A 192,282-nucleotide genomic window follows, 5' to 3' on the forward strand; every position below is an offset into this window, starting at 1 on the left:
GGGAGGATGCCGGCCCGTGCAGACCAACGAGGAGCAAGCTGATGCCCACGAAAACATTGGAAGACCTCTTTCTCGACGGCGTGAAAGACATCTACTATGCCGAGCGCAAGATCATCGCCGCGCTCAAGAAGATGGCCCGCGGGGCCGAGGCGGAGGATCTGAAGGCCGCCTTCGACAAGCATCTGCAGGAGACCGAAGGCCAGGTCGAGCGCCTCGTCCAGGTATTCGAGATTCTCGGCAAGCCGGCCCGCGGCAAGACCTGTCCCGCCATCGACGGCATCATCGAGGAAGGCCAGGAGATCCTCGAGGAGTTCAAGGGCTCGCCCGCGCTCGATGCCGGCCTGCTGGCCGCCGCGCAGGCCGTCGAGCACTACGAGATCGCCCGCTACGGCACCCTGAAGTCCTGGGCGCTGCAGCTCGGCCGGAACGACGCCGCGCAATTGCTCGACCAGACGCTGGCCGAGGAACTGAACACCGACCAGTCGCTGACCAGGCTCGCCGAGGCGAAGGTAAACCGGGAAGGCAAGCAGAAGGTGGCCTGAGCGCCCCGGAAGGGCGGCGACTGGAAGGCCCGCCCATCCATCCGCAACGCCTCGCGGGCCGGTCGCCGGCCAGGCCGGCCTGGATGTCGCCCCGTATCCGGGCGGGATTGGACGGCGCGGCTCACCGGGCCGGCGGCGTCGGCCGAAGGCTTTGTCAGGGACGCGGCCGCGCTCGAAAAGGACGCATCGAAAGCGGACCGGCGGACAAGGTCCGCCTGTTCGCGGAGAGAGTCTATGCGCGGCGGCACATGCTCGAAATCAGGGCCGGATCGCCGTTATCGCCCGCCGCCGTCACGGATGAGAGCGGGAGGGCGACCGGCGGCGGAAAAAGCCGCCGCGCGCCGCGAATTCCTGCCGGGCGCGGCAACCTTTGGCCCGACGGTGCATTACGCCTGTTTGGCAACCCATTCACAAGATCGAACCCATGGCCCTTCCCCGACCCATGCCGGATGACGAACCTGCGTCGCTCAAGGAGCAGGTCGCCGATCTGATACCCGCGCTGCGCGCCTTCGCCCGGACCTTCACGGTCGACCCGAACGACGGCGACGACCTCGTGCAGGAGACCCTGATGCGCGCCTTGCGAAGCCTCGACGGCTTTCACCCCGGCACGAGCTTGAAATCCTGGCTCTTCACCATCATGCGCAACACCTACTACACCCAGTACCGCAAGAGGGTCCGCGAGGGCCCGGGCGCGGCAGACTGCGTTTCGCAGCAATTGACGGTCGCGCCCGATCAGGAATGGGGCGTCGCGGAAGGCGAGGTCAAGGCCGCCCTCGCCCGGTTGAGCAAGGACCAGCAGCGGATCCTCGTCATGGTCGCGGGCTTCGGCTTCAGCTACGAGGAGGCGGCGGCGGTGATGCAATGCGCGATCGGGACGGTGAAGAGCCGGCTGAGCAGGGCGCGCGAGGCGCTGGAGCAGGAGCTGGGCGGCAATCCGCTTCGTTGATGCCGCTGCGCCCGGCCCGGGCGCGAGGCGTCCGGCCTTCGCGCGCATCCCGGCGCCGCCTACAGGGCGCGCCAGTTCCGGGATACGGGGCGGTCCGTCTTCATGGCGGATTCCATCGGCCTTTCCGAGGTTTCGGCGCCAGGCCGATGGAAAGCCTGGAATGCGGAACCTTTCCTTTGGTTGCCGGTTCGGGATCGTCCTTGTCATGATCCTGCCGATCGTCGTCTGGGCGGCCAGAAGGGGCCGCCCGTTTTTTCAGGCAGATCGCATCACTCGGGAACGACATGCGGCCGCGGTCCCGACTTGCGCGTGCAAACCAGCCGATCGTGGCAGCACCTCGGCGATCTACACCTTCGGCGGCCGCCCGAGCACGGCCCTGGCGCGCGAATGTCGGGCCTTCGGCGCGCCGGATCGTCCACAGGACGCATATGGAGGCGAAGGAAGGACGACGCCGGTACCCTGTCCAGCACCAGCCCGGCGAGATTGAGAATGGAAAACTTCTCCGGATTGACGGAAGAGCCCGGATTGGAGCCGGTCTCTATCAGCGCCATCGGCCCTGGCGAGATCGCCGACATGGCAAAAGGACCGGATCTGCTTTCCTGTGCCTTAGTCAACGGGCGGCAGGAGAGAATTTGGACGATCAGGTTCGAGACGATCCGGCCGTCATGAGAGCCGGGCTTGGGATATCGGCGGGACCGGAGTTCCGGAAACGCCCCCATCAATCGAAGATGATCCCTTCCGCTCCCTCCAGTTCGCGGGCGAGCCGCCGGATCGCGGCTTCCGCCTCATGCCTTTTCCAGCCCGCCGCTTCCGCCCGCCGGACGAGCGCGGCGAAATCGCCGGATATCTCGCCGCGGACGACGGCGGAAAGCGTCTCGCCGGACGAGACGGCCAGATCGGCGACGGAGGGCCTCAATGCGGCGAGGCAGTCGACATCCCGCCCCGCATAGTCGCCGGCCTGCTGGGGGCCCTGTATCGCGTGCTGAGATTCCATGTCCACTCTCCTGCCGTCCACGTGGTATGGGTCAACCGTCAGGGAAAAGGTTTGTTCCGGCGCGCCGGGAACAAACCCGCCGCGCGAGGGTTCGCCCGGTCACCGATGAATGGACCCGAAGAGGCTGAGCCGAGGCGAGCATGTCCAGAGACCTTCCTGCCGACCGGAGTCCTCATTCCCGGACCGAGGTCGTCATCCTCGGCGCAGGCTTTGCCGGACTGGCCTGCGCGGCCGGCCTCGGCAACACCGATGTCACCGTGACCGTCGTCGACAGGCGAAACCACAACCTCTTCCAGCCGCTGCTCTACCAGGTCGCGACCGCCGCCCTGTCTCCGGCCGACATCGCCGAGCCGGTGCGCCGGACGCTCGGGCGCTTCGCGAACATCCGCGTCATGATGGGGGAGGTCGTCGGCGTCGACACCGCGGCGCGGCGGGTCGAGCTGCGCGACGGCGGCACCCTTCGCTACGATTATCTCGTGGTGGCGACGGGGTCGGAGTACAACTATTTCGGAAACGAGGGCTGGAAGCCCTTCGCCCCCGGCCTCAAGACCATCCACGAAGCCCGGCTCATCCGCCACCGGCTGCTGTCCGCCTTCGAGCGGGCGGAGCGCGAGACGGACAAGGCGGCGCGAAAACGCCTCCTGACCTTCGTCGTCATCGGCGGCGGCCCGACCGGCGTGGAGATGGCGGGCGCGATCTCGGAGCTTGCGCGCTACATGATCCGCCGGGACTTCAAGACGATCGACAGGGACGACTTCGACGTCGTCCTGATCGAGGCCTCGCCGCGGATTCTCGCCGCCTTTCCGGAGAAGCTCGCAACCTACGCGCACGACTATCTTGCGGGGATCGGCGTGCGCATCATGACCGACCGCCGCGTCACGGCGCTCGATGCGCAATCGGTGTCGCTGGACGGGGAAAGGATCGATACGCGCTGCATCGTCTGGGGCGCCGGCGTGCGCGCCTCCCCGGCCGCCGCCTGGCTGGGCGTGAAGGCCGGCACGCAGGGGCGCATCCCGGTGGAAGGCGACCTTTCGGTACCGGGCCTTCCGGAGGTCTGCGTGATCGGCGACACGGCCCTCGCGCCCGACGAGAAGGGCGCGGCCCTGCCCGCCCTCGCCCAGGTCGCCAAGCAGCAGGGCGCCTATCTGGCAAGGCAGTTGCGGCGGAAGGCGGCCGGGACGCCGGCAGCCGGCCCGTTCCGCTTCCACAATCGCGGCAACACGGCGGTCATCGGCCGGAACGCGGCGATCTTCGATTTCGGCTCGTGGACGCTGAAGGGCCGGCTTGCCTGGTTTCTGTGGGCGATCGTCCACGTCTACCTGCTCGTCAACTTCGAAAAGCGCCTTCTCGTCTCGATCCAGTGGGTATTGCGCTACTTCACCAGGCAGCGCGGCGCGCGGCTGATCGACGAAGACCATGCGCGGACAGGCGACATGCCGTCACCCGAGGCCGCCGGCCGGGAAGAACGGAATGCGCAGCCGGCGAACGAAAGCGTCCTGCCGGGCCGGGAATAGGACAAGACGGCGCGGCACGGATCTATCCTGTCTGCCGATCCGCGCCGCGCCTTCGCTCAGCAGCGGTCGATATAGCGGTTGCCGTAGCGGTCGCGGTAGTAGCACCGGCCCGGCTGATCCGCGACATTGCCGATCAGCGCACCGGCCACGCCGCCGACCGCCGCGCCGACCGCGGCACCGCGGACATTGCCCGTCGCCACGCCGCCCACGACGGCCCCGGTCGCCGCGCCGACGCCGGCGCCCCGCTCCGTCGCGGTGCAGGCCGCCAGCGACAGCCCGATGCAACTGATGAGGATGATCTTCTTCATGGGAACCTCCCTGTTTCGACTGGCGTATAACAAACGTCGGGAGAGTAGGTTCCGCCGACCGGCAGATGCGGCTGCAGGGCATCGCCGCCGCGCATGGGCGCCGGCGGACGACGATGCTCCGGGATAGCGGCCTTTCGGCCGCGGCGCGAAGGCCTTCCGCCAGGCACCGCGTCGGCCGATAGGAGCCGCGGTTGATGCAGGCCCGAATTTCCGCGCAGCCCGGAAAAGCGCTCCTCAATACCTGTTCTCGGGAACGGTTTCCGGCCGGCCCTTCACGGGGCGTCGTAAAAATCCGACCTGCCGCCGGCACGGCATGGAACAACCGGGAGGGGCGCATGATTAGTGTGTCGAACATCTGTGGAGGCACATCATGCAGGACAACAGCAATTCCCCGGCCGTCCAATCGCTGCGTCGCGAACAGGCGGGCCAAGCCGCGAGATCGAGCAAGAGTCGCCTCCAGGAGGGACTGGAAGAGACGTTTCCGGCATCCGACCCCGTCTCCGTGACGCATACGGCGACGGCCGGCGCCGATCCGGATGAAGCCGGAACCGAGCGGCCGGGGCTTCATCCTTCGGACGCCGACCCCCTCGACGAGCTCGAGGCGCTCCGCCGCGACGTAAAACGGCTTCGCCATCAGGTCGGCAGTGTCACGACGGGGATGGGCGGGCTCGCCCGCTCCGAGATGCAGGCGTTGCAGCGTGACGCGCGCCATGCCGTTCGGCAAAGGCCCCTCTCGTCACTCGGCCTCGTCGCGGCGGTTTCGTTTACGATCGGTGCGATCTACGGCGCCGGCCTGCTGCCGCGCCGTTGAGGGATATCTGCCCGACCTGAAGGCCCGGGAAAAGCACGCGGCGTGCGATCGTGCGGCGCGCGCATGCTTCGGCAGGCAATGAACGGATGGAGCGGAACCCTCGTCGCACTTGCCGGTTAGGACTCGGTTCCGACTGACAAGGGAGACTTCGATGGAAACGCCTTCTGAAGATGCCGTCCGCGCCCGGGCCTACCAGATCTGGCAGGACGAGGGAGAGCCGCCCGGCAAGGCGCTGGAGCACTGGGACCGCGCGGAGCGGGAACTGCAGGCCGGCGGCGACGGACAGGTCCTGCCGACGTCCAGCGGCGCGCCCGCCGGCGACGGCCGGCAACCCGCTGCCGGGCTCAAGCCGTCGGGGACCGCCGGGCGCACCGGTTCCACCGGTCCCTGACCGGCAAGAGGGACGATGTGCTCAGGACCGACCTTCACCCGAGCTTGAAGAACGGCCTGCTCGCGAGGCTGCCGGAGGACGACATTTCGGCCCTCGCACCGCTTCTTCAGCCTGCGACGCTGAAACAGCGCGAGGTGCTCTTCGAGCCCTTTCGCCCGATCGAGCACCTCCATTTCTTCGAGACGGGCCTTTCCTCGGAGATCGCCGGAGGCACCGGGAGCGAGCACATCGAGGTCGGATGCACCGGACACGAGGGCGTTTCGGGCGTCCCGCTGATACTCGGCGTGGAAAGCACGCCGCATCTCTCCGTCATGCAGGTCGGCGGCTTCGCCTACCGCATGCGGTCTTCCGAGCTCCGCCGGGCCATGGACATGAGCCCGTCCCTGAGGCGGCTTCTCCTGCAATATGCGCATGTCTTCATGATCCAGCTCGCCGCGACCGCGCTTGCCGACGGGCGGTACAGGATCGAGGAGCGTCTCGCGCGCTGGCTGCTGATGTGCCAGGACCGCGTTGCCGGCAGCCTTCCCCTGACCCATGAATTCCTCGCCCTGATGCTGGGCGTGCGGCGGCCGAGCGTGACGGATGCCCTGCATGTGCTGGAAGGGCGCCGCCTGATCAAGGCCGAACGCGGGCTCATCGTGGTGCGCGACCGGGCGGGGCTCGTGGAGCTCGCCGGCGGCTCATATGGCCTGCCCGAGGCGGAATATCGCCGGATCATCGCGCAGGATCGGCCGCCCGCGGCGTTCAGTTCGCCTTCAGCGCCGAGCGGAAACTGACATTCACCAGGACGTGCCCGCTCTCGTCGGTGATCTCGAAAAACTGGCCGTCGGGCGCGTAGCCGGCCAGCACCTTTTCGGCCATGATCTCCCGCGCGGCCATGCGCGCGTCCTCGATCGCAAGCTCGAGCGTCTCGAATTCGGAGCCCTCGAGATCGATTTCCCGCCTGTCGCCGTCGCGGATGTGAAAGAAATACCGTCGCATTTGCTTCTCCCTGGCGGAGCGAACAGGCCGGCAGTGTATTTGTTCCCCGCGACGACAGTTTGCAGGCCTGCTGGCCGCCGCCGTGCCGCCACCCGCCGCAACCAACCGACGGCGGCGCGGCCGGGTGCCGGACTATCTGCGCTTCGTATCCCGTTCGTCGAGAGCCGCCTGAAGCGCCTGCGCAAGCTCGATGATCCGTCTCGGCACCTGCTCGCGCTGGATTTCCTTCATGAGGTCCTCGACGGCCTTGTCGGGATTCTTTGCGGCTTCCTGTTCCGTCACCGGCGGCTCCATGCTTCAGCTCCTTGAAATCTAGACTACGCGGAAAAATCAGCAAAGGATCAACGAAACAAATCGCCGACCTTTCGGCTGCGCGTACCGATCGGTGCGTCCACGCGGCTCCGGCCGGCACTTCCAACCTGACAGCGCTCCTGTTGTTCCGCGCGCGCGCCGATTTCGCCCGCCGGGGAACATTCCGTGCGGATATCGGTTCACGAGTCGACGGGAAAGCGCAGATTTCCCGTCGACCGTTCCAAAGACATCGGAGGCACAATCGTGACAGCGGTGAGCGGATCCAAGGTCCTGATCGTCGAGGACGAGTATTTCCTGGCGAAGGAACTCGAGCGCTTCTTCACGAGCCTCGGCGCGACGGTGCTCGGCCCCTTCCCCACGATGGAGGACGCCGGCGACCGGGTCGAAGAGGCCGACGCGGCGATCCTCGACGTCTATGTCGACGGCGACCTCGTCTTCCCGCTCGCCGACGACCTCGCCGAACGGCGCATCCCCTTCGTCTTCTACACCGGCCACAGCGAGGTGAACATTCCCGAGCGCTTCCGCTACGCCGGATACCTGTCGAAGCCCGCGACATTCGACGCCGTGTTCAACGCGCTCTTTCCGATCGCTGCCGACGAGAATGCCGGGGCGCCCGCGGACGGAACCGTGCTCGGTGCCGTTCCGCAATTGCGGCTCGCCGCACGCCTGCATCTCGGCGACGCCGGCGCTGCCGACCGGCTGGTGGAATTGACGCTGGAGGAGGCGATCGGCCATGCGCGCGCCAAGCCCCGGGAGCTGCCGGTCAACGTCTGGCTCGGCCGGTTGATGGGAGAGGTCTACCAGCGCGAAGGCTCCAAGCTGCTGAACTGACCACCCTGCGCCCGGCTGCAAGACCGGCGGCCCAGTCGGGTGCAAGAGCAATAATTGCAATTTGTCAATTATGTACATCTTATTCGTCGTCCATGAAAATTTTTGCGGCGCGCCGGCCTTGATTTCGCGTCCGCCTGATCAAGGTCCCTTCAAGGAGATCGCTATTGGGTGATCAGCGGGAGGGACCGGCGCGATCATGATGCAGCTAACCACGGGCGAGCGACAACTCGGCGCGATCGTTCTGATCGCGCTTGCGATTCTGGGCATAGCGATGGCCGCGGCCGGCCGGACCGATGTCCTCGGCATCCACGGCGCGATGGTGCTTCTCTACAGCCTCGCGCTCCTGTTCCTCCTGTTTTCCAGCGCGTTCGGACCGGAGCCGTCCCCTGCCCGCCTGACGCGCTACTACGACGATCCGATCAAGGTCGGCGTGGGGCTGACCCTGTTCTGGGCGATCTTCGGCATGTTCATCGGCGTCTGGGCGGCCGCGCAACTGGCCTGGCCGATCCTCAACTTCGACACCTCGTGGGCAAGCTTCGGCCGCATCCGCCCCGCCCATACCTCCGGCGTGATCTTCGGCTTCGGCGGCAATGCGTTGATCACCACCTCGTTCCACGTGGTGCAGCGGACGTCCCGCGCCCGGCTGGCGGACCAGTTCTCGCCCTGGTTCGTGCTGTTCGGCTTCAACCTCTTCTGTCTGATCGCCGTCTCCGGCTATTTCCTCGGCGTGACCCAGTCGAAGGAATACGCGGAAGCCGAATGGTATGCGGACATCTGGCTGGTGATCGTCTGGGTGACCTATTTCGTCCTCTATGTGCGTACGCTGGCGCTGCGCAAGGAACCGCACATCTACGTGGCCAACTGGTACTACATGGCCTTCATCATCGTCGTCGCCATCCTGCACATCGTCAACAACCTCGCGGTCCCCCTCTCCTTCGCCCATGCCAAGAGCTACACGATCTGGGCGGGCGTGCAGGATTCGATGGTGCAATGGTGGTACGGCCACAATGCCGTCGCCTTCTTCCTGACGGCCGGCTTCCTGGCGATGCTCTACTACTACCTGCCCAAGCGGGCGGAACGGCCGATCTTCTCCTACCGGCTCTCCATCCTGAGCTTCTGGGGCATCACGTTCTTCTACATGTGGGCCGGCTCCCACCATCTCCACTACACGGCCCTGCCGCACTGGGTGCAGAACCTCGGCATGACCTTCTCCGTCATGCTGCTCGTGCCCTCCTGGGCCTCGGCCGGCAATGCGCTCCTCACCCTCAACGGCGCCTGGCACAAGGTGCGCGACGACGCCACGCTGCGCTTCATCATGATGGCGGCCTTCTTCTACGGGCTGTCGACCTTCGAGGGCTCGTTCCTCGCCATCCGCCCGGTCAACTCGCTCTCCCACTACACCGACTGGACGGTCGGCCACGTTCATGCCGGCGCGCTCGGCTGGGTCGCCATGATCACCTTCGGCTCGCTCTACACGCTGGTGCCGGCGATCTGGAAGCGCGAGCGCATGTATTCGGCGGCCCTGGTCGAGGTCCATTTCTGGCTCGCACTTGTGGGCACGCTCATCTACGTCTTCGCGATGTGGAACTCGGGCATCATCCAGGGGCTGATGTGGCGGACCTATTCGCCCGACAACACGCTGGTCTATTCGTTCCTCGACACCCTGCTTGCCATGTATCCCTACTACATCGCGCGCGCGTTCGGCGGCCTCCTCTTCCTGATCGGCGCGATCGTCGCCGCCTACAACATCTGGATGACGGTGCGTGCCCCCTCGGCCGCGCAGCTGCCGCTGGACGAGGACCTGCCGGCGTCCGACCGGCCTCTCGACGGGGCCGCCCCCACACCTGCGGAGTGACAGATGCCGGAAGTCATGCACAGAAAGCTGGAACGGACGGCGACGGGCTTCATGCTGGCGATCATCGCGGCGGCGAGCGTGGGCGGCATCGTCGAGATCGCCCCGCTCTTCACCATCGACGACACGGTGGAAGCGGCTCCGGACATGCGGCTCTACACGCCGCTGGAACTCGCCGGGCGCGACATCTACGTCCGCGAAGGCTGTTATGCCTGCCACAGCCAGATGATCCGCACACTGCGCGACGAGGTGGAACGCTACGGCCCCTATTCGCTGGCGGTGGAATCGCAATACGACCATCCGATGCTGTGGGGCTCGAAGCGCACCGGCCCCGACCTCGCGCGCATCGGCGGCAAGTATTCCGACTTCTGGCACGTCAACCACCTCAACAATCCGCGCGACGTGGTCCCCGAGTCGAACATGCCGTCCTACCGCTGGCTCGGCACGACGCCGCTCAAGCTTTCCGACCTGCCGCTGGCGCTGCGCGCCCAGCGCGCCGTCGGCGTTCCCTATACCGACGCCATGATCGAGAACGCCGCGCGGGACGCCTACGGCCAGGCCGTGCCGGACAGCGAGCAGTCGTCGGGGGTGACGGAGCGCTACGGCGAAGCCACACAGATCTCGGCATTCGACGGGGTCACGACGAACGTGACCGAGATGGATGCGCTGGTCGCCTATCTCCAGGTCCTCGGGCAGCTCACCCGCGCGGCCTACGAGAACCCCGCCGCCCCGCAACAGATGCCCGATCCCGACGATTGAGAGGAGACGACGATGTTCACGCACGAGACACTCGTTGAAGGCTCGAAGATGTGGGGCCTGTTCTACCTGGTCGGGTTTTCGATCTGCGTCCTGATCTACACCTTCCTGCCAGCGAACCGGGAGCGTTTCGAGCGCGCGGAGCGGGAGATATTCGACAAGGATGACGGCCCATGGACGTGAACGAGGTCGATCCCGTCAGCGGCCGGAAGACCACGGGACATATCTGGAACGGCATCAAGGAACTGGACACGCCGATCCCGCGCGGCGTGCTGCTCTTCCTGATCGCCACGCATGTCTTCGCCGTCCTGTGGTGGGTCCTCCTCCCCACCTGGCCGCTGGGCCGGACCTATACGAAGGGCGTCCTGGGCATCGACCAGAAGACGACCGTCGAGGCGTCGCTGCGCGACAGCGCCGCGCTCCGCCTGCCGTGGGTGAAGCTGATCGAAAGCCGCTCCTACGACGAGATCCGCGCCGACGAGCGCCTGATGGCATTCGTCCGCACGAACGGCCACCAGCTGTTCGGCGACAATTGCGCCGCCTGCCACGGCCGCGACGGCAAGGGGCGCGAGAACTACCCCGATCTCACCGACGACGACTGGATCTGGGGCGGCACGCCCGAGGCGATCACCCAGACCCTGACGGTGGGCGTGAACTCGCGGCATCCGGAAAGCCGGATGGGGCAGATGCCGGCGTTCGGGCGCGACGAGATGCTGGACCGCCAGCAGGTCGTCGACGTCGCCACCTATGTGGCTTCGCTGAGCGACCCCTCGGCCTCCACCCCGGACAACATCGCCCAGATCGACCGCGGCCGCGAGGTCTTCCAGTCCACGTGCGTGCCCTGCCACGGCGAGGACGCCAGGGGCAATCCCGAGCTCGGCGCGCCCAACCTGACGGACGACCGCTGGATCTACGGCGGCTCGCTCGAGCGGATCATCGCGACCATCCACGGCGGGCGCGAGGGGCATATGCCGACCTGGGACGAGCGGCTGACGCCCACCCAGATCAAGGTCCTGGCGCTCTACGTGAACGACCTCGGAAAGGGGAGGCCCTAGATGCACGGCGTCCTTCCCCGTCTTCTGCGCCCGGTCTGGCTGCTCGTCGCGGCCGCGCTGGTGTTCGCCGGCGCGAACGCGCATCTCGTCTATGTCGCGATCTCGAGCGAGCCGGGCTGCGTGGCGCACCTGAAGGACAGGGGCGCGGTTTCCGGGCAATATCGCGCGGCCAAGTCCGCCTGCTGACGAGGAGATGGCAATGGCGACGAGAGAGCATCCGGCGGGCATCGTTTCCGAGGTCTCGGACATCGAGGAGATGCGCGACGAGCGCTGGAAGCGCCACCTGCCGGCGGACGCGGCGGTGACGTGGCTGCGCCGCGGCTGGCGCGACCTCTGGACCAACCCGCTTCCCAGCCTGTTCTACGGCCTGACGGTGTTCCTCGCCTCGATCGTCTTCATCGTCTACATGTTCCGCTCCGGCCGCGACTACTTCCTCTTCCCCGCCCTCGCCGGCTTCCTGATCGTCGGCCCCTTGGTGGCCGCGGGCCTGTATCTCAAGAGCCGCGACATCGAGAACGGCGAGCGCACCACGCTCCGCTCCATGCTGACCGTGCAGCCGCTTGCCGGCGCGCAAGTGTTCTTCACGGGCATGCTGCTCGCCATGCTGATGCTCCTGTGGATGCGCGCGGCCGTCCTCGTCTACGCGCTCTTCTTCGGCATCCGCCCGTTTCCCGGCCTCGACCACGTCACCGGCATGCTGTTCACCACCCCGACCGGCTGGGCGATGCTCGTGGTCGGCAGCCTGATCGGCTCGCTCTTCGCCGGCTTCGCCTTCGCCATCAGCGTCTTCTCCATTCCCATGCTGCTCGACCGCCGCACCGACGCGCTGACGGCCATGGGCGTGAGCACCGCCATGGTCTGGAACAATCTCCGGCCGATGCTGGCATGGGGCGCGGTCGTCCTCGCCCTCTTCCTGCTGAGCGTCGCGACGGGCCTCGTCGCCCTCATCATCGTGTTCCCGTGGCTGGGCCATGCCACGTGGCACGCCTACAAAGAGATGCGGTGACGGCCATGACCGCGCTCGGCGTGCTCGTTCCCCTGTCGGTGGCCATGGGCGGCGCCGGCCTCTGCGCCTTCTTCTGGTCGCTGCGCACGAGGCAGTACGACGACCTGAAGGGCGCCGCCGAGCGGGTCCTCATCGACGACGAGGACGAGGAGCGCCCTGACGAACAAGAGGCGGCGGCGGGACGTTCATCGGAAGGCCGCAATCTGAGGAGGATGCAGTGAACCACGACAATCCCTCTGCAACCGATGCGCCGGACGGCGGGATCCGGGTTGTCGACCCTTCCGACGCCGTCACGGGCGTGGGCTTCGTGCTCGGCGCCATCGGCGCCGTCGTCGGCGCGATCGCGGCGCTGATCCTTTCCCCCTCCCTCTCGGCGGCGACCGCGCTCTACTGTCTTCTCGCGGGCCTCGCCGGCGCCTCCGCGGGGATCGTCACCGGCGGCATGATCGGGGCGATCTTCGCGGTGATGCGCGGGCGGCGGGCGATGCCGGGGCCGCGGGAGGAGCCGGAGAGCGAACAGCGGACGCGAGGCTGATCCGCGCTTTAGCGGGAACCCGCTCCGCGAGCCGGTGACGTGGCAATCACGAGGGTCCAGCCTCGCAGCAAAGCGGCCAGACGCGGTTGCCTCCATCGTCTCCCGCGACCGTCCACCGGCGCGAGGCTCGGCGCCGGCAAGGCGGCCGAGGCAATTGCAATCGCAATATCCCGGCTATATCCTCGCCCGGCAAAGCGAGGACGACCTCCCCCGTCTCTACGGGCAAGTTGGTTCGGGACGGCCCGGGCAATCGGGAGGACAAATGCGCTCCGTCGCCGACCGGGTTCGTCACGCCGTCAGCTTCGAGATCCTCGGGCTCGCCCTGGTCACGCCGCTCGGCGCGTGGGCATTCGGCATGCCGATGCACGATATCGGGATCGTCAGCATCGTCAGCGCCACGATCGCGACCGCCTGGAACTTCGTCTACAACTACCTGTTCGACCTCATCCTGCAACGGATCTCCGGCACGACGGCGAAAGGCGGCCTCGCGCGCATCTATCACGCAATCCTGTTCGAGATCGGCCTCCTGGCGGTGCTCATGCCGTTCATCGCCTGGTATCTGAGCATCTCGCTCTGGCAGGCGCTGGCGATGGACCTCTCCTTCGCGCTTTTCTACATGGTCTACGCATACGTCTTCAACTGGGCCTATGACCGCCTGTTTCCGCTGCCGGAGTGGACGGTCGAAACGCGGGAAACACGATGACCGACCACGGCGCTCCGGCCGCCAGACGGCGCCTGCTCGGCTGGTTCATCGCCAACGGCACGCTGACCGTGCCGCAGGCGGCGGGTCCCGTCGCGTTCTCGCTGGTGGCCCTGGGCCTGACCGGCGACACCAGCGGCGGAGCGGCCATGATCCTCGCGATGACGATCGCCCAGGTCGTCGGCGCGGTTCCGCTGACGCGGCTCGGCAGGAACCGGCCTTCGGCGACGATGCTGAAGCTTCTGGTCGCCGTGCGCACGGTGGCCCTCGCCTCGATCGTCGTGTGCATAGCCCAAGAGGCGCCCTTCCCGTGGCTCGTCCTGTTCGCGGCGGCCGCGGGCTCGGTGAACGGGGCCGCATACGGGTATCTGCGGGCCATCCTGAACGATCTCACACCGCCCGCCCGGCTGCCGCGGGCGCTCGGCATCGCGGCGACGCTCAACGAGGTGACCTTCGTGCTTGCGCCGGTCGCCGCGGCGGGCCTCGGCGCCCTCTCTCCCATCTTCGCCGTTCTGGCCCTGACGGTTCTTGGCGCCATGCCGGCGCTGCTGGTCCCGCGGGCCGGGTCAGCCCGGCCCGAACAGGTGCATCAGGCCGGCGGATCCATCCTCAGCCGCACGATCCTGCTGTGGCTCCTGTGTGCCGGAGCCGGCGGGGCCGCCGTCGCCGCCATCGAGATCGGCGCGGTCGCCCTGGCGCTCAGCTTCGGATACGAACCGGGCTGGGCGATCCTCTTCACGGTTCCCCTGTGCCTGGCTTCGGTGGCGGGCGGCACATGGACCAGCGTGCGGAACCGCATGGCGACGCGGAAAGTCGTCCTGCTCCAGCTTTCCACGATGACATTGGGATGCGCGCTTGCCGCGCTCGGCCCGTCTCTTGCAACGACCATCGCCGGAGCGGTGTTGATCGGCTCCGTCCTGGCTCCCCTGGCCACCTACTACTCGCTCGCCCTCGACATGCTTGCGCCCGCGCAGAGACGGCCGGAGGTGTTCGCCTTGCTGCGCACGGCGAACGCCACGGGCGTCATCTTCGCCAGTGCGGTTCTGACGATGGTGTCGCTGTCCATGGCATTGATCGTGGTCACCGGGCTGATGGGCACGGTCACCGTCATGGTGACAGCGGCTTCTTTCGGATCGCGAGCCCACCCTGGCGGGTGACGGATGTCCTACCAGCCGGCCATGCAGGCGGCGCTCGCCGGCGAGGGCGTCGTGCTCGGCTGGGCGCTGACAAGCCACCTGCTCCGGCGCAACAAGCGCCTCGTCCGGCCGCTGAAGGAGGAGGTGCGGACGGACAACGCCTTCTTCGTGATCGCGAACGATCGGGCGTCGAAGCTGGACGAGATGAAGCTCCTCGTCCAATGGGTGGTCGAGGAGGCGCAGGCCTCCCAGCGCGCTCCTTCCGCCGCCTCCTGATATCAGGCTGCTTCATGTCGGGGGGACGGCGGGCGTCGTCCAACGCCCGGCGGTCCCCGATCCGTCACAGTCTCGTCCGCTCCGCCTTGGGGTCGTACATCGGGCGGAGCGAGGCCTCGGCCTGATAGCGCTTGCCGGCGATTTCGATCTCGTAGGCCGACGCGAGCACATCAGCCTCGGACTCGCCCTCGCACGGCACATACCCCATTCCGATCGCGCCGCCGAGATGATGGCCATAGTTCCCGGACGTGACGATGGAAACGATCTTCCCGTCGCGCACCAGCGCCTCGTTGTGGAAGAGAAGGGGTTCCGGGTCGCGCAGCCGGAACTGCAGCATCCGCCGCTTCAGCCCCGCCGCCTGCACCTTCAGGACCGCATCGCGGCCGATGAACTCGCCCTTGCCGGTCTTGACCGCAAAGCCGAGGCCCGCTTCCAGGACATGGTCCTCGTCGGTGATGTCGTGACCGAAATGGCGGAAGCCCTTCTCGATGCGGCAGCTATCCAGCGTGTGCAAGCCACAGAGCTTCAGGCCGAGATCGTGTCCGGCCTCCTCGATCGTCTCGAAGACATGGGCGGCCTGGTCGGTGGAGACGTAGAGCTCCCAGCCGAGCTCCCCGACATAGGTGACGCGGTGCGCGCGGGCGAGCCCCATGCCGATCTCGATCTCCCGCGCCGTCCCGAAGGGGAAGGCATCGTTGGAGAAATCGTTCGGGCTGATGCGCGTGATGAGATCGCGCGACTTCGGCCCCATCAGGACGAGCACGGATTCCGAGGCGGTGACGTCGGTGATCACCACGAATTCCTCCGGGCGAAGCTGCTTGCGCATCCAGGCGAGGTCGCGCTGCAGCGTCGCGCCCGGAACTACGGCGAAGAAGGCCGTCGGCGAAAGCCGGGTGACGGTGAGGTCGCTCTCGATGCCGCCGCGCTCGTTGAGCATCTGCGTGTAGACGATCTTGCCGGGGGCGACGTCCATCTGGTTGGCGCACACGCGCTGCAGGAAGGTGAGCGCATCGCGGCCCTCCAAACGGATCTTGCCGAAGGAGGTCATGTCGAACAGGCCGACGCCGTGGCGAACAGCAAGGTGCTCTTCCTTCTGGTTCTCGAACCAGTTCTGCCGCTTCCACGAATAGCGGTATTCCCGTTCCTGTCCCTCTTTCGCGAACCAGTTGGCGCGCTCCCAGCCGGCGACTTCGCCGAAGACGGCGCCGCGGGCCTTCAGGTGCTCGTGCAGCGGCGAGCGGCGCACGCCGCGCGCCGTCGCCATCTGGCGATAGGGGAAATGGTCGGCATAAAGCAGGCCCAGCGTCTCGGAGACGCGGTCCTTGAGATAGGCGCGGTTCTTCTGGAACGGCTGGGCGCGGCGGATGTCGACCTCCCAGAGGTCGAAGGGCGGCTCGCCGTCGTTCATCCACTGGGCGAGCGCCATGCCCGCCCCGCCGGAGGAGACGATGCCGATGGAATTGTAGCCGGCGGCAACCCAGTAGCCCTTCAGCTCCGGCGCCTCGCCGAGATAGTAGCGGTCGTCGGGCGTAAAACTCTCCGGGCCGTTGAAGAAGGTGTGGATGCCGGCCGTCTCCAGCATCGGCATGCGGTTGACGGCCTTTTCGAGGATCGGCTCGAAATGCTCGAAATCCTCCGGCAGCTGGTCGAAGCAGAAGTCCTCGCTGATGCCTTCCATGCCCCACGGCTTGGCCTTCGGCTCGAAGGCGCCGAGCAGCATCTTGCCGGCATCCTCCTTGTAATAGGCGCATTCGTCCGGGACGCGCAGGACAGGCAGGCGGGAGAGGCCCTCGATCGCCTCGGTGACGATGTAGAAATGCTCGCAGGCATGCAGCGGCAGGGTCACGCCGGAGCGCGCCGCCAGATCGCGTCCCCACATGCCGCCGCAATTGACGACGAGATCGGTCCCGATCGTTCCCTGCTCCTCACCGCGCGCCCAGGAAACACCGGTCACGCGCCCGTCGCGATCATGGACGGCGGTGACCTTCACGTTCTCGATGATCTTCGCGCCGCGCTGGCGGGCGCCCTTGGCGAGCGCCATGGCGATGTTGGCCGGGTCGCACTGGCCGTCGAGCGGCAGATGCACCGCCCCGCGCACGTCGGTGATGTTGAGATGCGGATAGAGGGTCTTCACCTCCCGCGGTGAAATCTCGTGGACATCCACCTCGAAGGCACGCGCAAGGCTCGCCTGGCGATAGATCTCCTCCTTGCGCTCCTCGGTCAGCGCCACCGTGATGGAGCCGTTCTGGCGCATGCCGGTGGCGATCCCGGTCTCGGCTTCCAGCCTGACGTAGAGGTCGGCCGAGTATTTGGCGAGGCGCGTCATGTTCTGCGAGGCGCGCAGCTGGCCGATAAGGCCGGCCGCGTGCCAGGTCGTGCCGGAGGTGAGCTGCTTGCGCTCGAGCAGCACCACATCCGTCCAGCCGAGCTTGGCGAGGTGATAGGCGACGGAGCAGCCGGAGATACCGCCTCCGATGATGACGACTCGCGCTTTTTGCGGGATGTTGCTCATGGCGTTTTCCGAGGTTGCGGCCGCGGGGCGGCCGGATGGTTTGCGGTGAAGCGAGGATGCCGGCGGCCGGCAGCATAAGGGGGCCCGCCGCTCCGGGACACCTCGAAGAAAAAGGCGGCGAGCCGTCATCTCGACAGGAACCGGACGACTGCCGATCGGCACGAAATTGAACATCGATCTTCTACATCTATAAAACGAATTTTTCAAGTGTGAAAATATTAAGTTGATTTTTCATGCCCAAGCCCTTATCGCCGATGCATCGAGGCGGCTGCACGAGGCGGTGGGGAACGCGCGTGTTGTCTCGATCGCGGAAGGGGGGATAATCATTCTCCGGCGAATGAAGGAACGACCATGCCGCCACGCATATCGCAGAGCAACGACGCCTCCCCCGCGGACGCGCAGCCGCGCGAGGACGCCATCGGCGGGCAGATCCGCGAACTTCGGAAGGCCCGGGGACTGACGCTGCAGGAGGTGGCGGACGCGGCGGGGATTTCGGTCGGCTATCTCAGCCAGATCGAGCGGAACCAGTCGAAGCTGCCGATCGGCGTCCTGAAGAGGATCAGCACGGCCCTCGGCGTCCAGATCAACTGGTTCTTCCATGGCAGCGACGTGCCCGCGGACGAGAAGGACATCATCGTCCGGGCGAACAACCGTCGCCGGCTGACGTTCACCGCGCTCGGGATCGAGGAGGAACTGCTATCCCCGAACCTGAGCGGCCCGCTCGAGATGCTGATGAGCACGATCGATCCCGGAGCGGACAGTGGGGACTACAGCCACGAGGGCGTGGAGGCGGGGCTCGTGATCAGCGGGACGCTCGACCTCTGGGTCTCCGGCCAGTTCTTCCGCCTGAACGCAGGCGACAGCTTCTCGTTCAAGAGCACCGAAGTTCATCGCTGCGCCAATTCCGGCGAGGAGCCGACGAAGGTCGTCTGGGTGATCACGCCGCCTCAGTACTGAGGCGCAGCCCGGACGGCACGAGCCTCGGGGCCGTCGGGGCCGCCGGTCGAGGCGGCCCGCCGCGTTCAACGCTCGCCCCTGTGCCGCCTTGCGACCCTCGTCGCAAGCACGTCGCGGATCGAGAAACTCGAGTGGATGCGAAGCACGCCCGGCAGCTTGGCGAGAATTTCCTTGTGGATGCGCTCGAACTCGCCCGCATTGGCGACCTCGACGCGCAGCAGGTAATCCGACCCCCCGGTCATCAGGAAGCATTCACGGATCTCCGGATGCCGGCGCACCGCGGCCTCGAAGCGGTCGAGGTGGTCCTCCGTCTGCCGCTCCAGCGTGATGTTGATGATGACGGCGATGGTCGCCTCCGCATGGCCCGCGTCGACCAGCGCCGTATAGCCGCGAATGACCCCGGCCTGCTCCATCAGCCGGATGCGCCTGAGGCACGCCGAGGGAGAAAGGCCGACCTCCGCCGCCAGGCCCGCATTGCTCATGCGCGCATCGAGGCGCAGGAGCCGGAGAATGTTGCGGTCGATCGCATCCAGCGCCGTCATTGCAGATCATTCCAAATCGTCACCGTTCCTTGCAGAAATCATTATTTCTCACAACGTTCAACCGCTGTTTCGCCGGAAATTTCGCGATCGTTTCAATAGGCTCGCGCAAAGGCGGACGGCTCGGCACCGCAATCGCCGCCGGCCGCGACCGTCTCGACCTCTTTGCAGTGGGAACATCATGAAAGTCATCGTTCTCGGCGCCGGCATCGTCGGCGTCACGTCCGCCTACCAGCTTGCCAGGGCAGGGCACGAGGTCACCGTCGTCGACCGCCAGCCCGGCCCGGCGCTGGAGACCAGCTTCGCCAATGCCGGCGAGGTCTCGTTCGGCTACTGCTCGCCCTGGGCCGCGCCCGGCATTCCGATGAAGGCCATGAAATGGCTGTTCATGCAGCACGCGCCGCTGATCCTGCGTCCCAAGGTCGACCTGGCCATGCTCTCCTGGATGGCGCAGATGCTGAGGAACTGCACCTCCGCCCGCTATGCGCTCAACAAGAGCCGCATGCTGCGCCTCGCCGACTACAGCCGCATCTCGCTTTCCGCGCTGCGCGAGGAGACGGGCATCGCCTATGACGAGCGCATGCAGGGCACGCTGCAGCTCTTCCGCACCCAGGCCCAGCTCGACGCCTCGGCGAAGGACGTCAAGGCGCTCGCCGCCGACGGCATTCCCTACGAGGTGCTCGACCGCGACGGCTGCATCCGCGTCGAGCCGGCGCTCGCCCATGTGCGCGAGAAGATCGTCGGCGGCCTGCTGACGCCGAAGGACGAGACCGGCGACTGCTTCAAGTTCGCCAATGCGCTGGCGGAAAAGGCCGAGGCGCTCGGCGTCACCTTCAACTACGGCAGCATCATCCGCGGGCTCGACGTGGAAGGCGGCCGCGTCACCGGCGTCGTCACCGCCCATGGCCGGCTTGCGGCCGATGCCGTGGTCGTGGCGCTCGGCAGCTTCTCGCCGCTCCTCGTGCGGCCGCACGGCATCCGCCTGCCGGTCTATCCGGTCAAGGGCTATTCGCTGACGATCCCGATCACCGACCCGTCGCGCGCGCCGGAATCGACCGTGATGGACGAGACCTACAAGATCGCCATCACGCGGCTCGGCGACCGCATCCGCGTCGGCGGCATGGCGGAGATCTCCGGCTATACCAACGACCTCGGCGAGCCCCGCCGCCTCACTCTCCAGCATTCCGTCATGGATCTCTTCCCCGGCGGCGACGTGTCGAAGGCGAGCTTCTGGTCGGGCCTTCGCCCGATGACGCCGGACGGCACGCCGGTCATCGGCCCGACGAAGGTCGCCGGCCTGTTCCTCAACACGGGCCACGGCACGCTCGGCTGGACGATGAGCTCGGGCTCCGCGCGGGTGATCGCCGACCTCGTCTCCGGCCGCAAGCCGGAGATCGACGCGACCGACCTGGCGGTCCGGCGATATGCGTGAGCCATGTTCCCAAGCCTGACCGGGCGGAAGCTCCCGGCCCGGCGCGGGCTTTATTCCGGCGGCTTCGGTTGGCTCCTTATCGCGCTCAGGTATCTCGAAAGAAGCTGCGTTTGCGACGAAATGCCGAGCTTCCTGTAGATGTTCCGCCGATGAACCTTGACCGTGCCGGTGGCGATGGCAAGCCGCAGTCCTATGGACTCGGAGGAGTGACCCTGCAGGACGAGCTCGATTATCTCCTTCTCCCGGTGCGTCAGGCGCAAATCCGTCCACGCCACATCGTCCGCCTGCAGGGAGCGATTCCCGGCCCGGCGCCTCGAGCCGGCTTCGGACCGGGAATCGAACAGCCGGTCTAGACCCTTCCAATACCACTGGACGATCCTGACGATGAGCGCCTCCGCCACCTTGAGGCGGCTCAACTCGTGCTGCCTGAACTGGCTGGAATTGTCGTTCCGCATGAATGAGACGCAGACGCAGATATCGTTCCCGGCGGGGATCAGGAACGCGACTTCGCCCACAAGGCCGGTTTTCGCGTAGTATTTCCGGTAATACTCGCTCTTGTAGAACCTGTCCGGGGCGAGCTCCTGCATCCTGTAGAGGCCCCATTTGCGTTCCCTGCTCGCCTGATAGAACGGATCGAGCAAGTAATGGCCGGACTGATACAGATCGACGAGGATCTTGCGCTCGTCCCCGCTGAACGTGCTGAACAGGTGGAGCGGCCTCTCGTCCCGCCGGAAGGAAAACACCACCAGACGATCGAAATGCAGGAGAGGCCTGACCGTCGCCTCGACGATGGCGCCGACCTCCCGGTCGGTCAACTCCGGCCTGCCGACGAGACCGGCGAGCCCCTCCAGGAGCATGCTCAGGCTTGCGTTGGGAAACTGGTCGCTCTTGCTCAAGGCTTCACCGATGCGAGGCTGCAGTCCGGACGGCTATATCCTAAATCGCCATTCGACGAACCAAATACCTCTCTCGGGGTATATACGGCAACCTCACCGCGCGACTAGGGTAGAGGCAACGAACGGGGGACCGACGCGCAGCCGCCTGTCGCCACCCGCCGCGGGAACGGGGTCACATATCCGACGAAGCCCTTTCGTCCCGTCGACATGCCGGCGGGCGGAGCGGCGCGCCGGCCGAACGCGCGGCATGTCCGGGCGGCTGGGCCGGAACGCCGGAGGCGGGCTTCCGTGCGAATGGAGGAGGAAGGCATGGATCCGGACAGAAACGATTTCGACTATGTCATCGTCGGCGCCGGTTCGGCGGGCTGCGTGCTGGCCAACCGCCTTACCGAGGATCCGGACTGCCGCGTCCTGCTTCTGGAGGCCGGGTCGCGCGACGGGGCGCTGATGATGCGGATGCCGGCCGCCGTCTACAAGGTCTATCTCGATCCCCGGTACAACTGGAACTATGCGAGCGAGCCCCAGAAGCAGTTGAAAGGCAGGCGGATTCCCGTGCCCCGCGGCCGCACCCTCGGCGGCTCCTCCTCCATCAACGCGATGGTGTATCTGCGCGGCCACCCCGCCGACTACGACTCCTGGGAGGCCCGCGGGCTGGAGGGCTGGAGCTTCAGGCATTGCCTCCCGTACTTCCGCCGGTCGGAAAACAGCGATCGCGGCGCGTCGCTCTACCACGGCGCGGACGGGCCGCTGCACGTCCAGCGCGGGAAGCTCTCGTCGAAGATCTTCGATGCGTTCCTGGAGAGCGCCTCTTCCGCCGGGCATCACGTGAGCGACGACCTGAACGGGCCCGGCCCCTTCGGCATCGGGCGCATGGATTCGACCAAGAAGAGGGGCGAGCGCTGCAGCGCCGCGGTCGGCTATCTCCATCCGGCGCGTTCCCGTCCGAACCTGACGATCCGGACCGGCGCCCTGGTGCATCGGATCCTGTTTGCCGGCGACCGGGCGGAAGGGGTCCTCTTCAGCCACGGGGGGAACATGGTCAAGGCCTATGCCGGCAGGGAGGTCATCCTCAGCGGCGGCTCCATCAACAGCCCGCAACTGCTGATGCTGTCGGGGATCGGGCCCGCCTCCCACCTGCTCCGCCACGGCATCGACGTGAAGCTGGACCGCCCTCTGGTCGGCGGCAACCTGCAGGACCATCTCGACTTCGGCATGACGGTGAAGCTCAACGAGCCGGTGTCCCATTCCTGGATGGGCAGCCTCGCCGGGAAAGCCAGGGTCGGCACGGAATGGCTGCTGCGCCAGACCGGACCCGCGGCGTCGAACGTCTGGGAGGTGGGCGGTTTCGCCCGCGCATTCCCGCAAACGCACCTGCCCGCCGTGCAGTATCACCTCTGCCCGATGAAGATCGACTATCACAATGACACCCTGCGCGTCACGAACGGCTTCACCCTGATGATCGCCCAGCTGCGCCAGCGCAGCACCGGGCGCCTGTTCCTGCGGTCCGCCTCGCCGGCCGACGCGCCGGCGATCGATTTCCGCTTCCTCTCCGATCCGCGGGACATCGTCGAGATCCGGGAAGCCATCAAGGCGACGCGGGAGATCGTCGAGCAACCGCAGATACGGAAGCTCGGCTCCGTGGAAGCCAATCCCGGAGAGAGCCAGCGGACCGACGCCGAGATCGAGGACGCGATCAGGAGCTCGATCGAAACCGAATTCCATCCGAGCTGCACGTGCCGCATGGGGGCGGACGACGATTCCGTCGTCGACCCGCAGCTGCGGGTGCGGGGGATCGAGGGATTGAGGATCGTGGACGCGTCCGTCATGCCGGATGTCGTCGGTGCGAACCTGAACGCCACGGTCATCATGATCGCGGAGAAGGCGGCCGACATGATACGAGGACGGCCGCCGCTTCCCGAGGCGCCGATCGAGCGCTCCCCGCCGGCGGCCATCGCGGAAATCATGGAGCTTCGCGATCGATCGGAGCCGCTTCGGCCAGGCGACCTGCACCCCTATTGCTGACCGGATCGCCAGGCGGATGCGGCGCCTGCGGAATTGCGCGCCGCGAAAGCAGCTACGGACCGGCCAGCTTCGCGGCGATCTCCTCCACCAGCCGGTCGAGCGGCTGGTCGATGTCGACGGTCACGGCGCCCTCGTCGGGGCCGGGCGGCTCGAGCGCGGCGAACTGGCTGTCGAGGAGGCTCGCCGGCATGAAATGGCCGGAGCGGGCGCTCATGCGCCCGGCGATCAGCTCCTTCGTGCCGGAGAGATGGACGAAGGTGACGGGAGCACCGGCCTCCTTGCGGATATGGTCGCGGTAGCGGCGCTTCAGCGCCGAGCAGCCCAGGATGACGGTGCCCTCGGCACGCGCGAGCTTCCGGCCGACCAGCGTCAGCCAGGGCCAGCGGTCCGCGTCGGTCAGCGGCTCGCCGCGGCTCATCTTGGCGATGTTCTCCGGCGGGTGCAGGTCGTCGCCGTCGACATAGACCGCGCCGATCCGCCGGGCGAGCGCCGCGCCCACGGCCGACTTGCCGGAGCCGGCGACGCCCATCAGCACGAGACGCCGCGGCGTTTCCGGGAGGGATGGTGACGCTGCCGTCGACATGGGACCGTATCCGTTCACGAGAAAAGCACCGGAAAAGAGGCGGAAGCACGGGCGGCTTCGCCGTCTCCTCCGGACCTGCCGTTTGTCGCCGGCTTTTCGCGCCGGTTCAACCGAAATCGGGTTTCACGTCCCGGCCGGGAGGCCGTTCCGGTCGAGCAGCTCCAGGAAAAGCGCCGCATGGTCGAGCTCGCCGTGGCCCATGTCGTGGACGAGGCGATGGAACCGGTCGCGGAGCGCCGAGACGAGCGGCAGCGCGATGCCGAGCGCGCGCGCCTCGTCGAGAATGTTGTCGAGGTCCTTGAGCTGGATCGAGGCGCGGCCGCCGGGCGCGAAGTCGCCGGTCTCCATGCGCTCGCCGTGCTGGCGCAGGATGATCGAATCGGCAAAGCCCCCTTCGAGCGCCTGCCGGAAGAGACGGGGATCGGCCCCCGCCCGGCGCACGAGCAGCGTCGCCTCGGCCACCGCACCGATGGTGATGGCGACGATCGCCTGGTTGGCGAGCTTGGACAATTGCCCGGCGCCGGCCGGACCGACCAGGACCGGCCGGCCCATGGCCCGCAGGACCGGCTCGGCGCGGGCGAAGTCCGCCGGATCGCCGCCGACCATGATGGCGAGGTCCGCGGCCTCCGCGCCCCGGGTGCCGCCGCTCACCGGCGCGTCGAGGTGGCCGATGCCGGCGGCCGCGAGCCGCCCGGCATGGTCGCGCGCCTCGCGCGGGCGGATCGAGCTCATGTCGATCACCAGCGTTCCCGCCGCCATCGCCGCCGCGCAGCCCCGGCCGAACAAAAGATCGCTCACAGCCTCGCCGTCCGACAGCATGGTGACGACGATCCCCGCGCCGCGCACCGCGTCCTGCGGCGCCGGCGCGATGCGCGCGCCGGCCGCGCCGAGCGGCAGCGCCTTGTCCTGCGTGCGGTTCCAGACCGTCAGGCCGAAGCCGGCCTTAAGCAGGTTGCGGGCCATCGGCTCTCCCATCAGGCCGGTGCCGAGAAAGGCGATCTTCGTCATGGTTTCGTTCCCGTTTGCAGCGGCCGGCAGCATAGGGCGACATCCGGCCGGCGATGAAGAGGCGACCGCGCCGTTTTTCCGCCGGTCCACGTATCATTTGCCGCACGCCCGATCGATTTACGCCGGCGCGGCGCCGTGCTAACCATCATCGCGCCCGACAGGAGGGACGAATGGGAAGAACAACGCGCAAAGGACATGGAGCGATCGCCCTGCTGGCGGCCCTCGCCTTTGCCGTGCAGTTCTTCCTGACGGCCTGGGCGGCGGCCGCCATGCCGGCCGGCCCCGGGCTCGACGCCTTCGGCAATCCGCTCTGCATCACCGGCCAGGACCACGGCGGCTCGTCCGACGACCGCACGGCCCTGCCGACCTGCTGCATGCTCGGCTGCAACGCCGCCTCGCCCCTGGCGTTCGCGCCGGACGGCGAGACGGCCTCCTTCGTTCCCCCGTCCGTTCTTTCCTATCTCCTTGCCGCGCCCCGCCGGACGGTCTCCGTCGAGACGGCGGACTATCGTCCCGGCAATCCCCGCGCTCCACCGCAGGCGGCCTGACCGGCCCGCGCGCTGCCCATCCACGCAATATCCCTCCATGACCGGAGACCGGTGCGTGCATGCGACTGCGCGGGACGAGAACTGCCGAACCTGCCGGCGGTGCCGGCGCATTTCCAAGGAGATTCCCATGAACAAGCTCATTCTCGCCGCCGGCGCCCTCATTCTGGCCGCGGCTCCCGCATTCGCCCATGTCACGCTCGACAAGGGGGAAGCCCCGGTCGGCTCCACCTACAAGGCGGTATTCCGCGTGCCGCACGGTTGCGAGGGTCTCGCCACCAACGTGGTGCGCGTGCGCATTCCCGAGGGCGTCATCGCCGTCAAGCCGATGCCCAAGCCCGGCTGGACGCTGGAGAAGATCAAGGGCAAATATGCCAAGACCTACGACTATCACGGCACGCCGACCGGCGAAGGCATGCAGGAGATCGTCTGGAAGGGCGGCAATCTCGGCGACGACGAATATGACGAGTTCATCCTGCGCGGCTATATAACGCCGGATCTCGCGGTCGGCAGCACGCTCTATTTCCCGGTCGTCCAGGAATGCGGGGCGGACAAGGCCGAGCGCTGGATCGAGATCCCGGCCGAAGGGCAGACGAGCGACGACCTCGAACTGCCCGCCCCGGGCGTGAAGCTCATCGAGAAGACCGGCGGCCACTGAGCGTTCGCCGGGTCGGGGGGACGGGCATGATCCGCAGGCTTGTGCATCTCGCGCGGCTCGTGCCGCTCGTGCTTCTGGCGCTGACCATGCAGGTCGCCGCCGCGTCGGCCCATGCCTCGCTGACGGGCTCGGAGCCCGCCGACGGGACGGTGGTGGCGGCAGCACCCGAGGCCTACTCGCTGACCTTCAGCGAGCCGGTCTCGCCGCTGTCGCTGCGGCTGGTGGGGCCGAACGGCGGCGCGGTCGAGCTCGACCGGTTCGATCTCGTCGACCGGACGCTCAGGATCGCCGCCCCCGCCGGCATCGGCCGGGGAACCCATGTGCTGAGCTGGCGCGTCGTCTCGGAGGACGGGCATCCCGTCGGCGGCGCGCTCGTCTTCTCGATCGGTGCGCCGAGCGAGGGGGTGCCGCAGGTCGCCGACGGCAGCGACCGCGGGGTGCAGGCCGGCCTCTGGCTTTGCAAGATCGCGCTCTTCCTCGGCCTCTTCGCAGGCTGCGGCGGCGTCTTCGCCCGCCGCGTGCTGATGCCCGGCATCGTTTCGGGCCGCGGCTTCGTCGCGGCCATGCTTCTGCTCGGCGCGGCCGGAACCGTTCTCTCCATCGGCTTCCAGGGTCGCGACGCGCTGGGGGCCGGCCACCTCGGCGACATCGCCGTCTGGTCGGCCGGCCTCGCCACCAGTTACGGCCGCACCGTCGCCGCCGCGCTCGTCGCCTTCGCGCTTGCCGGCACGGCCCTGCGGCTGACGGGGCGTGCCGCCACCGCCGCGGCGTCCGCGGTACTCCTTCTCGCGGGCCTCGCCCCGGCGCTGAGCGGGCACGCCAGCGCCGCCGCGCCGCAGGTGCTGATGCGGCCCGCCGTCTTCCTGCATGCGGCCGGGATCGCCGTCTGGATCGGCGCGCTGGTGCCGCTCGGCCTCGCGCTCAGCCGCGGCGAGGCCGGAGCCGCCGCGGCACTGCGGCGCTTTTCGCGCGCCATCGCCCCGATGGTCGCCGTGCTCGTGCTTGCCGGCATCGCGCTTGCCGTCGTGCAGGTCGGGCAGCCCGGCGCACTCCTCGACACGGCCTACGGACAGGTCTTCCTCGTGAAGCTGGCGCTGCTCGCCGTCCTCTTCCTCCTCGCCGCGATGAACCGCTGGGGGCTGACGGCGAAGGCCGAAGCCGGCGATCCGGCGGCGACGCGCCGTCTCGCCCGCTCGATTGCGGCGGAATCGCTGATCGTCCTCCTCGTCTTCGGCGCGGCGGCGACCTGGCGCTTCACGCCGCCGCCGCGCGTGCTTACCGCCGCCGCGGCCGTCCCGGCCACCGTGCATATCCACAGCGACAAGGCGATGGCCGAAATCGTCGTGACGCCGGGGCGTGCGGGACCGGTTTCCGTGACGGCGACGCTGCTCACCCATGCCTTCGAGCCCATGGAGGCGAAGGGAGTCTCCTTCGTCTTCTCCAATCCGGCGGCCGGCATCGAGCCGTTCAAGCGGCAGGCCGAACGGCAGGCGGACGGCACGTGGCGGAGCGGCGACGTCGTCCTGCCGCTCGCCGGCGAATGGAGCCTGCGCGTCGACGTGCTCGTCAGCGATTTCGAGATCCTGCGCCTTACGGGCACGCTCGCCGTCCGGCCGTGAAACCGCCTGTCCTCTTTGCGCCGGACGGATGTCGCTTTCATGTGATCCCCGGCTCCGGGTCCGTGGTTTTATCAATTCCGTTCAAGGTGCTCTCCGACGATTTGCCGGAGGGATAATTGGGAAGCCGGTTCAATGCCGGCGCTGCCCCCGCAACGGTAGCGGAGCCTGACGTCGCGACGGAAGCCACTGGGCGAAAGCCTGGGAAGGCGTCGCGGCAGTCCCGGAAGGGACGGCTCCGGAGCCCGGAAACCAGCCTCGGACCATCGAAACCCGACTGATCGCGGTGGGCGGTCAAGAGGCGGAACGTCGCGGCAGGCCCATGCGGGCCGGCATGCCCGCGGCCTTCTTTCCTCCATCACCACCAGTTCAGTCCTTGTACCCTTGCGAGGACGGACATGGACGCACGCAACGAAATGCTGAAGCTCATCCGCAACCGGCGCGAAGGCTTCAGCCTGGCGCAGCCCTTCTACATCGACCCCGACTTCTACCGGCTCGACCTGGAGCTGATCTGGTATCGCGACTGGCTCTTCGTCGGCCACGACTGCGAGATCCCGAAGGCCGGCGGCTATTTCACGCTGCAGGTCGGCGACTATCCGGTGGTCGTGGTGCGCGGGCGCGACGGCGAGATCCGCGCCTTCCACAATTCCTGCCGCCACCGCGGCAGCCGCGTCTGCACCACGCACAAGGGCACGGCCGCGCGTCTCGTCTGCCCCTACCACCAGTGGACCTATGACCTCGACGGCAAGCTGGTCTTCGCCCGCCACATGGGCGACGACTTCTGCAAGGACGATTTCGGCCTGAAGCCCGTCGCCTGCGAGAGCGTCGCCGGCTACGTCTTCATCTGTCTCGCCGACCAGCCGGCCGACTTCGCGCCGTTCCGCGCGCTGATGGAGCCCTATTTCAGGCCGCACAATCTCGTCGACGCGAAGGTCGCGCACGAGGCGACGATCATCGAGAAGGGCAACTGGAAGCTCGTCTGGGAGAACAACCGCGAGTGCTACCATTGCGCCGCCAACCATCCGGATCTCTGCAAGACCTATCCGGAGGCGCCGACCATCACGGGCGTCAGCGGCGCGCAGGACGACCCGGAGATCGCCGAGCACTGGGCGCGCTGCGAGGCGGCCGGCCTGCCCTCGCAGTTCCGCATCGATGAAGCCGGGCAGTACCGGGCGACGCGTGCGCCGCTCTTGCGCGACGCCGTCAGCTACACGGCGACCGGCCGGCGCGCCGTGCGCCGCAACCTCTCCGACCGGGTCTCGGCCGAGCGCATCGGCACGCTGCTCCTCTACCACTACCCGACGACCTGGAACCACATCCTCGGCGACCATGCCATCACCTTCCGCGTGCTGCCGCTCAGCGCCACCGAGACGGCGGTGACGACGAAATGGCTGGTGCACAAGGACGCGGTCGAAGGCGTCGACTACGACCTTGCCGAGCTGATCCACGTCTGGACCGAGACCAACGACGAGGACCGGCGGATCGTCGAGGAGAACGCCTTCGGCATCAAGTCGCCCGCCTACGAGCCCGGCCCCTATTCCGGGATCCACGAGGGCGGCGTGATGCAGTTCGTCGACTGGTATGCGCGCTTCATCGAGCCGCGGCTTGCCGACGGCAAGCCGTCGCTGCGCAGCGTCGCCTGACCGGGAGCAAGCCATGAACGCGATGCCCGACCTTTCCCTCTACCGCCATCTCGACGAGATGGCGCCGTGGAACGACCGCCTCCAGGTGCTGGAGGTGACCGGCGTGATCGACGAGGCGCCGGACGTGAAGACCTTCACCTTCCGCTCCGACGCGCAGACCTGGTTCCGCTACCGGCCCGGCCAGTTCGTGACGCTGGAGCTGCCGACGGCGGACGGTCCGCTGATGCGCACCTACACGCTCTCGTCCTCGCCCTCGCGGCCCTTCTCGCTCTCGGTGACGGTGAAGGCGCAGCCGGGCAGCGTCGGCACGCGCTGGATGTTCGACAATCTCGTGCGGGGCTCGCGCATCCGCGCGCGCGGCCCCGCCGGCGACTTCTCCCACCACAACCATCCGGCCTCGAAATATCTCTTCATCTCGGCCGGCTCCGGCGTGACGCCGATGATGTCGATGCTGCGCTGGTTCAACGACTGCGCGCCCTGGACCGACGTCGCCTTCATCAACTGCGCGCGCCGGCCGGAGGAGATCATCTTCCGCAAGGAGCTGGAGCTGCTCGGCGGCAAGATGCCGGGCCTGTCGCTCGGCTTCATGATCGAGGAGCGCTCCAGCCGGGAAAGCTGGTTCGGCCACATGGGCCGCATCGACGCCGTGCGCCTGCCGCTGCTCTCTCCGGATTTCCACGAGCGGGAGGTGTTCTGCTGCGGGCCGGAGCCCTTCATGCGCGCGGTGCGCAGCATGCTGGAATCGGCCGGCTTCGACATGGCGCATTACCATCAGGAGAGTTTTGGCGCGCCGCCCGTCGAGACGCCTCCTGCCGCCGTGCCGGATCAGGCGGATGCGGCGGCCATGGCGATCCGCTTTTCGGATTCGGGCGTCGAAGGGCGGTGCCTTCCCGGCCAGACGGTGCTGCAGGCCGCGCGCGCCAACGGCGTGCGCATCTCGGCGGCCTGCGAATTCGGCCTGTGCGGCACCTGCCGCGTCAGGAAAGTCTCCGGCGAGGTGGAGATGAGCCACAACGGCGGCATCCTCGACGAGGAGATCGCCGAGGGCTACATCCTCGCCTGCTGCTCGAAGCCGCTGTCGCCGCTGGAAATAGAGGCGTGAGGAGAGACGCCGCGCGAAAGAGGAAATCCGCGCGGCGCCGTCGATATCAATCGAGCAGGTCGGCCGGCACCTTGCCGCCGTTTTCCGAGAGCTTGCGGATCACCTGCTTGTGCAGCCACACGTTCATGGTGGCGGAGTCGGACGTGTCGCCGGTGTAGCCGAGCTCGGCGGCGAGCTCCTTGCGGGCGCCGAGGCTGCTGTCGAGCTTCAGCGCCTTCATCAGGTCGACGATGGAATGTTTCCAGTCGAGCTTCTGGCCGCTCGCCTTGACCGCCGCATCGAGGATCGCGGCGACATCGACCGCAGAGGCCGCGGCACCGCCGGTATTGGCGGACTTGGCTTCGGCGGCCGGCGCAGCGGCTTCAGCCTTCTTTTCCGTCACGGGGGTCACGGGCGTCGCCGCGGCGGCTTCCCCTGCTTCCGCGCTCGCCGGCGCCGCCTTGGCCTGCCCGAAGATGGCATTCTTGATCGAAGAGAAAATTCCCATTCCGTTACTCCCTGTTTCTATCCGGCCGGCAGCAGATCGCAGAGCCGCCGTCCCACTATGCTAGGCCCTGTCCATGATGAACAGGGCCTGAATGCTTTAACTGGAAGAAGAAAAGGCAAAATCAATCCGCGCCCAGCGCCACGGCCGGCTCGAGATGCGAGGCGTGCCGCGCCGGCAGGTAGCCGAAGACGAGGCCGGTCAGGAAGGCGCAGGCGAAGGCGAGCGCCACCGGCCCCGGCGTGAAGCTCACCGGCAGGCCGAAGGCGCCGGCCGCAGCACCGACGCCGAGCCCGAGCACGACGCCGATCGCCCCGCCGATCGCCGAGACGACCAGCGCCTCTATGATGAACTGCACGAGGATGTCGCGCCGGCGCGCGCCGGTCGCCATGCGCACGCCGATCTCGCGGGTGCGCTCGCGCACGCTGACCAGCATGATGTTCATCACCCCGATGCCGCCGACGAGCAGCGAGATCGCCGCGACGGAGCCGAGGAAGACCTTCATCGTGTTGGAGGTCTCGGTGAAGGCCTCGCGCACCGAGGACATGTTGGTGATCTGCGTGTCCTGCTTCTTGTGGCGCTCGTCGAGCAGCGCCTGGATCGCATCCTGCGTCGCGTCGATCGCCGCGGCGTCCTGCACCTGCACGGTGATGGTGCGCACGTTGCGCTGGCCGAAAAGGCGCATGCTGCCGGTCGAGAGCGGCACGAGGATCGTGTCGTCCTGGTCGTTGCCGCCGGCACTCGCCCCCATCTCCGCCATCACGCCGATCACCTGGAAGGGGATCTTGTTGACGAGCACGTAGCGGCCGAGCGGGTTCTGGCCGTCGGCGAAGAGCGTCTTCGCCACCGTCTGGCCGAGCACGGCGACGGGCGCGTAACCCTCCATGTCCGCGGCGTTGATGAACTCGCCCGAGGCCACGCTCCACGATTTCGCCTGCGGGAACTGCGGCACCGTGCCGTTGGCCGTCGTCTGGTAGTCGACGTTGCCGTAGCGCAGCGTCACCGTCGATGTCATCTCCGGCACCGCGAAGGCGACGTTCGGCAGTTCGAGGATCGCGTCCGCATCGGCCGGGATCAGCGACACCGGCATGCTGCCCCCGCCACGGAAATTCGCCATGCTGGGCCGCACGAGCAGCAGGTCGGAGCCCATGGCGGAGATGCGGTCGAGCACGGAATTCTGCGCGCCCGTGCCGATCGCCAGCATCGCCACCACCGAGCCGACGCCGATGACGATGCCGAGCAGCGTCAGCACCGTGCGGAAGAAATTGGCATAGAGAGCGCGCAGCGCCATGCGGACGGCCTCGGAGACGTCGGCGATGGCCGCCGCCGCTCCCTCCGCGCCGGCCTGCTTCGGCTGCACCGTCTCGGCGGCACGCGCCTTGCGCCGGTCGGAGAGGATGCGGCCGTCGCGGATCTCGATCAGCCGGTCGGCCTCCTCGGCGACCTCGCGCGAGTGGGTGATGAGGATGACGGTGTGGCCCTCGCGATGCATGCGACGGAGCAGCGCCATCACCTCCTCGCCGCTCTGGCTGTCGAGCGCGCCGGTCGGCTCGTCGGCAAGGATGACGCGGCCGCCGTTCATCAGCGCGCGGGCGATCGAGACGCGCTGCTGCTGGCCGCCGGAAAGCTGGTTGGGGCGGTGGTCGAGCCGGTCGCCGAGCTTCAGCGAGGACAAGAGCGCCTCGGCCCGCTCCTGCCGGTCGCGCGCCGACATGCCGGCATAGACGGCCGGCACCTCGACGTTCTCGCGGGCGCTTGCCGTCGGGATGAGGTTGTAGCTCTGGAAGACGAAGCCGAAGGTGCGCCGTCTCAGCGCCGCGAGCTCGTCGTTGTCGAAGTCCGCGACCGGCTCGCCGTCGATCAGGTATTCCCCGCTCGTCGGCCGGTCGAGACAGCCGAGGATGTTCATCAGCGTCGACTTGCCCGAACCGGACTGGCCGATGATCGCCACGAACTCGCCGGCCTCGATGTCGAGCGAGATGTCGTGCAGCACCTCGACGGCGAAACCGTCGTTGAAGAAGGTCTTGGTGACGTTCTTGAGCGAGATCAGGGCGGGCATCGGCGTCACCTCAGAACATCGGCGGCATGCGCATGCCGCGCTGCGAGCGGTCGGAGCGACCGGACGATCCCGAGCCTTCGGAGCCGGCATTGACGACGACGCGCTCGCCCTCCTCGAGACCGCTCACGATCTCGGTGCTGACGCGGTTGCGGATGCCGGGCTCGACGCTGCGGGTCTCGGTCTTGCCGGTGGCGGTGACGACCGTCACCTCCGCCTGCCGCTTGCCGCCCTCGCCGCGCGTCATCTGCACGGCGCCGGTCGGCACCAGGAGCACGTCGCGCGCCGCCTCCTCGACGAAGAACACCTGCGCGCTCATCGACATCATCAGCTCGCCGTCCGGGTTCGGCACGTCGAAGAGGGCGTTGTAGAGCACGACGTTGTTTTCCGTCGTCGGCAGCGGCTGGATCTGGCGCAGCGTTCCGGTGAAACGCTTGCCGGGCTGGCCGAGCAGGGTGAAATAGGCGTCCATGCCGACCTCGAGCTTGCCGACGTCGGCCTCGGAGACCTCCGCGCGCACGGTCATCGTCGAGAGGTCGGCGATGGTGACGATGGTCGGCGCGGTCTGGCTGGCGTTCAGCGTCTGGCCTTCCTTGGCCGGATTGTCGGCGATGGTGCCGGCCATCGGCGCGTAGATCTTGGTATAGCCGAGGTCGACCTCGTCGCCGGCAAGCGTCGCCTGCTGCTTGCGGATCTGCGCCTCGACCGCCTGTACATCCGCCGCGGCGGCGGCGAGATCGGCCTCCGCCTGGTCGAGCGTCGCCTTCGAGGCGGTGTTGCCGGCGACAAGGTTCCTCTGGCGCTCGAGATTCGCCTGCTTGAAGGCGAGCTGCGCCTTCTTCGAGGCAAGCTGGGCTTCGAGATAGGCGAGCTCCGCCCGGTTGATCTCCATGCGGTTCTCGATGGTCGCCGGATCGATCTCGGCGATCAGGTCGCCGCGCTCCACCCGGTCGCCGATCGCCACATGCAGCGCCTTCAGCTGGCCGGAGACCTGTGCGCCGGCGTCGACGGACTTCACCGCCTCCAGCATGCCGACGGCGGTGACGGCGTTCTCGATGTCGCCGCGCGTGACCGGCTGGGTGAGGAGCGTGGCGGTCGCGGGTGCGGGGGAATAGACCGTCCAGCCGTACCAGGCCGCACCGGCCAGCACGCCGACGACCGGCAGCCAGAACCACAGCCGCGAGCGGCGCTTGCGGCGTACCGGCGGCGCGGCGACGGGGATGAACGTCACGTTGGAGGAGCTTTCGCCCGGCGCGGGCGTTTCGTTCCTTGCGGTTCCGGCTGCTTTCTTCATCGGCGTTCCGTCCGTTCCTGCCGCGCCTCCGGCGGCCTCCATTCACAGATGGCACTACGAGACCCCGCGGAGAAGCCGTTGGGATCATTATATTTTCGTAATGTTCTGCGGGTGAACGTGACGGATTGCCGCTGAACGGGCGCTGAACACCCCGTTCAGGGAACGTTGCAGACCGTGGAGCGGGTGAGGAAGCGCTTCTCGCGGCCGTTGTCGAGCGAGAACATGCCGCCGCGGCCGGGCACGACGTCGATCACGAGGTCGGTGTGCTTCCAGGCCTCGTATTGCGAGGCGCTGATATAGACCGGGGTGTCGCCGATCGTGCCGAGCAGTACGTCGCGGTCGCCGACGATGAAATCGCCGCGCGGATAGCACATCGGCGAGGAGCCGTCGCAACAGCCGCCCGACTGGTGGAACAGCACCGGCCCGTGATCGGCGATGATCTCGTCGAGAAGCGCAATCGCCTCCGGCGTCGCGGAGACCTTCCCGAGGGAAACCTTGTCGTCCATGACATCCTCCTCCCCGATGGAAACGGCGGCGGGATCGCCCCGCCGCCGTCCGTTCGCGATCTCAGAAGAAGCCGAGCTTCTTCGGGCTGTAGCTCACCAGCATGTTCTTGGTCTGCTGGTAGTGGTCGAGCATCATCTTGTGGTTCTCGCGGCCGATGCCCGACTGCTTGTAGCCGCCGAAAGCGGCATGCGCCGGATAGGCGTGGTAGCAGTTGGTCCACACGCGGCCGGCCTGGATGGCGCGGCCGAAGCGGTAGGCGCGGTTTCCGTCGCGCGTCCACACGCCGGCGCCGAGGCCGTAGAGCGTGTCGTTGGCGATCGACAGCGCCTCGTCGTCGTCCTTGAAGGTGGTGACGGAGACGACCGGGCCGAAGATCTCCTCCTGGAAGATGCGCATCTTGTTGGTGCCCTTGAAGACGGTCGGCTTGACATAGTAGCCGCCGGCAAGGTCGCCCGGCAGCTCGTTGCGCGAACCGCCGGTCAGCACTTCCGCGCCTTCCTGCCTGCCGATGTCGAGATAGGAGAGGATCTTCTCCATCTGCTCGGAAGAGGCCTGCGCGCCGATCATCGTCGCCGGATCGAGCGGGTCGCCCTGGACGATCGCCTCGACGCGCTTGATCGCCTTCTCCATGAAGCGGTCGTAGATCTTCTCGTGCACGAGCGCGCGGCTCGGGCACGTGCAGACCTCGCCCTGGTTCAGCGCGAACATGACGAAGCCCTCGATCGCCTTGTCGAGGAAGTCGTCGTCCTCGGCCGCCACGTCCGAAAAGAAGATGTTCGGGCTCTTGCCGCCGAGCTCCAGCGTGACGGGGATGAGGTTCTGCGAGGCATACTGCATGATGAGGCGCCCGGTCGTCGTCTCGCCGGTGAAGGCGATCTTGGCGATGCGCGGGTTGGAGGCGAGCGGCTTGCCGGCCTCCAGGCCGAAGCCGTTGACGACGTTGAGCACGCCCGGCGGCAGGATGTCGGCGATGAGGCCGAGGAGCACGTGGATCGAGGCCGGCGTCTGCTCGGCGGGCTTCAAGACGACGCAGTTGCCGGCCGCAAGCGCGGGCGCGAGCTTCCACACGGCCATCAGGATCGGGAAGTTCCACGGGATGATCTGGCCGACGACGCCGAGCGGCTCGTGGAAGTGATAGGCGACCGTGTCGTGGTCGATCTCGGAGATCCCGCCTTCCTGCGCGCGCACCGCGCCGGCGAAGTAACGGAAATGGTCGATGGCGAGCGGGATGTCGGCAGCGGTCGTCTCGCGGATCGGCTTGCCGTTGTCCCAGGTCTCGGCGAGCGCCAGCGTGGCGAGGTTCTCCTCCATCTTGTCGGCGATGCGGTTGAGGAGCAGCGCGCGCTCGGCGGCGCTGGTGCGGCCCCACTTGTCCTTCGCCGCATGCGCGGCGTCGAGCGCGGCCTCGATGTCGGCGGCTTCCGAGCGGGCGATCCGGCACAGAACCTGGCCGTTGACCGGCGAGGTGTTATCGAAGGTCTTGCCGGATCGCGAGGGCACGTATTTGCCGCCGATGAAGTTGTCGTATTGCGGGGCGTAGGGGCTCTTGGCCGTACGGTGGAACTCGACCTTGTTCATGTCTTCCTCCCAGAAAGCGGCGCCGCTCCATTGCGGCGCGTCGGCAGTGAGTGTCCCCCGCCTTTCCCGGGATGTCAGCCCGCCGCCCGAAGATCGCCGGGCCGGCCTGTCGCAAACCTGCGACACTGTGCGCTGCAAAAATCCTAGTCGGCGCCGCGCAGGCCGAATCTCGCGAGCTTGCGGTGCAGGGTGGCACGCGAGACGCCGAGCCTGCGGGCGGCCGCGCTGACATTGCCGCCCGAGGCCGCGAGCGCGCGTTCGAGGATCGCCCGCTCGGCCTGGCGGAGGTCGTCGACGTAGCCCGACTCGCCGCCGAGCAGGCGGGCGGCCGGCAGGGGCCGCGCCAGCGTCTCCGGCGTCAGGCCGAAGGCGAGGCGCGCCGAGCGCGTCGCACCGATGACGAGATCGTCGCCGTCGACGGCAAGAAGCGCGTTCGGCATCCGCTCGGCGGTCGGCGCGACGACGATGCGGGCGTCCGGAAAGGCAAGCCGGAAATTCTCCGCCTCGATGCGGCGCACCGCGTCGCCGACGGCGATGGCGATCAGGTTGACGAAGCCTTCCGTCAGGTCCGCCCGGCAGGAGGAGACGTCGAGGGCCGCGGCGAGGTTACCCTCGTGGTCGTAGATCGGGGCGGTGGTGCAGGACAGAAGCGTGTTGCGCGTGAAGAAATGCTGGTCGCGGTCGATCGTCAGCGCACGCTGCTCGGCAAGGCAGGTGCCGATGCCGTTCGTGCCCTCGCTCTTCTCGCTCCAGACCGTGCCGGTCCACAGGCCCCATTCCCGGAACGTCTCGTCGTCGGCGACGGCTCCCCGGCGCTCGACCGGCACGCCGTCGCGGTCGGCGAGGAGCACGCAGCAGCCGGTGCCGCCGACGGCGAGATAGAGCCGGTCGAGGCTCGACTGGGCCGCGCGGACGAGCGGCTCGATGCGCTGGCGCGCCTCCGTCAGCTCGGACTGGGTCAGGCGCCGCGGCGGGCTGCGTTCGGTCGGGTCGAGGCTGTAGAGCGCCGCCGAGCGCTGCCAGGAGGCGACGAGGGCGGAGCGCGCGGCACCATCCGCCTCGATGGCGGCGTGGATCCTGTCGGCATGTCGAGCAAATGCGGATGCACTCATCGGCTCCTCCCGAGCTTGCTCCCCGCGCCCCGCCGGACCATCGTCCGTTCCTCCCGGGGCGCCGCCGCGCATGCCGTTTCGCATGCGGAAAGCGCGGCTCCGAAGAGATACACATTCCGCACCCGCTCGAAAAGGCCGGCCCGTTGGCTGCCCGGAAATATAACGCCGCAGGCCGACCCTGTACAGCGCGCCCCACCCGCCTGCGACCTTAGGCCCCGCTCCGCGCGAAGGCGAGCGCCGGCAGGGGGACGACGGAGGTTCCTCCAGCCTTCCAGGTGAGGTCGCAGAAATCGGCGTCCGCCGGCGCGTAGCCGATCGGCAGGTCGAGCAGCAGCGCCTTGATCGCCGCCAGGTCCCCCGCCTCGCAGGCCGATTCCAGCGCGGCGAGCCGTCCCTGCAGCGTCGCCCACGGCAGGGCCTGCTCCATCGCGGTCAGGATGCGCGGATGCTGCGTCGGCATGGCGCCGCCGCCGACCAGCAGTTCCTCGTAGAGCTTCTCGCCCGGGCGCAGGTCGGTGAAGACGATCTCGATCTCGCCGGCCTCCAGCGGCCGGCCGTTCGGACGCTCTCCCGCGAGCACCGGGTTCAACCCGCTGAGGCGCACCATCTTCATGGCGAGGTCGGCGATCCGCACAGGCTCGCCCATGTCGAGCACGAAGACGTCGCCGCCGCGCGCCATCGCACCCGCCTGGATGACGAGCTGGGCGGCCTCGGGAATGGTCATGAAATAGCGGTTGATCTCGGGATGCGTGACCGTCACCGGCCCGCCGGCGGCGATCTGCCGGCGGAACAGCGGGATCACCGAGCCGGAGGAGCCGAGCACGTTGCCGAAGCGGACCATCGAGAAGCGGGTACCCTTCTGCTCGCCGGCAAGCGCCTGGCAGACGAGCTCCGCCATGCGCTTGGCCGCGCCCATGACGTTGGTCGGCCGCACCGCCTTGTCGGTGGAGATCAGGATGAAGGCCTGCACGCCGGCGGCCACCGCCGCGCGGGCGGCGGCGAGCGTGCCGAAGACGTTGTTGCGGATACCCTCGACGACGTTCTGCTCGACCAGCGGCACATGCTTGTAGGCGGCGGCGTGATAGACCGTGTCCACCGCGAAGCGGCGCAGGATCGCCTCCATCCGCCCATGGTCGCGCACCGAGCCGACGAGCGGCGCGATCTCGACCCGAAGGCCCGCCCGGCCGGCCGTCTGGCGCAGTTCCTGGTCGATCGTGTAGAGGCCGAATTCCGAGATGTCCATGAGCAGCAGCCGGACCGGGCCGAGATGCAGGATCTGCCGGCTGAGCTCGCTGCCGATGGAGCCGCCGGCGCCGGTGACGAGCACGGTCTTGCCGCGGATATCGGCGTCGAGCAGGTCCTGGCGCGGCGGCACGGGATCGCGGCCGAGCAGATCCTCGATCGACACGTCGGCGATCTCGCTGATCTTCGCCCTGCCCGACACGAGATCGGCCATGCCGGGGATGGTCTGGATCTGGAGGGGAAGGGTCTCCAGCCTCCGGAGGATCGCCGCCCTCTGGCCGGGGCTGGCGCTCGGCATGGCGAGCAGCACGCTCTGCGCACCGTAGGTCTCGATGATCCACGGCAACCGGTCCGGCGAATGGACGGGGATGGCGCCGACCACCGTGCCCTGCAGCAGCGGGGAATCGTCGACGAAGGCGACCGGCGCGTATTCCGGCCCCTCGCGCAGGGAGGAGAGCACCTGCCGCCCGGATTCGCCGGCGCCGTAGATCACCACCCGCGTCTTGCGGCGCGACTCGCGGCTGAGGAAGAGCGCGCGCACCGCAAAGCGCACCCCGCCGATCAGCATCAGCGCGATCGGCACGTAGATCGCCGGCACGGAGCGGGGGATCGGCAGGCCGGCGAAGAAGATCGCCAGTTGCAGGACCGAGGCCGAGGCCGCGATGCCGAGGAAGACCGTCGGCAGCGCCCGAAGGCCGATGAAGCGGATGAGGATGCGGTAGAAGCCGAGGCGGGCGAACACGAGCAGGCTGACGGGCACCAGCACGAGGAGCGCGTACCAGACGCGGTGATTGCCGATGAAGTCGAAACTGTCGAGCCGCAGGATCATCGCCGTGAAGAAGCTGAGGGCGACGAGGACGGAATCCAGCAATACCTGGACGAGGCGCTTCTGCCAGCGCCGCAACTTGAACATCGTGGAAAGAAACCGATAAATCATTTCCGCGCCTTCACAAACATCGACGGCACCAAGGAAGATCGCGCCGGCTTCCCGCATGAATACTGTCGGGATGTGCGGAACCTGCCTGACGGTGATCCGGTGCTGTCGAATTACGCTGCGCTTTGAGCATTGGCCGGATGCCCTTGCGGGACGGTCCGGTAAAAATTTCCGTATAAAGCATTGCAGGCGGGCAAAAGCCCGGCCGATATATCGCCTGGAAGTCGAAGAAGCGGGAAACCCCCGATCCCCGAGACTTCTTTTATTACATCTCCGCCGGTTTTACCAGATATGGGACAGTCGAAACGGCATCGGTGTGCCGTTTAACTTCCCTTAGCGTTAATGGCGGGGCGGATGCCGGGCAGGAAACACGTTGACGGGCCGTCGTCAGCGGGCGAACCGGCGAGCGCCCGCGACGCAGAGGACGACGGCGAGCGTGGTGACGACCATCATGCCGCTGACTGCCTCGCCGAGGAGGCCCGCGGCGAGCAGGAGCCCGAAGAAGGGCTGGAGCAGCTGCAACTGCCCGACCGCGGCGATGCCGCCGCGCGCGAGGCCGCGATACCAGAAGACGAAGCCGACCAGCATGCTGAAGACGGAGACGTAGGCGAGACCCGCCCAGGACGCGCCGGCGATGCCGAGCCATTCGCCCGGCAGCGTCAGCAGGGCGACGAGCGCCATCGGCGGCAGCGAGAGGATCAGCGCCCAGGAGATCACCTGCCAGCCGCCGAGCGTGCGCGAAAGCCGCGCCCCTTCCGCATAGGCGAGCCCGCAGACGACGATCGCCGCGACCATCAGCAGGTCGCCGGCAAGCGACGCGCCGCCGCCGTGGACGAGCGCGAAGCCCACCACCGCCGCACTGCCGGCGCCGGAGAAGAGCCAGAAGAGCGGCCGCGGCCGCTCCCCGCCGCGCAGCACGCCGAAGAGCGCGGTGGCGAGCGGCAGGAGGCCGATGAAGACGATGGAGCGGGCGGAGGTGATGTGCTGCAGGGCGAGCGCCGTCAGCAGCGGGAAGCCGACGACGCAGCCGCCGGCGACGATCGCGAGCGACGGAAGGTCGCCGCGCGCCGGCCGCGCCTGGCGCAGCGCGAGGAGCAGCGCCGCGCCGAGCAGGGCGGCGACCACGGCGCGGGCGGAGGTGAGGAACAGCGGCGGGAAATCCGCGACCGCGACCCGCGTCGCCGGCAGCGAGCCGCTGAAGATGACGACGCCGAGCAGCCCGCTGCCCCAGCCTTCCATGGACGATTTCATAGCGCCTCGCTTTCCGCCCCTTGTTGCCAGCGCTATCGCATATGGAATTCCGGGGGTGCCTTCCGCCCCTTCTCCCCGGCGGGGAGAAGGTCGCGGCAGCGGGATAAGGGGGTGAGCGAAACGAAACATGGCCCGCTTGCCCCCTCATCCGGCCCTTCGGGCCACCTTCTCCCCGCCGGGGAGAAGGGGAAAACGGCAACGTTGCGCCATATGCGATAGTCCTGCCCTTGTTATGGGCGGACGGCTGGCGCGGACAGGTACGGATCGATACAATTCAAACGAACTGTATCGGTTCATCGGGCAATACGATCTGGAGGAAACCATGGCGGAGGTGGGAACGCGCACGGCGGATGTGATGGCGGCGGTCAGGGCGAAGATCGCCGCCCGCGCGCTCGCGCCCGGCGACCGCCTGCCCTCGATCCGCCGTTTCGCGGCGACGATGGGCGTGTCGCCCTCCACCGTGGTCGAGGCCTACGACCGGCTCGCCGCCGAAGGGCTAATCCGGGCGCAGCGCGGCTCCGGCTTCTACGTCTCCTCCCACGCTCTGCCGCCGCTGAAGCTCGCCGAGGACGGCGCGCCGCGGGCGCGGACGGTCGATCCGTTCTGGGTGTCGCGCCAGTCGCTCGACGCCGACGAGGCCGTACCCAAGCCCGGCTGCGGCTGGCTGCCGGCGGACTGGATGCCGAACGAGGCGCTGCGGCGGGCGATCCGCACGCTGGCACGCGGCGGGGACGACATGCTCTCCTATTACGGCAACACGCGCGGCTCCCCCGTCCTGCGCCGCCTGCTGCTCGCCCGCTTCGCGGAGGAGGGCATCGAGGTCGCGCCCGACCAGCTCATGCTGACGAGCACGGGCACGCAGGCGCTCGACCTCGTCTGCCGCTTCATGCTGCGCCCGGGCGACACGGTGCTGATCGACGATCCCTGCTACTTCAACTTCCAGGCGCTGCTGAAGGCGCATCAGGTGAAGATCGTCGGCGTGCCCTACACGCCGGCGGGGCCGGACGTCGCGGCCTTCGAGCGCCTGCTCGAGGCGGAGCGGCCGCGGCTCTACCTCACCAATTCGGCGCTACACAACCCGACCGGCGCGACGCTCTCGCCGCAGATCGCCCATCGCGTTCTGAACCTTGCCGCCCGGCACGAGACGACCATCGTCGAGGACGACATCTTCGCCGATTTCGAGCCGGAGCCCTCGACCCGTCTTGCCGCCCTTGACGGGCTCGACAGGGTGGTGCGGATCGGCAGCTTTTCCAAGACGCTCTCGGCCTCGGTGCGCTGCGGCTATGTCGCGGCGCGGGCCGACTGGATCGAAGGCCTCGTCGACCTGCAGGTCGCCACCAATTTCGGCGGCCCGAGCCCGGTCTCGGCGGAGCTGATCGCCCATGTGCTCGCCGGCGGGGGCTACCGCAAGCACATGGAGGAGCTGCGGCGGAGGCTCGTGCGGGCGCGGCGCGAGACGGCGGACCGGCTGCAAAGGCTCGGTATCGAACCGTGGCTTTCGCCGCGCGGCGGCTTCTATCTCTGGTGCACGCTGCCCGAGGGGCGCGACAGCACCGGGGTCGCGCAGGCCGCCTTCGCCATGGGCGTCGTGCTCGCGCCCGGCAACGTCTTCAGCCCGTCGCAGGGGGCCTCCCGCTTCATGCGCTTCAACGTCGCCCACATGGCGGACCCGCGCATCGACCGGGTGCTGGCGACCGCATTGGCAGGAGATTAAGCTGACCGGGCGGAGGAGAGGTCGGCGGCCAGCGCCCGCAGCCGCGAGAGCGCGCGGTTGCGCGTCTCGTTGCCGGTATCGCCGGGGTGCTCGATATAGGCGCAGGTGAGCACGGCGACCGCGTCCCCGCCCGGGTCGCAGATCGGCGCGCTGAGGTCGGTGACGCCGACGAGGTAGCTCGACGGGCCGGCGCGGTAACCGGCCTTGCGGACGGCGTCGAGGTCGGCCGTGATCGTCCGCAGCCGTTCCTCCGCATGGGCGACGCCCCAGAGCGCCAGCATCTCCGCCCGCCGCTCGGGGCGCTGGAAGGCGATCAGCGCCTGGCCGGAGCCGGTGGTGAAGAGATCGAGCTGGCCGCCGATGCGCGCGCGGAACTCCCAATGGCTGATGGGTGTCGCCTGGGCGACGATGACGCCCGTGCCGGCCTCGGGCACGACGAGATGGCAGGACTGTCCCGTCTCGCGGGCGAACTCGTCCATCGGCGGCTGCGCCTGGGCGACGAGGCGGCGCAGCGGCGGATAGCGGTTGGCAAGCAGGAAGAGCTTCATCGTCAGCGCATAGCGGTCGCCGCCCTCCAGCCGGGCCACGTAGCCGCGCGCGACGAGGCGCTCCAGCATGCGGAAGATCTGCGAGGGGCTGAGGCCCATCTGCCGCACGATCTCCGTGCGTGTCAGGCCGCCGCTCTGGTCGGCGAGGATTTCAAGGATATCGAGGCCCTTGTCGAGCGCCGGCGCACGGTAGCGGCTGGCCGCGCCCGCCCCCTCGTCCTCGCCGTCGTCGTCCTGCCGGTTCGCGCTCATCGGCCACCCCTCGCCTCTTCCGCGGACTTAGCCCTGCGAACGGGAAACTGCAAGATTCCTGTTGCAATGACATTTCATATGTGGATAACGTGTTCATATAAAAATTTCAAGGCGACGGTCTCGGGAGGAAATCATGCGGCTTCGAGGCAAGACGATCCTGGTGACGGCGGCCGGCCAGGGCATCGGCCGGGCGAGCGCGATCGCCTGCCGGAACGAGGGCGCCCGCGTCATCGCCACCGACCTCAACGGCGGCCTGCTTTCCGGCCTCGACGGCATCGAGACCTCGGCGCTCGACGTGACCGACGCGGAGGCCGTCAAGGCGATCGCCGCCAGGGCCGGCCGGCTCGACGGCCTGTTCAACTGCGCGGGCTACGTCCACAACGGCTCGATCCTCGACGTCACCGACGAGGCCTGGGCCTTCAGCTTCGACCTCAACGTCACCGCCATGATGCGGCTCACCCGCGCCTGCCTGCCGGGCATGCTGGAACGTGCGGCCGAGACGGGCACGGCCTCGATCCTCAACATGGCCTCGATGGCCTCCTCGATCAAAGGCTTCGTCAACCGCACCGCCTACGGCGCCAGCAAGGCCGCCGTGATCGGGCTCACCAAGGCCATCGCCGCCGATTTCGTCAAGCAGGGCATCCGCTGCAACGCGCTCTGCCCCGGCACGGTCGACACGCCGTCGCTGCGCGGGCGCATCGCCGCCTCGGCCGATCCGGCGCAGGCCGAGAAGGATTTCATCGCCCGCCAGCCGATGGGGCGGCTGGCAACGGTGGACGACATCACGCCGATGGTCGTCTTCCTGCTCTCCGACGAGAGCCGCTTCGTCTCCGGGCAGGCGATGCTCGTCGACGGAGGCGTGACCATCTGATTGCGGCCAGGGTTGCGGCCTTGGGAGGGGCGGCGATGCAGATCATCGATGCACATTGCCATTTCTGGCGGCTCGCGCGCGGCGACTACGGCTGGCTCGCCGGCAAAGGCGGTCCGCTCGCGCCGATCCGCCGCGATTTCCTGCCGGCCGACTACCCGGCGGAGGACGCGCAGCTGATCGCCGTGCAGGCGGCACCGACGCTCGCCGAAACGGATTTCTTGCTGTCGCTCGCCGACGACGACCCGCGTATTCTCGGCGTCGTCGGCTGGGTGGACATGACCGACCCGGCCTCCGTCGAGACCTTGCGCATCCGCGCGGAGAACCCCGCCTTCAAGGGCATCCGCCCGATGCTGCAGGATATCGAGGACACGGACTGGCTGCTGACGGCGCCCCGCGCCGACGTTCTCTCCGCGCTCCGCGATCTCGGCCTGCGCTTCGACGCGCTGGTGACGGAGCGTCACTTGGCCGGCCTCCTGCGCTTCGCCGAGCGCGAGGCCGGCCTTCCCCTCATCGTCGACCATGCCGCCAAGCCGCAGCCGGGCGACCGGTCCGGTTGGGAAGAGGGTCTTCGCGCGCTCGCCCGCCTGCCGCACGTCCATTGCAAGCTCTCCGGCCTGCTGACGGAATTCTCGCCCGAGATGCTCAGGGACCCGCTCGGCGAATTGCAGCCGATCTTCGACCGCCTGCTCGACTGGTTCGGGCCGGAACGCCTGATCTGGGGCAGCGACTGGCCGGTGCTGACGCTCGCCGCCGGCTACGCGGAATGGCAGTCCTTGACGGAAGAACTCCTAGGCGGGCTTTCCGCCGGCGAACAAGCCGCTATCATGGCGGACAACGCGGCGCGTTTCTACGGGGTGGAGCCATGAGCGAACTGGTCAGGATGGAAGCCATCGACAAGAGCTTCCCCGGCGTCCACGCGCTGAAATCGGTGAACTTCGACCTCCATTCCGGCGAGGTCCACGCGCTGATGGGCGAGAACGGCGCCGGCAAGTCGACCTTGATGAAGGTGCTCTCCGGCGTCTACGAGCCGGACAGCGGCCGCGTCTTCGTCGACGGGCAGGAGGTGAAGCTTCCGACCCCGAAGGCGGCGCAGGACCTCGGCATCGGCATCATCCATCAGGAGCTGGCGCTGATGCGCGACCTGACCGTCGCGCAGAACATCTGGATCGGCCGCGAGCCGCGCCTTTCCTTCGGCCGCATCGACGAGGCGAAGCTCAACGCCGACGCGGCGGCGATCTTCGCCAGCATGCACATCAGGATGGACCCGCGCACGCCGGTCGAGGGGCTGACCATCGCCCGCCAGCAGATGGTCGAGATCGCCAAGGCGCTGAGCTACCGCTCGCGCGTGCTGATCATGGACGAGCCGACGGCGGCGCTGAACGACGCCGAGATCGCCGAGCTCTTCGCCATCATCCGCCGCCTCAAGGCCGAGGGCGTCGGCATCATCTACATCAGCCACAAGATGGACGAGATCAAGCAGATCTCCGACCGCGTGACGGTGATGCGCGACGGCGCCTATGTCGGCACGGTCGTGGCGGACGAGACGCCGATCTCGAAGATCATCTCGATGATGGTCGGCCGCGAGCTGAAGGACGAGGCGGTGACGATCCCCGACCTTTCCCGCGCCGAGACGGCGCTGGAGGTGATCGACGTCAGCCGCGGCAAGGAGCTCAAGAACATCAGCTTCAGCCTGAAGAAGGGCGAGATCCTCGGCTTCGCCGGCCTGATGGGCGCCGGGCGCACGGAGCTCGCCCGCGCCATCTTCGGCGCCGAGCCGATCGACAGCGGCGAGATCCGCGTGCACGGCAGGCCGGTGCGCATCAACAGCCCGGCGGAGGCCGTGCGCGCCGGCATCGGCTACCTTTCCGAGGACCGCAAGCATTACGGCCTCGCGCTCGGCATGGACGTGCGCGCCAACATCGCCATGGCGAGCCTGCGCCGCCATTCCGACGCGATCGGCCGCATCGACGAGGCCGCGCTCGCGAAGATCGCCAAAGACTATATCGCCAAGCTCGCCATCCGCACGCCGAGCGACCGGCAGGAGCTGCGGCTGCTATCGGGCGGCAACCAGCAGAAGGTCGTCATCGCCAAATGGCTGCTGCGCGACTGCGACATCCTGATCTTCGACGAGCCGACGCGCGGCATCGACGTGGGCGCCAAGGCGGAGATCTACCGCCTGCTCAACGAGCTCGCCGCGCAGGGCAAGGCGATCATCGTCATCTCCAGCGAGCTGCCGGAAGTGCTGCGCCTCTCCCACCGCATCGCGGTGATGTGCGAGGGCCGGCTCACCGGCATCCTGCCGGGCGGCGCAGACCAGGAGAAGATCATGGCACTGGCAACGGAACGCAACGGCAAGACCGCGGCTTGAGGGGGAAGACGAGACCATGAGCGCAAGGGAAAGCGGACTGGGCGGTAACGCGCAGCAGAAACTCCTGGCCTTCGCCAGCCTGATCGTGCTGGTGATCGGCTTCTCGCTGGCAAGCCCCAACTTCTTCCAGGTCTCCAACATCATGGCGATCCTGCAGGCGACCTCGGTCAACGGGGTGCTCGCTGTCGGCGTGACGCTGATCATCATCACCGGCGGCATCGACCTGTCCATCGGCACGCTGATGACCTTCTGCGCGGTGATGACCGGCGTGGTGCTGACCTGGCTGGGAATGCCGCTGCCGCTCGGCGTGCTGACGGCGGTCGGCACGGGCGCGCTCTGCGGCTTCGTCTCGGGCGGCCTCGTGGCGCGCATGAAGATCCCGCCCTTCATCGCCACGCTCGGCATGATGCTGGTGCTGAAGGGCCTGTCGCTGATCGTCACGGGCACCAAGCCGATCTACTTCAACGACACGCCCGGCTTCACCACGATCGCCCAGGGTTCGCTGATCGGCCAGATCATCCCGCTCCCCGTGCCGAACGGCGTGCTCGTGCTGTTCATCGTCGCCGGCGTCGCCGCCTGGATCCTCGGCCGCACCGTGCTCGGCCGCTACACCTTTGCTTTGGGTTCCAACGAGGAGGCGGTCCGGCTTTCCGGCGTCAACACCGAGTTCTGGAAGATCGCGATCTACACGCTCGCCGGCGCCATCTGCGGCATCGCGGGCCTGCTCATCGCCAGCCGCCTCAATTCCGCCCAGCCGGCGCTCGGCCTCGGCTACGAGCTGGAGGCGATCGCCGCCGTGGTGATCGGCGGCACCAGCCTTTCGGGCGGCCGCGGCACCATCCTCGGCACGCTGATCGGCGCGCTGATCATGTCGGTGCTGACCAACGGGCTGCGCGTGCTCTCGGTCGCGCCGGAATGGCAGACGGTCGTCACCGGCGCGATCATCATCGTCGCGGTCTATGCCGACCAGATGCGGCGCCGCGGGCGCAGCTGAAACGACGGGCGGGACCTCCCGCCCCTCGCACGTGCCTACCTTCGCATGAAACCGTGAACACCAAGGAGGAAACCATGTTCACAAGACGCACCCTGCTCGGCGCCGTCGCCGCGCTCTCGCTGATGACCGGCGCCACCGGCGCCGTCGCCCAGGACAAGCTCTACGTGCCGCTGATCTCCAAGGGCTTCCAGCACCAGTTCTGGCAGGCCGTGAAGGTGGGCGCCGACAAGGCGGGCGCCGAGCTCGGCGTCGAGGTGACGTTCGAGGGCCCGGACAACGAAAGCCAGGTCGACAAGCAGATCGACATGCTGGCGGCCGCACTCGCCAAGAAGCCGGCAGCGATCGGCTTCGCCGCGCTCGACAGCCAGGCGGCCATCCCGCTCCTCAAGCAGGCGCAGGAAGCCAACATCCCGGTCATCGCCTTCGACTCGGGCGTCGACAGCGACATCCCGCTCGCCACCGCCTCGACGGACAACCTGGCGGCCGCGGCGCTCGCCGCCGACAAGATGGCCGAGCTGATCGGCGGCGAAGGCAAGGTCGCCGTCGTGGCGCACGACCAGACGTCGCGCACCGGCGTCGACCGCCGCGACGGCTTCGTCAACCGCATCAAGGAATCCCATCCGAACATCGAGGTCGTCACCATCGAATACGGCGGCGGCGACCACCTGAAGTCGACGGAGATCACCAAGGCGATCCTGACCGCCAACCCCGACATCAAGGGCATCTTCGGCACCAACGAAGGCTCGGCCATCGGCGTCGTCAACGGCGTGAAGGAATCCGGCGCCAAGGTCGTGGTCGTCGGCTACGACTCCGGCAAGGCCCAGAAGGATGCGATCCGCGAGGGCGTGATGGCCGGCGCCATCACCCAGAACCCGGTCGGCATCGGCTACGAGACGGTCAAGGCCGCCGTCGCCGCCGCCAAGGGCGAGACGGTCGAGAAGAACATCGACACCGGCTTCTACTGGTACGACAAGACCAACATCGACAACCCGGAGATTTCCGCGGTCCTCTACGACTGATCCATACCTTGCCGGGGGCTTCGGCCCCCGGCGATCCGTATGGGAGAGGCGAGAGGCGCTTTGCCCCTCATTCCCCTGCCGGGACCTTCTTTCCGCAAGCGGGGAGAAGGCGGAAAACGGCACGGCATAAGTTCCTCGCCCCGCTTGCGGGAGAGGATGCCGGCAGGCAGGTGAGGGCAGCACCCCCAAGGCTTGCAGCGCCCCTTCCCTCTCCCATGCACTCTCCGCCGGCAACGGCGCCGACATGAAAAGGTAAGACGACATGAAGATCACCGGCCTGCGCACCGTCGACGTGCGCTTTCCCACCAGCCAGCATCTGGACGGCTCCGATGCGATGAACCCGGACCCGGACTATTCCGCGGCCTATGTCATCCTCGAGACCGACGGCGGGCAGGAAGGCCACGGGCTCACCTTCACCATCGGCCGCGGCAACGAGATCTGCGTGGCGGCCATAGAGGCGCTGCGCCCGCTCGTCGTCGGCCTCGACATGGACTGGGTGGCCGAGGACATGGGCCGTTTCTGGCGCCACGTCACCTCCGACAGCCAGCTGCGCTGGATCGGCCCGGACAAGGGCGCGATTCACCTCGCCACCGGCGCCGTCGTCAACGCCGTCTGGGACCTCTGGGCGAAGATCGAGGGCAAGCCGGTCTGGCAGCTCGTCGCCGATCTTTCGCCCGAGCAATTGGTCCGTTGCATCGATTTCCGCTACCTCACCGACTGCATCACGCCGGAATGGGCGCTCGACTTCCTGACGAAGCAGGCGGAAGGCAAGGCCGGGCGCATCGCCACGCTGAAGGCCGAGGGCTATCCCTGCTACACGACGTCGGCCGGCTGGCTCGGCTATGACGACGCCAAGCTGCGCCGTCTCTGCCGCGAGGCCGTCGACGCCGGCTTCAAGTATGTGAAGATGAAGGTCGGCCGCGACCTGGAGGACGACATCCGCCGCCTCACCATCGCCCGCGACGAGGTCGGCCCCGACGTCAACCTGATGATCGACGCCAACCAGGTCTGGGAGGTCGACCAGGCGATCGAATGGGTGCGGAAGCTCGCCTTCGTCAAGCCGTGGTTCATCGAGGAGCCGACCAGCCCCGACGACATCGAGGGCCACCGCAAGATCCGCGAGGGCGTCGCCCCCGTGCAGGTGGCGACCGGCGAGATGTGCCAGAACCGCATCATCTTCAAGCAGCTCATCATGCGCGGCGCAATCGACGTGGTGCAGATCGACAGCTGCCGGCTGGGCGGCGTCAACGAGATCCTCGCGGTGATGCTGATGGCGGCGAAATACGGGTTGAAGGTCTGCCCGCACGCCGGCGGCGTGGGCTTGTGCGAATACGTCCAGCACCTCAGCATGATCGATTATCTGTGCATCTCCGGCACGCGCGAGGGCCGGGTGATCGAATATGTCGACCATCTGCACGAGCATTTCGTCGACCCCTGCGTCATCCGCAACGCCGCCTACATGCCGCCGGAGCGCCCCGGCTTCTCGATCGAGATGAAGCCGGAGAGCCTCGAAACCTATCGCTTCAGGGGGGCATGATGGATCTCCACCTCAAGGGCAAGGTCGTCATCGTCACCGGCGGCGGCTCGGGCATCGGCGCCGGCATCACCGAGGTGCTGGCCGAGGAAGGGGCGCGGCCGGTGGTCGTCGCCCGCCGCGCGCCGGATGCCGAATGGCTCGCGCGCACCGGCGCCGATTTCGTCGCGGCGGAGCTTTCCGACGACGATGCCTGCAGGGCCGCGGTGGAAACGGTGCGGGCGCGCCACGGGGCGATACACGGTCTCGTCAACAATGCGGGCGCGAACGACGGCGTCGGGCTCGACAAGGGGCCGGACGCCTTCCGCGCCAGCCTCGACCAGAACCTCGTGCACTACTACACGATGGTCCACCTGCTGCGCGACGACCTCCGCGCCACGAAAGGGGCGATCGTCAACATCTCCTCGAAGACCGCGCTCACCGGCCAGGGCGGCACGTCCGCCTATATCGCCGCCAAGGCCGCGCAGCTTGGCCTGACGCGCGAATGGGCCGTGGAGTTCCTGCCGGACGGCATCCGCGTCAACGCCATCGTCGTCGCCGAGGTGATGACGCCGCTCTACCGCCGCTGGCTCGACACCCTGCCCGACCCGCAGGAAGCCCTCGACCGCATCACGCGCCGCATCCCGCTCGGCCAACGGATGACGACGGCGCGCGAGATCGCCGACACCTGCGCCTTCCTGCTCTCCGATCGCGCCAGCCACACGACCGGCCAGTGGCTCTTTCCGGACGGCGGCTACACGCATCTCGACCGGGCGATCGAGGCGGCGCCTCCGGCCTAGATGCCCCGCCGGTAGTCCCGCGGGGTCATGCCGTGCTGCTCGCGGAAGGCGCGGATGAAGTTCGCCGCGCTGGTGAAACCGGAGGCGGCGGCGACATGGGAGACCGGGAAGCGGGTCTCGGCGAGCAGCTGGCGCGCGCGCTCGATCTTGCGCGTCGTGACGTAGCGGTGCGGCGGCACGCCGAAGGTCGCCTTGAAGCGGCGGCTGAAATGATAGCGGCTGAGGCCCGTCGTCGCCGCCAGCTCGTCCAGGCCGAAATCGACGGCCAGGTTCTCCTCGATATATTCGCGCACCAGCCGCTCCTGCCCGGCCGTCAGCCCGCCCGTTCGGCTCACCGCGTCCCGCAGCCCGCGCTGGAGGCGGAAGGTCTCGAGCGCGGCGACGAGGGCCAGCGTCTCGGCATAGACGGAGGTCGCCGCGCCGGCGGAGGGCGACAGCGCCTCCTCGAACTTCTTCATCGTCGCCTTGAGCGCGGGATCGTCGAAGTAGATGAGCGGCCTGAGGTCCGCCGTGCCGAAGCCGTCCTCGACCTCCTGCTCCAGCACCGCCGCGTCGAAATAGACGACGGTGAAGGTGTTCTGGCGCGGCGCCGGCGCGGCCCAGCCCTTGAGCCCGCAGCTGGCCGGCACGTAGGTCATCTTGCCCCGGAGATCGCCGCCGGTCACGGGCGCCAGCCCGTCGACGTCCATCTCGCCGTCGGAGAGCACGAGGTCGTGCAGCGCGAGGTAATGGGTCGCCCCGCTCCAGTTGAATTCGTATTCCGCCGGCAGGTGCAGGCGCGAGAATTCGGCCTGCACGCCGCGCCACTGCCGCGACCGGACGATATCCGGCATGGCGTCCGTCTGGCGGAAGTCGAGTTCAAGCGAATCGGCGCGGGACATATCCATCTTGATGTTTGCCAAGTGGATACGAAGGATAGGCGGCCTGCCTTGCCCGAGGCTCGCCCGGCGGCTGCGACCGATGGTCCCGTTCCTGCGTCGGGCGTGCCGGAATTGCGCAACTTTCGTCCATAAGCAGCAAAAAAACGGCATTGTGCCGCGGAATATTCAGGAAGCGTAAATGATTTCATCCCTAAATTGGGGGCATCCGAGCGAGGGATTCAACCTCCGGCCGGCATGACGCCGGGTTCGGCCGCCACCCTTTCATGTATCCCATGAGGCCCATCGTGAGCCAGATCGTTTGCGCCCGCCGGCACCGGCGGGGCGACCGTCGCCGTGTGTCCTGACGACAGGATATCCCGTGATGGCCGACATCATCTCCCTCTCCGCCCATCTGTCCGACCGGCTGCAGAACCAGCGGCACATCGACATGCTCGCGGCCCTCGGCGAGGGACAGGCGCGCTTCGACTACCTCGCCGTGACGCGGGCCCTGCTGGACCAGAGCATGCACGACCTCGGCCGCATCCGGCAGGAGCTTCGCACGTTGGTCGCCGCCTGCGAGGACACCGGCCCGGACGGCCTGCCCGGCGGAGGAGACACGCCGGCCTGACCGGGGCCGGACAGCACATCCGACACGAGCGGCTCGGTCGCCCGCAAGGCAGGCGCGGACAGAGGCCTGCCTCCCCTTACCCTTCCCCTTCCCCCAAGAACCGCCACGGGAAACATCGCAATGGCTAGAGCAACCGGTTTGAAGATCATGACCCGCCTGGGCCTCGGCTTCGGCTTCGTCCTCCTCCTGATGCTGGCCCTGACCTTCCAGTCGATCCGAGAGGTCAACCACATCAGCGGCAACCTTCAGGTCACCAACGAGGTGAACAGCGTCAAGCAGCGCTTCGCCATCAACTTCCGCGGCAGCGTGCACGACCGCGCCATCGCGATCCGCGACGTGGTGCTGGCCGGCGACGCCGCCGACCGCGAGGCCTCCGTCATCCTCATCGAGAAGCTCGCCGCCGCCTATGCCGAAAACGAGGTGAAGCTCGACGCGATGCTGGCCGCGCCGGACGGCGCCACGCCGGTGGAGCGCGGCATCGCCGCCGAGATCGCCGAGGTGCAGGCGAAGACCAATCCGCTCGTCACTCGGATCATCGACCTGACGCGCGGCGGCAGCACCGCCGAGGCGGAAGCCATCCTGCTTTCCTCCGCCCGCCCGCTCTTCGTCGACTGGCTCGCCGCCATCAACAAGTTCATCGACTACCAGGAGAACCTGAACAAGACGATCGGCGAGGACGTCTCGCATTCGGCGAGCAGCTTCCAGCGCCTGTCGCTGACCGGCCTGTCGATCGCGCTGGCGCTCGCCGCGGCCGCCGCCTATGTCGTCAGCCGCTCGGTCACCCTGCCGATCGCCCGCCTCCAGGCCATGCTGATGCGCATGGCCTCCGGCGAGATGGATTCCGACCTCGAGCTCGCCAAGCGGCGCGACGAGATCGGCGGCCTCGCCAAGGCGGTCGAGGAGGTGCGCTCGGCGATCGTCGCCAATGCCGAACGGCAGGCGGACGCCGCCCGTGCGGCCAGCGAACGGGCCCAGCAGGAGATGGAGCGCGCGCGCCGCGAGGGACAGGAGAAGATCGTCGCGGAAGTGGTCGACAAGCTCGGCGCCGGCCTGGAACGGCTGTCGCAGTGCAATATCCGCATGACGATCGACGAGCCCTTCTCCGAGCCCTTCGACGGCCTGCGCCGCGACTTCAACGACTCCATCGCCACCTTCCAGGAGACCCTGTCGCAGGTCATGCAGCGCACCCGCGCGATCTACGAGAACGGCATCGAGATGCGCGAGGCGGCCATGCAGCTCGCCGACCGCACGCAGAAGCAGGCGGCCTCGCTGGAGGAGACCTCCGCCTCGCTCGAACAGGTGACCGTCACGGTGCGGCTTTCGACCGACCGCACCCAGGAGACCCGCAAGCTGGTGAAGCAGGCCCGCGACTGTGCCGACGCCTCCAGCGCCATCGTCGGCGACACCGTCATGGCGATGCAGCGCATCGAGAGCGCCTCGCAGGAGATCTCCTCGATCATCGGCGTCATCGACGAGATCGCCTTCCAGACCAACCTGCTTGCATTGAACGCCGGGGTGGAGGCTGCCCGTGCGGGCGACGCCGGCAAGGGCTTCGCCGTCGTCGCCACCGAGGTGCGCGAGCTCGCCCAGCGCTCGGCCAAGGCCGCCAAGGAGATCAAGGCGCTGATCGGCAACTCCAACACCGAGGTCGACGCCGGCGTGCGGCTCGTCGGCGAGACGGGCGAGGCGCTTGCCCGCATCGGCAACTTCGTCAATTCCATCGACCAGCATATCGACGCGATCGCCTCGGCGGCCGAGGAACAGACGGCCGGATTGCAGCAGATCAATGCGGCCGTCAGCGAAATCGACAGGATGACGCAGCAGAACGCCGGCATGGTGGATCGGACCACGACGATCAGCCACACGCTCGCGGAAGGCTCGACGATGCTCACCGAACTCGTCAACCGCTTCAAGCTGAACCGGCGCTCGACCATACGGGAGCCGGGGACGACCGCCGCGCTCGCCGGCCCCGCGCATGCGGCGGCCGGACGAGACCAGCGCGCCGCCTGACACCAGCATCGAGAGCGCCGGCGAAAGCCGGCGCTTTCATCCGATTTCCGCCGAACGATCCGATCCGAAGATGGTCAGCGAACATTCACTCGACACCGCGATCAACGCCCTGATCGACGAACTGCTGGCACTGGGCTGCGAAGTCGTCGCCATCGGCCGGGGCTACTGCATCAGCGAGCCGGAAGGCATGGAGCCGATCGTCAAGCGCGTGCTCGACGGCTTCGGCCCGCGCGACCACCTGATGCCGCTCTTCAACGCCATCCTGCGCGAGCGCGGGCTCTCCATCGACATCTAGCTTATGAGCCGGCGCCGGATCGCCTCCGCCACGGCCTGGGAGCGGTTGTTGGCACCGAGCTTCTTCACCGCCGCCTTGATATAGGTGTTGACGGTGTCGTTCTGGTAGCCGGTCGCCTCGGCGATCTCGCCGCTGGTGAGCCCGCGGCTGGCATGCGACAGGCAGGCGATCTCTCCCTTCGACAGGCGCAGCTGCTGCGCGGCGAAGCGCTCCATCAGCGGCCGCGTGATCACGGTGTGGATCGGCTCGGCGATCAGCTCGAGGAAGGCGACCTCGTCACGGTCGAACGGCGTCGCCCGCGTGAAGAACACCGCGCCGTAGACGGTGTCGTCGCGCCGGATCGGCACGAGCGTCCGGTTGTGCACGCCGAACAGCTCCGACAGGTATGCAAGGCGCGCCGGCGGCGGCGACAGGGCGTAGACGTCCCTCTCCTCCACGGTCTTCCGCGTCTTCACGGCCGCCAGGAGAACGGGGTCGGCGAGGGCCAGGCGCTCGGCCTCGTAGGTGTCGACGAAGGCCGGCGGCAGGTCGGTATCGACCGACTGGCCCTCGCCGAAACGATAGTGCTCCACGTCGAGACCGAGGACCGCGATATGGTCGAAGGCGATGGCCCGGCGAAAGCGGTCCAGCACGTCGTTGCGGCCGAAATGGCGCAGACAGGGAACCGAACGCAGATCGGGGAAGCGGTCGAGGGCATTCGGTGCCCCGACGAATAGCGCACTGATCGGCATCAGTCCTCTCATTCCTTGCTTCGGTCAAATCTGTTGGGCGATGGTTAGGCAAACGTTAAAGCGCGCCCGTGAAATCTCGCGTGCCGTCCCGCCATGCGGCGCGATCCGGAACAAGCCGGCCTTCCCGGTGTTACGTCCGCATACCGTTCCCGATCACGCGAAGGAGACCCCACCATGGCCATCGACAAACCGAAGGACGGTGCCCCGGGCACCACGGAACAATCGCCCCGCTGGGAAGGCCCCGAGGCGACCCGGCCGCGCGGCTACCTGCCGGCCAAGGACGACCCGGATCACGACCGCGACGCCGCCGGGGAGACCAACAAGGACCCCGTGCGCAGCAAGGTCGGCGACGCGCTGAAGACCCGCGGCGACTGAGCCCCGCCGCCCGGAACAAATCGTCCGGGCGGGCGTTGGCAGACGGTTGGAACCGGAGGGTTGGACGTGGCGCCCAGAGCGAACTGGAAAGGCTTCCTGAAGATCGGCGACCTCGCCTGCGCCGTCGCCCTCTATACCGCCGCCTCGACGAGCGAGCGCGTCGCCTTCCACATGGTCAACCGCGCGACCGGCCACCGGCTGCAGCGCCAGTTCGTCGATAGCGGCACCGGCAAGCCGGTCGAGCGCGAAGACCAGGCGAAGGGATACGAGGCGGCGGCGAACGACTATATCGTGCTCGAAGCCGACGAGGTGGCGGCCGCCGTTCCCGAGAGCGACAAGACGCTCGCGGTCTCCGCCTTCCTCGACTGCGAGGACATCGACGATCTCTTCTTCGACAAGCCCTATTATCTCGCGCCGGCCGACAAGGCGGCGGCGGAGGCCTTCGCGCTGATGCGCGAGGGGATGCGCAAGCGCAGCGTCGCCGCGATCGCCCGCACCGTGCTCTTCCGCCGCGTGCGCACCCTGTTGATCCGCCCGCACGACGCGGGCATGATCGCCACGACGCTCAACTTCGACTACGAGGTGCGCTCCGCGGCCGAGGCCTTCGCCGACATTCCGCAGATCGACATCGGCGGCGAGATGCTGGAGCTCGCCGAGCACATCATCGGCAAGAAGCGCGGCCGCTTCGATCCCGCCGCCTTCGACGACCGCTATGACGCGGCACTCGCCGAACTGGTCCGGGCCAAGATCGAGGGCCGGGCGATCAAGGCCCCGCCCGCCCCGAAGGAGGGCAAGGTCATCGACCTGATGGAGGCGCTGCGCGCGAGCGCCGGCGAGGCGGACGGCAGGAAGGGCAAGCGGAAGGCGGCGAAATCCGCGCCGGCCGCCAAGCGGCGCAAGGCGGGCTGATCCATGGCGACACTCGACGTCTACCGGCAGAAGCGCGATTTCTCGACCACGCCCGAGCCGAAGGGCCGCAAGGCGCGCGCCCGCGGCAACAGCTTCGTCATCCAGAAGCACGACGCCACCCGCCTGCACTACGATTTCCGGCTGGAGATGGACGGCGTGCTGAAGAGCTGGGCGGTGACGCGCGGCCCGAGCCTCGTGCCGGGCGACAAGCGGCTCGCCGTCCATGTCGAGGACCACCCGCTCGACTACGGCGGCTTCGAGGGCACGATCCCCAAGGGCGAATACGGCGGCGGCACCGTGCTCCTCTGGGACCGCGGCACCTGGACGCCGCTCGGCGATGTCGCCAAAGCCTATGCCAAGGGCCATCTCGAATTCGAGCTGTCCGGCGAGAAGCTGCACGGGCGCTGGCACCTCATCCGCATGCAGGGCAAGCCGCGCGAGAAGCGCGAGAACTGGCTGCTGATCAAGGGCGACGACGACTTCGCCCGCGCGGCCGACGAGCCGGACATCCTGGAGGAGCGGCCGGAATCGGTGAAGACCGGCCGCGACCTCGCCGACATCGCCGGGGAGGCGCCCGGCTGGTCCTCGAAGACCGGCCGCATCCGCAAGACGGCCAAAAAAAATCCGCCGCCGCCCGAGCCGGAGGACGAGGCGCTGCCGGACCCGTCCGGCGCGAAGGGCGCCCGCAAGGCCGCGCTTCCCGATTTCATCGAGCCGATGCTCGCCACGCTCGCCGCCGCGCCGCCGCCCGGCGAGCAATGGCTGCACGAGATCAAGTTCGACGGCTACCGCCTTCAGGCGCGGATCGAGGCGGGGCGGGTGAAGCTGCTCACCCGCAGCGGCCTCGACTGGACGAAGAAATTCGGCAAGACGGTCCCCGACGCGCTGCGGGCGCTGCCGGTCGGCACCGCCATCATCGACGGCGAGCTGGTGGTGGAGACGGCTGCCGGCGCCTCGGATTTCTCCGCGCTCCAGGCCGACCTCTCCGACGGGCGCAGCGACCGCTTCGTCTTCTATGCCTTCGACCTTCTCCATCTCGACGGCTACGACCTCACGCGCCTGCCGCTCGTCGAGCGCAAGGCCATGCTGGAGCCGCTGGTGGCGGAGGCCGGCGGGGCGCTGCGCTACAGCGCGCATTTCTCCGAAAGCGGCGAGATGGTGAAGCGCCACGCCTGCCGCCTCAGCCTGGAGGGGGTCGTCTCCAAGCTTCGCAACGCGCCCTACCGCGCCGGCCGCACAAAGAGCTGGATCAAGTCGAAATGCTCGGCCCGGCAGGAATTCGTGATCGGCGGCTTCATCCCCTCGACCGTGTCGCGCAAGGCGATCGGCTCGCTGGTGCTCGGCGTCAACGAGGAGGGCGCGCTCACCCCGGTCGGCCGCGTCGGCACCGGCTTCACCGGCAGCGTCGCCGCCCAGCTCTTCAAGCGGCTCGACGGGCTGCGCGCCGAGAAGAGCCCCTTCTCCCGCCCGCTCAACGCCGAGGAGGGCCGCGGCGGCGTGCGCTACGTGCGGCCGGAGCTCGTGGCCGAGGTCGAGTTCCGCGCCTGGACGGCGGACGGGCACCTGCGCCACGCCTCCTTCCGCGGCCTGCGCGAGGACAAGCCGGCGACCGATGTCGTGCGCGAGACCCCTTCCGGCAAGGCGCCGCCGAAGGAGAAGCCGCAGCGCCGCACCGTGCGGCTTACCCATCCCGACCGGATCTACTGGCCGGACGAGGGCGTGACGAAGGAGGGGCTCGCCGACTACTACACCGAGGTCTGGCGCCATATCGCGCCGCACATCGTCGGGCGGCCGCTCGCGCTCCTGCGCGCGCCCTCCGGCATCGACGGCCAGAAATTCTTCCAGAAACACGCCTGGAAGGGCGTCAATCCGAATATCCGCCTCGTGCAGGATCCCGAGGAGAAGGACGGCGAGCCGCTGATCGCCATCGACGATTTCGACGGGCTGATGGGACTGGTGCAGTCGGCGGTGCTGGAGATCCATCCCTGGGGCTCGACGCTCGACGACTGGGAACGGCCGGACCGGATCATCATGGACCTCGATCCCGGCGAGGGCGTCGCCTGGCCGGCAGTCCTCGCCGCGGCGCAGGAGACGCGCGAGCGGCTTGAGGCGACGGGGCTTGCCGCCTTCGTCAAGACCTCCGGCGGCAAGGGCCTGCACGTCGTCGCCCCGCTCGAACCCTCCGCCGACTGGCCGCAGGTCAAGGCCTTCTGCAAGGCGCTCGCCGACGCCATGGCGTCCGACAGCCCGGACGCCTACGTCTCGACGATCAGCAAGGCGAAGCGGCGCGGCAAGATCCTGATCGACTACCTGCGCAACCAGCGCGGCATGACGGCCGTCGCCCCCTATTCCACCCGCGCCCGGCCGGGTGCGGCCGTCTCCATGCCGCTCGCCTGGGAGGAACTGGGACCGGAGATCGGCCCGGCCTATTTCACGGTGGAGAACACGCCGACCCGGCTCGCGGCGCTGAAGGCGGACCCCTGGGCGGATTTCACGGCGTCGGCGCGCAGGCTGCGGAAGGACAAGCCCTGAGGCATCGCGGGCGCGGAAAGACGCTTCGCGCATCCGTCCGGATGCGGCGCCCTAGCGTTTCCCGCCTTCGGCCTTGAGGCTGCGGCGCAGCGCATCCATGATGTTGACCACGTTGCCGGCGGGCTCCGGCGCGGCCTTCGGCCTGGCGGGACGCTTCCTGCCCTTCTTCTTGGCGGCGATGATCTCCAGCAGGCGGTCCTGCACCGGGTCGGTCACCATGGCCGGCTCCCAGCCGCGCCTCTGCCTGTCGATCAGCTTGCCGACGAGGGCAAGGGCCTTGGCCTCCGGCCTGGCGCCGTCCGCCTTGCCGAAATAATCGGCCGCCTCGCGCACCTCGTCGCCGTAGCGCAGCGTCCAGACGACGATGCCGCGGTCGCGCGGCTCCAGCATCACCGCCCGTTCGCGCCGGTAGAGGACGAGCCGGGCGATGCCGACGGTGCCGGTGGAGGCCATCGCCTGGCGGATCACGGCGAAGGCCTCCTCGCCCACCTTGTCGTCCGGCAGGAGGAAATGCGGCGTGTCATACCAGATCCAGCCGATCGATTCCTTCGGCACGAACATCTCGATGTCGATGGTGCGCGTGCTTTCCAATGCCACCGCCGCGATCTCCTCGTCGTCGAGAACGATATAGTCGTCCTCGCCGCGCTGGTAGCCCTTCGCCTCGTCCTCCTCGTCGACCGGCTTGCCGGTGACGGAATCGACGTAGCGGGCGACGACGGGATTGCCGGTGCGGCGGTTGAGGGTGCGGAAGCGGACCTTCTCCTCCTCGGAGACGGCCGGCATCATCGCCACGGGGCAGGTCACCAGCGACAGCTTCAGATAGCCTTTCCAGAAGGTGCGCGGGGCCACTAGCGTTCCCTCTCGAGCGGCAGGTGCCGCGACATGGCGAAGCGCTCGGCGAAGACGAGGTCTTCCTGCGTCACGATCGGCACGGGATCGGAGAGCATCGCCAGCAGGGTCTCGCGCGGGATGGACTCGTCCTCCAGCACCTCCATCAGCGCGCCGCGGGTCTCGCGTTCGGCCCTTAGCAGCGCCGCGAGCGCCAGTATCAGTCTGTCCTTGCCGTCCATACGGGCCTCCCGCTCGTCGCGTTGCTAACGCGCGCGCGGCGGCTTGGTTCCGGCGGCGCGGCGGCGGCGGGCGTTGCGCCGGCTTTCCAGGAAGCGGAGCAGCCGCGCCTCCTCTTGCCGCAGGCCGGGCTTCGGCGGCGGCGGCCGGCGCAGCGCGGGGCGGATCGTCTCCGGCTCCCGCGCGAGCGCCAGGATGTCGGGATGGATGTAGCTCGACCGGCAGATCGCCGGCGTGTTGTGCAGCGTCTCGGCGGCATGCGTCGCCATCGCCCGGACCGTCGGCCGCTCGCCCGCCTCGATCGCCTGGCGGGCGAGCCCGAAGGCGGCGAGACTGCCGGCCCAGGTGCGGAAGGTCTTCGCCGAGACGGGCAGGCCGGAGATATCCGCCAGATAGGCGTTGAGCCGGCCGGAATCGATCGGATGCACGAGGTCGGCCTCGTCCTTCCAGACGAAGAGCTGCCGGCCGGGCAGGTCGGCGCATTGCTCGAGGAGACGCTGCAGGCGGGGATGGCGCAGGCTGCGCCGCACCCTCCTGCCGCCCTTGGCAACGAAGCGCAGCTCGATGCGCCCGTCCGAGAGCGAGACGTGGCGCTTGAGGAGCGTCGTCGCGCCGAAGGTGCGGTTCTCTTGCGCATAGACGCGGTTGCCGACGCGAAGCTGCGCCTCGTCGAGAAGCACGACGATCGCCGCCAGCATCGTCTCGGCCGCGCCCGCCGGGCCGTCGAGGTCGCGGCGCACCGCGCGCCGCAGCCGCGGCAGCGCCCGGCCGAAGGCGATGAGCTGGGCGAACTTGTCGCCGCTCTTCAGCGCGCTCCAGTCGCGGTGGTAGCGGTACTGCTTGCGGCCGCGGGAATCGTATCCCGTCGCCTGCAGGTGGCCGTTCTCGTCGATGCAGATCCAGACGTTCTCGTAGGCCGGCGGCAGGCCGAGGGCGGCGATCCGCGCCTTCACCGCTGCGTCGCGCACAAGCGAGCCGTCCGGCAGGCGATAGCAGAAGCTCCGCCCCGTCCGGTGGCGGCGGATGCCCGGCTCGCTGTCCGAGACGTAGACGAGCCCGACCTCATTCAGTGCGTCCTCCTGCATGGCACGACCGTTCAGCCGAGCGGCAGCCTCCCGCCGGCGGCGACCGCCGCGGCCGGGCCCGAGCGCCATCCCTGCAGGATGCGGCGCGTTTCCCGCCGCCGGTCGAGCATGCGCCGGTCGACGAGCACGACGCCGCCCGGCGTGCGGCGGAACCAGCGGGCGTCCTCCTCCGCGTCCTCACCGATCACGAGTGCGCCCGAAAGGCGCGCGTCCGGCGCGACCACGCAGTTGCAGATCCGCACCCCGCGCTCGACCACCGCGCCCGGCATCAGCACGCTGCGCAGCACGCGCGCGCCCTCGCCGAGGACGACGCGGGGGCCGACGACCGACTGCGCGACGAGGCCGGCCGGCTCGGAATCCGGGAAGACCAGCGAGCCGCCCTCGCGGCGCTCGCCCATCCAGCCGACGTGCAGCGGCCAGCCGTCGAGGTCGAGGCCGCCCTGCCCCGGACCGCGCAGCAGGTCCATGTTGGCCTCGTGCAGGGCGTCGATCGTGCCCACGTCGCGCCAGTAGCCGGGCCGCCCGCCGTCGCCCGGCGCGGCGAAGCGATGGGCGAAGGCGTTGCCGCCGGCGATCAGCCTCGGCAGCACGTCCCTACCGAAGTCGCGGCTCGAACGCGGATCGGCCGCGTCGGCCGTCAGCGCCGCCCGCAGCAGCGGCCAGTCGAAGACGTAGATGCCCATGCTGGCGAGCGACCGGTCCGGCCGGTCGGGCAGCGTTGCGGGCGCGGCCGGCTTCTCGGCGAATTCAACGATGCGGCCCTCCCCGTCCGTGCCGAGGATGCCGAAGCCGTGCGCGAGCGACACCGGCACGACCTCCGCCGCGACGGTCACGTCGGCTCCGGAGGCGACGTGGTCGGCGAGAAGCCGCTCGTAGTCCATCTGATAGATATGGTCGGCGGCGAGCACGAGCACGTGGCGCGGCGCGCGGGCGTCGATTGCGGCGATGTTGCGATAGACGGCGTCGGCCGTGCCCCTGTAGCCGGTCTGCTCGTCGCCGCCGCTCGACAGGGTCTCGATCGAGCCGCCGTGAACGGCGAAGCGGGCGCGCCAGCGCGAGCGGACATGGCTCACCAGCCGGGCCGGACGGTACTGCGTGGCGACCAGCGCATGCCGCAGGCCCGAGTTCAACACGTTCGCCAATGCGAAGTCGATGATCCGCGAGGAGCCGGCGAAGGACACCGCGGGCTTGCACTCGTCGTCGGTCAGCTCGTGCAGTCGGGTTCCCCGCCCGCCGGCCAGAACGAAGGCAAGGCACGAGCGGGAGAGCGGCGAGGTGCTGGAGATCATGGAGGGAATATCCTGTGGCGGCGCGCGATGATGGCAATGAACGCGCCGGGCGGCGGAAAGTTCCCCGGCGGGCCCTTGCCGGCGGCGGAATCCGGCCAATATCACTCCCGTCCCGACGAATTGCCCGAAGGAGACCGGCGATGGCCGAAAGCAAGAAGAAATGGTCCCAGGACGTCACCGAGAACAGCGATGCGATGGACCTCGAGGAGGGCGTCTTCAAGCAGCGCAGCGCCAGGAAGATCGCCCAGTCGCTGCGGCGCTCGGCCGAGGCGAGCGACCGGCGCAAGTCGAGCCCGTTCCAGTCGGCCATGTCCATGCTCACCTTCTACATCAACCGCGCCGGCGACCAGCTTTCCGACAGCCGCCGCGCGACGCTGGAGAAGGCCAAGGACGAGCTGCGCAAGGATTTCGACAAGGCGCCGAAATCGGACGGATGAGGAGCGCATGACCGAGCCGGAGACGCTCGTCTTTTCCGCCAGCGAATGGGTGCCCAACCACCCGTTCCTGCCGGTGCTCGCCTATCGCGCGGTCTTCCCGCCGGAAGAGGACGACCGGGCGGCGGCGTTCGAGCGGCGGTTCGGCGCGGCCGGATGGCGCGGGCTCTGGCGCAACGGCGTCTTCGCCTACCAGCACTATCATTCCGGCGCGCACGAGGTGCTGGGCATTGCCGGGGGAGAGGCCGAGCTCCTGATCGGCGGACCGACGGGCGCCCGCCTTTCGGTCCGGGCCGGCGATTGCCTCGTGCTTCCCGCCGGCACCGGCCACCGGCGGCTGTCGGCCAGCGGCGATTTCCTCGTCGTCGGCGGCTATCCGCCCGGCCAGCACGCCGACATCCTCACGACCGAGGCGACGATCGACCAGCTGGCGGCCATAGAGGCCCTGCCGGTTCCGGAGAGCGATCCCCTCTACGGCGCGGACGGGCCGCTCGTGACGATCTGGCGGCGCGCCGCGGCCCGGGCCTGACTATTCGTCGGCATCGCGCGGCATGTGGCTGTCGACGCCGCGCGACGACAGGCCGTCCGCACGCACGTCGCGCACGCCCGCCATGGCGCGGACGAGCGCGATCAGGTGGCCGCGGTCCTCGTCGCTATCGACCGACCCTTCGATATGGGCGACGCCGTGGCGGACGGCGATCTCCAGCGAGGCCATGTCGATGCGTCCGTCCTCCTCCAGCCGCTCGGTGATACGGTTCTCCAGGTCGTCGTCGGCGATGGTGTCCTCCGTGCCGTCGGAGAAGGGCAGCGGCGCGCCGTGGATCTCCTGCGCATCCGGGTCGCCGGAAATGTCGACGCCCTCGTTCTCGATCTCCTCGAAGTTCGCCGCCGTCGTGCCGTAGGGGGCGTTGCGCCGGGCCTTGGGATCCTCGTCCTGGTCCGCATAGGGCCAGCCGTCGCGGATATCGCGCTGCTCGTAGTCGCGGAAATCCTCCTCGCGGGAGGTGTTCTTCGGGTCGCTCATGGCTTTTCTCCTCGGGGCCCGCCGCCCAGAGGGCGACGCCTGCCGAAGAAACCGGAGAGGCGGCGCCTTTGTTCCGCCGGCGTCTCCTCAGCCCGCCTGTGGCCCCCGCAGCATCTCGACGATGGCCGAGAAGTCGCGCGCACCGTGGCCCTGCTTCTCGAACAGGCCGTAGAGCTGCGCCGCCTCCGCGCCGAGCGGCGTGGCAGCACCCGTGGCAAGCGCCGCCTCCTGCGCGAGCAGCAGGTCCTTCAGCATCAGCGCCGCGGCGAAGCCGGGCCTGTAGCCGTTGTTGGCGGGCGAAGCCGGAACCGGGCCGGGGACCGGGCAATAGGACGTGAGCGACCAGCATTGGCCTGAGGAGGTGGAAGCGACGTCGAAGAGCGCCTGGTGCGACAGCCCGAGCTTCTCGCCCAGCGCAAAGGCCTCGCAGACGCCGATCATCGAGATGCCGAGGATCATGTTGTTGCAGATCTTCGCGGCCTGCCCGGCGCCGGGGCCGCCGCAATGCACGCTCTTGCGGCCCATGGCGGCGAGAATCGGCTCCGCCTGCCGGAAGGCCGCCTGCGAGCCGCCGGCCATGAAGGTGAGCGTGGCGGCGGCCGCGCCCCCGGTGCCGCCGGAGACCGGCGCGTCGAGCGACGGGCAGCCGCGCGCGGCGGCGAGCGCATGCGCCTTGCGCGCGCTCTCGACATCGATGGTCGAGCTGTCGATCATCAGCGTGCCGTCCGCGACGAGGCCGCAGAGCTCCTGCCAGACGGAGAGCACATGCGCCCCCTTCGGCAGCATGGTGACGACGCACGCGGCCCCCTCGACCGCCTCTGCGAGCGTCGCCGCCGCGACGACGCCGGTCGCGGCGGCGGCCGCCCGCGAGGCTTCGGACAGGTCGAAGCCCGCGACGGCGTGGCCCGCCTTCACCAGATTGGCCGCCATCGGGCCGCCCATGTTGCCGAGGCCCACGAATGCGATCGTCGTCATGTCATCCTCCTTGCGGAAAAAGGCTGCCGCCGCCCGCGAAATAGGCGTCGACCGCCGCGTCGCTCACCGCGTCGAGGGTGGCCGGCGACCATTTCGGGGCGCGGTCCTTGTCGATCAGCGCGGCGCGCACGCCCTCGTAGAAATCGTGCTGCGTCAGGAGATGGACGGCGGCGGCGAACTCGCGGTCGAGGCATTCCTCCAGGCCGGCGCTGTCGCGGCCGAGCCGCAGCAGCCTCAGCGTGAGCTTGAGGCTCGTCGGCGAGCGGCGGCCGATCGTGGCGAGCGCCTCGGCGGCGAAGGGGTCGGCTTCCGCCGCAAGCGCCGTCAGGATCTCCGCCACGCTGTCGAAGCGGAACGTGCGGTCGACCAGCGCGGCGTTCCGGGCGAGCACGCCGCCTTCGACCGGCACTGCGAACCGCGCGGCCGTCTCGACGGCGCGATCCTGCCCCGCATCCGGCGGCAGGCCCGCCAGCGCCGCCACCAGTTCGCCGAGCCGGGCGGACGGCACCAGAAGGTCTGCAAGGCCCGCGTGGATCGCGTCCGCCGCCCCGATCTCGCTGCCGGCAAGCCCCATCCAGGTGCCCGCCTCGCCGGGCGCGCGCGGCAGAAGCCAGGTCGCGCCGACATCCGGGAAGTAGCCGATGCCGGTCTCCGGCATGGCGAGGCGTGTGCGCTCGGTGACGATGCGCAGGCTGCCGTGCGCGGAAAGACCGACGCCGCCGCCCATGGTGATGCCGTCCATCAGCGCGACATAGGGTTTCGGGTAGCGGGCGATGAGCGCGTTGAGCGGGAACTCCTCGCGCCAGAAGCGCGTCGCCTCCGGGTCGCCCCGCCGGCCGAGGTCGTGGACGATGCGCACGTCGCCGCCCGCGCAGAGGCCGCGCTCGCCCTCCCCCGTCAGCACGACGCAGGAGATGGAGGCGTCCGTCGCATGGCGGACGAGCGCGGCCTTCATCGCGCGCACCATCGGCAGGGTCAGGCTGTTCAGCGCGCGCGGCCGGTCGAGGCGGACGATCGCCGCCGATCCCTGCCGTTCGAAGCGGACGTGCTCTGCGTCCTCCATCGCGGTTACCGCCGGTAGGCGAAGCCTAGCCGCCGACCGAGCCGCGAGGCATAGAACTCGCCGACGAGGCCGCGCCGGAAGAGCAGCACGCAGGCCATGAAGACGACGCCCGTGACGATCGTGACGGGGAAGTCGGAGGTCGCGAGGTAGTGCTGCAGCGTCACGACGAGGCCGGCGCCGAAGACCGGGCCGATCAGCGTGCCGATGCCGCCGAGCAGCGTCATCAGGATCACCTCGCCCGACATCTGCCAGGTGACGTCGGTCAGCGTCGCGAACTGGAAGACCAGCGCCTTGGTGCCGCCGGCAAGCCCCGCCAGCGCCGCCGACATGACGAAGGCGCCGAGCTTGTAATATTGCACCGAATAGCCGAGCGAGACGGCACGCTGCTCGTTCTCGCGGATCGACTTCAGGATCATGCCGAAGGGCGAGTTGACGAAGCGCCAGATGACGAGGAGCCCGACCAGGAAGACGGCGAGCGTGAAATAATACATGTTGGTGGAGGTCGACAGGTCGAGGAGGCCAAGGAAATGGCCGCGCGGCACGCCCTGGATGCCGTCCTCGCCCTTGGTGAACTCCGCCTGCAGGCAGAAGAAATAGAACATCTGCGCGAGCGCCAGCGTGATCATCGCGAAGTAGATGCCCTGCCGGCGGATGGCGAAGAAGCCGATGACGAGGCCGAGGAGTGCGGCGCCGAGGACGCCGACGAGGATGCCGAGCTCCGGCGTCAGGTGCCATTCCTTGACCGCATGCGCCGTGAAATAGGCGGCGCCCCCGAAGAAGGCGGCATGGCCGAAGGAGAGCAGGCCCGTATAGCCGATCAGCAGGTTGAAGGCGCAGGCGAAGAGCGCGAAGCAGAGCAGCTTCATCAGGAAGACGGGGTAGAGGAAGAGCGGCGCCACGGCGAGCGCGGCGAGCCCCGCCAGCAGGAAGCCGATGCGGATCGACTGCGCCGTGGCACTCCGCTCGCCGCTTGCCGTCGTTTCGACCATGTCCGCCATGTCAGGCATCCTTTCCGAAGAGGCCGGCCGGCCGCAGCAGGAGCACGATGGCCATGATGACGAAGATGACGATGTTGGACGCCTCCGGGTAGAACACCTTGGTCAGGCCCTCGGCGATGCCGAGCATGTAGCCGGTGACGATGGCGCCGAGGATCGAGCCCATGCCGCCGACCACCACCACCGCGAAGACGACGATGATGAGGTTGGTGCCCATCAGCGGCGAGACCTGGTAGATCGGCGCGGCGAGCACGCCGGCGAAGGCGGCGAGTGCCGCGCCGAAGCCGTAGGTGAGCGTGAGTAGGAGCGGCACGTTGATGCCGAAGGCCTGCACGAGCACGGTGTTCTCGGTCGCGGCGCGCAGGTACGCGCCGAGCTTGGTCTTCTCGATCAGCAGCCAGGTGCCGAGGCAGGTGACGAGCGAGACGGCGACCACCCAGCCGCGGTAGTTCGGCAGGAACATGAAGCCGAGATTGGTGCCGCCGGAAAGCGCCGGCGGCACCGAATAGGGCTGGCCGGCCGCGCCGTAGAGATAGCGGAACGTGCCCTCGATCGTCAGCGCCAGGCCGAAGGTGAAGAGCAGGCCGTAGAGCGGATCGAGATCGTAGAGCCGGCTCAGCATGGTGCGCTCGACCAGCGCGCCGAACAGGCCGACGACGAGCGGCGCGATCGCCAGCGCCAGCCAGTAGTCGACGCCGAGATATTGCAGGAGCAGCAGCGCGACGAAGGCGCCGAGCATGTATTGCGCGCCGTGGGCGAAGTTGATCACGCGGAGCAGGCCGAAGATGACGGCGAGCCCCAGGCTCAGCATCGCGTAGAACGAGCCGTTGATGAGGCCGATCAGCAGCTGGCCGAGGAAGGCGGCGAGCGGAATGCCGAAGATCGTCGTCATGGCGTCACACTCCCAGCACCTTGTTGAGCGTCGTCATGCGGTCCGGCAGCTCCGCGACCGGGAAATCCGCCACCATCCGGCCGTGCTCCATCAGGTAGAAGCGGTCGGCGATGCGGCTGGCGAAACGGAAGTTCTGCTCGACGAGCAGGATCGTCATGCCGCGCGCCTTGAGCTTCTGCAGCACCTCGCCGATGCGCTGGACGATGACCGGGGCAAGACCCTCGGTCGGCTCGTCGAGAATCAGGAGGCGCACGCCGGTGCGGAGGATGCGCGCCATGGCCAACATCTGCTGCTCGCCGCCGGAGAGCTTGGTGCCCTGGCTCGCGCGCCGTTCGAGGAGGTTGGGGAAGAGGTCGTAGATCTCCTCCAGCGGCATGCCGCCGTCGGCCACCACCGGCGGCAGGGTGAGGTTCTCCTCCACCGTCAGGCTCGCGAAGATGCCGCGCTCCTCCGGCACGAAGCCGATGCCGGCATGGGCGGTGCGGTGGAGCGGCACCGAGAGCATGTCGCGGCCGGCGAAGCGGATCTCGCCCTTGCGCGCGCGGATGATGCCCATGATGGTGCGCAGCGTCGTCGTCTTGCCGACGCCATTGCGGCCGAGGATGGTGATCGTCTCGCCCTCGCCGACCGTCATGTCGACGCCGTGCAGGACGTGGCTTTCGCCGTACCAGGCATGGAGGTCGGCGACCTGAAGAAGCGCTCCCATGTCAGGCCTCCTCCGTGCCCATGTAGGCGGCGCGCACCCGCGGGTCCTCGCTGACCGTACGGTAGTCGCCCTCCGCGAGGATCTCGCCGCGCTGGAGCACGGTGACGTGGTCGCAGATGTCGGCGACGACCTTGAGATTGTGCTCGACCATCAGCACGGCGCGGTCGCGGGCGACGTTGCGGATGATGCCGGCGACGACGGCGACGTCCTCGCCGCCCATGCCGGCCATCGGCTCATCGAGGAGCAGCACCTTCGGATCGAGCGCCAGCGTGGTGGCGATCTCCAGCACGCGCTTGCGCCCGTAGGAGAGGTCCGCCGCCATGGCGTTGCGCGCCTCGGAGAGGCCGACGGCGGCGATCAGCCGGTCGGCGCGCTCGTTCAGGCTGTCGAGCGCCGACAGCGGCCGCCAGAACTGCGTGGCGAGCCCGTTCGGCCGCTGCAGGGCGACGCGCACGTTGTCGAGCACGGTCAGATGCGGGAAGACCGCGGAGATCTGGAACGAGCGCACCAGGCCCATGCGGGCGACGCGGTCGGGCGGCAGCCGGGTGATGTCGGTGCCCATGAAGGTGATCGTGCCGCCGGTCGGCGTCAGGAACTTGGTCAAGAGGTTGAAGACCGTCGTCTTGCCGGCGCCGTTCGGCCCGATCAGCGCGTGGACGCGCGCATGGTGCACGTCGAGATCGACATTGCGCACGGCGCTGAAGGCGCCGAAGCTCATGCTGAGGCCGCGGGCGGACAAGACCGTCCGCGGCTCCTTTCTGCTTTCTGGCACGGCGAACGTCATCGTCGCGGACCGGCGCTCTACTGCGCGGCCAGGTCGCAGCCGCTCTTGGCCGGATCGATGAAGGCCTGGTCGCCCGGGATGGTGGCGAGCACCTTGTAGTAATCCCACGCCACGTCGCTCTCGCCCGGCTTCTTCACTTCCATCAGGTACATGTCGTGGATCATGCGGCCGTTGGCGCCGACCTTGCCGTTCTCGGCGAAGATGTCGTTGACCGGCATCTCGTGCAGCGCCTTGGCGACGGCCTCCGTCTCGTCGGTGCCGGCCTTCTCGATCGCCTTCAGGTATTGCAGCACCGAGGAATAGGTGCCGGCATGGACCATGTTCGGCATGGCGCCGGTGCGCTCGAAGAAGCGCTTGCCGAATTCCACCGTCTCCGGCGTGCGGTTCCAGTAGAAGCCTTCCGTCAGCGTCAGGCCCTGCGCCGCTTCCAGCCCGAGGCCGTGCACCTCTGCGAGCGTGAAGAGCAGGGCCGCGAGCCGCTGGCCGCCGGCGACGATGCCGAACTCGGCCGCCTGCTTGATCGAGTTGGAGGTGTCGAGGCCGGCGTTGGCGAGACCGATCACCTTGGCGCCCGACGACTGCGCCTGCAGGAGGAAGGACGAGTAGTCGGTGGTCGCCAGCGGATGGCGCACCGCGCCCGTGACCGTACCGCCGTTCGCCTTGACGAACTCGGCCGTGTTCTCCTCCAGCGAATAGCCGAAGGCGTAGTCGGCGGTCAGGAAGAACCAGCTGTCGCCGCCCTCCTTCACCAGTGCGCCGCCCGTGCCGACGGCGAGCGAATAGGTGTCGTAGGCCCAGTGGAAGCCGTAGGGGCTGCACTGCGCGCCCGTGAGCTCGGTGGTCGCCGCACCGGTGACGATGTCGATCTTCTTCTTCTCCCTGGAGATCGCCTGCACGGCGAGCGCGACGGAGGACGTCGTCAGCTCCATGATCGAATCGACCTGCTCGGTGTCGTACCATTGCCGGGCGATGTTGGAGGCGATGTCCGGCTTGTTCTGGTGGTCGGCGGTGATGACCTCCACCGGCGCGTCGAGCACCTTGCCGCCGAAGTCCTCGACCGCCATCTTCGCGGCCTCGTAGGAATACTTGCCGCCGAAATTGGCATAGACGCCGGACTGGTCGTTCAGGATGCCGATCTTCACGACGCCGTCGGAGACGTCCGCATAGGCCGCCGTCGAGCTTGCGAGCAACACCGCCATCGATGCCATCAGTTTCTTGTGCATGAGTTCTCCTCCCAGAGACCGCAGATTGCCAATCTGTTCAAAAACGCCCGGACGCCTCCTCAAGCAACCGGCCTTCCTCGCAGTTTCCGGAATTTCCGAATTGACACAAGAGCAAACGGACGGCTATTTCCGAACAGGGCCTGTTCATTTTTGAACAGACGGGATCGATGAACACGCACCCGCAATTCACCTGGGACGACCTGCAGTTCTTCCTCGCCGTCGCGCGGACCGGCCATCTTTCGGCTGCCGCCCGCCAGTTGCGCACGAGCCACGCGACGGTGTCGCGGCGCATCGACCGGCTGGAATTCACCCTCAAGGTCAAGCTCTTCGAGCGCAACGCGCGCGGCTACATCCTGACGCCGGTGGGCCAGCGCTTCGTCGAGACGGCCGAGCGGATCGAGGGAGAGACGGAACGGCTGCAGGCCGACATCTCCTCGGGCGCCACCGCACAGCGCGGCGTCGTGCGGCTGAGCGCACCGGAAGGCTTTTCCAACTTCTTCTTCACCGAGCGCCTGCCCGCCTTCACGCAGCAGTGCCCGGCGATCTCGCTGGAGCTGGTGACGATCCAGCAGATCATGTCGCTGTCGCGCAAGGAGGCGGACGTCGCCGTGACGCTCGATCCGCCGAAGGCCGGCCCCTATTTCTCCGAGAAGATCCTCGACTACAGCCTGCACGTCTACGGCGCCCGCTCCTATCTCGCGGCGAGCCGGCCGATCGCCACGCGCGACGACCTGCTCGCCCACCCGTTCATCGGCTACATCGAGGACATGATCTTCAATCCGGGGCTCGACTATCTCGGCGACGTGCATCGCGGCATCAAGCCGGCCTTCCAGAGCTCCAGCATCTTCGCCCAGCTGACGGCGACGCGGAGCGGGCTCGGCCTCTGCGTGCTGCCGCACTTCATCGCGTCGCGCTATCCGGAGCTGGAGATCGTGCTGCCGCAGGCGACGGAGCTCCGGCGCAGCTACTGCCTCGTCTGCCACCGCGACCTGCGCGACGTCCCGCGCATCCGCAGCGTCATCAACTATATCGAGACGACCGTGCGCGCGAACGCCGCCGCCTTCGTCCGCAACCCGCGGGCCGACTGAGGCCGAGGGGCGCAAAGGCCTCTTTTTGCGGGCGTTTGCAGGCGGAACGGCAGGTTATTCCCTTAGGGATATCCCCGAATTGCCCCCGAAAGGACAACCTTGATACCCGGGAACAACCAGCATCAACACGGCAGACCGACAGGTCCGGAGGAGGGCAGATGAAACACTCGTTGTCAGCGTATCACCACATGAAAAGGCGCACCTTCCTCAAGGGAATGGGTGCCGCGGCCGTGAGCGCGGCCGCTCCCCTGCCGGCCTTCGCGGCCAAGGAGCAGCTCGCCTACATGTGCTGGGAAGGCTACGACGCCCAGGCCATCCTCGAGCCGTTCTCGGCCAAGCACGACGTCGCCTTCAGCGTCGACATCATCACGGACTCGCCGGGCGGCTTCGCCAAGCTCGCGGCCGGCGGATACCGCGACTGCGACATCGTCTCGTCCGACCTGCCCTGGATCCAGCGCATGGGCCCGGCGGGCTTCGCCCGCTATCTCGACCCGGCGGAGTTCGCCGAGCAGTATGCCGGCTTCTACCCCGAGTTCCAGGCGCCGTTCGACCCGCTGCTGTTCGACGGCAAGATCACCGGCCTGCCCTCGCGCTGGGGCTGGGTCGGCCCGTCCGTCAACCTCGACCACGACAAGGTCGAGAACTGGCGCTCGCTCGACCCGGTCTTCGACCCGGCCTACCGCGACAAGATCTGCCTTCTCGACTGGGGCGAGTGGCCGATCCTGCCGCTCGTGCTCCATGCCGGCATCAACCCCTGGGACGAACTCGACGAGGACGCGCTTGCCGAAATTCGCAAGGTCATCGCCGCCGCGCTGAAGAACACCCGCGCCATCGTCGGCGACATGGCGATCGCCCAGAAGGGCCTGCTCGACGGCTCGCTCTACGGGCTCATCGGCGGCGGCACCTACACGACGCTGAACCTGCGCGTGCGCGGGCACCTCAACGTCGTCTCGGTCATCCCCGAAGAGCGGGACGGGCTCAAGCAGGGCATCATCTGGATGGAGGCGACGGGGCTCGTCGACAACGGCCGCAATCCCGAGGTCGCCAAGGAGTTCCTGAAATACATCGTCGCCCCCGAGACGGCCCGCAAGCTCGCGATCACCGCGGCGACCAGCAACCTCGTGCCCACCAAGGCGACCGAGGACCTGTTCACGGCCGAGGAGCGCGTCGCCCTGCAGCTCGACTATGTGCCGACGGCGCGCGCGGGCTCGAACTTCCTGCGCCCCATCCCCAACATCGACGACTTCCTGGCGATCTGGAGCGAGGAGCTTTCCGCGCGCTGACGACCTCGCCGCCCGGCGGACCGGCCGGGCGGCGCCTCCTTCCCGAAAGGACGCCCTCCGTGTCTCAACCGATCATCGACTCGCGATCCATCTCCAAGAACTACGGTTCGTTCCGGGCGCTCACCGACATCTCGCTCACCATCCGCAAGGGCGAGTTCATCGCGCTCGTCGGCCCCTCCGGCTGCGGCAAGACCTCGTTCCTGAAGATCCTCGCGGGCTTCGAGCAGGCCTCCTCCGGCGAGCTCTTCATCGAGGACCGGGAAATGAGCGACGTTCCGGCCGCGGCCCGCCCGACCCGGATGGTGTTCCAGAAGCTGGCGCTCTTCCCGCACAAGACGGTCGAGGAGAACATCAGCTTCCCGCTCAGGATCGCCAAAGTGCCCGCCGCCGAACGGGCAGAGCGCGTGCGCGGGATGATGGACCTGATGCACCTGCGGCACGAGTACCTGACGCACTACCCCGCCCAGCTTTCCGGCGGCGAGCAGCAGCGCGTGGCGCTGGCGCGCGCGCTCGTCTCGCGCCCCGGCGTGCTGCTCCTCGACGAGCCGATGAGCGCGCTCGACGCCAAGCTCAAGAAATCGCTGCAGGCCGAGCTGAAGAAGCTCCATCGCGAGCTCGGCACCAGCTTCGTGCTGGTCACGCACGATCTGGAGGAGGCGATGATGCTGGCGGACCGGATCTGCGTGATGGTCGGCGGGCGGATCGTCCAGCTCGGCGTGCCGCTCGACATCTACCGCCGCCCCGCCAACCGCTTCGTCGCCGGCTTCATCGGCGAGACGAACTTCCTGCCCGTGTCGGTCGCGAGCACCGCCGATGGCCTCTCGGTCCGGCCGCTGCGCGGCGACCAGACCGCGGCCCTCCTCGGCGCCGACCGGGTTTCCCCCGAGGCGCACGGCGATGCCGGGCTGCTCCTGATCCGCCCGGAGGACGGCGAGATCCTCTCCGGCGCGCCCTCACCCGGCATGTGGACGATCGCCGGCACCGTCGACGAGAAGTTCACCAAGGGCTCCTCGACCCAGTACCGCATCCGCACGGAGGCGCTGGACGTGCCCTTCGTGCTCGAGAGCTCCGGCTTCGACACCGCCCACATCCCCGTCGGCGCGCCCGTGAGCGTCGGCTTCCATCCGGCGAAGTCCTACCTCCTGGGGGACCGGCCATGAGGGTCCTCGACCGCAGCTGGCAGGACAGGGGCGTGTTGCTGAACTCGCTCCCGCTGCTGACGCTCCTCACCCTGTTCTTCATCGGCCCGATCCTGCTGACGCTGCTCCTGACCTTCCAGGAGATGCGCTCCTACCAGCTGCAATGGGTCTGGTCGCTGCGCGTCTGGTCGGAGGTCTTCAGCAAGTACAGCTACTGGGTGGTGATCGGCCGCACCGTCTCGATGGCCTTCCTCAGCACCTTTCTCTGCATCCTGATCGCCTATCCGGCGGCCTATGCGCTGGCGACGCGGCTGAAGAACTATGCAAGCCACATCCAGATCCTGATCATCTTCTCCTTCCTGACCGACGCGGTGCTGAAGACCTTCGGCTGGGTGCTGGTGCTCGACCGCAACGGCATCGGCAACTGGCTACTCCAGCATCTCGGGCTCGGCGACGAGGCGCTCAACTTTCTCTTCACGCCGCGCGCCACGCTGCTCGGCGTCGTCTACAATCTCTCGGTCTATCCGCTCTTCACCATCTATCTCTCGTTGAAGCGCATCGACCGCGACCTGATCCTCGCCGCCTACGACGCAGGTGCCAGCAAGTGGCAGACCTTCCGCGAGGTGACGTTGCCGCTGTCGCGGCCCGGCCTCTATGCGGGTGCCGTGCTCGTCTTCGTGCTGACGCTCGGCACCTTCCTCGAATCGAAGGTGCTCGGCGGCGGCAAGTCGCCGCTCGCACCGGAGCTGATCCGCCAGACCTTCGAGACCCGCGTCAACTGGCCGCTCGGCGCCGCGCTGACGGTGGTCCTCGTGGCGATCGCGACGATCGTGCTCGCCGTCGCCGTCCGGCTCGTGCAGCGGACGCGGCAGGAACAGGCCGCGAAGGGAGCCGAGGCATGAGGAACCCGCTTACGAACAGGCTCCTCGACATCGGGCTTTCCGGCTGGATGATCGCGCTGCTGGTCTTCCTCTACATCCCGATCGTCACGCTCGCCTTCTTCTCCTTCGCCGACAGCCGGGTCCTCACCTTCCCCGTCCAGGGCTTCACCCTCAACTGGTACCGGGAGCTGTTCGAGCGGCCGGACTTCCTGCCGGCCTTGCGCACCTCGGCGCTGGTCGCCGTCGCGACGATGCTCGTCAGCACGGTGCTCGGCACCTGCGGCGCCATCCTGTGGATGCGCTACCGCTTCCGCTTCAAGCAGGCGCTCCAGGCGCTCACCTTCCTGCCGGTCCTCTTCCCGCAGCTCCTGCTCGGCGTCATGCTGCTCCTGTGGTTCTCGGTGCTCGGTACGGTGTTCGACTTCCGCCTCGGTATCCCGACGCTGATCATCGGCCACGTCATCTACGTGACGCCCTTCGTCATGATCATCGTCGCGGTGCAGCTCTACGGCTTCGACGACACGGTGGAGGACGCCGCGCGGGACGCCGGCGCCTCGGACTGGCGGGTGCTGGTCGAGATCACCCTGCCGATGATCTGGCCGGGCATCTCCGCCGCCATGATCATGGCCTTCCTGCTCTCCTGGGGGAATTTCTACCTCTCCTATTCGCTGAACGGCTCGATGCGCACCTTGCCGATCTTCATCTATTCGGGCATCACGGTCGGCTCGTCGCCGATCTATCCGGCGCTGGCGACGCTGAACTTCATCCCGGCGATGGGCCTCGTCGTCCTCGCCGATTTCCTGCGCCGGCGTGCGCTGCGCCGCGACACGGGCGCGGCAAAGGAGGAGAGCTGAATGCAGGTGGGCATATTGGAGGTGGGCCGTCCGCCCGAGGAACTGGGCGGGCGTTTCGCCTCCTATCCCGAAATGGCGGCCGAATGGCTCGGCTGCGCCCCTGGGACCGCGACCGTCTATCCGCTCATCGACGGCGTCCCGCCGCCCGCGACGGAGGACAACGACCTGTGGGTCATCACCGGCTCGCGCCACGGCGTCTACGAGGATCATGCCTTCATCCCACCGCTCAAGGATTTCATCCGCGCCGCCTTCGCCAACGGCCGCCGGCTGGTCGGCATCTGCTTCGGCCATCAGGCGATCGCCAGCGCGCTCGGCGGCGAGGTGATCCGCTCGCCGATGGGATGGGGCCTCGGGCCGCATGCCTACGACGTCGATCCGGCCGGGGCGCCGGAGGGCTTTCCCTTGCAGGCGCTGCACATGCACGCCTTCCATCAGGACCAGGTGACCCGGCCGCCGGAGGGCGCGGTGCTGCTCGCCTCGTCGGACTTCTGCCGCAACGCCGCCTTCTGGTATCCGGGCCGGGCGATCAGCTTCCAGGGGCACCCGGAGTTCCGCGACGACTACATGCGCGCCCTCCTCGAAACGCGGCGCGGCCGCGTCCTGCCCGAGGCGCTCGCCGACCGGACGCTCGCGCGGCTCGGCGCGCCGGACAATTGCGCCGCACTCGCCGCCTTCGTCCGGCGGACGGAGGCGTGGTGACGCGGTAGCCCATCCCTTCCTTGAGGGATATGGCGCCGCCGATGCTCTCCCGACAATCTGCAGGCCGACGCGCACAGCAGGACGAACGGGAGCCCTTCATGAAGACCTACGACAATTACATCGACGGCGCCCGCGTGCCGCCGCAGGACGGCCGCTTCCTTCCGAGCGAGAACCCCTATCTCGGCGAAGTCTGGGCGGAAATCCCGCGCTCGAATGAAAAGGACGTCGACGCCGCCGTCCGCGCCGCCCATGCGGCCTTCAACGGCGAATGGCGGACGCTGACGGCCACGGCGCGCGGCAAGCTCCTCAACCGGCTCGCCGCCTTGATCGAGCGCGACAGCGCCCGGCTCGCGGAGATCGAGACGCGCGACAACGGCAAGCTCCATGCCGAAATGTCCGCGCAGACGCGCTACATGGCCGAATGGTACCGCTATTACGGCGGGCTTGCCGACAAGGTAGAGGGCGCGGTCATCCCCTCCGACAAGGCCGGCATCTTCAACTTCACCCGCTACGAGCCGCTCGGCGTGGTCGGCATGATCACGCCCTGGAATTCGCCGCTGCTGCTGCTCGCCTGGAAGCTCGCGGCAGCGCTCGCCGCCGGCAACACGGCGGTGATCAAGCCCTCCGAGTTCACCTCCGCCTCGACGCTGGAATTCGCCGCCCTGTTCGAGGAAGCGGGCTTCCCGAAGGGCGTGGTGAACGTCGTCACCGGCCTCGGCGCCGAGGCGGGGGCGGCCCTCGTCGAGCATCCGCTGGTGAGCAAGATCGCCTTCACCGGCTCCGATATCGGCGGCCGGCGGATCTATGCGAAGGCGGCCGAGCAGATCAAGCATGTGAGCCTCGAGCTTGGCGGCAAGTCGCCGAACATCGTCTTCGAAGACGCCGATCTCGACGCCGCGGTGATGGGCGCCATCTCCGGCATCTTCGCCGCGACCGGCCAGACCTGCATCGCCGGCTCGCGCCTGCTGCTGCAGCGCTCGATCCACGACGCCTTCATGGAAAAGCTCGTGACGATCGCCGGCAAGGCGCGGATCGGCGACCCGATGGACCCCGAGACCAATGTCGGCCCCGTGACGACGCAGGCGCAGTTCGAGAAGGTTATGAGCTACATCGACATCGCCCGCGCCGAGGGGGCGACCTGCGTGCTCGGCGGCAAGGCCTTCGCCGGGCCGGGCGCGAAGGGCCGGCAGTTCGTCGAGCCGACCATCTTCACGGACGTCCGCAACGACATGCGCATCGCCCAGGAGGAAATCTTCGGCCCCGTCCTCGCCGTCATCCCCTTCGAAACGGAGGCCGACGCGGTCAGGATCGCCAACGACGTCGATTTCGGCCTCGCCGCCGGCGTTTGGACGCGCGACATCGGCCGCGCGCTACGCCTTTCCGCGACGCTCGACGTCGGCACGGTCTGGATCAACACCTACCGCGCCGTCAGCTTCACCAGTCCCTTCGGCGGCTACAAGGCGAGCGGCATCGGCCGCGAGAGCGGGCTCGACGGCATCAAGGAATACCTGCAGGTCAAGTCGGTCTGGATCGCCCAGGAACCGTCGACGGCCAATCCCTTCCTCCTGCGCTGACCCTTTTCGAAAGGACGACGACGATGTTTTCCGCCGACTGGAGCTATCCGACCCAGGTCAAGTTCGGCCCCGGGCGCCTGAAGGAGCTCGGCGATGCCTGCCGGGCGCTCGGCCTGAAGAATCCGCTCCTCATCACCGACCCGGCCATCGCCGCGCTGGAGATGACGGCCCGCGCGCAGCAATCGCTGGAGGAAGCGGGCTATCCGGCCCGCCTCTTCGCCGAGGTCCGCCCCGACCCCGACGACCGCAACCTGGAGGCCGGCCTTGCCGCCTTCCGCGCCGGCGGCCACGACGGCGTGGTGGCGCTCGGCGGCGGCTCGGCGCTCGACCTCGGCAAGACGGTCGCCTTCATGGCCCGCCAGACACGGCCTGTCTTCGACTTCGAGGATATCGGCGACTGGTGGAAACGGGCCGACGCCGCCGCCATCCTGCCGACCATCGCCATCCCGACCACGGCCGGGACGGGCTCGGAGGTGAGCCGCGCGACGGTGATCACCAATTCCGGAACCGAGACCAAGAAGATCATCTACCATCCGAAGCTGCTGCCCGCCGTCGCCATCCTCGACCCGGAGCTGACGCTCGGCCTGCCCGCCGGGCTGACGGCGGCGACCGGCATGGACGCGCTCACCCACAACATCGAGGCGCTGTGCGGGAAATATCCGCATCCGATGGCCGACGGCATCGCCCTGGAGGGTGCGCGCCTCATCAAGGAGAGCCTGCCGCGGGTCTTCGCCGACGGCTCCGACGTTTCGGCGCGCGGCAACATGCTGATCGGCTCGATGATGGGCGCGGTCGCCTTCCAGCGCGGCCTCGGCGCGGTCCACGCACTCTCCCATCCGATCGGCACGCTCTACCATGTCCACCACGGGTTGATAAATGGCGTGCTGATGCCCTTCGTCTTCGCCTGGAACCGCCCGGAGATCGAAGACAAGATCGGACGGCTCGCGCACCATCTCGGTATTATCGGCGGTTTCGACGGCTTCCAGGCCTGGCTCCTCGACCTGCGCGTCGAACTCGGCATCCCGCCGACGCTTTCCGCCCTCGGCATCGGCCGGGCCGACTTCCGCCGCATCGCCGAGATGTCGCTTTCCGACCCGACCGCCGCCGTCAATCCGCGCCCCTATACCCTGGACGGCGCGATCGCCATTCTCGACGCGGCCGCCTGAGGAGACCCGACCGATGAAGACCCGCGCCGACTGGCAGAAGCACCGCGCCACCCTCACGCTGCAGACCCGCGCCTATATCGACGGCGCCTTCGTGGACGCCGAGGGCGGCGCCACCTTCGACAGCATCAACCCGGCGACCGAAGCGCTGAACGCGAAGATCGCCCGCTGCGGCCCGGCCGATGTCGACAAGGCCGTGGCGGCCGCGCGCCGCGCCTTCCGCGCCCGCAGCCTCGCCGGCCTGGAGCCTTCGGCGCGCAAGGCGCTGCTGCTTCGCGTCGCCGACCTGATGGAGGCGCGCAGGCACGACTTCGTGCTGGCCGACGCGATCGACATCGGCAAGCCGGTGCGCTTCGCCGCGATGGAGTTCGACAACGCGGTCAAGACCTTCCGCTGGTATGCGGAGGCGATCGACAAGGTCTATGGCGAGACCGGCCCTGTCGGCGACGGCGATCTCTCGCTCGTCGTGCGCGAGCCGCTCGGCGTGGTGGCCGCCGTCGTGCCCTGGAACTTCCCGATGCTGATGGCCGCCTGGAAGGTGGCGCCGGCGCTGGCGGCCGGCAACTCGGTGATCCTGAAGCCCGCCGAGCAGAGCCCGCTCTCGGCCCTGCTGCTCGCCGAGGTGATGCACGCGGCGGGCATGCCGGCGGGCACCTTCAACGTCCTGCCGGGAGAAGGCCCGGAGGTCGGCATGCCGCTTGGCCTGCACATGGACGTCGACATGGTCACCTTCACCGGCTCCACCGAGGTCGGCAAGCTGTTCCTGCAATATTCCGGCCGGTCGAACATGAAGCGGATCAGCACGGAATGCGGCGGCAAGTCGCCCAACATCGTTATGGCCGACAGCGACGATCTGGAGGCGATCGCCGAGACCGCCGCCGCGGCGATCTTCTACAACCAGGGCGAGGTCTGCACGGCGGGCTCGCGCCTCTTCGTGCAGCGGCCGATCTACGAGCGCTTCCTCGCGCTGCTGGTGGAGAAGGCAAAGGCCTGGCGGCCGGGCGACCCGCTCGACCCGGACACGCTGTTCGGCCCGATGGTCGACGCGGCGCAGTTGCGCACCGCGCTCGACTATGCCGAGATCGGCCGCCGCGAGGGCCGCATCCTTTGCGGCGGAGAGCGCTGGGCGGAGGCGCCCGCCGGCTACTACATGACGCCGACCATCGTCGCCGACATCCCCAACGAGGGGCGCCTAGCGCAGGAGGAGGTCTTCGGCCCGGTGCTCGCCGTCATCCCCTTCGACACCGCGGAGGATGCGCTCGCCATGGCCAACGACAGCCGCTTCGGCCTCGCCTCGGCGATCTGGACCCGCGACGTCTCGACGGCGCTCCGGACCGCCAGGCGGCTGGAGGCCGGCATGGTCTGGGTCAATGCCTGGGACCCCTGCAACATCACGGTGCCCTTCGGCGGCTACAAGCAGTCCGGCATCGGCCGCGACCGCGCGCTCCACGCGCTCGAGAAATACACCGAGACGAAGATGATCTGGATCAGGCTTTGACGTCCGTCTCCAGCATGTGGGCGACGAAGAGCGAGAAGAGCTCCGCCTGGCTGGAGATGTTGAGCTTCTTGTAGATGTTCTTGCGGTGGATCTTCACCGTGCCCTCGACGATGTCGAGGCTGCAGGCGATCGACAGCGAGGAATGGCCGCGCAGGATCATCATGGCGATCTCCAGCTCGCGCGGCGTGAGCTGGGCCGAAAGCTTTGTCGAGATCTGGCCGAGCGCCTCGCGCAGCTGCACGGTCCGCTGGTTGGTGGTGCCCGCGCTCTGCACGACATGCTGCTCGACCAGCGCGCCGAGCAGCGCCTCGTGCTCGCGCACGCGCTCGATCTCGCGCCGGCCGAAGAGGCGGAGCTCGGCCGAGCGGATCATGCTCACCACCGCGCAGAAATCCCGGTAGGGGCGCGTGACCAGCGCGAGCTCGTCACGGATGCCGGTGCGCGAATAGTGGAGCTGGAAATAGCGGCTGGAGGTGAACTTGTCGGGCGCGACGGAGCGCACGCTGTGCACGCCCGTCATGTCGGTCTGCACGGCGACCGAATAGAACGGATCGAGCAGGAAGGGACCGGCGAGATAGTCGTCGATCAGCACCTTGCGCCGCTCCGGCGTCAGCGAATCGGACGGACAGTCGGGCTTGCTGTCCGGCCGGTAGGTGAGCACGACGAAATCGTCATAGGCGAGAAGATTACCCGTAACCGCTTCAAATTCCTTCCAGAAATCCGGGCTGCCGAGCGCGCGCACCAGCGGCACGAAGATTCCCGAGCCTGCCTTCAGCGCTTTGTCGTCGCTCATCCGAGTATTCTCTTGGGGATATGGGGCCGGCCGGGAAGGAGGGTTAAGTTCTTCAAAACATAACAGGAAATCTACCGTGATCAAAGAGAAACAGTCAGCGGACGACTTCAGGGCCGCACTCGAGACGATCGGCGCGGAGACTGTTCACATCGGCCTGCCGGACGTGGAGGCGGAGCTGCGCCACAAGTCGGTGAGCGCCGACAAGGCCGTGAAGCTCGCCCAGAGCGGCTATGCCTTCTGCGAGGTGGTCCACTACTGGACGATCGACGAGAAGCAGTTCGTCGAGACGGCCTTTCCCGACCGGCCGGCGCAGCTCCACGCGGACACGCTGCGCAAATATCCGTTCGAGGACAGGGCCGCCTTCTGCATCGCCGACTTCACCGGCGCCTTCGGCGCCAAGTCGCCGCGCAACCTCCTGCTCACGCAACTGGCCGAGGCAGGGCGCCTCGGCTTCACGGTCCAGTCCGCCTTCGAGTTCGAGTTCAACCTGTTCGACGAGACGCGCGCCGAGATGAAGGCCAACGGCTACCGCAATCCCCGGCATTTCGCCCCGGAGAACCGGACCTATTCGCTGCAGACCGCCGCCGTCCACGCCGAGCTGATCGACGGCCTGAGGAAGACCATGGCGGCGCTGGACGTACCGCTCGACGCCATCCATTCGGAGATGGGGCCGGGCTTCTTCGAGGCGCCGCTGACCTATACGACCGGCGTGCGCGCCGCCGACAATGCCGTGCTGTTCAAGAACTTCGCCCGCGCCTATTTCGCCCGCAAGGGCCTCGTCGCCGGCTTCATGGCCAAGGTCTCGCAGGCGCTGCCGGGCAATTCCGGCCACATGCACCTGTCGCTGCGCGACCGCGACGGCCGGCCCGCCTTCGCCGATCCGGACGATCCGCAGGGCATCAGCGAGACCTGCCGGCACTTCATCGGCGGCGTCAACCGATTGATGCCGGAACTGCTCCTGATGTGCTCACACACGGTCAATGCCTACAAGCGCCTCGTGCCCGGCACCTGGGCGCCGGTGATGCCGAGCTGGGGCGTGCAGAACCGCACGGCCGCGCTGCGCGTCATCAACGACAGTCCGGAGGCGACGCGCGTCGAGTTCCGCGTGCCGTCCGCGGACTCGAACCCCTACACGACGCTCGCCATGTGCCTCGCCGCCGGCCTCCACGGCATCCGCGAGAGGATCGACCCCGGCCCTGCCGCCGAGGGCAGCGTCTACGACCTGCCCTATGTGGCGGAAAAGGCCCTGCCACGCGATCTCGGCGAGGCGGTGGAGCGCTTCGCGGCAAGCGAAGCCGCACATTTCCTGTTCGGTTCGGATTTCGTCGAGATGTACGCGGCGATCCGGCGCAAGGAGTTCCAGGACTATTGCGGCTATCTCAGGGAAATCTCTCCCTGGGAGATCGAGCGCTATCTCGGCATCGTCTAGCTCCCGCGCGTCCTCCCGTCATCGCGGTTTGATCGATGGCAATGCAATCGCGCGCCGCCCGCCTTAAGCGCGAATTCGGATTGCCATCCGCCGCCGGTCGAAACATGCTCTGCCGGCGCGAAAGGAGCACGCATGACCGTCGAGAGAGCAACGGGACAGGACGCCTGGCACGCCATGCCGGCGGAGGCCGTATGCGCGAGGCTCGGGACCGGCCCCGACGGCCTCACGCTCTCGGAGGCGCGCAGGCGGCTGAAGGCGCACGGGCCGAACCGGCTGCGCGAGGCGGCGCGCCAGCATCCCCTCCTCCGCTTCCTCGCGCAGTTCAACAACACGCTGATCTACTTCCTGCTGGCGGCCGCCCTGATGTCGATCGTGCTCGGCCACCTCGTGGACGGGCTCGTCATCGTCGCGGTCGTCGTCGTCAATGCCGTCGTCGGCTACCTGCAGGAGGGCAAGGCCGAGCAGGCGCTGAACGCGATCCGCGACATGATCGCGCCGCATGCCATCGTGCTGCGCGAGGGCGAGCGCCACCGGATCGACACGCGGGAGATCGTTCCGGGCGACGTGGTGCTGCTCGACGCGGGCGACAAGGTGCCGGCCGACCTCCGCCTGATCCGGGCGCGCGGGCTGACGGTCGACGAGGCGATCCTGACGGGCGAATCGGTGCCGGCGGAAAAGGCCGAGCCGCCCGTCGACGCCGGGGCCGCCCTCGCCGACCGTTTCCCCGTGCTCTATTCGGGCACCATCGTCGCCACCGGGCAGGCGACCGGCGTGGCGGTCGCGACCGGCACGGACACCGAGATCGGCCGGATCTCCCGCCTCATCGGCGACGTGCAGGTCCTGACGACGCCGCTGCTCGCGCAGATCAACCAGTTCGGCCGCCTCACCACCTGGTTCGCCATCTCGACCGCCGCGGCCCTCTTCGTCTTCGCCGTCCTCGCGCGCGGCTACGACTGGGTCGACGCGCTCGTGGTCGTCGTGGCGCTCGCCGTGAGCGTCGTGCCGGAGGGGCTTCCGGCCGTCATCACGATCACGCTGGCGATCGGCGTCCGGCGCATGGCCGCGCGCAACGCCGTCGTGCGCCGCCTGCCGGCGGTCGAGACGCTGGGCGCCACCTCGGTGATCTGCTCCGACAAGACGGGAACGCTCACCAAGAACGAGATGACGGCACGCCGCACCGTGACGATGGCCGGCATCACGCGCGTCACGGGTTCCGGCTACGCGCCGGCAGGTACGATCGAGGGCGCGGACGATCCGGCACGCGAGCGCCTGATCCGGGCCGGCCTCCTCTGCAACGACGCGCGCCTCGTCGAGCGCGACGGCGCATGGACGGTGCTCGGCGACCCGATGGAGGGCGCGCTGGTGGCGCTCGCCGCCAAGTCCGGCCTGCATCCGGAACCGGAACGCGACGCCTGGACCCGGCTCGACGAGATCCCCTTCGACGCGCAGCACCGCTTCATGGCGACCCTGCACACGGCCCCGGACGGCAGCCGGCACGTCTTCGTGAAGGGCGCGCCGGAGCGCGTGCTGGCAATGTGCGGCAGCGTGGCGGGCGGCGATGCGGTCGACCCGGCCCACTGGCTTCGGCGGATCGACGAGGCGGCGGCCAACGGCGAGCGCCTGCTCGGTCTCGCCACGCGCGCCGCCGACGGCATCGAGCGGCTGGATTTCGCATCGGTCGAGACCGGCCTTACCTTCCTCGGCCTCGTCGGCTTCATCGACCCGCCGCGCGACGAGGCGATCGCGGCCGTCGCCGAATGCCGCTCGGCCGGCATCGCCGTCAAGATGATCACCGGCGACCATCAGGGCACGGCGCTCGCCATCGCCCGGCAGCTCGCCATCGCCGACGACCCGAAGGTCGTCAAGGGCACCGTCCTCGACGGGCTGACGGACGAGGAACTGCGCGTCGTCGCGGAGGAGACGAGCGTCTTCGCCCGCACCACGCCGGAGCACAAGCTGCGCATCGTGCGCGCGCTGCAGGCCAACGGGCGGATCGTCGCCATGACCGGCGACGGCGTCAACGACGCGCCGGCCGTCAAGCAGGCCGACGTCGGCGTCGCCATGGGCCGCAAGGGAACGGAGGCGGCGAAGGAGGCGGCGCAGATGGTGCTCGTCGACGACAACTTCGCCTCCATCGTCGCCGCCGTGAACGAGGGCCGCACCGTCTACGACAATATCCGCAAGGTCATCGGCTGGACGCTGCCGACCAACGGTGGCGAGGTGCTCGTGGTGATCCTCGCCATCTTCCTCGGCCTGACGCTGCCGATGACGCCGGTGCAGATCCTCTGGATCAACCTGATCCTGACGATCACGCTCGGCCTCGTGCTCGCCTTCGAGCCGGCCGAGCCCGACGTGATGCGCCGGCCGCCGCGCCCGCGCAACGCACCGATCCTGTCGCGCTTCCTCGTCTGGCGGATCGTCTTCGTGTCGGCGCTCTTCGCGCTCGGCGTCTTCGGCATCTTCGAATACGCCATGCGCGGCGGGCTCGGCGAGGACGTCGCGCGGACCATGGTGGTCAACACCATCGTCGTGATGGAGATCTTCTACCTCTTCAACGTCCGCTACCTGCACAAGACGTCCTTCAGCCTCGTCGGCGCGATGGGCACGCCGCCCGTGCTGGCGGCGGTCGCCGCGGTCGTGGCCGCCCAGCTCGCCTTCACCTACCTGCCGGTCATGAACGCGCTGTTCGACAGCGCGCCGGTCGCCTTCACGGACGGGCTGCTAGTCATGGCGATCGGCGTCGTGACGATGGCGGTGCTGGAAACGGAGAAGGTGCTGACCCGGCGGCTCTGGCCGGCGGCCCTCTGACCTCAGGGACGGAGCGACATCGAACGCGCGTCACGCGGCCGCACCCGCTTTCCCGGATCGTCGTTCTCGTCGGGGTTCGGATTGGGCTCCTCGTCCGGCAGCCGATCGGGTTCCGGCTCCCTGATCGGCGGCGTCGGATTGTCGATCGGCGGCAGGTCCGGAACGGGGTTCGGGCCGGGATTGGGGTTCGGATCGTTGGGGATGATGGCCATGACGGTCTCCTCTCCCGTTCCAACCCGCCCGGCTGGCGATTGTTCCGGAGCGTCCCGCCCTCAGCCGTCGTCCCTGGCGTAGAACATGCGGGCCGAGGCCTCGACGATCGAGCGGTGCTTGACCGGATCGAAGGTGACGGCGGGAAAGGTCTCGAACAGATATCGGGCGAAACTCTCCCGCGCCTCATCCGACGGGTCGAACCACGGCTGTGCGGTCAGTTCGTCGAAGATGAGCTTCAAGGCACCGAGCTCTTCAGGCTCGAACGTCCCCTTGGAAGAGTAGCTGCCCACGCCGGACCCCCCTCACGATCAATGCCCGGATTCTACGGAACCGCCCCCTCTATTCAAGCATGAACTCCGTACGAAACCGTACCGAGACGGCGGCCTCCGGCGGGAACTTTTCGCAACGCCCGCGGTTCGGCCTGCATGACGTCCACCACCGAGGAGGAAACCGCCATGGCCCATGCCGACCGCAAGCACATCGGAAAGGGCGCCCAGGGAAAGGGCGACGGAAGCGGCGCGATGAGCGAGCTGAAAGAGGGAACCCTGCATCCCGGCAGCGTGCTGAAGAACCGCGACAAGCAGCAGCATACCAAGGAAAGGGGCCAGGACGGCAAGGCCCTGCAGACCGAGCAATACGAGGATCACGCCGCCAATCGCCGGCCTTGAGCCCGGGATCGAGAACCATGACGATCACCTATCATGTCGTGCCGCACGAGGACGGGTGGGCCTATCGCCTGGACGACGTCTTCTCCGAAACCTTCCCGAGCCACGCGGCGGCCCTTGCGGCGGCGCATTCGGCGGCAGCGCGCCACGAGGCGTCCGGCGAGGACCGGTTCATCGCCTACCAGACGCCGGACGGACGCTGGCGCCACGAGGTGGCCGCCGGCCGGGACCGGCCGGACACCGAGGTTGCGGATTCGGCCGGGACGGCCGGCGACGAGGGCTGAACGCCGCTCACTCGTCGAGGAAGCGCTTCACCTTGCCGAGCTCCGCCACGAAGCGCGCCCGTTCCTGCATGGCCTCCGGCCGGTCACGGGTGCGCAGGAGCGAGGACGGGTGCACGGTGATCAGCACCGGAAGGCCGGCCTCGCTGTCGACGATCCGCCCGCGGTCCGCCGTCACGGCATAGCGGTTGCCGACCAGCGCGAAGGTCGCGGTCGCGCCGAGGGCGACGAGCAGCTTCGGCCGCAGCCGCTCGATCTCGCCGCCGATCCACCAGGCGCAGCGGCGAACCTCGCCGGTGTTGGGCTTCTGGTGGATGCGCCGCTTGCCGAGCGTCTTGAACTTGAAGTGCTTGACCGCGTTGGTGAGGTAGCAGGCCTTGCGGTCGATCCCCGCCTCCTCCAGGCAGGCGTCGAGAAAACGGCCCGCCGGCCCGACGAACGGCCGGCCGAGCATATCCTCGCGGTCGCCCGGCTGCTCGCCGACCAGGAGGACCCTGGCGTCCTCGGACCCCTCGCCGAACACGACCTGCGTCGCATCCCGATAGAGGTCGCAGCGCCGGCATTCCGCGGCCTCGGCGCGCATCTGCTCCAGCCCGCCATGGGCGTGCTCCTGGAAGGCAGGGGCGGCGTTCGGTTTCTGCGGCATGCGTCCTTCCCGGTCCGGCGACTGTCGGTATCCAACCCATCCGCGCGGCTTCTGTTCCGGCGCGGCCGCCGCCGTCAGAGCGCACCGGGACGGCCGATCTCGTCGGCCAGCATCTTGCGGGCCCGGTTGACGCGGCTCTTCACCGTGCCGATCTCGCAGTCGCAGAGCCTCGCGGCGTCGATGTAGCTCACGCCCATGGCGACGAGCAGCAACGTGCGCCGCGAGCACGCCGGGAGGCGGCGCAACGCCATGCGCAGCTCGCTGCGGCGGACGGCCCATTCCTGCGGCGCGGCGATGCCCGCGCGCTCGGCGAAGCCGTCGTCCAGCCCGACGGTCTCGCGGCTGCGCCGCCGGTATTCCGTGTTGAACGTGTTGCGCATGATGGTGAAGAGCCAGGATCGCAGCGCCGTCTCGGGGCGGAACTGATGGGCGGACCTGAGCGCGCGCATCACCGTCTCCTGGATCAGATCCTCGCGGTCGCTCGCCGACCGCGTCAGCCGCTGCGCGAAGCGGCGCAGCGCCGGAAGCTGCGCCTCGATGGCGCCGTGCACCGATGCGGTTCCGTCTTGGGAAACTCGGGATATGTCCATGCGTCCCTCCTTTTCCGGCAGAACGGAAGGAGAGCGCAGAGGTTGCGGTACGCTATCGTACCGAGGGCGGCGAAAAAATGGAACAGCCGGGGCTTTCGCTCGTACGTGCTGCCGGGCGCAGCGACACCGGGGCGACGATGCCGCGGCCGGCGGCCCGCCTCCCCATCGGCGACGCCCTCAGCCGGCCGTCCCGTCGCGATCCGCGATCGGACCGATGAGGCGCTCGTATTCCTTCTCGCACTCGCCGTAGGCGTCGCGCGCGAACGCTTCGAGGCCGGCTCGGTCGCGCACGATGACGAGGCCCCGCTCGGAATAGATCAGCTTCTTGCCCTCCAGCACGTGGAGCGCCGTCGTCACGCTGGGACGGCGCACGGCGAGCATGATCGACAGGAACTCGTGCGTCAGGCTGATTTCCGCGCCGTCCGTCCGGTCGTGGCACATCAGGATCCAGCGGGCGAGGCGCTCGTCGATATGGTGGACGGCGTTCGACAGCGCGGTATAGGCATGCTGGACGGCGAGCGCCTGGGCATAGCGGGCGAAGAGGCCCTGCGCCTCCCGATCCTCGGAAAGCGCCGCCTTCAGCTCGGAGATCGGGACGCGGTGCGCCTCGCCCTGCACCTGCATGAACACCGAGAAGGGGTCGGTGTCGGCATCGAGGAGCGCCGAGGCCGGGCACATGCCGTCCCGGCCGATGATGGCGATTTCCGTGTGCTGGCCCTCCGGCGAGCGGACGACGACCGAGGCGATGCCGCTCTCGAAGAAATAGGCATGGTCCATCGGCTGGTGCGGTGAGGAAAGCTGGAAGGAACGGGAAAGCGTCACCGGCTCCAGCCGAAGCCCCGCCAGGAATCCATCCGGCAGCCTCCGAAGCAGGTTGTTTCGAAGCATGGTCTGCCGAACATCCTCCATCGACCAATCCCAAGCGGTTCAGCGACCGCATCTCTGCCCGAGGTTTCGGTCTTTCCAGTATCAATGACCGTCCATCTATGACCATAAAATCCACGAGACAACCCGGATGCCGGTGTCGGTACGGTAGCAGACAGACAGGAGGACGCGGGCGCGCCTATGCCGCCGGGGCAGAAAAGAGGCGCGCATATTCCCGCTCGCTTCCGCCGTAGGAATCGGCGGCGAACGCCTCGAGCGCGGCGCGGTCGCGGATGATGATGGTGCCGCGCAGCGAATGGATGAACCCGTTGCCCTCGAGGATGTGAAGGGCGTTCGTGACGCTCGGCCGGCGCACCGCGAGCATGATCGACAGGAACTCGTGGGTGAGCGCCAGCCGGTCGCCGTCCACCCGGTCGTGGCACATCAGGATCCAGCGGGCGAGCCGCTCGTCGACGGTGTGGACCGAGTGCGAAAGGGCGGTATAGGCGATCTGGGAGGAGAAGGCCTGAGCCCAGTGCAGCATGATCCGCCGCACCGGCGGCCGCTCCTCGATGAAGCGGGCGAGCGCTTCCCGCCTTATGCGCCAGCCGTGGCCGTCGACCTGGATGACGGTGCGAAAGGGATTCTGGTCCGATCCAAGGATGACCGAGGAGGGCGACATGCCCTCGCGGCCGATCACGCCGATCTCGGTCTGGTTGCCCTCCGGCGAGACGACGACGGTCGATATGATGCCGGCGCCGGGAAAATAGCAGTATTCCGCGATCGTGCGCGGCAGGGACAGTTCCAGCCCGCGCGGGAGGTCCACCCCCTCCATCAGCGCCGACAGGAAATCGCGATCGTCCGCTGCCAGAGCCGCCAGAAGCCGGTTCTGCCTGATCATGGTTCGGCTCCTTGTGCCGTGTGTGAGGTCCCGTCTGGCAGAATAGCACAGTGTCGGCCGGCCGCGACGCCAAACCGGCGGACCGCCGCTCGCGGGCCTGCGAATCTTTCGACGGGCACGCGTTCTCCGAACGAGCAGCGCGGATCTCATTGTGGAACGCGTGGAATCCCCTGAAGACGCGGCACCGCCGGCTCACACGCCGTCGACGCTCTTCTTCCACGCCGCGTGCAGGGCCTCGAAAAGCTGGGCGTACTGGGAGGCGCTGCGATCCCAGGAGAAGTCGGCCTTCATCGCCTGCCGCTGCAGGCTCGCCCAGGCCTCGTGATCCGCGAAGGCCTCGCAGGCCCTGCGCACCGCCTCGCGGAAGCTGTGCGCATCGACCGGATGGAACTGGAAGCCGGTCGCCACCCCGCGCGCCGTCGCCGCATCGTTGGCATCGATGATGGTCTCCGACAGGCCGCCCGTCCGCCCGACCAGCGGAATGGCGCCGTAACGCATCGCGTAGAGCTGCGTGAGGCCGCAGGGCTCGAAGCGCGAGGGCTGGATCAGCACGTCGCAGCCCGAGACGATGAGGTGCGCCAGGTCCTCGGTGAAGCCGATATGCACGCTCACGCGGTCGGGATGGCGTGCCGCGCATTGCCTGAGCGCCGCCTCGATCTCCGCATCCCCCTGCCCGCAGATCACGAGCTGCCCGCCGTGGAGCATGATCTCCTCGGCCGCCTCCGGGAACAGGTCCGCGCCCTTCTGCCATGTGAGCCGCGTCAGCGCCGCGAAGAGCGGGCCGTTCGCGTCCGTCAGGCCGAACCGCTCCAGAACGGCGGCCCGGTTGTCCTGCCTGCGTGCGAGCGACCGCGCGTCGTACTGCTTCGGGATGACGGGATCGCTCGCGGGATTCCAGATGTCGGAATCGATGCCGTTGACGATGCCGTAGAGCGCCGAGCGGCGCTCCTGCAGCACGCCGTCGAGGCCCATGCCGAGATCGGGGGACAGGATTTCGCGCGCGTAGGTCGGGCTCACCGTCGTCACCACGTCGGAGCAGAGGATGCCGCCCTTCAGATAGCCGACGGCGCCGTAATATTCGAGGCAGTCGAAGCCGAGCGCGGCGGGCGGCAATTGCAGCAGGCCGGCGATGTCGAAGGAGAACTGCCCCTGGAAGGCGAGGTTGTGGATCGTGCAGACCACGGGAAGCGCGCTGCGGAACGCATAGCGCAGATAGACCGGCGTCAGCGCCGACTGCCAGTCGTGGACATGGACGATGTCCGCCCCGCCGATCGGCAGCGCGCCGAGCGCGATCCTCGCGCCCGCCAGCGACAGGACGGCAAAGCGCAGCCAGTTGTCGGGATGGTCGCGCCCGTGATGGTCGAGATAGGGGCCGCCCGCCCGCTGGTAGAGTTCGGGAACGTCGAGGACGAGCAGATCCAGCCCGTCCGCCTCCGCGCGGAAGACGACGGCGCGATGGCCGAGCAGGTCATCGATGTGGCCGATTTCCGCCCTGCCCGGAAGACGCTCCAGCACCTGCGGATAGCCCGGCACCAGAGTCAGGACGGAAATTCCGTGGGGACGCAGGGCCTTGGGAAGAGCGCCCGCGACGTCCGCCAATCCCCCGGTCTTGATGAGAGGAAAAACCTCCGAAACGATCGACAGAACGTTCATGGCCTGTCAGGTGAAACTCCGCTGCACGGATCAGGGAATCTTCCCGCCGGACGGCGGGAAGAATGCGACGAAAAGGATGGCGCGGATCAGGCGGATGCGCGCAGCGGCGCAGCCGCCTGCGGCCTGCGTCTCGCGCGCGCCGAAAGCACCACGCGTTTCAGGGGAAGCGGGATGACCGGGGCTCCGGCCTTCGGTGCCGTCCTCTCGCGGACCCGTTCGAGCGCCGCCAGCCAGTGGCGGTCGTGCTGCCCGTCGGGGCGTCCTTCGGCTTCCCAGATGAGATAGGCTTCGGTGCGAACCATATCGTAGAAATCGGCCATGTGAACGTCCCTTCCTGAACAGATCATTCTATTGCGTCATCGTCCTTTCCGTCGGGACGAGCGCGATCTTGCTGCAGCAGGATCAAACCGTACGGGGGGTGATTTGTTCCATGGAAAACGCAGATCAGATCGGCTTGCTCAGGTAGGCGGATCCTTCCACGGCGAAGCGCCACGGCCGGTCGGCCGCCTTGCTGATGCCGATGCGGCATCCGCTGACCGACGCCGGCGCCTGCGCGGGACGTTCCAGTAAGAAGGGCGGCCGCAGCACGGGAAGGCCGTTCATGCCGCCGGTCACGCCCAGCGCCTTGCAGAGGTTCCCCGGACCCGCGCAAAGCCTGCGCGGCGGCGCGGCCGGACGGCGCGCCGCCATCGCCTCCAGGCCGTCCGTCGGCTCCAGGGCGCGGATCAGCACCGCGCTGCCCGGCTCGCAGACGAAATTGAGGCACCAGTGCATGCCGTAGGAGCGGTAGACATAGGCGCGGGCGGGGTCGCCGAACATCGCCGCGTTCGCCGCCGTCGGCCCGCGGTAGCTGTGCGAGGCCTCGTCGTCCTTGCGATAGGCCTCGGTCTCGACGATGACGCCGCCGACGCCGTCGACGAGAAGGCGCACGCCCAGGAGATCGACGGCGACCGCAACCACGTCCCGCCTGAAGAAATCCGCGTCCATCGCTATTCCGCCCGTTCCTCGTCCCTCGGCTCGCCGGACGGCAGCGCGGCGAGAAACGCGAGCAGCTCGCGGTCGCGGCAGGGCTTGGTGAAGCAAGGCACGCCCCCGAACCTCGAAGGGATCGACCGGCAGTCGTAGCCCGTCAGGAAGGCGAAGGGCAAGCCCAGTTCCACGAGCCTGTCGGCGACGGCATAGCTCATCGCACCGTGCAGGTTGACGTCGACGAGCGCCGCATCGAGGTCGCCCGCGCCCTCCTCGAGAAGCCGCAGCGCATCGTCGATGCCGGATACCGGTCCGACGACGCGGGCGCCGGCATCCTCGATTTCCCTGCACAGATGCAGGGCCACCAGGTACTCGTCCTCGACGACCAGAAAGGCGCGTCCTGTCAGCAATGGTTCGCGAAACATGATCCGGTCCTCCGATTGGAGAACCGCAGGGAAGGGACGTTTGTTCCGGGGAAGACGGCGAAGGAGGCGACCAGCCTCCTTCGCTCCGGTTCATGGCAGGCCCGTGTCAGTGCTGGCCGCCCTTGCGGCCGGCCTCGGAGGCCTTTTCCGGGTCGTTCTTGAAGTTGCCGCCGGATTCCCGGCCGCCCTTCGCAGCGATCTCGCGCTGCTTGTCCTGGTCCATCGACGCGAATCCGCGCTTCGAGGTGTCACCGGAATCGCGGCCGCGGTTGTCCTGCTGTTGGTTGGGCATTTTCATTCTCCTTTTTCTGGATTGCTCCTCTCCGTGGAGCGTCCCTCTAACCGCAAGCTTCCGGAGGTGTTCCGGAAAAACGGGCCGGAGAAGCGAATTTGTCCGGCAGCCGGCTGCGGACACCGGACGGGACGCCCGGGAAATCAGGCGCCCGCCGACGACGGCAGGGCCTGCTTGAGATCGGCGATCAGGTCCGCCTCCGCCTCCAGCCCCACCGAAAGCCGGAGCAGGCCGTCGCCGATGCCGGCGGCGCGGCGGGCCTCCGCGCCCATGCCGGCATGGGTCATCGTCGCGGGGTGGGCGACGAGGCTTTCGACGCCGCCGAGCGACTCCGCGAGCGTGAACACCCGGACCCTCTCGACGAAGGACCGCACCGCCGGCACGCCGCCCGAAAGCTCGAAGCTCAGCATCGCGCCGAAGCCCGCCTGCTGACGCTTCGCCAGCGCGTGGCCGGGGTGGCTTGCGAGCCCCGGATAGTGGACTGCCGAGACGGCGGGATGGGCGGCGAGAAATTCGGCGACCGCGAGTGCATTGGCCTGCTGCCGCTCGACACGGGGAAACAGCGTGCGGATGCCGCGCAGCGTCAGGTAGGCGTCGAAGGGCGAGCCGGTGACGCCGGTGATGTTGGCCCAGAAGCGGAGCTTTTCCGCATCCGCATCCGCAGCACAGGCGACCGCCCCGCCCACGACGTCGGAATGGCCGTTCAGGTATTTCGTGGTGGAATGGATGACGAAATCGGCGCCGAGCGCGATCGGCCGCTGCAATGCCGGGGAGAGGAAGGTGTTGTCGACGGCGACCTTCGCGCCCGCCGCCTTCGCCGCGGCGGCGATCGCGGCGATGTCGACCACGCGCATCAGCGGGTTGGAGGGCGTCTCCACCAGCACCAGCGCCGGCTTGCGGGCGAGGGCCGCGGCGAGTGCCGCCGCATCCGACTGGTCGACGAAGGCGAGGTCGAAATGGCCCTTGTCGCGCCGGCTCGTCAGCAGCCGGTAGGTGCCGCCGTAGCAGTCGTGCGGGGCGACGACGAGGTCGCCGGGGCTGGCGACCGACAGCACGAGGTCGACCGCCGCCATGCCGGAGGCGATGACGATCGCCCCCGCCGCCCCTTCGAGCCGTGCGATGGTCTCGCCGAGCAGGTCGCGGCCCGGGTTGGCGGTGCGGCTGTACTCGTAGCCGCGATGGGTCTCGTAGCCGGTGAAGGCGAAGGTGCTGCTGAGATAGATCGGCGGCGTCACCGCGCCGTGGTTCTCGTCGATGGCGACGCCGTGGGCGGCCGCCACGGTCCTTGGGTCGCGCTCTTCCATGATGGTCCTCTCCTTGCCGAAAGCCCGCCCGGCGCCGGTGAGGGCGCGGGGCGGGCGTCGATGCGTTCCGATATCTTCCGGCTTATTTGCCGAGCCAGACGGTGCCGCTCCTGTTGACCACCGGCACGCCGACCGCATTGCCGTATTCGGTCCAGGAGCCGTCGTAGTTGCGGGCATCATAGCCGAGAAGCCGCTTCAGCGCGAACCAGGTATGGCTGGAGCGCTCGCCGATGCGGCAATAGGTGATGACCGGCTTGGTGCCATCGATGCCCTTTTCCGCATAGATGCGGCGGATCTCCTCCAGCGGCTTGTAGGTGCCGTCCTCGTTGACGATGGTCGCCCACGGCACGTTCTCGGCGCCGGGGATGTGGCCGGCGCGGATCGACAGTTCCTTGACGCCCTCCGGCGCGAAGACCTTGCCGAGATATTCGTCGGGCGAGCGGATGTCGACCAGCTTGCCGTCGACGCGGCCCTCGGCGAAGTCGAGCGCCTGGGCAAGGCGGGCGCGCAGGCTGTTGTCGCGCTCGGGCAGGGTGAGCGTGCTCGGCGCATGGGCGGGGACCTCGGCCGTCAGCGGCAGGCCGCGCGCCTCCCACAGCTTACGGCCGCCGTCGAGCAGCTTCGCCCGCTCGCCGAAGCCGTAGACATCGAGCACCCAGACGCCCCAGGCGGCAAACCAGTTGTTGTTGTCGCCGTAGACGATGACCGTCGTGTCCTTGTCGACGCCCGCGCGGCGAAGCTGCTCCTCGAGCTTCTCGCGCGAGGCGATGTCGCGGTTGACGGTGTCGACGAGGTCGGTGTGCCAGTTGAGCTCGACGGCGCCGGGGATATGGCCCTTCGCGTAGACGCCGGTGTCGACGCTCACCTCGAAGAGGCGCACCTTCGGATCGTCGAGGTGATCCTTCAGCCAGTCCACCGTCACGAGGGAATCGGTTGCCGCTTTCGTCATGATGTCTTCCTTTCCTGATCAGTCGTTGAAATGCCGGCCTTCCGTCACCGCGGCGACGTAGCCGGCGCGGATGGCGAAGTCGCCGAAATGCTCGCCTTCAAGGCGCTCGCGCGCGAAATGGCCGATGACCCTGCCGAGAAGGTCGAGGATCGCCGGCTCCGCGACGTTCTCCAGCACCATCTTGTTGAGGCGCTCTCCGGCGAAGCCGCCGCCGAGATAGAGGTTGTATTTGCCGGGCGCCCGGCCGGTCAGCGCGATCTCGGCGATATAGGGCCGGGCGCAGCCGTTCGGACAGCCGGTCATGCGGATGGTGATCGGCTCGTCGGTGAGGCCGTGCTCGGCGAGGATCGTTTCGATCTTCGAAACCAGCGACGGCAGGTAGCGTTCGCTCTCGGCCATCGCGAGGCCACAGGTCGGCAGCGCCACGCAGGCCATGGAATTGCGGCTGAGGCCGCTGCCGCCGTTCAGCCGGTCGAGGCCGTGCGCATTCAGCAGCGCCTCGATCCGCGGCCGGTCGGCGGGTCGGATATCGGCGATGATGAGGTTCTGGTTCGGCGTCACCCGGAACGTGCCCTTGTGCGCCTCGGCGACGGCGCGGATGCCGTCGAAGAGCGCGATCGTCTCGAAATTCTTCACCCGGCCGTTCTGGATGCGCAGCGTGAAGTGCTCGCGCCCGTCCTCGCCGCGCCGCCAGCCGAGCACGTCGCCGTTCGAGGTGAAGGCGTAAGGCCGCGCAGCAGCGAAGGGGAAGCCCAGCCGGTCCTCGATCGCCGCGGTGATCCAGTCGAGCCCCTTGTCGTCCACCGTGTACTTGAAGCGGGCACGGCTGCGGTCGGCACGGTCGCCGTAGTCGCGCTGGACGGACATCACGGCATCGCAGGTGTCGATCACCTTGTCCTTGGGGATGAAGCCGATGACGCTCGCCAGCCGCGGATAGGTCTTCGGCGCCTGGTCGGTGCGGCCCATGCCGCCGCCGATGGCGACGTTGAAGCCGAGGAGCCTGCCCGCCTCGACGATGGCGATGAAGCCCAGGTCCTGCGCATGGACGTCGATGTCGTTGACCGGCGGGATGACGAAGCCGATCTTGAACTTGCGCGGCATGTAGGTGCGCCCGTACATCGGCTCCTCCGGCCCGTCGCCCCGCGTCTGGCGCTCCTCGCCGTACCAGATCTCCGGATAGGCGCCGGTCTTCGGCGTGGCGTGGTCGCTTGCCTGCTTGGCGAGCGCGTAGACCTCGGCGTGCAGCGCCGAAAGCTCGGGATTGATCGAGGCCATGACGCCGCGGGCGTCGTCGCCGCAGGCGGCCTTGGTATCGAGCGCCACGTCGCGCAGGCCTTGCATGACCGCGCGCAGGTTCTTCTTGTGGAGATAGTGGAACTGGAAGGTCTGACGCGTCGTCAGCCGCAGCGTGTCGTTCGCATAGGCGCGGGCGAGCGCATCGAGCTTCAGCCATTGCGACGGCGACAGCACGCCGCCGGGAAGGCGCACGCGCGCCATGAAGCGATAGGCCGGCTCCAGCTTCTGGCGCCGCCGCTCGTCGCGGATGTCGCGGTCGTCCTGCTGGTAGATGCCGTGGAACTTCATCAGCTTGATGTCGTCGCCGGGAACGGCGGCCGTCAGCTCCGCCGCGAGGCCCTCGGCGATGGTGCCGCGCAGCTGGTCGCTCCGCGCCTTCATCGTCTCGTCGGGGCTGAGCCTCTCGAGCGGCTGGGAAATGTCGCGGCTGCGGTCGGTTTCGAGAAGGGTCATCGGCGGAGCCTCAATAGACATCGATCTGGTAGCGGCGGCTTTCCTGCAGCGCGGCGAGATAGTCGGCAGCAGCCGCCTTGCCGAGCCCGCCCTCATCCGCGACGATGGCAAGCAGCGCGCGGTGGACGTCGGGCGCGAGCTTCGCGCCGTCGCCGCAGACGTAGAGATGCGCGCCCTCCTCCAGCCAGGCATGGACGTCGCGGGCGTGCTCCATCAGCCGGTGCTGGACATAGGTCTTCTCAGCGCCGTCGCGGGAAAAGGCGACGTTCATGCGCGACAGGACGCCGTCTTTCAGGAAACCCTGCCATTCGGTCTGGTAGAGGAAGTCGCTGTCGAAGTTGCGCTCGCCGAAGAACAACCAGGACCGGCCGGAAGACCCGCGCGCCTCGCGCTCCTGCAGGAAGGCGCGGAAGGGCGCTACCCCGGTGCCGGCACCGATCATGATGATCGGCGCGTCGTCGTCGGGCAGGCGGAAGCGCGGGTTCTCCTGCACGTAGACCGGCAGCACCGTCTCCGGCCCGGCATGGCGCGAGAACTGGCCGGAGGCGACGCCGAAGCGCTCCTCGCCGTTCAGGTCGTAGCGCACGGTGGAGACCGTCAGGTGCACCTCGTCGGGGATGGCGGTCGAGGACGAGGCGATGGAGTAGAGCCGCGGCTGCAGCGGGCGCAGGCCGGCGGCGAAACTTTCGGCATCGATGCCGGCGACGGGGAAGCGGCGGACGATGTCGATGACGTGGTTCTCGCGCAGGAAGGCCGAGCGGGCGTCGCCCTGCAGGTCCTTCAGCGCGGCGGTCCCGCTCAGCTGCGCCCAGTGATCGAGGAAGCGCGGCGTGGCGGCGGTGATCTCCAGCGCCTCGGAAAGCGCCTTGCCGAGCGTGGTCGTGGCCCCCTTGAGCGTGAAATCCTCGCCGCCGGAGAGGCCGAGCGCCGACAGCAGGGTCTCGACCAGCGCGGGATCGTTGCGCGGCAGCACGCCGAGCGCGTCGCCCGGCGCGAAGGCGAGGCCGGAGCCTTCCAGCGACAATTCGATATGGCGCGTCTCCTTGGTGGAGGAACGGCCGGTCAGCGGCAGGTTGTCGATGACGATGGCGGAGAAGGGATTGCGCTTGTCATAGGCGGCCGCGGACGGCGCGACAGCCGCCGGGGCGGCGGGCACGGCGGCGACGGCCGGCGGCGCGAGCGCGGCAATGGCCGCCTCGATCCAGGCCGCGGCCGCATCGTCGTAGTCGACGTCGCAATCGACCCGTTCCCGCAGCCGCTCGGCGCCGAGCTCGGCGAGCCGCGCGTCGATCCGCCGGCCGGCGCCGCAGAAGAACTCGTAGGTGGAATCGCCGAGCGCCAGCACGGCATAGCGCAGGCCTTCCAGCCTCGGCGCCTTGCGGCCCTCGACGAACTCGAAGAAGCTGGCCGCCGAGGTGGGCGGCTCGCCCTCGCCGTGGGTGGAGGCGACGATCAGCAGGTCCTGCTCCTCCTTCAGCCGGCGCGGCTTGTATTCGGCCATGTCGGTCAGCACCGGCGCGAAGCCGGCGGCGCGCGCCCGCTCGGCGAGCTGTTTCGCCACGCCCGCGCCGTTGCCGGTCTCGCTGCCGTAGAGGATGGTGAGCGTGCGCGAGGCGGCCTGCGGGGCAAGGCCGGCGAGCACGAGATGGGCGGCGTCCGCACGCGTCGCATCGGCGAGGCCGGCGAAATAGCCGCTCAGCCACAGCGCCTGCTGCGGCTTGAGCGCGGTGGCGACGGCGCGCACCGTCTTCCATTGCTCCTCGCTCAGGCCCGGTCCGTTGAATTCCAAGAGAGTCATGCGCCCGCTCGCCTCCTGCGGCCGGAAAATCCGGCATTCCGATGGCTTTCGGCGGGACTATTGACGGCGCGTCACGGCGCAGACAAACGAATGATATTGCTGGCAGAGTGCAAAAAAATTGCAGTCAACCGATCCTGAGGCGCCTGTTCCAAGGGCATGCGGGGAGGCGTTCCACGCATTCTGCCACCGCCGGATTTCTTGGGACAACGTACCCTTCCGGGACACGCGATTTTTTTGCCGAGAACTCAGTGCGCGACCTGCTTCAGGCCGCCCAGCGCGTCCAGCACGTCGCTGCGGCCTTCCGCCGAGTCCGGATAGACGGCATAGGCCGGATAGGTGAATTCGGGCGCGCCCTCCACCCGTTCGAGTTCGCCGGCGGCCAGATGCGGCGCGACCGTCCCCTTGCGGAAATAGCCCATGCCGCCCGCCCTGAGGATATAGTTGAGGCCGAGCGGACCGAAGCCGACCTGCAGCGCCGGCTCGGAAAAGCCCGCGAGGGCGAAGCCGCCCTGCACGGAGAATTGCGGCCCCCAGTCGACATGGACATAGTCCGGCGTCCCGCCCTCGCCCGCCTTGCGCACCAGCACCAGCTCCTCCTCCTCGATCAGCTCCACCTTGAAGCCGGGCATGAGCTTCGGCGCATAGAGCACCGCGATGTCGAGCACGCCGGTGCGCAGCTGTTCGAGGAGCTGGTCGGGAATGCCGACCTGCGCATGGATGGCGATCTGCGGCCGCGCCGCCTTCATCCAGACCAGCCAGTCGAGGAGCAACGGGTTCCAGAGGCTGAGCTCCCCGCCCACCGCGACGACGCTGGTGCGGCCGGGCGGCACGGTCAGCTGCTGGCGTGCCCGCTCCCAGACCTGCACGAAGGATTGCGCGAAGCGCTCGAATTCGCGGCCCGCCGCCGTCAGCGCCGCGCCGTTGCGGGTGCGCACAAAGAGCTGCCGGCCCAGCGCCTCCTCCAGCGTGCGGATGCGCGCGCTCACCGTCGTCTGGGTGACGTGCAGCCGTTCGGCGGCCTTGAGGAAGCTGCCGGTATGGACGATTTCGAGGAAGGTGCGCGCCCGGTCGATATCCATCTCGCCGCCCCGTTCAATGCAAATTTTTTGCACTTATACAGCATTTAATTCCGTTTGCCTTCCTCTTTCCGCCTGCGCACACTCGCCTGTGACACGCAACGGGACCCCTGCCCATGCCGGACAACGCCGACATCGCCGACTATGCCTCGCCGCCGTGCTTCATGCACGAGCTGACGCCGGATTTCCGCGCGCCCGCGGCAGACGTCCCGGTCGACGTCGTGCGCTGGCGCAAGGCGGAGCGTGCGCGGCTGATCGAGGCGCGGCTTGCGCTTTCCGCCGACGAGCGGCAGGTCCGCTCGGAACGCATCGCCGGCCTGCTCGACCTCGTCATCGGCAAGTTCTCCGGCCGCATCCTCGGCGCCTACTGGCCGTTCCGCGGCGAGCCGGATCTCCGCAACTGGGCGATCCGGGCGATGGAGCGCGGCGGGCGCATCGCACTGCCGGTGGTGGTGGAGAAGGGCCGCCCGCTCGAATACCGTCTCTGGGCGCCCGGCGACCCGCTGGAGCGCGGCGTGTGGAACATCCTCGTGCCCGTGCGCGGCGAGGTCGTCCGGCCGGACGTGACGATCGCCCCGGTCGTCGGCTTCGACGCCGGGCACTACCGTCTCGGCTACGGCGGCGGCTTCTTCGACCGCACGCTCGCCGTCCTGCCGGCGAGCACGCTGAAGATCGGCGTCGGCTATGCCGAGAGCCGCATCCCGACGATCTACCCCCAGTCCCACGACATCCCCATGGACGTGATCGTCACGGACTGACGCAGGAGGCAGGACAGGCAGTTGCAGCCGCGGCATCGCCGATGCCGCGGGCCGACTTCGCCTGTCGCACAAGGAAAGGCGAAAACGATGTCGCAAACCACGCTCACCGAAGGCGACCACAGGCCGGGCTTTGCCGCCCGCTGGCTGTTTTCCACCAACCACAAGGACATCGGCACGCTCTATCTCCTGCTCTCCATGCTGTCGGGCATCCTCGGCACCGGACTGTCGGTGGCCCTGCGCATGGAGCTGCAGGAGCCGGGCCTGCAATTCTTCTCCGATCCCGGCGTCTACAACGTCGTCGTCAGCGCGCACGGGCTGGTGATGATCTTCTTCGTCATCATGCCGGCGCTGATCGGCGGCTTCGGCAACTGGTTCATCCCGATCATGATCGGCGCGCCGGACATGGCCTTCCCGCGCATGAACAACGTCTCGCTCTGGCTGCTCGTCGCCTCGCTCCTGCTCTTCGTGCTGTCGATGTTCGTGCCGGGGGCGGCGAACGTCGACGGCCACGGCGGCGGCTGGACGCTCTATCCGCCCTATTCCGGCGAGGGCCAGCCGGGGCCGGCGGTCGATTTCGTCATCCTTTCGATCCACCTTTCCGGCGCCTCCTCGATCCTCGGCGCGATCAACTTCATCACGACGATCCTCAACATGCGCGCGCCGGGCATGACGCTGCACAAGATGCCGCTCTTCGCCTGGTCGATGCTGGTCACCGCCTTCATGCTGCTGATCTCGCTGCCGGTGCTCGCCGGCGCCGTCACCATGCTGCTCACCGACCGCAACTTCGGCACGACCTTCTTCCAGCCCGCCGGCGGCGGCGACCCGATCCTCTACCAGCATCTCTTCTGGTTCTTCGGCCATCCGGAGGTCTACATCATGATCCTGCCGGCCTTCGGCATCATCAGCCACGTGGTCTCGACCTTCGCCCGCAAGCCGATCTTCGGCTATCTGGGCATGGCCTATGCGATGGTGGCGATCGGCGTCATCGGCTTCGTCGTCTGGGCGCACCACATGTTCACGGTCGGCATGTCGCTCGACTCGCAGCGCTACTTCGCCTTCGCCTCCATGGTCATCGCCGTGCCGACCGGCATCAAGGTCTTCTCCTGGATCGCGACGATGTGGGGCGGCTCGATCCGGTTCGCGACGCCGATGCTCTGGGCGACGGGCTTCGTGCTGCTCTTCACCATCGGCGGCGTCACCGGCGTCGTGCTCGCCAATCCCGGCGTCGACCGGGTGCTGCACGACACCTACTACGTCATCGCCCATTTCCACTACGTGCTGTCGCTCGGCGCCGCCTTCGCGATCTTCGCCGCGTGGTACTACTGGTTCCCGAAGATGAGCGGCTACATGATGAGCGAGACGCTCGGAAAACTGCACTTCTGGCTGACCTTCATCGGCGTCAACCTCGTCTTCTTCCCGCAGCACTTCCTGGGGCTCGCCGGCATGCCGCGCCGCTATGCCGACTATCCGGACGCCTATGCCGGCTGGAACCTCGTCTCCTCGGTCGGCTCCTACATCTCGGCGGCGGGCCTGCTCGTGTTCTTCGTCGCAGTGGCCGAGGCCTTCGCGCGCAAGCGCCGCGCGGAGGACAATCCCTGGGGCGTCGGCGCGACGACGCTCGAATGGACGCTGCCCTCGCCCGTGCCGTTCCACCAGTTCAGCGCCCTGCCGCTGATCCGCTGAGGCATGGCGTCCGCCGTCAGTCCTGGCCGTCCATCCCGCCGGGCGCGCGGATCGCATAGGGCAGCGTCCTGCGGACGTCGTGCTCGATGGTGAGGCGGCCCTTCAGCGGCGGCAGCGCGCGGCTTGCGCATTGCGCCCGCTCGCAGATGCGGCAGGAGATGCCGATCGGATCGTAGGCGGCGGCGTTGTTGAGGTCCATGTCGTCGGCATAGACGAAATTGGCGGCGTAGGAGATCTCGCAGCCGAGCGCCAGCGCGTAGTGCTGCTGCGGCTGGCGGAAACCGCGCCCGCCGCGCGAGACCTGCATGGAAAGACAGAGGTAGCACACGCCGTCCGGCGTCTCGGCGAGCTGCCGGTTGATGCGCCCGGGGCTCTCGAAGGCCTGGTGGGCGTTCCACAGCGGACAGGCCGCGCCGAAGCGGGCGAACTGCAGCCGGGTGGCGCTGTGGCGCTTGGTGATGTTGCCGGCCCGGTCGATGCGGGCGAAGAAGATGGGGATGCCCTTCTGGCCCGGCCGCTGCAGCGTCGACAGCCGATGGCAGACCTGCTCCAGGCTGGTGCCGAAGCGCGCGGCGAGCAGGTCGAGGTCGTGGCGGACCTCGCGGGCCGCCTCCATGAACCTGCGGTAGGGCAGGAGAAGCGCCCCGGCGAAATAGTTGTGCAGGCCGATGCGACAGATCTCGTAGGCCTCGGCCGTGCGAAAGCCCGCGGCGGCGGCAACACCGTCGACGACGTCGCCCGCGTGCAGCTGCGCGATCTGCAGCGCGATCTGGAAATTGCGCGTGGAGGCCGGAAGGTAGGAGTTGAGCGTCAGCACCCGGGCCTCGCGGTCATAGGCGCGGATGAGGTCCGGATCGTGCGCCGCGCGCGCGATGCGCACGCCGTAGTGCCGCTCGAGATAGACGGCAAGCATCGCGCCCGGGTCGACGTCGCCGATGCCGATATGGGCGGCAAGCCGCTCGGCGAGCGGATCGAGCTCGCCGATGTAGTTGTCGACGAAGTGGAAGAAGTCGCGCACCTCCTCGTAGGTCGTCGCCTCGACGGCGGCCGGCCCGCGCCCGAGCGTGTCGTTGATGCTGGCGAGTTGCTCGGAATTGTGGCGATAGGCCCGGTGCGCCGTGATCAGCGCATGAGCGAGGCCGGGCGCGTTCTGGGCGACGAGCTTCAGCTCCTGCAGGCTCGGCGTGTAGCCGTCGAAGAGCGAGTCCGTCAGCGTCTCCGACAGCGCCGAGATCAGCCTGTCGTCCTCGCCGCCGGAAAGGTCGGAAAGGTCGATGCGGAACTTCTCCGCCAGCGCCAGCAGCACGCCGGCCGAGACGGGACGCTGGTTGTTCTCGATCTGGTTGAGGTAGGAGACGGAAATGCCGAGGCGCTCGGCGAACTGCGCCTGCGTGGTGCGGTTCGCCTGGCGGAGATCGCGCACCCTGCGCCCGATATAGAGCTTGCCCGTGGCCATGTTTGCAACTTTGCAATATTGATTTGCAAATTGTGTAATGCCTGCATATCCACCCGATCAAGCGTTCTTTTTTGTCGCGGCGGATTCTAAGCAGGATCGATCCCGGTTGCGGCACCGCCCGGGCAGGCAGCAACGGACGGACACCCATGCGCGCAATCCTCGACCAACTCGAAGCCCGCCGGCAGGCGGCCCGGCTCGGCGGCGGCGAAGGCCGCATCGCCGCCCAGCATGCCAAGGGCAAGCTCACCGCCCGCGAGCGCATCGACGTGCTCCTCGACGAAGGCTCCTTCGAGGAGTACGACATGTACGTCACCCACCGCGCCGTCGACTTCGGCATGGCGGGGCAGACGGTCGCCGGCGACGGCGTCGTCACCGGCTGGGGCACGATCAACGGCCGGCAGGTCTACGTCTTCTCGCAGGACTTCACCGTCTTCGGCGGCTCGCTGTCGGAAACCCATGCCCAGAAGATCTGCAAGATCATGGACATGGCGGTCCGCAACGGCGCTCCGGTCATCGGCCTCAACGATTCCGGCGGCGCGCGCATCCAGGAGGGCGTCGCCTCGCTCGCCGGTTATGCGGAGGTGTTCCGGCGCAACGTGGAGGCCTCCGGCGTCATCCCGCAGATCTCCGTCATCATGGGCCCGTGCGCGGGCGGCGCCGTCTATTCGCCGGCGATGACCGACTTCATCTTCATGGTGCGCGACACGTCCTACATGTTCGTGACGGGTCCGGACGTGGTGAAGACCGTGACGAACGAGATCGTCACCGCCGAGGAACTGGGGGGTGCCGGCACCCACACGAAGAAATCCTCCGTCGCCGACGCTGCCTTCGAGAACGACGTCGAGACGCTGGAGCAGGTCCGCCTGCTGTTCGACTTCCTGCCGCTCAACAACCGTGAGAAGCCGCCCGTCCGCCCCTTCTTCGACGATCCGGCACGCCTGGAGATGCGGCTCGACACGCTGGTGCCGGAGAGTTCGACCAAGCCCTACGACATGAAGGAGCTGATCCTCGCGCTGGCCGACGAGGGCGATTTCTTCGAGATCCAGGAGGCCTTCGCGCGGAACATCGTCACCGGCTTCATCCGGCTGGAGGGCCAGACCGTCGGGGTGGTCGCCAACCAGCCGATGGTCCTTGCCGGCTGCCTCGACATCGATTCCTCGCGCAAGGCGGCCCGCTTCGTGCGCTTCTGCGACGCCTTCAACATCCCGATCCTGACGCTGGTCGACGTGCCGGGCTTCCTGCCGGGCACGGCGCAGGAATACGGCGGCGTCATCAAGCACGGCGCGAAGCTGCTCTTCGCCTATTCGGAGGCGACCGTGCCGATGGTGACGCTGATCACCCGCAAGGCCTATGGCGGCGCCTACGACGTCATGGCCTCCAAGCATATCGGCGCGGACGTCAACTATGCCTGGCCGACGGCCGAGATCGCCGTGATGGGCGCGAAGGGGGCGGCGGAAATCCTCTACCGGTCCGACCTGTCCGACCCGCAGAAGATCGCCGCGCGGCAGCACGAATACGAGGAGCGCTTCGCCAACCCCTTCGTCGCCGCCGAACGCGGCTTCATCGACGAGGTGATCATGCCGCATTCCTCGCGCCGCCGCATCGCCCGCGCCTTCGCCGCGCTGCGCAACAAGCAGGCGACGACGCACTGGAAGAAGCACGACACCATCCCGCTGTAGGGGCCGACGATGGAGAAGCCGGAACTGACGCCCGAGGAGGCGCGCAAGGACCACTGGCGCATGCTGCGCTTCATGGCGCTGAACGCGGCGCTCGGCAGCCTGGTCGGCGCGGCGACCGCCGCGGCCGTGATCCTGCTCGACGTCGGCGGCATCGGCACGCGCATCGCGCACGCCGCGAACCCGGTCATGCCGGTGCTGCTGCTCGTCGTGCCCTTCGCCTCGCTCTTCGGCGGGGCGGCGACGGCCTCGGCCATCCTCATGATGCCTTACGAAAAGAAATACAGAGATTGACGATACGGGGACTGGAAAACACCGGATGTTCAAGAAAATCCTGATCGCCAACCGCGGCGAGATCGCGCTGCGCGTCATGCGCACCGCAAAGAAGCTCGGCATCGCCACCGTCGCCGTCTATTCCGACGCCGACCGTGACGCGCTGCACGTGCGCGAGGCGGACGAGGCCGTGCATATCGGCCCCGCGCCCTCCTCGCAGTCCTATATCGTCATCGACAACATCCTCGAGGCGATCCGCCGGACGGGCGCGGACGCCGTCCACCCCGGCTACGGCTTCCTCTCGGAAAACGCCGCCTTCGCCGCCGCCCTGGAAAGGGAGGGCATCGCCTTCATCGGCCCGCCGGTCGGCGCGATCGAGGCGATGGGCGACAAGATCACCTCGAAGAAGATCGCGGCCGAGGCCGGCGTCAACACGGTGCCGGGCCACATGGGCCTGATCGAGGACGCCGACGAGGCGGTGGCGATCGCCGCCGCCATCGGCTATCCGGTGATGATCAAGGCGTCCGCCGGCGGCGGCGGCAAGGGCATGCGCATCGCCTGGAACGACGCCGAGGCGCGCGAAGGCTTCCGCGCCTCGAAGAACGAGGCGAAGAGCTCCTTCGGCGACGACCGCATCTTCATCGAGAAGTTCGTGACGCAGCCGCGCCACATCGAGATCCAGGTGCTCGGCGACAGGCACGGCAACACGCTCTATCTCGGCGAGCGGGAATGCTCCATCCAGCGGCGCAACCAGAAGGTCGTGGAGGAGGCGCCCTCCCCGTTCCTCGACGCCGCCACCCGCAGGGCCATGGGCGAGCAGGCCGTGGCGCTGGCGAAGGCCGTCGGCTACCATTCCGCCGGCACCGTGGAATTCATCGTCGACGGCGAGCGCAACTTCTACTTCCTCGAGATGAACACGCGCCTGCAGGTCGAGCACCCGGTGACCGAGCTCGTCACCGGCATCGACCTCGTCGAGCAGATGATCCGCGTGGCGGCGGGCGAGCCCCTCGCCTTCGGGCAGGACGACGTGCGGCTTGACGGCTGGGCGATCGAAAGCCGCCTCTATGCCGAGGACCCCTACCGCAACTTCCTGCCGTCCATCGGCCGCCTCACGCGCTACCGCCCGCCGGCCGAAGGCCCGCAGCCGGACGGCACCGCCGTGCGCAACGACACCGGCGTCTACGAGGGCGGCGAGATCTCGATGTATTACGACCCGATGGTCGCCAAGCTCTGCACCTGGGCGCCGGACCGTCTCGCCGCCATCGAGGCCATGGCGAAGGCGCTCGACGACTTCGAGGTCGAGGGCATCGGCCACAACCTGCCGTTCCTGTCCGCCGTCATGGGGCATGCCCGCTTCCGCGCCGGCCACCTGACGACCGCCTTCATCGCCGAGGAGTTTCCGGACGGCTTCCGGGGCGTGGTGCCCGGCGAGGACGATGCCCTGCGGCTTACGGCCATCGCCGCCTTCGTCCACCGGACGGTGCAGGAACGCGCCGCCCATATTTCCGGCACGATCGGCAACCATCGTCGCGTCGTCGGCCGGGAATGGGTCGCCAGCTTCGGCGGAAACGACTATCCGGTGACGCTGGAAAGCCTGCCGGACGGCATCCATGCCCGCTTCGACGGCGGCAGGACGCTCACAATCGCCGGGGACTGGACGCCGGGCCGTCGCCACGCGGTCTTCCTCGTCGGCGGCACGCGGATCGGCGCCAAGGTGGACCTGTCGGGATCGGCCATCCGCCTGCGCTGGCGCGGCATGGACGCGACCGTGCGCGTGCGCAGCCCCCGGGTCGCCGCCCTCGCGCGGCTGATGCCGGAGCGCCAGCCGCCGGACACGTCGAAGCTGCTGCTCTGCCCGATGCCCGGCGTCGTCACCGCCGTCTTCGTCTCGGAAGGCGAGACGGTGGAGGCCGGGCAGCCGCTCGCCGCGGTGGAGGCGATGAAGATGGAAAACATGATGAAGGCGGAGCGGAGCGGCACGGTCAAGCGCATCGCTGTGCGCCCCGGCCAGAGCCTCGCCGTGGACGAAACGATCCTGGAGTTCGAATGATGGCCGACAAGACGCTGGATGACTGGGCCGGGCTGGCCGAGAAGGAGCTCCGGGCCTCGCCGGAGGACCTGCGGTGGCGGACGCCGGAGGGGATTTGCGTGAAGCCGGTCTACACGGCGGAGGACCTTGCCGGCGTTGAGCATCTGGGGTCGCTGCCGGGCTTCCCGCCCTTCGTGCGCGGCCCGCGCGCGACGATGTATGCCGGCCGGCCGTGGACGATCCGGCAATATGCCGGCTTCTCGACGGCCGAGGCCTCCAACACCTTCTACCGCAAGGCGCTCGCCGCCGGCCAGCAGGGCGTCTCCGTCGCCTTCGACCTCGCCACCCACCGCGGCTACGACAGCGACCATCCGCGCGTCGAGGGCGACGTCGGCAAGGCGGGGGTCGCCATCGACTCGGTCGAGGACATGAAGATCCTGTTCTCCGGCATCCCGCTCGAAAAGATCTCCGTCTCGATGACCATGAACGGCGCGGTGATCCCGATCCTCGCGAGTTTCATCGTCGCCGGCGAGGAACAGGGCGTGCCGCGCGCGGCGCTCTCGGGCACGATCCAGAACGACATCCTCAAGGAGTTCATGGTCCGCAACACCTATATCTACCCGCCCGAGCCGTCGATGCGCATCGTCGCCGACATCATCGACTACACGGCGCACGAGATGCCGAAGTTCAACTCCATCTCGATCTCCGGCTACCACATGCAGGAGGCGGGCGCGACGCTGCTGCAGGAGCTCGCCTTCACCATCGCCGACGGGCGCGAATACGTCCGCGCGGCCATCGCCAAGGGGCTCGACGTCGACGACTTCGCGGGCAGGCTCTCGTTCTTCTTCGCCATCGGCATGAACTTCTTCATGGAGGCGGCGAAGCTGCGCGCGGCACGGCTCCTGTGGGACCGGGTGATGGACGAGTTCCAGCCGAAGAAGGCCTCCTCGCGCATGCTGCGCACCCATTGCCAGACCTCGGGCGTGTCGCTGCAGGAGCAGGACCCCTACAACAACATCGTGCGCACCGCCTTCGAGGCGATGTCGGCCGTGCTCGGCGGCACGCAGTCGCTGCACACCAATTCCTTCGACGAGGCGATCGCGCTGCCGACGGAGTTCTCCGCCCGCATCGCCCGCAACACGCAGCTCATCCTGCAGCACGAGACGGGCGTGACCAGGGTGGTCGACCCGCTCGCCGGCTCCTACTACGTCGAGAGCCTCACCCACGAGCTCGCCGAGAAGGCCTGGGCGCTGATCGGCGAGGTCGAGGCGCTGGGCGGCATGACCAAGGCGGTGATCGAGGGCCTGCCGAAGCGGATGATCGAGGAGGCGGCGACGCGGCGGCAGGCGGCGGTGGACCGCGGCGACGAGGTGATCGTCGGCGTCAACCGCTACCGGCTGGAGGACGAGCAGCCGATCGACATCCTGGAGATCGACAATTCCGCGGTCAGAGCCGCGCAGATCCGCCGGCTGGAGGACATCCGCCGGCGGCGCGACAGCGCCGCGGTGGCGGAAACGCTCGCCGCATTGGAGACGGTCGCGGCGACCGGCGAGGGCAACCTGCTGGAGGCGGCCGTGGCGGCGGCGCGCGCGCGGGCGACCGTCGGGGAGATATCGGATGCCATGCGCCGGGCCTTCGGCGACCACGCGGCGGTGCCGGAGGTGGTGGGCGACATCTACGGCGCCTCCTACGGCGAGGACCCGGAATACCGCACGCTGGTCTCGCGCGTTGCGGCGCGCGGGCGCAAGCCGCGGATCATGGTCGCCAAGCTGGGGCAGGACGGCCACGACCGCGGGGCGAAGGTGATCGCGTCGGCCTTCGGTGACCTCGGCTTCGAGGTGGTGGTGGGCCCGCTGTTCCAGACGCCGGAGGAAGCCGCCGAGCTCGCCGCGCGCGAGAAGGTGGAGGTGGTCGGCATGTCGTCGCTCGCCGCCGGCCACAAGACGCTCGCCCCGCAGCTCGTCGAGGCGCTGCGCGCCCGCGGGGCGGACAACGTGGTGGTCGTCGTCGGCGGCGTCATCCCGCGGCAGGACTACGACTTCCTGCTCGGCCACGGCGTCGCCGCCGTGTTCGGGCCGGGCACGAACGTGCTCGACGCCGCCAACGCGGTCCTCGACATCGTCGACGGCAGGAACAGGAACATGTGACGGCGGCGCGCGGCCGCCGCCGGATGGCTCAGTAGACGCTCTCGTAGGCCGCGCAGATCTCGGCCTGCGTCTTGCCGGCGAGCCAGGCGATCTCGCCTTCCTTGTGCTTGACGTAGACGTCGGCGAAGCCCTCCGGGAACCAGCCGCAGACCGTGGCATTGCCCCGGAAGCGCCGGAGCGCCGCCTCCAGCGTCTGCGGCAGGCGCACGTAGCCGCGTGCGGCGAGCCCTTCGACGCTCAGCAGCGACAGGTCCTCCTGCGTCGCCTCCGGCACGGCAAGCCCCTCCTCGATCCCCTGCACGCCGGCGTGGACGATGGCCGCCAGCGTCAGGTGCGGGTTGGCGGCCGCGTCGGCGGCGCGGAACTCGAAGTTGAACTGGGCGGCGCGGGCGATGTCGCTGATGTCGGAGACCGGGCAGATGCGCACCGACGCCTCGCGGTCGCGGAAGCCGAGATTGTTGAAGGCGGCACTCCAGCGGTGCGGCGTCAGCCGCAGGTAGGAGACGACGCTCGGCGCGGTGATGGCGATGATCGAGTCGAGATATTTCAGGATGCCGGCGACGAACTTTCCCGCGACATCCGAGAGCTCGTGCTTGCCGTCCGGGTCGTAGGTGACGGGATTGCCGGCCTCGTCCAGCATGCTCATGTGCACGTGCACGCCGTTGCCGACGCCGGCCGGGTCGCGGATCGGCGTGAAGGTCGGCTCGTAGCCGAGCTCGCGGGCGACGAGGCCGACGAGCTCGCGGGTGATCAGCGAATGATCGGCGATGGTGACGCCCTTCTGCGGCCCCATCGTCACCTCGAACTGGCCGGCGCCGAATTCCTTGAGGATCGTGTCCGGCGTGACGCCCGCCTCGCGCATCGCCGCGACGATCGCCTCGCAGAAATGCCGCTCCTCCTGGAAGCCGCCGAGCGTGAAGGCCTTGCCGATATCGGAAACGAGGTGCTTGATCTGGAACTCGTGCTCGAAGGCGCCGTAGAGCGTGACGCCCGCCGCCCGCTGCAGGCGCTGCAGCGCGGCCTCGAGGATCGAGCGCGTGCAGAACTCCCACGGCCGGCCGTCGGTATAGCGGATGTTGCCGAGGACGAAGTTCTCGTTCGGCGCGCCCTCCTCGCTCTCGATGCTGACGCGCGTCGAGGGATCGGGGATCAGCACGAGATCGCCGAGCGAGCCGAAGGGGCTCTCGCCGATATTGTCGAAGCAGGTGATCTGCACGTTGGTCGGCGTCCAGCCGACGCCGCGCTTCAGGCGCTTGTCCATCTGGGCGAGCGGAAAGGCCTTGCCGCGCACCTTGCCCGAAAGGTCGCCACAGCAGGCGACCATCATTTCCTCACGTTTCATCGGCGTCCCCGTTGATCCTGTCCTGGTCGTAGCCCGGCATCGCGAAGCGGATGCCGTCCCAATCCCTGATGCGTTTCTGCGTGGCTTCCCAATCGGCTTCCGAGACGCGCACGATCAGCGCCTCGACGAGCGCGATCGCCGCCGCCACCGTGTCCCAAGCCGTGCCGGCGTCGATCGGCAGCGTGACGATATGGTCGGCGCTGCGGGCGGAGGGCGACATCCACTTGTCGGTGACGACGACGATGGTGGCGCCGCGCTTCTCCGCGATCGTCTCGGCGAGCCGCGCGAGGCTCAGTTGGTAGCGCCGGAAGTCGAAGAGGACCACGACGTCCTTGCGGCGCATGCGCAGCACGTGCTCCGGCCAGAATTCCGGATTGTCGGCCATGTGGTAGATGCCGCTGCGGATCTGCCGGAGATGGATGGAGAGGAAGGAGGCGATGCTGTCGCTGACGCGCCCGCCGAGCAGGAAGACGTTGCGCGACGGATCGGCGATGAGGTCGGCGAGGATGTCGAACTGCGCCTGCGAGACCGTCGCCGTCATGTCGCGCATGACGGCGGAGATGCGCGTGACGTATTCCGACAGGAATTCCGAATGGCCGACCGGCTTCTGGCTGGATTTCAGGTCGAGCGGCGAGCGCTGCCCCTCCTTCAGCTCGGCGATGAGCTGGCGCTGCAGGTCTTGGAAGCCGCCGCAGCCGATCTTGCTGACGAAGCGGGTGATGGACGGCGCGCTGACGCCCGTCTTCGCCGCCAGCTCCTGGATGCTTTCAAGTCCGGTGAAGGGGTAATCGGCGAGGATCGCATTGGCGATCTTGCGCTCGCTCGCGGTGAGCTGTGCCGCGGCGTCGCGTATTCTCGTGCGGATCGTCGACGACTTCGCATCGTTCATCGGCAGCGTTTTCCCCGTTGTTGAAACGAATATTCGCGCTCTGAAAAAAATTAGTCAAACGGAAAAATCGGATTGACTATGATCGAAAAATTTCCTTGACTGCTCGCCATACGGGCCGCGCTCCGCAAGGGCGCATGACGGGTCATTGTCCATGCTGAGCTTCGCAGATCGCGAGACGACGAGATTGCTGCAGGCGGGTGATCCGGCCCCGGTGGAATGGATCAATCCCGCGGGCGCATCGCCCTTCTTCCTGACCTGCGAACATGCCGGCCGCGCCGTTCCGGCGGCTCTCGGCGATCTCGGCGTCGCGGCGGCGGAGATGGACCGGCACATCGCCTACGACGTCGGGGCGGAGGGCGTGGCCCGCGCGCTTTCGGCGCGCCTCGACGCCGCCCTCGTCCTGCAGCGCTACAGCCGGCTCGTCATCGACTGCAACCGCCCGCTGGAGGCTCGGGACTGCGTCGTCGCGCTCAGCGACGGCACCGCCGTCCCCGTCAATGCCGACATATCCGACCGGGAGCGGCGCCGCCGCTACGTCGAGATCCACCAGCCGCTGCACGAGGCGGTCGCCGTGGCGCTCACCCAGCGCCAGGCGGCCGGCCGGCCGACGCTGCTCGTCTCGGTGCACAGCTTCACGCCCGTCATGCGCGCGACCGGCGCCGTGCGGGATTTCGAGCTGGGCCTCCTCTACAACCGCGACGCCCGCCTTGCCGAGCGGCTGGCGGAAACCTTCCGCGCCGCCAATCCGGACGTCGCCGTCAGGCTCAACGAGCCCTATGCGGTCGACGACGTCTCCGACTACACGATCCCCGTGCACGGCGAGCGGCGCGGCATCCCGCACGTGCTCCTCGAAGTGCGCAACGACCTCATCGCCGACGCAGGCGGGCAGGAGGAATGGGCCGAGCGCCTCGCCGCCCCCCTCCGCCTCGCCGCAGACATCCTGAAGGAAACGCCCGATGGCCGCTGACCATCCGACCACCCGCGACCTGCCGCTCGATCCGGCCGCCTCGGCCATCCTCTTCATCGACGTGCAGAACTTCTCCGTGCGCCGCGAGGGCGGGGAGTTCAAGGACGTCTCCGACGCCGACATCGCCGGCAAGTACGGCTACTATTTCAAGCGCATCCACGAGGTGGCGATCCCGAACATGCAGCGGCTCCTGCACGGCTTCCGCAGGGCCGGCATCGAGGTGCTGCACACGACGATCGAGAGCCTGACGAAGGACGGCCGCGACCGCGGCCTCGACTACAAGATCACCGGCTTCAACGTGCCGAAGGGCTCCTGGGACGGCAAGGTCATCGACGAGCTCGCGCCGCTGGAGGACGAGATCGTCTTCCCGAAGAGCTCCTCCAGCGTCTTCGTCTCGACCCATATCGACTACGTGCTGCGCAATCTCGGCGTGAGACAACTTGTGCTTTGTGGCCTTTTGACCGACCAGTGCGTGGAATCGGCCATCCGCGACGCCTGCGACCTCAACTACCTGGTGACGCTGGTGCCGGACGCCTGCGGCACCTACTCGCAGGAGCGCCACGACACGTCGCTCCGCGCGATCAAGGGCTATTGCCGGCAGGTCTCGACGGATGCGCTGTTGAAGGAGATCGGGCAGTAGGACGCCCGAAACGAGGAAACACAGGCAAGCGGACCGAGAACAAGACCGAAAAGGCCCGGCCGCTTGAGAGTTCACTGCCGAAAGGCATCGCAAAAAGGGGAACGACCATGATGAAGACTTCCAAACTGCTTCTGGCGGCGGCGAGCCTCGCGCTTGCCGGTTCAGCGGCTTTCGCCGACGACGACAAGATCGTCATCGGCGGCGCGCTGTCGATGACGGGCATCCAGGCCCCGCTCGACACGCCCGGCTACAACGGCGCGCTCGTCGCCGTGAAATATCTCAACGACAACGGCGGCGTGCTCGGCAAGCAGGTCGAGTTCATCAACATCGACGGCAAGTCCGATCCGGTGACGGTCGGCAACGTCGCCGTCGAGCTGATCGACAAGGGCGCCCAGGTCATCGTCGCACCCTGCGACTTCGACTTCGGCTCGCCGGCGAGCCGCGAGGCGCAGTCGGCCGGCCTCGTCGGCATCTCGACCTGCGCCTCCGACCCGCTCTATTCGTCCTGGTCGCTCGGCGACAAGCAGTTCACGCTCTCCATGTGGAACACCACGATGGGCGCGACGGCCGCCGACTTCGCGGTGAAGGAGAAGGGCTGGAAGACGGCCTATGTCGTCACCGACCAGTTCATCGCCTATACCAAGTCGCTGTCGAAATATTTCGTCGAGCAGTTCAAGGCCGACGGCGGCGAGATCCTGCTGGAAGACACCTACACGAACGGCGACAACAACTTCTCCGCCCAGCTCGCGCGCCTGCAGGCGCTCGGCAAGAAGCCGGACGTGATCTTCGTCTCCTCCTACGGCACGGATATCGGCGTGATCATCCGCGCGCTGCGCGAGGTCGGCTACGATGCGCCGGTGCTCGGCGGCGACGCCTATGACGACCCGGCGATGCACGAGGCGCTCGGCGAGAAATTCGGCAACGACGTCTATTTCGTCACGCATACCTGGATGGGGCCGGAAGCGCATCCGGACATGCCGAAGTTCATCGAGCTCTACACCGCCATGCACGGCAAGGCGCCGGACACGTCCTTCGTCTCCACCGGCTGGGATACGATCATGATGATCGCCGAGGCGATCAAGGCGGCCGGCTCGACCGACGGCGCGGCGCTTGCCAAGGCGCTCGAGGACGGCCAGTTCAAGCTGCTCACCGGCGACCTCGACTACGGCACGGCGGAGGAAGGCCACGTGCCGAACAAGGCCGCGGCGGTGATCGAGCTCAAGGGCGGCAAGCCGAGCTTCGTCGGATGGCGCAAGCCCGAGTCCCTGCCGAAGCCCTGACCGGACATTCCGGGCCGGCCATGCGCACGCCCCTTCCAATCGGGATCGATTTCGGGGAAGGTCTATGCGCGAACTGAACGTGCTACGGCGTCGCGCAATGCGCGGCGCCGCAGAGACCTGCACACGACTTCCGGAAAAGCCATGACTGAAATGCGTCTTGCGGTAAACGACGTGTCGGTGGAATTCACCGGCCTTCGCGCACTCGACCATGTAACGCTCACGGTCGCGACCGGCGAGGTGGTCGGCCTCATCGGGCCGAACGGCTCCGGCAAGACGACCCTGATCAACGCCATCACCGGCCAGGTGAAGCTCGCGGGCGGCACGATCACCGCCGGCGACGTCACCCTTTCCGGGCTTTCGCCGCGCGAGATCGCGCTCGCCGGCGTCAGCCGCTCCTTCCAGATCGTCCGGCTGTTCAACACGATGACGGTGCTGGAGAATGTCGAGGCCGCGGCACTCGCGAAAGGCGCCTCCCGCGCCGTCGCAACCGAGCGCGCAAACGGCCTGCTCGCCGAGCTCGGCCTGACGGCGAAGGCCGACGAGCTCGGCGACAGCCTGAGCTACGGCGACAAGCGCCGCGTCGAGATCGCCCGCGCGCTCGCCGCCGAGCCGCGCTTCCTGCTGCTCGACGAGCCCGCCGCCGGCATGAACGACGCGGAGACCGACACGCTGCTGCACACGCTCGCCGAGCTGCCGAAGACGCGCGGCCTCGGCCTTCTCATCATCGACCACGACATGGGGCTGATCATGCGCCTCTGCCACCGGCTGCACGTGCTCGCCTCCGGCCGCACCATCGCCGAAGGGGATGCCGCCCATGTCCGCAGCCACCCGGCCGTCATCGAGGCCTATCTCGGCAAGGGGGCGGCCCATGCTTGACGTCCGCGACCTCTCCGTCAGCTACGGCACGATCCGCGCCGTGCGCGGCATCAGCTTCACGGTCGGCAAGGGCGAGCTGGTGAGCCTGCTCGGCGCCAACGGCGCCGGCAAATCCTCGACCATCAAGTGCATCGCCGGCGCGCTGAAGGCCTCCGGCGGCACGATCACGCTCGACGGCCGCGACATCACCGCGGCGAGCCCCGAGCAGGTCGTGCGCGCGGGGCTCGCCACCGTGCCGGAGACCCGCGACGTCTTCCCGGACCTGACGGTTTCGGAAAACCTCATGCTCGGCGCCTACATCCACCGCCGCGATCCGGCCGGCAACCGCGAGAACCTCGACCGGCTGCACACGCTCTTTCCCCGCCTTGCCGAGCGCGCGCACCAGCCGGCCGGCACGCTTTCCGGCGGCGAGCAGCAGATGCTCGTCATCGCCCGCGCGCTGATGTCGCGGCCGGGCGTGCTGCTGCTGGACGAACCCTCGCTCGGCCTCGCGCCGGCGATCGTCGAGCGCATCTTCGAGATGATCGAGACGCTGAAGAAGTCCGGCCTGACCATCCTGCTCGTCGAGCAGAACGTGAACCAGGCGCTCGCCGTCGCCGACCGCGCCTATGTGATGCGGCTCGGCGCCATCGTCGCTGCCGGCACGGCCGACGAGATCCGTTCCACCAGCGATCTCAGCGCGCATTACCTGGGAGGCTGAGGCCATGGCTTTCACGATCCAGTTCGTCATCGACGTGCTCAGCCTCGGCGGCGCCTATGCGCTGATGGCGCTCGGCCTCGTCATCATCTACGGCATCCTGCGGCTGGTGAACTTCGCCTATGGCGAGCTCATCATGGTCGCCGGCTACACGATGTTCCTCGCCAGCGGCTCCGGCCTGCCCTGGATCGTCATGGCCGTGCTCGCCGTCGCCATGGCCATCCTCTTCGGCATCCTCACCGACTACATCGCCTTCCGCCCGGTGCGGGCGAAGTCGGTGACGGCGGTGCTGATCACCTCCTTCGCCTTCTCGAACCTGCTGCAGAACGCGGCCCTCCTCTTCATCTCGCCGCGCCCGCGCAACGTGCCGCTGCCGGCGGTCTTCTCGCAGACGGTCTCGATCGGCGGGGCGATCACGCCGGTGAGGAACCTCATCACCATCGCCGCCTCGATCGTGCTGCTCGCCGCCGTCGCCTTCCTGATGCGGCGGACGACGCTCGGCATCGCCATGCGGGCTGCGGCGACCAACTTCACCATGGCGCGCATGCTCGGCGTGCCGGCGAACCTCATCATCTCGTCGGCCTTCGCGCTCTCCGGCTTCCTCGCCGGGGTCGTCGGCATCCTGTGGATCGGCCGTATCGGCACCGTCGTGCCGGGCATCGGCCTGGAACCCCTGCTCGTCGCCTTCATCGCCACCGTCATCGGCGGCATGCGCAGCCTGCCCGGCGCCGTGGTCGGCGGCTTCCTGCTGGCGCTGATCGACACGACGCTCAACTACACCCTGTCGCAGGACCTCCTGAAATTCCGCGACGCCTTCACCTTCAGCCTCGTCATCCTGATCCTGCTCTGGCGCCCGGAAGGGCTGATCAAGGGTCCGGCGAGCGGGCAGCGGACCTGAGGAGCGCGCAGCCATGAAACATTCCTACCTCACCGCCCTCCTCCTCATCGCCGTCATCGCGCTGATCGCCGTCGGCAGCCAGCTGCTCGGCATCCGCCTCTACGACCGCATCGCCACCAACCTGCTGATCTCGGTGGTGCTGGTCGTCGGCCTCCAGACCTTCATGGGCAATTCGGGCCTCCTCTCCTTCTCCCATATCGGCTTCATGGGACTCGGTGCCTATACGTCCGCCGTGCTCACCATTCCCGCGCAGATGAAGGGCATGGCGCTGCCGGATCTCTACGCGTTCATGACGGTGGTCGAGGTCTCGCCGCTCGTCGCCATGGTCGCCGCCGGCCTCGTCGCGGCGGTCGTCGCGGCCGTCGTCTCCTATCCGCTGATGCGGCTTTCGGATGCGGCGGCGGTCATCACCTCCTTCGCGCTGCTCGTCGTGCTCTACACGGTGATGAACAACTGGAGCGCCTTCACCAACGGGCCGCGCACGCTGTTCGGCCTGCCGAAGACCACGGACATGCCGATCGCCGCGATCGTCGCGGCGGTGGTCGTCGTCGTCGCCCTCCTGTTTAAGGAATCGCGTACCGGCAAGCTGCTGCGCGCCTCGCGCGAGGACGAGGTGGCGGCCGCCGCCCTCGGCGCCAACATCCCGCGCCTGCGCTGGCGCGCCTTCATCCTCGCCGCCTTCATCGCCGGCGTCGGCGGTGCGCTCTGGGGGCACTTCATCACCTCCTTCGCGCCGAAGGCGTTCTATCTCAAGGAAACCTTCCTGATCATCACCATGCTGGTGATCGGCGGCGCCAACACCGTGACGGGTGCGGTCGCCGGCACGATCCTCGTCACCTTCGCCTATGAGGGCCTGCGCGGCACGGAGGGTGCGCTCAACGCCACCTCCTTCGGCGCCGGACAGGTCGTCGGGCTGACCGAGATCGTGCTCGCGCTCGCCATGATCGCCGTGATGATCCTCAAGCCCGGCGGCATCTTCCCGAACCGCGAGATCGGCCACATCCTCATCCGCGCCCGCCGCAAGAAGGAGACCGCCCCATGAGCTGGAAGACCGCCTACCGTTCCTTCTACTACGCCAATGCCGAGGCGCCGGACGACATCGTGCTCGATCCGGAGACGACGGCACTGCTCGTCATCGACATCCAGAACACCTATCTCGAGCCGAAGGACACGCCGGAGGAAACCGCCCGCTGGCAGCCCTTCTACGAGCGCATGCGCAGGACGGTGATCCCCAACACCGCGCGTCTCATCGACGAATGCCGCAAGCGCAAGGTGGAGGTGATCTTCGCCCGCATCGCCTGCCTGAAGCCGGACGGCCGCGACCGGTCGCTCAGCCAGAAGAAGCCCGGCTTCAACTACCTGCTGCTGCCGAAGGACCTGCCCGAGGGCCAGGTCGTACCGGAACTCGCGCCGCGCCCCGACGAGATCGTCATCACCAAGACGACCGACAGCGCGCTCACCGGCACCAACCTGCGCCTCGTCCTGCACAACATGGGCATCAAAAACGTCATCTGCTGCGGCATCTTCACCGACCAGTGCGTCTCCTCGACCGTGCGCAGCCTCGCCGACGAGAGCTTCGGCGTGGTCGTCGTCGACGACTGCGGTGCCGCGGCGACGGACGAGCTGCACCGGCGGGAGCTGGAGATCATCAACATGATCTACTGCCACGTCATCTCGCTCGACGAGGTCCTGACCTTCTTCAAGTAGACAGGGAGACGCCGCATGACCGGTCTCTATGCCCGCGAGCGCCGTTCGGTCTCCACCATGGCGCACCTGCGCTTCTATCCGCTGGCGGCGGTCGGCGGCAGCGGCGCGTATCTGACCGGCGACGACGGGCGGCAGCTTCTCGACTTCGCCGCCTCCTGGGGTGCCGCGAGCCTCGGCCACGCGCATCCGGCCGTGCGCGAGGCGGTCGACCGCGCACTCTCCGATCAGGCGGGCGCGAGCTATCTCTCCTCGGCCAACGAGCCCTGCGTGCTGCTCGCCGAGAAGCTCCTGTCGCTGGTGCCGGAGCGTGCCCGCGGCCGCGTCTGGTTCGGTCATTCCGGTTCGGACGCCAACGAGACGGTCGCCCGCATGGTGGTGGCGGCCACCGGCCGGCCGCGCATCCTTGCCTTCGAGGGCGCCTATCACGGCGGCACGGTCGGCTCGATGGCCGTCTCCGGCCATCCGGCGCAGCAGGGCGCGCGCGCTGAGGGCCTGACGCTCGTGCCCTATCCGAACAGCTACGCCGCCGGAAGCCCGCAGGCCGCGAAGGAGGCCGTCCTCGCCCATCTCGAAAAGCTGTTCGCGACGGAGGTGCCGCCGGAGGAGGTCGCCGCCTTCCTCATCGAGCCGATCCAGTCGGACGGCGGCATGCTGGTGCCGCCGGACGGGTTCTTCCCGGCGGTGGAGGCGCTCTGCCGCCGGCACGGCATCCTACTCGTCTCGGACGAAGTAAAGGTCGGGCTCGGCCGCAGCGGCCGCTTCAACGCTTTCGAGCACTCCGGCATCGAGCCGGATATCGTCGTCTTCGGCAAGGGGCTCGGCGGCGGGCTGCCGATCTCGGCCGTCGTCGGCCCGGAGGCGATCATGAACCACGCCGTCGCCTTCTCGCTGCAGACCGTGCACGGCAATCCCGTCTGCGCCGCCGCGGCACTCGCCGTGCTGCAAACGATCGAGCGCGACCGCCTCGTCGCCAACGCGGAGAGAAGCGGCAAGGCGCTGCGCGCCGCGCTGGACGAGCTCGCCGCCCGCCATTCCCTGATCGGCGACGTGCGCGGGCGCGGCCTTGCCCTCGGCGTCGAACTCGTCGCCGACGGGAAGCCTGCCGCGCGGCAGACGGCGCTCGCCGTCTACCGCGCCTTCCAGCTCGGCCTCGTGCTCTATTACGTCGGCGTCAATTCCAACGTGCTGGAATTCACCCCACCGCTGACATTGACGGAAAGCGAGGCCCGGCAGGGCGTCGCCATCCTCGACCAGGCCCTCGCCGACGTCGCCGCAGGGCGGGTCGACGAGGGCCTGCTCGCGGATTTCGCCGGCTGGTAGGCGTCAGGCCTTTTCACGCATTTCCGAATGCAGGACCGCTTCACGCTCCCGCCGGAAACGCGTCACGCCACCACGGCCGCCAGCACGCTGACGCAGTCGCCGGGCTTGACGAGGCCGGGGAAGTGGCGTGCGGCAAGGATGCCGTCCATCTTCGCCCTGACCTCCAGCGGCGCCGCACCGGTGCGGCCGACCGGATAGATGCGGGCGACGACGTCGCCGTCCTTCACCGCGTCGCCGAGATCGCAGAGCGGCTCGATCAGCCCGCCGTCCTCGGCGAAGGAGAAGCAGTTGCCGTCCGGCATGTCGAGCCAGGTCGTCTCCGCGGCCTCGACGGAACCCTTGAGGATGCCGGCCGCCTTCAGCACGTTGGCGACACCTTTCTTGGCGATGCCGGCGCTTCTCGCCGTCGCCGTGCCGCCGCCGCCGAGCTCTGTGGTGACGAAGATCTTGCCCATCTCCTCGGCCGCCGTGTCGTACATGCCGACGGCGTCGATCTCCAGCATCTTCATCGACCAGGGCGCACCGAAGGCCCTGACCAGCTCGAACGCCCTCGCCTCCTGCCGCTTGTCGGGCAGGATATGCGCGGCGCAGAAGGGCAGGAAGTCGAGCGTCCTGCCGCCGGAGTGGAAGTCGAGGACGATATCGGCGAGCGGCAGCAGCGTGCGCTGGAAATAGTCGGCGATCTTCTGCGTGACCGTCCCGTCCGGCGCGCCGGGGAAGCTGCGGTTCATGTTGCCCTTGTCGATCGGCGAGGTGCGCGTGCCGGCGAGGAAGGCCGGGTAGTTCATCGCCGGGACGATGATCACCCGGCCCGTCACGTCCTCCGCCTTCAGCGTGCGGGCGAGATCGAAGAGCGCGATCGGCCCCTCGTATTCGTCGCCGTGGTTGGCGCCGGTGAGAAGGGCCGTCGGCCTCTCCCCGTTCCTGACGACCGTGACCGGGATCATCACCGAGCCCCAGGCGGAATCGTCCCGGCTGTAGGGCAGGCGCAGGAAACCGTGCTGCACGCCGTCCGCCGAGAAATCGACCGTGGGGCTGATGGGCGACGGCCGGAGCGAGCGTTCCAGCATGGCTCAGTCCTTCACGAGAAGCTTGCGCGGCACGTCCGCGAGGCATTCGACGCCGGTCTCGGTGATGAGGATGCTCTCCGTCGTCTCGAAGCCCATGTCCTCCAGCCAGAGGCCGGTCATGAAATGGAAGGTCATGCCGGGCCTGAGCTCGGTCCTGTCGCCGGGACGCAGGCTCATGGTGCGCTCGCCCCAGTCCGGCGGATAGGAGACGCCGATCGGGTAGCCCGTGCGGTTGTCCTTGACGATGCCGTATTTCTTCAGCACGCCGAAGAAGGCATTGGCGATGTCCTCGCAGGTGTTGCCGGGTTTCGCCACGGCGAGGCCCGCCTCCATGCCTTCCAGCGTCGCCTTCTCCGCATCGAGGAAGGCCTGCGTCGGCTTACCGAGGAAGACGGTGCGCGAAAGCGGCAGGTGATAGCGATGATAGCAGCCAGCGATCTCGAAGAAGGTGCCCTCGCCGGATTTCATCGGCCGGTCGTCCCAGGTCAGATGCGGCGCGGAGGCCTCGACGCCGGACGGGAGCAGCGGCACGATCGCCGGATAGTCGCCGCCGATGCCCTCCGTGCCGCGGATGCCGGCATCGTAGATCTCGGCGACGAGGTCGCACTTGCGCATGCCGACCTCGATCCTGTCGAAGATGCGCTCGTGCATCTTCTCGACGATGCGCGCGGCGTTGCGCATGTACTTTATCTCCGTCTCGCTTTTCACCGCGCGCTGCCAGTTGACGAGCGCGGTCGCGTCGACGAAGCGGGCGTTCGGCAGGTGCTTTTGCAGCGAGGCGAAGGCGGCGGCCGAGAACCAGTAATTATCCATCTCGACGCCGATCGTCCCCTTGTCGAGGCCGCGCTCGGCGAGCTTGGCGGAGAGATAGTCCATCGGGTGGCGCTCGGTGGACTGCACGTAGTGGTCCGGATAGCCGACGATGTTCTCGTGCTTCAGATAGGCGGTGAACTTGGCGCCGTTGGCGTCCTGCCCGCGGCCGTACCAGATCGGCTCGCCCGCGGGCGGCACGATCACGCACTGATGGACGTAGAAGGACCAGCCGTCATAGCCCGTCAGCCAGTTCATGTTCGACGGATCGCTGCAGATCAGCACGTCGATGCCCCTGGCCTCCATGGCATGCCGCGTCTTGTCGAGCCGCGCCTGGTACTCCGCGCGGGAGAATTTGAGATTGACTTCGCTCATGGTCTTTCCTCGTTTCCCGGCGAACGGCCGGTATCAGCTTTCGAATGTCGTGCCGGCACCGGCCGCGCCGGCGCGCGCGAGGGCGAGCGCGGCGATGGCGGTATCCTGGATGCCCGTGCCGGTGAGATCGGCCACCGTGATCTGGTCGCGGCCCGTGCGGCCTTCCTTCTTCCCGGCGACGATCTCGCCGAGCTCGGGGAACGGGTCGTCGGCGCCGATTACGCCGGCCGCGATCGCATGATGCAGCTCGCCGAGACGACGCGTCTGCTTCAGGCTGTCGGCGACGTAGAGGTCCGCGCCGGTGATGACCGCGGGCTCGATCTCGTTCTTGTGCTCCGCGTCCGAGCCCATGGCGGTGACGTGCTGGCCCGGCCGGAGCCATTCCGCCTTGAGGATCGGCGTCTCGGAGGGCGTGGTGGTGACGATCACGTCGGCGCCCCCGACCGCCGCCTTTCCGTCCGTCTCGGCGCGGACCTCGAAGCCGAGCTTCACCGTCAGTTCCGCCGCCGTCGCCTCGGCCTTGCCGGCATCGCGTGCCCAGATGCGGGCCTCGCGGATCGGGCGGACGAGTCTCAGCGCCTCGAGCTGCAGCTTCGCCTGCATGCCGGCGCCGAAGATGGCCGCGACCGAAGCGTCGGGGCGCGAGAGGTGCCGCGCCGCGACGGCGCCTGCGGCGGCGGTGCGCACGTCGGTCAGGTAGCCGTTGTCGAGGAGAACCGCCTGCACGAGGCCGGTCTTCGTCGAGAACAGCACCATCAGGCCGTTGGTGCTCGGCAGGCCGATCTTCGGATTGTCGAAGAAGCCGGGGCTGATCTTGATGGCGAAGCCGTCGAGGCCCGGCACATAGGCGGTCTTGACGTCCACCTCGCCGCGATGCTCGGGAATGTCGAGCCGCAGGATCGGCGGCATGGCCACCGCCCTGCTGGCGAGCGCATGGAAGGCCTCCTCCACGCAGGCGATCGCCTCCAGGTCGAGCGGCACGATGCGCCGCAGCTCCGCTTCGGTCAGGATCTTCATCGTCGTCACGCCGCGCCCTCCCGGAACGGATCGGTTTCCCCGTTGATGACCCGCCGGTGCAGGCCCATGTCCACGTTGCGGCCGGAGAGGATCACGGCCACCGGCCCGTCCAGCCGGCCGAGCCTGCCGGCCAGCAGCGCCGCGATGCCGACCGCGCCCGCGCCCTCGACCACCTCGCGCTCCTCCTCGTAGGCGTGGCGCATGCCGGCGGCGATCTCGGCCTCGGTGAGCAGGATCACGTCGTCGAGCAGCGCCCGGCACATCGCGAAGGTCACGGCATTGGCAAGCCCGATGCCGCCGCCGAGCGAATCGGCAAGGCTCGCCACCTCCTCGACCTGCACCGGATGACCGGCATCGAGGCTCGCCTTCATCGCCGCGCCGCGCTCCATGGTGAGGCCGATGACGCGCGTTCTCGGCGAGCGGCCCTTGACCGCCGCCGCGACACCGGCCGCAAGCCCGCCGCCCGAGAGCGGCACGAGCACGGTCGCCACGTCCGGCATGGCCTCGACGATCTCCAGCCCGAGCGTACCCTGACCCGCGACGATGGCGGGATGATCGAAGGGCGGCAGCATGACGAGCCCGTCCTCGGCGACCAGCCGGTCGACCTCGACCTGCGCCTCGTCCTGCGAGCGGCCGACGATGCGGACGTTCGCGCCGAGCCGGCGGATCTCGGAAACCTTGTTCTGCGGCACCAGACGCGACATGCAGATCGTCGCGACCGAGCCTTCCGCCTTCGCGGCATGGGAAAGCGCCCGGCCGTGATTGCCCGTCGAGGCGGCGACGACGCCCCGCGCGCGCTCCTGCGCCGAGAGCGACAGGACGGCATTCGTCGCCCCGCGCAGCTTGAAGCTGCCGGTCGTCTGGTGATGCTCCAGCTTGAGGCCGACCGGCACGCCGCAGCGCTCGGAAAGTGCGGCCGAGAGCACGAAGGGCGTGCGGAGCACACGGCCCTCGATGCGGCGCGCAGCCTGCTCGATATCCGTCAATGTCACGGGAAGCGTCTTCATGGTTCAGCGACCCGGATAGGCGAGCGTCATCAGCCGGCCGAGCGCCGGCCGCACCCTGTCGTCGCCGCAGAGCCGCAGGCACGCCCAGGCGGTGGCGAGATTGCTGGTGACGACCGGCTTGCCGATGGCGGCCTCGATCCCGGCCGCCACACCCGCGGCCCTCACCGCGGTGCAGGAGACGAAGAGCGCATCCGAATCCGGCGCCGTCGCCTCCTTCGCGAAGGCGACGAGCTCGGACGGAGCGATGCGCGCCATCTCCCGGTCGTCGGTGAGGCCGAGGCAGGTGAAGCGGGCGATGTCGAAGCCGAGGCCGAGGAAATAGTCCGCCATCGGCCGGCTCGTCGCGAGCGTATAGGGCGTCAGCACGGAGATGCGCTTGGCGCCGAACGCCCTGAGGCCGGAGACGGCGGCGGCGGTGGGCGTCACGACGGCAGCCGTCGGCTTGGCGGCCTTGACGGCGGCCTCCACCGCCGCATCGCCGATGACGACGGAGGCGGAGGTGCAGGAATACATGACGACGTCGAGCGGCTCATCCGGCAGGATCAGCGCCGCACCCGCCGTCAGCGACGGCTGCATGGCGCGGAGGTTTTCCGGCGTCACCGGATTGGCATAGGGGATGCGGGTCGCATAGACGCCGATCCGCTCGCTCGCCACCATGCGCTGGAAGTCCACTTCCGTCGTATGGTCGGTGGCGAGGATGATCAGGCCGACGCGCTTTGCCAGCGGCCGGTCGTCCAGCTTCGGCGCGCGGGAGGCGAGCGCGAGGTCGAGGGTCTGCATCAGCGTTCCTCCACGCGGGCGTAGCGTTCTTCCAGGAAGCGCAGGAAGACGACGGATATCAGGCTCATGATCAGGAAGAACACGCCGACCAGCGTCATCGGCTCGATGTAGCGGTAGCTGCTGTTGGCGACGCTCTTCGCCTGGTTCATCAGCTCCAGCACGGTGATGGCGGAAAGCAGCGGCGTCTCCTTGAACATGGCGATGAGATAGTTGGCGAGCGCCGGGATCATCGGCGGCAGCGCCTGCGGCAGGATGACGTGGATCCAGGTCTGACGGCCGGTGAGGTTGGTCGCCTTCGCCGCCTCCCACTGGCCGCGCGGCACGTTCTCGATGCCGGCGCGGTAGACCTCCGCGGCATAGGTGCCGTAGTGCAGGCCGAGCCCGATCACGCCGGCGAGCAGCGCCGGGAGGCGGATGCCGATATCCGGCAGCACGTAGAAGATGAAGTAGAGTTGCACGAGCAGCGGCGTGCCGCGGATGAACTCGACGACGAAGCTCGTGGCACGCGCGAGCGGCTTCGGTGCCGTCATGCGCAGGATGGCGAAGACGAGGCCGATCACGGCGGCGAGCGCCGCACCGAGCGCGGTGGCGAGGATGGTGATCTTCAGGCCCTCGAGGAGGGTCGGCATGATCTGCCAGACGAAATTCCAGTCCCATTCCATCGTCAGGTCCTCACGCCGTCGAGGCCGCGGGTGACGCGCCGTTCCAGCCAGCGCATGCCCCAGGAGATGGCGAGCGCCATCAGGAAGTAGAGCACGAGGATCGTCGCGAAGGGGATCAGCGTGTTGCCGGTCTGGGCGCGCACCACCTGCGCCTGGAAGGTCATGTCGGTGAGCGAGATCAGCGAGACGACCGCCGTGCCCTTCAAAAGCTCGATCGCGTTGTTGCCGAAGGTCGGCAGCATCAGGGACAGCGCCTGCGGCAGGATGACGTGGCGCATCGCCTGTCCGCGGGTGAGGTTGAGGGCGATGCAGGCCTCGCGCTGCTCGCGGCCGATCGCCTTGACGGCGCCGCGCACGACCTCCGCCCCGTAGGCGCCGACATTGAGGCCGAGCGCCAGCACGCCGGTCTGCAGCGGCGTCAGCGTGATGCCGGCGAAGGGCAGCACGAAATAGGCCCAGAAGAGCTGGACGAAGATGGAGGTGCCGCGGAAGAATTCGATATAGGCGGTGGCGAGCGCCCGGACCGCCATGAAACGGCTGACCCGGCCGAGGCCCGCGGCAAAGGCCACGACGACGGCGAGCGCCGAGCCCATGATGGTGAGTTCGACCGTCACGAGCGCCCCCTGCAGGATCAGTCCGATATAGCCGGGCCAGTCGGTCATCGTCTCAGTGTTCCGTTCATCGAGGAAAACGCCCCCTCATCCGGCCCTTCGGGCCTCCTTCTCCCCGAGAGGAGAAGGAGGGAAAGCCGCGCCGCAATCCCTTCTCCCCAGCGGGGAGAAGGTGCCGCCAGGCGGATGAGGGGGCCTATTTTTACCACCTCGCGCTTACTGCGCCGCGCAGAGCTTCTCGCGCGTCGTCGACATGGCGGCGGCGGCGGAGAAGCCGTAGGGCTCGATGATCTTGGCGAAGTCGCCCGATTCCTTCAGCTTGGCGAGCTCGACGTCGAAGGCGTCGCGCAGCGCCTCGTCGCCCTTGCGGAAGGCGGCGCCGTCGCAATAGACCGGCGCACCCTCGACCGGGGCCACCACCTCGACGTTCGGGTCGTTGGCTTTGGAGACGAGGTCGTTGATGGAGAGCACCGGCAGCGAATAGACGTCGATGCGGCCGTCCTGCAGCATCTTCAGGCCGCTCTGACCGTCCGGCACGACGATGACGCGGTCGCGCGGCACGCCGGCTTCGAGCGCCAGCTTTTCTTCCGTGCCGCCGCCCGGCGCGCCGATCCTGGCATCCGGATTGTCGGCGATGTCCTTGTAGCTCTTGAGGCCCAGCGGGTTGCCCTTCTTCAGCGCGAAGGCCTCGGCGTCGCAGAGCACCGGCTCGGAATAGGCGACGGCCGCGCAACGCTCCGGCTTCATGAACAGGCCGGCGGTGATGACGTCGTGGCGGCCGGCCTGCAGGCCGGGGATCATCGCGCCGTATTCCGAGATCGAGGCGACGATGTCCTCGACGCCGAGCCGCTTGAAGATCTCGCGGGCGACGTCGGGGGCCGCACCCGAAACCTTGCCGTCGGCGGCGACGGCCGTGAACGGCGGCTCGTTGGCGATGGCGACGCGGGCGAAGCCCTGCGCCTTCAGCTCCTCCAGCCGGCTGTCGTCGGCGGCTGCGGGCATGACGGCAAGCGCCGTCAGGGCGCTGGCGGCGGCGGCCATGGTCATGAAATGCCTGATCTTCATCGTGTAGTCTCCTCTGGCTGTTCCTGGTTGTTGCTTGGAGCATTTCCCGAGGGCGGAACCCTCAGAGGCGGTGCCCGGCCGCGAGTATCTTGCGCAGGAAGGTCTGCGTGCGCTCCTGCCTGGGATGGCGGAAAATGTCGTCCGGCTTGCCTTCCTCGACGATCTTGCCGCGGTCGAAGAAGAGCACGCGGTCGGCGAAGTCGTGGGCGAAGCCCATCTCGTGGGTGACGAGAAGCATGGTCATGTCGGTCTCGGCGGCGAGCTTGCGCATGACGTTCAGCACCTCCTCGACCAATTCCGGGTCGAGCGCGGAGGTGACCTCGTCGAAGAGCATGATCTTCGGCGAGAGCGCGAGAGCACGGGCGATGGCGACGCGCTGCTTCTGTCCGCCGGACAATTGCGCGGGCATGCTTTTGGCCTTGTCGGCCATGCCCACCATGTCGAGAAGCTCCATCGCCCGCTTCTCGGCCTCCGCCTTCGCCACGCCCTTCGTCAGCATCGGCGCGAGCGTGACGTTGTCGAGCACGCATTTGTGCGGGAAGAGGTTGAAGTGCTGGAAGACCATGCCGATCTTCTCGCGCATCCTGTGCAGGTAGCGCTCGTCCGCCGGCACCAGGCCGCCATTCCTCGGCATGTGGTAGAGCTGCTCGCCGTCGACCTCGATATGGCCGCCGCTGATCGTCTCCAGCGTCATCAGGATGCGCAGGATCGTCGTCTTGCCGGAGCCGGACGGGCCGATGAGGGCGAGCTTCTCGCCCGGCAGCACCTCCATCGACAACCCGTCGAGCACGGTCAAGGGACCGTAGCGCTTCGTGATGCTGTCGATGCGGATGATCGGTGCGGCCATGCATGTCTCTCCCTGCCGAGACGCTGATGGGCCTAACGATGCGCGCCGTTCTAAATCATGTCAATTGGAATAATAATATCATGACAATTATTGTCCCGGCGCCCGTTTGGCGGGCATAGTCCTCAAATCGCGAGCAGCAGCGCCTCGGGGCTGCCGCTGGCGAGCGCGGCGAGGATGCCGAGCCCAGTGCGCAGCTCCCGCTCGGTGGTCGAGCCGAGCGAGATGCGCACCGCCGGGTGCCAGCTCTGCTCCGACGTGCGGAAGGAGGAGCCGGGCGCGATCGCCACGCCGCGCAGGCGCGCCTGGGAGACGAAGCCCTCCTCCGTGTGGCCTTCCGGCAGCGGCAGCCAGACGTGCAGGCTCTGCGGATGGGCTCGGTAAGGCAGGCCCGCGAAGGTCTCCTCGGCGATGGCGTGGCGCGCGGCGAGCGCCCGGCGCTGCCACTCGACCAGCGCCATCGCCGTTCCGTCCGTCACCCAGCGCGTGGCGATCTCGGCGATCGACGGCGTCGCCATCCAGTTCGAGACGAGGTGCCGGTTGGCGACGGCCGCGACGTAGCGGTCGGGTGCCGCGAGATAGCCGATGCGCAGGCCCGGCACCGTGATCTTGGTGAAGCTCGTCACGTAGAGCGTGCGCTCCGGCGCATAGGCCGCGATCGGCGGCGCGCGATCCTCCACGAGCGGGCCGAGGATGTCGTTCTCGATGATGGCGATGTCGTGGCGGCGGGCGACCTCCGCCAATGCCTGCCGGCGCCCGGCGCTCATCAGCGTCGCGGTCGGGTTGATGACGGAGGGCTGCAGGAAGACGGCGCGGATCACGCCCTTGCGGCAGGCCTCGTCGAGCGCATCGGGGATCATGCCGTCGCGATCGATCGGCAGACCCTCCAGATGCAGACCGAGATAGGTCGAGAGCGGCACCAGCGTGTGGTGGCTGATCGCCTCCGTCGCGACGGTGGCGCCGGGCGGGGCGACGCTCATCAGCGCCACGGTCATGCCCGAGGTCGCGCCGTTGGTGAGGTTGATGTTGAGCGGGGAAATCTCCAGCCCGCAGCGCGCCAGCCATTCGGCCGCCACCGCGCGGTGGCGCGGGAACACCATGTTCGGCCGGAAGGAGAGCGCCGAGCTCGACGGCAGGTTCTCCGCGAGCCAGCCGAAGGCCGCGCGCATGTGCTCGAGGTGGATCTGCTCGCAGACCGGCTTGAGGATCGAGAGGTCGACCAGCTCGCCGAGGCGCTCCGGCAGGTAGGGCGGCTCCGGCTCCTTCGGCCGGGTCTGCACGAAGGAGCCGCGGCCGATCTCGCCGGAGATGAGGCCGCGGCGGATCAGCTCGTCATAGGCGCGGCTCACCGTCTGCACGGAGAGCTTCAGCTCGTCGGCGAGCTTGCGGTGCGGGGACAGGCGTGTACCGTGCGGCAGCAACCCGTCCTGGATGGCGCGGGCGATCTGCTCCGCGAGCGAAAGGTAGGCGGGCCGGCGCAATTGGGATATATCGGGTCGCCAATTTGTCATGATTTCAACACTGCGCAAATTCAGGTCAATTGACAACGCCAAAATGGCTTTCCATTGTCTTTTTCCGAATTTGACATGATCCCCGCCCGGAGGGCGCCCCGATGAAACTCGACGCCATCGACCTGCGCATCCTGGAGGCGATCCAGGAGAACGGGCGCATCACCAAGCTGGCGCTGGCGGAGAAGGCGGGCCTTTCCCCCACCCCCTGCTGGCTGCGGCTGCGCAAGCTGGAGAAGGCGGGCATCGTCACCGGCTATCACGCCCGCGTCGCCGTCCGGCGCGTGGCGCCGGTCGCGAGCGTGCTGATGGAGGTGACCCTTTCCAACCATCGGCAGGCGGATTTCGACCGCTTCGAGCGGGCCGTTACAGCGACGCCGGAGATCGTCGCCTGCTGGTCCGTCGGCGGCGGCGTCGACTACGTGCTGAAGATCATGGCGCCCGACATCGACGCCTACCAGCGGCTTGTCGACGGCCTGCTCGACCGCGAGCTCGGCATCGACCGCTACTTCACCTACATCGTCACCAAGACGGTGAAGGAGGAGACGGTGCTGCCGCTTGCGACGTTGTTGCCGCCGGCCGGATAGCAGGGTTGTCGCCTGTGGTTTTGCCCCTCACCCTGACCCTTTCCCCGAGAAGGGGTGATGTCCCGGGAAAACGACGCGGCACATCTCCTCCTCCCCGCTTGCGGGGAGAAGGTGGCCGGCAGGCCGGATGAGGGGCTCGTTCCTATGCGAGAGCCCGAATAGAGAGATTGTCTACGCCCGGCCGTGCCTTTGGCCCAAGTCTCCGCCGACGCCCCGCGCAAATAGACAATCTGTCGCCCCGCCTCTGCCAGACTCGGCCGCACACAGCCGGAGGAGGCACCATGACCGCCCTATTCGCCCGCACCGTCTTCCACGACGCCCTTGCCCGCCTGAGCGACCCGCATCTCCTGCGCGGGCTCGCCTATGTCGGCGGGCGCTGGGTCGCGGGCCGCGACGGCGCGAGCTTCAAGGTCACGGACCCCGCCTCCTTCGCCACCCTCGCCTGGGTCGCAGCGCTCGACGCCGGGCAGACGGCGGATGCGATCTCGGCCGCATCGGCGGCCTTCCCCTGCTGGCGCGACCGCCTGCCGCAGGAGAGCACGAGAATCCTGCGCGAATGGCACCGGTTGATCCTCGACGCCAGGGAAGACCTCGCGCTCATCATGACGCTCGAACAGGGCAAGCCGCTTACCGAATCCCGCGGCGAGATCGACTATGCCGCCTCCTTCGTCGAATGGTATGCGGAGGAAGGCAAGCGGCTCAACGCCGAGAGCGTGACGAGCCACCTGCCCGGTGCCGAGATGATCGTGCGCCGCGAGGCGCTCGGCGTCGTCGGCATCGTCACGCCGTGGAACTTCCCCTCGGCCATGATCACCCGCAAGGCGGCCGCGGCGCTCGCCGCCGGCTGCACTGTCGTCGCCCATCCGTCCAGCGAGACGCCGCTCTCGGCGCTGGCGCTCGCCGAACTCGGCGAGCGGGCCGGCCTCCCCGCCGGCGTCTTCAACGTCGTCACGGGCGATGCCGCAACCATCGTCGGCCGCATGAGCGCGGACTCGCGCGTGCGGGCCATGAGCTTCACCGGCTCGACGGAGATCGGCCGGCTGATCGCCGGCCAGTGCGCGCCGACCATGAAGCGGCTCGTCATGGAGCTCGGCGGCCATGCGCCGCTGATCGTCTTCGCCGACGCCGATATCGACAAGGCCGCCGACATCGCGGTCGCCGCCAAGTTCGCCACCTCCGGCCAGGATTGCCTCGCCGCCAACCGCATCTATGTCGAGCGCCCGGCGCTCGCCGCCTTCACGGAAGCCTTCAAGGCGCGCATCGCCGCGCTCAAGGTCGGCGCGGGGCTGGAGGCCGGCGTCGAGATCGGCCCGCTGATGCACGAGCGCGCCGTCGCCAAGGTCGAGGAGCAGGTCGCCGACGCATTGAAGCGCGGCGCCACGCTCGCGACCGGCGGCCGGCGCCACAAGGCCGGCCCGCTCTTCTACGAGCCGACGCTGCTGACGGACGTGCCGGACGACGCGCTGATCATGCGCGAGGAGACCTTCGGCCCGGTCGCCGCCGTCACCGCCTTCGACGGCGAGGCGGAGGTCGTCGCCCGCGCCAACGACACCGAATACGGCCTCGTCGCCTATGTCGTCACCGGGAACGGCGCGCGGCAGATGCGGCTTGCCCGCGCGCTGGAATACGGCATGGTGGCGGTGAACCGCGTGAAGATCACCGGCGGGCCCGTCCCCTTCGGCGGCTGGAAGCAGTCCGGCCTCGGCCGCGAGGGCTCGCGCCACGGCCTGGAGGCCTTCACGGAACTGAAATATCTCTGCATCGACACGGCCGCCTGATCCCGGGCGCCGGAACACTGAAAGGAAAGATCATGCTCGACCGCCGCAACGAACTCGCCGCCTGGGACCGCGACCACTTCTTCCATCCGTCCACGCACATGGGCATGCACGCCCGCGGCGAGACGCCGACCCGCGTCATCGGCGGCGGCGAGGGCGTCTACATCACCGACGTGAACGGCAAGACGAGCCTCGACGCCTTCGCCGGCCTCTACTGCGTCAACGTCGGCTACGGCCGCCAGAAGATCGCCGACGCCATCGCCGAGCAGGCGAAGAACCTCGCCTATTACCACGCCTATGTCGGCCACGGCACGGAAGCCTCGATCACGCTTGCCAAGATGATCATCGACCGCGCGCCGGAGGGCATGAGCCGTGTCTATTTCGGCCTCTCCGGCTCGGACGCCAACGAGACCAACATCAAGCTGATCTGGTACTACAACAACATTCTCGGCCGGCCGGAGAAGAAGAAGATCATCTCGCGCTGGCGCGGCTATCACGGCTCGGGCGTCATGACAGGGTCGCTGACCGGCCTCGCCCTCTTCCACAATGCCTTCGACCTGCCGCGCGCGCCGATCCTGCACACGGAAGCGCCCTATTTCTTCCGTCGCCCCGACCGCTCGATGGACGAGGAGCAGTTCTCGCAATATTGCGCCGACAAGCTGGAGGAGACGATCCTCGCCGAGGGGCCGGAGACGGTCGCCGCCTTCATCGGCGAGCCGATCCTCGGCACCGGCGGCATCGTGCCGCCGCCTGCGGGCTACTGGCAGAAGATCCAGGCCGTGCTCGACAAGTACGACATCCTGCTCGTCGCCGACGAGGTCGTCACCGGCTTCGGCCGCCTCGGCACGATGTTCGGCTCCGACCACTACGGCATGAAACCGGCGCTGATCACCATCGCCAAGGGCCTCACCTCCGCCTATGCGCCGCTCTCCGGCACGATCGTCTCCGACAAGGTCTGGGAGGTGCTGGTGAAGGGCTCCGACGAGCTCGGCGCCATCGGCCACGGCTGGACCTATTCCTCGCACCCGATCTGCGCGGCCGCCGGCGTCGCCAACCTCGAACTGATCGACGAGCTCGGCCTCGTGGAAAATGCCGGCTCCACCGGCGCCTATTTCCGCGCCGAGCTGGCGAAGGCGGTCGGCGATCACCGGCATGTCGGCGAGGTGCGCGGCGACGGCCTGATGGCGGCGATCGAATTCGTCGAGGACCGCGACGACCGCGCCTTCTTCGACCCCTCGAAGAAGATCGGCCCGCAGGTGGCGACCGCCCTCCTCGAGCGCGGCGTGATCGGCCGCGCCATGCCGCAGGGCGACATCCTCGGCTTCGCCCCGCCGCTCTGCCTGACGAAGGAGGAGGCCGACATCGTCGTCAAGGCGACCGCCGAGGCGGTAAAGGCGGTCCTCGGCTGAGCCCGACCGGAACGGCGGGCGGCGGGGCGACGCCCCTGCCGCCTGCGGCGTTGCGTACCCCCCGCGCCGGGTTGCAATTCGGATGCGTCCCTATACGATCCGCTCGCCATTCCGGGAATCGCGATGACCTCCGGTCGAGCGGCGAGGCGAGAGGGTCTGCATGTATCAACGGCTGAAGGCGCTGCTCACGGGCAATTGGGTCTGGCTCCTCATCGTCGCGGTGGCCGTCGGCGGCTGGTACCTGTCGCGAACGTTCCAGCCGGACGCGCTGCCACCCGGCATCGCCTCCGGAAACGGCCGCATCGAGGCGGTGTCGATCGACATATCGACGCGCACCGGCGGGCGGATCATCGACATCCTCGTCGAGGAGGGCGACAACGTCTCCGCCGGCCAGGTCCTCGCCCGGATGGACATCCAGCAGCTCGAGGCGCAGATGCGCGAGGCGCGCGCGCAGCTGCAGCGCGGCGAGATCGCCAAGACAGTTGCCGAAAGCGGCGTGTCGCAGCGCGAATCCGAACATGCCGCAGCCCTCGCCGTCGCCGCCCAGCGCAAGACGGAGCTGGAGGCCGCCGAGCGCCGGCTGCGGCGCTCGCAGCAGCTCGCCGACCGCAACGCCGTCGCCCAGCAGACGCTCGACGACGACCGGGCCCGCACGGACGGCGCGCGCGCCGCGCTGGATGCGGCCCATGCGCAGGTCGCCGCCGCCGAGGCGGGCATCGCCACGGCCCGGGCGCAGATCGTCGACGCGGAAGCCGCCGTCGACGCGGCGGGCGCCACGATCGAGCGCATCCAGGCCGAGATCGACGACAGCACGCTGCGCGCACCGCGCGCCGGGCGGGTGCAGTACCGGGTCGCGCAGCCGGGCGAGGTCGTGGCCGGCGGCGGGCGCATCCTCAACCTGGTCGATCTCGACGACGTCTACATGACCTTCTTCCTGCCGACGGTGCAGGCCGGCCGCGTCGCCCTCGGCGCCGAGGCGCGCATCGTCCTCGACACCGCGCCCGGCGTCGCGATCCCGGCGGAGGTCTCCTTCCTCTCCGACGTGGCGCAGTTCACGCCGCGCACCGTGGAGACGGCCGAGGAGCGGCAGGACATGATGTTCCGCGTGCGCGTCCGGGTCGCGCCGGAGCTGCTGCGGCGCTACGCCGAATACGTCAAGCCCGGCCTGCCGGGCGTCGCCTATGTCCGCATCGACCCCGCCACGGAATGGCCGGAAGCATTGCGCAGCGAGCTCCTAAAATGACGGCGGACGACGGCAGGCGGCATCCGGCAGGGGAAACGCTCGCCGCCCGGCTGCAATCGGTGAGCCACGTCTTCGGCAAGACCCGCGCGCTCGACGACGTCACGCTCGACTTTCCCGCCGGCGCCATGCTCGGCCTCATCGGCCCGGACGGGGTCGGCAAGTCGACGCTGCTGTCGCTGATCGCCGGCGCACGCAAGGTGCAGCAGGGCAGAGTCGAGGCGCTCGGCGCGGACATGACCGACAGCCGCCAGCGCGCCCGCGTCGGTCCCCGCATCGCCTACATGCCGCAGGGGCTAGGCAAGAACCTCTATCCGACGCTCTCGGTCGCCGAGAACATCGCCTTCTTCGGCCGTCTCTTCGGCCTCGGGCGCGAGGAGCGCGACCGGCGCATGCGCGACCTCCTCGACGCAACCGGCCTCGCCCCCTTCCCCGACCGGCCCGCCGGCAAGCTCTCCGGCGGCATGAAGCAGAAGCTCGGCCTCTGCTGCGCGCTGATCCACGATCCCGACCTGCTGATCCTCGACGAGCCCACCACCGGCGTCGACCCGCTCGCACGGCGCCAGTTCTGGGATCTGATCGGCCAGATCCGCGAGAAGCGGAGCGAGATGGGCGTCATCGTCGCCACCGCCTACATGGAGGAGGCGGCCGCGTTCGACTGGCTCGTCGCCATGGACGCCGGCCGCGTGCTCGCCACCGGCAGCCCCGAGGCGCTGCGGGAGCAGACCGGCACCGCCTCGCTCGACGAGGCCTTCATCGCGCTGATGCCGGAGGAGAAGCGCAGGCACCACCACAAGGTCGAGATCCCGCCGCGCCCGAACAACGGCGGGCGGGAGGCGGCGATCGAGGCGGAGGGGCTCACCATCCGCTTCGGCGATTTCACCGCCGTCGAGAATGTCAGCTTCCGCATCCCGCGCGGCGAGATCTTCGGCTTCCTCGGCTCGAACGGCTGCGGCAAGACGACGACGATGAAGATGCTGACCGGGCTGCTGCCGGCCGACGAGGGGACGGCGAGCCTGTTCGGCCAGACGGTCGACCCGCACGACATCGATACGCGCCGGCGCGTCGGCTACATGTCGCAGTCCTTCTCGCTCTATTCCGAGCTCACCGTGCGCCAGAACCTCGACCTGCACGCCCGGCTGTTCCACCTGCCCGCCGAGAAGATCCCGGCCCGCATCGACGAGATGGCGGCGCGCTTCCATCTGAAGGACGTGCTCGACGCGCTTCCCGACGCGCTGCCGCTCGGCGTCACGCAGCGCCTGTCGCTCGCCGTCGCGATGATCCATTCGCCGGAGATTCTCATCCTCGACGAGCCGACCTCGGGCGTCGACCCGATCGCCCGCGACGCGCTGTGGCAGAGCTTCGCCGACCTGTCGCGCAAGGACGGCGTCACCATCTTCATCTCCACCCATTTCATGAACGAGGCCGAGCGCTGCGACCGCATCTCGCTGATGCATGCGGGCAAGGTGCTCGTCAGCGACACGCCCGCCGCGATCGTGGAGAAGCGCGGCGCCGCAGATCTCGAGGAGGCCTTCGTCGGCTATCTCGAGGAGGCGATGGGCGGGCCGGACGACGGGAAGGCCGCGGAACCGCAGGCGGCCGGCCTCGCCTCGGCGATCGCCGAGGGCGGGCACGGCACGGCGGCGGACGGCTTCCTCAACCTCCGGCGCATCCTCAGCTATGCGCGGCGCGAGACGCTGGAGCTGCGGCGCGACCCCATCCGCGCCGCCTTCGCCTTCATCGGCAGCATCGTGCTGATGTTCGTGCTCGGCTTCGGCATCAGCATGGACGTGAAGGACCTGCCCTATGCCGTGCTCGACCACGACCAGACGAGCCTCAGCCGCGGCTACACGCTCGACATCGCCGGATCGACCTTCTTCACCGAGCGGCCGCCGATCCGCGACCGCGCCGACATGGACCGGCGCCTGCGCGACGGCGAGCTGAGTCTGGCCATCGAGATCCCGCCGGGCTTCGCACGCGACGTCGCCCGCGGCAACGGCGTCTCGATCGGCGCCTGGATTGACGGCTCCATGCCCTCGCGCGCCGAGACGGCGCGCGGCTATGTCGAGGGCCTGCACGCCCACTGGCTCGCCGAGCGGGCACGCGAGACGCTGGGCGACCGGGCGCCGTCCGGGCTCTTCCAGCTCGAGACCCGCTTCCGCTACAATCCGAACGTCGAAAGCCTCGTCGCCATGGTGCCGGCGGTGATCGGGCTGGTGTTGATGTTCATCCCGACCATGCTGGCGACGCTCAGCATCGTGCGCGAGAAGGACCTGGGCTCCATCGTCAACCTCTACGTCACGCCCGTCTCGCGGCTGGAGTTCCTGCTCGGCAAGCAGCTTCCCTATGTCGCGCTCGCCATGGTGAACTTCGTCACGCTCACGGTCTTCGCGACCACGGTGCAGGGCGTGCCGTTCACCGGCAGCCTGTTCGCCTTCGCGGTCGGCGGCGTTCTCTACGCGGTGGCGGCGACCGGGCTCGGGCTCTTCATCTCGAGCTTCATGAACAGCCAGATCGCGGCGATCTTCCTCACCACCATCGTCAGCATGCTGCTCGCGGTGCAATATTCCGGCATGATCGACCCGGTGGCCTCCATGGAGGGGGCGGCCGCCGTGATCGGCGCCGTCAACCCGGCCACCCATTTCATCACCATCTCGCGCGGAACCTTCTCCAAGGCGCTCGGCTTCGGCGACCTCCGGTCGTCCTTCCTGCCGCTCCTCGCCGCCGGCCCGGTCCTGATCGGGCTCAGCGTGCTCTTCCTCAAGAAGCAGGCGCGGTGAGCCATGCGGATCTCGAACATCTGGCGGCTGGGCATCAAGGAGCTGCGGAGCCTCGCACGCAATCCGGCGCTGCTGACGCTGATCGTCTTCGCCTTCTCGCTCCTGATCTACGTGGCGGCGACCGCCACGCCGATCACGCTCAACACCGCGCCGATCTCCATCGTCGACGAGGACCTCTCGCCGCTTTCCGCCCGCCTCGCGACGGCCTTCTACCCGCCCTATTTCGACCGGCCGCAGACGATCTCGCTCTCGGAGATGAACCGGCGCATGGACGCCGGCATCGACACTTTCGCGCTCGTCATCCCGGCGAACTTCCAGCGCGACGTGCTGGCGGGAACCGCGCCGGCCCTCCAGCTCAACGTGGATGCCACGCGCATGACGCAGGCCTTCACCGGCGCCGGCTACGTGCAGGCGATCGTCTCCGACGAGATCACCGAATTCATCCAGCGCTACCGGGCCGAGGAGCGGCCGGCGGTCGACCTCGTGCTCCGCGCCCGCTTCAACCCGGAGCTCGATCCCGGCTGGTTCGGCGCGATGATGGAGGTCATCAGCAACGTCTCGCTGCTGTCGGTCATCCTGGCGGGCGCCGCCCTCATCCGCGAGCGCGAGCACGGCACGATCGAGCACCTGCTCGTCATGCCGGTCACGCCCGCGGAGATCATGCTGGGGAAGATCTGGCCGACGGCGCTCGTCGTGTTCGCCGCGGCGATGTTCGCCATCACCATCGTGGTGAAGACCTGGCTGGCGATCCCCGTGGCCGGCTCGCTGGCGCTGCTGATGTTCGCCATGGCGCTGCAGCTCTTCGCCACGACCTCGCTCGGCATCTTCCTGGCGACGGTCGCCGGCTCCATGCCGCAGTTCGGGCTGCTGCTGATGCTCGTGCTCTTCCCGCTGCAGGTGCTCGCCGGCGGGCTCACGCCGGTCGAGAGCATGCCGGACGGCCTGCGCCTGCTGATGAACGCAGCGCCCAACACCCACTTCGTCGCGCTCTCCCAGGCGATCCTGTTCCGCGGCGCCGGCATCGAGGCCGTCTGGACGGAGCTGGCGTCGCTCGCCGCGATCGGCTGCGCCTTCTTCCTGTTCTCGCTGTGGCGCTTCCGCAAATCCCTCCGCTAGACGGCTAGACGGCGCGCCATTTCCAGTCGCGGATCTCCGGCATGTCCTCGCCGTGCTCGCGGACATAGGCGTGGTGCTCGTCGAGCTTCCTCTTCAGGCCGGCGACGACCGGCTCCGCCGCCTCCCCGAGGGCCGGCAGGCGGCCGATCGCCTCGATCGCCAGATGATAGCGGTCGAGGCCGTTCATGACGGCCATGTCGAAGGGCGTCGTGGTCGTGCCCTCCTCGACGAAGCCGCGGACGTGGACATTCGGGTGGTTCGTGCGTTTGTAGACCAGCCGGTGGATGAGGTAGGGATAGCCGTGGTAGGCGAAGACCACCGGCCGGTCGCGGCTGAAGATGCGGTCGAAGGCCTCGTCGGCGATGCCGTGCGGATGGTGCTGCGGCGACTGCAGCGTCATCAGGTCGACGACGTTGACGACGCGGATGCGCAGGTTCGGCAGCGCCTCGCGCAGGAAGTCGACGGCGGCGAGCGTCTCCATGGTCGGCACGTCGCCCGCGCAGGCCATCACCACGTCGGGATCGAGTCCCTCCTCCGTGCCGGCCCAGTCCCAGATGCCGAGCCCGGCCTCGCAATGGGCGACCGCCGCCTCCATCGTCAGCCATTGCGGCGCCGGCTGCTTGCCGGCGACGATGACGTTGATGCGGTTCCAGGTCTTCAGGCAATGGTCGCCGACCCACAGAAGCGTGTTGGCGTCCGGCGGGAGATAGACGCGCACGATGTCGGCGCCCTTGTTGGCGACGAGGTCGACGAAGCCCGGATCCTGGTGCGAGAAGCCGTTGTGGTCCTGCCGCCAGACGTGGGAGGTCAGCAGGTAGTTGAGCGAGGAGACCGGCTTGCGCCACGGCAGTTCGCGCGACACCTTCAGCCATTTCGCATGCTGGTTGAACATCGAGTCGACGATGTGGATGAAGGCCTCGTAGCAGGAGAAGAAGCCGTGGCGGCCGGTGAGAAGATAGCCCTCCAGCCAGCCCTGGCAGAGATGCTCGCTCAGCACCTCCATGACGCGGCCCTCCGGCGCGAGATGGTCGTCCGTCGGCAGCGTCTCGGCCATCCACGCCCGGTCGGTCGCCTCGAAGACGCTGCCGAGCCGGTTCGACGCCGTCTCGTCCGGCCCGAAGACTCGGAAATTGCTCTCCGCCGCGTTGAGCCGGATCACGTCGCGCAGGTAGTCGCCGAGCACCTTCGTCGCCTGCGCCTCGGCGGCACCGGGCCTGTCGACGGCGACCGCGTAGTCGCGGATGTCGGGCGTGTGCAGCTCCCTGCGCAGGAGCCCGCCGTTGGCGTGCGGGCTGGCGCCCATCCGCCTCGTCCCGTTCGGCGCCAGCGCCCTCAGCTCCGGCCTCAGCCGCCCCCCGGCGTCGAAGAGATCTTCCGGACCGTAGCTTCTCATCCAGGCTTCGAGGATGTCGCGGTGGGCGGCGTTGGAGCGGCATTCGGAGACCGGCACCTGGTGCGAGCGCCAGTGGTTCTCCACCACCTTGCCGTCCACCTCCTTCGGCCCGGTCCAGCCCTTGGGGCTGCGCAGCACGATCATCGGCCAGCGCGGCCGCCGCGCCGGGTCGTCCTTCGCCGCTTGGCGGATGGCGGCGATGCGGTCGAAGGCGGTGTCGAGCGCGGCCGCCATGTCGCGGTGCATCGCCTGCGGGTCGCTGCCCTCCACGAAGAGCGGATCGTAGCCGTAGCCGGTGAAGAGATGGGCGAGCTCCGCGTCCGGCAGGCGCGCGAGCACGGTCGGATTGGCGATCTTGTAGCCGTTGAGATGCAGGATCGGCAGCACCGTGCCGTCGCGGACGGGGCTCAGGAACTTGTTGGAATGCCACGCGGCGGCAAGCGGCCCGGTCTCCGCCTCGCCGTCGCCCACCACGCAGGCGACGACGAGATCGGGATTGTCGAAGGCGGCGCCGTAGGCGTGCACCAGCGCATAGCCGAGCTCGCCGCCCTCGTGGATCGAGCCGGGCGTCTCGGGCGCCGCGTGGCTCGGGATGCCGCCGGGAAAGGAGAACTGCTGGAAGAGCCGCTTCAGCCCCGCCGCGTCCTCGCCGACCTCGGGATAGATCTCCGAATAGGTGCCCTCCAGATAGGTGTTGGCCACCATGCCGGGGCCGCCGTGGCCGGGGCCGCAGATATAGAGGATGTCGGCGTCGCGCGCCCTGATGATGCGGTTGAGATGGGCATAGACGAAGTTGAGGCCCGGCGTCGTGCCCCAGTGGCCGAGCAGGCGCGGCTTGACGTGTTCCGCCTTCAGCGGCTCGCGCAGGAGGGGATTGTCCATCAGGTAGATCTGGCCGACGGAAAGATAGTTGGCCGCCCGCCAGTAGCGATCGATCAGCGCAAGCTCCTCGTCCGTCGTCTTCGGGTCGTTCGTCATCGTGCCTCTCCCTGGTCCGTGCGGTCGAAAGGTCAATGTCTGCGGTCTCTATCTAGGGCATGATCTCACTCTAGGCAGTTGCGGGCAACGAAACTTGATCTGCGTCAACGGAGGTGGAGACTGTGGCATATAGGGTGATATCCTGTTCCCCGCGGGAACGAGATGCGCCCCGACATGGCGAGGAAGACGCAGATGGATGCTCCGGCAAAGAAGACCGAGCCCTTGCGGCCGATGGCGGAACTGCCGCCCGTGCCCCGCATCGAGGGGCTGGGAAGCGAGGCCTTCCAGTCGATCGACCGCATGCGCGAGGCGATCGCCGGCCAGTTCAGCGCCGGCCTGTCGCCCGCGGCCTTCGCGCTCGCCCTGTTCGACTGGTCGATCCACCTCGCCTCCGCCCCCGGCAAGCAGATGGAGCTTCTCGACAAGGCGAACCGCAAGGCGGCCCGCCTCTTCTGCCATTTCGCGGCCGCGCTGCGCGACCCGGAGGCGCCGCCCTGCATCGAGCCCCTGCCCGCCGACGGCCGCTTCGCCGACGAGCGCTGGCGCAAGCCGCCGTTCAGCCTCTGGGCACAGGCCTTCCTGCTCCAGCAGCAATGGTGGCACAACGTCACCAACGAGGTGCCGGGCGTCATGCCGCACCACGAGAACGTCGTGTCCTTCGCCGCGCGCCAGGTGCTCGACGTCTTCTCGCCCTCGAACATGCCCTTCGCCAATCCGGAGGTGATGGACCGGACGCTCCGGACCGGCGGGATGAACTTCCTCGACGGGCTGCGCAACTGGCTGGAGGACATGAGCCGCACGGCGACCGGGCAGCCGCCGGTCGGCGCGGAAGACTTCGTCGTCGGCCGCGACGTCGCCGTCACGCCGGGCAAGGTGGTCTACCGCAACCACCTGATCGAGCTCATCCAGTATGCGCCGGCGACGGAGACGGTGGCGGCCGAGCCGGTGCTGATCGTGCCGGCCTGGATCATGAAATACTATATCCTCGACCTCTCGCCGCACAATTCGCTGGTGCGCCACCTGGTCGAGAAGGGCCATACGGTGTTCTGCATCTCCTGGCGCAACCCGACGGCCGCCGACCGCGACCTGACGCTGGACGACTACCGCAGGCTCGGGGTGATGGCGGCGCTGGACGCGGTCAACGCCGTCGTGCCCGGCCGCAAGGTCCACGCCGCGGGCTACTGCCTGGGCGGCACGCTGCTTGCGATCGCTGCCGCCGCCATGGCGCATCGCGACGACGACCGGCTCGCGACCGTGACGCTGCTCGCGGCGCAGACGGACTTCACCGAGCCCGGCGAGCTCGCCCTCTTCATCGACCACAGCCAGGTGCATCTCCTCGAGAGCATGATGTGGAACCGCGGCTATCTTTCGGCCGACCAGATGGCGGGCGCCTTCCAGCTCCTGCGGTCCAACGACCTCGTCTGGTCGCGCATCGTGCACGACCACATGATGGGCGAGCGCAGGCCGATGACCGACCTGATGGCCTGGAACGCCGATTCGACGCGCATGCCCTACCGCATGCATGCCGAGTACCTGGAGCGGCTCTATCTCGACAACGAGCTGGCCGCGGGCCGCCTGATGGTCGAGGGACGCCCGGCGGCGATCCAGAACATCCGCGTGCCGCTGTTTGCGGTCGGCACCGAGCGCGATCACGTCGCGCCGTGGCGGTCGGTCTACAAGATCCATTCCCTCAGCGGCGCGGACCTCACCTTCGTGCTCACCAGCGGCGGCCACAATGCCGGCATCGTCAGCGAGCCCGGCCATCCGCGCCGCCACTACCGCATCGCCGTCCGGAAGGCCGGCGGGCTCTGCCTGGGCGCGGACGAATGGACCGAGACGGCCGATCAGCGGACGGGCTCCTGGTGGGACGCCTGGACCGGATGGCTTGCGGCGCACTCGGCGCCGGAGCCGGTCGATCCGCCCGCCATGGGCGCCCGCGACCGGGGCTACGAGCCGCTTGCGGACGCGCCGGGCACCTACGTCTTCCAGCGGTGAGCCGCGGCGGCGCCGGTCTCAGTTCGGAAAGGCCTGTTCGAGATATTCGCGCAGTTCCCGCTCGAAGCGCTCCTGCAGCAGCGACGGGATGTGGTTGCGGCTGCGCGTCAGGTAGACGTGACAGGGAACGTAGGGCTTGAAGGGCCGCACCGCGATCCGGCCCTCCCAGCGCTCCGAGGCGAAGGGGTCGACCACGGATATGCCGAGGCCTTCGGCGACGAGGGCGCAGGCGGTATCGCCGAAATGGGTCTCGAAGCGCGGCTCGATGCGCACGCCGGCATCGTCGAAGCTGCGCTCGACCGCCTGTCGCGATCCGTCCTCCCGGCCGAGCGCGATGAACGTCTCCTCGCCGATGTCCGACGCGTTGATGACCTCCCTGGCGGCGAGCGGATGGTCGAGCGGCAGGACGCAGACCGACGCCGTCTCGAAGATCAGGTCGCAGGTCGTCGCCGGGTCGATCGCCGGCATGGTCATCAGCCCGATGTCGAGCTGCCGGCTGGCCACCAGTTCGGCGATGCGCAGCGAGGCCTCCGGCAGGAAGGTGAGGCGCAGCTTCGGATGCCGGCGGGCGAAATCGCCGATGAAGCGGGGCAGCACGATGCTCGACAGCGCCGGATAGGCGCCGATGACGAGGCGTCCCGCCTCGAGCTGCTGGATGTCGGCGGCGAGCCGCCGCAGCCGCGCCATGCCCTTGACGACGTGCCCGGCCTCCTCGTGCAGGAGATGCGCCTCCGCCGTCGGCACGATCCGCCCGCCCTGCCGGATGAAGAGCTGGATCTTCAGCGCATGCTCGAGGTTGGCGATATGGGCGCTGACGGAGGGCTGGGAAATGTTGAGCAGGTTGGCCGCCCCCACGACGGTGCCCGCATCCATCACGGCGCGAAACGCCTGCAGCTGCCTGTAGTTCACGCCCGCCTCCGCCGCTCGCAAAGAGTATAGAGAAAAGCTATCAGCTACGAATTTTTTCGTATTTGTCAACGCGGCGGAAATCCGCTTCTATCCCCGGGCCGGGCAGGAATTCCCCCGAATCCGGCACCGCGGATGGCCACCGCACCGCCGAAAAAACGCAGCCCGCACGCGGGCGCAGGTTCCACGACGACCGCTTCGATATCGTCGGACGAAGGCTTGGGAGGCCTCGGCCGCTCCTGCGGGCTGTTCAAAAAAACAAAACCAGAGGGTACGTCAATGAATATCGCACGTTGGACAGGCCTCGCGGCCAGTATCTTGATGCTCTTCACCGGCTCCGCCCAGGCGGACGACCCGGCGCAATGGTCGAAGATCCGCATCGCCACCGAGGGTGCCTACGCGCCCTGGAATTTCACCTCCGCCGACGGCCAGCTGGTGGGCTACGAGCTCGACCTGGCGCAGGAACTGTGTCGCCGGATGGAATCCGAATGCGAGATCGTCGCGCAGGACTGGGACGGCATGCTGCCGGCGCTCAACGCCGGCAAGTTCGACGCGATCATCGCCTCGATGGGCGTCACCGCCGAGCGCGAGAAGGTGGCGTCCTTCTCCGAGCCCTATGCCAAGGCGCCGAACACCTTCATGACCTTGAAGGACAGCCCGCTCGCCAAGGAGCTCGGCGAGCGCGTCGACTACAACCTGCGCAAGGATCCCGACGGCGCCGGCAAGGCGATCGAGGCGATGGCGCCCGTGCTCAAGGGCAAGGTGCTCGGCGTGCAGGGCTCGTCGACGGCGGCGACCTTCGCCAATGCCATGCTCAAGGACATCGTCGAGATCCGCGAGTACAAGACGACGGACCAGCACAACCTCGACCTCGTCTCCGGCCGCGTCGACCTCGTGATCGGCAACATCACCATGCTGCGCGCCTCGATGGAACAGCCGGAACTTGCAGGCGCCACGCTCGCCGGGCCGACCTTCGTGGAAGGCGTGCTGGGCAGCGGCACGGCCAACGTCGCCATGCGCAAGGACGACGTCGCGCTCAAGGCGCGCTTCGACAAGGCCATCCAGTCGGTCAACGCCGACGGCTTCAACCGCCAGCTCATGGAAAAGTGGTTCGGCGTCGACATCACTCCCAAGGACTGAGCGCCGGAGCGGGCGGCGGCGCCGGACGCCGCCGCCCCGCAACCTCATCGGAAAAGTTGATAGCATGACCCAATTCATCGTCGTGGGTGCCGGCATCATCGGCACGTCGATCGCCTATCGCCTGGCCGAGGCCGGCCATGCCGTGACCATCGTCGAGCGCCACCATCCCGGCGCCGGCACGAGCGGCGCGAGCTTCGCCTGGACCAACTCGAACGAAAAGACGCCCTACGGCTACCATCTCATAAACGTCCTCGGCATGCGCGCCCACCGCGCGCTGGAGAACGAATTCGGCGCCCGGCCCTGGTATCACGGCGGCGGCGCGGTGGAATGGAAGACCAATCCGGCGGAGGCGGCGGAACTCGCCGAGCGCGTCGAGCGGCTCAAGGGCTGGAACTACCCGGCGGAATGGATCGACCCGCGCGACCTGCGCACGCTGGAGCCGGCGCTCGCCGCCGGAGCGTCGGGCGATGCCCCCATCGCCTATTTCCCCGACGAGGGCTGGGTCGACCCGACGGTCTACGTCGAGTTCTTCCTGCAGAAGGCCCGGGCGCTCGGCGCGGTGCTGCGGCGCGAGACCGTCACCGGCCTCGTCCTGCGCGGCACCTCCGTCACCGGCATCCGCACGGCATCGGGCAAAACGATCGAGGCCGACGTCGTGGTGAACTGCACCGGCCGCTGGGCGAACGACCTCGGCCAGGAGGCGCGCCTGTCGTTCCCGCTCGCCCCGACGCTCGGCCTGCTCGTCGTGACGGTGCCCGCGGCCTCCGGAGTCCGCCGGGTCATCCGCACCACGGGCGTCAATTTCCGGCCGGACGGCGCCGGGCGCGTCATGCTGCAGAGCGAGCACGACGAGTCGAAGTTCACGCTGGAGAGCCGTCCGGAGGAGATCCGGCCGGCAGCCGAGGCGATGATCGCGCGCGCGGCGCGTCTCTATCCCGACCTCGCGGGCACCGCGGCGGAGGCGATGCGCCTGTCGCTGCGTGCCATACCCGGCGACGGGGTCTCCGCGGTCGGGCCCCTGCCGGGGATCGACGGCTACTATGCGGCGGTGACGCATAGCGGCGTGACGCTCGCGCCCTGGCTCGGGCAGGTGGTGGCCGCCGAGCTCGGCGGCGGCGCGCCGGAAACGGCGCTCGAGGACTTCCGGCCGGCCCGGTTCTTCTGAACCGTCCGCCCCACGATTTCGAGAGACAGACATGTTCCGCAGGCTCCAGCCGGACGATTCGTCCGCAACGATCTATTTCGACGGCCGGGCGATCCGCTGCCGGCCCGGCGAGAGCGTCGCCGCCGCCCTCCTCGCGGCCGGCGTCGATCGCTTCCGCACCACGCCGGTCGGCGGTGCCGGCCGCATGCCCTATTGCATGATCGGCGTCTGCTTCGACTGTCTGGTCGAAATCGACGGCCAGGCCGACCGCCAGGCCTGCCTCGTGCCCGTCGCCGACGGCATGACGGTGCGCTCGCAGGACGGCACGGGAAGGTTCGGCATCCAATGACGCACCTGCAACGGGAAAGCTGCGAACTCGCGATCGTCGGCGGCGGCCCGGCCGGCCTCGCCGCCGCCACGCTCGCCGCCGAACTCGGCGTGGAGACGGTCCTCTTCGACGAGCAGTCCGCGCCCGGCGGACAGGTCTACCGCAACGTCGAGGCCAACGCCCCGCGCCACGACGCCCTTGCCGCCATCCTCGGCGGCGACTACGCCGGAGGCCTCGCCCTGGTGCGGGCCTTCCGCGCAAGCGGCGCGGCCTACGAGCCGGAGAGCGCCGTCTGGCAGGTGGCGGCCAGCGGCAAGGTCGGCGTCTCCCGCGGCGGGCGCGCCTACCTGACGCGGGCACAGCGCGTCGTCCTGGCGACGGGGGCGATGGAACGGCCCGTGCCTGTGCCCGGCTGGACGCTGCCGGGCGTCATGGGCGCCGGCGCCGTGCAGACGCTGATGAAGGCCTCCGGCATCGTGCCGGACCGGCCGGTCGTGCTGGCCGGGTGCGGCCCGCTCCTCTATCTCGTCGCCGTCCAGCTCGTCAGGGCGAACGCCCCCCTCGTCGCGGTGGTCGACACCTCTGCCGCAACGCTTGCCGGAACCGTCCGCGCGGCGCTGCCGCTCCTGCCCGCCTTCGCCGGCGATCTCGCCAAGGGGCTCTCCTGGATAGCGACGCTGAAGGCCCGGCGCATCCCGATCCACAAGGGCAGCCGGCTCGTCGTCGAGGGTACCGGGCGCGTGGAGGCCGTCACTTTCGACAGCGGCGGACGGCGGGTGCGGATCGCCACGTCGCTGCTCCTGCTGCACGAGGGCGTCATCCCCAACAACCAGGTCACGACGAGCCTGCGCTGCAAGCACGTCTGGAACGTGGCCCAGGCGGCGTGGCGGCCGGAGACCGATCCCTTCGGCGCGACCAGCTCGGCGCGCGTGGCCGTCGCCGGCGACGGCGCGGGCATCGGCGGCGCCCGGGCCGCGGTCCATCGCGGGCGCCTTGCGGCGCTCGACGCGGCCTTCCGTCTCGGCAGGATCGGGCGCGACGAGCGCGACGCCCGCGCCCGCCCGGAGCGGACCGCGCTTGCGCGGGAGGCGCGGCTGCGCGCCTTCCTCGACCGCGTCTACCGGCCGGCGGAGGCGGTCCGCCCGCTCGACGACGACACGCTCGCCTGCCGCTGCGAGGAGGTGAGCGCGGGCGAGCTGCGCGGGCTGATCGCCGAAGGCTTCACCGACCTCAACCAGCTGAAGTCGTTCAGCCGCTGCGGCATGGGACAGTGCCAGGGCCGCATGTGCGCGGGGACGGTCGGCCGCATCCTCGCCGAAGGGCTCGCGACCGACATGGCCGCCGTCGGCCACTACCGGCTGCGCATCCCGGTCAAGCCGCTGCCGCTCGCCGAGCTCGCCGAGCTCGGCCATGCCGACCGCAACGACAAGCCGGTCCTGGAGGTCGCCGACGGCGACCCCAGCCAGCGCATCTGACCGGGGAGAGGCCATGACCAGGACGGACGTCATCGTGATCGGAGGCGGCATCCACGGCTGCTGCACGGCCCTGCATCTCGCGCGCCGCGGCCTCAAGCCGATCGTGCTGGAGAAGAACACCGTCGGCCGCCATGCCTCCGGCGTCAACGCCGGCGGGGTCCGGCAGCTGATGCGGCACACCGCGGAAATCCCGCTGTCGATGGCCGCGATGGACGCCTGGGAGCGGCTCGACGCGCTGCTCGGGCCGGAGCTCGCCGCCAACTGCAACTTCGTCGGCGGCGTCGGCCAGATCGGCATCGCCGAGAGCGCGCAGGAACTCGCCTGGTGCCGGGAGCGCGTCGCGGAGATGCGCGCGCTCGGCTACGATTTCGAGGAACTGATCGACGCCGACGAGCTGAAGCGTCTCGTCCCCTCCGTCGCCGACATCTGCCGCGGCGGCATCGTCTCGCGCCGCGACGGGCACGCCAATCCCTTCCGCACGACGCAGTCCTTCCGGCTGCGCGCCGAACAGCTCGGCGCCCGCATCCTCGAGCGCACCCGCGTCACCGGGCTCGAACAGGGCGACGGCGGCTGGACGGTGACGACGGACAGGGGCACCTTCGGCGCCGACATCGTCGTCAACTGCGGCGGCGCCTGGGCCTGGCAGGCCGGCGCCATGGTGGGCGAGCACTTCCCGAAGAGTCACTTCGCCTCGACGCTGATGGTCACCTCCCGGATGCCGCATTTCATCGACCCCGTCGTCATCGGCATCGACCGCGTGCTGTCCTTCAAGCAGACCGAGGCCGGCACCGTCGTCATCGGCGGCGGTATCCTCGGCGACCCGGACCTCGACGCGGAGACCGCGGAGACCGTCTCCGACCGCATGATGGAGAGTGCGGCGACGGTCTACGAATTCTTCCCCATCCTGCGGCAGGCGACCATCGTCAGAACCTGGGCCGGCCTCGAAGCGCTGATGCCGGACGTCATCCCGGTGATCGGCCCGAGCCGCGTCGCGAGCGGCCTGTGGCACGCCTTCGGCTTCTCCGGCCACGGTTTCCAGCTCGGCCCGATCGTCGGCTCCGTCATCGCCGACCTCATCGTCGACGGGGTAAGCCCCCTCCCCATCGCCGCCTTCAGCCCGACGCGCTTCACCGCGGAAGGAAAGCTCAGACCGCCGGCACAGTGAGCGCAGGCGAAACCCGGAAGGATCACCGAACCATGGCCATAGACTTCGAGAAAGCCGGAAAGTCCATCCAGGATATCGTCATCGACACGGATGCCGGGCCGCTCTTCGCGGGGCGCCTGTGCGTCGTCAACAACGGGCCGGGGTCGCGCGTGCTGGTCGTCGCCGGCATCCACGGCGACGAGTACGAGGCGCAGCTCGCCCTCCACCGGCTGGTCGCCCGGCTCGACGCGGACAGCGTGCGCGGCCGGCTGATCGTCGTTCCCGAGGCGAATTTCCCCGCCTCCGCCAACGGCACGCGCTGCGCGCCCTCCGACGGCGCCAACATGAACCGCACCTTCCCCGGCGACCGGGCCGGGACGCCGACCGAGCGGCTGGCGGCCTTCCTGTTCCACGACGTCCTGCCCGAGGCCGACCTCCTGATCGACGTCCATTCGGGCGGCCCGGGCTACAAGGGCGAGGCGATCGCCTTCGCCTTCCACGGCCCGGCCTGCAGGGTGCCGGAGGCGGAGGTCGTGCGCATGATGGAGGCCTTTAGCCTTCCCTACATCACCTGGCAGGACGGCATCGCCAGCACCTTCGTCGGCGCGGCCGCCGCGGCGGGGACGGCGGCGATCGAGCTGGAAGGCGCCGGCACGACGCTGATCGAGGAGGGGAACGTCGACGTCTTCGCCGACGCCCTGCTGAGGGGGCTCGTCCATTTCGGCGTCCTCGCCGGCGATCCGCCGGCCGGCGGGACGGTTTCGCGGCATCTCGACGTGCGGCCGGAGAACATGTTCGAGGCCGACGTGCCGGGCCTGCTGGAACATCGGGTGCGGATGGGGCAAAGGGTGGAGACGGGCGACCTGGTCGCGGTGATTCATCCCTTCGGCGGGTTCGACGGGCCGCCGCACCGGGTCGAGGCGCGCGCGCCGGGGATCGTCATCAGCCAGCGCTCGCTGCTGCGCGTCGCATCCGGCGACTGCCTCGGCAACACGGGGACGCCGCGATGAACGGGCCGGCGACCGGCCGGGCGGAAGGGACCGCCTCCTCGAACGAAGCCGCGGGAACAGGGTGATGAACGACTTCGGACTTTGGAACGTGTTCAGCTTCGGCCCCGGCGGATGGGGGCCGGCCATGGCCAAGGCGACGCTGATGACGCTCGCCGTCGCGATCACCGGCTTCTTCGTCGGCGCGGTCATCGGCGCCCTCGGCGCCTGGGCCAAGATCTCCGGCAGCCGGGCCGTGCGCGCCGCCGCCGACGGCTACACGACGGTGCTGCGCGGCATTCCCGACCTGCTTGTCATCTACCTCTTCTACTTCGGTTCCAGCGCGGTGCTGACGCCGCTCGCCCGCTTCTTCGGCGCGAGCGGCTTCTTCAGCCTGCCGGCCTTCCTCGCCGGGGCGCTCGCTATCGGCATCGTCTCGGGCGCCTACCACACCGAGGTGCTGCGCGGCGCCTACTGGTCGGTGGCACGCGGCGAGCTCGAGGCGGCGATCGCCGTCGGCATGTCTCGCTCGCTCGCCTTCCGCCGCATCATCGTGCCGCTGACGCTGCGCTACGCGCTGCCGGGGCTGGGCAACATCTGGCAGCTCGTGCTCAAGGAATCCTCGCTGATCTCCGTGACGGGCCTCGTCGAGATCCTGCGGCAGGCGCAGGTCGGGGCCGGATCGACGCGCCAGCCCTTCACCTTCTTCCTCGCCGCGGCGATCCTCTATCTCGTCATTTCCTCCGTCACCGGCTGGGCCACGCAGCGGGCGGAGAGCCATTTCACCCGCGGCCTCAGGAGAGAGTGATGGATTTCGCCTTCCTTCTCGAAACGTTCCTGCGGCTCCTGCCGGGCGTGCCGCTCACCCTGCAGCTCGCCTTCCTCTCCGTGGCGTTCGGCATCGCCCTCGCGCTGCCGGTCGCCCTCATGCGCCTCTCGCGCATCTGGCCGCTCGTCTGGACCGCCCGCGCCTATGTCTTCGTCTTCCGCTCGACGCCGCTGCTCGTGCAGATCTTCCTGATCTACTACGGCCTCGGCCAGTTTCCCGAGCTGCGCTACAGCGCCCTCTGGCCGATCCTGCGCGAGCCCTACTGGTGCGCGATCATCGCGCTGACGCTCAACACCGCCGCCTATGGCAGCGAGATCGTCCGCGGCGGCGTGCAATCCGTGCCGCACGGCCAGATCGAGGCGGCGCGCGCCTGCGGCATGGGCGGCCCGCTGCTCTTCCGCCGCATCGTGCTGCCGCTCGCCGTTCGCCAGGCGCTGCCGGCCTACGGCAACGAGATCATCCTGATGGTGAAGGCGACCGCGCTCGCCTCGGTGATCACGCTGATGGAGATCACCGGGCTCGCCGCCAAGCTGATCTCCGAGACCTACCGCGCCATCGAGGTGTTCATCGTCGCCGGCGCGATCTACCTTGCCATCAACTACGTCATCACGCGGATCGTCCACGTGCTCGAACACTGGCTCACGCCATATCTGAGGCCGGCGCCCGTCCCGGCGGCATCCAGCAGGGGAGAACCGGCATGAACACGCCAACCGCCGCGCCCGCCGTGCGCATCAGCGACCTCCACAAGAGCTACGGCACCTACGAGGTGCTCAAGGGCGTCTCGCTGACGGCCATGGACGGCGAGGTCGTGTCGATCCTCGGCTCGTCCGGCTCCGGCAAGTCGACCATGCTGCGCTGCGTCAACATGCTGGAGGTGCCGACCGCCGGAGAAGTGGCGATCGGCGGCGAGGCGATCCGCATGAAGCGCACGGCCGCCGGCGGCCAGAAGCCGGCCGACCGCGCGCAGATCGACCGCCTGCGGTCGAACATCGGCATGGTCTTCCAGAGCTTCAATCTCTGGACCCACAAGACGATCCTCGAAAACGTCATCGAGGCGCCCGTCCACGTGCAGAAGCGGCCGAAGGTCGAGTGCGTCGAGGAGGCGACGGAACTGCTCGCCAAGGTCGGCATCGCCGACAAGCTGCATCACTATCCCGCCCATCTTTCCGGCGGCCAGCAGCAGCGCGCCGCCATCGCCCGCGCGCTGGCGCAGCGTCCGCGCGTCATGCTGTTCGACGAGCCCACCTCCGCGCTCGACCCGGAGCTGGTGGGCGAAGTGCTGAAGGTGATGCGGACACTCGCGGCCGAAGGGCGTACGATGCTCGTCGTGACCCACGAGATGGATTTCGCCCGCGACGTCTCGAACAAGGTGATCTTCCTGCACAAAGGGGTTATCGAAGAGGAAGGGACGCCGGAGACGGTGTTCGGGGCGAGCCGCTCCGAGCGCTTCCGGCAGTTCCTGACGCGCTAGAACGACTGGAACCGGAGCCGCCATATGACCACCCGCTATCCCCACGGCCCGCTGCTCGATTTCGCGACGAGGCTTTTTGCCGCCGCCGGTGCGCCGGAGGAGAAGGCCGCCGCCATCGCCGCCATCCTCGTCGAAGGCGACCTGCTCGGGCACGTGACGCACGGCCTCAACCTCGTGCCCTTCTATCTCCGCGAGATCGAGAGCGGCGCGATGACGGTCGAAGGCGACGTCGAGTTCGTGGCCGACCGGGGCGCGGTCCTTGTCCTCAACGGACGGCGCCTCCCCGGGCCGTTCGTGATGCTGCGCACGCTGGACATCCTGCTCGACAGGGCCGAGACGCACGGCGTCGCGACGGCGTCCATCGCCGAGAGCCACCATATCGGCTGCCTTTCGGCCTACCTGACGCGGGCGACGGAACGGGGCTCCATGGCGATCATCGCCAGCTCCGACCCCTCGGTCGCGACCGTGGCGCCGTTCGGCGGCGTCGAGCCCGTCTATTCGCCCAACCCGCTCGCCATCGGCATACCGACCTCCGGCGCGCCGATGCTGATCGACACCAGCGCGTCGATCACCACCAACAACCGCGCCGCCCGCGCCACGCGGGGCGGCGAACGGCTGCCGGGCCAATGGTTCCTGACGGCAGGCGGGGAAGCGACGGACGATCCCACCGCGCTCGCGGACGGCGGCTCCATCCTGCCGGTCGGCGGGCTGGAATACGGCCACAAGGGCTTCGGGCTCGGCCTCCTCATCGAGGCGCTGACGCAGGGCCTTTCCGGCCACGGCCGGGCGGACGGGCCGAACCGCTTCGGCGCCAGTCTCTTCCTGCAGGTCATCGCGACCGGGAGCTTCGCCGGGCGCGGGCCATTCGAGCGGCAGATGGACCATCTCGCCGAGGCCTGCCGGGCGTCGCGGCCGCGCCGGGCCGACCGGCCGGTACGGATTCCGGGCGAGCGTGCCGTCGCCAGCAGAACGTCGATGATGCGCGACGGCGTGGCGCTCGACGCCGGCATCGTGGAGAACCTCACCGCCGCCGCGCAGCGATACGCCCTCGCCCTGCCGCGACCTATGGAGTAGGCACGCCGCGAAAAATCCGGTTCCCCTCGCCGCAGGCGATTTTCTCCCCGGAAGCGATTGAGTTTCCATCAGCCATCGTGACAGTATGATGCCGCAGGTTGAAGGAAATCCATCCGCTTTCGAGGTGACGCCGATGAAGCGCCCGACGATCGCCGACGTCGCCCAGGCGGCCGGCGTCAGCACCGCGACGGTCGACCGCGTCCTGAACGGGCGCCTGCCGGTCCGTGCGGAAACGTCGAACAAGGTGTTCGCCGCCGCCGAGAGGATCGGCTTCCACGGCGCGAACATCATCCGCCAGCGCATGCTGGCCGACATGCCCTCCTACAATCTCGGCATCATCCTGCGCAAGGAACGGCACGCCTTCTACCAGGACTTCGCGGCGGAGCTGGAGGCGGCCGCCCGCGCGATCACGGACCGGCGCCTGCACCTGCAGATCCAATACGCCAGGTCCGGTGAGCCGGGAGAACTCGCCGACCTCATCCTCGGCATGTCGGGCAAGGTCCAGGCGGTCGGCGCGACCGGGCCCGACCACCACGACGTGACCTCGGCGGTCATGGCGCTCCGCGCCAAGGGCATCCCGACCTTCTCGCTGCTTTCGGACTTCGCGCAGGGGGTCCGGGAGACCTATCTCGGGACGAACAACATGAAGGTGGGCCGCACCGCGGCCTGGCTGGTCTCGAAACTGTCGCACAGGCCCGGAAAGGTGCTCCTGCTTCTCGCGGGGCATCGCTTCCACGGCCACTCGCTACGCGAGACCGGCTTTCGTGCCTACATGCGGGAATACGCGCCGGACTTCGAGGTGCTGGACGCGCTGACCAACCTCGAGACGCGGCACCTGACCTACGAGCTGCTGCTGGACACCCTTTCGCGGCATCCCGACCTCGCCGGCATCTATTGCGCCGGCGGCGGCATGGAAGGCGTGATCGAGGCGCTGCAGAAGGAAAACCGGGGCGAGAGGATCGTCTGCATCGTCAACGAGCTGACGCCCGAATCCAGGCAGGCGCTCCTGGAGCGGCGCATCTCCGGCGTCCTCCAGACTCCCCTCAAGGAACTCTGCATCGACCTCGTCACGACGATGATCCACACGATCGAGCAGGGCATGGCGGAGAGCCCCGGACAGCGTTTCCTGCCGGCCCGGCTGTGGGTTCCTGAAAGCCTATGATGGTTTGATGCAATCCATCATGCTTCGCTGATTTGTTTCTATCAGCGCTGATGGCAAGCAGGCGCTTCTCCTTATTGACGGCGGGCCTCCGCTGGGAAATTCTCTCGCCGCGGCGGTGGAGATAGGAGACCGCCGCACCGGATACTCAAGATCCCGAGCGTTGCCCTAGCCGAAGATTTCCGTCTCCGGCGCCGAGCCCGTGTTGCCTGTCGACAGGCCCGGGCCGCTTTCCCGGAGGGGCGGGATCGGCGGGCGGCTTTGTCATAACCAATGGAGGAGACTGAAATGAAGAAGCATCTGATCATTGCAGCGTTTGCGAGCATGCTGGCGACGTCGGCGTCGGCCGAGACGATCGGCGTCTCGATGGCGCTGTTCGACGACAACTTCCTCACGGTCCTGCGCAACGGCATGATCGACTATTCGAAAGGCCTCGACGGCGTCACGCTGCAGATCGAAGATGCCCAGAACGACGTCGGCAAGCAGCTGAGCCAGGTCCAGAACTTCATCGCCGCCGGCGTCGACGCGATCATCGTCAACCCCGTCGACACCGATGCGACGGTGGCGCTGTCGCAGGCCGCCGCCGATGCGGGCGTCGCCCTCGTCTACGTCAACCGCCAGCCGGTGAACGTCGACACGCTCCCCGACAAGCAGGCCTTCGTCGCCTCCGACGAGAAGGAGTCCGGCACGCTGCAAACCCAGGAGGTCTGCCGCCTGCTCAAGGAGGCCGGCAAGACGGAGGCCAGCGCGGTGGTCATGATGGGCGAGCTGTCCAACCAGGCCGCGCGCATGCGCACGCAGGACATCAAGGACGTCGTCGCCACCGCGGACTGCAGCTTCATCAAGCTCGTCGAGGAGCAGACCGCCAACTGGTCGCGCACGCAGGGCGCCGACCTCATGACCAACTGGCTTTCGGCCGGCGTCCAGTTCGACGCGGTGATCTCCAACAACGACGAGATGGCGATCGGCGCGATCCAGTCGCTGAAGTCCGCCGGCCGCGCGATGGACGACGTCATCGTCGCCGGCATCGACGCGACCCAGGACGCGCTCGCCGCCATGGCGGCCGGCGACCTCGACGTGACCGTGTTCCAGAACGCCGCCGGCCAGGGCCAGGGCGCCGTGGACGCCGCGCTCAAGCTCGCGCGCGGCGAGGAGGTCGAGAAGAAGGTCTACGTGCCCTTCGAGCTCGTCACGCCCGCGAACCTCAAGGACTATCAGGCCAAGAACTAAGAAAGCGCGTATCCTCCGGCAGGGGCGGCGCGGCCGCGCCTGCCGGTTCCCGGAGCGCACGGAGGATTCCCCATGGTAAGTCCAACCACCGCGGCGGCGATCAAGCGCGTGCTCGAGGCCACCGAGACCGACGGCCTGCTCGCGATCGAGGGCATCCGCAAGGAGTTCCCGGGCGTCGTCGCCCTCGACGACGTCAGGCTGCGTGTGCGGCCCGGCACGGTGCACGCCCTGATGGGCGAGAACGGCGCCGGCAAGTCGACGCTGATGAAGATCATCGCCGGCATCTACCAGCCGGACGCCGGCGAGATCCGGCTGCGCGGCGTGCCCGTTACGCTCAAGTCGCCGCTCGACGCCCTGGAGCAGGGGATCGCCATGATCCACCAGGAGCTTGCGCTGATGAACTGGATGACGGTCGCCGAGAACATCTGGATCCGCCGCGAGCCAAGGAACCGGCTCGGCCTCATCGACCATGCGAAGATGGTCGAGATGACGGAGAGCCTGTTCTCCCGCCTCAACATCGTGCTCGATCCCCGCGCCCAGGTCTCCGACCTCACGGTCGCCCAGAAGCAGATGGTCGAGATCGCCCGCGCCGTCAGCTACGAATCCAACATCCTGATCATGGACGAGCCGACGTCCGCGCTGACCGACCGCGAGGTGGAGCATCTCTTCGCCATCATCCGCGACCTCCGGGCGCGCGGGATCGGCATCGTCTACATCACCCACAAGATGAACGAGCTGTTCGAGATCGCCGACGAGTTCACCGTCTTCCGCGACGGCAAATATGTCGGCACGCACGCCTCGAAGGACGTCACCCGCGACGACATCATTCGAATGATGGTCGGGCGCGAGATCACCGACATGTTCCCGAAGATCGACTGCCCGATCGGCGACGTGATCCTCGAGGTGAAGAACCTCACGCTGCCCGGCGTCTTCCACGACATCTCGTTTTCCATCCGCCGCGGCGAGATCCTCGGCCTTGCCGGCCTCGTCGGCTCCAAGCGCTCGAACGTCGCCGAGGCGCTGTTCGGCGTGCGGCCGGCCGCCTCCGGCGAGATCCTGATCGACGGCCGGCCCGTGACGATCGACAGCCCGGGCGCGGCGATGGCCCACGGGCTCGCCTTCCTCACCGAGGACCGAAAGGAGACCGGCTGTTTCCTCGCGCTCGACTGCCTGGAGAACATCCAGTCGGCGCTGATCACCCGCTCGCACGTCAAGGCGGGCTTCATCGACCAGGCGACCGTGACGAAGCTCGCGGAGGACATGGCGGCGAAGCTGCGCATCAAGACGCCGAACCTGCACGAGATCGTCGAGAACCTGTCGGGCGGCAACCAGCAGAAGCTGCTGATCGCGCGCTGGCTCCTGACCCGGCCGCGCATCCTGATCCTCGACGAGCCGACGCGCGGCATCGACGTCGGCGCGAAGGCGGAAATCCACCGGCTGATCACCGGGCTTGCGGCCGAGGGCGTCGCGGTCCTGATGATCTCCTCGGAACTGCCGGAGGTCCTCGGCATGAGCGACCGGATCATGGTCATGCACGAGGGCCACGTGTCGGGCTTCCTCGACCGGTCCGAGGCCAGCCAGGTGAGAATCATGGACCTTGCTGCGCGCTGACGCGCCACGGGAGGAGAGAAACGTCATGAATGCGACCACACAGCCCGCAATCGCCGTCAGCCGCGCCCGGCGGCGCCTGCCGGCAGAGCTGAACATCCTGCTCGTCCTCGTCGGCATCTCGCTGACCTTCGAGATCCTCGGCTGGATCCTGCAGGGGCAGAGCTTCCTCGCCAATCCGCAGCGCCTCTCGATCATGATCCTGCAGGTGTCGGTGATCGGCATCATCGCCATCGGCGTCACCCAGGTGATCATCTCCGGCGGCATCGACCTCTCCTCCGGCTCGATCGTCGGCGCGACGGCGATGATCGCGATGAGCCTCGCCCAGGTCGGCACGTTCGATCGCGCCGTCTATCCCGGCCTGACCGACCTGCCGGTCGTCGTGCCGGTCGCCGTCGGCCTCCTCGTGGGGCTCGTCTGCGGCGCCATCAACGGCCTGTTCATCGCCTATACGAGGATTCCGCCCTTCATCGCCACGCTCGGCATGATGGTCGCCGCGCGCGGCTTCGCCAAGTGGTACACGAAGGGCCAGCCGATCAGCTTCCCGACCGACAGCTTCGCGGCCCTCGGCAAGGGGCTGGCGCCGGTGTTCATCTTCCTCGTCGTCGCGGCGATCCTGCACGTCGTGCTGCGCTACACCCGCTACGGCAAGTTCACCTATGCTATCGGCGCCAACCCGCAGGCCGCGCGCGTGTCCGGCATCAATGTCGAGCGCCATACCGTCAAGATCTATGCGGTCGCGGGCGTGCTCTCGGGGCTCGCCGGCATCGTCGTCGCCGCGCGAGGCCTCACCGCGCAGGCCGGCATGGGCACGATGTACGAGCTCGACGCCATCGCCATGGCCGTCATCGGCGGCGTGTCGCTCTCCGGCGGCCGCGGCTCGGTCATCGGCACGATGATCGGCATGGTGATCTTCGGCGTCATTATCTCCGGCTTCACCTTCCTGCGCCTCGACGCCTACTACCAGGAGATGCTGAAGGGCGCGATCATCGTCGCCGCCGTCGTCGCCGACGTCTACCGCCAGAGGAAGCGCGTCAAGAAGAGCTGAACGGCTCCCTTCCCCTTGTGGCCCGTGCGGCCACGGGCCGCGGACGATCTCCTCCCGGACGCCGCGGCCCCGAAACAACCGGAACATCGCAGACTAAAGGAGGCATCCATGCGTATTGCCCTCGACCCCTTCATGCACCGTCATCTCAGCCTGGAAGAGCTTCCGCGCAAGGTGCGCGAGCTCGGCTACGACTGGATCGAGCTCAGCCCCCGGGCCGATTTCCTGGAGTGGTTCAAGGCGCCGCGCGTCTTCCCCGAGCGCATCCGCACCTTCCGGAAGGCGCTCGCCGCCGAGAACGTGAAGATCGCCTCGCTCCTGCCGATGTACCGCTGGGCCTCCAACGACGAGACCGAGCGCCGGGCCGCCGTCCGGCACTGGAAGCGCGCCATCGAGATCGCCGTCGAGATGGAGGTCGACACGATGAACTCCGAGTTCGGCCGCGGCCCGCACCCCGACAAGGGCTCCTGCTACTGCTGCCACACCGGCTCGCTGATCGAGGCCTGCGAGGACGCCTGGTGGCGCTCGATGGAGGAACTGGTGCCGATCCTCGAGCGCGAGGGCATCACGCTCAACGTCGAGCCGCACCCTGAGGACTGGTGCGAGACGCTGCAGCCGGCCGTCGACATCATCCGCACGGTCAACTCGAAGAACGTCCGCTTCCTCTACTGCGCGCCGCACACCTTCTATTTCGGCGACGACACGAAGGCGATGCTGCGCGAATGCGCCGACGTTCTCGCCCATGTGCATGTCGGCGACACGTTCAACCACAAGGCCTCGTCCGGGCTGCGCTATATCCTCAATCCGCCCGGCACGCAGGCGCGCGTCCACCAGCACCTCAACATCGGCCAGGGCGAGGTGCCGTGGGACGATTTCTTCGGCACGCTCGCCGAGATCGGCTTCGACGGCATCATGACTGCTTGCGTCTTCGCCTGGGAGGACAGGGCCGACGAATCCGGCCGCTTCATGTGCACCGAGATGAACAACTACATCGAGAAATATCGAAAGTGAGGCTTTCCCAATGACTGTACGGATTGGTGTCATCGGCACCGGTGCAATCGGCCGCGACCATGCGCGTCGCATCAACCAGGTCCTCGGCGGGGCGCGGATCGTCGCGCTGAGCGACGTCAACCGGGCCTCGGCGGAGGCGGTGCGCGACGACCTCGCACCGGACGCCGTCCTCTTCGCGACCGGCGAGGAGCTGATCGCCTCGCCGGACGTCGACGCCGTGCTGGTGACCTCCTGGGGCGCGACGCACGAGCAATACGTGCTCGCGGCCATCGCCGCCGGCAAGCCGTGCTTCTGCGAGAAGCCGCTGGCGACCACGGCCGAGGGCGCCCGGCGCATCGTCGACGCCGAGGTCGCAGAGGGCCGGCGGCTGGTGCAGGTGGGCTTCATGCGCCGCTACGACGCCGGCTACGTCGCGCTGAAACAGGCGGTCGACGGCCGCATCGGCGCGCCGATCCTGGTGCACGCCGCCCACCGCAACCCGACCGTGCCCGAGCAATACGTGACGCCGATGGCGATCCACGACACGATGATCCACGAGATCGACGTGCTGCGCTGGCTGCTCGACGACGACTACGTCTCGGCACGGGTCATCTTCCCGCGCGCGGCCGCACGCAGCCACGCGAAGCTCAGGGACCCGCAGATCGTCATCCTGGAGACCGCCAAGGGCACGGTCATCGACGTCGAGATCTTCGTCAATTGCCACTACGGCTACGACATCCAGTGCGAGGTGGTGGGCGAGGACGGCATCGCCCGGCTGCCCGAGCCGATGGCGGTGCAGATGCGCCTCGGCGCGAAGCTCCAGAACGAGATCCTGACCGACTGGAAGGACCGCTTCATCGCCAGCTACGACGTCGAGCTGCAGGACTTCATCAACGCCGCCGCGAGGGGAACCGCCGCCGGCCCGTCCTCCTGGGACGGCTACGTGGCCGCCATCACCTCCGACGCCTGCGTGGCCGCGCAGGAGAAGGCGGGCGAGGCCGTCGCCATCGACCTTCCGCCGCGCCCGGCGCTCTACAGCTGAGGACATCCCATGCGTTTCGCCATCAACCACATCACCGCGCCGAAGCTCTCCCTCGAAGACTTCTTCTCTGCCGCCGGGACGCTCGGCCTCACCGAGGTCGAGATCCGCAACGACCTGCCCGACGTCGTCGGCACGGTCGATCCGCGCGACGTGAAGGCCGCAGCCGAAAAGGCCGGCCTGACGATCATTTCCATCAACGCGCTCTATCCCTTCAACGTCTGGTCGGGCGACCTGCCGCAGCGGGCGGCGGTGCTCGCCGACTACGCGGCGGCAAGCGGGGCGAAGGCTCTCGTCATGTGCCCGCTCAACGACGGCACCAAGGTGGCGTTCGAGGACCTCGTCGCGGCGCTCAAGGCGATGAAGCCGATCCTTCAAGATCGCGGGCTGACCGGGCTGGTCGAGCCCCTCGGCTTCCCGATCTCGTCGCTGCGCACCAAGCGCGAGGCGCTTGCGGCCATCGACGCGGCCGGCGGCGGCGACGTCTACAGGCTCGTGCACGACACCTTCCACCACCATCTCGCCGGCGAGACCGAGTTCTTCCCCGAACGGACGGGCCTCGTCCACATCTCCGGCGTGGTCGACCCGGCCGTGGCGGTCACCGACATGCTCGACGCCCACCGGGTGCTGGTCGACGCCGCCGACCGGCTGGAAAACCTCGCCCAGATCAGGACGCTGGTCGACGCCGGCTTCGAGGGGCCCTACAGTTTCGAGCCCTTCGCCGCCGAGGTCCACGCGCTCGAGGATCCCGTGGCGGCGATGCGCGACAGCATGGCCTATATCGCGCGATCCGTCTGAGGGCGCGAAGAGAGGTGCCGGAGGAAAGAATGGACAAGTCTCTGGATGTGATCACGGTCGGGCGTTCCTCCGTCGATCTCTACGGCGCGCAGATCGGCGGGCGGCTCGAGGACGTGGGGTCGTTCCGCAAGTATATCGGCGGCTCGCCGACCAACATGGCGGCCGGGACGGCGCGCCTCGGCCTGCGCTCCGGGCTCATCACCCGCGTCGGCAACGAGCATATGGGCCGCTTCATCCGCGAGGAACTTGAGCGGGAAGGCGTCGACGTCTCCGGCGTGAAGACCGATCCGGAGCGGCTGACCGCGCTCGTGCTCCTCGGCATCCGCGACGAGGAGCGCTTCCCGCTGATCTTCTACCGCGAGAACTGCGCCGACATGGCGCTCTGCGAGGACGACATCGACGAGGATCTCGTCGCGCGGACGCGCTCGCTGGTCGTCACCGGCACCCATCTCAGCCATCCGCGGACGGAGGGTGCCGTTCTCAAGGCGCTGGCGCTCGCCCGCAGGCACGGCGCGCGCACCGGCCTCGACATCGACTACCGTCCCAACCTCTGGGGCCTTGCCGGCCACGGCGACGGCGAGAGCCGCTATGTCGAGAGCGAACGCGTCACCGCCAAGCTGCAGAGCCACCTGCACCTCTTCGACCTCATCGTCGGCACGGAGGAGGAATTCCACATCGCCGGCGGCTCCACCGACACGATCGCGGCACTGCGCGCCGTGCGCGCCGTCTCGCCGGCCGTGCTCGTCTGCAAGCGCGGCGCGGCCGGTGCCGTCGCCTTCACCGGCGCCATCCCCGACCGGCTGGACGACGGCGAGAGCGGGCCGGGCTTCCCGATCGAGGTGTTCAACGTGCTCGGCGCCGGCGACGGCTTCATGTCGGGCCTGATCAAGGGCTGGCTGGAGGACGCGCCCTGGCCGAAGGCGCTGGAATATGCCAATGCCTGCGGGGCCTTCGCCGTCAGCCGCCACGGCTGCACGCCGGCCTATCCGTCGCTGGCGGAACTGGACTTCTTCCTGAAGCGCGGCATCCGCGAGAAGGCGCTGCGCAAGGATGCCGAGCTCGAACAGGTCCACTGGGCGACGAACCGGCACGGCGACCGGTCGACGATGCGCGTCTTCGCCTTCGACCACCGCATGCAGCTCGAAGCCCTGCCCGGCGCGACGCCGGAGGCGATCGGCCGCTTCAAGGAGCTCTGCCTTGAGGCCGCGCTCGGCGTGCAGGCCGGCCGGCCGGGCTACGGCATCCTCTGCGACGGCCGGCTCGGCCGCCGCGCCCTGCATGCCGCCTCCGGCACCGGGTTGTGGATCGGCCGCCCGGTCGAGTGGCCGGGCTCGCGCCCGCTGACGCTGGAGCCGGAGCTGGGCCCCGATTTCGGCGGCCTGGAGGAATGGCCGCTGGAGAACGTCGTCAAGGTCCTGTGCTTCTGCCATCCCGACGACCCCGAGGACGTGCGCGCGAGCCAAGAGGCGACGCTGACGCGGCTCTTTGCCGCCGCGCGGCGCAACCGGCTGGAATTCCTGCTGGAGATCATCCCCTCCAAGGTCGGGCCGGTCGACGACGAGACGACCGCGGCGCTGATCCGCCGCTTCTACGAGATCGGCATCCATCCCGACTGGTGGAAGCTCGAACCGATGGCGAGCCGCACCGCATGGGCGAACGTCTGCGCGGCGATCGAGGAGAACGATCCGCATACCCGCGGCATCGTCGTGCTCGGCCTCGACGCGCCGGAAGAGGAGCTTGCGGCGAGCTTCCGGGTCGCGGCGGGCTTCCCCCTCGTGAAGGGCTTCGCGGTGGGGCGGACCATCTTCGGCAGAGCCGCGCGCGACTGGTTTTCCGGCGCGATCGGCGACGCCGAGGCGATCGAGGACATCCAGGCCCGCTACCGGCACCTTTGCGGGATCTGGGACGAGGCACGTGCGGGGCAAGCCGCCGCTTGAGGAGACGATGACATGACGAAGACCATCCGCCTGACGGCGGCGCAGGCGATGTTCCGCTGGCTGGCCGCGCAGATGACCGAGGACGGCGAGAGATTCATCGAGGGCGTCTGGGCGATCTTCGGTCACGGCAACGTCGCCGGCATCGGCGAGGCGCTGCACGGAATGGGAGACGCGCTGCCCACCTGGCGCGGCCAGAACGAGCAGACCATGGCGCATGCGGCGATCGCCTATGCCAAGACCAGACGTCGCCGCAAGGCGATGGCGGTCACCTCCTCCATCGGCCCCGGCGCCACCAACATGGTGACGGCGGCGGCGCTCGCCCACATCAACCGCCTGCCGGTGCTGTTCATCCCCGGCGACGTCTTCGCCAATCGCCGTCCCGACCCGGTGCTGCAGCAGATCGAGGACTTCGAGGACGGCACCGTCAGCGTGACCGACTGCTTCCGGCCTGTCAGCCGCTATTTCGACCGCATCGTCCGGGCGGAACACCTGCTGACCGCACTGCCGCGCGCGTTGCAAGTGATGACCGACCCCGCCAATTGCGGCCCGGTGACGCTCGCCTTCTGCCAGGACGTGCAGGCCGAGGCCTATGACTGGCCGGAGGACTTCTTCGCGCCGAAGACCTGGCGGATCCGGCGGCCGGAGCCGGACCCGCGCGAGGTCGACGACGTCGTCGCCGCGCTGAAGGCCGCAAGCAATCCGGTGATCGTCGCCGGCGGCGGCGTCCTCTATTCCGGCGCCGAGGCCGACCTCCTCGCCTTCGCCAGGACGCACAACATCCCGATCGTCGAGACGCAGGCCGGCAAGGGGGCGGTCGACTGGAAGGAACGGCTCAATTTCGGTTCGCCGGGCGTCACCGGCAGCGATTGCGGCAACAGGGTCGCGGCGAATGCCGACCTCGTCCTCGGCGTCGGCACCCGCTTCCAGGATTTCACGACGGGGAGCTGGACGGCCTTCGCCAATCCGGAGCGCAGGCTCGTCTCGATCAACCTTGCGGGCTACGATGCGGCCAAGCACGGCGCCATTCCGCTCGTCGCCGATGCCAAGGTGGCGCTGGCGCGGATTTCCGAGGGGCTCGGAAGCCATCGCTTCGCCGACCCCGACTTTTCCGCGCGCGACGCCTGGTTCGCCCTGTCGGACAAGGCGCTCGCGGCACCGCTCGGAGAGAGCCCGAACTTCCTGCCCTCCGACGCCCAGGTGATCGGCGCCGTTCTCCGGCAGGCGGGCGAGAACACGGTGGCGATGTGCGCCGCCGGCACCATGCCGGGCGCGCTGCAGGTGCTCTGGCGCTCTGCGGCGAGCGGCTATCACATGGAATACGGCTATTCCTGCATGGGCTACGAGGTCGCCGGCGCCTTCGGCATCAAGCTCGCGGCGCCCGAGAAGGAGGTGATCTGCTTCGTCGGCGACGGCTCCTACATGATGGCCAATTCCGAGCTCGCGACCGCGGTGATGATGCGCGTTCCCTTCACCATCGTGCTCACCGACAACCGCGGCTACGGCTGCATCAACCGGCTCCAGCAGGAATGCGGCGGAGACGCGTTCAACAACATGTACAAGGACTGTAACGTCGACGCGCAGCCGGAGATCGACTTCGTGGCGCATGCCGCGGCGATGGGCGCGCACGCCGTCAAGGCGGCCGGGATCGGCAACCTGGAAACGGAGCTCGTCGCCGCGCGGGCGAGAAACATCCCGACGGTGATCGTCATCGACACGGAGGCGGAGACCGGCGCCGGCATCGGCGGCGCCTGGTGGGACGTGGCCGTGCCGGAGGTCGGAAGCACCGAAAAGCTGAGGCAGGCCCGCACGCGCTACGAGGCGAACGCCGCCCTGCAGCGCATCAACTGACATCGCAATCCGAGGCACGAACGATGATCCTCTACGGAACCAATCCCATCGCCTGGTCCAACGACGACGACCAGACTATCGGCGCCCATCTCTCGCTGGAAGACTGCCTGTCCGACTGCCGCCGTATCGGCTTCGACGGCATCGAGAAGGGCCACAAGATGCCCGACGAGGGCGCGGCGCTGAAGGCGAAGCTCGGCGAATACGGCCTGCGCTTCGTCGGCGGCTGGCATTCGACCAACCTGCTCGTCAACGACATCGACACCGAGAAGGCGGCGCTGCAGCGCTTCATCGACATGACCAAGGCGGCGGGCGGCGACCATATCAACGCCTGCGAATGCTCGAACACCGTCCACGGCAACGACAAGGTCCCGGTCAACGACCGGCCGATCATGACGGATGCCGAATGGCAGCGTTTCTCCGCCGGCTACGAGGAACTGTCGCGCTTCGCCGCCGAACAGGGCGTGACGATGGGCTATCACCACCACATGGGCACGATCGTCGAGAGCGCCGCCGACATCGACCGCTTCATGACGATGGCCGGGCCGCACACGCGGCTGCTGCTCGACACCGGCCATTGCACCTTCGGCGGCGCCGACCCGGCCGTCGTCGCCGGAAAGTACATGGACCGCGTGACGCATATCCACGCCAAGAACATCCGGCCCGAGATCATGCGGCAGGTGCGCGCGGAAAACCTCTCCTTCCTCGAAGGCGTGCGCCGCGGCGTCTTCACGGTGCCGGGCGACCCGGAGGGCTGCGTCGACTTCGCGCCGGTGCTGGCGATCGCCGCCCGGCACGGCTATTCCGGCTGGCTGGTGATCGAGGCCGAGCAGGACAGCGCCGTGCGCGAGCCCTTCCACTACCAGAACATGGGCCTTGCCGCCCTGAAGCGCCTGGCCCGCGAGGCCGGGCTGGACAAGGCCGCCGCGTCGGCCTGAGGAGGAAACCATGAGTCATCTGCTGCGCCGCCCCTTCGGTACCCACGGCAAGGTGCACGAGATCACCCCGCAATCGGCCGGCTGGCGCTATGTCGGCTTCTCGCTCTACCGGCTGCGCGAGGGCGAGACGGCCGCCGAGGCGACCGGCGGCATGGAGGCCATCCTGGTGATGGTGGAGGGCAAGGCGCGTTTCTTCGCCGCCGGCCGGGACTGGGGCGAGCTCGGCGAGCGCATGGACGTCTTCGAGAAGACGGCGCCGCATTGCCTCTACGTGCCCGACGGCGCGCACTGGGAGGCGCGCGCGACGACCGATTGCACGATCGGCGTCTGCCTCGCCCCCGGCTGGGCCGGGCGTGAAGCGCGCCGGATCGGCCCGGACGGCATCCGGCTGACGCCGCGCGGCACCGGCTCCAACGAGCGCCTCATCAACAACATCGCCATGGAGGCCGAGGATTACTGCGACAGTCTGCTGGTGACGGAGGTCTTCACCCCGGCCGGCAACTGGTCGTCCTATCCGAGCCATCGCCACGACGAGGACGATTTTCCCCGCATCACCTATCTGGAGGAGACCTACTACCATCGCCTCAACCCCGCCCAGGGTTTCGGCGTCCAGCGGGTCTATACCGAGGACGGCACGCTCGACGAGACGATCGCGGTGAAGGACCACGACGTCGTGCTGGTGCCGCGCGGGCACCATCCCTGCGGCGCGCCGCACGGCTACGAGCTCTATTACCTGAACGTCATGGCCGGCCCGCGGCGCGCCTGGCGCTTCGAGCCCGATCCGGCGCATGCCTGGATCCTCGAACGCGACAAGCCGCGCTGAGTGCCTTCATTCGTCGAGCCCGGCTTCCGTGAAGCGGATGCCGAGGCCGCCACGGATGGCATCCAGCACCGCCATCGTGTCGAGCGTGGCATCGAGCGGCCGGCATGCGCTTTCAAGGCCGCCGGCGGAAATCGTCCGGGCGACGTCGGCGGCCTCGTAATAAAGCCCCTCGAAATGCGCTCCCCTCGGCTCCTCGTAGCGGAGCACGACCGAGCCGTCGAGCGAGCGGACCTCGAACCCGCCGGGCAGGTGGAACTCCGAGGTGAAGCGGATCGAGCCCTTCGTGCCGACGATCGCGGCATTGGTGGGCGTGAAGCCGTAGAGGGTCGTCGACATCGTGCCGAGCGCCCCTTTCGCGTTGGCGAGCACCACGGAGAGCTGGCCGTTCACGCCGGCCGGGTCGTCCGTGCCGAGGCCCACGACCCGTTCCGGCACGTCGAGGAGCTTGGTCAGGAACGAGACCGGATAGGTGCCGAGGTCGAGCAGCGGGCCGCCGGCGAGCCGTGCATCGAAGATGCGGTGGCCGCGCGGCAGGTATTCGCCGTATTCCGTATAGACCGACCGGATCTCGCCGATCGTCCCGGCATCGAGCACCTGCTGGAGGACGTCGAACTTCGGCAGGAAATACGTCCACAGCGCCTCGGCGAGGAACACGCCCTTGCGCCGCGCCGCGGCGACCATCTCCATTGCCTGCGCCCGGTTCAGCGCCATCGGCTTCTCGACCAGCACATGCTTGCCCGCCTCGATGGCCAGCAGCACATGCGCATGGTGCAGGTTGTGCGGCGTCGCCACATAGATCACGTCGATACCGGCATCGGTGACCAGCGCCTCGTAGCTGCCATGGGCGCGGGCGATCCCGAAGCGGGTCGCGAAGGCATCGGCCGCCGCTTGCGTGCGCGATCCGACGGCGGCGATCTCCTGCCGGGTGTGCGCCTTGACGGACTGCGTGAACTTCCCGGCGATCCAGCCGGAGCCGAGGATGCCCCAGCGCAGCGGCGGGGCCTCCATGGCAGGCGCGATCCGCGCGGCGGGCAGCGTTTGCGGGAACGTCATGGCCTCATCCCTCCACGCGGCCGGCGACGGTTTCCCACGCCTTCGTCTCCAGCGAGCGCTCCATCGCGTCGATGATGCGCTCGTTGGCAAGCCCGAAGGCGAAGTTCGGGAAGCAGTCGGCGTCGTTGACGATGCCCTCGATCAGGTCGCGCACCTCGATGACCTTGACGTCGAAATAGCCGAGCCCGCCGCCGGCGAAATCGAAGCCGAAGAAGGCGGAGAATTGCGGCACCTGGCTGCCGGCGAGGATCGTCTTGAAGCCGCGGTCGGCCTTCGGGTCGTTGAAGCGGGAGACCTTCAACTCGTTGAAGCGCTCGCCGTCCATGAGGATCGTGCCCTCCGTGCCCGAGACCTCCCAGTAGACGCCGAAGACTTTTCCCGCCGCCACGCGCGAGGCCTCGATCGTGCCGCCGGCACCGCTCGAAAAGCGCACGAGCGTCTGGATCTGGTCCTCGTTCTCGACTGTCGCCCGCGGCGCGTCCCCGGATGCCTTCGCGCCGTAGCCGGAGCCGCCCTGCGGCACCGGCCGCGTCGGGAAGAAGGTCTGCGATTGGGCGACCACGCTCTCGACGTCGCCCATCAGGTATTGCGCCACGGAGATCACGTGGCTGCCGAGGTCGCCCAGCGCGCCGGAGCCCGCCTCCCTGCGCGTGCAGCGCCAGGAGAAGGGAAGGTCGGGATCGTTGAAGAAGCCCTGGTCGAACCAGCCGCGGAAGCGCATCGGCACGCCGATGTCGCCGCGATCGATCAGTTGCCTGGCGAGCATGGCGGCGGGCGTCTTGATGTTGTTGAAGGCGACCATCGTCTTGACGCCCTTGCTCCGCGCGGCGGCGGCCATCTCCTCCGCCTCGGCGAGCGTCACCGACAGCGGCTTCTCGCAATAGACGTGCTTGCCGGCGGCGATCGCCGCCAGCGCCATCTCGTGGTGGAGGGCGTTCGGCGAGGTGATGTCGACCACATCCACCGCCGGGTCCTCGACCAGCCGGCGCCAGTCGCCCGTGGAGCGCTCGAAGCCGAAGCGGGCGGCCGCACCCGCCGCGAGCGCCTCGCTCGCATCGGCGAGCATGTAGAGGCAGGGAACGGCCGGCAGGTCGCGGTAGAGCAGGCTCGCGCGGCGATAGGCATCCGCATGCGCCTGGCCCATGAAGCCGGAGCCGATCAGGCCGATGTTGAGGGTCTTCCTGCTCATGTGCGGTCTCCCTTGGCGAAGGTGTCGAGGATATGGTCGAAGGCGCGGCTGACGGCCGGGCGCGGCGGGGCGAGCGCCGGGTCCTGCTCGGCCTCCACCACCAGCCAGCCGCGATAGCCGCTGTCGCGGACGAAGCCGGCGAGCGGGGCGAAATCGACGGTGCCGCCGCCCGGCACCGTGAACATGCCCAAGCGGACACCGGCATTGAAGCTGAGGTCGCCGGCCCGCACCGCCGCCATCTCCGGCCCGCGCACGTCCTTCAGGTGGATGTGGACGATGCGGTCGCCGAAGCGCTCGATCAGCCGGACGTAGTCGAAGCCGCCGGCGACAGCATGGCCGGTGTCGAGCAGCAGCCCGACCTCCGGGCCCGTGCGGTCGAACAGGCGGGAGATCTCGTCGAAGGTCTCCGCCACCATCATCAGGTGGTGGTGATAGGCAAGCGTCAGGCCGTAGTCGCCCGAGAGCCGCTGGGCGAATTCGCCGAGCCGCGCGGCATAGGCCGCGACGTCCGCCTCCGGCATGAGGCGCCTCTGCGACATCGGCGCGTCGAGCGGCGCGCCGGGCGCCATCATCGCCACCTCGCCATAGACCAGCACCGCGCAGCCCATCGCCCGCAGCAGGCCGGCATGGGCGGCGACCGCCGCCATTTCCGCGTCCACCCCGCGCTCGGCCAGCTCGCCGGAATGCCAGCCCGAGGCAAGCACGAGGCCGCGGCTTTCCAGCAGCGGCGCGAGGAGTGCCGGATCGCGCGGGAACTTGCGGCCCAGCTCGACGCCCCGGTAACCCACGGCGGCGGCGTCATCCAGGCAGGTTTCCAGCGATATGCCCTCGCCGAGATCCGTCAGCACGTCGTTGGCCCAGGAGAGCGGGCTCACGGCGAGGCGCACGCCTTCCGGCAGCGCCGCCAGCTTCTCTTTCGTCATGTCTTCACCCCTGTAATACACCGGCGGTCACGGCCGCCAGTCCGGCCCGATATGGATCGGCATGCCCTTCCGCATGGAGACGAGGGCCGCCTCGGCGATCCGCTGCGCCTCCAGTCCGTCGCGGATGCCGGCGAGCGGCGGCCGGCCCGTTTCGACGAGGTCGGCGAAGGCCGCCATCTCGGCGCGATAGGCCTCCGCGAAGCGCTCGATGAAATAGTTCATCGGCGGCGACGCGCGGAACCCGCCGGCATCGGCGACCGTCACGCCGCGTTGCGGCCGGTTCTCGATATAGAGGACTTCCTTCGCGCACAGCGCCTCCAGCCGCTGGTCGTAGCCGAAGGGCGCGCGGCGGCAATTGACCATCTGCACGAAGCGGCCCGAAGCCGAGGTGAGCGTGACCATGGCCGTGTCGATGTCGCCGGCCGCACCGATCTCCGGATCGATCAGGCAGCCGCCGACGGCATAGACCGTGGCGATCTCTTCGCCGAGCAGGTAGCGCGCCATGTCGAAATCGTGGATCGCCTGGTCGCGGAACATCCCGCCCGACCGCTCCACATAGGCGGGCGGCGGCGGCGACGGATCGCGGGTGTGCATGACGACATGTTCGAGCGGGCCGGCCGCACCGCTCGCGATCCGCTCCCGCACGTAGCGGAAATCCGGATCGTAGCGGCGCTGGAAGGCCATGAGGCAGGCGACACCCGAGGCCTCGACGGCCTTCGCCACCCTCTCGACGGTCGAAAAATCGAGGCTGACGGGCTTTTCGCAGAAGATCGCCTTGCCGGCCGCGACCGCGTTGAGGACGAGGTCGGCATGGGTATCGGTGGAACTGGCGATGACGACGCCCTTCACCGACGGATCGGCGAACACGGCCTCCGGCGCGACGATCTCCGCACCGAGCCGGGCCGCGAGATCGCGGCGCTCGTCGCTTTCGACGGGGTCGACGAGATATTTCATGCGCACCGCCGGCAGCGCCGCGGCGTTCAGCGCGTGGACCCGGCCGATGCGGCCGGCGCCGAAGACGGCGAGATCGATCATCTGCAAACTCTCCCATGGCCGCGGCATTGCCGTCGGTTGCGGGGACTATAACGCGGTGCTAATGAGGGAAAACGTCAATCTTGACGAGATCTCTTCAAACCGGGCAGGACGATGGGCAAGCCGACGGCAAGGGATCTAGCGGTTGCGGCGGGCGTGTCGCTCTCGACGGTCGACCGCGTCCTCAACAATCGCGGCGGCGTTACCGAGGACAAGGAGCGCCGCGTGCTCGACTGCGCCCGCCGGCTCGGCATCGACCGCGCCCTCAACCAGCGGCCGGCGCGGACGCTGCGCATCGCCGTCCTGCTCCAGGCGCCCGACAATCCCTTCCATGCCGCGGTCCAGGCGAATTTCGAGGCGGCGAACAGGGACTTTCCCCACTACAACCTGCAATTCCGGATCCACCACATCGATCCGGCCCGTCCCGCCATGACGGTGGACCTCGTCAACGCCCTGTCGGCGACCTCGGACGGGCTCGTCGTCGTCAGCCCGCAGAACGACGCGGTCGCCGCAGCCTTGCGCGCCTTCGGCCGCGGCGGAAAGCCGGTGATGACCTTCGCGACGGATATCCGCGATGCCGGTCGCTATGCCTATGTCGGCCCGGACAACCGCAAGGCGGGCCGCGTCGCGGGCGATCTCATGGGTCGCCTCCTCGGCCGGGAGGGCGGCGACGTCGTCGTCATCTCCGGCATGCTCAGCATGATCGGCCACGAGGAGCGCGAGATGGGATTCCGCGCCGTGCTGCGCGAGCGCTATCCGCGCTGCCGGGTGGCCGACGTGCTGGAGAGCATGGAGCGGGGCGAGCGGGCGGGCGACCTCGTCTTCGCCGCGCTGAAGTCCAACCCGCGCATCCGCGGCATCTACAATGCGTCGGCGGGCGCGCAGCCGGTGGTCGACGCGATGAAGGCGCTCGGCAAGCGCGACGCGGTCGTCTTCATCACCCACGAGCTCACCGAGGACCGCCGCCGCCTGCTGCGCGAGGGCATGATCGACGCCATCATCGATCAGGACCCCGCGCTGGAGGTGCGGACCGCCGTCGAGGCGCTCGCCGCCCGCTTCGGGCGCAGGGACGGGCCGCCCGCATCGCTCGTCACGCCGATCCACATCCATATGATCGAGAACGGCTGACGACCGCTCCGAGAAAACATGCCTCGAAAAATCATGTTTTCATCCGCTCTTTGCGTTGGCGCAAAGAGTGCCGCGGTGCGAAGGTGTCATGTCCGCAACGGTAATCTTGACAAACGAAAAGTCGGCGAGCCGCCGGCCGCGGCGGTTTCCGGCGAGGAAAGGACAGGAAATGACCGTGACCCTTCTCAATCGCCGCGAGGTTCTGGGCGGCCTCTCCGCACTGGCCGTCGCCACGCTGGCCGCACCCTCGACCCTCCGGGCGGATGCAGCGCTGACGCTCTACGGCCCGCCGGCAGCTCCCTCCGCCGTGCTCGCCCACGCGGTCAGGGCCGGCTTCCTCAAGGACGTCGCGCCGGCCGCCGAATTCCGCGCCTGGAAGACGCCGGACGAGATGCGCGCGGCCGTCGCCTCCGGCTCGATGGGCGCGGTGGTCATGCCGAGCTATGCGGCGGCGAACCTCCACAATCGCGGCCTCGGCCTCGGGCTCCTCAACATCCTGACGACCGGCCTCCTCTACATCGTCTCCAAGGACGAGACGCTGACGACGATCGACGGCCTCAAGGGCCGCACGCTCGCCCTGCCCTTCAAGAACGACATGCCCGACCTCGTGCTGGCGCGGCTCCTGAGGCAGGCGGACCTCGCGCCGGGCGACGTCGCGCTGGAATACACCGCCTCCCCGCCGGAGGCCGTGCAACTGCTGCTGACCGGCCGCGCCGACGCGGCCCTTCTCAGCGAGCCGGCGGCGACCGGCGTCATCATCAAGGCGAAGTCGCTGTTCATGACCGTGCACCGCGTCATCGACGTCCAGGCGGCCTGGGCAGCGGTCTCCGGCACGCCGGAGATCCCGCAGGCGGGGCTGGCGCTCACGACCGAGGTGCAGGAGGCGCTGGGCAAGACCGGCATCGAGGCGCTGCAGACGGGCATAGAGGCGGCGCTCGCCGATGCACTCGCCGATCCCCGGACGGCGGCCGAGGCGGCGGCCGACGCGCTCGGCTTCCCGGCGGAGATCGTCGCCGCCTCCTTCCCGACCAGCCACCTCGGCGCGATCCGCGCCAGTGCGGCGCGCGGCAGCCTCGAAGCCTTCTACGACGTGCTGGCGGAAGCCAATCCGGCGCTGATCGGCGGCAAAAAGCCGGGCGACGGCTTCTATCTGGCGTAACCGCGATGCAGGCGACGCTCGCAGGCCTCGGCTGGACCGGCCGCTACCTCTGGGCGGGCTGGGCGGGCCTTGCGGGCATCTTCTGTCTGCTTGCCGCCTGGCAGGCGGGGCACGAGATCTACGGCTCCTTCATCCTGCCCTCGCCGGCCGAGACGGCGGCGGCCATCGCCGACCTCTCGCGCCGGCCGGACTTCGGCACGATCCTCCGGCAGACCGCCGGCCGGGCGCTCGCCGGCTTCGCCATCGCCGCCGCGCTGGGCACAGCGACGGGGCTCGTCGCCGGCTATTCCTTCGCCGCCATGCGGCTGATGAAGCCGGTCGTCACCGTCATGCTCGGCGTGCCGCCCATCGGCTGGATCGTGCTGGCGCTGATCTGGTTCGGCTCGACCGGCGGCACGGCGGTGATGACGGTGGTGATCGCCTCCGCACCGCTCTCGTTTGCCGGCGCGCTGGAGGGCGTGGCCAAGCGCGACCGCCAGCTCGACGTCATGGCGCAGTCCTTCGGCGCCTCGCTCGCCTACCGGCTGCGCACGATCACCCTGCCGCACGTCCTCTCCTATCTCTTCCCCGCCTGGACGACGACGGCCGGCAGCGCCTGGAAGGTCACGGTCATGGCGGAACTGCTCTCCAATTCCGGCGGCATCGGCGGCGAGCTTGCGACGGCGCGCGCGCTGTTCGACATCCCGCAGGTCACGGCGTGGCTGGCGATCACCGTGGCGCTGGCGCTTGCGACCGACTACGGCCTGCTGCATCTTGCGCGCGAGGCGATGGAGCGCTGGCGCAGCGCCGGCCTGCCCTGGGGCGTGAAGCGATGACCGCGCCGCTTGTCTTTTCCCGTGTCGGCCACGCCTTTCTCGGCCGTACCCTGTTCGAGGATTTCGACCTTGCCGTCGAGGCCGGCGAGACGGTGGCGCTGATCGGTCCCTCCGGCAGCGGCAAGACGACGATCCTGCAGATCGCCGCCGGCATCCTCGAACCGGCCAAGGGACGGGTGCTTGGAGCCTGGCGCCGGCAGGCCGTGGTGTTCCAGGAGCCGCGCCTCGTCCCCTGGATGACGCTCCTCGACAACATCGCCTACGGCCTTGCCGCGCGCGGCGAGCCGAGGGCCCGGCGGCGCGAGGTCGCCGCCCGCCTCGCCCTCGAAATGGGGCTGGAGGAGGCCGATCTTCCCAAATACCCGACCGAGCTCTCCGGCGGCATGCGCCAGCGGGCGGGCGTCGCCCGCGCGCTCGCCGTCGATCCCGACATGCTGTTCCTCGACGAGCCCTTCAGCGCCACGGACGTAGGCCTGCGCCGCCATCTCCAGAACCTGCTGATCGCCGCTGCACGCACCCGCGGCTTTTCCGGCCTCCTCGTCACGCACGACCTGACGGAGGCGGTGCGCATCGCCGACAGGCTCCTCGTGCTGTCGGCGCTCGACGGACGCATCGCCGCCTGCCACACGCTGCCGGGCCGGCCCGGCGAGCGTTCCGAGCGCATGGTCTTCGAGCAGGTGGAGGCCTGGTCGCGCGATCCGGTCTTCGGCGAATTGTTCTCCGCGCGGGAGCGGCGGCGATGAGGGACCGGCCGATCCTCGCCGAGGCGCTCCGACTGTTCTTCCCGCTCGCCGCAGCCCACGGCGCGCTCCTGCCGTTCCTGTGGATCGTCGCCGGTGGCTACGACCTGCCCTTTTCGCGCGACATCCCGACCTCGCAGTGGCACGCGCACGAGATGATCTTCGGCACCTACGGCATGGCGCTCGCGGGCTTCCTCGCCTCCGCCGTGCCGGAATGGACCGACACGCGGCCGGCTCAGGGGCGAAGCCTCCTCTGGCTCGCCGCGCTGTGGCTGCCCGGCCGCCTCGCCGGCGCGGCCGGGGCCGATGCGCTGAACCTCGCCGCCGGTGCCTTCGATCTCGCCTTCTTCCTGGCGGTCGCCGTCGTGATCGGCCGCGCCATGCTGGAACGGCGCACGACGCAGCATCTCGCCTTCCTCGTCTGGCTCCTCGCCTTCGCGTCGGCGGAGACGGGCGTGCGGCTCGCCTGGCACATGGGGGATTTCGCGCTTTCCGCCCGCCTGCTTGAGGCCGCGCTCTGCATCTTCGTCGTGCTGTTCTCGCTGTCGGCCGCCCGCATCAACGTCGTGGTGATCAATCTCGCGCTCGATCCCTCCGGCGAGACGACGCCCTACCGCCCGCATCCGGGCCGGCGGCACACGGCCGGCGCCATGGTGACGCTCTACATGGTCGCCATCCTCGTCTTTCCCGAAAGCGGGGTCGCCGCCTGGCTGGCGCTCGCAGCCGGTGCCGCCTTCTTCGACCGGCTGGCGGAATGGTTCGTCGGCCGCGCGGTGTTCCGCACCGAGGTGGCGATGCTGGCGCTCGGCAACGCCTTCGCCGGCGCGGGCTTCCTGGCGCTCGGCGCGACCCGGCTCGGCGCGGCACTCTCCCCCGCCGCCGGCCTGCACATGCTGTCGATCGGCGCGCTCGGCTCGGCGGTGATGGGGGTCTTCATCATCGCCGGCCTGCGCCACACCGGCCGCAACCTGCGGCGCCTGCCCTGGCAGGCCCATGGCGCGGCGGCGCTGATGGTCGCCGCGGCACTCGTCCGCATCGTGCCGGAATTCGACTTCGCCGCCGGCCTCTCGCCCTGGCACCATGCGGCGGCCGCCCTCCTCTGGGCGGCGAGCTTCGGCGTCTGGCTGCACGGCTTCCTGCCCTTCCTCGCCGCGCCCGGCGTCGACGAGGGCGGCGCCTGCGCCTGAGCCGCCACCCCCGAAAAAAACCGCCGTTGTTTGTCCTGGCGCAATGATCGCGCCACGCGGCCCACTAAACATGACTGCGTTATTCATATTAAAAACGGGTGGACACGTCTCATGCGCGCATTTCGTCTCCTGGCTCTCGCCGGCACCGGCCTTCTCGGCCTAACCCTCTCCTCCGCCTTCGGCGCGGAATATCCGATCGGCACGCCGCAGCTTGCCGGCGGCATGGAGATCGCCGCGGTCTATCTGCAGCCGATCGAGATGGAGCCGGAGAGCATGATGGCGCCGGCCGCCGAGACCGACATCCATCTCGAAGCCGACATCCATGCGCTCGCCGACAACACGAACGGCTTCGCCGAGGGCGACTGGATGCCGAACCTTGCCATCGAATACCGCCTCGCCAAGCCGGAGGACGGCTGGACGGCGAGCGGCACGCTGATGCCGATGGTGGCGAGCGACGGCCCGCACTACGGCGACAACGTCAAGCTCTCCGGCCCCGGCCGCTACACGCTGGAATTCGTCGTCACGGCCGGCGGCGGCGGGCACGGCCAGTTCGGCCGCCATGTCGACAAGGAGACGGGCGTCGCGCCCTGGCCGGAGCCGATCACGGTCTCCTACGAGTTCGTCTTCGCCGGAACCGGCAAGAAGGGCGGCTACTGAGATGCGGCGGGCCGCGGCCCTTCTCCTTCTCCCGTTGCTGGGGCTTGCCGCCCCGGCCGGGATCGCGCGCGCCGAGCAGCCGGTCTTCAGCATCGTCTTCCGCGACGGCGCCATCGAGCCGGCCGAGATCGTCGTGCCGGCGGGCGTGCGCTTCAAGCTCGAGCTCCACAATGCGGGCGAAAGCCCGATCGAGTTCGAAAGCCTCGTCCTGCGCAAGGAGAAGGTGCTGGCGCCCGGCGCCTCCAGCTTCATCGTCATCCGCGGGCTCGATGCCGGGGAATACGAGTTCTTCGACGACTTCCACCTCGACATGCCCCCCGCCCGCCTGATCGCCCGATAGGAAACAACATGTCCGGCACCCTCCTGCAGATCGTCCTCGTCGTCTGGCGCGAGAGCGTGGAGGCGCTCCTCGTCGTCGCCGTCCTCGCCGGCTGGCTGGCGCGCCAGGCGCCGGCGGACCGGCGGCGCGGCCGGCTCTTCCTCGGGGCGGGGATCGTCGCAGGGCTGCTGTTCTCGCTGGCGATCGCCGGCGTCATCCTCTTCGTTAGTGAATGGCTCGACGGCGACCGGCAGGACTATTTCCAGGCGGCGATGGTGCTGACCGCCGCCGCCCTCGTGCTGCAGATGGTGGTTTGGATGCGCGGGCACGGGCGTGGCATGCGCGGCGCGCTCGAAAGCGGCGCGGAACGCGCGCTCGCGACGGCGAACGGCCTCGGCCTGTTCGTGCTCGTGGCGCTCGCCATCGCCCGCGAGGGCAGCGAGACGGCGATCTTCCTCTACGGCATCCTCGCCGCGGCCGGCGGCAGCCTCGATCTTCCCGCGCTCGCGGCGGCGCTCGCCGGCCTGGCCGCGGCGCTCGCCTGCTATGCCGCGCTGCGGCTCGGCACGCGCGCGCTGAGCTGGAAGGCCTTCTTCAGGCTGAGCGAGGCGCTCCTGCTCGTGCTCGCCGGCTCGCTCGTCATGGCCGGGCTCGACCGGCTGATCGCGCTCGACCTCCTGCCGCCGCTGACGCCGCCGCTCTGGAACACCGCCTGGCTCCTCGACGACGGGCGCGGCCTCGGCGGGCTGGTCGCGGCCCTCACCGGCTATCGCGCCCGGCCGGAGCTCATGCCCGTCCTCGTCTTCGCCGGCTACTGGATCGCCGTCGCCCTCCTCCTCAGGCGGGGAACGGCGCGGCAGGCAGCCGTCGCGCCATGAACGTCCACCGCGCCATCGCTCCGCCGAAAGCCGGTCCGCTGCAACGGGCCGGCGACTGGCTGATGCGCCATCGCACCACGATCCAGGCGATGCAATGGACGGTGGTCGGCGTCTATGCGCTGCTGCTCGCCGTGCCGCTCTTCCTGCCGCTGCCGGGCCGCACGGCGACCTTCTGGAACGACTTCACCCGCTTCGCACAGCTCGCCTTCTGGGGCGTGTGGTGGCCCTTCGTCATCCTCGCCACGGCGCTCGTCGGCCGCGCCTGGTGCGGGCTGTTCTGCCCGGAGGGCGCGCTTTCGGAGTTCGCGAGCCGGCACGGGCGCGGCGGCGCCATCCCGCGCTGGGTGCAATGGCCCGGCTGGCCGACGGCCGCCTTCGCGCTCACCACCCTCTACGGCCAGATGACCAGCGTCTACCAGTATCCGAAGCCGGCGGCGCTGATCCTCGGCGGCTCGACGGCGGCGGCCGTCGCGGTCGGCTACGCCTATGGCCGGGGCAAGCGGGTGTGGTGCCGCTATCTCTGTCCGGTCGGCGGCGTCTTCGCGCTCCTCGCCAAGCTCGCGCCGCTCCACTTCCGTTCCGACCCGTTCCTGTGGAAGCTCTCGCAGGAACGCGGCGACAAGCCGGGGCCGGTCGACTGCGCGCCGCTGGTGCCGCTTCGAACCATGCGCGGCGCCGGCGATTGCCACATGTGCGGACGCTGCAGCGGCTTCCGCGGCGCGATCACGCTCTCCTGGCGCTCGCCGAACCACGAGATCGTGCACGTGGCGGGCGCAACGCCCAAGCCGGCCGAGACGGTGCTCATCCTCGCCGGGCTGATGGGCCTTGCCATGGGCGCCTTCCACTGGAGCGCCAGTCCGTGGCTGGTCGCCGCCAAGCAGGCGGTCGCCACTTGGCTCGTCGACCTCGGCGCGACCTGGCCGCTGACGGCGACCCTGCCGTGGTGGCTGCTCACCAACTATCCCGAGCGCAACGACGTGCTGACCCTCGTCGACGGGGCGCTGCTCGTCGGCTATCTCGTCGCCGCCGCCCTCGGCATGGGCCTCGCGCTCGCCGCTGCGCTGGCGCTGTCGGTGCGCGCCCTCGGCCGCTTCGAGGCCCGGCGCTTCCACCATCTGGCGCAGACCCTCGTGCCGCTTGCCGGCGCCGGGCTCTATCTCGGCCTCTCGGCGATGACGGTGACGCAGCTTCGCGCCGACGGCATCCTCATCCCCCATGTGAGCGCGGCACGGGCGCTCTTCCTCGGCCTCGCCGTCGCTTGGAGCGCCTGGCTCGGCTGGCGGGTGACGGGCCTCTATGCCGGCACGCGAACCGCGCGCGCCGCGGCCATCGCCTGCCTGCTGCCCGCCTGGGCGCTGCCGGCGGCGGGATGGGTCCTGTTCTTCTGGGTCTGGTAGGCGGCTACCGCGCGGGCGGCTTGCGGATCACCGAGATCCAGGAGAACGAGCGATGCAGCCGGTGCGCCGTGCTCGTTCCGCCGATCGAGGCGGCGATCTCGGCCGCCGTCTCGAACAGGTCGGGGCGCGGCGTCACGTGATACCAGCGCAGCCAGGTGTACATGGCGCCCTTCGTCCAGGACGGCAGCTCGGCCATGTCGCCGAAATCGGCGACGTGCAGCTCGCCGCCGGGCGCGAGGCACCGGGCCGCCTGGGCCATCGCCCGCTGCCATTGCGGGATCATCGACACCGCATAGGAGATGAAGATGCGGTCGTAGCTGCCGTGGCCGAAGGCCTTCTGCGGGTCGAAGGTGACGGCATCGGCGAGCGCCAGACGGACCCGGCCCTGCAGCTCCGCGCGCGCAACCGCGCTTCCCGCCGCCGCCAGCATCTCCGCGGAGATGTCGACGCCGTAGAGCCGCGCCTGGGGATAGAGCCCGGCGGCCTTGACGAGGTTGCGCCCCGTCCCGCAGCCGATCTCCAGCACCGTGCCGCCCGGCGGCGGCCGCAGTCCCTCGAGCATCGGGTCGCGCCCGACGAGATAGTATTTGCGGGTCGCGTCGTAGAAGCCGAAGCGCCGCTGGAAGCGGTAGATGCGATCCATCAGCGCGCCGTGATCGAGGGTTGCGGCCATGGTCAATCCTTCAGGACGAGGAGATGGAAGCCGCCGTAGATGGACGAGCGGTCGCGCGCGTGGAACGCCCGCGATTCCCGCGCCCGATAGTCCCAGCGGGAAAGCAGCGACGGTGCGAGCCGGCCTTCGAGCAGGTTCGCCTCCGCCGCCGTGCGGAAGATGACGCGCGCGCCGGGGGCGGCGGTGCGGGTTATCTCGCGCCAGAGCGCGTCGAGCTGGGCGTCGGACATCCAGTCCTGCGCGTCGAGCAGCACGACGCGGTCGACCGAGGCGGGCGGCTTCGCCGCCAGCAGCTCGGTGACGGAAATGTTCTCGACACGGAAGCGGCGGGCGCGGGCGCGCACCGTCTCGAAATTCTCCCGGCGCAGATAGGGCGGCAGCGGCGCGTCCTCGCCCTTGCCATAGCCCCTGCCGAAGGCCTGCGCGGCGAAATAGTTCTCCGACAGCGGGAAGTCGCAGGCGAGCCGCTCCAGCCGGTGGCGCAGCACCAGCGCCATGCCGTTTACGGCACCGCCCGCACCCGCCAGCGCATCGTATTGCTGCGGCGGGATGCCGAGCCCGAACAGCGAGGACTTGCGGCGCGTCATCCAGCGCACCAGGCGCTTCTCGAAGAGCGGCGCGATCATGTCGTCGAACAGGCGGCGCTGCTCGTCGAGCGAGCGCGCCTCCAGAAGCCGGCGCGGATCGACGCCGTAGAGCCGCGCCAGGCCGTGGCCCCAGCCGATGAAACGGCCGAGCAGGCCGTGGCGGTAGAGCCGGCGGCCGAACATGGCGATGCGCCGCCGCCCCGACAGGGTGCGACCCTCCCAGTAGGCGCGCGTGCGGGCGTCGAGCACCGGGCGGATGAAGCACCGATAGGCCTCGACGTTGCGCGGATCGTCGGCGAGGACATAGAAGCGGCGGAAGGCCTCGTAGGAGGGAAACGTCTCCAGCGCCGCCTGCTTCAGCCGGTTGAAGGCGACGTGGGCGGGGTTGAGGTCGACGGCCTCGATCCGGCCGGGATCGGCGAGCAGATAGGAGAAGGCGTTGCAGCCGCCCGAGGCGATGGTGACGACCGTCTGCCCCGGCTCGATCGCCAGCGCCTCCATGTCGACCTCCGGATCCTCCCAGATCTGGGTATAGACGAGCGACTGGAAGAGGCGCGCGAAGACGTATTCGCCGAGCCCCTCGCGCGTGAGCGGCGCATTGCGGCGCACCGCGCTGTGCAGGCGGCGGATGGGGCTTTCCTTGCGGGCGAGCACCGTCGTCATGTTGCGCTCCGTTTGGCGGCATGGTCCAGGGCCGCCCGTTTGACATGGATGAGGAACCGGCTGGCGCATTCGCCCCAGTCGTAGGCGCGCGCCCGCTCCCGCGCCGCCTCGCGCGGCACGGCAAGCGCGTCGAGCGCCGCCTGGCGCAGGTCGTCGCCGAGGACGCCGCCCCCGCCGCCGAGGATGTCCCGCGGGCCGGTCACCGGAAAGGCCGCCACCGGCGTGCCGCTCGCCAGCGCCTCGATGATCACGTTGCCGAACGTGTCGGTGCGGCTCGGGAAGACGAAGACGTCCGCCGAGGCGAAGACGGCGGCGAGCTCCGCGCCGCGCCGCTGCCCCATGAACACGACCTGCGGATAGCGCGCCTTCAGCTGCGGCAGGGCGGGGCCGTCGCCGACCACCACCTTGGTGCCGGGCAGGTCGAGGTCGAGAAAGGCCGGCAGGTTCTTCTCGACGGCGACGCGGCCGACGCAGAGGAAGACCGGCCTCGCAAGGCCGAGGTCGACCCGGTGCTCGGGGTGGAACTGGCTCATGTCGACGCCGCGCGACCACAGGCGGATGTTGGCGAAGCCGCGCCCGGACAGTTCCTCCGCCAGCGACGGCGTCGCCACCAGCATGGCGTTGCCGGCATTGTGGAAGCGGCGGAGCCACCGGTAGGTCCAGGCCTCCGGCACCGGCAGCCGGGCGCGCAGGAACTCGGGAAAGCGCGTGTGATAGCTCGTCGTGAAGGGGCGCCCGGCGGCAAGGCACGCCCGGCGCGCCATCAGCCCCAGCGGGCCTTCCGTGGCGATATGCACGCGGTCGGCCCCGGCAGCGTCGATGCGCCGGGCCACCTGGGCGGGGGTGGCAAGCGCGATGCGGATCTCGCCGTAGCCGGGCAGCGGCACGGTGCGAAAGCCCTCCGGCGTGAGGAATTCCGTCTCCACGCCCATGCGGGCAAGCGATTCCGCCAGCCGTTCCAGCGTCGTCACGACGCCGTTCACCTGCGGCTTCCAGGCGTCCGTGACGATGAGGATACGCATGGCGGGCCTACGCGGCGTGGCGGGAGGGGAGCCGCACCGCGGGCAGGCGGCCGGCGTTCAGCACCGCGCTGTAGGCGGGCCAGTCGATCAGTTCCATGCGGCCGTCCTCGTGCTCGACGACCGCGGTGCAGCTTTCGACCCAGTCGCCGGTGTTGATGTAGGTGAAGCCGCCGAAATCGCGGATCGCGGCGGTGTGGATATGGCCGCAGATCACGCCGTCGACGCCGTGGCGCTCGGCTTCGGCGGCAAGCGTCTCCTCGAAGCTGCCGATGTAGTTCACGGCGTTCTTGACCCGGGCCTTGGCCCAGGCCGACAGCGACCAGTAGGTGAAGCCGAGCTTGCGCCTGACGATGTTGATGCGGGTGGAAAGGGCGAGCGCGATCTCGTAGGCCCAGTCGCCGAGGAAGGCGAGCCACCTGGCATGGCGCACCACCATGTCGAAGGCGTCGCCGTGGATGACGAGATAGCGCCGGCCGTCCGCCGCCTCGTGCACCGTACTGTCGCAGACCTCGATGTCGCCGAAATGGATGCCGCAGAATTCCCGCAGGAACTCGTCGTGGTTGCCCGGTATGTAGACGATGCGCGCGCCCTTGCGCGCCTTGCGCAGCAGCTTCTGCACCACGTCGTTGTGGGCCTGCGGCCAGTACCAGGACGAGCGCAGCCGCCAGCCGTCGACGATGTCGCCGACGAGGTAGATCGTATCGGCGTCGTGCACCTTGAGGAATTCCAGGAGCGCATCGGCCTGCGCACCCTTGGTGCCGAGATGCAGGTCGGAGATGAAGAGGCTGCGGAAATGTCTTGGCTGCTGCATGGCTTGCGAGTCGCCCGGTGTGCTTCGTGTTGCGTACTTTCAGCACCTGGGAATGACAGCGGAATGACACCTCCTGGGGAAACAGGGAGGACGCAGGCGGACGGACGGAAAAGGCCCCGGCGATGCCGGGGCCCTTCGCGTCCTTCACAAAGGGGGAGCGATCAGGCCAGGTAGGACTTCAGGACGGAGGCGCCGAGCGTGTATTTCGGGTCCACCATGTTGCCCAGCCGGACGCGGCCGACCTGCGTCAGCAGCATGTAGGCGTCGAGCTCGGTGAAGCCGTAGTCGGCCGCCATCCAGCGCACCAGCTCGCGATAGGCGATGCGCGCGGCGTCCTCCATCGGCCGGCCCGAGCCGATCGTCATGATGACCTTCTCGTTCTCCAGCCGCACCCATTTGAAGTTCCAGTTCTTGATCAGGTCGATCTGGACGGTGGTGACGGTCGGGTGCTCGAGGGCGACACCGCAGAGCTCGCCGTCGCCCTGGTTGGCGTGGCAGTCGCCGAGATAGAGCAGGCCCCCCGGCGCGTTGACCGGCAGGTAGACCACGGCGCCCGGCGCCACGTCCGGCAGGTCCATGTTGCCGCCGTAATAGTCCGGCTGCAGCGCCGAGATCGCCTCGATCTCCGGCGAGGTGCCGATCGTGCCGATGAACGGCTCGTAGGGGATGGTGATCCTGTCGCTCCAGGTCACGCCCTTGACGGCGTCGACATGGACCTTCTTCACCCGCTCCGGCAGGGGCGCGTTGAGGATCGCCGTGTCGCCCGTGCCGACGAGGCCGCCGAATTCCGGGATGAGGCAGGTGGTGCCGGCGGGCTGCGGCCCGCGCGGACGAATCTCCTTGATGTAGACGGCGAGGCAATCCCCCTTCTCGGCGCCGTTGACGTAGATCGGCCCGTTCTGCGGGTTCAGATAGGGGAAGTTGAGGATCTGGCTCGGGACGTCCGTCTCGTTCTTGATGGCGCCCTCGAAGGCGTCGTGGGTCTCGACGGAGACCTCCGCGCCCGGATCGACGCGCAGCACCGGCTCGACATAGGGACCGTAGACATAGTGGTACTTCCCCTGATCGGCCTCGGTCATGCCGTGGACGCTGTTGACCTTGCCCTTCGCCACTGCGCGCTTCGCCATGATCGAATTTTCAAGCCAGGACATCTGGTTTTCTCCTTGTTGGTCTCGGCCTAAACGGCCAGGTGCTTCCTGATTGTGTCGCGGTCCTCGAGCTCCTGCGGGGTCACGTGGGCGACGATGCGGCCCTTGTCCATGACGTAGCAGCGCTGGGCGAGAGCCTTGATCATGTCGAGGTTCTGTTCGACGAACATGATCGTCATGCCGCTTTCCCGGTTGAGCTGGCGGATGATGCGGCCGATGTCCTGGACGATGGACGGCTGGATGCCCTCGGAGGGTTCGTCGAGCAGCAGGAGCTCGGGCGAGCCGATGAGGACGCGCCCGATGGCGAGCTGCTGCTGCTGGCCGCCCGACATGGTTCCGGCCTGCTGGTCCGCCCTCTCCCTGAGGATCGGGAAAAGACTGTAGACCCGCTCGTAGACGTCGGGGGAGACGCGCTCGCGCATCGATTCGCCCACCTTGAGGTTCTCGCGCACGGACATGCGTGGAAAGACGTCGCGGCCCTGCGGGACGTAGCCGATGCCGAGCCGCGCCCGGCGGAAGGGCGCGAGCCCCGTCAGCTCGTTGCCGCCAAAGCGGATCGTGCCCGCCATGCTGTCCACGAGCCCGACGAGCGTCTTCATCAGGGTCGACTTGCCGACCCCGTTGCGCCCGATCACGGCGACGATCTCGCCCCTGGCGACGCTGAGGTCGATCCCCTGCAGGACCGGCTTGCCGCCGTAGCCGGCCCGCAGGCCCTTGATGTCGAGCAAGGTCTCAGTCATGGTTCTGTCCCAGATAGATCGCGGCGACCCGCTCGTCGGCGACGATCTCGTCGATCGTGCCCTCGGCGAAGATGCGCCCGAAATGCAGCACGGAGACGCGGTCGGCGACCTGGCGGACGAAGGCCATGTCGTGCTCGACGGCGAGCACCGTCATGCCCTCGGCATTGAGCTGGCGGACGATCTCCCCGGTCATGAAGGTCTCCTCCGGCGACATGCCAGCGGTCGGCTCGTCCAGCAGGAGGAGCTTCGGCTTCAGGCTGATCGCCATGCCGATCTCCAGCCATTGCTTGAGGCCGTGGCTGAGGTTGCCGGCCTGCTGGTCGGCGACGTCTTCCAGCTGCAGGAACGACAGCAGCCGCTCGACCTCCTCCTCCGCATCGCCCGGTCCGAGCCGGTGCTGCAGCGCGATCTGCAGGTTCTGGCGCGCGGAAAGCGCCCCGAAGATGCCCGGCACCTGGAACTTGACGCTCATGCCGCAATTGATGCGCTGGAACGGCTTCAGGCGGGTGATGTCCTGGCCGTCGAAGAGGATCGTCCCGCTGGACGGCTGGTGCTCCCCGAGGAGCAGGCGGAAGAAGGTGCTCTTGCCGGCACCGTTCGGGCCGATGAGGCAGTGGATGCGGCCGGGCTCCAGGGAGAAGCTGACGTCGGCGGTGACGTGCAGGCCGCCGAAATGCTTGTTGAGGTTCTGCGTCTGCAACAGGGCCATGGCGCTACTTGCTCCCGTTCCTGCGGATGAACAGCGAGCCGAGGAGCAGGCCGGCATTGGCGATGAGGCCGCGCGGCGCGAGCAGCACCGTTCCGACCAGGAGCAGGCCCATCACCACCAGCGCGTACTGGCTGCCGTAGATCGTCAGCGCCTGGAACACCGACAGCACGACCAGCGTCCCGATCAGGGTCGCGGTGAGGTCGGAGCGGCCGCCGACGGCGACCCAGATGATCGGCAGCGCCGCCGACGTGATGCCCATGCTGGAGGGCGTGATGTACTGGCCCCAGCTCGTGTAGAGCACGCCGCTGAGACCCGCGAGCGCCGCGCCGATCACGAAGGTGGCGAGCTGGTACTTGCGGATGTCGTAGCCGAGCATCTCCGCCCGCTGCGGATTTTCCCTGAGCGCCACCAGCACGTTGCCGAAGCGGGAGTTCACGAGGATGCGCAGGCCGAGATAGACGACGACCAGCAGGCCGAGGACGAGATAGTAGAGGCCGATGTCGGGATAGAGCGGGATCTCGCCGCCGAACCAGGGCAGGGTGAGCGCCGGCATGCCGCTCATGCCGTTGAAGCCGTTGAGGCGGGCGGCACCGACCTTCCATTCCGGGCCCGCGGTCTGGGCCATGAAGCGTTCCAGCGCGAGCGTCACCGACAGCGTGACGATGCCGAGGAAGATGCCGCTGATGCGCCCGAAGAACAGGAAGTAGCCGAGGATCGCCGCAAACAGCGCCGCGATGGCGATGGCGACCAGGACCGAGACGAGGCCGAAGCCGTAGGCGGTGCCGAAATTGATGGTGAGGATGCCGTAGCTGTAGCCGGCGACGCCGAAGAACGCCGTCTGGCCAAAGGACAGCGACCCGCCGTAGCCCCAGATCAGGCTGAGGCCGAGCGCCATGAAGGTCCAGTTGAGGAAGTAGATGTTGTTGCCGACGTCATAGCCGTCGGCGAACAGCGGATAGGCGAGCGCGGCGGCAAGGACGACCGCGAATGCGGTCCAGAACACGGGGCCCTTGCCCATGGTCTGCGGCCCTTCCAGCCGTTTGAGGAACCGTGACACGATCATCGTTGCTTATGCCCGATCTTTCAGAATGAAGCCCGTGATGCCTTTCGGCAGCAGGCGGATGACGATTATGACCGCAAGCAGCAGGCCGATCTGGCCGGCGAGCTGGCCCTGCCAGGAGGTGAGCGACGCCTTGACGACGGCGAGAAGTGCCGCCGCCGGCGCCGTTCCGAGGAACACGTCGGCACCGCCGACGACGACCGTCACGAAGGCCTCCATGATGAAGGTGGTGCCCATGGTCGGGATCATCGTCATGGTGGGGGCGTAGATGCCGCCGGTCAGGCCCGCGAGCGCGGCGCCGATGCCGAAGGTGTAAGCATAGATGCGGCTCGTATCGACGCCGAGTGCATTGGCCATGTGCGGCGCCTGGATCGTCGCGCGCGCCAGGACGCCGAAGCGGGTCTTGGTGAACACGAGATAGAGGAGCGCCAGCACCGCGAGCGCCGTCGCCATCAGCACCAGCCGGTAGTAGGAGAACGACAGCGCGCCCACCGTGAAGCTGCCGAGCGGCGTGCCGACGCCGCGCATGGTCGGGCCGAACAGGATCAGCGTGCCCTGCGAGGCGATGAGGCTCACGCCCCAGGTCGCGAGGATCGAATCGAGCGGCCGGGAATAGAGCTGGCGCACGATGAGACGCTCGATGACCATGCCGACGAGGCCGGCGAAAAGGCTGCCGCAGGCGATCGCCAGCGGCAACGGCAGGCCCCAGTTGACCGCGAAGACGGTCATGTAGGCCCCGCACATGATGAACTCGCCGTGCGCGAGGTTGATGACGCCCATCATGCCGAAGATGACGGCGAGGCCACAGGCAGAAAGGACCAGGAATGCGAATGCGTCGCCGAACTGATAGGCGGACGACACGATTGCCGTCACAAATTCCATGAGGCGCTCCGATTGGGCAAACAGGCTGCTGCCCGGGCGGATGCCGAAAACCGCACCCGCCCGGAAGATCGATGGTTACTGCTTGGTCGGCGGGTTGGACGGCGTGTACTGCTCGTCCGGATCCGCCTGGGTCAGGTCGCAGCCGGCGTCACCCAGCCAGTAGGGCTTGATGTTCTCCCAGACCTTCGGGAAGGAGATCGAATGATCGTCGCCGACCTTGGCCAGGAAGATCGTGTGCGACATGTGCTGGCTCTTCGGATCGAGGCAGACATTGCCGGACGGACCGTCGAAGCAGACGTCGCCCTTGGCGAGCTCGGCCCGCAGGTCGTCGCGCTTGGTCGATCCGCCCGCCCGCTCGACCATCTGCTTGTAGAGGTTCATGGCGATGTAGGAGTTCGCCGCCTCCTGGTTGACGTAGGGCTCGTTCGGGTACTTCGCATGGAACTTCTCGAGGAACGCCTTGCTCGCCGGCGTGTCGACCTCCTCGATGTAGTTGGTCGTCACGTACATGTTGGCCAGACTCGGGGGCGTGAAGCGCTTGTGCTCGTAGCCCTGGCCGACATTGACGGAGGACGCCATCGGCAGGCCGAGGTTGGCCGAGGCCGCCTGCTCGTAGTAGGACGCCTGCGCGGCGCCGACGAGCAGCGTGACGACGAAGTCCGGCTTGGCGGTCTGGATGTTCTGGATCGTCTGCGAGAACTGGGAGACGCCGAGCGGGATGAACTCCTCGCCGACCATCTCGCCGCCGCTCTCCTTGACGATGTTGCGCACCCATTCCGCCGAGATCTGGCCGAAGTTGTAGTCGGCCGCGATCGTGTAGACGCGCTTGCCGTAGGTCTCCATCATCCAGGGGATCAGCGTGGAGAACTGCTGCTCGGGCACGGCGCCCGTGACGATCATGTTCGCGTCGCAGACGCCGCCCTCGTACTGGTTGTTGTAGAATGCGAGGCCGTCGAACTGGTTGACGATCGGCCGGTAGGCCTCGCGCGAGGCCGACGAGAAGCCGGCGAAGACCACGTCCACCTTGTCGCGCTGCAGGACGCGGCGCATGAATTCCTGGTAGCGGTTGTTGTCCGACTGGGTGTCGTAGACGACCAGCTCGATCGGCCGGCCGGCGATGCCGCCGGCGGCGTTGATCTCCTCGGCCGCAAGCTCGATCGCGTGGACCTTGCCGATGGTCGCCGCGGCGAAGTCGCCCGACTGGTCCTCGAGCACGCCGATCTTGATCGGATCGGCGGCATAGGCCGCGCCAGACAGGGCGAAGGCGCATGCCAGCATTGTTGCCTGCAACAGTCTTACAGTCATTTCGTTCTCTCCTCCGGTTAACGTTTTTTTGCGTAGGTCCTGCTTGTCCCGGCAATCGTCTCGGCGTCATCCAGCTCGGGACCGTGGGCCTGGATGAACGTCTCGCAGAACTCCTCGATGCTCTGGCGCGACCGCATGCTCTCCCGGCGCAGGTGGTCGTAGGCGGCGGCATGGTCGCTTCCGGTGCGGCGCATCACGATCAGCACGGCCTTGACGAGGCTCTTGCGCAGGAGCCGGCGCCGCTCCTGTTCCTCCAGCCTGTCGGCCAGGTAGCGGCGGCGGCGGAACTCGTTGATGCCGACGAAGAGCGCCGAATAGACCGAGGCGCGGTGCACGGGCTTGCGCAGCGTCGCCGTCGCGCCGAGCTGCATCAGCGAGCGCAGCCGGCTCGGCGCCTCGACGCCGACGATGCCGATCACCGGCAGGCAGCGGCTCGGCTCCAGCGCGCCGGTCTCGACCGCCACGTTGAGGTCCGAATCGATGAACAGCACGTCCTTGTCGCCCGGCTCGATCTGCAGCCGGCCGTCGGACAGGGCGGCCATGGCGAACGACATGCCGAGCTTCACCAGCATGTCCTGGAGCTGCTCGACGGCGGCCGGCTGCTCGGTGGCGATGGTCGCGCGGTAGCCGATGAAGTTCTGGATGATGCGCGGCTCGCTCATGTGACCGCCCTCAGCTTCGGCACGCTGTTGCGCATCGCGTAGCGCGGCGTGGTCTGCACGAGGTACGGGTCGGGCCGCACGGGCTCGCCCGCCTCCCACAGGATCTCGAACTGGCCCTCGGCGCTCGACCGGCCGATGCGGGGCGTCAGGAACGCATGGTTCGTGGCGCCGTCGATGCTGACGGTTCCCTGCGGGGCCTCGACCGAGAGGCTCGGCAGCACCCTGCGGACCGCCTCGACGTCGTCGGATCCGGCCGCGGCGATGGCGGCGGCGAGCATCTTGACCGCGACATAGGACGCCTCCGCGTCCGCCGAGGCCGCCGAGCTGCCGGGCCAGCGCGCCTGGTAGGCCGCGACGAAACGCTGGTTGGCCGGCGTTCCGAGCGACGAGAAATAGACGCTGGAACTGATATGGCCGTCCATCGCCTGCGCGCCGATCTCGCCGAGCTCCGGCTCGGACAGGCTGCAGCTCACCACCGGCATCTCCGCCGGCTGGTCGATGCCGCGCGCCCTGCAGGCGGCGCGGAAGGCCTGGAAGAAATTGTAGGCGCTCGTCCCGATCAGCGTGTTGAAGATGAAATCCGGCCTGGCGTCGAGGATCGAGGCGATCGTCTTCGACAGGTCGGTGTCGCCGACGGCGGCATAGCGCTCGGCCAGCACCGATCCGCCGGCCGCCGAAAGCGCCTCGCGCAGGATGCGGTTGTTCTCCCAGGCCCAGATGTAGTTCGAGCCGATGCAATAGGCGCGCTTGCCCATGCGCATGAGCAGGAATTCGATCAGCGGGATGATGTGCTGGTTGGGGGCCGCCCCGGTATAGACGACGTTCGACGAGCTTTCGAAGCCCTCGTAGTGCGAGGGATACCAGAGCAGCGCGTCGTGCTTCTCGAAAAGGGGAATGACGTCCTTGCGGCTCGACGACGTGTAGCAGCCGACGACATGGCGGACGCCGTTCTTGCCGAGGAGGTCCGCGCTCGACCGGGCGTACTGGTCGAAGGCGCCGGCCGGATCGGCGACGATCGGCTCTATGGCGAACGGATAGTCCGCGGACGCCCGGATCTCGTCGAACGCGAGCATCGCGCCGTTGAACATCGAGCGCGACACCACCCCGTACGGGCCGCTTTGTGAAAACAGCACACCGATGCTGTATAGCGCCTTTGCCATGACCTCCCCCCAAAGCAAAAAAGTGCCCGACAGTTCGCACTGTGGGCACCCTTGCCATCAATATGTCATGTAATTTTGCGCCGCACGGGCTCATCTGCCCAGCGCTCGCCAATAGTTGGATGGAAAGATGCGCCTTGTCAACCTCGGACGAAAGAATCTTCGAATAAGCTGAACATCGAAACCCGCCGGCACCCGCCATGCAGGCATCCTCCACCGCTTCCTACAACTGGCGGATTTCGATCCGTTCTTCATCGGCAATTGCCAGCGGATTCCTGAGCGGCAGGCCGAAGCCGTCGGCGCCGATCTCGAACACGTCGCCCGCCTCGGTGCGCACGCCGTCGCCGAAGGACAGCGTC

The 192,282-nt window shown here is 68.5% G+C and carries 188 protein-coding genes, 1 pseudogene and 1 riboswitch; of the genes and pseudogenes, 108 read left to right on the top strand and 81 right to left on the bottom strand.

Annotation, left to right across the window (positions count from 1 at the left end):
* Nucleotides 1-41 precede the first annotated feature (41 nt).
* The 3 genes from NNZ72_RS00565 (at nucleotide 42) to NNZ72_RS00575 (ending at nucleotide 2,157) form a co-directional block, all read left to right on the top strand.
* Nucleotides 42-542, top strand: a complete 501-nt coding sequence (locus NNZ72_RS00565) for a YciE/YciF ferroxidase family protein (RefSeq protein WP_257311124.1) — start codon at nucleotides 42-44, stop codon at nucleotides 540-542.
* Between the two features lie 424 nt (nucleotides 543-966).
* Complete coding sequence (locus tag NNZ72_RS00570) at nucleotides 967-1,488, top strand: sigma-70 family RNA polymerase sigma factor (RefSeq protein ID WP_257311127.1); 522 nt, start codon at nucleotides 967-969, stop codon at nucleotides 1,486-1,488.
* A 489-nt stretch (nucleotides 1,489-1,977) separates the two neighbouring features.
* Nucleotides 1,978-2,157, top strand: coding sequence for a hypothetical protein (locus tag NNZ72_RS00575; RefSeq protein WP_257311129.1), 180 nt, complete (start codon nucleotides 1,978-1,980; stop codon nucleotides 2,155-2,157).
* A 49-nt stretch (nucleotides 2,158-2,206) separates the two neighbouring features.
* On the opposite strand, the gene NNZ72_RS00580 is transcribed toward NNZ72_RS00575, so the two are convergent.
* A complete protein-coding gene (locus tag NNZ72_RS00580) occupies nucleotides 2,207-2,482 on the bottom strand; it encodes a hypothetical protein (protein ID WP_257311131.1) in 276 nt (91 codons plus the stop codon).
* A gap of 140 nt (nucleotides 2,483-2,622) precedes the next feature.
* Here NNZ72_RS00580 and NNZ72_RS00585 point away from each other — a divergent pair, with 140 nt between their 5' ends.
* Nucleotides 2,623-3,996, top strand: coding sequence for an NAD(P)/FAD-dependent oxidoreductase (locus NNZ72_RS00585; protein WP_257311133.1), 1,374 nt, complete (start codon nucleotides 2,623-2,625; stop codon nucleotides 3,994-3,996).
* Nucleotides 3,997-4,052: 56 nt separating this feature from the next.
* On the opposite strand, the gene NNZ72_RS00590 is transcribed toward NNZ72_RS00585, so the two are convergent.
* Nucleotides 4,053-4,304, bottom strand: a complete 252-nt coding sequence (locus tag NNZ72_RS00590; protein ID WP_257311136.1) for a YMGG-like glycine zipper-containing protein — start codon at nucleotides 4,302-4,304, stop codon at nucleotides 4,053-4,055.
* A 370-nt stretch (nucleotides 4,305-4,674) separates the two neighbouring features.
* Here NNZ72_RS00590 and NNZ72_RS00595 point away from each other — a divergent pair, with 370 nt between their 5' ends.
* From NNZ72_RS00595 to NNZ72_RS00605, 3 genes are all read left to right on the top strand, one after another.
* Nucleotides 4,675-5,115, top strand: a complete 441-nt coding sequence (locus NNZ72_RS00595; protein ID WP_257311138.1) for a DUF883 domain-containing protein — start codon at nucleotides 4,675-4,677, stop codon at nucleotides 5,113-5,115.
* 151 nt (nucleotides 5,116-5,266) lie between these two features.
* Nucleotides 5,267-5,506, top strand: a complete 240-nt coding sequence (locus NNZ72_RS00600) for a DUF2934 domain-containing protein (protein WP_257311139.1) — start codon at nucleotides 5,267-5,269, stop codon at nucleotides 5,504-5,506.
* Nucleotides 5,507-5,523: 17 nt separating this feature from the next.
* Entirely contained in the window at nucleotides 5,524-6,282 is a 759-nt protein-coding gene (locus tag NNZ72_RS00605; protein ID WP_257311143.1) for a Crp/Fnr family transcriptional regulator, read from the top strand.
* On the opposite strand, the gene NNZ72_RS00610 is transcribed toward NNZ72_RS00605, so the two are convergent.
* Entirely contained in the window at nucleotides 6,251-6,487 is a 237-nt protein-coding gene (locus NNZ72_RS00610; RefSeq protein ID WP_257311145.1) for a DUF6894 family protein, read from the bottom strand. The genes NNZ72_RS00605 and NNZ72_RS00610 overlap by 32 nt on opposite strands.
* Nucleotides 6,488-6,619: 132 nt before the next feature.
* Nucleotides 6,620-6,781, bottom strand: a complete 162-nt coding sequence (locus NNZ72_RS00615) for a hypothetical protein (RefSeq protein WP_257311148.1) — start codon at nucleotides 6,779-6,781, stop codon at nucleotides 6,620-6,622.
* Between the two features lie 261 nt (nucleotides 6,782-7,042).
* Here NNZ72_RS00615 and NNZ72_RS00620 point away from each other — a divergent pair, with 261 nt between their 5' ends.
* The 12 genes from NNZ72_RS00620 to NNZ72_RS00675 all read left to right on the top strand — a co-directional run bounded on the left by NNZ72_RS00620 (nucleotide 7,043) and on the right by NNZ72_RS00675 (nucleotide 14,946).
* Entirely contained in the window at nucleotides 7,043-7,630 is a 588-nt protein-coding gene (locus NNZ72_RS00620; RefSeq protein WP_257311150.1) for a response regulator, read from the top strand.
* Nucleotides 7,631-7,826: 196 nt separating this feature from the next.
* On the top strand, nucleotides 7,827-9,485 hold the full coding sequence (ccoN, locus tag NNZ72_RS00625) for a cytochrome-c oxidase, cbb3-type subunit I (protein WP_257311152.1): 1,659 nt from the start codon (nucleotides 7,827-7,829) through the stop codon (nucleotides 9,483-9,485).
* 3 nt (nucleotides 9,486-9,488) lie between these two features.
* Nucleotides 9,489-10,241 (top strand): cytochrome-c oxidase, cbb3-type subunit II, encoded by a 753-nt coding sequence (gene ccoO / locus NNZ72_RS00630; protein ID WP_257311156.1) that lies wholly within the window; start codon nucleotides 9,489-9,491, stop codon nucleotides 10,239-10,241.
* Between the two features lie 12 nt (nucleotides 10,242-10,253).
* Nucleotides 10,254-10,421: a CcoQ/FixQ family Cbb3-type cytochrome c oxidase assembly chaperone gene (locus NNZ72_RS00635; protein WP_257311158.1), complete on the top strand. Its 168-nt coding sequence runs from the start codon at nucleotides 10,254-10,256 to the stop codon at nucleotides 10,419-10,421.
* Nucleotides 10,412-11,293 (top strand): cytochrome-c oxidase, cbb3-type subunit III, encoded by an 882-nt coding sequence (gene ccoP / locus NNZ72_RS00640; protein ID WP_257311160.1) that lies wholly within the window; start codon nucleotides 10,412-10,414, stop codon nucleotides 11,291-11,293. The genes NNZ72_RS00635 and ccoP overlap by 10 nt, the downstream gene beginning before the upstream one ends.
* The gene (locus tag NNZ72_RS00645) at nucleotides 11,294-11,479 is read left to right on the top strand and encodes a hypothetical protein (RefSeq protein WP_257311162.1); all 186 of its coding nucleotides are present in this window, start codon (nucleotides 11,294-11,296) and stop codon (nucleotides 11,477-11,479) included.
* Nucleotides 11,480-11,492: 13 nt separating this feature from the next.
* Entirely contained in the window at nucleotides 11,493-12,299 is an 807-nt protein-coding gene (locus NNZ72_RS00650) for a DUF2189 domain-containing protein (protein ID WP_257311164.1), read from the top strand.
* 5 nt (nucleotides 12,300-12,304) lie between these two features.
* The gene (gene ccoS, locus NNZ72_RS00655) at nucleotides 12,305-12,520 is read left to right on the top strand and encodes a cbb3-type cytochrome oxidase assembly protein CcoS (protein ID WP_257311167.1); all 216 of its coding nucleotides are present in this window, start codon (nucleotides 12,305-12,307) and stop codon (nucleotides 12,518-12,520) included.
* Nucleotides 12,517-12,834 carry a hypothetical protein gene (locus tag NNZ72_RS00660; protein ID WP_257311169.1) on the top strand — a complete coding sequence of 106 codons (318 nt, stop codon included), beginning with the start codon at nucleotides 12,517-12,519 and terminating at the stop codon, nucleotides 12,832-12,834. The genes ccoS and NNZ72_RS00660 overlap by 4 nt, the downstream gene beginning before the upstream one ends.
* Before the next feature lie 262 nt (nucleotides 12,835-13,096).
* The gene (locus NNZ72_RS00665; protein WP_257311172.1) at nucleotides 13,097-13,537 is read left to right on the top strand and encodes a PACE efflux transporter; all 441 of its coding nucleotides are present in this window, start codon (nucleotides 13,097-13,099) and stop codon (nucleotides 13,535-13,537) included.
* Nucleotides 13,534-14,691, top strand: a complete 1,158-nt coding sequence (locus NNZ72_RS00670) for an MFS transporter (protein WP_257311175.1) — start codon at nucleotides 13,534-13,536, stop codon at nucleotides 14,689-14,691. The genes NNZ72_RS00665 and NNZ72_RS00670 overlap by 4 nt, the downstream gene beginning before the upstream one ends.
* A 3-nt stretch (nucleotides 14,692-14,694) precedes the next feature.
* Nucleotides 14,695-14,946, top strand: a complete 252-nt coding sequence (locus tag NNZ72_RS00675; protein WP_257311176.1) for a LysR family transcriptional regulator — start codon at nucleotides 14,695-14,697, stop codon at nucleotides 14,944-14,946.
* Between the two features lie 64 nt (nucleotides 14,947-15,010).
* On the opposite strand, the gene NNZ72_RS00680 is transcribed toward NNZ72_RS00675, so the two are convergent.
* Nucleotides 15,011-17,458 carry a GcvT family protein gene (locus tag NNZ72_RS00680; RefSeq protein ID WP_257311179.1) on the bottom strand — a complete coding sequence of 816 codons (2,448 nt, stop codon included), beginning with the start codon at nucleotides 17,456-17,458 and terminating at the stop codon, nucleotides 15,011-15,013.
* A gap of 351 nt (nucleotides 17,459-17,809) precedes the next feature.
* Here NNZ72_RS00680 and NNZ72_RS00685 point away from each other — a divergent pair, with 351 nt between their 5' ends.
* Nucleotides 17,810-18,415, top strand: coding sequence for a helix-turn-helix domain-containing protein (locus NNZ72_RS00685; RefSeq protein ID WP_257311181.1), 606 nt, complete (start codon nucleotides 17,810-17,812; stop codon nucleotides 18,413-18,415).
* 65 nt (nucleotides 18,416-18,480) lie between these two features.
* Here NNZ72_RS00685 and NNZ72_RS00690 read toward each other — a convergent pair whose 3' ends face one another.
* Nucleotides 18,481-18,957 (bottom strand): Lrp/AsnC family transcriptional regulator, encoded by a 477-nt coding sequence (locus NNZ72_RS00690; RefSeq protein WP_257311183.1) that lies wholly within the window; start codon nucleotides 18,955-18,957, stop codon nucleotides 18,481-18,483.
* A gap of 178 nt (nucleotides 18,958-19,135) precedes the next feature.
* Between NNZ72_RS00690 and NNZ72_RS00695 the strand changes: the two genes are divergently transcribed.
* Nucleotides 19,136-20,386, top strand: a complete 1,251-nt coding sequence (locus NNZ72_RS00695) for a D-amino acid dehydrogenase (RefSeq protein ID WP_257311186.1) — start codon at nucleotides 19,136-19,138, stop codon at nucleotides 20,384-20,386.
* A gap of 50 nt (nucleotides 20,387-20,436) precedes the next feature.
* On the opposite strand, the gene NNZ72_RS00700 is transcribed toward NNZ72_RS00695, so the two are convergent.
* The gene (locus tag NNZ72_RS00700; RefSeq protein ID WP_371747667.1) at nucleotides 20,437-21,243 is read right to left on the bottom strand and encodes a helix-turn-helix transcriptional regulator; all 807 of its coding nucleotides are present in this window, start codon (nucleotides 21,241-21,243) and stop codon (nucleotides 20,437-20,439) included.
* Nucleotides 21,244-21,591: 348 nt separating this feature from the next.
* On the opposite strand from NNZ72_RS00700, the gene NNZ72_RS00705 reads away from it, so the two are divergent.
* Nucleotides 21,592-23,304, top strand: coding sequence for a GMC family oxidoreductase (locus tag NNZ72_RS00705; protein ID WP_257311191.1), 1,713 nt, complete (start codon nucleotides 21,592-21,594; stop codon nucleotides 23,302-23,304).
* Between the two features lie 52 nt (nucleotides 23,305-23,356).
* Here the strand turns inward: NNZ72_RS00705 and NNZ72_RS00710 are convergent, their stop codons facing one another.
* Both NNZ72_RS00710 and NNZ72_RS00715 read right to left on the bottom strand, forming a co-directional pair.
* Nucleotides 23,357-23,887, bottom strand: a complete 531-nt coding sequence (locus tag NNZ72_RS00710) for a gluconokinase (RefSeq protein ID WP_257311194.1) — start codon at nucleotides 23,885-23,887, stop codon at nucleotides 23,357-23,359.
* A gap of 123 nt (nucleotides 23,888-24,010) precedes the next feature.
* Nucleotides 24,011-24,895, bottom strand: coding sequence for an NAD(P)-dependent oxidoreductase (locus tag NNZ72_RS00715; RefSeq protein ID WP_257311196.1), 885 nt, complete (start codon nucleotides 24,893-24,895; stop codon nucleotides 24,011-24,013).
* Between the two features lie 170 nt (nucleotides 24,896-25,065).
* On the opposite strand from NNZ72_RS00715, the gene NNZ72_RS00720 reads away from it, so the two are divergent.
* The 5 genes from NNZ72_RS00720 (at nucleotide 25,066) to NNZ72_RS00740 (ending at nucleotide 30,459) form a co-directional block, all read left to right on the top strand.
* Complete coding sequence (locus tag NNZ72_RS00720; protein ID WP_257311198.1) at nucleotides 25,066-25,443, top strand: hypothetical protein; 378 nt, start codon at nucleotides 25,066-25,068, stop codon at nucleotides 25,441-25,443.
* 127 nt (nucleotides 25,444-25,570) lie between these two features.
* Nucleotides 25,571-26,098 (top strand): YcnI family copper-binding membrane protein, encoded by a 528-nt coding sequence (locus NNZ72_RS00725; protein WP_257311201.1) that lies wholly within the window; start codon nucleotides 25,571-25,573, stop codon nucleotides 26,096-26,098.
* Nucleotides 26,099-26,124: 26 nt separating this feature from the next.
* Nucleotides 26,125-27,717: a copper resistance CopC/CopD family protein gene (locus NNZ72_RS00730; protein WP_257311205.1), complete on the top strand. Its 1,593-nt coding sequence runs from the start codon at nucleotides 26,125-26,127 to the stop codon at nucleotides 27,715-27,717.
* 67 nt (nucleotides 27,718-27,784) lie between these two features.
* Nucleotides 27,785-27,989, top strand: a riboswitch (cobalamin riboswitch).
* Between the two features lie 123 nt (nucleotides 27,990-28,112).
* Nucleotides 28,113-29,357: an aromatic ring-hydroxylating oxygenase subunit alpha gene (locus NNZ72_RS00735; RefSeq protein WP_257311208.1), complete on the top strand. Its 1,245-nt coding sequence runs from the start codon at nucleotides 28,113-28,115 to the stop codon at nucleotides 29,355-29,357.
* A gap of 22 nt (nucleotides 29,358-29,379) precedes the next feature.
* Complete coding sequence (locus tag NNZ72_RS00740; RefSeq protein WP_257311634.1) at nucleotides 29,380-30,459, top strand: FAD-binding oxidoreductase; 1,080 nt, start codon at nucleotides 29,380-29,382, stop codon at nucleotides 30,457-30,459.
* Between the two features lie 46 nt (nucleotides 30,460-30,505).
* Here NNZ72_RS00740 and NNZ72_RS00745 read toward each other — a convergent pair whose 3' ends face one another.
* The 8 genes from NNZ72_RS00745 to NNZ72_RS00780 all read right to left on the bottom strand — a co-directional run bounded on the left by NNZ72_RS00745 (nucleotide 30,506) and on the right by NNZ72_RS00780 (nucleotide 40,917).
* Nucleotides 30,506-30,946 (bottom strand): DUF3597 domain-containing protein, encoded by a 441-nt coding sequence (locus NNZ72_RS00745; RefSeq protein WP_257311212.1) that lies wholly within the window; start codon nucleotides 30,944-30,946, stop codon nucleotides 30,506-30,508.
* 121 nt (nucleotides 30,947-31,067) lie between these two features.
* Nucleotides 31,068-33,002: a MacB family efflux pump subunit gene (locus NNZ72_RS00750; protein WP_257311215.1), complete on the bottom strand. Its 1,935-nt coding sequence runs from the start codon at nucleotides 33,000-33,002 to the stop codon at nucleotides 31,068-31,070.
* A 10-nt stretch (nucleotides 33,003-33,012) separates the two neighbouring features.
* The gene (locus NNZ72_RS00755) at nucleotides 33,013-34,293 is read right to left on the bottom strand and encodes an efflux RND transporter periplasmic adaptor subunit (RefSeq protein WP_257311218.1); all 1,281 of its coding nucleotides are present in this window, start codon (nucleotides 34,291-34,293) and stop codon (nucleotides 33,013-33,015) included.
* 155 nt (nucleotides 34,294-34,448) lie between these two features.
* Complete coding sequence (locus NNZ72_RS00760; RefSeq protein WP_257311220.1) at nucleotides 34,449-34,799, bottom strand: DUF779 domain-containing protein; 351 nt, start codon at nucleotides 34,797-34,799, stop codon at nucleotides 34,449-34,451.
* Nucleotides 34,800-34,860: 61 nt separating this feature from the next.
* Entirely contained in the window at nucleotides 34,861-36,378 is a 1,518-nt protein-coding gene (adh, locus tag NNZ72_RS00765) for an aldehyde dehydrogenase (protein ID WP_257311222.1), read from the bottom strand.
* Nucleotides 36,379-36,521: 143 nt separating this feature from the next.
* Complete coding sequence (locus tag NNZ72_RS00770; protein WP_257311224.1) at nucleotides 36,522-37,490, bottom strand: helix-turn-helix domain-containing protein; 969 nt, start codon at nucleotides 37,488-37,490, stop codon at nucleotides 36,522-36,524.
* Between the two features lie 208 nt (nucleotides 37,491-37,698).
* Complete coding sequence (locus NNZ72_RS00775; RefSeq protein ID WP_257311227.1) at nucleotides 37,699-39,669, bottom strand: polysaccharide biosynthesis protein; 1,971 nt, start codon at nucleotides 39,667-39,669, stop codon at nucleotides 37,699-37,701.
* Between the two features lie 384 nt (nucleotides 39,670-40,053).
* The gene (locus tag NNZ72_RS00780; protein ID WP_257311229.1) at nucleotides 40,054-40,917 is read right to left on the bottom strand and encodes a DMT family transporter; all 864 of its coding nucleotides are present in this window, start codon (nucleotides 40,915-40,917) and stop codon (nucleotides 40,054-40,056) included.
* A gap of 322 nt (nucleotides 40,918-41,239) precedes the next feature.
* On the opposite strand from NNZ72_RS00780, the gene NNZ72_RS00785 reads away from it, so the two are divergent.
* Nucleotides 41,240-42,631: an aminotransferase-like domain-containing protein gene (locus tag NNZ72_RS00785; RefSeq protein ID WP_257311232.1), complete on the top strand. Its 1,392-nt coding sequence runs from the start codon at nucleotides 41,240-41,242 to the stop codon at nucleotides 42,629-42,631.
* On the opposite strand, the gene NNZ72_RS00790 is transcribed toward NNZ72_RS00785, so the two are convergent.
* On the bottom strand, nucleotides 42,628-43,431 hold the full coding sequence (locus NNZ72_RS00790) for an IclR family transcriptional regulator (RefSeq protein ID WP_257311234.1): 804 nt from the start codon (nucleotides 43,429-43,431) through the stop codon (nucleotides 42,628-42,630). The genes NNZ72_RS00785 and NNZ72_RS00790 overlap by 4 nt on opposite strands.
* Before the next feature lie 133 nt (nucleotides 43,432-43,564).
* Here NNZ72_RS00790 and NNZ72_RS00795 point away from each other — a divergent pair, with 133 nt between their 5' ends.
* The 7 genes from NNZ72_RS00795 (at nucleotide 43,565) to NNZ72_RS00825 (ending at nucleotide 50,996) form a co-directional block, all read left to right on the top strand.
* On the top strand, nucleotides 43,565-44,302 hold the full coding sequence (locus NNZ72_RS00795) for an SDR family oxidoreductase (RefSeq protein WP_257311238.1): 738 nt from the start codon (nucleotides 43,565-43,567) through the stop codon (nucleotides 44,300-44,302).
* A 35-nt stretch (nucleotides 44,303-44,337) separates the two neighbouring features.
* Nucleotides 44,338-45,168, top strand: a complete 831-nt coding sequence (locus tag NNZ72_RS00800; protein ID WP_257311241.1) for an amidohydrolase family protein — start codon at nucleotides 44,338-44,340, stop codon at nucleotides 45,166-45,168.
* Nucleotides 45,165-46,670 (top strand): sugar ABC transporter ATP-binding protein, encoded by a 1,506-nt coding sequence (locus NNZ72_RS00805; RefSeq protein WP_257311246.1) that lies wholly within the window; start codon nucleotides 45,165-45,167, stop codon nucleotides 46,668-46,670. The genes NNZ72_RS00800 and NNZ72_RS00805 overlap by 4 nt, the downstream gene beginning before the upstream one ends.
* A gap of 16 nt (nucleotides 46,671-46,686) precedes the next feature.
* Nucleotides 46,687-47,664 (top strand): ABC transporter permease, encoded by a 978-nt coding sequence (locus tag NNZ72_RS00810; protein WP_257311249.1) that lies wholly within the window; start codon nucleotides 46,687-46,689, stop codon nucleotides 47,662-47,664.
* Nucleotides 47,665-47,738: 74 nt separating this feature from the next.
* Complete coding sequence (locus NNZ72_RS00815; RefSeq protein ID WP_257311252.1) at nucleotides 47,739-48,683, top strand: ABC transporter substrate-binding protein; 945 nt, start codon at nucleotides 47,739-47,741, stop codon at nucleotides 48,681-48,683.
* Between the two features lie 262 nt (nucleotides 48,684-48,945).
* Complete coding sequence (locus tag NNZ72_RS00820) at nucleotides 48,946-50,220, top strand: L-fuconate dehydratase (protein ID WP_257311254.1); 1,275 nt, start codon at nucleotides 48,946-48,948, stop codon at nucleotides 50,218-50,220.
* Entirely contained in the window at nucleotides 50,220-50,996 is a 777-nt protein-coding gene (locus tag NNZ72_RS00825; RefSeq protein WP_257311257.1) for an L-fucose dehydrogenase, read from the top strand. The genes NNZ72_RS00820 and NNZ72_RS00825 overlap by 1 nt, the downstream gene beginning before the upstream one ends.
* On the opposite strand, the gene NNZ72_RS00830 is transcribed toward NNZ72_RS00825, so the two are convergent.
* Entirely contained in the window at nucleotides 50,993-51,883 is an 891-nt protein-coding gene (locus tag NNZ72_RS00830) for a helix-turn-helix domain-containing protein (protein WP_257311259.1), read from the bottom strand. The genes NNZ72_RS00825 and NNZ72_RS00830 overlap by 4 nt on opposite strands.
* A gap of 355 nt (nucleotides 51,884-52,238) precedes the next feature.
* Between NNZ72_RS00830 and NNZ72_RS00835 the strand changes: the two genes are divergently transcribed.
* The 3 genes from NNZ72_RS00835 (at nucleotide 52,239) to NNZ72_RS00845 (ending at nucleotide 54,789) form a co-directional block, all read left to right on the top strand.
* Entirely contained in the window at nucleotides 52,239-52,484 is a 246-nt protein-coding gene (locus NNZ72_RS00835; RefSeq protein WP_257311262.1) for a MerR family transcriptional regulator, read from the top strand.
* Nucleotides 52,485-52,604: 120 nt separating this feature from the next.
* Nucleotides 52,605-54,494 (top strand): methyl-accepting chemotaxis protein, encoded by a 1,890-nt coding sequence (locus tag NNZ72_RS00840; RefSeq protein ID WP_257311265.1) that lies wholly within the window; start codon nucleotides 52,605-52,607, stop codon nucleotides 54,492-54,494.
* A gap of 70 nt (nucleotides 54,495-54,564) precedes the next feature.
* The gene (locus NNZ72_RS00845; protein ID WP_257311268.1) at nucleotides 54,565-54,789 is read left to right on the top strand and encodes a Y4lK-related protein; all 225 of its coding nucleotides are present in this window, start codon (nucleotides 54,565-54,567) and stop codon (nucleotides 54,787-54,789) included.
* On the opposite strand, the gene NNZ72_RS00850 is transcribed toward NNZ72_RS00845, so the two are convergent.
* Nucleotides 54,786-55,520: a helix-turn-helix transcriptional regulator gene (locus tag NNZ72_RS00850; protein WP_257311270.1), complete on the bottom strand. Its 735-nt coding sequence runs from the start codon at nucleotides 55,518-55,520 to the stop codon at nucleotides 54,786-54,788. The genes NNZ72_RS00845 and NNZ72_RS00850 overlap by 4 nt on opposite strands.
* A gap of 174 nt (nucleotides 55,521-55,694) precedes the next feature.
* Between NNZ72_RS00850 and NNZ72_RS00855 the strand changes: the two genes are divergently transcribed.
* The 3 genes from NNZ72_RS00855 to ligD all read left to right on the top strand — a co-directional run bounded on the left by NNZ72_RS00855 (nucleotide 55,695) and on the right by ligD (nucleotide 59,336).
* Nucleotides 55,695-55,895, top strand: a complete 201-nt coding sequence (locus NNZ72_RS00855; RefSeq protein ID WP_257311273.1) for a hypothetical protein — start codon at nucleotides 55,695-55,697, stop codon at nucleotides 55,893-55,895.
* A 66-nt stretch (nucleotides 55,896-55,961) separates the two neighbouring features.
* The gene (gene ku / locus NNZ72_RS00860) at nucleotides 55,962-56,804 is read left to right on the top strand and encodes a non-homologous end joining protein Ku (RefSeq protein ID WP_257311275.1); all 843 of its coding nucleotides are present in this window, start codon (nucleotides 55,962-55,964) and stop codon (nucleotides 56,802-56,804) included.
* Nucleotides 56,805-56,807: 3 nt separating this feature from the next.
* Nucleotides 56,808-59,336 carry a DNA ligase D gene (ligD, locus tag NNZ72_RS00865; RefSeq protein WP_257311277.1) on the top strand — a complete coding sequence of 843 codons (2,529 nt, stop codon included), beginning with the start codon at nucleotides 56,808-56,810 and terminating at the stop codon, nucleotides 59,334-59,336.
* A 51-nt stretch (nucleotides 59,337-59,387) separates the two neighbouring features.
* Here ligD and ku (NNZ72_RS00870) read toward each other — a convergent pair whose 3' ends face one another.
* The 4 genes from ku (NNZ72_RS00870) to NNZ72_RS00885 are packed head-to-tail and all read right to left on the bottom strand — an operon-like array spanning nucleotide 59,388 to nucleotide 62,778.
* Nucleotides 59,388-60,185, bottom strand: a complete 798-nt coding sequence (gene ku, locus NNZ72_RS00870; RefSeq protein WP_257311279.1) for a non-homologous end joining protein Ku — start codon at nucleotides 60,183-60,185, stop codon at nucleotides 59,388-59,390.
* The gene (locus NNZ72_RS00875; RefSeq protein ID WP_257311281.1) at nucleotides 60,185-60,406 is read right to left on the bottom strand and encodes a hypothetical protein; all 222 of its coding nucleotides are present in this window, start codon (nucleotides 60,404-60,406) and stop codon (nucleotides 60,185-60,187) included. Before NNZ72_RS00875 ends, ku (NNZ72_RS00870) begins: the two co-directional genes overlap by 1 nt.
* 24 nt (nucleotides 60,407-60,430) lie before the next feature.
* Entirely contained in the window at nucleotides 60,431-61,489 is a 1,059-nt protein-coding gene (locus tag NNZ72_RS00880; protein ID WP_257311283.1) for a DNA topoisomerase IB, read from the bottom strand.
* Nucleotides 61,490-61,500: 11 nt separating this feature from the next.
* Nucleotides 61,501-62,778 carry a sugar phosphate nucleotidyltransferase gene (locus NNZ72_RS00885; RefSeq protein WP_257311286.1) on the bottom strand — a complete coding sequence of 426 codons (1,278 nt, stop codon included), beginning with the start codon at nucleotides 62,776-62,778 and terminating at the stop codon, nucleotides 61,501-61,503.
* A 140-nt stretch (nucleotides 62,779-62,918) separates the two neighbouring features.
* Here NNZ72_RS00885 and NNZ72_RS00890 point away from each other — a divergent pair, with 140 nt between their 5' ends.
* Nucleotides 62,919-63,215, top strand: a complete 297-nt coding sequence (locus tag NNZ72_RS00890; RefSeq protein WP_257311287.1) for a DUF3175 domain-containing protein — start codon at nucleotides 62,919-62,921, stop codon at nucleotides 63,213-63,215.
* Between the two features lie 7 nt (nucleotides 63,216-63,222).
* The gene (locus tag NNZ72_RS00895) at nucleotides 63,223-63,741 is read left to right on the top strand and encodes a cupin (protein WP_257311290.1); all 519 of its coding nucleotides are present in this window, start codon (nucleotides 63,223-63,225) and stop codon (nucleotides 63,739-63,741) included.
* On the opposite strand, the gene NNZ72_RS00900 is transcribed toward NNZ72_RS00895, so the two are convergent.
* The 8 genes from NNZ72_RS00900 to NNZ72_RS00935 all read right to left on the bottom strand — a co-directional run bounded on the left by NNZ72_RS00900 (nucleotide 63,742) and on the right by NNZ72_RS00935 (nucleotide 70,874).
* Complete coding sequence (locus tag NNZ72_RS00900) at nucleotides 63,742-64,236, bottom strand: BON domain-containing protein (RefSeq protein ID WP_257311293.1); 495 nt, start codon at nucleotides 64,234-64,236, stop codon at nucleotides 63,742-63,744.
* 87 nt (nucleotides 64,237-64,323) lie between these two features.
* Nucleotides 64,324-65,211: a 3-hydroxyisobutyrate dehydrogenase gene (mmsB, locus tag NNZ72_RS00905; RefSeq protein ID WP_257311297.1), complete on the bottom strand. Its 888-nt coding sequence runs from the start codon at nucleotides 65,209-65,211 to the stop codon at nucleotides 64,324-64,326.
* A 1-nt stretch (nucleotide 65,212) separates the two neighbouring features.
* Nucleotides 65,213-66,274 (bottom strand): enoyl-CoA hydratase/isomerase family protein, encoded by a 1,062-nt coding sequence (locus NNZ72_RS00910; protein ID WP_257311300.1) that lies wholly within the window; start codon nucleotides 66,272-66,274, stop codon nucleotides 65,213-65,215.
* A gap of 5 nt (nucleotides 66,275-66,279) precedes the next feature.
* Nucleotides 66,280-67,272 (bottom strand): branched-chain amino acid ABC transporter permease, encoded by a 993-nt coding sequence (locus NNZ72_RS00915; protein WP_257311303.1) that lies wholly within the window; start codon nucleotides 67,270-67,272, stop codon nucleotides 66,280-66,282.
* 1 nt (nucleotide 67,273) lies between these two features.
* On the bottom strand, nucleotides 67,274-68,161 hold the full coding sequence (locus NNZ72_RS00920) for a branched-chain amino acid ABC transporter permease (RefSeq protein ID WP_257311307.1): 888 nt from the start codon (nucleotides 68,159-68,161) through the stop codon (nucleotides 67,274-67,276).
* Nucleotides 68,162-68,165: 4 nt separating this feature from the next.
* Complete coding sequence (locus tag NNZ72_RS00925; protein WP_257311309.1) at nucleotides 68,166-68,867, bottom strand: ABC transporter ATP-binding protein; 702 nt, start codon at nucleotides 68,865-68,867, stop codon at nucleotides 68,166-68,168.
* Between the two features lies 1 nt (nucleotide 68,868).
* Nucleotides 68,869-69,651, bottom strand: a complete 783-nt coding sequence (locus tag NNZ72_RS00930) for an ABC transporter ATP-binding protein (RefSeq protein ID WP_257311311.1) — start codon at nucleotides 69,649-69,651, stop codon at nucleotides 68,869-68,871.
* 17 nt (nucleotides 69,652-69,668) lie between these two features.
* Complete coding sequence (locus tag NNZ72_RS00935) at nucleotides 69,669-70,874, bottom strand: ABC transporter substrate-binding protein (RefSeq protein WP_257311314.1); 1,206 nt, start codon at nucleotides 70,872-70,874, stop codon at nucleotides 69,669-69,671.
* 167 nt (nucleotides 70,875-71,041) lie between these two features.
* Between NNZ72_RS00935 and NNZ72_RS00940 the strand changes: the two genes are divergently transcribed.
* The 9 genes from NNZ72_RS00940 to NNZ72_RS00980 all read left to right on the top strand — a co-directional run bounded on the left by NNZ72_RS00940 (nucleotide 71,042) and on the right by NNZ72_RS00980 (nucleotide 81,053).
* Nucleotides 71,042-71,962 (top strand): LysR family transcriptional regulator, encoded by a 921-nt coding sequence (locus NNZ72_RS00940; protein WP_257311317.1) that lies wholly within the window; start codon nucleotides 71,042-71,044, stop codon nucleotides 71,960-71,962.
* A gap of 158 nt (nucleotides 71,963-72,120) precedes the next feature.
* Nucleotides 72,121-73,245: an ABC transporter substrate-binding protein gene (locus NNZ72_RS00945; RefSeq protein WP_257311319.1), complete on the top strand. Its 1,125-nt coding sequence runs from the start codon at nucleotides 72,121-72,123 to the stop codon at nucleotides 73,243-73,245.
* A 59-nt stretch (nucleotides 73,246-73,304) separates the two neighbouring features.
* Complete coding sequence (locus tag NNZ72_RS00950) at nucleotides 73,305-74,405, top strand: ABC transporter ATP-binding protein (protein ID WP_257311321.1); 1,101 nt, start codon at nucleotides 73,305-73,307, stop codon at nucleotides 74,403-74,405.
* Nucleotides 74,402-75,286 (top strand): ABC transporter permease, encoded by an 885-nt coding sequence (locus NNZ72_RS00955; RefSeq protein ID WP_257311324.1) that lies wholly within the window; start codon nucleotides 74,402-74,404, stop codon nucleotides 75,284-75,286. Before NNZ72_RS00950 ends, NNZ72_RS00955 begins: the two co-directional genes overlap by 4 nt.
* On the top strand, nucleotides 75,283-76,119 hold the full coding sequence (locus tag NNZ72_RS00960; protein WP_257311326.1) for an ABC transporter permease: 837 nt from the start codon (nucleotides 75,283-75,285) through the stop codon (nucleotides 76,117-76,119). Before NNZ72_RS00955 ends, NNZ72_RS00960 begins: the two co-directional genes overlap by 4 nt.
* Complete coding sequence (locus NNZ72_RS00965) at nucleotides 76,120-76,818, top strand: type 1 glutamine amidotransferase (protein WP_257311329.1); 699 nt, start codon at nucleotides 76,120-76,122, stop codon at nucleotides 76,816-76,818.
* A 98-nt stretch (nucleotides 76,819-76,916) separates the two neighbouring features.
* Nucleotides 76,917-78,392 carry an aldehyde dehydrogenase gene (locus NNZ72_RS00970; RefSeq protein ID WP_257311333.1) on the top strand — a complete coding sequence of 492 codons (1,476 nt, stop codon included), beginning with the start codon at nucleotides 76,917-76,919 and terminating at the stop codon, nucleotides 78,390-78,392.
* Between the two features lie 23 nt (nucleotides 78,393-78,415).
* Nucleotides 78,416-79,558, top strand: coding sequence for an iron-containing alcohol dehydrogenase (locus tag NNZ72_RS00975; RefSeq protein ID WP_257311334.1), 1,143 nt, complete (start codon nucleotides 78,416-78,418; stop codon nucleotides 79,556-79,558).
* A 13-nt stretch (nucleotides 79,559-79,571) separates the two neighbouring features.
* The gene (locus tag NNZ72_RS00980) at nucleotides 79,572-81,053 is read left to right on the top strand and encodes an aldehyde dehydrogenase family protein (protein ID WP_257311337.1); all 1,482 of its coding nucleotides are present in this window, start codon (nucleotides 79,572-79,574) and stop codon (nucleotides 81,051-81,053) included.
* Here the strand turns inward: NNZ72_RS00980 and NNZ72_RS00985 are convergent.
* Entirely contained in the window at nucleotides 81,043-81,846 is an 804-nt protein-coding gene (locus tag NNZ72_RS00985; RefSeq protein ID WP_257311339.1) for a helix-turn-helix transcriptional regulator, read from the bottom strand. The genes NNZ72_RS00980 and NNZ72_RS00985 overlap by 11 nt on opposite strands.
* Before the next feature lie 76 nt (nucleotides 81,847-81,922).
* Here NNZ72_RS00985 and NNZ72_RS00990 point away from each other — a divergent pair, with 76 nt between their 5' ends.
* Together NNZ72_RS00990 and NNZ72_RS00995 are read left to right on the top strand one after the other, a co-directional pair.
* Nucleotides 81,923-83,275, top strand: coding sequence for a glutamine synthetase family protein (locus NNZ72_RS00990; protein WP_257311342.1), 1,353 nt, complete (start codon nucleotides 81,923-81,925; stop codon nucleotides 83,273-83,275).
* Between the two features lie 132 nt (nucleotides 83,276-83,407).
* Entirely contained in the window at nucleotides 83,408-86,083 is a 2,676-nt protein-coding gene (locus NNZ72_RS00995) for an HAD-IC family P-type ATPase (RefSeq protein ID WP_257311344.1), read from the top strand.
* A 2-nt stretch (nucleotides 86,084-86,085) separates the two neighbouring features.
* Here the strand turns inward: NNZ72_RS00995 and NNZ72_RS01000 are convergent, their stop codons facing one another.
* Nucleotides 86,086-86,295, bottom strand: coding sequence for a hypothetical protein (locus NNZ72_RS01000; RefSeq protein WP_257311346.1), 210 nt, complete (start codon nucleotides 86,293-86,295; stop codon nucleotides 86,086-86,088).
* Between the two features lie 60 nt (nucleotides 86,296-86,355).
* A complete protein-coding gene (locus tag NNZ72_RS01005) occupies nucleotides 86,356-86,586 on the bottom strand; it encodes a hypothetical protein (protein ID WP_257311348.1) in 231 nt (76 codons plus the stop codon).
* A gap of 165 nt (nucleotides 86,587-86,751) precedes the next feature.
* Between NNZ72_RS01005 and NNZ72_RS01010 the strand changes: the two genes are divergently transcribed.
* Together NNZ72_RS01010 and NNZ72_RS01015 are read left to right on the top strand one after the other, a co-directional pair.
* Nucleotides 86,752-86,964 (top strand): hypothetical protein, encoded by a 213-nt coding sequence (locus NNZ72_RS01010; protein ID WP_257311351.1) that lies wholly within the window; start codon nucleotides 86,752-86,754, stop codon nucleotides 86,962-86,964.
* Between the two features lie 17 nt (nucleotides 86,965-86,981).
* Nucleotides 86,982-87,245, top strand: a complete 264-nt coding sequence (locus NNZ72_RS01015; RefSeq protein WP_257311354.1) for a DUF2188 domain-containing protein — start codon at nucleotides 86,982-86,984, stop codon at nucleotides 87,243-87,245.
* A gap of 7 nt (nucleotides 87,246-87,252) precedes the next feature.
* Here NNZ72_RS01015 and NNZ72_RS01020 read toward each other — a convergent pair whose 3' ends face one another.
* The 14 genes from NNZ72_RS01020 to NNZ72_RS01085 form a co-directional block, all read right to left on the bottom strand.
* Nucleotides 87,253-87,888, bottom strand: a complete 636-nt coding sequence (locus tag NNZ72_RS01020; RefSeq protein ID WP_257311357.1) for a UdgX family uracil-DNA binding protein — start codon at nucleotides 87,886-87,888, stop codon at nucleotides 87,253-87,255.
* Nucleotides 87,889-87,962: 74 nt separating this feature from the next.
* Nucleotides 87,963-88,478 carry a sigma-70 family RNA polymerase sigma factor gene (locus NNZ72_RS01025; RefSeq protein ID WP_257311358.1) on the bottom strand — a complete coding sequence of 172 codons (516 nt, stop codon included), beginning with the start codon at nucleotides 88,476-88,478 and terminating at the stop codon, nucleotides 87,963-87,965.
* A 177-nt stretch (nucleotides 88,479-88,655) separates the two neighbouring features.
* Nucleotides 88,656-89,366: a Crp/Fnr family transcriptional regulator gene (locus NNZ72_RS01030; protein ID WP_257311360.1), complete on the bottom strand. Its 711-nt coding sequence runs from the start codon at nucleotides 89,364-89,366 to the stop codon at nucleotides 88,656-88,658.
* A gap of 175 nt (nucleotides 89,367-89,541) precedes the next feature.
* Entirely contained in the window at nucleotides 89,542-90,243 is a 702-nt protein-coding gene (locus NNZ72_RS01035) for a Crp/Fnr family transcriptional regulator (RefSeq protein ID WP_257311363.1), read from the bottom strand.
* 192 nt (nucleotides 90,244-90,435) lie between these two features.
* Nucleotides 90,436-91,896, bottom strand: a complete 1,461-nt coding sequence (gene glgA, locus NNZ72_RS01040) for a glycogen synthase GlgA (protein ID WP_257311366.1) — start codon at nucleotides 91,894-91,896, stop codon at nucleotides 90,436-90,438.
* An 86-nt stretch (nucleotides 91,897-91,982) separates the two neighbouring features.
* Complete coding sequence (locus tag NNZ72_RS01045) at nucleotides 91,983-92,216, bottom strand: DUF2934 domain-containing protein (RefSeq protein WP_257311368.1); 234 nt, start codon at nucleotides 92,214-92,216, stop codon at nucleotides 91,983-91,985.
* Between the two features lie 124 nt (nucleotides 92,217-92,340).
* On the bottom strand, nucleotides 92,341-92,883 hold the full coding sequence (locus NNZ72_RS01050) for a DNA-3-methyladenine glycosylase (protein WP_257311372.1): 543 nt from the start codon (nucleotides 92,881-92,883) through the stop codon (nucleotides 92,341-92,343).
* 2 nt (nucleotides 92,884-92,885) lie between these two features.
* Nucleotides 92,886-93,290: a response regulator gene (locus NNZ72_RS01055; RefSeq protein ID WP_257311374.1), complete on the bottom strand. Its 405-nt coding sequence runs from the start codon at nucleotides 93,288-93,290 to the stop codon at nucleotides 92,886-92,888.
* A gap of 106 nt (nucleotides 93,291-93,396) precedes the next feature.
* Nucleotides 93,397-93,582, bottom strand: coding sequence for a con-10 family general stress protein (locus NNZ72_RS01060; protein WP_257311377.1), 186 nt, complete (start codon nucleotides 93,580-93,582; stop codon nucleotides 93,397-93,399).
* 143 nt (nucleotides 93,583-93,725) lie between these two features.
* Nucleotides 93,726-94,886: a cystathionine gamma-synthase gene (gene metB, locus NNZ72_RS01065; protein ID WP_257311380.1), complete on the bottom strand. Its 1,161-nt coding sequence runs from the start codon at nucleotides 94,884-94,886 to the stop codon at nucleotides 93,726-93,728.
* Nucleotides 94,887-94,968: 82 nt separating this feature from the next.
* Nucleotides 94,969-95,835 carry a sulfurtransferase gene (locus NNZ72_RS01070; protein ID WP_257311383.1) on the bottom strand — a complete coding sequence of 289 codons (867 nt, stop codon included), beginning with the start codon at nucleotides 95,833-95,835 and terminating at the stop codon, nucleotides 94,969-94,971.
* 18 nt (nucleotides 95,836-95,853) lie between these two features.
* Nucleotides 95,854-97,584, bottom strand: a complete 1,731-nt coding sequence (locus NNZ72_RS01075) for an NADPH-dependent assimilatory sulfite reductase hemoprotein subunit (RefSeq protein ID WP_257311385.1) — start codon at nucleotides 97,582-97,584, stop codon at nucleotides 95,854-95,856.
* 10 nt (nucleotides 97,585-97,594) lie between these two features.
* A complete protein-coding gene (locus NNZ72_RS01080; RefSeq protein WP_257311389.1) occupies nucleotides 97,595-99,382 on the bottom strand; it encodes an assimilatory sulfite reductase (NADPH) flavoprotein subunit in 1,788 nt (595 codons plus the stop codon).
* A gap of 245 nt (nucleotides 99,383-99,627) precedes the next feature.
* Entirely contained in the window at nucleotides 99,628-100,461 is an 834-nt protein-coding gene (locus NNZ72_RS01085; protein ID WP_257311392.1) for a LysR family transcriptional regulator, read from the bottom strand.
* A gap of 113 nt (nucleotides 100,462-100,574) precedes the next feature.
* On the opposite strand from NNZ72_RS01085, the gene NNZ72_RS01090 reads away from it, so the two are divergent.
* Nucleotides 100,575-101,216, top strand: a complete 642-nt coding sequence (locus NNZ72_RS01090; RefSeq protein WP_257311394.1) for a 5-formyltetrahydrofolate cyclo-ligase — start codon at nucleotides 100,575-100,577, stop codon at nucleotides 101,214-101,216.
* Nucleotides 101,217-101,303: 87 nt separating this feature from the next.
* Complete coding sequence (gene ctaD / locus NNZ72_RS01095; RefSeq protein WP_257311396.1) at nucleotides 101,304-102,899, top strand: cytochrome c oxidase subunit I; 1,596 nt, start codon at nucleotides 101,304-101,306, stop codon at nucleotides 102,897-102,899.
* Between the two features lie 16 nt (nucleotides 102,900-102,915).
* Here the strand turns inward: ctaD and NNZ72_RS01100 are convergent, their stop codons facing one another.
* Nucleotides 102,916-104,355 (bottom strand): helix-turn-helix domain-containing protein, encoded by a 1,440-nt coding sequence (locus NNZ72_RS01100; RefSeq protein WP_257311399.1) that lies wholly within the window; start codon nucleotides 104,353-104,355, stop codon nucleotides 102,916-102,918.
* A 146-nt stretch (nucleotides 104,356-104,501) separates the two neighbouring features.
* Here NNZ72_RS01100 and NNZ72_RS01105 point away from each other — a divergent pair, with 146 nt between their 5' ends.
* The 4 genes from NNZ72_RS01105 to scpA are packed head-to-tail and all read left to right on the top strand — an operon-like array spanning nucleotide 104,502 to nucleotide 110,480.
* The gene (locus NNZ72_RS01105) at nucleotides 104,502-106,034 is read left to right on the top strand and encodes an acyl-CoA carboxylase subunit beta (protein WP_257311402.1); all 1,533 of its coding nucleotides are present in this window, start codon (nucleotides 104,502-104,504) and stop codon (nucleotides 106,032-106,034) included.
* 9 nt (nucleotides 106,035-106,043) lie between these two features.
* Nucleotides 106,044-106,325: a hypothetical protein gene (locus NNZ72_RS01110; protein WP_257311404.1), complete on the top strand. Its 282-nt coding sequence runs from the start codon at nucleotides 106,044-106,046 to the stop codon at nucleotides 106,323-106,325.
* A 25-nt stretch (nucleotides 106,326-106,350) separates the two neighbouring features.
* The gene (locus NNZ72_RS01115) at nucleotides 106,351-108,354 is read left to right on the top strand and encodes an acetyl-CoA carboxylase biotin carboxylase subunit (RefSeq protein WP_257311407.1); all 2,004 of its coding nucleotides are present in this window, start codon (nucleotides 106,351-106,353) and stop codon (nucleotides 108,352-108,354) included.
* Nucleotides 108,354-110,480, top strand: coding sequence for a methylmalonyl-CoA mutase (scpA, locus tag NNZ72_RS01120; protein ID WP_257311636.1), 2,127 nt, complete (start codon nucleotides 108,354-108,356; stop codon nucleotides 110,478-110,480). The genes NNZ72_RS01115 and scpA overlap by 1 nt, the downstream gene beginning before the upstream one ends.
* A 28-nt stretch (nucleotides 110,481-110,508) precedes the next feature.
* Here scpA and NNZ72_RS01125 read toward each other — a convergent pair whose 3' ends face one another.
* Together NNZ72_RS01125 and NNZ72_RS01130 are read right to left on the bottom strand one after the other, a co-directional pair.
* A complete protein-coding gene (locus tag NNZ72_RS01125; RefSeq protein WP_257311410.1) occupies nucleotides 110,509-111,822 on the bottom strand; it encodes a glutamine synthetase family protein in 1,314 nt (437 codons plus the stop codon).
* Nucleotides 111,812-112,711, bottom strand: coding sequence for a MurR/RpiR family transcriptional regulator (locus NNZ72_RS01130; protein ID WP_257311412.1), 900 nt, complete (start codon nucleotides 112,709-112,711; stop codon nucleotides 111,812-111,814). The genes NNZ72_RS01125 and NNZ72_RS01130 overlap by 11 nt, the downstream gene beginning before the upstream one ends.
* A 151-nt stretch (nucleotides 112,712-112,862) precedes the next feature.
* On the opposite strand from NNZ72_RS01130, the gene NNZ72_RS01135 reads away from it, so the two are divergent.
* From NNZ72_RS01135 to NNZ72_RS01175, 9 genes are all read left to right on the top strand, one after another.
* Complete coding sequence (locus NNZ72_RS01135; protein WP_257311415.1) at nucleotides 112,863-113,678, top strand: N-formylglutamate amidohydrolase; 816 nt, start codon at nucleotides 112,863-112,865, stop codon at nucleotides 113,676-113,678.
* Nucleotides 113,668-114,318: a cysteine hydrolase family protein gene (locus tag NNZ72_RS01140; protein WP_257311418.1), complete on the top strand. Its 651-nt coding sequence runs from the start codon at nucleotides 113,668-113,670 to the stop codon at nucleotides 114,316-114,318. Before NNZ72_RS01135 ends, NNZ72_RS01140 begins: the two co-directional genes overlap by 11 nt.
* A gap of 107 nt (nucleotides 114,319-114,425) precedes the next feature.
* Entirely contained in the window at nucleotides 114,426-115,598 is a 1,173-nt protein-coding gene (locus NNZ72_RS01145) for an ABC transporter substrate-binding protein (RefSeq protein WP_257311421.1), read from the top strand.
* Between the two features lie 141 nt (nucleotides 115,599-115,739).
* Nucleotides 115,740-116,474, top strand: a complete 735-nt coding sequence (locus NNZ72_RS01150; protein ID WP_257311424.1) for an ABC transporter ATP-binding protein — start codon at nucleotides 115,740-115,742, stop codon at nucleotides 116,472-116,474.
* Nucleotides 116,467-117,174 (top strand): ABC transporter ATP-binding protein, encoded by a 708-nt coding sequence (locus tag NNZ72_RS01155; protein ID WP_257311427.1) that lies wholly within the window; start codon nucleotides 116,467-116,469, stop codon nucleotides 117,172-117,174. Before NNZ72_RS01150 ends, NNZ72_RS01155 begins: the two co-directional genes overlap by 8 nt.
* A 4-nt stretch (nucleotides 117,175-117,178) precedes the next feature.
* A complete protein-coding gene (locus tag NNZ72_RS01160) occupies nucleotides 117,179-118,069 on the top strand; it encodes a branched-chain amino acid ABC transporter permease (protein WP_257311429.1) in 891 nt (296 codons plus the stop codon).
* Nucleotides 118,070-118,082: 13 nt separating this feature from the next.
* Complete coding sequence (locus NNZ72_RS01165) at nucleotides 118,083-119,111, top strand: branched-chain amino acid ABC transporter permease (protein WP_257311431.1); 1,029 nt, start codon at nucleotides 118,083-118,085, stop codon at nucleotides 119,109-119,111.
* Nucleotides 119,108-119,776, top strand: a complete 669-nt coding sequence (locus NNZ72_RS01170; protein ID WP_257311434.1) for a cysteine hydrolase family protein — start codon at nucleotides 119,108-119,110, stop codon at nucleotides 119,774-119,776. Before NNZ72_RS01165 ends, NNZ72_RS01170 begins: the two co-directional genes overlap by 4 nt.
* A 15-nt stretch (nucleotides 119,777-119,791) precedes the next feature.
* Complete coding sequence (locus NNZ72_RS01175; protein WP_257311436.1) at nucleotides 119,792-121,096, top strand: aspartate aminotransferase family protein; 1,305 nt, start codon at nucleotides 119,792-119,794, stop codon at nucleotides 121,094-121,096.
* 62 nt (nucleotides 121,097-121,158) lie between these two features.
* Here NNZ72_RS01175 and doeB read toward each other — a convergent pair whose 3' ends face one another.
* The 10 genes from doeB to ehuR all read right to left on the bottom strand — a co-directional run bounded on the left by doeB (nucleotide 121,159) and on the right by ehuR (nucleotide 130,848).
* Nucleotides 121,159-122,166: a N(2)-acetyl-L-2,4-diaminobutanoate deacetylase DoeB gene (gene doeB, locus NNZ72_RS01180; RefSeq protein WP_257311439.1), complete on the bottom strand. Its 1,008-nt coding sequence runs from the start codon at nucleotides 122,164-122,166 to the stop codon at nucleotides 121,159-121,161.
* A gap of 3 nt (nucleotides 122,167-122,169) precedes the next feature.
* Entirely contained in the window at nucleotides 122,170-123,351 is a 1,182-nt protein-coding gene (doeA, locus tag NNZ72_RS01185; RefSeq protein ID WP_257311442.1) for an ectoine hydrolase DoeA, read from the bottom strand.
* Nucleotides 123,352-123,384: 33 nt separating this feature from the next.
* A complete protein-coding gene (eutC, locus tag NNZ72_RS01190) occupies nucleotides 123,385-124,377 on the bottom strand; it encodes an ectoine utilization protein EutC (protein ID WP_257311444.1) in 993 nt (330 codons plus the stop codon).
* The gene (gene eutB / locus NNZ72_RS01195) at nucleotides 124,374-125,375 is read right to left on the bottom strand and encodes a hydroxyectoine utilization dehydratase EutB (RefSeq protein ID WP_257311445.1); all 1,002 of its coding nucleotides are present in this window, start codon (nucleotides 125,373-125,375) and stop codon (nucleotides 124,374-124,376) included. The genes eutC and eutB overlap by 4 nt, the downstream gene beginning before the upstream one ends.
* A gap of 3 nt (nucleotides 125,376-125,378) precedes the next feature.
* Nucleotides 125,379-126,155, bottom strand: a complete 777-nt coding sequence (eutA, locus tag NNZ72_RS01200; protein WP_371747665.1) for an ectoine utilization protein EutA — start codon at nucleotides 126,153-126,155, stop codon at nucleotides 125,379-125,381.
* Nucleotides 126,155-126,817: an ectoine/hydroxyectoine ABC transporter permease subunit EhuD gene (gene ehuD / locus NNZ72_RS01205; RefSeq protein WP_257311448.1), complete on the bottom strand. Its 663-nt coding sequence runs from the start codon at nucleotides 126,815-126,817 to the stop codon at nucleotides 126,155-126,157. Before ehuD ends, eutA begins: the two co-directional genes overlap by 1 nt.
* Nucleotides 126,818-126,819: 2 nt before the next feature.
* A complete protein-coding gene (gene ehuC / locus NNZ72_RS01210; RefSeq protein ID WP_257311451.1) occupies nucleotides 126,820-127,479 on the bottom strand; it encodes an ectoine/hydroxyectoine ABC transporter permease subunit EhuC in 660 nt (219 codons plus the stop codon).
* 165 nt (nucleotides 127,480-127,644) lie between these two features.
* Nucleotides 127,645-128,493, bottom strand: a complete 849-nt coding sequence (gene ehuB / locus NNZ72_RS01215) for an ectoine/hydroxyectoine ABC transporter substrate-binding protein EhuB (protein ID WP_257311454.1) — start codon at nucleotides 128,491-128,493, stop codon at nucleotides 127,645-127,647.
* A gap of 61 nt (nucleotides 128,494-128,554) precedes the next feature.
* Complete coding sequence (gene ehuA / locus NNZ72_RS01220) at nucleotides 128,555-129,340, bottom strand: ectoine/hydroxyectoine ABC transporter ATP-binding protein EhuA (protein ID WP_257311458.1); 786 nt, start codon at nucleotides 129,338-129,340, stop codon at nucleotides 128,555-128,557.
* A 122-nt stretch (nucleotides 129,341-129,462) separates the two neighbouring features.
* Nucleotides 129,463-130,848, bottom strand: coding sequence for a MocR-like ectoine utilization transcription factor EhuR (gene ehuR, locus NNZ72_RS01225; protein ID WP_442800900.1), 1,386 nt, complete (start codon nucleotides 130,846-130,848; stop codon nucleotides 129,463-129,465).
* 101 nt (nucleotides 130,849-130,949) lie between these two features.
* Here ehuR and NNZ72_RS01230 point away from each other — a divergent pair, with 101 nt between their 5' ends.
* The 6 genes from NNZ72_RS01230 to NNZ72_RS01255 all read left to right on the top strand — a co-directional run bounded on the left by NNZ72_RS01230 (nucleotide 130,950) and on the right by NNZ72_RS01255 (nucleotide 139,752).
* Nucleotides 130,950-131,432 carry an Lrp/AsnC family transcriptional regulator gene (locus NNZ72_RS01230; RefSeq protein WP_257311461.1) on the top strand — a complete coding sequence of 161 codons (483 nt, stop codon included), beginning with the start codon at nucleotides 130,950-130,952 and terminating at the stop codon, nucleotides 131,430-131,432.
* Between the two features lie 281 nt (nucleotides 131,433-131,713).
* Nucleotides 131,714-133,210: an NAD-dependent succinate-semialdehyde dehydrogenase gene (locus tag NNZ72_RS01235; RefSeq protein ID WP_257311465.1), complete on the top strand. Its 1,497-nt coding sequence runs from the start codon at nucleotides 131,714-131,716 to the stop codon at nucleotides 133,208-133,210.
* Nucleotides 133,211-133,242: 32 nt separating this feature from the next.
* Nucleotides 133,243-134,616 carry an aspartate aminotransferase family protein gene (locus NNZ72_RS01240; protein WP_257311467.1) on the top strand — a complete coding sequence of 458 codons (1,374 nt, stop codon included), beginning with the start codon at nucleotides 133,243-133,245 and terminating at the stop codon, nucleotides 134,614-134,616.
* A 160-nt stretch (nucleotides 134,617-134,776) separates the two neighbouring features.
* Entirely contained in the window at nucleotides 134,777-135,859 is a 1,083-nt protein-coding gene (locus NNZ72_RS01245) for an HlyD family secretion protein (RefSeq protein ID WP_257311470.1), read from the top strand.
* Nucleotides 135,856-138,636 (top strand): ribosome-associated ATPase/putative transporter RbbA, encoded by a 2,781-nt coding sequence (gene rbbA / locus NNZ72_RS01250; RefSeq protein WP_257311472.1) that lies wholly within the window; start codon nucleotides 135,856-135,858, stop codon nucleotides 138,634-138,636. The genes NNZ72_RS01245 and rbbA overlap by 4 nt, the downstream gene beginning before the upstream one ends.
* 3 nt (nucleotides 138,637-138,639) lie before the next feature.
* Complete coding sequence (locus NNZ72_RS01255; protein ID WP_257311474.1) at nucleotides 138,640-139,752, top strand: ABC transporter permease; 1,113 nt, start codon at nucleotides 138,640-138,642, stop codon at nucleotides 139,750-139,752.
* 4 nt (nucleotides 139,753-139,756) lie between these two features.
* Here NNZ72_RS01255 and NNZ72_RS01260 read toward each other — a convergent pair whose 3' ends face one another.
* On the bottom strand, nucleotides 139,757-142,123 hold the full coding sequence (locus NNZ72_RS01260) for a phosphoketolase family protein (protein WP_257311477.1): 2,367 nt from the start codon (nucleotides 142,121-142,123) through the stop codon (nucleotides 139,757-139,759).
* A gap of 231 nt (nucleotides 142,124-142,354) precedes the next feature.
* On the opposite strand from NNZ72_RS01260, the gene NNZ72_RS01265 reads away from it, so the two are divergent.
* Nucleotides 142,355-144,118, top strand: a complete 1,764-nt coding sequence (locus tag NNZ72_RS01265; protein WP_257311645.1) for a PHA/PHB synthase family protein — start codon at nucleotides 142,355-142,357, stop codon at nucleotides 144,116-144,118.
* A gap of 18 nt (nucleotides 144,119-144,136) precedes the next feature.
* Here NNZ72_RS01265 and NNZ72_RS01270 read toward each other — a convergent pair whose 3' ends face one another.
* A complete protein-coding gene (locus NNZ72_RS01270; protein WP_257311480.1) occupies nucleotides 144,137-145,027 on the bottom strand; it encodes a LysR substrate-binding domain-containing protein in 891 nt (296 codons plus the stop codon).
* Between the two features lie 318 nt (nucleotides 145,028-145,345).
* Between NNZ72_RS01270 and NNZ72_RS01275 the strand changes: the two genes are divergently transcribed.
* The 21 genes from NNZ72_RS01275 to iolB all read left to right on the top strand — a co-directional run bounded on the left by NNZ72_RS01275 (nucleotide 145,346) and on the right by iolB (nucleotide 168,027).
* Nucleotides 145,346-146,164: a transporter substrate-binding domain-containing protein gene (locus tag NNZ72_RS01275; protein WP_257311648.1), complete on the top strand. Its 819-nt coding sequence runs from the start codon at nucleotides 145,346-145,348 to the stop codon at nucleotides 146,162-146,164.
* 64 nt (nucleotides 146,165-146,228) lie between these two features.
* A complete protein-coding gene (locus tag NNZ72_RS01280; RefSeq protein WP_257311482.1) occupies nucleotides 146,229-147,329 on the top strand; it encodes an NAD(P)/FAD-dependent oxidoreductase in 1,101 nt (366 codons plus the stop codon).
* Between the two features lie 31 nt (nucleotides 147,330-147,360).
* The gene (locus NNZ72_RS01285; RefSeq protein ID WP_257311484.1) at nucleotides 147,361-147,657 is read left to right on the top strand and encodes a (2Fe-2S)-binding protein; all 297 of its coding nucleotides are present in this window, start codon (nucleotides 147,361-147,363) and stop codon (nucleotides 147,655-147,657) included.
* Nucleotides 147,654-149,111, top strand: a complete 1,458-nt coding sequence (locus tag NNZ72_RS01290) for an FAD/NAD(P)-dependent oxidoreductase (RefSeq protein ID WP_257311487.1) — start codon at nucleotides 147,654-147,656, stop codon at nucleotides 149,109-149,111. Before NNZ72_RS01285 ends, NNZ72_RS01290 begins: the two co-directional genes overlap by 4 nt.
* A 13-nt stretch (nucleotides 149,112-149,124) precedes the next feature.
* On the top strand, nucleotides 149,125-150,276 hold the full coding sequence (locus tag NNZ72_RS01295) for an NAD(P)/FAD-dependent oxidoreductase (RefSeq protein ID WP_257311490.1): 1,152 nt from the start codon (nucleotides 149,125-149,127) through the stop codon (nucleotides 150,274-150,276).
* A 32-nt stretch (nucleotides 150,277-150,308) separates the two neighbouring features.
* The gene (locus NNZ72_RS01300) at nucleotides 150,309-151,265 is read left to right on the top strand and encodes a succinylglutamate desuccinylase/aspartoacylase family protein (RefSeq protein ID WP_257311493.1); all 957 of its coding nucleotides are present in this window, start codon (nucleotides 150,309-150,311) and stop codon (nucleotides 151,263-151,265) included.
* A 64-nt stretch (nucleotides 151,266-151,329) separates the two neighbouring features.
* Complete coding sequence (locus NNZ72_RS01305) at nucleotides 151,330-152,049, top strand: ABC transporter permease (protein WP_257311496.1); 720 nt, start codon at nucleotides 151,330-151,332, stop codon at nucleotides 152,047-152,049.
* A complete protein-coding gene (locus NNZ72_RS01310; RefSeq protein ID WP_257311498.1) occupies nucleotides 152,049-152,771 on the top strand; it encodes an ABC transporter permease in 723 nt (240 codons plus the stop codon). The genes NNZ72_RS01305 and NNZ72_RS01310 overlap by 1 nt, the downstream gene beginning before the upstream one ends.
* A complete protein-coding gene (locus tag NNZ72_RS01315) occupies nucleotides 152,768-153,541 on the top strand; it encodes an ABC transporter ATP-binding protein (protein WP_257311500.1) in 774 nt (257 codons plus the stop codon). Before NNZ72_RS01310 ends, NNZ72_RS01315 begins: the two co-directional genes overlap by 4 nt.
* 24 nt (nucleotides 153,542-153,565) lie before the next feature.
* Complete coding sequence (locus tag NNZ72_RS01320; RefSeq protein ID WP_257311502.1) at nucleotides 153,566-154,615, top strand: Ldh family oxidoreductase; 1,050 nt, start codon at nucleotides 153,566-153,568, stop codon at nucleotides 154,613-154,615.
* Nucleotides 154,616-154,748: 133 nt separating this feature from the next.
* A complete protein-coding gene (locus tag NNZ72_RS01325; RefSeq protein ID WP_257311504.1) occupies nucleotides 154,749-155,777 on the top strand; it encodes a LacI family DNA-binding transcriptional regulator in 1,029 nt (342 codons plus the stop codon).
* A 285-nt stretch (nucleotides 155,778-156,062) separates the two neighbouring features.
* A complete protein-coding gene (locus tag NNZ72_RS01330; RefSeq protein ID WP_257311507.1) occupies nucleotides 156,063-157,004 on the top strand; it encodes a sugar ABC transporter substrate-binding protein in 942 nt (313 codons plus the stop codon).
* A gap of 72 nt (nucleotides 157,005-157,076) precedes the next feature.
* A complete protein-coding gene (locus tag NNZ72_RS01335; protein ID WP_257311510.1) occupies nucleotides 157,077-158,615 on the top strand; it encodes a sugar ABC transporter ATP-binding protein in 1,539 nt (512 codons plus the stop codon).
* A gap of 25 nt (nucleotides 158,616-158,640) precedes the next feature.
* On the top strand, nucleotides 158,641-159,660 hold the full coding sequence (locus NNZ72_RS01340) for an ABC transporter permease (RefSeq protein ID WP_257311513.1): 1,020 nt from the start codon (nucleotides 158,641-158,643) through the stop codon (nucleotides 159,658-159,660).
* A 108-nt stretch (nucleotides 159,661-159,768) separates the two neighbouring features.
* Nucleotides 159,769-160,668, top strand: a complete 900-nt coding sequence (locus NNZ72_RS01345; RefSeq protein ID WP_257311515.1) for a sugar phosphate isomerase/epimerase family protein — start codon at nucleotides 159,769-159,771, stop codon at nucleotides 160,666-160,668.
* Nucleotides 160,669-160,678: 10 nt separating this feature from the next.
* Nucleotides 160,679-161,689: a Gfo/Idh/MocA family protein gene (locus tag NNZ72_RS01350; protein ID WP_257311518.1), complete on the top strand. Its 1,011-nt coding sequence runs from the start codon at nucleotides 160,679-160,681 to the stop codon at nucleotides 161,687-161,689.
* A gap of 9 nt (nucleotides 161,690-161,698) precedes the next feature.
* Nucleotides 161,699-162,484, top strand: a complete 786-nt coding sequence (locus NNZ72_RS01355) for a TIM barrel protein (protein ID WP_257311521.1) — start codon at nucleotides 161,699-161,701, stop codon at nucleotides 162,482-162,484.
* Nucleotides 162,485-162,513: 29 nt separating this feature from the next.
* Entirely contained in the window at nucleotides 162,514-164,421 is a 1,908-nt protein-coding gene (locus NNZ72_RS01360) for a bifunctional 5-dehydro-2-deoxygluconokinase/5-dehydro-2-deoxyphosphogluconate aldolase (RefSeq protein WP_257311523.1), read from the top strand.
* A gap of 12 nt (nucleotides 164,422-164,433) precedes the next feature.
* On the top strand, nucleotides 164,434-166,269 hold the full coding sequence (gene iolD, locus NNZ72_RS01365) for a 3D-(3,5/4)-trihydroxycyclohexane-1,2-dione acylhydrolase (decyclizing) (RefSeq protein ID WP_257311526.1): 1,836 nt from the start codon (nucleotides 164,434-164,436) through the stop codon (nucleotides 166,267-166,269).
* Between the two features lie 23 nt (nucleotides 166,270-166,292).
* Complete coding sequence (iolE, locus tag NNZ72_RS01370; RefSeq protein WP_257311528.1) at nucleotides 166,293-167,204, top strand: myo-inosose-2 dehydratase; 912 nt, start codon at nucleotides 166,293-166,295, stop codon at nucleotides 167,202-167,204.
* 10 nt (nucleotides 167,205-167,214) lie between these two features.
* Nucleotides 167,215-168,027, top strand: a complete 813-nt coding sequence (gene iolB, locus NNZ72_RS01375) for a 5-deoxy-glucuronate isomerase (RefSeq protein WP_257311531.1) — start codon at nucleotides 167,215-167,217, stop codon at nucleotides 168,025-168,027.
* A gap of 6 nt (nucleotides 168,028-168,033) precedes the next feature.
* Here iolB and NNZ72_RS01380 read toward each other — a convergent pair whose 3' ends face one another.
* The 4 genes from NNZ72_RS01380 to iolG are packed head-to-tail and all read right to left on the bottom strand — an operon-like array spanning nucleotide 168,034 to nucleotide 172,227.
* Nucleotides 168,034-169,080, bottom strand: a complete 1,047-nt coding sequence (locus tag NNZ72_RS01380; RefSeq protein WP_257311534.1) for a Gfo/Idh/MocA family protein — start codon at nucleotides 169,078-169,080, stop codon at nucleotides 168,034-168,036.
* Nucleotides 169,081-169,084: 4 nt separating this feature from the next.
* Nucleotides 169,085-170,269 (bottom strand): Gfo/Idh/MocA family protein, encoded by a 1,185-nt coding sequence (locus NNZ72_RS01385; RefSeq protein ID WP_257311538.1) that lies wholly within the window; start codon nucleotides 170,267-170,269, stop codon nucleotides 169,085-169,087.
* Nucleotides 170,266-171,192 (bottom strand): myo-inosose-2 dehydratase, encoded by a 927-nt coding sequence (gene iolE, locus NNZ72_RS01390; protein WP_257311541.1) that lies wholly within the window; start codon nucleotides 171,190-171,192, stop codon nucleotides 170,266-170,268. Before iolE (NNZ72_RS01390) ends, NNZ72_RS01385 begins: the two co-directional genes overlap by 4 nt.
* Nucleotides 171,193-171,219: 27 nt before the next feature.
* Nucleotides 171,220-172,227: an inositol 2-dehydrogenase gene (gene iolG, locus NNZ72_RS01395; protein WP_257311544.1), complete on the bottom strand. Its 1,008-nt coding sequence runs from the start codon at nucleotides 172,225-172,227 to the stop codon at nucleotides 171,220-171,222.
* Nucleotides 172,228-172,338: 111 nt separating this feature from the next.
* Here iolG and NNZ72_RS01400 point away from each other — a divergent pair, with 111 nt between their 5' ends.
* From NNZ72_RS01400 to NNZ72_RS01440, 9 genes are all read left to right on the top strand, one after another.
* A complete protein-coding gene (locus NNZ72_RS01400) occupies nucleotides 172,339-173,352 on the top strand; it encodes a LacI family DNA-binding transcriptional regulator (protein ID WP_257311547.1) in 1,014 nt (337 codons plus the stop codon).
* A 169-nt stretch (nucleotides 173,353-173,521) separates the two neighbouring features.
* Nucleotides 173,522-174,511 carry an ABC transporter substrate-binding protein gene (locus NNZ72_RS01405; RefSeq protein ID WP_257311550.1) on the top strand — a complete coding sequence of 330 codons (990 nt, stop codon included), beginning with the start codon at nucleotides 173,522-173,524 and terminating at the stop codon, nucleotides 174,509-174,511.
* A gap of 5 nt (nucleotides 174,512-174,516) precedes the next feature.
* The gene (locus NNZ72_RS01410; RefSeq protein WP_257311553.1) at nucleotides 174,517-175,326 is read left to right on the top strand and encodes an ABC transporter permease; all 810 of its coding nucleotides are present in this window, start codon (nucleotides 174,517-174,519) and stop codon (nucleotides 175,324-175,326) included.
* Nucleotides 175,323-176,069 (top strand): ABC transporter ATP-binding protein, encoded by a 747-nt coding sequence (locus NNZ72_RS01415; RefSeq protein WP_257311557.1) that lies wholly within the window; start codon nucleotides 175,323-175,325, stop codon nucleotides 176,067-176,069. The genes NNZ72_RS01410 and NNZ72_RS01415 overlap by 4 nt, the downstream gene beginning before the upstream one ends.
* Nucleotides 176,066-177,253 (top strand): NnrS family protein, encoded by a 1,188-nt coding sequence (locus NNZ72_RS01420; RefSeq protein WP_257311559.1) that lies wholly within the window; start codon nucleotides 176,066-176,068, stop codon nucleotides 177,251-177,253. Before NNZ72_RS01415 ends, NNZ72_RS01420 begins: the two co-directional genes overlap by 4 nt.
* Nucleotides 177,254-177,364: 111 nt before the next feature.
* Nucleotides 177,365-177,910, top strand: coding sequence for an iron transporter (locus NNZ72_RS01425; protein WP_257311562.1), 546 nt, complete (start codon nucleotides 177,365-177,367; stop codon nucleotides 177,908-177,910).
* Nucleotide 177,911: 1 nt separating this feature from the next.
* On the top strand, nucleotides 177,912-178,250 hold the full coding sequence (locus tag NNZ72_RS01430) for a cupredoxin domain-containing protein (protein WP_257311566.1): 339 nt from the start codon (nucleotides 177,912-177,914) through the stop codon (nucleotides 178,248-178,250).
* Nucleotides 178,251-178,258: 8 nt separating this feature from the next.
* On the top strand, nucleotides 178,259-179,107 hold the full coding sequence (locus NNZ72_RS01435) for an FTR1 family iron permease (RefSeq protein ID WP_257311569.1): 849 nt from the start codon (nucleotides 178,259-178,261) through the stop codon (nucleotides 179,105-179,107).
* Nucleotides 179,104-180,504 carry a 4Fe-4S binding protein gene (locus tag NNZ72_RS01440; protein ID WP_257311572.1) on the top strand — a complete coding sequence of 467 codons (1,401 nt, stop codon included), beginning with the start codon at nucleotides 179,104-179,106 and terminating at the stop codon, nucleotides 180,502-180,504. Before NNZ72_RS01435 ends, NNZ72_RS01440 begins: the two co-directional genes overlap by 4 nt.
* A gap of 4 nt (nucleotides 180,505-180,508) precedes the next feature.
* Here the strand turns inward: NNZ72_RS01440 and NNZ72_RS01445 are convergent, their stop codons facing one another.
* The 13 genes and pseudogenes from NNZ72_RS01445 to NNZ72_RS01505 all read right to left on the bottom strand — a co-directional run.
* Complete coding sequence (locus tag NNZ72_RS01445; protein ID WP_257311576.1) at nucleotides 180,509-181,177, bottom strand: class I SAM-dependent methyltransferase; 669 nt, start codon at nucleotides 181,175-181,177, stop codon at nucleotides 180,509-180,511.
* 2 nt (nucleotides 181,178-181,179) lie between these two features.
* Nucleotides 181,180-182,427 carry a BtaA family protein gene (locus NNZ72_RS01450; RefSeq protein ID WP_257311578.1) on the bottom strand — a complete coding sequence of 416 codons (1,248 nt, stop codon included), beginning with the start codon at nucleotides 182,425-182,427 and terminating at the stop codon, nucleotides 181,180-181,182.
* Complete coding sequence (locus tag NNZ72_RS01455) at nucleotides 182,424-183,449, bottom strand: glycosyltransferase family 4 protein (protein WP_257311582.1); 1,026 nt, start codon at nucleotides 183,447-183,449, stop codon at nucleotides 182,424-182,426. Before NNZ72_RS01455 ends, NNZ72_RS01450 begins: the two co-directional genes overlap by 4 nt.
* Before the next feature lie 7 nt (nucleotides 183,450-183,456).
* Entirely contained in the window at nucleotides 183,457-184,260 is an 804-nt protein-coding gene (locus tag NNZ72_RS01460; RefSeq protein ID WP_257311586.1) for a UDP-2,3-diacylglucosamine diphosphatase, read from the bottom strand.
* Between the two features lie 161 nt (nucleotides 184,261-184,421).
* Nucleotides 184,422-185,411, bottom strand: a complete 990-nt coding sequence (locus NNZ72_RS01465; RefSeq protein ID WP_257311589.1) for an acetamidase/formamidase family protein — start codon at nucleotides 185,409-185,411, stop codon at nucleotides 184,422-184,424.
* 26 nt (nucleotides 185,412-185,437) lie between these two features.
* Complete coding sequence (urtE, locus tag NNZ72_RS01470; protein ID WP_257311591.1) at nucleotides 185,438-186,148, bottom strand: urea ABC transporter ATP-binding subunit UrtE; 711 nt, start codon at nucleotides 186,146-186,148, stop codon at nucleotides 185,438-185,440.
* Nucleotides 186,141-186,857 (bottom strand): ABC transporter ATP-binding protein, encoded by a 717-nt coding sequence (locus NNZ72_RS01475; protein ID WP_257311594.1) that lies wholly within the window; start codon nucleotides 186,855-186,857, stop codon nucleotides 186,141-186,143. The genes urtE and NNZ72_RS01475 overlap by 8 nt, the downstream gene beginning before the upstream one ends.
* Nucleotides 186,858-186,861: 4 nt before the next feature.
* Nucleotides 186,862-187,920 (bottom strand): branched-chain amino acid ABC transporter permease, encoded by a 1,059-nt coding sequence (locus NNZ72_RS01480; RefSeq protein ID WP_257311596.1) that lies wholly within the window; start codon nucleotides 187,918-187,920, stop codon nucleotides 186,862-186,864.
* A gap of 6 nt (nucleotides 187,921-187,926) precedes the next feature.
* Nucleotides 187,927-188,799: an ABC transporter permease subunit gene (locus NNZ72_RS01485; RefSeq protein WP_257311598.1), complete on the bottom strand. Its 873-nt coding sequence runs from the start codon at nucleotides 188,797-188,799 to the stop codon at nucleotides 187,927-187,929.
* A 75-nt stretch (nucleotides 188,800-188,874) separates the two neighbouring features.
* Nucleotides 188,875-190,104 carry an urea ABC transporter substrate-binding protein gene (locus tag NNZ72_RS01490; RefSeq protein ID WP_257311601.1) on the bottom strand — a complete coding sequence of 410 codons (1,230 nt, stop codon included), beginning with the start codon at nucleotides 190,102-190,104 and terminating at the stop codon, nucleotides 188,875-188,877.
* A gap of 17 nt (nucleotides 190,105-190,121) precedes the next feature.
* The gene (locus NNZ72_RS01495; RefSeq protein ID WP_257311604.1) at nucleotides 190,122-190,766 is read right to left on the bottom strand and encodes an ANTAR domain-containing response regulator; all 645 of its coding nucleotides are present in this window, start codon (nucleotides 190,764-190,766) and stop codon (nucleotides 190,122-190,124) included.
* Nucleotides 190,763-191,926, bottom strand: coding sequence for a transporter substrate-binding domain-containing protein (locus tag NNZ72_RS01500; RefSeq protein WP_257311607.1), 1,164 nt, complete (start codon nucleotides 191,924-191,926; stop codon nucleotides 190,763-190,765). The genes NNZ72_RS01495 and NNZ72_RS01500 overlap by 4 nt, the downstream gene beginning before the upstream one ends.
* Before the next feature lie 220 nt (nucleotides 191,927-192,146).
* Nucleotides 192,147-192,282, bottom strand: a pseudogene (locus NNZ72_RS01505) (GguC protein); the annotation flags it as partial.

This window comes from Shinella pollutisoli, from assembly GCF_024609765.1.
Lineage (GTDB): Bacteria > Pseudomonadota > Alphaproteobacteria > Rhizobiales > Rhizobiaceae > Shinella > Shinella pollutisoli.

Excerpts from the sequence above, each read along its gene's own strand:
- NNZ72_RS00960 (WP_257311326.1), top strand. The coding sequence starts at position 75,283 with ATGAGGAACCCGCTTACGAACAGGCTCCTCGACATCGGGCTTTCCGGC.
- NNZ72_RS01070 (WP_257311383.1), bottom strand. The coding sequence starts at position 95,835 with ATGACGAAAGCGGCAACCGATTCCCTCGTGACGGTGGACTGGCTGAAG.
- eutB (WP_257311445.1), bottom strand. The coding sequence starts at position 125,375 with ATGAAGACGCTTCCCGTGACATTGACGGATATCGAGCAGGCTGCGCGC.
- NNZ72_RS00675 (WP_257311176.1), top strand. The coding sequence starts at position 14,695 with ATGTCCTACCAGCCGGCCATGCAGGCGGCGCTCGCCGGCGAGGGCGTC.
- NNZ72_RS00695 (WP_257311186.1), top strand. The coding sequence starts at position 19,136 with ATGAAAGTCATCGTTCTCGGCGCCGGCATCGTCGGCGTCACGTCCGCC.
- NNZ72_RS00720 (WP_257311198.1), top strand. The coding sequence starts at position 25,066 with ATGGGAAGAACAACGCGCAAAGGACATGGAGCGATCGCCCTGCTGGCG.
- NNZ72_RS00685 (WP_257311181.1), top strand. The coding sequence starts at position 17,810 with ATGCCGCCACGCATATCGCAGAGCAACGACGCCTCCCCCGCGGACGCG.
- NNZ72_RS00755 (WP_257311218.1), bottom strand. The coding sequence starts at position 34,293 with ATGAAGAAAGCAGCCGGAACCGCAAGGAACGAAACGCCCGCGCCGGGC.
- NNZ72_RS01020 (WP_257311357.1), bottom strand. The coding sequence starts at position 87,888 with ATGCCGCAGAAACCGAACGCCGCCCCTGCCTTCCAGGAGCACGCCCAT.
- NNZ72_RS01500 (WP_257311607.1), bottom strand. The coding sequence starts at position 191,926 with ATGGCAAAGGCGCTATACAGCATCGGTGTGCTGTTTTCACAAAGCGGC.
- NNZ72_RS01075 (WP_257311385.1), bottom strand. The coding sequence starts at position 97,584 with ATGACCCTTCTCGAAACCGACCGCAGCCGCGACATTTCCCAGCCGCTC.
- NNZ72_RS00690 (WP_257311183.1), bottom strand. The coding sequence starts at position 18,957 with ATGACGGCGCTGGATGCGATCGACCGCAACATTCTCCGGCTCCTGCGC.
- iolE (WP_257311541.1), bottom strand. The coding sequence starts at position 171,192 with ATGACGAAAGAGAAGCTGGCGGCGCTGCCGGAAGGCGTGCGCCTCGCC.
- NNZ72_RS01410 (WP_257311553.1), top strand. The coding sequence starts at position 174,517 with ATGCAGGCGACGCTCGCAGGCCTCGGCTGGACCGGCCGCTACCTCTGG.
- NNZ72_RS00595 (WP_257311138.1), top strand. The coding sequence starts at position 4,675 with ATGCAGGACAACAGCAATTCCCCGGCCGTCCAATCGCTGCGTCGCGAA.
- NNZ72_RS00845 (WP_257311268.1), top strand. The coding sequence starts at position 54,565 with ATGGTCAGCGAACATTCACTCGACACCGCGATCAACGCCCTGATCGAC.
- NNZ72_RS01160 (WP_257311429.1), top strand. The coding sequence starts at position 117,179 with ATGGCTTTCACGATCCAGTTCGTCATCGACGTGCTCAGCCTCGGCGGC.
- NNZ72_RS01015 (WP_257311354.1), top strand. The coding sequence starts at position 86,982 with ATGACGATCACCTATCATGTCGTGCCGCACGAGGACGGGTGGGCCTAT.
- adh (WP_257311222.1), bottom strand. The coding sequence starts at position 36,378 with ATGAACAAGGTCGAGTTCCACCGTACGGCCAAGAGCCCCTACGCCCCG.
- NNZ72_RS00985 (WP_257311339.1), bottom strand. The coding sequence starts at position 81,846 with ATGAGCGACGACAAAGCGCTGAAGGCAGGCTCGGGAATCTTCGTGCCG.
- NNZ72_RS00740 (WP_257311634.1), top strand. The coding sequence starts at position 29,380 with ATGCCCGACCTTTCCCTCTACCGCCATCTCGACGAGATGGCGCCGTGG.
- NNZ72_RS00840 (WP_257311265.1), top strand. The coding sequence starts at position 52,605 with ATGGCTAGAGCAACCGGTTTGAAGATCATGACCCGCCTGGGCCTCGGC.
- NNZ72_RS00895 (WP_257311290.1), top strand. The coding sequence starts at position 63,223 with ATGACCGAGCCGGAGACGCTCGTCTTTTCCGCCAGCGAATGGGTGCCC.
- NNZ72_RS00780 (WP_257311229.1), bottom strand. The coding sequence starts at position 40,917 with ATGAAATCGTCCATGGAAGGCTGGGGCAGCGGGCTGCTCGGCGTCGTC.
- NNZ72_RS01130 (WP_257311412.1), bottom strand. The coding sequence starts at position 112,711 with ATGAACGATGCGAAGTCGTCGACGATCCGCACGAGAATACGCGACGCC.
- NNZ72_RS01340 (WP_257311513.1), top strand. The coding sequence starts at position 158,641 with ATGAATGCGACCACACAGCCCGCAATCGCCGTCAGCCGCGCCCGGCGG.
- NNZ72_RS01035 (WP_257311363.1), bottom strand. The coding sequence starts at position 90,243 with ATGATCAGGCAGAACCGGCTTCTGGCGGCTCTGGCAGCGGACGATCGC.
- iolD (WP_257311526.1), top strand. The coding sequence starts at position 164,434 with ATGACGAAGACCATCCGCCTGACGGCGGCGCAGGCGATGTTCCGCTGG.
- NNZ72_RS00700 (WP_371747667.1), bottom strand. The coding sequence starts at position 21,243 with ATGCTCCTGGAGGGGCTCGCCGGTCTCGTCGGCAGGCCGGAGTTGACC.
- NNZ72_RS00855 (WP_257311273.1), top strand. The coding sequence starts at position 55,695 with ATGGCCATCGACAAACCGAAGGACGGTGCCCCGGGCACCACGGAACAA.
- NNZ72_RS01450 (WP_257311578.1), bottom strand. The coding sequence starts at position 182,427 with ATGACGACGGTGCTCGCCCGCAAGGAAAGCCCCATCCGCCGCCTGCAC.
- NNZ72_RS00805 (WP_257311246.1), top strand. The coding sequence starts at position 45,165 with ATGAGCGAACTGGTCAGGATGGAAGCCATCGACAAGAGCTTCCCCGGC.
- NNZ72_RS00600 (WP_257311139.1), top strand. The coding sequence starts at position 5,267 with ATGGAAACGCCTTCTGAAGATGCCGTCCGCGCCCGGGCCTACCAGATC.
- NNZ72_RS00715 (WP_257311196.1), bottom strand. The coding sequence starts at position 24,895 with ATGACGAAGATCGCCTTTCTCGGCACCGGCCTGATGGGAGAGCCGATG.
- NNZ72_RS00635 (WP_257311158.1), top strand. The coding sequence starts at position 10,254 with ATGTTCACGCACGAGACACTCGTTGAAGGCTCGAAGATGTGGGGCCTG.
- NNZ72_RS00790 (WP_257311234.1), bottom strand. The coding sequence starts at position 43,431 with ATGAGCGCGAACCGGCAGGACGACGACGGCGAGGACGAGGGGGCGGGC.
- NNZ72_RS01165 (WP_257311431.1), top strand. The coding sequence starts at position 118,083 with ATGAAACATTCCTACCTCACCGCCCTCCTCCTCATCGCCGTCATCGCG.
- NNZ72_RS00880 (WP_257311283.1), bottom strand. The coding sequence starts at position 61,489 with ATGCAGGAGGACGCACTGAATGAGGTCGGGCTCGTCTACGTCTCGGAC.
- NNZ72_RS01125 (WP_257311410.1), bottom strand. The coding sequence starts at position 111,822 with ATGAAACGTGAGGAAATGATGGTCGCCTGCTGTGGCGACCTTTCGGGC.
- ccoP (WP_257311160.1), top strand. The coding sequence starts at position 10,412 with ATGGACGTGAACGAGGTCGATCCCGTCAGCGGCCGGAAGACCACGGGA.
- NNZ72_RS01090 (WP_257311394.1), top strand. The coding sequence starts at position 100,575 with ATGCCGGACAACGCCGACATCGCCGACTATGCCTCGCCGCCGTGCTTC.
- NNZ72_RS00970 (WP_257311333.1), top strand. The coding sequence starts at position 76,917 with ATGAAGACCTACGACAATTACATCGACGGCGCCCGCGTGCCGCCGCAG.
- NNZ72_RS00965 (WP_257311329.1), top strand. The coding sequence starts at position 76,120 with ATGCAGGTGGGCATATTGGAGGTGGGCCGTCCGCCCGAGGAACTGGGC.
- NNZ72_RS00575 (WP_257311129.1), top strand. The coding sequence starts at position 1,978 with ATGGAAAACTTCTCCGGATTGACGGAAGAGCCCGGATTGGAGCCGGTC.
- NNZ72_RS01235 (WP_257311465.1), top strand. The coding sequence starts at position 131,714 with ATGACCGCCCTATTCGCCCGCACCGTCTTCCACGACGCCCTTGCCCGC.
- NNZ72_RS00775 (WP_257311227.1), bottom strand. The coding sequence starts at position 39,669 with ATGATTTATCGGTTTCTTTCCACGATGTTCAAGTTGCGGCGCTGGCAG.
- NNZ72_RS00580 (WP_257311131.1), bottom strand. The coding sequence starts at position 2,482 with ATGGAATCTCAGCACGCGATACAGGGCCCCCAGCAGGCCGGCGACTAT.
- NNZ72_RS01050 (WP_257311372.1), bottom strand. The coding sequence starts at position 92,883 with ATGGACGCGGATTTCTTCAGGCGGGACGTGGTTGCGGTCGCCGTCGAT.
- NNZ72_RS01300 (WP_257311493.1), top strand. The coding sequence starts at position 150,309 with ATGGCCATAGACTTCGAGAAAGCCGGAAAGTCCATCCAGGATATCGTC.
- NNZ72_RS01320 (WP_257311502.1), top strand. The coding sequence starts at position 153,566 with ATGACCACCCGCTATCCCCACGGCCCGCTGCTCGATTTCGCGACGAGG.
- NNZ72_RS00830 (WP_257311259.1), bottom strand. The coding sequence starts at position 51,883 with ATGGATATGTCCCGCGCCGATTCGCTTGAACTCGACTTCCGCCAGACG.
- NNZ72_RS00785 (WP_257311232.1), top strand. The coding sequence starts at position 41,240 with ATGGCGGAGGTGGGAACGCGCACGGCGGATGTGATGGCGGCGGTCAGG.
- NNZ72_RS01475 (WP_257311594.1), bottom strand. The coding sequence starts at position 186,857 with ATGGCCCTGTTGCAGACGCAGAACCTCAACAAGCATTTCGGCGGCCTG.
- NNZ72_RS00910 (WP_257311300.1), bottom strand. The coding sequence starts at position 66,274 with ATGGAGGACGCAGAGCACGTCCGCTTCGAACGGCAGGGATCGGCGGCG.
- NNZ72_RS01335 (WP_257311510.1), top strand. The coding sequence starts at position 157,077 with ATGGTAAGTCCAACCACCGCGGCGGCGATCAAGCGCGTGCTCGAGGCC.
- NNZ72_RS01100 (WP_257311399.1), bottom strand. The coding sequence starts at position 104,355 with ATGGCCACGGGCAAGCTCTATATCGGGCGCAGGGTGCGCGATCTCCGC.
- NNZ72_RS01275 (WP_257311648.1), top strand. The coding sequence starts at position 145,346 with ATGCTCTTCACCGGCTCCGCCCAGGCGGACGACCCGGCGCAATGGTCG.
- NNZ72_RS01085 (WP_257311392.1), bottom strand. The coding sequence starts at position 100,461 with ATGGATATCGACCGGGCGCGCACCTTCCTCGAAATCGTCCATACCGGC.
- NNZ72_RS00915 (WP_257311303.1), bottom strand. The coding sequence starts at position 67,272 with ATGGCGGACATGGTCGAAACGACGGCAAGCGGCGAGCGGAGTGCCACG.
- NNZ72_RS00615 (WP_257311148.1), bottom strand. The coding sequence starts at position 6,781 with ATGGAGCCGCCGGTGACGGAACAGGAAGCCGCAAAGAATCCCGACAAG.
- NNZ72_RS00585 (WP_257311133.1), top strand. The coding sequence starts at position 2,623 with ATGTCCAGAGACCTTCCTGCCGACCGGAGTCCTCATTCCCGGACCGAG.
- doeA (WP_257311442.1), bottom strand. The coding sequence starts at position 123,351 with ATGAGCGAAGTCAATCTCAAATTCTCCCGCGCGGAGTACCAGGCGCGG.
- NNZ72_RS01060 (WP_257311377.1), bottom strand. The coding sequence starts at position 93,582 with ATGCCCAACCAACAGCAGGACAACCGCGGCCGCGATTCCGGTGACACC.
- NNZ72_RS00730 (WP_257311205.1), top strand. The coding sequence starts at position 26,125 with ATGATCCGCAGGCTTGTGCATCTCGCGCGGCTCGTGCCGCTCGTGCTT.
- NNZ72_RS01115 (WP_257311407.1), top strand. The coding sequence starts at position 106,351 with ATGTTCAAGAAAATCCTGATCGCCAACCGCGGCGAGATCGCGCTGCGC.
- NNZ72_RS00930 (WP_257311311.1), bottom strand. The coding sequence starts at position 69,651 with ATGACGTTCGCCGTGCCAGAAAGCAGAAAGGAGCCGCGGACGGTCTTG.
- ehuC (WP_257311451.1), bottom strand. The coding sequence starts at position 127,479 with ATGACCGACTGGCCCGGCTATATCGGACTGATCCTGCAGGGGGCGCTC.
- NNZ72_RS00610 (WP_257311145.1), bottom strand. The coding sequence starts at position 6,487 with ATGCGACGGTATTTCTTTCACATCCGCGACGGCGACAGGCGGGAAATC.
- NNZ72_RS01010 (WP_257311351.1), top strand. The coding sequence starts at position 86,752 with ATGGCCCATGCCGACCGCAAGCACATCGGAAAGGGCGCCCAGGGAAAG.
- NNZ72_RS00935 (WP_257311314.1), bottom strand. The coding sequence starts at position 70,874 with ATGCACAAGAAACTGATGGCATCGATGGCGGTGTTGCTCGCAAGCTCG.
- NNZ72_RS01290 (WP_257311487.1), top strand. The coding sequence starts at position 147,654 with ATGACGCACCTGCAACGGGAAAGCTGCGAACTCGCGATCGTCGGCGGC.
- NNZ72_RS01280 (WP_257311482.1), top strand. The coding sequence starts at position 146,229 with ATGACCCAATTCATCGTCGTGGGTGCCGGCATCATCGGCACGTCGATC.
- NNZ72_RS00925 (WP_257311309.1), bottom strand. The coding sequence starts at position 68,867 with ATGGGAGCGCTTCTTCAGGTCGCCGACCTCCATGCCTGGTACGGCGAA.
- NNZ72_RS01325 (WP_257311504.1), top strand. The coding sequence starts at position 154,749 with ATGAAGCGCCCGACGATCGCCGACGTCGCCCAGGCGGCCGGCGTCAGC.
- NNZ72_RS01140 (WP_257311418.1), top strand. The coding sequence starts at position 113,668 with ATGGCCGCTGACCATCCGACCACCCGCGACCTGCCGCTCGATCCGGCC.
- ccoO (WP_257311156.1), top strand. The coding sequence starts at position 9,489 with ATGCCGGAAGTCATGCACAGAAAGCTGGAACGGACGGCGACGGGCTTC.
- NNZ72_RS01260 (WP_257311477.1), bottom strand. The coding sequence starts at position 142,123 with ATGACGAACGACCCGAAGACGACGGACGAGGAGCTTGCGCTGATCGAT.
- NNZ72_RS01150 (WP_257311424.1), top strand. The coding sequence starts at position 115,740 with ATGACTGAAATGCGTCTTGCGGTAAACGACGTGTCGGTGGAATTCACC.
- ctaD (WP_257311396.1), top strand. The coding sequence starts at position 101,304 with ATGTCGCAAACCACGCTCACCGAAGGCGACCACAGGCCGGGCTTTGCC.
- NNZ72_RS00760 (WP_257311220.1), bottom strand. The coding sequence starts at position 34,799 with ATGGACGACAAGGTTTCCCTCGGGAAGGTCTCCGCGACGCCGGAGGCG.
- NNZ72_RS01110 (WP_257311404.1), top strand. The coding sequence starts at position 106,044 with ATGGAGAAGCCGGAACTGACGCCCGAGGAGGCGCGCAAGGACCACTGG.
- NNZ72_RS01345 (WP_257311515.1), top strand. The coding sequence starts at position 159,769 with ATGCGTATTGCCCTCGACCCCTTCATGCACCGTCATCTCAGCCTGGAA.
- NNZ72_RS00885 (WP_257311286.1), bottom strand. The coding sequence starts at position 62,778 with ATGATCTCCAGCACCTCGCCGCTCTCCCGCTCGTGCCTTGCCTTCGTT.
- NNZ72_RS00645 (WP_257311162.1), top strand. The coding sequence starts at position 11,294 with ATGCACGGCGTCCTTCCCCGTCTTCTGCGCCCGGTCTGGCTGCTCGTC.
- NNZ72_RS00745 (WP_257311212.1), bottom strand. The coding sequence starts at position 30,946 with ATGGGAATTTTCTCTTCGATCAAGAATGCCATCTTCGGGCAGGCCAAG.
- NNZ72_RS00570 (WP_257311127.1), top strand. The coding sequence starts at position 967 with ATGGCCCTTCCCCGACCCATGCCGGATGACGAACCTGCGTCGCTCAAG.
- iolB (WP_257311531.1), top strand. The coding sequence starts at position 167,215 with ATGAGTCATCTGCTGCGCCGCCCCTTCGGTACCCACGGCAAGGTGCAC.
- NNZ72_RS01030 (WP_257311360.1), bottom strand. The coding sequence starts at position 89,366 with ATGCTTCGAAACAACCTGCTTCGGAGGCTGCCGGATGGATTCCTGGCG.
- NNZ72_RS00890 (WP_257311287.1), top strand. The coding sequence starts at position 62,919 with ATGGCCGAAAGCAAGAAGAAATGGTCCCAGGACGTCACCGAGAACAGC.
- NNZ72_RS01240 (WP_257311467.1), top strand. The coding sequence starts at position 133,243 with ATGCTCGACCGCCGCAACGAACTCGCCGCCTGGGACCGCGACCACTTC.
- NNZ72_RS01285 (WP_257311484.1), top strand. The coding sequence starts at position 147,361 with ATGTTCCGCAGGCTCCAGCCGGACGATTCGTCCGCAACGATCTATTTC.
- ligD (WP_257311277.1), top strand. The coding sequence starts at position 56,808 with ATGGCGACACTCGACGTCTACCGGCAGAAGCGCGATTTCTCGACCACG.
- ehuR (WP_442800900.1), bottom strand. The coding sequence starts at position 130,848 with ATGACAAATTGGCGACCCGATATATCCCAATTGCGCCGGCCCGCCTAC.
- NNZ72_RS01385 (WP_257311538.1), bottom strand. The coding sequence starts at position 170,269 with ATGAGCAGGAAGACCCTCAACATCGGCCTGATCGGCTCCGGCTTCATG.
- NNZ72_RS01350 (WP_257311518.1), top strand. The coding sequence starts at position 160,679 with ATGACTGTACGGATTGGTGTCATCGGCACCGGTGCAATCGGCCGCGAC.
- NNZ72_RS01490 (WP_257311601.1), bottom strand. The coding sequence starts at position 190,104 with ATGACTGTAAGACTGTTGCAGGCAACAATGCTGGCATGCGCCTTCGCC.
- NNZ72_RS00850 (WP_257311270.1), bottom strand. The coding sequence starts at position 55,520 with ATGCCGATCAGTGCGCTATTCGTCGGGGCACCGAATGCCCTCGACCGC.
- NNZ72_RS00810 (WP_257311249.1), top strand. The coding sequence starts at position 46,687 with ATGAGCGCAAGGGAAAGCGGACTGGGCGGTAACGCGCAGCAGAAACTC.
- NNZ72_RS00825 (WP_257311257.1), top strand. The coding sequence starts at position 50,220 with ATGGATCTCCACCTCAAGGGCAAGGTCGTCATCGTCACCGGCGGCGGC.
- NNZ72_RS00920 (WP_257311307.1), bottom strand. The coding sequence starts at position 68,161 with ATGACGACGATCTTCGGCATTCCGCTCGCCGCCTTCCTCGGCCAGCTG.
- ehuD (WP_257311448.1), bottom strand. The coding sequence starts at position 126,817 with ATGGAATGGGACTGGAATTTCGTCTGGCAGATCATGCCGACCCTCCTC.
- scpA (WP_257311636.1), top strand. The coding sequence starts at position 108,354 with ATGGCCGACAAGACGCTGGATGACTGGGCCGGGCTGGCCGAGAAGGAG.
- NNZ72_RS00900 (WP_257311293.1), bottom strand. The coding sequence starts at position 64,236 with ATGAGCGACCCGAAGAACACCTCCCGCGAGGAGGATTTCCGCGACTAC.
- NNZ72_RS01045 (WP_257311368.1), bottom strand. The coding sequence starts at position 92,216 with ATGGCCGATTTCTACGATATGGTTCGCACCGAAGCCTATCTCATCTGG.
- NNZ72_RS01430 (WP_257311566.1), top strand. The coding sequence starts at position 177,912 with ATGCGGCGGGCCGCGGCCCTTCTCCTTCTCCCGTTGCTGGGGCTTGCC.
- ehuB (WP_257311454.1), bottom strand. The coding sequence starts at position 128,493 with ATGAAGATCAGGCATTTCATGACCATGGCCGCCGCCGCCAGCGCCCTG.
- NNZ72_RS00725 (WP_257311201.1), top strand. The coding sequence starts at position 25,571 with ATGAACAAGCTCATTCTCGCCGCCGGCGCCCTCATTCTGGCCGCGGCT.
- NNZ72_RS01145 (WP_257311421.1), top strand. The coding sequence starts at position 114,426 with ATGATGAAGACTTCCAAACTGCTTCTGGCGGCGGCGAGCCTCGCGCTT.
- NNZ72_RS01455 (WP_257311582.1), bottom strand. The coding sequence starts at position 183,449 with ATGCGTATCCTCATCGTCACGGACGCCTGGAAGCCGCAGGTGAACGGC.
- NNZ72_RS01080 (WP_257311389.1), bottom strand. The coding sequence starts at position 99,382 with ATGACTCTCTTGGAATTCAACGGACCGGGCCTGAGCGAGGAGCAATGG.
- NNZ72_RS01440 (WP_257311572.1), top strand. The coding sequence starts at position 179,104 with ATGAACGTCCACCGCGCCATCGCTCCGCCGAAAGCCGGTCCGCTGCAA.
- NNZ72_RS01420 (WP_257311559.1), top strand. The coding sequence starts at position 176,066 with ATGAGGGACCGGCCGATCCTCGCCGAGGCGCTCCGACTGTTCTTCCCG.
- NNZ72_RS00590 (WP_257311136.1), bottom strand. The coding sequence starts at position 4,304 with ATGAAGAAGATCATCCTCATCAGTTGCATCGGGCTGTCGCTGGCGGCC.
- NNZ72_RS01055 (WP_257311374.1), bottom strand. The coding sequence starts at position 93,290 with ATGTTTCGCGAACCATTGCTGACAGGACGCGCCTTTCTGGTCGTCGAG.
- metB (WP_257311380.1), bottom strand. The coding sequence starts at position 94,886 with ATGGAAGAGCGCGACCCAAGGACCGTGGCGGCCGCCCACGGCGTCGCC.
- NNZ72_RS01310 (WP_257311498.1), top strand. The coding sequence starts at position 152,049 with ATGGATTTCGCCTTCCTTCTCGAAACGTTCCTGCGGCTCCTGCCGGGC.
- NNZ72_RS01135 (WP_257311415.1), top strand. The coding sequence starts at position 112,863 with ATGCTGAGCTTCGCAGATCGCGAGACGACGAGATTGCTGCAGGCGGGT.
- doeB (WP_257311439.1), bottom strand. The coding sequence starts at position 122,166 with ATGCTGGAACGCTCGCTCCGGCCGTCGCCCATCAGCCCCACGGTCGAT.
- NNZ72_RS00795 (WP_257311238.1), top strand. The coding sequence starts at position 43,565 with ATGCGGCTTCGAGGCAAGACGATCCTGGTGACGGCGGCCGGCCAGGGC.
- NNZ72_RS01330 (WP_257311507.1), top strand. The coding sequence starts at position 156,063 with ATGAAGAAGCATCTGATCATTGCAGCGTTTGCGAGCATGCTGGCGACG.
- NNZ72_RS00680 (WP_257311179.1), bottom strand. The coding sequence starts at position 17,458 with ATGAGCAACATCCCGCAAAAAGCGCGAGTCGTCATCATCGGAGGCGGT.
- NNZ72_RS01155 (WP_257311427.1), top strand. The coding sequence starts at position 116,467 with ATGCTTGACGTCCGCGACCTCTCCGTCAGCTACGGCACGATCCGCGCC.
- NNZ72_RS00940 (WP_257311317.1), top strand. The coding sequence starts at position 71,042 with ATGAACACGCACCCGCAATTCACCTGGGACGACCTGCAGTTCTTCCTC.
- urtE (WP_257311591.1), bottom strand. The coding sequence starts at position 186,148 with ATGACTGAGACCTTGCTCGACATCAAGGGCCTGCGGGCCGGCTACGGC.
- NNZ72_RS01355 (WP_257311521.1), top strand. The coding sequence starts at position 161,699 with ATGCGTTTCGCCATCAACCACATCACCGCGCCGAAGCTCTCCCTCGAA.
- NNZ72_RS01025 (WP_257311358.1), bottom strand. The coding sequence starts at position 88,478 with ATGGACATATCCCGAGTTTCCCAAGACGGAACCGCATCGGTGCACGGC.
- NNZ72_RS00945 (WP_257311319.1), top strand. The coding sequence starts at position 72,121 with ATGAAACACTCGTTGTCAGCGTATCACCACATGAAAAGGCGCACCTTC.
- iolE (WP_257311528.1), top strand. The coding sequence starts at position 166,293 with ATGATCCTCTACGGAACCAATCCCATCGCCTGGTCCAACGACGACGAC.
- NNZ72_RS01415 (WP_257311557.1), top strand. The coding sequence starts at position 175,323 with ATGACCGCGCCGCTTGTCTTTTCCCGTGTCGGCCACGCCTTTCTCGGC.
- NNZ72_RS01485 (WP_257311598.1), bottom strand. The coding sequence starts at position 188,799 with ATGGAATTTGTGACGGCAATCGTGTCGTCCGCCTATCAGTTCGGCGAC.
- NNZ72_RS00650 (WP_257311164.1), top strand. The coding sequence starts at position 11,493 with ATGGCGACGAGAGAGCATCCGGCGGGCATCGTTTCCGAGGTCTCGGAC.
- NNZ72_RS00975 (WP_257311334.1), top strand. The coding sequence starts at position 78,416 with ATGTTTTCCGCCGACTGGAGCTATCCGACCCAGGTCAAGTTCGGCCCC.
- iolG (WP_257311544.1), bottom strand. The coding sequence starts at position 172,227 with ATGATCGATCTCGCCGTCTTCGGCGCCGGCCGCATCGGCCGGGTCCAC.
- NNZ72_RS01400 (WP_257311547.1), top strand. The coding sequence starts at position 172,339 with ATGGGCAAGCCGACGGCAAGGGATCTAGCGGTTGCGGCGGGCGTGTCG.
- NNZ72_RS00750 (WP_257311215.1), bottom strand. The coding sequence starts at position 33,002 with ATGCCCGCCCTGATCTCGCTCAAGAACGTCACCAAGACCTTCTTCAAC.
- NNZ72_RS01230 (WP_257311461.1), top strand. The coding sequence starts at position 130,950 with ATGAAACTCGACGCCATCGACCTGCGCATCCTGGAGGCGATCCAGGAG.
- NNZ72_RS01305 (WP_257311496.1), top strand. The coding sequence starts at position 151,330 with ATGAACGACTTCGGACTTTGGAACGTGTTCAGCTTCGGCCCCGGCGGA.
- NNZ72_RS01445 (WP_257311576.1), bottom strand. The coding sequence starts at position 181,177 with ATGGCCGCAACCCTCGATCACGGCGCGCTGATGGATCGCATCTACCGC.
- NNZ72_RS00665 (WP_257311172.1), top strand. The coding sequence starts at position 13,097 with ATGCGCTCCGTCGCCGACCGGGTTCGTCACGCCGTCAGCTTCGAGATC.
- ccoS (WP_257311167.1), top strand. The coding sequence starts at position 12,305 with ATGACCGCGCTCGGCGTGCTCGTTCCCCTGTCGGTGGCCATGGGCGGC.
- NNZ72_RS01295 (WP_257311490.1), top strand. The coding sequence starts at position 149,125 with ATGACCAGGACGGACGTCATCGTGATCGGAGGCGGCATCCACGGCTGC.
- NNZ72_RS00875 (WP_257311281.1), bottom strand. The coding sequence starts at position 60,406 with ATGGACGGCAAGGACAGACTGATACTGGCGCTCGCGGCGCTGCTAAGG.
- eutA (WP_371747665.1), bottom strand. The coding sequence starts at position 126,155 with ATGCAGACCCTCGACCTCGCGCTCGCCTCCCGCGCGCCGAAGCTGGAC.
- NNZ72_RS01425 (WP_257311562.1), top strand. The coding sequence starts at position 177,365 with ATGCGCGCATTTCGTCTCCTGGCTCTCGCCGGCACCGGCCTTCTCGGC.
- NNZ72_RS01460 (WP_257311586.1), bottom strand. The coding sequence starts at position 184,260 with ATGCAGCAGCCAAGACATTTCCGCAGCCTCTTCATCTCCGACCTGCAT.
- NNZ72_RS01360 (WP_257311523.1), top strand. The coding sequence starts at position 162,514 with ATGGACAAGTCTCTGGATGTGATCACGGTCGGGCGTTCCTCCGTCGAT.
- NNZ72_RS00980 (WP_257311337.1), top strand. The coding sequence starts at position 79,572 with ATGAAGACCCGCGCCGACTGGCAGAAGCACCGCGCCACCCTCACGCTG.
- NNZ72_RS01000 (WP_257311346.1), bottom strand. The coding sequence starts at position 86,295 with ATGGCCATCATCCCCAACGATCCGAACCCCAATCCCGGCCCGAACCCC.
- NNZ72_RS01170 (WP_257311434.1), top strand. The coding sequence starts at position 119,108 with ATGAGCTGGAAGACCGCCTACCGTTCCTTCTACTACGCCAATGCCGAG.
- NNZ72_RS00955 (WP_257311324.1), top strand. The coding sequence starts at position 74,402 with ATGAGGGTCCTCGACCGCAGCTGGCAGGACAGGGGCGTGTTGCTGAAC.
- NNZ72_RS01315 (WP_257311500.1), top strand. The coding sequence starts at position 152,768 with ATGAACACGCCAACCGCCGCGCCCGCCGTGCGCATCAGCGACCTCCAC.
- NNZ72_RS00735 (WP_257311208.1), top strand. The coding sequence starts at position 28,113 with ATGGACGCACGCAACGAAATGCTGAAGCTCATCCGCAACCGGCGCGAA.
- ccoN (WP_257311152.1), top strand. The coding sequence starts at position 7,827 with ATGATGCAGCTAACCACGGGCGAGCGACAACTCGGCGCGATCGTTCTG.
- mmsB (WP_257311297.1), bottom strand. The coding sequence starts at position 65,211 with ATGACGACGATCGCATTCGTGGGCCTCGGCAACATGGGCGGCCCGATG.
- NNZ72_RS01465 (WP_257311589.1), bottom strand. The coding sequence starts at position 185,411 with ATGTCCTGGCTTGAAAATTCGATCATGGCGAAGCGCGCAGTGGCGAAG.
- NNZ72_RS01105 (WP_257311402.1), top strand. The coding sequence starts at position 104,502 with ATGCGCGCAATCCTCGACCAACTCGAAGCCCGCCGGCAGGCGGCCCGG.
- NNZ72_RS01255 (WP_257311474.1), top strand. The coding sequence starts at position 138,640 with ATGCGGATCTCGAACATCTGGCGGCTGGGCATCAAGGAGCTGCGGAGC.
- NNZ72_RS01495 (WP_257311604.1), bottom strand. The coding sequence starts at position 190,766 with ATGAGCGAGCCGCGCATCATCCAGAACTTCATCGGCTACCGCGCGACC.
- NNZ72_RS00565 (WP_257311124.1), top strand. The coding sequence starts at position 42 with ATGCCCACGAAAACATTGGAAGACCTCTTTCTCGACGGCGTGAAAGAC.
- NNZ72_RS00710 (WP_257311194.1), bottom strand. The coding sequence starts at position 23,887 with ATGTCGACGGCAGCGTCACCATCCCTCCCGGAAACGCCGCGGCGTCTC.
- NNZ72_RS01480 (WP_257311596.1), bottom strand. The coding sequence starts at position 187,920 with ATGATCGTGTCACGGTTCCTCAAACGGCTGGAAGGGCCGCAGACCATG.
- NNZ72_RS00670 (WP_257311175.1), top strand. The coding sequence starts at position 13,534 with ATGACCGACCACGGCGCTCCGGCCGCCAGACGGCGCCTGCTCGGCTGG.
- NNZ72_RS00815 (WP_257311252.1), top strand. The coding sequence starts at position 47,739 with ATGTTCACAAGACGCACCCTGCTCGGCGCCGTCGCCGCGCTCTCGCTG.
- NNZ72_RS00770 (WP_257311224.1), bottom strand. The coding sequence starts at position 37,490 with ATGAGTGCATCCGCATTTGCTCGACATGCCGACAGGATCCACGCCGCC.
- NNZ72_RS01175 (WP_257311436.1), top strand. The coding sequence starts at position 119,792 with ATGACCGGTCTCTATGCCCGCGAGCGCCGTTCGGTCTCCACCATGGCG.
- NNZ72_RS00820 (WP_257311254.1), top strand. The coding sequence starts at position 48,946 with ATGAAGATCACCGGCCTGCGCACCGTCGACGTGCGCTTTCCCACCAGC.
- NNZ72_RS01245 (WP_257311470.1), top strand. The coding sequence starts at position 134,777 with ATGTATCAACGGCTGAAGGCGCTGCTCACGGGCAATTGGGTCTGGCTC.
- NNZ72_RS01435 (WP_257311569.1), top strand. The coding sequence starts at position 178,259 with ATGTCCGGCACCCTCCTGCAGATCGTCCTCGTCGTCTGGCGCGAGAGC.
- NNZ72_RS00835 (WP_257311262.1), top strand. The coding sequence starts at position 52,239 with ATGGCCGACATCATCTCCCTCTCCGCCCATCTGTCCGACCGGCTGCAG.
- rbbA (WP_257311472.1), top strand. The coding sequence starts at position 135,856 with ATGACGGCGGACGACGGCAGGCGGCATCCGGCAGGGGAAACGCTCGCC.
- NNZ72_RS01380 (WP_257311534.1), bottom strand. The coding sequence starts at position 169,080 with ATGACGTTCCCGCAAACGCTGCCCGCCGCGCGGATCGCGCCTGCCATG.
- NNZ72_RS01265 (WP_257311645.1), top strand. The coding sequence starts at position 142,355 with ATGGCGGAACTGCCGCCCGTGCCCCGCATCGAGGGGCTGGGAAGCGAG.
- NNZ72_RS00995 (WP_257311344.1), top strand. The coding sequence starts at position 83,408 with ATGACCGTCGAGAGAGCAACGGGACAGGACGCCTGGCACGCCATGCCG.
- NNZ72_RS00800 (WP_257311241.1), top strand. The coding sequence starts at position 44,338 with ATGCAGATCATCGATGCACATTGCCATTTCTGGCGGCTCGCGCGCGGC.
- ehuA (WP_257311458.1), bottom strand. The coding sequence starts at position 129,340 with ATGGCCGCACCGATCATCCGCATCGACAGCATCACGAAGCGCTACGGT.
- NNZ72_RS01405 (WP_257311550.1), top strand. The coding sequence starts at position 173,522 with ATGACCGTGACCCTTCTCAATCGCCGCGAGGTTCTGGGCGGCCTCTCC.
- glgA (WP_257311366.1), bottom strand. The coding sequence starts at position 91,896 with ATGAACGTTCTGTCGATCGTTTCGGAGGTTTTTCCTCTCATCAAGACC.
- NNZ72_RS00705 (WP_257311191.1), top strand. The coding sequence starts at position 21,592 with ATGGATCCGGACAGAAACGATTTCGACTATGTCATCGTCGGCGCCGGT.